A 229595-nucleotide genomic window follows, 5' to 3' on the forward strand; every position below is an offset into this window, starting at 1 on the left:
CAGCCGGTTGACGATCCAGAAGAGGCCGAGCGCGGCGGAGCCGACGGCCACGATGCGCTGGAGCCGTTCGGCCAGAGTGGAGTCCAGACGGGCGAGGCCCTCGGCGAGGAGCAGGCCCACGGCGCCCATGCCCACGAGGATGCCGAGCGCGAAGCCGGGGAGGTAGGTCCACCCGGAGGTGTGCAGGCTGCCACCCACCAGGAGCGGAGGCAGGGCCAGCAGCAGGGAGCGCACACCACTGACGGCCATGAGGGCACCGGCGGCGGTGGTTACCCGCTCATGGGTGTGGGACTCGTGCAGGTGGGAGTGGGGCTCCTGCGTGTGACCGGGCAGGTGGGGGTGGCCGTGGCGCAGCACGTTGGGGAAGAGGAAGGCGGTGACGGCGAGCGCGACGAGCACCATGCCGCCGAACATCTCGGCCCAGCGCTCGAAGGTCTCCGAGAGGCCGACGCCGGCCACGAGGCAGACGGTGGCGACACCACCGAGCACGGCGGCATGGCCGAGGGCGAAGCGGAGGGCGATGAGGAAGGTGGCGCGGCGCCGGGAGGGGCCCAGGGTACCGAGGGTGGCCATGGCGGCGCAGTGGTCCGGCCCCACCGCGTGGAACAGGCCCTGGCCGAGACCGACGAGGAATGCCAAGAAGAGGGGCGACACGAGGGCCCACCCTAACCCCCCTTCGCGTCCGAGGCCAGCAGGAGGGTTGCACGTGTCTCTCATCTACCGAAGCGGTCTGGCGGTGATGCTGCTCGCGGTGGCGTGCCTGGCGTTGGGGGCGTGCCGGCGGGACGAGGGCGCCGAGCGGCTCGCCCGGGCTCAAGGGAAGTACACCGAGCTGGTCGAGCGGGGCGTGCCTCCGAGGGATCCGGCGTGGGACACGGTCATCGCCGAGCTGGAGGCGGTGCCAGGGGACTCGAAGGCGAGGCCCGAGGCGGACCGGAGACTGGCGGCCATCCGGCAGCTGCGCGCGCCGCTGCCACCGCGGCCGCTGGCGAGGCCCGACGAGCCGGATGGGGGCTCGCTCTCGCTGGACGAGCACGGGCATCCGATGCATGGGCACCCCGAGGACACGGACGGGGGAAGGTGACTGGAAAAGTCGGGCTTGCGAAGGAGCGCGGATGGGTTATCCAAGCGTCCCATGCCCATTCCCCAGACAGGTACCCAGGCGCCGGATTTCCAGTTGAAGGATCAGAACGGCAACGACGTGAAGCTCTCGCAGTTCCGGGGCAAGAACGTCGTCCTCTACTTCTACCCGAAGGATGACACTCCGGGATGCACGCGGGAGGCGTGCGACTTCCGAGACCAGCACTCGGCGGTGCGCGAGGCGGGGGCGGTGGTGCTGGGCGTGTCGCCGGACACGACGGCGAGCCACCAGAAGTTCGCCACGAAGTTCTCGCTGCCCTTCCCGCTGCTGGCGGACACCGAGCGCAAGGTGTGTGACGCCTATGGCGTGTGGGGTGAGAAGTCGCTGTACGGCCGGAAGTTCCAGGGCGTGACGCGCGCGACGTTCCTGATCGACACGGAGGGGAAGGTGGCGCGGGTGTGGCCCAAGGTGAAGGTGGACGGGCACGTGCGGGAGATCCTCGAGTCGCTGTCGGGAGGCGCGTCCGCGGAGACTTCCGCCGAGGCGGATGAAGCGGAGCCGGTGAAGAAGAAGACGGTGGCGAAGAAGTCAGCGCCAGCGAGGAAGGCGGTGGCGAAGAAAGCGGCGCCAGCGAAGAAGGTGGCGAAGAAGGCCCCCACCGGTCGCCGGTAGTCCTGTGTCGCCCACCTCCCCTCTCCCTCTGGGAGAGGGACGGGGTGAGGGTATATCCCTCCCCGGGTTGAACCCCGGCCGAGCCACGCGCTCCCTCGCCCGTGGCTCTCCAGAGGAGCGAGCAGCGCTCGCCCGTCCGGTCGTTGCTACCGACCTTTCGCGCGCATGCCCACCCCTGTCCCTAAGGAACGGACAACGACAGGGGAGACGGTCATGCGGAAGACGGGAGTGAAGCTGGCACTGCTCGGGGCGGTCGCGGGGGCGGGGCTGCTGGTGGGGTGCGAGGACTACGGACGCTCCTGGGCGCAGACATCCCAGCAGGAGGATTACTACCCCGACGAGAAGGGGGAAGGCGTTCGCCTTCGCCGGGGGTCCAATACCGGGTTCCCGCGCCACATTCCGCTCACGGCGGGCGACGAGGCGGCGTCGGGCACAGGAGGTTCCGGTACGGCCAGGGAGGAATCGCAGGCCAAGGCCCTGCCGCAGTCCGAGCTGGATGCGCGGGTCCAGGCGGGCCTCTGGCAGAAGCAGGACGAGCGCGTCCCGTACCCACCGCCGCAATTCGACTCCCTGGCGGCGATCGCACTGGGGACGGGCAGGCCGCTGAAGGCGGGCCCGAATGGGGCATGGATCCAGGGCACCTACGCCACCGAGCTGGGCTCGGGCACCCTCCTGTCGAGCCCCGCACCTTCCAGCGGCTCCACCCAGCCCCAGGCGCCAGCGGAGGGCGAGCAGTCGCTGCCACGCGATACCCAGGAAGGCGGGGAGGGAACGACCCATGGCCAGAAGGGGCAGCCGTCGAGCTCGGGGGACCCGAAGCACTGAGAGACGGGGGCGGAGCGCGTGAGCTCTCGGAGAGCGGCCAGACGATCGAGCGCTCGCCAGAAACCCGCTCGGTGGCCCGGAAGAAGCCGGGTGCCCATCCCTGAAGGCGTGGCATGGCCCGCCCCTCGCATCGCGCGGGGGCGGACGGGGACGCGGAGTCCTCCATGCCGCGGGTGAGAGCGAGTTGAACGCGGTCCCTGGAGACGGACATGCACGACGGTGGTTTCAAACGGTGGGTGGTGTGTGGGGTCCTGGCCTCGGCCTCGTGGCTGGTGTCGGCGTGTGGAGTCCTGCCGCAACAGGCGGGGAACAGCAGCTACGAGCCAGGCTTCGTTCGGAGCCCGGCGCAGTCCGGCTACAACGGGACCATCAAGGACATCCCCACCAGCATCGACCCTCGGACGCCCCAGACGGAAGGCACGCCGGGACGCTCGCTGGCGATGGACGTCGGGGAGCGCGCCCTGCGCCAGCAGCAGGGCCAGGAGGGCGTGGGCGGTGGCGGTCCGGCGCCTGTTCCGGGCAGCCCCATGTACAAGGAACTGGGCGCGGAGGGCGGTGCCCTCAGGCCCTCGCGCGAGCTGCCGGACGCGCAGGTCCCACCGACGAAGTCCTCGGAGCCTTCGTCTCCGGACACGAGACCCCAGTTGAACCCCAAGTAGAGCGGACGCTGGACGAGAGCCCTCCGCCGAGGATGACGCGCGGTGCGGGCGCCGCGGGGCGTGGCCTCACACGAGCTCAGTAAGGGACGACGGCTCACGCGAGCCGTCATGGACCCGGGTGGCCATGCCGGCCGCCCGAGAAGGAGAGAGGTGCGAGATGCGCGGAAACATTCGCAAGTGGATGGTGGTGGGGGCGCTGGCCTCGGCTTCGCTGCTGTTCCCGGCCTGCAGCAACACCAACCGGGACAACGCGGGCGGGGCGCAGACCGAGACGGGAACGGGTGGCGCCGGCAGCGTGGGGATGGAGGACCAGGGCATCGGCGGTGCTGGTGGCACGGGTGACGTGGGGATGGAGGACCAGGGCATCGGTGGCGCCGGGGGGGCCGGTGGCGCGAAGAAGGGCGCCAAGGGTGCCATGGACGCGGGCATGTCCCCGGCGGACGCGGGCACGGCCCCGATGGACGCGGGCACGGGTGGCGCGGGCCTGGGCGATGACAACCAGGAGCTGGGCACCCCGGGCGAGGGCGTCTCGGGCGATCAGGACGTCAATGACAGCCCGGGCGGGACGGGTGGCGTGAAGCGGTAGGCGAGCCGCCCCGGTGGACAGCGGCTAGCGGGACGCCAGCATGACTTCGGTGGGGTCCTTCCCGCTGAAGGTGCTGGCGAGCCCGAGCGCGAGCGCGCGGTGCTCTGCGTCGCCGAGCGTGGCCACACGGTCCTCGGGGCCGTGGGCGAAGCGGGCCTCGAGCCGGGCGAGGCGGCGGTGGGCCTCCTCGATGCGGGAGCGGGGCACGCGGCCGGACTCGACGGCGCGCACGAGCGCCTCGATGGCCCGGCGCTGCACGTCGGCCTTGTGGCAGACGAGGAAGAGGTCCACGCCGGCGAGGGTGCCGAGCACCGCGGCCTCCTCCACGGAGTAGTGGTCGGCGATGGCCTTCATCTCGAGGTCATCGCTGACGAGCACGCCATCGAAACCCAGCTCCTGGCGCAGTACGCCGTGCAGGACGCGGTGGCTCATGGTGGCGGGCACCTTGGGGTCGAGCGCGTCGAAGAGGACGTGCGCCGTCATGAGGGAGGCGAGTCCGGCCTGGGCGAAGGAGCGGAAGGGTACGAGCTCCACGCGGCGCAGGCGCTCCATGTCGTGGGGGAGCCGGGGCAGCGTGAGGTGACTGTCCGACTGGGTGTCGCCGTGGCCGGGGAAGTGCTTGCCGCACGAGGCGACGCCGCCGGCCTCCAGGCCGCGAGCGAGGGCGACGCCCATGCGAGCCGCCTCATCCGGGTCGCGGCTGAAGCTGCGGTCGCCGATGACGGGGTTGGCGGGGTTGGTGTCCACGTCGAGCACGGGAGCGAAGTCCCAGTCGAAGCCCACGGCGCGCAGCTCGTGCGCGAGCAGCCGGCCCACGCGCTCGATGAGCTCCAGGTCGCCGCGCTGGCCCAGCTCGCGCATGGAGGGCAGGGAGGTGTAGGGCTCGCCGCGCAGGCGCGCCACGCGTCCGCCCTCCTGGTCCACCGAGAGGATGAAGGGCCGGCCCGCGCGCGCCTTGACCTCGCGGCACAGGGTGGCCGTTTCCCGCGCGGTCCCCACGTTCCGCTTGAAGAGGATTGCGCCGAAGATGCCGTCGTCCATCAGCGAGGCGAAGTCGTCGTCGATGCGCTGGCCGGGGAAGCCCACCATGAAGAGCCGGGCACAGTCGCGATAGAGGGCGTTGCTCATAGGGGCACCACCTTGTCACGCTCCGTGCGGTCCGGGGAGGGGAGAGCGAGCCAGGTGTCGGCTCCCGTGCGCGGCTGCCTGCTCCTCCGTCGGGAATGCCGCATCCGGCTGGTGGGCGAGCGGGAGACCTCTTCCGGCCGCTCCCCTTCCGGGGTGACGAGTCCATCAGCGGCGCGACGGGGACAGGGCGGGGGGCGCTAGCTGTGTTCTTGGCCCGCCGGGTCCTGCTGTGGGTGGGGGACGAGGCAGTCCATGAAGCGGCGGGGCGGGTGTTACATTCGGTGATGGATGCCCAACGAGCGGAGGAGTTGATGCGGAGCTATGGCGAGCAACTCATCGAGCGGGGACGCCAACAAGGACGGGAGGAGGGCCGGGAGGAGGGGCTGAGCCGAGGGCGTGCCGAGTACATCTTGCGGACTCTCGCCCTGCGGGGCGTGCATGCCGACGAGGCGGCCCGGGAGCGCATCCTCGGCTGCACGGACGTGGCCACGCTCGACCGTTGGTTCGAGCGTTCGCTGAACGCCACCACGCTTTCCGAAGTGCTGGACGATCTCGCCCAGTAGTCCATGGAGGAGACGTTCTTGCTGTCCCCCTTCGGCGCGATGGGCTCCTGTGTTCAGCGTGAGAGCCGCGCCGCGATGCCGTCGAGCACGCACTCCAGCCCCGTGTCGAACCGGACGTCGGACGAGGGGTGCGTGGCTTCGCGAACCACCCTGGCGAGCGTCGGGAAGCGGCCGGTGGCGATCATCCGCTGGATGTAGGGCCACGTGGCGTTCTGCCATTGCGCCTCGTTCATGCCGCTTTCGCGCTCGGCACGCAGCTCGCTGGCTTCGCTCTGGATGGCGCCGATGACGTAGGCATTGACGGTCCCAACGGCTTGGAGGACGGCATCGATGTCCTCGAAGCCCGGCGTCTGGCTCAACGCGGCGAGTGAAGCCTCGGAATGGGCGAGGGCATTCGGGCCGAGGTGATGACGGCCGCCCAGCAGCTCGATGAACCACGGGTGTTTCTTGGCGGCCTGCCGGGTGCGCCGCGCGATGGTCCGGAGCGCCTCGCGCCAGTCGCCGCGGATGGGTCCGGCGGACGCCATCTCGCCGTAGACCGCATCCACCATGAGCTCGAGCAGCTCCTCCTTGGTGGACAGATAGCCGTAGAGCCGCATCGGCCCGGCATTGAGCCTGGCTCCGACCTTTCGCAACGACACCGCGTCGAGGCCGTCCTTGTCGGCGAGCGCGATGGCGGCGCGCACGATCCTCTCCCGGCTCAGGGGTCCGGGCGTGGGGCGGTTCGCGGGCTCGGGGCGTTCCCAAACGAGAGCCGCATCTGCGGCGGGCGGTTTCTGTCGAGCGCTCATCGTGGCCCTCCTTGTCCCGAACGGAACGCCAGTTGACAACCCCGAACGCCCGATACACTGTATTTGTCGATACAGTGTATCGGAGGCAGTGATGAAAGAAGATTCGACCGCGGTGCTCGTGGTTGGGGGTGGCCTGGTGGGTTTGTCGGCCGCGATGTTCCTCTCGTGGCGCGGTGTGCCCACCGTCCTCGTCGAGCGGCACCCGGGCAGCTCACCGCATCCGCGTGCCATCGGCTACACGCCGAGGACGATGGAGCTCTTCCGTGCGGTCGGGCTGGGTGCCCGCGTTCCGCAGGCGCCGGCAGACTTCCGGCTGCGCCGGAGCCGGGTGGAGAGCCTGGCGGGGAAGTGGTTCGAGGAGACCCCCTGGACACCCGAGGAGCGGCGGGGGCCCGGGCTCGAGTACTCGCCGTGCGCTGGCGCCGCGCTCTCCCAGGATCGCCTCGAGCCCATCCTGCGTGAGAAGGCGATCTCACTCGGTGCCGACATCCGGCTCGAAACGGAGCTGCTCGGTTTCGAGCAGGATGCGGACGGAGTCGTCGCCTCGCTGCGCACGCGCGACGGAAGGGAGTACGCGATGCGGGCCTCCTATCTGGTCGCGGCGGATGGCCACCGCAGCCCGATTCGCGAGGCGTTGGGGATCGGCCGGACGGGACGCGGCCATATCCGGACGGTGCGCAGCGTCCTCTTCCGGGCTCCGCTCGAGGAGTACCTGCGAGCGGGCATCACGCAGTTCAACATCGACCAGCCGGGGCTCCAGGCGTTCCTCACGACCTACGGCGATGGCCGCTGGGTGCTGATCTTCTCGGACGACGAGGAGCGCGACGAAGGCACGCTGAGGGCGCTGGTGTCCAAGGCGATCGGCAGGACGGACCTCGAGGTCGAGCTCATCACCACGGGCCGTTGGGAGATGAGCGCACTCATCGCGGACCGCTTCGCGTCCGGCCGGGTCTTCCTCGCCGGGGATGCCGCGCATACCCTGCCGCCCGCGCGCGGTGGCTATGGTGCGAACACCGGCATCGATGATGCGCACAATCTCGCGTGGAAGTTGTCCGCGGTTCTCTCCGGAGCGTCGACGCCGCTGCTGCTCGACACCTACGACGCCGAACGGCGCCCGATCGCGTGGCTCCGGCATGGGCAGCTCTTCGCCCGGAGCGACTACGCGGCGGTCGCGGCCGGGACCGCCAGGGACGTGCCGATCCTCGACGACAGCGCCGTGGAGTTCGGTCAGCTGTATCGCTCGGCCGCGGTGCTCGATGCGGGCGATGGACTCCCGCCCGCGCGGAGGCCCGAGCAGTGGGCCGGTCAGCCCGGCACGCGTGCGCCGCATCTGTGGATGTTCCAAGGAGACGAGCGGGTGTCCACGCTCGACTTGTTCCAGCGGACATGGGTGCTGCTCGCCGAGGACGAGCGGTGGTGCTCCGCCGCGGCGAGGGTTGGCGAGCAGCTGGGCATCGAAGTGCGGTGCCTGCGCATCGGCGTGGATGTGCGTCCGTCCGATGAGGAGGCCTTCCGGACGGCATTCGGCCTCGGGACAGGGGGGGCTTCGCTGATCCGTCCGGATGGCTACGTGGCCTGGCGCGCGATCGAGCTGCCAGAGGAGCCGCTCCGTTCGCTTGGCGAGGCCCTCGGGCGGGTGTCGTGCGCCACGCGCGGGTTCTGGACTGCTGGCGAGCGGTACTCCACGGTCCCTCGCGCTGAAGCCCGCCAGTGATCCGCTCGCGCCGGGTCCCAAGCCTTCGCCGGTCCCGACGCGACCGGGGCCCGGCCTCCACCCGGCTCGTCATGCTGGGATGACCCATCCCCGTGAGCAGGGTCGTCATCGCAGGTGCCGCTCAACCGCGCGAAGGAGCGGCACCGGGCTCCCGCGCCTTCAGGTGCACCCACACTCCTTCCTTCGCGCGGAGGCTGGTGCCGATATGCACCTGGGCTTCCCGTCCCGCGACGGCGGACACCTCGTAGCGCTGGGCGACGCGGGCGAGGATGAGCTGCCCCTCCATCAACGAGAACTCCTTGCCGATGCACAGCCGCTGTCCGGCACCGAAGGGCATCCACGCCTGCTTGTGCCGCCCCTCGGAGCGCTCCGGCGTGAAGCGATCCGGATCGAAGCGTCGCGGCTCCTCCCAGATGTCCGGGTGGTGGTGGATCAGGTGCGTGAAGACCAGCACCATCCTTCCCGCCGGAATCCGGTAGCCGTCGAACGCGTCCTCCTCCGCTGACGCGCGGGGAACCCAATATGCGGGCGAGTACAGCCGGAGCGACTCCTGCAACACGTTGCGGGTGTAGGTGAGCTGGCGCAGCTCGGCGAAGCCGGGCACCCGCTCACCCAGGACTGCGTCCACCTCCGTCCGCATCCGCCGGAAGGACTCCGGATGCCGCGTCAGGAGATGGAACGCCCAGGCCAGGCCCACCGCGGTGGTGTCGTACCCGGCGACGAAGAGTGACACCACCTCGTCCCGCAACTGCGCGGGGGTCATTCGATCGCCCGACTCCGTATCCACCGCGTGCAGCAGCAGGGAGAGCAGGGACTCGTCCTCGGGGCTCCGCCGCCCCCGCTCGATGATGCGCGAGACGACCGCATCGACGAACCGGATCGCTTCCCGGTAGCGGGCGCGGCCAGGGACGGGCACCCAGTCGGGCAGTCCCTGGAGCATCATGCCCCACAGCATGTAGTCGATGATGTAGGCCAGCTCATGGCCCACCCGCTCCGCATCGGCCGCCTCCAACCCACTGCCGAACATGGCGCGGACCATCACGTTCATGGTCATCCGGGAGACGCCCTCGTCGATGTTGAAGGGAGCCCCCATCCTGGCCGCCTGCTCCCAGCCCGCCAGGCTCTCGTCGATGACCTCTCCCATCTTCCCGGTCAGCGCGACCAGGCGCTGGTGGTGGAACGCGGGCTGGATCATGCGGCGCTGCCGCTTCCAGAACTCCCCCTCACTCACCGGCAGCCCATTGCCGAGGAAGGTCCGTATCGACTCCCAGATGTGCCCCCCCTTGCGGTACTTGGACGCCTCGTCCACCAGGACGCGCTGCGCATGGCGGGGGTGGCACAGGATGATGGCGTCCGTGAAGCCCAGATTCAGGGTGAAGACGTCGCCAAGCCGCTGACGGGCCGCCTCCAGGAAGTCGAAGCGCTCCAGGAGCAGACCGGGCAGTGCGCCCACGAGAGGAACGCCCGACGCCTTGGGTGGCCAGGCGGGCGTTGACGGTTTCAGTGCTGCGGAATCATGGCGGCTCATGGGCTGTACCGGCTTCGTGGATGAGGTTTGGATGAGGCGAGGAATGGCGTGTCGGTTCAACGTGCTTACCAGGGACCAAACTTCCAGCGAGGCCTTGAATCGTGGACCCAACGGGCAGCGCCTTCATGAGCCAACGCCCTGTCCACCGGCTCCTCGCCGTGCTCTTGTGTCCCGGCATTCCCCTCGTGGCCCTGGCCCAGGAAATAATGAAAAGTCCCGCCCATCACGCGCTCGAAACCCTGCATGCATTCCGTCCCAATCTCGCTACCGGCGCAGCACGAGAATTGCTGACCATCGATGCCGACTGGCGCCTGCAACCGCCGCCCACTGTCGACACGCCAGTGTGGCAGCCGGACTCGCCTTATCTGGTGGTGGAGGGTTCCTTGACGACCCATGCCAACGTGCTGGTGCGGACCGGCCGTCACGATCAAGGCGCCCTGGTCGTGCTGGGTGATTTGCGCTGCCGCAACCTGATGGTGTCGTGGGGCTTCGACCTGGTGGTGACCGGGTCGTTGATCGTCGAGGAAGTCGTCATCACCGCGCCGGCTGATTCGAGGTTCATGGTTGGCGGCGATCTACGCGCCCGACTGCTGGCATCCGGAACTTCCACCTGGGTCACCCTGGCCCATCCCGGTCATCAGCAGGTACAGCACACCTCTGGCTACGTGATGGCGCCGCCCGACAAGCCCTCGAGACCCCCCACCCAGGCGCCTCTGACCGAGCTGCTGGTCGACGAAGTGATCGACCGCGAAGAGTGGGATGCCATGGACGAGGAAGAGCGGGCCGACGAAGACATCAACGACATCCTGAGCGTGGACAAGAAAGCCGCGCATCAACACCTGGCGGCCGGCCGATCGATCCTGCGTTGAGGCGTATGCCTGCCTGAACCAACTGTGGCCGGGCCTCGAATAGCCACGAGCGCGTCCGTCCCAGACGACGTCCCCACCGGTGTAGCTCCAAGGGTACGCGTCCAACAGGCGACTGCGCCCGACATACCGGGGCAATGGTCAGGGCCTCTGCCTGGCCCGATACTTTGTCCCATCTCTTCTGACGTCCGACTGGCCCCGGGACGATTCCATTGTGAGCAAGTTCACCGTCATCCTGCCCGCCGAGACCTGGAACAAGAACACGGGTTGGCCCTGCTCCGTGATGTCGATTCCTGGTGCACGGCTCCTCCAGTTGGTCGTGGACGGTCGCGGTGTACCGCTGGATGAGGTCCAGTTTTCTGGGATGTACATCCGGTACATTCGCCAGGACAGTGCCCAGGACGCTGCCGCCACCATCGAGATCAGCAAACGGCTGATCTCCTTTGACACAGCCATCATCGTGGCACTGATAGGGTTGCTCGGAACGTTGATCTCCGCGACGGTTTCATACGTTCTTGGCAAGAGCGGCGGGCATGGCCCGACTTCACCGTCTCCCATCGCCACCAATCCCGTCAATAAATGCAAACAGCAAGAAGGCAGTAACTGCTGGGGCGACGGCGGCGATCACACCGATTACAACGGTTATCCCTACAGCAGCATGTGCTGCCGGAACATGGACGGGGAAGTCGTCTGGGAGGGACGACCTCGTGGCTTCTTGAAGGCCGGCAACAACTGGTTCGTCTGCCAATCCCGGTGGCCGGGACACGACAACCCGAGCGTCGGTGATGCGCGGAACGATTGGTGGCTCTACACCCAGGGCGATACCCGCTACGGCAACGACCCGAACCTGGGCTGGGGCTGGTTCCCGGCCACGAGGATTGTCGGCGCCGCCAGCGGGAAGCCCATCCCGGGGCTGCCCTCCTGCGACTCGCTCCCCTATTTCCGGAGCGCGGCACCGTAACACTCTCCCACCACGCGGTAGAGTGGACTCCATGCACATGCTCTCACGTGTCGCGGTGCTGCTCGTCCTCGGACTCCTGGCCTGGCCCATGGGAGCATGGGCTTGCAGTTGTTCCCTGGAACTGGATGTCCGTGATGCGCTGGAGACGGCGCGTGAGAAGGCGGAGCTCATCTTCCGCGGCCGGGTCGACGACATCCACGAGGATTTCGGCGAGGACTATCAGGGGCCGTACGTCGGCCGGGCGACCTTCACGGTCCTGGAGACGTTCAAGGGAAAGGCCGCTCCCAAGCGGGTCTTGAGCCTGTCTGACAATATGTGTGAGTACCTCTTCGACAAGGGAGTCGAGTACCTCGTCTACGCGAGCGGAAGCGAGAAGCAGGGATTCGGGACCTCCGTCTGCACGAGGACCCAGTCCGCACGTGGGGCCTCCGTCGAGATGGAGTCCCTGCGCTCCGGCATCCTGCCCCGCCGCCCCGTGGCCATGCGGCGACAACACCTGAGCTGCACCCGGTGCGATGTGGAGGCCGTGGCTCGAAGCCTGGTATGTGGTGACAAGGCGCCTTGTGAGCCGAGCGAGGGGAAGACCTCGGAAGATGCCCTGCGCGAGGGCCGCCCCTTCTGGGAGCTCGCGGCGCGGGACACACGGGAGGAGCGGGCGATCTTCGGTGTGGGCCTGGATGGGCGGGCGTTCCAGCTCGTGCAGCGGCCGAACCTCGATGCGGAGGAGGCCTGTGAGCAGCGCGTGCTCCGGCGTGGGTGTGAGCGCCTGTCCCTCGAGCCCGCGGCGCATGGGGCCCGTGTGACGTGTACGGGCCCCTCCGAGGAGGAACCGCTTTGCGATGAAAAGGCCACGCGCCGTGCCTCGTGGGGTCCCGTGGAAGCGCCGCCCCGGGGCGTCTGCGATTGGGGTCGCGCGGATGCCCCCCGCTGTGAATGGGACTCGGAGACCGTACCGCTCGCGCCCGGCGCACCGACGCGTCCCGGACTGGTGTGCACGACCGGGCACCGGGGGAACATGGTCCCTTGCCGGGTCGTCCCCGACGCGGCCTCTACCCCGCCGGCCGTGGACGGTCCGTAGCAGCAGGACCCACCAGTATGGTCGCTCCCGGCGAAATCGGGCAGTGACCCGTGAGCGCTCGGAGCGCATCGACTCGGGGGAGCCGCGGCGCCACACCAGGGCCTCGCCGTGTCACAGGAGCCATTGCGGCACCTCACGCCCAACGAGTCATCTGACGCGACTTTCGTCGCCAAGCCTTTGCCCGTCCCTGGCCCGCCGTGTGCTTGGGGGCGGCTGGCCATGTCAGGACCGCATGACCTCTTCGCCCGCTACACCTTCAGTCACCCCGAGCGGGCCGAGGCCGAGCTGCGCGCTGTGCTGCCCCCGAATGTCGTCTCGCAGGTGGACTGGACGTCCCTGCGGCGGGAGCCCGGCAGTGTGGTGGACCCGGAGCTGAGGGAGACGGAGAAAGGGTGTGTGGGGTCGTGGAAGACGGCCTGAGCCGCGGGGACGAGCGTCTTCGCGGAGCCGAGGGGCTCACCGCTGCCCGGGTTTCGAGCGAAGCGGGGATGCGCACCGCTGGAGACCTGGAGGCGGATGCGGTGGCCCGCGAGGAAACGGTGGGCGGTGGGCCACAGGTCGATGGAGACACGCAAGGTGCTGTCGGGCTCGGCCTGGGACTGGCCGGGGACGAGGGACGGAGTGGGGTCCGGCGTGCCTTTCGTCCGCCCGGTTCATTTCCACTTCCCATGATTTTCGGCTCGGACGACTCACCTGAAGAAAGGAAGCGTCCTGATGCGTATTTCCAAGGAATGGGTCTGGGCGATGGCCGTGGGAGGGCTGGTGGCGTGTTCCTCCGGGCCCGCGGGTCCCGTGGGAGATCCCGGTCCCGTGGGCCCCGCCGGTCCGCAGGGGCCCGCGGGTCCCACTGGACCACAGGGGCCCGCGGCCCTCGCTCGCCCCGCCGCCGTGTGGCGGGATGCGAACGGTGCGTTCATCGGTCCGAGTGGAGGCGGCCGGAAAGAGGACCTGTACTTCTTCGATGACCAGGGCTTCCTCTGGCTCGTGGACATGTACACCGGGCAGCTCCGTACCCGGGAGACTCCCATCGTCTATGACGGGGCGGACTGTACGGGGAATGCGTATGTCTCGGCCCGCCTGCCGCGCGAGGTCTTCACGCTGGAGGGCGAGCCCGACACCTTCCGGGCGTTTTCCGACGCCTTCACCCAGGTGACGATCCAGGGCAGGTCCAGCAAGCGCTCCACGGCGTGCGAGAACAGTGAGAGTGCGTTCGAGATCACCGTGGTGCCCATGAGCAGCCTGCTCGCGACGCCCATCTCCAAGCCCACCGTCCAGTTCGAGCCCCCCATCCACTTCTCCCTTCAGTAGGGAGACAGGAGTCCCCATGTATGTCTTCAGGAAGTATGCCGTGGTGATGCTGTTGGGCGGGCTCATGGCCTGCTCCGGAACCGGACCCAAGGGAGACACGGGTCCCGCCGGGCCCCAGGGACCCGAGGGCCCCCAGGGACCCGAGGGTGCGCGAGGTCCCGCGGGCCCCGCCGGCTCCACGCTTCCCATCGCCGTCTGGAGGGATGCGAACGGCACCCGGGTGGGCCCGAGCATGGTCATCGGCGATAGCCCGCCCTACATCGATGCCCGGGGGTTCCTCTGGGGCCTGAACCCCATGACCGCGGAGGTCTCGGCGATGTTCACGGCCCAGGTCAGCTACGACGCCGTCGACTGCACGGGAAAGGCCTATGTCGCACGCACCCTCCCCCGTGTGGTCTTCACGGCGGAGGGCGATCCCGGCACGTACCGGGTCATGCCCGACAGGCAGACGCTGGTGAAGGTCCAGGTCAGGTCCGTCCGGCAGGAGGGGCGGTGCGTCAACTCGGCGTACCAGGAAGACCTGCTGCCCCTGGAGGACACCCTGCCCACGACGCCCATCGTCCCGCCCGCCGTCACCTTCGTGGGGCCGCTCCACCTGGAGCTGGAGTAGGCGTGAGCCGCGAGCGGGCCGCTACTTCAGCAGGTACTCGACGTCGTAGTTGCCGAACTCCTCGCGCCACCCGGCCTCGGCGTCGCGCACCGCCGCCTGCACCGGCGAGCCCGGGGCCGATGGCGCCGCCTCCATGAAGAAGGCCTCGTCCCGGTAGCGCGTGGCGCTCCGTTCACCACCACAGCGGGATGTCCTCGTGAGTGGCCCGCGTGCCTTGCGTCCGCTCAGCGGACCTCCACTTCCTGGAACACCACGCCGTCCAGCTCCAGTTGCTTCACCGTATCCACCATGCGCTCGGTGGCGAGGATGAAGCCGGGCGCATCGCGGAAGCGGAAGATGTCGAGGTCCTTGGGCAGCGACGAGGCCGCGGGCCAGAACTTCTCCGGGAGGGGGTTCTGGTTGCTACCGCAGGTGGGGCAGATGGGCTTGCGATCTGGTGAAAGGCAATCAGGGTGGAACTGGCCGTGCAGCTCCAGCTGCAGCTCCAGCAACTCAGGGTGGCTCTTCTGCCGGAAGCGTACCTTGATGGGACAGCCCTGGAGACCCCGCATGCCGGCCGCCTGCAAGCGCTCCAATGCCTCGCGGCGCGCGTAGAGCGTCCAGGGGTTCTGCATGAAGAGCTGGCCGAAGTAGCCCAGCCCGGAACCCTCCACCGGGCCGAAAGACGTCCCCGGTTGCAGCTCAGCCCATATGGGGACGAGTGGACGTACCAATTCACGCAGCTGGACGAACTCTTCGTAGGGTACAGGCCGCGCCTCATGGAACTTCTCGCGCTCGGGGAGTCTCGAAAGATCCACGCAGGGATAATGAAGTCCCCCGACACCGCCACCCTGGCGGCAGCTCGGACACGGTCGCGACCATTGCACGCCAGGCAGCCCCCACTTGTGTCCGGCATTCAGGTTTCCCGTGTAGCGCGGTGCTTCATCTCCCAAGACCCTGTAGAGCTTCACGCGACTCTTCCTCCATCCAGCAAAGCTGTCAGTTGGCGAAAAGCTGTGGACCCGGAGGGACAAGCTGATGGCTGTAAGGCACGATGGGTCCAACGATGTCGAAGCGGTAGGCCAGCTCGAAGGCTTTTCGCAGTATTTCTTCCTTTGGAACTCGGCGGTGGAGATTGGCGTCCCTGAACTGCCGCCATGCCTGATTCCACGGTCCGCCGTTCGCGCCGCGATGGATGCGCAGGTGCACCTGCTCTGGAATGGCCATCGTCCACGCGTGGACGTCGATTTCATTGTCCAAGAACCACTTCCTGAACTCCTGGGCCTGGGGAAACAGGTGGTGCTTGATCAGCCTCCCCTCGAGTCGGGGAAAGGCCGGGAGGTAGCCGTAGCGGTAGCTGAAGTGGAACGCCATCCGGGGCTGTGCATCTGCTCGAAGCCCCACGCGCCTCCAGTTGCGCTGGGTGCCAGGTCCGCGCAGGGGAGGGCGGTAGCGCGCCAACTCCGCACCGTGTGCCAGGGGAGCAAGCGCCAGCGCCTCCGGGTCCACGTCCTCGCAACTGAAGACGCCGCACTCCCCTTCGTCGCATGCGAGCACGACACACTGATCAGCGCTCGGGGCTTCGCACGCGGCGGGGTCGTCTCGCTCCACGTCCTCCCACGTGTGCACGACCGGGGTCGTAGCGGCGCACGCGGAGAGCAGCAGGACAGCAAGCGGGACTGGCAGCAGCGGCGGACGCGGTCTGGCCATGGTTGACCGCAAGTGTAGCGGTTCCCCCTGGCCAGAGATGGCGGTGTCGGACGTCGAGAGCGGGCCGCTACTTGCGCAGCAGCGTGCCCTCCAAGAAGAAGGCGAACGCGGCGGCGACGATGAGCCAGGTCCACAGGGGCACGGGCGGGCGCTCCGCGTCCGCGCTCGAGGCCTTCACCGTCTCCTCGCCGAAGTGCGCGGAGAGCGCGTCCTGCGGCAGCCGGCTCAAGTCACTCTCGGCCGGGTCGAGCGTCGCGGCGAAGGCCAGCGCGGGCACGGGCTTTCCGTCCGCGCCCAGCACGGAGAACGTCCCCGGCTGCTCCACCGGACCCACGAGCACCGTGCCGTCCGGTTGCGCCTTGGCGGGCACCTCCGTGCCGTCCGGGCCCTTCACCGCGGACACGGCCTGGGCCGCGCCCTCGGGCCGCAGTGACAGCGTCTCGCCCACGCGCACCCGCTGCTCCTCGCGCTCCTCCAGCGAGCCCGCCAGGTACGCGGCGAAGCGCTGCATCAGCGGCAGGAAGCTCGTGCGGATGGCGAAGTCGCTCCAGTCGCGGTCCACCGTGCTGGTGAAGAGCGCCACCCGGCCCTTGCCCCGCCGCGCCACGGCCACCGCCGGAGCACCGTCCTCGTACGTGGCCAGCACCTGGCTCGCGCCCTGGGCCGCGCCGCTCCCGTCCGCCTCCAGCAGCATGTACCGGTAGAAGCGCGCGCCCACGAGGCCCTCCTCGGCCTGTCCCGTGAAGGGCGCGAAGAGCGGAGTCTCGACGCGCACCTGCGCCAGCTTCGCGGCCTTGTCATCCGCGTCCGGGTCGTCGCGGTTCACGCTGGTGCGCACCAGCCGCAGGTTGCGCGGCAGCAGCGCGCCGATGCGCGTGTTGTACGCCTCGGGGTCCACGTGGTCGCCCATGCTGACGAAGAGGCCGCCGCCGTTCTCCACGAAGGTCCGCAGCTTCGCCGCCGCGGTCTCGTCCGGCGCCGGTACGTTCAGCAGGTACACGACGTCGTAGTTGCCGAACTCCTCGCGCCACCCGGCCTCGGCGTCGCGCACCGCCGCCTGCACCGGCGAGCCCGGGGCCGACAGCGCCGCCTCCATGAAGAAGGCCTCGTCCCGGTAGCGCGTGGCGTGCGGCGCTCCGTTCACCACCAGCGCCTTGAGCGGCCGCGGCACCGCGAGCACGAAGGCCCGCCGGTCGTCCTCGGCCAGTCCATCCGGCGTCAGGGTCCCATACCCAGACACCGTGCCGCCCTGCTGGAAGCGCACCGTCAGCGACTTCTGCGCCGTGCCATGGGCCGGCACGTCCACGAAGCCCTTGCCCAGCGTGGTGTCGCCCGTGCGCACCGCCGCTTCCAGATCCTTCAGAGGCGCTTCGCTGAAGTTCTTCACCGTGAAGGTGAACACGAAGGCGCGCGGTCCCGCCTGCAGCGCGGGCTCCACCTTCAAGTCCACCAGCGCGTGGTTGGGCAGCGAGTCCTTCCCGTTGGCCGCGTCGCGCAGCACCACCTCGGGACGGATCGCCTCACCCGTGGGGCCCTTCACCGTCGGCGTCGGCGCCTCCAGGCGCATGGAGCCGGCCGTCAGGTCCGACACCACCACCAGGCGCTTGCCCGCGATGGGGCTCTCCTCCAGCGCCCGAGCCGCCAGGTCCAGGCAGCGCGACAGATCCGCCGCCGCGTACGTGGGCTGTGCTTCGTCGATGGCCTGACGCAGCTTGGACCGGTCGAAGGCCGGAGGCCCGGGGGGCTGGGCCGAGCCCGTGCACACCAGTACCGTCGCGGGCTCCTCGGGGCGCAGGTCCGCCAGCGCGTCGCGCGCCTCGTCCCGGCCGCGCTCGAAGAGCGAGGTTCCATCCGACCAGCGCATGGACAGCGACGCATCCAGCACGATGGCCGTGGCCGCCGGGCCCTTCACCACCGCCGCCGCCTGCGCGTCCTGCTTCCACTCGGGCCGCGCCAGGGCCACCGGCAGCGCGAGCAGAATCAAGGTCCGCAGCGCGTACAGCAGCAGCCGCTTGAGCTTGAGCCGGCTGGCGGTGCGCTTCTGGCTGCGCAGCACGAAGGCCAGGGGCCCGAAGGGGTGGGGGCGGGGCCGCCGCCGGTCGAAGAGGTGGACGAGCAGCGGAATCAGCGCCGCCAGCGCGCCCAGCAGCATCCACGGATGGGCGAAGGTCACCGTCGCCTCCCGCGCCGGCCCAGGTAGCGCAGCAGCACCTCGTCCAGGCGCTCGTCGGTGCGCACCAGCTCGTAGTCCACGTCCGCCTCCGCGCAGGCCGACTTCACGTTCGCCAGGAAGGTGCCGAACTCCTCCAGGTAGCTCTGCTTGATTTCACGCGGGTTCACCTCGATGCGGCCCTCGCCCTCCATGTCGAGGAAGAGCGTGGGGTCATCGAAGGGGAAGGTGAGCTCGGCGGGGTCCACCAGGTGGAACACGGACACGTCGTTCTTGCGCTGCCGCAGGGCCAGGATCCGCTTGAGCGCGTCCTGGTTCTCGTCGAGGAAGTCGGACAGCACGACGACGGAGGAGCGGCGCGGGAGCACCTCGGCGAGGTGGTCCGCGGCGGAGATGAGATTGGTGCCCCCGTTGGGCGAGGTGCGCTCGAGCGCGTCCAGCAGCACGTTGAGGTGGCCGGCGGAGGCGCGCGGGGGCACGTCCTGGAAGCGCCCCTGGGTCATGAGCGCGAGGCCGGCGGCGTCCTGCTGGCGCACCAGCAGGTAGCACAGCGCGCCGGCCAGGGTGGTGGCCACGTCGAGCTTCGAGAGCGCGCCGCTGCGGTAGCCCATGGAGGCGGACGCATCCACCACCATGACGGCGCGCAGGTTCGTCTCGTGCTCGAAGCGCTTGACGTAGTACTTGTCGAACTTGCCGTAGGCCTTCCAGTCCAGGTGGCGCAGCTCGTCACCGGGCGCGTACTCCTTGTGCTCGGCGAACTCCACGCTCTGGCCCTGGTGGGGGCTCTTGTGGAGGCCGGACAGCACCCCCTCCATCACCGCGCGGGCGCGCAGCTTCACGCCCTGCAGGCGGGCCAGCGTCTGGGCATCCAGCAACATGCCGGGGGGCTATCCCTTCACCAGTGAGACGAGCTGGTCCACCAGCTTCACCGAGGTGGTGCCCTCGCTCTCGGCGGTGAAGTTGGGCAGCACGCGGTGGCGCAGCACCGGGCGGGCCACGGCCTTCACGTCCTCCACCGAGGCGACGAAGCGCCCGTTGAGGATGGCGCGCGCCTTGGCCGCCAGCACCAGGTACTGGCTGGCGCGAGGCCCCGCGCCCCACGAGACGTTCTTCGAGATGAACTCCGGCACGCCCGGCTCCTTGGGCCGCGTGTGGCGCACCAGCTCCACCGCGTAGCGCACCACGTGGTCCGGCACCGGCACCCGGCGCACCAGCGTCTGCAACGCGAGGATCTTCTCGGGCGAGAGGATCTTCTCCAGCTGTGGCTGCGAGCCGCCGGTGGTGGCCTTGACGATCTCCACCTCCTCCTCGGCGGTGGGGTAGCCCACGTCCACCAGGAACATGAAGCGGTCGAGCTGGGCCTCGGGCAGCGGGTAGGTGCCCTCCTGCTCGATGGGGTTCTGCGTGGCGAAGACGAGGAAGGGCAGCTCCAGCGGGTAGGTGCGGCCACCGGCGGTGACGCGGTACTCCTGCATGGCCTGCAGCAGGGCGGCCTGCGTCTTGGGCGGGGTGCGGTTCACCTCGTCGGCGAGGATGATGTTGGCGAACAGCGGGCCCTTGAGGAAGCGGAAGGCGCGGTGCCCGGTGGCCTTGTCCTCCTCGAGGATGTCCGTGCCGGTGATGTCCGAGGGCATCAGGTCCGGCGTGAACTGGATGCGGTTGAAGGACAGGTTGAGGACGTCCGCCAGGGTGGAGATGAGCAGCGTCTTGGCCAGGCCGGGCACGCCGACGAAGAGGCAGTGGCCGCGGGCGAAGAGCGCGATGAGCAGGTGCTCCACCACGTCCCGCTGCCCGACGACGCGCTTCTCGATCTGCCCGAGGATTTGAGCTTTGGCCCGGGCGAGCTCCTCGACGGCCTTGAGGTCCTCGCTGGTGGCTTCCGGTACCGGCGGCGGGGCGATGGGGGCGGCGTTTTCCATGAGAAGCGATCTCTTAATCTCGGGCGGCGCGCGGACCAAGGGGTTCGCGAGGGAGCCGCGGCTCGAACGTGGGCTGCCAACCGTTCGGACACGGGGGTATTCCTGCCATCGGACGTTCGTCCGCTCTCGGGCAGGGGGAGGCCGTCCCCCTGCCCCCCGGGGGGGCTCGGGTGACCCGCCCGCCTGGGGGGATGCCGCTGGGAATGCCCCCATTACCTTCCGCCGGTTCGTTTCTCCAGGGCCCCTCCGGCCGGGAGGGACGGTGGGGAGAGCACATGCACCGAGCGTCTGGAGTACACGCCAACCGTCTGTGGAAGGGCCTCATGCCCACCGCGCTGCTGGCGCTGGCCGTGGGATGTGGAGGAGCGGAGACGGGCACCCCTGGGGACGACTCGGGGCAGCCTCCCGTCCAGACGACCGGGCCGGAGACGCCGGCACCCGGTACCGGGCCGAGCGCGGGGACCCCGGGGTCGTCCGCCCCGAAGCCTGAGAAGGGGGCGCCCGCCCCCGGGGACTCCGGGCCCCCCTCGCGGTCCTGGTTCCACCGGCTCGGCGGACCGCAGGACGACCTCGGGACGGCGCTGGCCGTGGCGCGCACGGGGGACATCTCCGTGGTGTGGCTCTCCACGCCGCGCGAGGACGATGACCGCGAGTCCGTGCCCGGCCAGCGGCGCGGCCTCTCGGTGGCGAAGTACGGACCGGATGGGACGGAGCGGTGGACGCGCGACTACTCGCGGATGCGCGTGGCCTCGCCGCTCGTGGGGTCCTCGCCCTCGGGAGAGGTCTTCCTCACCGGCAATGCCTTCCTGTACCCGTTGGACTTCGGCCTGGGCGAGGCCAACGACGGCTTCCTGGTGAAGTTCTCCGAGTCGGGCGAGCCCCTGTGGCAGCGGCGCGTGGGGCAGAAGGTGTACGGGCTGGCGGCGGACGGCGAGGGCGGCGTGCTCGTCGCGGCCGAGGAGTGGACGCCCGAGGGCCATGTCCCGGTGCTCGCCCACCATGATGCTCAGGGGACCTACCTCTGGACGCGGCAGCTGGACGTGGTGGCCGACGGGACGGAGCTGTTCGCGCTGGGGCATCTGCCCTCGGGCCGGGCGCTGCTCGCGGGGCGGCTCGTGGGCACGCTCCGGGTGGATGGCCGGACCTTCGGGGCCGAGGGGAGCCAGGGCCTGGTGCTGCTGGCCTTCGAGCCGGATGGGCGCCTCGCGTGGGGCCGGGAGTTGCGGGGAGTGGATGGCCGCGTCACCGGACTGAAGCCGGGCCCGGACGAGAGCGTGGCGCTGGTGGGCGAGTTCCGCGGCACCCTCGCGTGGGGAGGGACGACGCTCACCGGCCCCGGGGCCTTCGTCCTCGCCGCGGGTCCGGAGGGGGCCGAGCGCTGGGCACAGCCGCTCGCGTGCGGCGCGAACCCGGCGTCGCCCGCGGTGACGGTGGATGACGAGGGCGGGGTGGTGGCGGCCTGCGGCGGCGTGCTGAGCCTGTACGAGCCGGAGGGCGCGCAGCGCGACCAGCGCACGCTGTCCCCCGGCGAGTGCCCCGAGAGCAGCTGCCCGGTGACGAGCACCGCGCTGGGCTTCGTCCCGGGCCAGGGGCTCACGCTCGCGGGCTACCAGCGGCACGGGGGCGCACAGGCGGAGAACGCGTGGGACCAGGAGGCCTTCCTGCGGCTCCTCGTGCCTTGAGCCGCCTCGAGGACTTCTGATTCCTCGGAAAGTTGGAACAACCTCCGGGGTCTCCGATCCGAGGACCCTCCGGGCACGTCGCCTTCCGTTGGGGGCGGAGTCCGGGGAAGACCCATGTGCGCCCTTGTATGGCGCGCCGGGCAAGCAGGAGGGCGGAGGAGCGCGGAAAGACTTGAGCGGGAGGGAGGGACCCGCGACAGTCGGAGTCATGGATCAGGATCGGCGCACGACGGATCGCAAGGCCGTGGGCCTGCTGGTGAAGCTCAAGCACACGGACATCAGCAGCTTCGTCGAGGAGTTCGCCGTCAACATCAGCCCCGGGGGCATGTTCATCCGCTCGCGCGAGCCGCAGCCGGTGGGCACGCCCGTGAAGTTCGAGGTGCGCATCGCCGAGGGCGTGCGGGTGATGAGGGGCGCGGCGGTGGTGCGGTGGGTGCGTCCGCCCGAGGATCTGTCCGGGCCTCCGGGGATGGGCATCCAGTTCACGGAGTTGGATCCGGCCTCGCAGGCGCTCGTGGACCGGATGCTGCAGCGCAAGGGCGAGGTGCAGCAGGTACCACGGACGCCGGCCAGGACGCCGCCGCCGGTGGTCGCCCCGCCGGTGGCGCCCGTGAGGCCGCCGGCCGCGGCGCCGGTGGTGCCTCCGGTGTCGGGGATTCCGTCCGTGGCGCCGGTCACCCCGGGCATGCCCCGGCCCGTCTCCGCGGCCCGGCCGGTCGAGCCCCCCGCGCCTCCGCCTCCGCCGCCGATCACCGCCGTCGACATCCCCATCGACGAGCTCGTCTTCAGCACGCCGCCTCCGCCCGCCGCGGCGCCCGCGCCCGCCGCGAAGCCGCCCGCGCGCCCGGTCGGAGGGGGGCAGGAGTTCGACTGGGATCTCTCGGCGGCGGCCATGCCCGGGCCCACGCCGCAACCGGCCCCTCCCACGCCGCAGCCGGTGCCCCCCGCCCAGCGCGGGAGCGCGGTGGAGCTCGAGCTGGAGGCCTCCGACGACGACGAGCCGCTCGAGTTCGCCAGGCCGGTGGCGGGGCAGCCCATGCGCAGGCCTCCGGCGAAGAAGCCCGTTGCGCCCGCCGCGCCTGCCCCGGCAGCCCGTCCCGCGACGCCGGCCGCCGCTCCGGCACCGGCGGCCGCCGCTCCGGCACCGGCGCCGGCCGCGGCGAGGCCAGCCGCGCTGCCTCCCGAGCCCAAGAGCTCGCCGGGCCAGGTGCGCACCGTCTTCCTCACGCCGCCCACGAGCATCGAGGGCAAGGGCCCGGTGATCGGCATCGATCTGGGCACCACCAACTCGTGCGTGGCGGTGGTGACGAACAACAAGCCGACGGTGCTGCGCTCGCGCGAGGGCTACAACACGATTCCCTCGGTGGTGTCGCTCACGACGCAGGGCAAGCTGCTGGTGAGCCACCGGGCGAAGAGCCAGGTGCTGCTGCGTCCGGACCAGACCATCTACGGCGCGAAGCGTCTGGTGGGGCGGCCCTTCGACAGCGCGGTGGTGAACCAGGTGCGCGAGCGCTTCCACTACGAGATCGTCCCCGACGCGCGAGGCCGGGCGGCGGTGCGGATGGGGGACAACGTACTGTCGCTGGAGGAGGTGCAGGGCATCATCCTGCGCGAGTGCAAGGAATTGGCGGAGCAGCACCTGGGGCAGAAGGTGGAGCGGGCGGTGGTGACGGTGCCGGCGTACTACTCGGAGCCGCAGCGCGAGGCGGTGAGGCGGGCGGGGTGGATGGCGGGGCTGAAGGTGGAGCGCATCCTGAACGAGCCGACGTCGGCGGCGCTGGCGTACGGGCTGAACCGGGACATGGCGAAGAAGGTGCTCGTCTACGACCTGGGAGGCGGCACGTTCGACGCGACGATCCTGCGCATCGACGGGAACGTGTTCGAGGTGCTGTCCACGGGAGGCGACATCTTCCTGGGGGGAATGGACTTCGACACCCTCCTGGTGGACCTGTTGCTGGAGCGCTTCCAGCAGCAGGAGAAGGTGGCGTTCCAGGGGGACCGGATTGCCTTGTCGCGGGTGACGGACGCGGCGGAGCGGGCGAAGGTGGCGTTGTCGGAGAGCAGCACGTACGAGGTGCACATCCCGATGCTGATGATGGGCGAGGGGGGTCAGCCGCACGACCTGCACGTGACGCTCACGCGCGCGGAGATGGAGAGGGTGTGCATGCCGCTGGTGATGCGCACGCTGGACGTGGTGCGGGACGTATTGCTGGACGCGAAGCTGCGGCCCGGGGAGATCGACGACATCCTGCTGGTGGGAGGACAGAGCCGGATGCCGCTGGTGCGGGAGAAGCTGAAGGAAGTCTTCGGCAAACCGCCGCATGCGGGGGTGAACACGGACGAGGCGGTGGCATTGGGAGCGGCGCTGTACTCGAGCGCGGTGGACAAGGTGAGCAGCGTGGTGCTCATCGACGTGCTGCCGATGACGATTGGCGTGGCGATGCCGGGAGGAGGGTTCACGCGGGTCATCGAGAGGAACACGCCGCTGCCGGCGCAGCGCTCGTTCGCGATCTCCACGACGAGGGACAACGAAGAGGTGATGGAGCTGTCCATCTTCCAGGGAGAGGACAACCACATCTCGGCGAACGAGTACCTGGGGACGGTGAGGCTGGAGGGCCTGCCGAAGGGCCCGAAGGGCTCCGTCCGGGTGGCGGTGACGCTGCGGCTGGATTCGGAGTGCGTGCTGCACGTGAACGCGCTGGAGTACTCGACGCGCAAGGAGATGAAGGCGACGTTGGCGACGCGCTACACGCCGGAGGAGCTGAGGCAGAGGCTGAACGTGGCCTCGGACGCGGCGAGGGCGGCGGAGGAGCGTCGAGGACAGGACCTGAAGGAGCGCTCGGGGCGTTTCTGGGGTTTCCTGAAGAAGGTGGTGGGAAAGGCCTGAGCCCAACAACCCCCAACAACAACAACAACAACAACCCCTCTCCCTCTGGGAGAGGGACGGGGTGAGGGTATCGAGCATCCCGGGTTGAGCTACCCTGTGGTGCCATGGCCGCCAGCCCCCAGGATCCCATCTACGTCCAGGCGCTCATCTTCCTTGGAGCGGCGGTCGTCGCCGTGCCGCTCTTCCGCAGGCTGCGCTTGGGCTCCATCCTCGGCTACCTGGCGGCGGGGCTCGTCATCGGCCCCTTCGGGCTCGGACTCTTCTCCGACTCCACCTCGGTGATGCATGTCGCCGAGCTCGGCGTCGTGCTCTTCCTCTTCGTCATCGGGCTGGAGCTCAACCTCACGCGGCTGTGGGCCATGCGCCGCGACATCTTCGTGCTCGGCACGGCGCAGGTCGTCTTCACCGGCCTGCTGGCCATGCTCTACCCGCTTCTCGTGGTGGGGCGCTCGTGGCAGGCCTCGCTCGTGGCGGGGCTCGGGCTCGCGCTCTCGTCCACGGCGCTCGTCATGCAGCTGCTCGGAGAGCGCGGCGAGGCGCAACACCCCCATGGCCAGAAGGCGTTCGCCATCCTCCTGTTGCAGGATCTGGCCATCGTGCCGCTGCTCGCGCTCGTGGCGTTGCTCTCCCCGGTGAAGACGGCCGGGGGCGACCCGGTCTGGCTGTCCGGGGCGAAGATGCTGGGCGCCTTGGCGGTGGTGGTGCTCACGGGCCGCTACCTGCTCAGCCCCTTCTTCCGGGTGCTCGCGAGCGCGGGGGCCCATGAGGTGATGACGGCGGCCGCCCTACTCGTCGTCATCGCGGCGGCCACGCTGATGACGTACGTGGGGCTGTCCTCCGCGCTCGGCGCGTTCATCGCGGGCGTCCTGCTCGCCGAGTCGACCTACAGGCACGAGCTCGAGGCGGACCTCGAGCCCTTCCGGGGGCTGCTGCTCGGGCTCTTCTTCATCTCCGTCGGGATGACGGTGGACCTCCGGGTCATCGCGCATGCCTGGCCCCTGCTGCTCGGCGCGGTGGTGACGCTCACGGTCATCAAGACGTCGGTGGTATACGGGCTGATGCGGCTGTTGCGCAACGGGCACGAGGTGTCCATCCGCACCGCGCTGTACCTGGGGCAGGGCGGCGAGTTCGGCTTCGTCCTGTTCTCCACCGCGGTGGCCGCCGGGGTGATGGAGCAGGTGATTGCCACGCGGCTCGTCGCGGTCGTGACCCTCACCATGGCGCTCACGCCGCTGCTGGCCGCGCTCGCCCCGAGACTCGCACGTACGCGCGCGGCACCCGAGCGCGAGGAGCGCTTCGAGGACGTACACGGCTCGGTGCTCATCATTGGCTTCGGGCGGTTCGGGCAGATCGTCAGCCAGCTGCTGCTGCCCGAGGGGGTCGACGTCACCACCATCGACAACGACGTGGAGATGATCGAGGCGGCCGAGCGCTTTGGCTTCAAGGTCTACTATGGCGACGGCACGAGGCTGGACGTGTTGCGCGCGGCGGGTGCGGAGCGTGCGCGGCTCATCTGCGTGTGTGTGGAGCGCCAGGAGACCGCCAACCGCATCGTGGAGCTGTGTCGGACGTCATTCCCCTTCGCGCGGCTGTACGTGCGCGCGTACGACCGAGGGCATGCGCTGGAGCTGCTGGAGCAGGGCGCGCACTTCCAGATGCGCGAGACCTTCGAGAGCGCGATCGCCTTCGGGCGCGCGGCGCTGGAGGAGCTGGGGCTGTCGAGGGAGCGCGTGGCGGAGGTGGAGGAGGATATCCGCCGGCGCGATCGCGAGCGCTTCGCCCTGCAGCAGCAGCAGGGCCGGGACCCCTGGGTGGGCAGCGACAGGCTCTACACCCGTCCCGCCCCTCGCCCCGAGCCGTTCACGAGCCCTCAGCGTCAGGGCGTCGCGCTGAACCCGGACGCGCTGACAGAGGGTTCCACCAGGCAGGACGAGGAGGGGGGCGGAGACGACTAGCGCCCGCCCTCGGGGCCCTGTGGCGCCTCCCCGGGCCGCTGCGCGGAAGCGCGAGGCTCCTCCTGCTTCAACCCCTTCAGCTTCAGCTCCGCGCTCTTCCAGGGCCAATGGCCCTCCAACTCCACGGCGAGGGTGAAGCTCAGGAAGGTGCGGATGAGCACGATGAGCCCGAGCACGAGCACGCCCTGGAGCGTGGGCTCCTCGCTGACGGTGCGGATGATGTCGGCGGCGACGAGCAGCTCCAGCCCGAGCAGGATGGAGCGGCCGACCTTCTCTCGGAAGTGGCGGAAGAGGCTCTCACGGGTCTCTCGGCGCAGGCGCAGCGGCACCGAGACCGCCGAGAAGACGGTGCCCACCACCATGACGGCCACGCCGGCGCCCTCGAAGAGGCGCGCGGCCATCGACACCCATTCCGCGAAGGCCATGGCCTCTCTCAATCGTAGCTCTCGGTGCCGGGAGGGCAGGAGGGCTCCTCGCCCATGAGCGAGCGCAGCGTGTTCTTGAGCTTCATGCTCTGCACGAACAGGTCTGCATGGGGTAACCCATCTGCGTGAGCGAGCCCACCGGCAGTCCCAGGGCCTTGCGGGCCAGGAGCACACCCGCGATGAACGTGCTGGAGACAGCGCCCATGTCGGGCAGCAGGACCGCGAGCTTCCCTCTTGGCGGGCGGATCGTGTCTGGTCGTTTCATCTGTCCCTCGCTACCCCATGTGCTCGCCTAAGGCTTAAGTACTCCTTGGACGTACAGCCACTTGCCCTCTCGACCAATGGCTCAACTCCACTGTGCTGTCCGTGGGTCGATGCGACCGTGGGGGTGTCGAGCGTCCGACGACGACCAGGTTGTGTATCCAGAGACGCCTTGGAAAGTCCCGCGGTGCTGCTCACCCTGCGCGGAAGTTCTGCCTGCCGAGGTGCCGATGGCTCCAGCGGAGATGACGACCGAGCAGCTCGAGCAGCGGGTGCGCTCGTTGATTGAAGAGGTGGTTCCACTTCGAGGACCACCGGCTGGAGTCCGCGGTGGCGTGGCTCGAGAAGCTGGGCGTGAAGAAGCTGCGCACGGGCTTGAGCTGGGCGGATAGCCACCGGCCCAACTACGAGGCCTGGTTCGACCGGCAGATGAGCCTGCTCGAGGACTTCGACGTGACGCTGACGTACTGCTTCACCCCGGGGTCGTGCGGCATCAATGAGCACCACACGAGCCCGCCCCGGAACATCGAGGAGTTCGCCGCCTTCTGCGCGCGCATGACGCGCCGCTACGCGAAGTAGGCCCTTCACACCTCGAAGGGGCGCGCGGGGGCGTCGAGGTGGTCGCGGAGCAGCGGGGTGTAGCGCTCCGCGGCCCGGCGCAACCGCGCGGCCTCCGCCGGGACGAGCGCCTCCAGCGCCGAGGCCGCCATCACGTGGTGGCCCACCTGGAAGGCCAGGTAGCACGGCCGGTAGAAGTCCAATAGCCGGGGGCTGACGGCGCGGCCGCTCGCGCGCGCCACGTACTCGGCGAGGATGTCCTGCTCGGCCGCGTCCAGCCCGAGCTCCACGGCGGCGCCCACCACGTCCCAGGCCACGTCCTGACAGCCGACCAGGTCATGAGCGTCGTGATGGTCCACCGCGTCCGCCTTGAGGAGCCGTCCGTCCGTGAGGACGAGCCACTCCCAGGCCTGGAGCTTGTTGTCCGTCTCCACCGGGCGCACCTCGGCGGAGAGCCGGTCGAGGCGCGAGGCCCAGACGTCGAGCGCTCCGGCGTACCCGTCACCCAGCACCCGCGCGGTGTTGTAGCGCGCCATCTCCAGCAGCTTCGCGAGGGAGGCGCCTCGTCCGGGCTCCGCGAGGAACCGGCGGGCACGGAAGCCGAGGTAGGCGCCCACGCGCGTCATCAGCTCCGCGCGATCCATCCCCCGTGACATCGGAAGGGGCCGGGCGCCCTCGAGCCACCGCTGGACGAGGAAGCCGTGCCGCAGCCCCTCGACGGGAGGCGCGAGGCTGGCGTCCGCGAGCTGGCGCGCACGTGCCAGGCGCCGCTCGCCATGGGCCCCGAGGCCGGCGAACTTGAGCAGGAACGTGCCGCGCTCGGCCAGGACGAGGTACTTGCGCCGCTCCTGCTGGATGTGGACCGCGGGCCAGTTCCGCTCGTCGGGGAAGACCTTGTGACGCCAGCCGCCGCCGCCCACGTCCACGATCGGGCCGTAGGCGGAGCCGGTGAGATCCTCGACCCAGGAGAGGAGGGGCTCCGGGTCGAAGTCGGCCGTGTACCGGCGTGCCTGGGCCCAGCGCGTCCGGTGGCGCTCGCTGGCCGCGGGCTCGAGCTCTCCCGCGTGACTCGGGAAGAAGAGCAGGCGCTCCCGGGGGACACCGTGGTCCTCCAGGAAGTCCGCCACCGCTCCGAACGAGCTGCCCGACATCCCGGGTCCCTCGTCCACGATGGCGACGTGCGCCTCGCTCGCGCGGGCCAGGAGCTCGCGCTCGAATTCGGGCGAGAGGTTGAGGGTGCGCTGGAAGGGGTGGCCTCCGGGCCGGACGGTGAGGGGAGGAACCGGGGAGTCCGCCGCGGCCGCGACCACGCACGCCAGACTCGTTCCGATGCTGCGGATGCCAATCACCAGAGGCGGGCGCGGCAGGGATTGGAGCGCGCTCGCGGCCTCCAGGTACAGCTCCGGGTAGAGCGCGTAGTAGGCGTAGCCCTCGGGGACCTTGACGGTCACCCGCTCCGGGAGCGCCTGGCTCTCGAGCGTGGCGAGCACCTCGTGGGGCACGGGGGTGTAGCGCGAGAAGCCGCTCCGGTAGGAGTCCCGGACAGCGCGCGCCAGGGCCATGGGGAGCGCGAGACATGCCTCGTGAAGGGGACTGAGCGTGTCCTGGTGCCGCTCGGCGAAGTCCGCGTCGAGCACGCCCTGCGCGAGCTCTCCCGCTTCGATGAGCAGGCCCACCAGTGCCGCATGGCGACCGAGCCCCGGGGGCATGACGCCTACCTGGAGCAGGCGTTCACGAAGCGACGCGAGCACCTCGGCTGGCCTTACTTCGCGCGCATGGTCTCCATAGACGAGCATTGGAGTCGTCTCCCCCTTGACGGAAGAAGATAGGGGGCCTCACCTCCGGAGGGAGGCTGTGTCCTGAGGAGCGCACTCCGAGGCACCGGGCGCTCGCATGGCCGCCCGCCTTGGGCAGACTGCCGCCGGGATTCACTGTCCTCGGGGGATGTCATGTCCTTTCGCTCGCTGGCGCCGCTGGAGGCCCTGCCCTGATGCCCGCCGTCAGACGACCGGGCCCGCGTCCACGCGCGTGTTGGACGTACGCGGGGGGTCCGAGTGCTCGGTCAGCCGGCGGAAGTACGCGATGGTCTCCCGGAGACCGTCCTCGAGTGCCACCCGGGGCTCCCAGCCGAGCAGCTGGCGCGCCCGGGTGATGTCCGGCTGGCGCTGCTTGGGATCGTCCTTGGGCAGCGGCTGGAAGGTGATGCGGCTGCCTCCGCCCATGGCCGCGCGCACCGCCTCGGCGAACTGGAGGATGGTCATCTCGCGCGGGTTGCCGATGTTGACGGGCTCCTCCACGTCCGACACCGCCAGGCGCACGATGCCGTCGATGAGATCCGACACGTAGCAGAACGAGCGAGTCTGGCTCCCATCTCCGAAGACGGTGAAGTCCTCGCCCCGGAGCGCCTGCCCCACGAAGGCGGGCACCACGCGCCCATCGTTGAGGCGCATGCGGGGACCGTAGGTGTTGAAGATGCGGACGATGCGGGTGCGGACCTCGTGCGCGCGCCGGTACGCCGCCACGATGGCCTCTCCGTAGCGCTTGGCCTCGTCGTAGCAGGAGCGCGGGCCAATGGGATTCACGTTGCCCCAGTACTCCTCGCGCTGCGGGTGCACCAGCGGGTCTCCGTAGATCTCCGACGTGGAGGCCTGGAGGAACACCGCGCCCTTGTTCTGGGCCAGCCGGAGGCCATTCTCGGTGCCGATGGAGCCCACCCGCAGCGTCTCGATGGGCAGCTGCGCGTAGTCGATGGGCGAGGCCGGTGAGGCCATGTTGAAGACGAAGTCCACCGGACCCTCGAAGGCGAACGGCTCGGTGATGTCGTGGTGCAGCGATACGAAGCGCCCGTCCTTGCGCGGCTCGACGAGATTGCGTGCGTCACCCGTGATGAAGTTGTCGACGCTCACCACCTCCGATGCGCCGTCGGCGAGCAATCGCTCGCAGAGATGTGAGCCCAGGAAGCCCGCTCCGCCCAGGACGATGATCCGCTTGCCGTGGATTCGGTTCATTCCTGGAGCTTGCGGCCAGGGCTGGAGCCGGGGGGAGCGGCCATCGCCGGCCCACGGGCCATGCGTTTTGTCCCCGACGCGTCAGGCGCCAGCCACGTCCGCCAGCAAGCAGCGGGGCCGTTCTCCGGTGCACGTCTCTCTCTCGGCGTCGGCTTGCCTGCTCGCGATGGACCCTGAACTCCAGTTCTAGGACCGGCGTTCTACGACTCACGCACGTGAGCGAGAGCACTCCGCGACAAGTGCGATGGATCCATCGGGCCCGGGGTACCGCCAGGCATCAGGGTGCTTACCCTTCCCGCGGAAAGACGGGGCCGTTCCACATCGGCTGGCCCCCTGACCTTCACAAACCAGAGACGCGCGTGGCGCGGCGGTTGCTGGGAGGGAATCATGAGGCGCAAGCAGGTACTCATCACCGGAGGCGCGGGCTTCATCGGTTCGCATCTGGAGGATGGGATGCAGCAGCGTGACTTCGTCAACGTGCACGACGTGGCGCGCGCCTGCCGCCTGGCCATGGAGGTCGAGGACGCGGCCGGGCATGTGCTCAACATCGGCAGCGGCCGCTCCGTCAAAGTGATGGGCAAGCCACACATCCGGCCAGCGGTGACGGGCAAATACCGTATGGGCGACATCCGTCATTGCTTCGCCGACATCACGTTGGCTCGCGAGGTGCTGGGATACGAGCCTCGGGTCGAGTTCCAGCGGGGGCTGGCGGAATGGCTGAAGGCGGAGCTCGAGGCGCGAGGGCTGACCGTATGAGCAAGACACGATCCCGGAGGAACGGTCACGACAAGCCGGTGGTCATCTTCGGTGGGGCGGGCTTCATCGGCTCCAACGTGGCGGACCAGTTCCTGAGCGAAGGCCGGCTGGTGCGGGTGTTCGACAACGTGTCGCGCGCTGGCGTGGTGCGCAACCTGCGCTGGCTCAAGGAGCGCCACGGGTCGCTGCTCAACGTGGTGGTGGCGGACATCCGCGACGAGGTGGCGGTGCGGGGCGCCGTGCGCGACGCGGGGGAGGTGTTCCACTTCGCGGCTCAGGTGGCGGGGACCACCAGCCCCGAGGGCCCGGTGCACGACTTCGAGGTCAACGCACGCGGCACCCTCAATGTGCTCGAGGCCCTGCGGGCCATGGCCGAGCCCGCGCCGCTGATCTTCACCTCCACCAACAAGGTGTACGGCGGGTTGCCGGGACTGGAGCTCGTCCAGGATGGCCGCCGCTACGGGCCCAGGGACGAGGCGACGCGCGCCCACGGCATCAGCGAGCGCTGCCCGCTCGACTTCGAGAGCCCGTATGGCTGCTCCAAGGGTTGCGCGGACCAGTACGTGCTCGACTACGGGCACTCCTTCGGGCTGAAGACAGCGGTGTTCCGGATGAGCTGCATCTACGGCCCGCGGCAGTTTGGCACCGAGGAACAGGGTTGGGTGGCGCACTTCCTCATCCGCGCGCTCGAGGGCAAGCCGATCACCCTCTACGGCGACGGCATGCAGGTGCGCGACATCCTCTTCGTCGAGGACCTGGTGCGCGCCTTTCAGCTCGCGCAGGCCAACATCGACAAGCTCCGGGGGCAGGTCTTCAACATCGGCGGTGGCCCGGAGCGGACGGTGAGTCTGCTGGAGCTGCTCGACCTCATCGAGCAGCGCACCGGGCGGCGCCCCGAGGTCCGCTTCGAGGACTGGCGCACCGGAGACCAGCGCTACTACGTCTCCGATACCCGCAAGTTCCAGGAGGCCACCGGCTGGGCTCCGCGGGTGGACGTCGAGCAGGGCGTGACGCGGCTGCACGCGTGGTTGGAGACGCTGGCGGAGGAGCGCGCGAGTCATCCACCCATCAGAGGAGATGCGCTTGAAGCCTTCGCGGGCTAGCTCGAACGGTATGGCCGCGACACCGCCCGTGCGGCGGGTGTTGATGACCGCCGACACGGTGGGGGGCGTGTGGACGTACGCGCTCGAGCTGTGCCGGGCGCTCGCCGTGGACGGGGTGGAGGTGGCGCTCGCGACGATGGGAGCGCCGCTGTCCCCCGGGCAGTGGGCCTCGGCGCGGGAGGTGCCGGGGCTCTCCATCCACGAGAGCACCTACCGGCTCGAGTGGATGGACGACCCCTGGGAGGACGTCCGCGCCGCCGGCAAGTGGCTCCTCGAGCTGGAAGCGCGGCTGGAGCCCAACCTCATCCACCTCAATGGTTATTGTCACGGCGCGCTCCCGTGGCGGGCCCCGACCCTCATGGTGGCGCACTCGTGCGTCCTGTCGTGGTGGGAGGCCGTGAAGGGGGAGTCCGCCCCCAGCCGCTATGACCGATACCGCGAAGAGGTGAAGCGGGGCCTGCGCGCGGCGGGGTGCGTGGTGGCGCCCAGCGCGGCGATGCTCGCGGATGCCGAGCGGCTCCATGGTCCGTTCCGCGCGACGCGGGTGATCGCCAATGCACGGCGGGCGGAGTCCTTCCCGCCCGGGCCCAAGGAAGACTTCGTGCTCGCCGCGGGCCGCCTGTGGGACGAGGCCAAGAACCTGGCGGCACTGGAGAAGATCGCTCCGTGGCTGCCGTTCCCGGTGCGGATAGCCGGTGAGACGCACCACCCCGGAGGCGGTGACTCGGCGCGGACGTGTCAGGTGGAGTCGCTCGGGCGCCTCACGTCGGCGGAGCTCGCGGGCTGGATGTCCCGGGCTGGCGTCTACGCGCTGCCCGCTCGCTACGAGCCCTTCGGTCTGTCCATCCTGGAGGCCGCGCTCGCCGGGTGCGCGCTGGTGCTCGGAGACATCCCGAGCCTGCGCGAGGTGTGGGGCGATGCCGCGCTCTTCGTGGACCCGGACGACTCCCAGGGACTGCTCGCCGCGCTGCGGAACCTGATGGAGCACCCCGCCGAGCGCGAGCGCCAGGCCGCTCGGGCCCGAGAGCGGGCGCTCACCTTCACGCCCCGCCGCATGGCGGAGGCCTACCTGGAGCTCTACGTCAACGTGTTGGATCCGAAGCGCGCGCGCGAAGAGGGCTTCACGTACTTCGGCATCGGCCGCGGCCAGTCCTGAGGACCGGGTCCGGAGGGAGCCCCCGTGTCTCCACGGGGGCCGCCGCTCACTTCCGCAGGCTCGCGATGTCGATCACGAAGCGGTAGCGCACATCGCTCTTGAGCATGCGCTCATAGGCCTCGTTGATCTTCTGGATGGGGATGACCTCGATGTCCGAGGCCACGCCGTGCTTCGCGCAGAAGTCGAGCATCTCCTGCGTCTCGCGGATGCCACCGATCATCGAGCCACTGAGCTTGCGCCGGCGTGCGATGAGCGAGAAGGCCGCCACCGGGGTGGGGGTCTCGGGCGCGCCGACGATGATCATCGTGCCGTCCACCTTCAGCAGGCTGAGGTAGGCGTTGTAGTCGTGTGGCGCGGAGACGGTGTCGAGGATGAAGTCGAACGTGCTGGCGAGCGTCTTGAAGGTGCTCTTGTCGGATGTGGCGGCGAAGTGCTTCGCGCCCAGGGCCAGCGCGTCGTCGCGCTTGGACGGCGAGGTGCTGAGCGCAGAGCAGCGGCGCGGCGCGGTCCAGAGGGATCGACTCCGGCACGCGCAGCACGTACTTCTCGTCCACGGTGATCTGCGTGGAGTAACCGCCGTAGGTAGGCGTGTAGGTGCCCACCATGCCCTTGTCGCAGTACTGCTCCTCGCCCCGGGTGCACGAGGGGCACTCGCGGCAGGAGTCCACGAAACAGCCCACGCCGACGGCGTCACCGACCTTGAACTTCGTGACCGCGCCGCCGACCTTGCTCACCCGCCCGACGATTTCGTGGCCGGGCACCATCGGGAAGATGGCGCCGCCCCACTCTCGGGCGCCGCGAAGAATCCGGGCCCTGGAAGGTCCGTTGAAGCGGGTATGTAGAGTCTCGGCGGGGGAGGACTAGTGGCCCCCGTCCTTCGAGGGGGCCGCCTTGCCCTGGGTGAAGTCCTCACTCTCGACCAGCTCCGAGTCCTGGTTCAGGAACTCGCGGGCGACGCGGTCCACGTCCTCGGCCTTGAGGCCGGTGAGCACCACGCTCGCCGCCTTCGTCCGGGCGACGAGCGCTGTCTCACCCAGTGCCCCGTGGATGCGCATGAGCGCCAGGTGGATCTCGGGGTCGAACGGGTCCGACGCCAGGGCCTCCATGTAGGACTGCTTGGCCTTCGGGTAGTCCTTGCGGAACAGGTAGATGCGGCCCAGGTGCACGTTGGTGCTCGGCGAGCCCGGGTGCACGCGCAGCGAGCCCCGCAGCACCTGCTCCGCTTCGTCCAGCCGCCGCAGCTCCAGCAGCGCCAGCGCGTACTTGTTGGACACGGACTCGTACTTGTCGCCCACCAGCCTGTGCGCCTTGGCGTACTCCTCGGCCGCCGCCTTGATGCGGTTGCGCTCGCGCATCAGCTCGCCCAGGTGCGCGAACTTGCGCGCTGGCACCTCCGTCACCTCCGCGAAGTCCCCGAAGGAGATCTCCCGCCCCTTCTTCTTCTCGTCCTTCTCCTTCGCGTTCTCCTTGAGTACCACTTCCTCGCGCGGCAGCAGCTCCTTGGGGAAGGACTGCTTCTTGATGTGCGCCAGCCAGGACTTCTCGAAGAGCCCGAAGGGCATCCCCGTGGCCCCCTCCACCGCGTTCTTGTCCTGCTTGCCATCCTTCAGCCCGAGGATGATCTCCCGCAGGCCCTTGTTGCCCTGCGTCGTGTACACGTAGTCGATGGCGAAGAAGACCTCGGCGAACGCCGTGGCCGCGTCCTCCGCCGTGGGCAGCATGGCGATGGACGGGTGCATCTTCTCGAAGGGGATGAGCTTGTCGTCCTTCACCCGCTTGCCCAGCAACGCCAGCATCGACGGCGTCATCGCCTGCCCCGGCTTGCCTCGCCAGCGCGACTCCAGGAACTTCGCCAGTCCCTCGTGCAGCCAGATGGGCACCGTGTTGTGGCTCATCTGGCTCACCACCAGGTGCACGTACTCGTGCGCCAGCGTGTCCTGCCAGTCGTAACCCCTCGCCACCGCCTTGGGGCTCGTCACCATCAGCTTGTTGAACTTGCAGATGGCGATGGTTCCCGTCGTCTGTATTTGATTGTAGGTGAGCGTGCTCACCTTCGACAGCTCCCGCGCGTTGTTCACCACCTCCACGCGGATCTTCCCCGGCGGCCGGTGCCCCAGATCCTCCGCCAACGCCCGGTGGATGGACTCCAGCGTGTCCAGCGCGTACGGCACCAGCACCTCGTCCTTCCCCTTCGGGTAGAAGAAGATGAAGTGCTCGCTCTCCGCTCGCGCGTGGTCCTTCACGATGTCGCGCGTTTCCTTCGCCAGCCTCAGGTAGCTGCCCGGCTTGTCCTCGATGTTGGCTCCCTCGAGCAGCTCCACCGCCTCCTGGTAGCGGCCCTCCTCGAACGCCACACGCCCCTGGAAGTATTTGAGCGGCTCGACGTCCTCCGGGACGATTCCCTCCAGCGCCTGCAGCTCCCTGCGCGCTCCCGGTACGTCCCAGTCGTCCAGCGACTTCTCCACCTTCCCCAGCCGCTCCTTGGCCTCGCTCTTCAGCGCGTCCTGGGCGTACGCGCCCGTGGTGAGGAACAGGGAGAGGACGAGGGCGAAGACCCTCACCCCGGCCCTCTCCCAGGGGGAGAGGGTGCTCGCAACCCGGGTCATCACTTGACCAGCTCCTCGTAGTAGCGCTTCACCTGGTCCCGGTATTTCTCCGGCGCACCCTGCTTCATCGCGTCCAGCAGATCCTTCCGGAACTCCTTCGGCGCCTGGTAGGCCTCCTCGTCCGGAATCTCCACCTTGTCTCGCGGATCCCTCCCGTTGCCCTCTCTCTTCCCTCCCATCCCCATCGGCATCGGCAGTCCGCGCCCCTTGCCACGGCCCCGCTGGCTCTCCTTCATCTGCTGCTGGAACTGCTTGAGCCCCTCCAGCGCCGCCTGCTGCTCGCCGTAGCCCCGGTTCGCGTCCTTGCCCTGCATCCGCTGCGCCGCCTCGCCCATCCGCTCGCCGATCTGCTCCATCTGGTCCCCGGCCTCCTGGCCGAACAGCGGCGCCATCTGCTCCATCTCCTGCATCTGCTGGCGCAGGCCCTTCGCCTTCTGCTCCAGCTCCTGCTGTTGCTGGGCCAGTTGCTGCAGTTGCTGCCGCTCCTGCGGGCTCATCTGCGAGCCCGGCGGCGGGAAGAGCGACTGCAGCTTGCGGTTCACGTCCTCCACCGTCTTCGCGTCCTCCTCCAGCTCCTCCGCCAGCCGCGCCGACTGCTTGCGCACGTCCTCCGGATTGCCGTACAGCTCGTCCAGCGCGCGCTGCTGCTCGCCAAAGCTGGACAGCTGCTGCGCCGCCTCCGAGGCCCGCTGCGCCGACTCGGCCGCCAGGTCGTAGTCGTCCACCTTCAGCGCGTTCCTCGCGTTCTCCAGCTCGGCCTGGGCCTTCTCCAGCGGCTGCGACGCCCGGCTGCTCAACTCATCGGGCCGCAGCTGCTGGTAGCTCTTCTGCACCTGCTCCAGCTGGCGCTGCAGCTCGTCCTTCATCGCCTTGCCGCGCTCGGACAGCCGGTCCTTGTTCTGCTTGCGCGCCTGGTCTCTCAGCGCCTTGGTGGCGTCCGCCACGCGCTGCTGCTCCTGCGCCGTCTTCTCCAGGTCGTCCATGAACTGGCCGAACTTCTGCGCCAGCTCCGGGTGCTGCTGGTCGCCGAACTCGTCCTGCGCCTCGTTCAGGCCGTTGAGCATCTCGTCCATCTGCATGGACAGCTCCTGCAGCTTCGCGAGCGCCTCGTCCGTCTTCCCCTCGCGCATGAGCCGCTCCACGTCGTCGAGCGCGCTCTGCATGTCCTGGTCCTTCATCATCTCCTGAAGGGCCTCGGCGTTGAGGTGCTCGTCGCGGATGCCCTGGCGCATCTCGGACATGCGCTGCATCAGCTCCTGGATGCGGTTGCGCACCTCTTGAATCTGCTGCATCACCTGCTCGCGCACCTGCTCGTCCGGGTTCTGCTTGTACTGCTCGATGAGGTTGGCCAGCTCGCGCCGCTCGTTGGCCAGCTGCTTGGCCAGCTCCTGCAGCGCCTCCAGCTTCTGCCGGTCCAGCAGCGACTCCAGGTAGAGGATGTCCTTCTCCAGCTCGGAGATCTCCTCTTCCACCAGCGCGCCCATGCGGGCCCCGGTGCCGAAGTCGTCGCCGGTGGGGCGGCGCTGCTGGGTGCGCAGGTAGATGCGCCGGAAGTCCGAGGTGGCGCGCACCCGCTGGCCCAGCGTCTCGGAGATGTTGATGAGCGCGGTGACGAGCTCGCCGGGCGTGTCCCGCTCGCGGTTCAGCTCCTGGGCCAGCGCGCGCATGTCTCCCACCAGCGTCAGTCCCGCGGTGTCCACCGACTGCGCCGAGGCCACCTTCTGCGCGTCCTTCGTCTTCTCCCGATCCGGGCCCTCCAGCCGGTCCGCCAGGTGGTCCACCATGCGGCCCCAGAGGGCCTCGGCCTTCTCCAGGGCGGCGCGCAGGTGCTCGGCGGCGCTGTAGATGCGCAGCACCTGGGTGCGGCTGACGCCCCGCTTGGCGCCCGCCACCGCGTCGTTGTCCTTGGCCTCCACGTAGTAGGAGATGCGGTCTCCCGCCTGCACCTTCAGCGTGCCCAGGTCCCACGTGTACGTGTTGCGCGCGCGCCGGCTGTCCTCGCGCGGCAGCGGGATGCGCGTCTCCTCCTTCGCGCCCGGCGTCCGGAAGACGAGTGCCAGGCCGCTCAGTCCGTAGTCGTCACTGGCCTCGTACTTGAGCGTCACCTTCTGGCCCGGGTCGATCTCCAGCTCCGCCGCGGGCGTGAGGAGGCTCACCTGGGGGTTGGCGTCCGCCTCCACGTTGAGCGGGATGTCCGGCCCGGTGGCGATGGGTGAGCGGCCCTTGTCGTAGAAGATGAAGTGGTAGTTGCCCGTCTTCTTCGCCACGAAGGTGCCCGTCAGCTCCCTCTTCCCCACGACGGTGAGCGGCAGCGTCTCGCCGTTGACGACCAGCTCCGCGCGCTCCACCTCGCGGTCCGAGCGCGTCTTGAGCTGCACCTCGGTGCCCGCCGGCGCGCTCACCTCGCCATTGGTGCCCGGCACGGTGCGCTGGGCGAGCCCCGTGTACGCCGGGTAGCGGTACGTCAGCTCGATGTCGCCGGTGATGGGCTCGCGCACCTCGGCCGCGGTCATGCGGCTGGCGGACTCGAGCGCCTTGGCGAAGCCCACGCGCCAGTGCGAGCCCGCCAGGCCCAGCACCACCGCCAGCACGAGCACCACGCCGCCCAGCGCGAGCCCCGCGTGCTCGAGCCGCTTGCGGTCCACCACCGTGCCCACGTCCACCTGCTCCGCGCGCAGGTCCATCTGCCGCAGGAAGGCGTCCGCGAGGTCCGCCGAGTGCTGGGGCTGGCCGGCGCGCTCGCGCGACAGCTCCACCGCGGCGAGCACGTCCAGCGACAGCTCGGGCCGGCGCTCGCCGATGAGGCGCGCGGTGCGGAGGTCATCCCCCACGGTGCGCAGGGAGAGCCCCACGCCGAAGGCACACGCCACCAGCGCGCCCGCCACCGGGGCCAGGAACAGCACCCAGCGCCCGAGTGCCGGGGCGGCGAGTGCCAGGAAGCCGCCGGCCACCGCCAGCACCAGGAGGGTGGCCAGGCCCAGCAGCATGCCCTGCAGCCAGAGGTGGCGGCGCTGGCGGGCCCGTACGGCGGCGAGCAGTTTCTCCACGCCTTGTGAGCGCGGCTCCTCCTGGGGCTCCCGCGGCGGGGCGGAAGGCGGTGGGGGAGGCGGAGGCGAGAGCTCCGGGCCTGGGGTCTGCGGGGATTCGAAGTTCACGCTGTCACGTCCGCTCGGTCGTGTGGCAACCCATGGCCGGGCCACCTATTTCCCAAATCTGTAGCAGGACGGGGCTCGCGGCGCGTCCCCCCGGTTTCCGGGCGGGTTCCTTCCCCCGCCGGTTGTCGGCCGGTGGAAGCTTGGGCCGCGGCCGGAAGGCGGGGGGGTTCAGCGGGTGGCGCTCTTGGACGAGGCGCTGCCCTCGCCGTCCGGCGGCACCGGCAGCTCCTCGTCGGCCCTGTGCGAGGAGTTGCCGGTGGGGTTGTCGAGCGGGGCATCGCCGGAGCCCAGCTCCTCGGCGAGCGTGGCGAGCACCTCCTGGGCGGCCGCGAGGCGGGCGCGCGGCAGGCGGGCCAGCGCCCGTTGCACGGCGGCCTCCACGGTGCCGGTGGCGGGCACGTCCAGCGCCCGGCCCGACTCCGTGAGGGCGAAGAGCGCCTTGCGCCCGTCGAGCGGATCGGACTTGCGCTCGAGCAGCCCGCGCTTCTCCATGCGCTTGAGGACTCCCGTGAGGGTGCTGGGGTGCACGTGGAGTATCTGCGCGAGCCGCCCCGCGGTGATGCCGGGGAATCGTCCCACCAGCCGCAGCACCAGCCGCTGCGGGCCCGTCAGGCCCAGCGTGGACTCCATGCGCTTCGAGGTCGACTGCAGGCCATGGTCCACGGCCCACAGCAATCGCATGAACTCCAGCACCTCTCCCAGCGGCTGCTGTTCCTTGTTCTTGTCCGCGGGCGATAAATCGCCGGCCTCGTCGATTGGCTTCATTTCTACAGTGTCCTCCAACTTCTACCTTGCTGTCGCCCGTCCCACCCTCTGGACAGGTAGTAAGTCCGGGTCCTACCTGCTGGAAAAATCCGCAGACGGGGAGGCTGGAGCGGGCCAGGGCGCAGGGACCCCCTGGCGGGGACAGGACATGTCTTTGTTTGGTTCCCTACTAATTGCGCACGCCTCCAGGTCGACCTGGGGAGGGGGCAAGGCCTCGCCCGCAGGTTCACTACGAGAGCGGGTGGCTATCGCCTGCGCGTGCGTCAATCAAGTAGATACGAAACTTCCTTCATGTCAGGCATTGAGGACCTGGCACGAATTGCCAGGAGGCCGATGCCTCCGAGCTCACGGCCTGCTACCCGCCGGAGCCCGGGTGCGTGAGGCGCACGACAGAGTGCGTGTGGAGCTGCCCGTAGGCTTCACTCCCAGGAGAACTCGTACTCACCGTCGAGCAGCCCCGACGTCTGCCGGCCGCGCACCCGGATGTCCCGGGCGTTGCTCGTCTCGAGCAGCGCCCGCAGCACGCCCTCGTGGCTCGGCAGGGGGATGAAGTTGCGGGTGAGGATGTAGCGGCCGTTGGTGGGCCCCAACCACTCGACCTTGTGGTTGCCGAACGTCAGCGACATCCGGTAGGCCGAAGGCAGGGCGTCCACCAGCCGCCGGGGGTCTCCCCGGGCCAGCAGCTTCATCATGGTCTTGCCCGCCGCGGAGTCCATGAAGTCCGCCGCCGAGCGCCTTCCCAGCTGCCGCAGCGCCTCCTCCATGTTGCCGAACCTCGGCACCAGGAAGCGCGCTCCGGTGAAGACGACCCGGAGGTGCGCGCTGATGGGGTAGTTGAAGAAATCCACGAATCGCGACTGGCCGCTCGCCTCGAGGCAGTGGCTCACGGCCTCATCGCCCGCGAGGCCCCGCACCGCGTCCAGCAAGCCGTTGGCGAACATGCCCCGGACGGAGTCCTCGGGTCGTGCCAGCCTCAACCGCTGCGCGAGATCCTGCTCCCAATAGTCGTACGGGTCGTACGACACGGAGACCGCCGCGGTGGCGTTGCTGTTCATGAATTCCCCCGTCTCGAGCCGGCTTGCGTCTGCGATCAGGTCCATACAGGGGGAAAGGTACCCGCACTTGGCTCAGATAGCGAAATCACCGAGGAACACGGTGGCCGTCCTTACGTCCGCATGCACACGATCGCCCTCCACGACTCCCAGGTTCTCGAATTCGGAGCGGGGAACCTCGACTGTCACCGTTTCCCCGGTTGGTAGTTTGAGCAACACTTTCACGTATCCGCCCACGGATTTGAGCCGTTCGACCCGACCGGTGACGGGTTCCGAGGTACCCTGGGGGGGCTTGGCGAGCTTGATGTCGTGGGGACGGACGAAGGCGTGGACGGCCTCGCCCTCGCGAGCGCTGTTGGGGGCCTGCACCACCAGGGTGCCGACCTCGGCCCGGCCCGAGCGGACGTGGCCCCGCAGGACGCTGGTGCCCCCCACGAAGGAGGCGACGAAGGGGGTGGCCGGGCGGTCGTAGATGTCCTCCGGCGGACCGGCCTGGGCCACGCGTCCCTCGGAGAGCACGACCACGTGCTGGGAGATTTCGAGCGCCTCCTCCTGGTCATGGGTGACGAGCAGGGTGGTGACACCCGTCTGCTCGTGGAGGGAGTGGAGCCACTCGCGCAGCTCCACGCGCACGCGGCTGTCGAGCGCGCCGAAGGGCTCGTCCAGCAGCAGCAGCTTGGGGCGGATGGCGAGCGCCCGCGCGAAGGCCACGCGCTGCCGCTGTCCGCCGGAAAGTTGCGTGGGGTAGCGCTTGCCCAGATCCTCCAGCTGGATGAGGCGCAACATCTCGTCCACGCGCGCCTCCACGTCGGCGCGGGGCAGCCGGCGCGTCTCCAGCCCGAAGGCGATGTTCTGCCGCACGGTCATGTGCTTGAAGAGCGCGTAGCTCTGGAAGACGACGCCGATGCCGCGCTGCTGCACGGGCAGGTGGGTACAGTCGATGCCCTCGATGCGGACGGAACCCGAGTCCGGCAGCTCCAGCCCGGCGATGAGGCGCAGCAGGGTGGACTTGCCCGCCCCCGAGGGCCCGAGCAGGGTGGTGATGGCGCCGGAGGGGGCGTGGAACGATACATCGGAGACGGCCGGAGTGCCCCCGGTGGTGAAGCGCTTGGTGAGCTGCTCGACGATGACACTCATGGGACCTCGGCCTTCCACTCGACGTACTTCTTGACGGCCAACGTCACCAGCGCGAGCACCGTGAGCAGCGAGGCCACGGCGAAGGCACCGGCGAGGTTGTACTCGTTGTAGAGAATCTCCGCGTGCAGCGGCAGCGTGTTGGTCACCCCGCGCACGTGGCCGGAGACGACGGACACGGCGCCGAACTCGCCCATCGCTCGCGCGTTGCACAGCAGCACGCCGTAGAGCACGCCCCACTTCACCTTGGGCAGCGTGACGCGCAGGAAGGTGCGCCAGCCGCTGGCGCCCAGCGTGAGGGCGGCCTCCTCCTCGTCGGCGCCCTGCGCCTGCATGACGGGCAGCACCTCGCGCACGACGAAGGGGAAGGTGACGAACACGGTGGCCAGGACGATGCCGGGCACGGCGAAGATGATGTGGATGTCGTGCGCGTCCAACCACGGGCCCAGCCACCCCTGCCGGCCAAAGAGCAGGACGAAGATGAGCCCCGCGATGACGGGCGACACGCTGAAGGGCAGGTCGATGAGCGTGAGGAGCACGTCCCGGCCGGGGAAGCGGAAGCGGGCGATGAGCCACGCGGCGGCCAGCCCGAAGACGAAGTTGAGGGGCACGGCGATGGCGGCCGCCAGCAGCGTGAGGCGGATGGCGCTCAGCGCCTCCGGCTCCAGGATGGCCGCCAGGTAGCTGCCCACGCCCTTCTGCAGGGCGTAGGTGAAGACGGCCACCAGCGGGACGACGAGGAAGACCCCGAGGAAGACGAGCGCCACGCCGATGAGCAGCCAGCGCACGGCGGCGGAGCCGGAGACGGTCCGCCTGTCGCGGCGTGGAGTGTGCGAGGTCGGGTGCATCACGTGTTTCCTATCCGGTTCGGGCCTCGAGCCGACGGTTCGTCCAGCGCTGGATGAGGTTGGCGGCCAGCAGCAGCGCGAAGGAGACCGCCAGCATCACCCCGGCGATGGCCGTGGCCCCGGCGTAGTCGTACTGCTCCAGCCGGGTGATGATGAGCAGGGGGGCGATCTCCGTGCGCATGGGCATGTTGCCGGAGATGAAGACGACGGAGCCGTACTCGCCGATGGCGCGGGCGAAGGCGAGGGTGAAGCCGCTGAGCAGGGCGGGCAGCACGCCGGGCAGGAGGACATGGGTGAAGGTCCTCCAGGGCGAGGCCCCGAGCGTGGCGGCGGCCTCCTCCACGTCGGCGTCGATTTCCTCGAGCACGGGCTGGACGGTGCGCACCACGAAGGGCAGCCCGATGAAGGTGAGCGCCACGATGATGCCCAGGGGCGTGAAGGCCACCTTGACGCCGAGCGCCTCCAGGTACTGTCCGTACCAGCCGTTGTGGGAGTAGAGGGTGGTGAGCGTCAGCCCGGCCACGGCGGTGGGCAGGGCGAAGGGCAGGTCCACCAGCGCGTCCACCAGCGCCTTGCCCGGGAAGCGGTAGCGCACCAGCACCCAGGCCACCAGCAGGCCGAAGACGACGTTGACCAGCGCGGCGACCAGGGCGGTGCCGAAGCTGAGCCGGTACGCGGCGAGCACACGCGGCGAGGCCACGGTGTCCCAGAACTGGTCCCAGGAGAGGGTGAACGTCTTGAGGAAGAGGCCGGACAGCGGCAGGAGGACGATGAGGCCGAGGTACAACCAGCTCAGCCCCATGGTCAGCCCGAAGCCCGGAAGGACACGGCGTCTCGCACTGTGCTGCATGGCGGCTCCGGGCTACTGCGCCTTGGGGACGTAGAGACGGTCGAAGGCGCCGCCATCATCGAAGTGCTTCTTCTGCGCCTGCTTCCAGCCGCCGAAGACCTCGTCGATGGTGAAGAGGCTCACGGTGGGGAAGTGGCTGGCGTACTTCGCGGCGGCCGCCTGGGCGCGGGGCCGGAAGTGGTGCTTCGCGGCCAGCTCCTGGCCCTCCTCGGAGTAGAGGAACTGGAGGTAGGCCTCGGCCGCGGCCCGGGTGCCCTTGCGGTCCACGTTCCGGTCCACCAGCGCCACGGGCGGCTCGGCGAGGATGCTCACCGAGGGGATGATGATCTCGAACTTGTCCTTGCCCACCTCGTCGGTGAGCAGGAGGGCCTCGTTCTCCCAGCCGATGAGCACGTCGCCGATGCCGCGCTCGGCGAAGGTGGTGGTGGCGCCGCGCGCGCCCGAGTCCAGCACGGGCACGTTCTTGAAGAGGTTGGAGACGAACTCCTGCGCCTTCGCCTCGTCACCGTTGTTCTTGCGCAGCGCGTAGCCCCAGGCGGCCAGGTAGTTCCAGCGCGCTCCGCCCGACGTCTTGGGGTTGGGGGTGATGACGGCCACGCCGGGGCGCAGCAGATCCTCCCAGTCGCGGATGCCCTTGGGGTTGCCCTTGCGCACCACGAAGACGATGGTGGACGTGTACGGCGAGCTGTTGTTCGGCAACCGCGACTGCCAGCCCTCGGGGATGAGCTGGCCCTTGTCGTGGATCATGTCGACGTCGTACGCGAGCGCCAGCGTGACGACGTCCGCATCCAGGCCGTCGATGACGGCGCGCGCCTGCTTGCCCGAGCCCCCGTGGGACTGCTTGATGACGAGCTTCGTCCCGTGCTTCGCCTCCCACTGCTTCGCGAAGGCGGCGTTGACGTCGGTGTAGAGCTCGCGCGTCGGGTCGTACGACACGTTGAGCAGGGTGATGGGCTCCCCCTGCCCGGCGCCCGGCTTGGAGCAACCCTCCAGCGCGGGCACGGCGGACAGCAGCAGGCAGAACAGGGCGGCGGTGAGCTTGTGAGGGGAATGCGGCTTCATAGGGGTACCTCGATGCGGAAGATGGCCGCGAGGTACCGGGTGGGCTCGAGCGCCATGAATCTCGACAACCCACCGTCCCTCGCGGAGGTGGGTTCTCCAGAGCACGCGACCGTCAGCCTTCGGGCTTCCGGCGGGCGAGCACCCACCCCTCCTGCCAGAGGCAACGACAGAACATCCTGTGGCGGGGGGAGGTGGGCATTGAACGAGGGAGAAAGTGCCCGGGGGATGTCCGTTTGTCAAGAGGATCGTCCGCTATGACGGACGGCCTCCCGGATGTGCTGGGGCTGCTCGGACCGGGGGATGCGTGATAGTCGGTGGCTCGGCGGCGGTGGCCGCGAGCCAGGGCATCTGGTGCCCGCGCATACGGATGGGGGGAGATGGAAGGAGACACGAGTGATTGACTGGCGACTTCCCAAGGGCGTGACGCGGATGGTGCTGGTGCGGCACGGGCAACCGGTGGAGGAGATGCGAGGCCGGTGCTACGGGCGGTTGGACGTGGGGCTGTCCGCCTCGGGCCGGCTGCAGGCCGAGCGGGCCGCGCGTTTCCTGGCCGAGGCACCCCTGTTGCGCATCTACGCGAGCCCGCGCCAGCGAGCGCTGGAGAGCGCGGCGCCGCTGGCGGAGCTCAAGGGGATGGCGGTGGATACGGAGGAGGCATTCCGGGAGCTCGACTTCGGTCTCTTCGAGGGGCTGAGCTACGAGGAGGCCGAGAAGCGCCATCCGGAGGTGTACGCGGAGTGGATGGCGCATCCGACGCAGGTGCGCTTCCCGGAGGGGGAGAGCTACCCGGAGATGCGCGAGCGGGTGAGGTCGGCGGGCCGGGCGCTGCGGACGCGGCATGCGGGAGAGACGTTCGTGCTGGTGTCGCACGGCGGGGTGAACCGCACGCTGCTGGCCGAGGCCCTGGGGATGCCGGACGCCAACCTGTTCCGGCTCGAGCAGGGCTACGGGGCGGTGAACATCATCGACTTCTACGGTGAGGAGCCCATCGTGAAGCTGATGAACGTGACGTTCGGCTAGAAGCTCGCGTCGAGCTGGAGGCGGGCGAGGTGCCGCGCATCGCCGCCCGCGGAGCCGAAGATGTAGAAGTAGTCGCCTTGCAGCTTGAGGGCGTGGCCGTTCAGGTAGAGGTTGACGCCACCCCCGAGCTGCTTGCCCTGCGTCTGCGCGAGCTGCACCAGCTGCGGGTCGGTTCCCTTCCGGGTGAAGAGCTCCTCCCAGCGCGCGCTCACCTCCACCTGGGGATGCACCATCATGCCGCCCTGCACGAAGTAGCCGTAGCCGGAGCGGGTCGGCTCGCGGGTGACGGCGCCGCTCGTCTCGGTCCGCTCGAGCACATTCACATCTGCCCTTCGCCACAGGCCCTCGGCGAGCAGCGAGAAGCCCCGGTACTTGAACACCAGATCCGCGGCGAGGTGGGTGTAGTTGGTGGTGCCGGCGGTGAAGGCCGTTCCGTAGGTGCTCTGGGCGCGCGAGGTGCGGAAGTTGTAGGCGGCCGCGACACCCAGGGCCAGCCGGGGCCTCGCCGCACGGGTCAGGTCTCCCTCCTGATCGTCATCGAAGGTGCCGAAGGGCCGCAGCGTGAGCCGCAGGACGGTGATGGGTCCGGGGGCGTACGCCGCGAAGCGGTTGCGCCCGTCGCCCCCGCCGATGAAGAACTGGTAGCCGAGCAGCTCGCGCAATCCAAAGAGGTTGTTGGACGAGAGCATCACGCCCACGTCCCGGTCGAGGCTCAGCTCGCGCACCACCAACTGCCGGTCCACTAGCTGCAGCGCGAACTCGCGGATGGTGCGGGCGCGATCGAAAGGCACGAAGAACTGCCCGACGCGGATGTTCAGGTCGCGGAAGCGGGTGTAGTCCACGAAGGCGTCGAAGATGGGGGAGTTGCTGCCCGTCTCGAAGTCACCGCCGCCGAAGGCGAGCTGGATGTTGTAGCGCAGCTCCGGCACCAGCACGTTTCCGTGCACCACGAGGCGCAGCGTCTTGACGTTGATCTCGTTGGTGTCGCTGTTGCCGACGTGGAGGAACGTCTCCCGGAGCTGGATTCGCGCCCGGAGGCCCAGGGAGTAGCGGTCGTCGGGCGACCGCACCAGGATTCCACGCCCGGGCTCCGCGGTGATGATGGGCGGCGAGTTGGCTGGTGCCGCTGGGGCCGGCGCCGGCGCCGGAGCGGTGCCCTGCGTGGCGGCGGGCTCGTTCCCGGTTCGTGAAGGCTCGCTGCCCTGGGCCCGGGCGGCGGTGCCGAGCCCGAGCCAAAGCGTGAGGAGGATGTGGAAGACACCCAGGGAATGCTTCGAGATGTTTGAGGACATGGAGGAATTCGCGCGGCTGCCACTGTGACGACATTCATTCCCAACCGCTCCGGCGCGCTTCGCGCCTGGGCGGTGACTCATCGATGGAATGAGGATGGGCGACAACAGCGGCGGCGGACCTTCAGCATGGATTTGTCCAATATAACGGATGCCCCAGGGGAAACAAGCACTGGAACGTCCGCTATAGCGGAGGATGAGGGCTCGTCGATGGGGGGCGAGGGAGTTGGATAGAGTGGCCCGCCATGGAAGCCGCTCCTCCCCGAGTGTCGCACTCCTCCCGGCTGCTGCAGGAGTACCTGAACCAGGACGTCGTCCCGCGTGAGATGGCCATTGCCCGTTTCCTGCGCGGGATGATGGTGCTCGGTTGCGTGGCCTCGTTGCTGCTCATCGGAGTGATCGGCCCGGGCCTGTCGTTGACCCTCGCGGGGCTGACGGGCGGGCTGGGCATCTACTACTCCGTGATGCTGCGCGCGTTGCGGCAGGGCGGGTTCCACCCGGCGATGCAGTGGGTGGACAGTGCCGTCACCGTCTCCATTCCGGCGGTGGCGTGCGCCATCGACGCCTACTTCCACGATGCCGTGTACGCGCTCACCACGCCGCCGGCGTTGGCCTGGGGTGCGCTCATCGTGGTGTGCGCGCTCCGGGCGGGAAAGAAGCTGGCGTACGGGGCGGCGGCACTCGCGGCGGTGGAGTACATGGCGCTGTACCTCTTCGTGCTCCAGCCCCGGCTGCCGCCCGATGCCCTCAACACGCTGTCGTTCCCGATGGTGCTGCTGCGCTGCGTGTTCCTCTTCGCCTACGGGCCGCTGACGGCGACGCTGGCCGGCCTCATCGTGAGCAAGGCCGAGGACGCGCTGCGCGCCATCCGTGAGAAGGACGTGATGGGCAAGTACTTCCTCCACGAGCGGCTGGGCGCGGGCGGCATGGCCGAGGTGTTCCGCGCCACCTACAGCCCGGAGGGCGGCTTCGAGAAGCAGGTGGCCGTCAAGCGCATCCTGCCGGCCTACGCGGACAACGAGGAGTTCCTCGCCATGTTCCGGCGCGAGGCCGCGCTGGGCTCGCTGCTCATCCACCCCAACATCGTGCAGGTGCTCGACCTGGGGCGGCACCAGGGCACGGTCTTCCTGGCCATGGAGTACGTGGACGGCATGCCGCTGAACTCGTTGCTGCGGCGCCTTCCCGCCCGCCGGCTGCCTGCGTCGGCGGTGGCCTATATCGGCGCGGAGGTCGCCTCCGCGCTGGCGCACATGCACGGCCGGACGGGCCCCAAGGGCGAGCCGCTGGGGCTGGTGCATCGCGACCTCAACCCTCCCAACATCCTGCTGTCGCGGATTGGCGAGGTGAAGGTGTCGGACTTCGGCATCGCGCGCGCGGCGAACCAGATGGCCCTCACCCAGGCGCAGACGGTGCGCGGCAAGGCGGGCTACATGGCGCCGGAGCAGGCCTACGGCAAGCCCCTGGATGGCCGGGCGGACCTCTTCGCGCTGGGCCTCACCCTGCACGAGGCCCTCACCGGGCAGCGCGCCCTGCAGGGCGACAGCGAGGCGGAGCTGATGATCGCCGCCACCCAGCAGGAGCTGCTTCCGCCTTCCTCCTTCGTGGCCGGCATCTCGCCCGCGCTGGATGCCATCATCATGGGCCTGCTCCAGCATGATCGGGAGCAGCGCACGCCCTCGGGCGAGGTGCTGCAACAGCAGCTCATGGCGCTCACCGGCTCCGAGGCGCCCTACCCCCAGGGGAGGCAGCAGCTCATCAATGCCTTGCGCCTGGTCATCACCCAGGTCTCGGTGCCCGTCCAGCCCCTCCAGCTCACGCCCGACATGGCCCTCACGGAGAGCGTCGAGGCGGCGACGCGGGCCCGCGCCGCGGGCGGGTGAGGGCCCTACCCGGGGCGAGGGAGGCAGGGTGCCCGTGACCCGGGACACCCTCCCAACCCACGCGCTCAGCGCTTCGCCGTCGCATCTCCGGTGGCGCGCACCTCGTCCTCCTCCACGGGCACCTTCTCCACCTTCAGCGAGGAAGGACCCTCCAGCGTCAGGTACGGCTTGAGCTTCAGGAATTGCTTCTTGCCGAAGCCCTTCACCCGGACCAGCTCCTCGATGCGCTTGAAGGCCCGCTTCTGCCGCCAGGCGATGATGCGCTGAGCGGCCTTCGGCCCCACGCCCGGCAGCAGGTCCAACTGCGCCACCGTCGCCTCGTTCAGGTTCACCACGCCCGTGTACTGGATGCGCAGCTTCGTCCCCGACGCCTCGGAGACCCCGGGCATCCACAGCACCAGCCCCAGCACCACCGCCACCATCCTCGCCACCCCGCGTCCGCTCACGAGTGGCCTCCCACCGGCAGCGAGTCCAGCCCGCCCTCCATCCCGTAGCGCCCGCCGCCGCCCGCCTGCGCCGTGTCCCGCTTCTCCGCCGCCTCGCGCACGTGCAGCTTCCCGTCCAGCGGCAGCACATCCAGCAGCACGTTGAGCGAGCCGTCCTTGTTCACGAAGGCGCTCCCCGCCCGCACCCAGATGCTCCCGCCCTTGCCCTCGCGGATGGAGAACACCGCCAACCGCTTCCCCGCCGTCAGCATCGACCACACTCCTTCACCTCCGCGCCTCCATTGACGCGGTCGCCACCCCAAGAGCAGCCGCCGTGCCAGGGGCATCTCCCTCGGAGCTCGCGCTCCCGGGCCGTACACCCGTGCTCCAATCGTCCAGCGCATGGGACGGACACACCCGGTGGGGACTGGCCGCGATCTCCCTTCGTGCACACCCTGCGGCTCGCTTCCCCCCATGTGCTGGAGGGTATTCCCGTGGATCTGAAGTTCTCCGCGCTCGCCTCTCAGTTTCTCGATGACCCTCAGGCCGTGAGGCGTGCGGTGTGCTGGCCGGTGCTGGTGTGGGAGGCTCCTCCCATGGGGGTGCGTCCCCTCTTCACCCGGAGCACCCTGTCGGTCCCGAGCCTGTCGGCGCGGCGGCCCACCGTCGCCGAGCCGCTCGTGCTCGAGGTGCGCAAGCGTTCACGGGGCATCACTTCTCCCCATTCGCCCCACGACCTGGGCATCCACCTGGGGCGTACGCCCGACAACGACATCATCGTGGAGGACCCCACGGTCTCGCGCGCCCACGCCACCTTCCACGAGGAGAAGCACACGGGGGTCTGGTGCGTCACCGACAGTGGGAGCCACAACGGCACCTGGCACGATGGCACCCTGCTCATCCCCGGCCGGGCCACGCCCCTGTTCGAGCGCGCCTCGCTGCGCTTCGGGGACGTGATGGCCACCTTCCTCCACTTCGCCGCCTTCAATCAGTTCATCCTCGACTGGTTGGCCCGCCACGCCCGAGCCTCCCGGGCCACCACCCTCACCGAGGGTGGCTTGACGCGCGGGGGTTGAGCCCCTAGGAAGGGCCTGCCCTTGGGTGCCCATGTCGGGCCTTCAAGAGGGAAGCCGGTGAGAGTCCGGCGCGGTCCCGCCACTGTGATCGGGCGGCCCTGACGTCAGGGCAGGGGTCCTCGGCAGTCGCCACTCCGGCTCGTGGGCCGGCGGAAGGCGGAGGAGCCCTTCTGGCAGGCGCGGCGTGCGCCTCGGCCGGAGTCCCGGGAGTCAGGAGACCTGCCCGGGGGTGTGGGCGCGATGCGTCCGCGATGGCCTTCTCTCTTCGACGGAGAGAGTGGAAGGCGGATGCATGCGGCGGTCGTACCTCGCCGGGCGGTGGCTCTGCCTGGCGCTCAGCACGAGTGGAGTCGCGCTCGCCCAGGAGGCCGAGGAGCCCCTGCTCGTTCCCGCCGTGGAGGTGGAGGAGGCGCCCGTCGCCCCCGGTTCTCCCGAGGAGGCCTCGCGCAGGGACCCGAGCGGCGCCCTCACCGTCATCCGCGTGGACGAGTTCGGCGGCGCGGCCCGGGACACCGCGGCGATGCTGTCCACCGCCCCCGGCGTCACGGTGCAGGACGTGGGCGGGTACGGGCAGAGCAAGAGCCTCGTGGTGCGGGGCGCGTCCTCCAATGGGACGCTCGTGCTGCTCGACGGCATTCCCCTCAATGGCGCGGGTGGCATCGCGGACCTGTCGCGCGTGCCCGCCGCCCTGGCCGAGCGCTTCGAGGTGCTGCGGGGGGGTGCTGGAGCGCGCTACGGCTCGGGAGGGCTGGGCGGCGCCATCAACGTCATCACCCGCCGTCCCGGGGCGACTCCGCGCGTGGCGGGAGAGCTCTCCTACGGGAGCTGGGACACGGCCACGGGGTGGCTGTCCGCCACGGGGCCGCTCGCGGGCGGCGAGGCCTTGCTGCTCGTCCATGGAGGCACCTCCAGCGGGCGTTTTCCGTATTCCTTCGACCCGAGCCCCACGCTGCCCGGAGACGCGCTCATCGAGCGCCAGCGCACCAACAACGACGCACGGGGCGCCGGAGGCCTGCTGCGGTTGCGCAGGGAGCTCGGCCGGGGTTTCTTGGCGGACCTGCTGGGCGAGCTGTCCTTCGACGAGCGGGGCCTCGCCGGCACCGCGCAGAACCCGAGCGAGGACGCGCGGCAGTCCGGAGGGCGTGGCTCGGCCAACCTGCGGCTCGCGGGCACGCTGCCGGGCGGTGTGCGGACGAACGCGCGCGCGTACTTCCGGCGGGACCGGCTGGCGCTGTCCGGTGGTCCGTGGGGACAGCGGGACGCACAGGTGCAGTTGCTCGGTGGGATGGAGGTCGAGGGGCAGGTGCTGCTGGGCGGATGGCATTCGCTGTCCGCGCTGGTGGGCGTGGGCGGGGAGTCCGTGTCCGCCGCGGAGACCAACGCCGCCTCCGGTGGCGAGCCGACGTGGCTGCGCGCCAGCGTGATGGCGATGGATGAGATGCTGCTGTGGGATGGGCTGCTCACCGTCGCGCCATCGCTGCGCGTGGAGCGGGCGGGCCCGTACACGCTGCTGTCCCCGAAGGTGGGCGTCACCGTGGCGTTGCCCGCGGGCCTCGAGGTGCGCGCCAACGCGGGCCGCTCGCACCGCGCGCCCTCCTTCCTGGAGCTGTACGTGCGCCAGGGCACGCTGCTGCCCAACCCGGACCTGCGCCCCGAGAGCGCGCTGTACGCGGACGCGGCCGTGGTGCACCGCTCGGAGGTGTCCTTCGCCTCGGTGGGGGGCTTCGCCAGCCTCTATGAGGACCTCATCTCCTACGAGGCCTACCCTCCCGGCGCGGCGAAGCCGTACAACTTCGCCAACGCCCGCGTGGTGGGGCTCGAGGCCGAGGGCGAGTGGAGGCCCCATCCGCTCCTCTCCGGAGCCTTCAGCTATACGCTCACCGTCTCGAGCGACCTGCAGCGGGATGGGCGTTTCTACCTGCGCGAGCTGCCCTACCGGCCTCGACACAAGCTGGCCGCGCGAGTCCTGGGCGGCCCCCGGTGGCTCACGGGTCGGGTGGAGGTGGTGGCGCAGTCGGCCCATTTCCTCACCCGGGATGGCGCGATGTCCCTGCCCGGACGCACCTTCGTCCACGCGGGCCTGTCCAGTACCTTCGGCTCGCGCACGGAGCTCACGGTCTCCGGCGAGGTGCGGAATCTCTTCGACGTGCACGCCGAGGACTTCGTCGGGTATCCGCTCCCCGGCCGTGCTGTGTTCCTGTCGGTGGCGGGAGCCTTCGAGCCGGGTGTCCCCTCCGAGTCCTCTTCGGCTTCCAGGACGGAGGCTCCTCCATGACGTGGAAATACCCTCACCCCAGCCCTCTCCCAGAGGGAGAGGGGGCATACACGGTGTTGTGCCGGGTGACGTTGGTGATGGTGTTGTTGCTGCTGGCGGGGTGTCCCGACGAGGGCCCTCTGTGTGTCGAGGCGCAGACCCGCTGTGGTGAGGCCTGTGTCGACCTCTCCAGCTCCTCGTCTCACTGTGGGGCTTGTGGGGTTGTCTGCTCCGCCACGGAGGCCTGTGTCGAGGGCTCCTGCCGTTGTCGCTCGGGCGCCACGGTGTGCGGTGGCCAGTGTGTCGTCACCGCGTCGGACCCCTCCCATTGTGGTGGTTGCGCGGGCGAGGGCGGCACGGCGTGCGCTCCGGACCAGGTGTGCGAGCAGGGGCAGTGCAAGGCCGCCTGCACCCTGGAGTCCTCCGTCCGCTGCGATCGCTCGTGTGTGGACCCCGGCACGGATGCGTTCCACTGTGGCACCTGTGGCAACGTGTGCCCGGACGTCCAGAGCTGCCGCGGTGGGACGTGCACCTATGACCTCGTCGCCGCGTGCTTCAACACCGGACAGGTGGTGGGCCTCCAGGCGGGGCCGGACGTGAAGGGACCCGCGGTGGCGGTGGGCACCAGTCCCCAGTCCGTCGCGCGCATGCAGGACGTGCTGCTGGTGCTGGATGCCTCCATGCGGCTCCTCCAGGCCCGGCTCTCCGACTACGGCGAGCTGCCCGCCCGGAACACCACGGGGCTGGTGCCCAACCAGCTCCTCGTTCGCGACCCCTACGTCTTCGTCCTCAACTCCACCAGCAACACCCTGCAGGTGCTCCGGCGCGACGAGGAGCCCTCCAACGGCCCCGGCCCCCGCTTCGCCGATGGCATCACGCTCACCAACGTGGGCAGCGTGAACTTCGGCGCGAACACCAACCCGTACGGATTCACGCAGTCGGGCTCGGACGTGTACGTCACGCTGCTGGGCAATCTCCAGACGGACCCGTCCGCGGGCGGCAAGGTGGCCCGGGTCTCGATGGCGGATCCCACCGCGCCGGCCATCATGGACGTCTTCACGTTGCCTACGGGCGAGGCCCTGAAGCCCTTCCCGGGCCGTACCACCGTCCCCACGCCAGCCGGCATCGCCGCGCGTCAGGGCCGGGTGTACGCCGCCCTCGGCAACCTGGACCCGAGGGACTTCACCGTCGGAGGCCCCGGGTTCCTGGCCCGCATCGACCCCACCACCCGCGCGGTGGAGCTCATCGAGCTCGGCGAGGGCTGCCTCAACCCGTTCTGGGTTGTCTCCATGGGGGAGCGGCTGCTCGTGAGCTGCGGCGGTGGGACGACCTATGACCGCGACTTCAACCTCATCGACGTGAGGGGGACCGGCTTGGTGCTGCTCGGCGCGGACGACCGGGTGGTCGCCTCGCTCGCGCTGCGGTGCCCGGAGGGAACGTCGTGCCCGCTGCCCTCGGCTGGCCGCTTCTCCGTGGTGGGCAACCGCGCCTACGTCGGCGACAACAACGCGGGCCGTGTCTTCGTCATCGAGGTGGTGGGCGACTCGCTCGTGGAGCGGCGAGGATTCGGACCCGGTGCCGAGCCGCCCATTCTCGTCTGCCCGCGCGACAACAAGCCCTCCCTCGTCGGTGATGTCGTCGCGATGCCTTGAGCCTCCCATGAAGACCCGCCTCGTCCCGTTCGTCCTGCTCGTCGCGCTGTGCCTCGTCTCCGTCGCGCACGCCGCCCCTCCCCATGTGGGCCCTCGCTTCCTGGGCCCCAAGCCTCCCGAGAAGGTGAAGCGTGTGGTGACGCTCGCCCCGTCACTCACGGAGACGGTGCTGGCCCTCGGGGCCGGGAGCACGCTCGTGGGCGTCTCGCGCTTCGACGAGCTCAAGGAAGTGGCCGGCCTTCCCCGCGTGGGCGGCTTCATCGACCCGTCCGTCGAGGCCGTGGTGGCCCTCAAACCGGACCTCCTGCTCGTGCAGCCCGGCCCTGGCAACCAGCGGCCCGTGGAGAAGCTGGCCGAGCTCGGTGTGCCCGTGCTCCTGCTGCCCCTGCAAACCGTGGCGGATACCCTGGCGGCCCTGCGCGCCGTGGGAAAGGCGCTCGGAAGGGAGAAGGAGGCGAATGCCCTCGTCCAGGGCATCGAGTCCACGCGCACCCGCGTGCGTGAGGCCGCCAGGACGCAGAAGCCGCGGCGCGTCCTGTTCGTCTATGGCTTCGAGCCGCTCGTGGTGGCTGGGCCCGGCTCCTTCGCGGACGAGCTGTTGCGTGACGCGGGGGCCGTCAACGTGGCGGCGGACGCGGGCTCGGCCTACCCCGTCTACTCGCTCGAACGGGCGCTGACTGCTCGGCCGGACGTGGTGGTGGATGCCGCGGACGTGGACGTGGGCAAGGACAAGCTCGTGAGGCTTCCGGGGCTCTCCCAAGCGCGATGGGTGGAGGTGCCCTCGATGGCGTTGCTACAGCCGGGGCCGTCGCTCGGAAGAGGACTGGAGGAGCTCTTCTCGCTGCTGTACCCCTCCATGAAGCCCGATGCGGGTACTGTGCGCTGACCGTGTATGTCCCCTCTCCCTCTGGGAGAGGGCTAGGGTGAGGGTCATTCCTCGTCCGTGGGTGAAGAATGCGTGAGATGGGGACGGTAGACCCTCACCCCCGCCCCTCTCCCAGAGGGAGAGGGAGGAAGAGCTTCACCCTGGCACGAGCGCTCGGGCTCGGTGGGGCGTTCCTCGTCCTGTTGCTCGCGGTGTTCCTCCTGGCCGTGCGCTTCGGCGATCAGCCCATCTCCCTCTCCGACGCATTCGGCGATCCCAGCTCCTCCAGTGCCGTCATCTTCTGGTCGGTCCGCCTGCCGCGTGCGCTGCTGGCGGCCCTCGTGGGCGCGGGGCTCGCCGCCTCCGGTGTCACGTTGCAGGGCGTGTTGCGCAACCCGCTGGCGGACCCGTTCGTCCTCGGTGTGTCCGGTGGCGCGGCGCTCGGAGCCACCCTCGCCCTGGCCCTCGGGTTCGCCACCGTGGGGGAGGTGGCCATGGGCCTCGGAGCCGGGTTCGAGCGCCTCTCCGCGCCGGCCCTGTTCGCCTTCGTGGGGGCCGTGGCGGCCATGCTCTTCGTGCTCGCGGCCAGCCGGGGCCACGGTGGCCGCGCGCCCTATGCCGTGCTCCTCACCGGTATCGTCTTCAACGCCTTCGCCTCCGCCGTCATCACGCTCGTGAAGACGCTCTCCGATCCGAACCGGCTCGGGGAGATCCTCTACTGGCTCGCGGGGACGCTCGGTTACGAGCGCACGGGGACGCTCCTTCTGTCCGCGCTCCTCCAGGCCGTGGCCATCGGCGTGATGCTGGCGCTCTCGGGGCGGCTCAACCTGCTCACGCTGGGTGACGAGGACGCGGCCTCGCTCGGCGTGTCCGTGGTCTGGACGCGGCGGTGGTTGCTGCTCGCGGCGAGCGCCAGCGTGGCGGACGCCGTGGTGCTCTCGGGGCTCATCGGCTTCGTGGGGCTCATCGTGCCCCACCTGCTCCGGCTCGCCTTCGGGCCGGACCAGCGGTTGCTCGTGCCGCTCTCCGCGCTCGGCGGGGCGGCGTTCCTCCTGCTCGCCGACCTGCTGACGCGGCTGGCCATCCCGCTGTTCGGCTCCGAGCCCCCCGTGGGCGTGGTGACGGCGCTCCTCGGAGGGCCGCTGTTCCTGGCGCTGCTGTACCGGAGCGGGCGGCTGTCGGCGGGGTGAAGCGCGGGCGCTGTCAGGAACGGATTTCCGCCGCGTCTTTTCTCGATGAAAGGAGCGGTGACCATGACCACGGTGACGAAGCAGAGCCCGATGAACCCCGAGCACCTCAACGACGCTGACACTGGCATCGACGCGCTCTCGCGCACCGGTCTGGATACCGCTCTGGACCTTCTGGTTGGCCTCGAGTCCCTTCGCGGCCTACCGCCTGGAACCTGAGCTCCGAGCCTCGTCACACGACGCGGCACGGTGCTCAGAGGCCGGGCTCCCAGCAAACGGGACCCGGCCTCTTCCTTTTCCGGCTCCCGAGCTCCCGCCCCGTTCGTCTATCGGCGAAGGACACCGCGCTCTCAATGCGGAAAGACGGGTTCGACTCCCGTACGGGGTACTCGCAGTCAGAAGCTTCCGGATGCGATTGGATCGCAGCACGGCCGTCTACCGTGTGAACAGGGTTCGATTCCCTGCGGAAGCGCTCGCAATGCGGCCGTGGCCGAGAGGTGAGGCCCCTGAGCGCCACTCAGGTGAACGCGGGTTCGACTCCCGCCGACCGCTCTTCGCAGTCCAGCAGTCTCCGTTGCCGGAGTAGCCCAACTTGGTAGAGGCCCCAGATCGAGAGTCTGGTGGTTGCGGGTTCGAATCCCGCCTTCGGCACTCGCAGTGAATACATGCCGCGGTAGCCCAACCTGGTAGAGGTGCTGCGCTCAGAACGCAGAGGTTGCGGGTTCGAATCCCGCCCGCGGTACTCCCATTGACAACAGAAGCCGTCCGCCATATCCCGCGCCCCGTCTTCGGTTCCTCCACCCTGGGGTGGAGGCTCGAGGGAACCCGGTGCGAGTCCGGGACTGCCCCGCAGCGGTGAACGGGAACGAACGCCGTCAGGAAAGCACTGGTCCTCTGTCGAGGGCTGGGAAGCGACGGTCAGTAGGGCGCCCGTGAGTCCGAAAACCTGCCGAGGACCCGTGCCACCCGGCACGGACATCACCGAGGCCTCCGAGGGGAGGCAGCGGGTGCGTGGCGGGTGCGTCCTCGTTCGGGCCGTGTCCCCCCTCGCATCCCGCCCCCGCTTCCCCTCGCAGGCATTGCGCCCGCGGGGGCGAGGAGCAGGACGCGCATGAAGACGGCAATGAAGGGTTCGCGGTGGTTCGGTCGCTTCTCGGTGGCTCTGAGCGCCGCGGCGCTGGGGCTGCTGGTCACCGGCTGCGAGCCGGAGTGCGTGGATCGGTTCGACTGCGCCCGGAAGGGCAACGTCGGCGAGGGCAAGCAGTTCGCCTGCGTGGACAACCGCTGCGTGACGCAGGACATCCCCAACGAGACGGGCTCGGATGCCGGGACGGGTTCGGATGCCGGGACGGGCTCGGATGCGGGTACGGACGCCGGGACGGGCTCGGATGCCGGGACGGACGCGGGCGTCGCGTGCGCGGATCTGCCGCATGATCCGAAGCTCGGCACGCTGCAGCTCCAGACCGGCTTCGCCGCCGCCGAGTCCGCCACGGTTCCCGAGGGAATCGGCGCGGTGACGGTCATCCAGAGCGGTAGCGAGTACACGTTGTATGGCCTGCGCAATACCGACAACACCAGTGTCGCCGATGACAGCATCTACGCGCTCGGCACCTGGCCGAACGTCACCCTGGGGTCGGCGGCCCTCTACGCCGTCGTTCCCGATGCGGATCGCGGCAACAGCACGTACCCGAGCGGGTTCCTCACCAATGATGGCACCCGGCTGCTGACCGGGTACACCCGGGGCGCCGAGGGCAGTCCCGGCAATGTGCTCGTCTATGACACCGCCACCCCGAAGGACTCCGTCTACATCTCCGCGCCCGGCAATTTCTCCGCCGCCGCCGTGTCCGGCGCCTTCTTCATCAATGGGCTGGGAATCGACGGCGCGTCCCAGGGCGGTCTCGCCGTCTACGCCCTGAATGTGGCGTCCAAGCCCTTCCAGGGCTCGAAGCTGGCGACCTTCCCGACCACGAACGTACTCGCCGCCAGCGGCTACTCGGCGGTGACGAGCGACAAGGTCGCCGTGTTCGGCTACAGCGTCCCCGACAGCTCCTCCAGCGACCCCTGGGCCCCCTACATCAACCACGTGCATGCGGTGTCCCCCGCGCTGTACACGCCGGCGGTCTCGAGCAGGTCGACCCTTGCCCTCTCCACCACCAACGCGCCTGAAATCTACTCGGGCAACGACCTCCAGTCGGTCGCGGGGTTCGGCAGTGGCGTGGCGCTGCATCGCGGTACCTTCACGGCCACTCGCGACGTCTCGCGCATCGAGCTGACGCCAGGCGGCATCAACCCCGAAGCCGTCACCGCGGGCGACCTCACGCCCGTGCTCACCACCAGCAACACCTGCACCAACGTGGTGTCGATGGCGCCCATGGGCCCGGACCTGCTCGTCGGCGTGAAGGACAAGAACGGCCGCCGGCTCGTCCGCCTCCAGCAGAAGCAATAGCCATGAGGACGCACGGCACCGTGGCTCGCTGGAGCGCCTGGCTCGTCATGTCCCTGCTCGCCGTGGGCTGCGGGGGTCCCTCCGAGGAGGAGCCCCCCCAGGTCCTGGTGTGCCAGAGCGACAACGACCCGTTCGCGGACAAGGTCGTGTCCTTCTCTCCCGGGGAGGAGGCTGGTTTCGGTCAGGACGGCTACCCGGACATCGTGCTCGGGCCTCCCCACGGGACGGGCTCCGGCATGGGCTCGCTGCACGTGCTCTCCCTCGGTAGGAGCGGGGAGATCGTCCTCGAGCTCACCGACATCGGCGTGGTGGATGGGCCCGGTGTGGACCTGCTCGTCTTCGAGAACCCCTTCGGGTACTTCGCGGAGACGGGCGTGGTCTCGGTGAGCGAGGACGGCCAGACGTGGCGCGACTTCCCCTGCGACCCCACGAACAGGGCCGGTGGCTATCCCGGCTGCGCGGGCGTGAAGCCGGTGAGCTCTTCACCGGAGAATGGCATCAGCCCCACCGACCCGGCCATGGCGGGCGGTGATGGCTTCGACCTGTCTGCCCTCGGCGTGGCCCGGGCCCGCTTCATCCGCATCCGTGACAGCGGGTCCAACTCCTATGGCTCCTCCGCGGGCGGGTTCGACCTGGACGCGGTCGCGGTGGTGAACGGCTCGCCCATCTGCGAGTGGAGGTGACGCGCATGTCCCGCCCTCCTCCGGACTCGGAGTCGCGGGTGGAGCGGCGGGCCGTGCTCGGCTCGCTGCTCCAGGGCACCTGTGCTCTCGCCGCCCTCTGCGCCGGCTGCGGCCCCGAGTGGCGCGAGGCCACCGTGCTCTCCGATGAGCAGGTCTGCGGTGTCTCGCCCGGCCGCCCCGAGGACGGCTGGGTGGAGGTGAAGCTCTCCGACCACCCCGAGCTGCGCGCGCGGGGTGGCTCGGCGGTGGTGCGCCGCCCCGACGCCCTGCTCGACGCGCTGGTGCTGCACACCGCGTCGGGCTGCTTCGCCGCCGTCTGGCACATCTGCACGCACGGTGACTGCCATGTCACCTACGTTCCCGGTGAGTCCCTCCTGGAGTGCCCGTGCCACGGCTCGCGCTTCGGCGAGGACGGCCGGGTGCTGCGCGGTCCCGCCACCCGCCCGCTCCAGTCCTTCAAGGCGGTGCGGGTGGGGGAGTCGGTGTGGCTCCACCGGCCTCGGTGATGTCAGTTTTGACTCGCGTGTCAAGGGACGCGGAGGTGGGCCGGGTCGTGTAATCTCCCCGCCGCGATGTGGCAGATCATCATCAACGGTCCGGGGTACTTCGACACCGCCTACGAGTTGCCAGAGGGCATCACGCACCTCGGCCGCGCGGATGAGAACGACATCGTTCTGGGGGGCGATCTCGTCTCGCGCCGGCACGCCCGCCTCGTGGTGGAAGGCGATTCCCTGTCCATCGAGGACCTCGGCAGCCGCAACGGCAGTCGCGTCAACGGCTCGCCCCTCCAGGGCAGCATCGATCTGCAACCCGGCGACACCATCTCCCTGGGGGAGAACACCCTCTCCGTCCGCCAGCCCGACAAGGTGGAGAACGCCGCCACGGAGATGGTGGATCTGGGCGCCGGGGGCGTGCGCCGCTTCGGTCATGGCGATGACGTGGGGCCCTCCGTCATCCTCGCCAAGAACGTCAAGAGCGTGGAGCTGCTGCGGGCGCTCGACAACTTCTCCGGCCCCCTGGATGACGGCACGCCCGCCACCGCGGCGCCCATCGCGCCGGCTCCGCCCACCGGCCCGCGCGGCGCCTACGAGACGCTCGTCCTCCTCTTCCACACCGCCGAGGCGCTCGCCACCGCCTCCAACCTGACGGCCTTCCTCGAGACCACCATGGACCGGGTGCTCGAGCGCATCGGCGCCACCACCGCCGTGGTGCTGCTGCGTCACCCCACCGGCGTGCTGGTGCCCGCCGCCGTGCGCCACCGCGGCGCGCTCGCCAAGGGCGAGGTCCCCGTCTCCGATGGCATCGTCGACGAGGCCCTGCGCCAGGGCCGCGCGCTCCTGGTGGGCGACGTGCGCGACGACCGCCGCTTCGCCAGCCGCGAGAGCGTCATCCTCTACGGCGTGGACCGGGTGCTCTGCATCCCCATCGGGCTGGAGGCGCCCTTCGCCGGCGTCCTCTACGTCAACACCTCCGCCAGGAACGACACCGAGCTGGAGGTCATGCTCGATGCCTGCACCGCCGTGGCGCACCTGGTGGCCACTGGCGTGCAGAAGTTCTCCTCCACTTCGGCGGGCCAGACCCTGCGCCACCACCTGGAGCGCTTCCACGGCCCGGAGATGGTCGAGCGACGCGCGTCCGAGGCCCAGCGCGCCGGCGGCAAGCTGCCCGGCCTGGAGGAGCGCAACCTCACCGTCGTCCACGCGGAGCTCGTCGGCTTCGGCGCGCTGTGCCCCCGCGTCGGCACCGCGCGCGCCACCGTGCTGCTCAACGACTTCCACTCGCGCCTGGGGGGCCTCGTCTTCAGCTTCGAGGGCACGGTGGAGGCCTTCGTCGGTGAGTCGCTGCGTGCCCTCTTCGGCGCGCCCTACGCCAGGCCCGATGACGCCGTGCGCGCCGTGCGCGCCGCGCTCGCCCTGCGGGCCGACTGGGAGCGCCACATGGCCCGCCGCCCCATGGACGAGCGGTGCGAGCTGCGCATCGGCATCAGCACCAGCCGCGCCATGGTGGGCATGGTGGGCCCCGACTCCCGTCCCTCGTACACGGCCGTCGGCGAGGGGGTGCATGTCGCCTCGTGGTTGGCCGGCACCGCCATGCCCGGGCAGGTGCTCATCACCGGCAAGACGCTGGCCGTCATCGGTGCCCGCTTCGACGTCATGCCCCTGGGCGAGCGCCTCATCCGCCCTCCTCGCGACAAGGTCGCCGCCTTCGAGGTGGTGGACGAGGAAATCCCCCAGCTCACCAACCCCGGTGTGCGTTGATGGGTGTGTAGGTGGGTGTAGGGCGGGTTGAGACTCGCACTTGGACCCGGCTCCATGCGAGCATGGCCACCCCCCACCCGAGCATGATCGCCCCGCGTCCGGCATGAACCCCACGTCTTCGAACGCTCGACTGCGTCCGTTCCGGCCGGTCCCGTTCGGCCGCTACACGTTGCTGTCCCAGCTGGCCACGGGCGGCATGGGGGAGATCTTCCTGGCGCGGCTGGAGGGCGTGCAGGGCTTCGAGAAGCTGTGCGTCATCAAGAAGATATTGCCGCAGCTGGCGGCGGACCCCGAGTTCGTCGAGCGCTTCGTGGGCGAGGCGCGCACGCTGGTGAAGCTGACGCACGGCTCCATCGCGCAGGTGCTGGACATGGGGCTGCACGAGGGCGAAGCGTACATGGCCCTCGAGTACGTGGACGGCAAGGACCTGCGCAAGGTGGCGGCGAGGGCGCGCGACAGGCAGAAGCCGCTGCCCCTCACCTTCGTGCTGTTCGTGATGGGCCGGGTGCTGGACGCGCTCGCGTACGCGCACCGCAAGAAGGGCGATGACGAGGGCGAGCTGAACCTCGTGCACCGGGACATCTCGCCGCAGAACATCCTCATCTCCTACGAGGGGGAGGTGAAGGTCATCGACTTCGGCCTGGCCAAGAGCCGGCTGAGCGCGGCGAAGACGAACCCGAGCATCATCCTCGGCAAGTTCCTCTACATGTCGCCGGAGCAGGCGCGGCACCAGCCGGTGGACAGGCGCAGCGACCTGTACGCGGTGGGCCTGTGTCTGTACGAGCTGATCTCCGGGAGGAACCCCTTCGACCTGCTGCCTCCCGGCGAGCTGATGTCCGCGGTGGTGCAGCCAGCCATCCGGCCCCTGGGCGAGGTGATGCCGTCCGCGCCGCCCGCGGTGGCGCAACTGGTGATGAAGGCGCTGGCGGTGGACCCCGCGCAGCGCTTCCAGACGGCGGAGGAACTGCGCGGCAGGTTGACCGCCTGCATGCTGGAGCTGGACCCGGGAGCGGGCCCCGAGAGCGTCAGCCGGTACATGCATGAGCTCTTCGGTTCCGAGTACCAGGGCGAGCGGCGGCTGCTCGCGAGCCTCAAGGAAGCGGGGCGCCCGGCCGAGCCGGAGCAGGTGGTGATCGACATGCCGGAGGGCGCTGCGCCGAGAGCCGCCTCCACGCTGCCGCCGAAGACGATCCGGCTGGATGGTCCCGTGGAGCCGCTGTCCTTCCGGCCCACGCCGCGCACGCGCGACGGTGGTCCCGCGCGCGACGAGGGCGAGACACGGCCGGCCGTCGTGGTGGAGGAGCCCACCCGGCCCGCCGTCGCCGTGGAGGCCATCGAGGAGTCCGCGCGCGGCCGCGCGTCGTCGCCCTCACCCGGGGGCTCGCCCACGGTGGATGTGTCGGGCCTCACTGCGCCCGCCACCCCCAGGGTCTCCACGCCGGTGCCGCTCGGTGCGTCGCGCTCGACCACTCCGACGCGCGAGGTGCCGGTATCCACCGCCATGCTGCGGGCCTCCATTCCGCCCGGCGTGACGGCACCCACCGCGCGGGCCACGCCCGCCGCGCCTCCGCCGCCCGCTCCGGTGGCCATCGAGGACACCCCGGCCTGGTCGCCGCAGCTCGGTCTGGAGGAAGGGCCGGACGCCCACGAGTCGCCGGGGGAGGTGCGGGAGGAGCTGGCCGAGTCGTATGAGGATACGGGAGAGGAGTTGCCCGCGTGGAACGCGGAGCAGGACCCGTCCTCGGACATGTCGTGGGAGGAGGCCCAGGCCGGGGAGGAAGTCGAGACCCGGGAGCAGGACCTGCCCCAGGAGGACGAGCAGGGCGAGGGCGAGCTGCCCGCCGAGGAGAGCCCGCCCGAGGTGGACGTGCGCCTGGAGGACACGCAGCCGCGCATCCATCTGTCGTCCATCGCGCACGAGGACACGCAGCCGCGCATCTCCCTGCCGGACGTCTACCACGAGGACACGCAGCCGCGCGTGGTGCTGGATCAGTCGCTCTTCCAGGAAACGGAGCAGGAAGAGGTGTCCCAGGGTGGCAGGCCACGGTCCGGTGCACGTGGAGCCCGTCGCCGCACGACCTCGACGGGCCTCCCCGCCGTCTCCCCACGTCCGCAGTCCTCTCCGAGGATGGCGCCCGTTCCCTCCCGGAACAGGGCGGCGGAGAACGACTCCGGGGAGCGCACCGAGAAAGAGGTCCGGCCGCCTTCGCACGAAATCACCAGGCGCACGGCCATGCCCCAGCGGCCCAGGCGCTCGTGGGTGTGGATCTCCCTGGGACTCGTCCTGTTGCTGGGGAGCTGCGTGGGGGCCGTCCTCCTCTTCAAGCAGCGCCAGTCGGAGTCGGTGAAGCCTCCGGCCCCGCGCCCCCTGTCTCCGCCGGGCACCAAGGCGGGCCTGGTTCCGTCGCCGTCGGCCCCTTCGTCCTCTCAGGCCCACGAGCCCTCGGAGCCGGCTCCCATCGAGGTTGTCGCGGAGGAGTCGGGCTCCGCCGGAGGGCCAGACACCGTGGCCACACTCGAGGCCGTGGCCGCTGACGCGGGGACCTCCGAGGTGGGGGATGCGGGACCGCCCGCCACCGCTCCGGAGGGGACGCTCGCCGTGGCTCCCGACACGGAGTCGGACACGGACACCAACCTCGCTCCGCTCTCGTCCGCGTCCAACGACGCGGCGGCATCCGCTCCCGTCAAGCGCCCCTCCCAGCGCGGCAAGCGCACGGGTGGCATCTCCTCGCGTGCGCCCCAGTCGATGCTGATGAAGGAGTGGGCGCGCACGCGCACCGCCTACAAGGCGCTCACGAAGATCCACGCCTGCGAGAACCTCGAGTTCCTGTGCAGCCGCTACGAGAACCTGGAGGCCGAGGTGGTGGGCCTGGGTGACGTCGAGGACGCCGAGGTGCTCGGCAAGGTGAAGGCGCTGTACCGGGACATCCAGAAGAAGAAGAACGGCTCGTAGGCCGAGGCCCTCCCGACACGTGGTGGACACGCTCCTCGACATCCAGGGACTGAGCGCCGGTTATGGGCCCTCGCCCGTGCTGCGGGGCGTGGACTGCGCCGTGCGTGCGGGAGAGCTGTGGGCGGTGCTCGGGCCCAACGGCACGGGCAAGAGCACGTTGCTGCGAAGCGTGCTCGGAGCGATGCCCTGGACGCGCGGAGTCATCCGGCTGCTGGGGCGGGATCGCTCGGAGTGGGAGGCGCGGGCGTTGGCGCGGCAGGTGGCGTGGGTGCCACAGACCGTCGAGTCGGCCGAGGGCTTCAGCGGACTGGAGCTGGTGCTGATGGGGCGCAGCCCGCACCTGGGACTGTGGGGGCTCACCTCGGCGAGCGACGAGGCGCTGGCGCGGGAGGTGATGGAGGAGCTCGAGGTGGCCTACCTGGCGGAGCGCTCCTGCGAGGCCATGTCCGGAGGCGAGCGCCGGATGCTGCTGCTGGCGCGCGGGCTGGTGCAGCAACCGAGGCTGTTGCTGCTGGATGAGCCCACGGCCTTCCTGGACGTGGCCCACCAGGTGGGGGCGCTGGAGCGCGTGCGCGAGCGGGTGGACGCGGGCCTGGGCGCGGTGGCGGTGCTCCACGACGTCAACCTCGCGGCGGCCTTCGCCACGCACGTGCTGCTGATGCGTGACGGATTGGTGCTGGCCCAGGGCCCCGCGTCGGACGTGCTCCAACGCGAGCGGCTCGAGGCCCTGTACGGTGTGCCCATGGAGATGGCGAGCGCGCCCTCGGGAGCGCGCCTGTTCGCCCCGCGGGCACGAGGGCCGGCCGAGCGTCGCTAGCGTGCCCTGACACCTACTTCAGTTGGTCCATGGCCATCTTCCGGGCCGAGTCCGTGCCCGAGCCCACGCCCAGGGGCGCGGCCCTGCGCTCGCGGGGCACCGGTTGGGGCTGGCTGAGCATGTAGGGCCCCTGGTCTTCCCGCGCCGCGGAGTCCGGGTGGGTCTGCCATCGGTCGCCGGTGGAAAGCCCCGCGCTGCCGGAGCCACCCTGAGGGCTCTCGGCGTCCGAGCCGGGGGGCGACTTGTACTTCTGTTGCTCGGGCGTGTAGGGCGGGCCCATTACCTTGGCGCCCTGCTCCTGATTCTGGACGCAACCCGCGGCGAGCGCTCCACCCAGCCCCAGAACGACCGTCCATCCCAACCAGCGCTTCATCGTCTCTCTCCTGAGGGAAATCCGTCCACTTCCTTTCATGGAAGGTAGGGATGGACAGGAGAGGGACCACGCCGGGAAGGAGCGCCCGCCCGGCGAGGGCTTCCTCGCCAGGCTTCTTCCTGGTGACGCGCTGGTGCTCGCGCGCATCATCCTGCCCGATGGCCCGCACGAGCAGGTGAAGCGCTGTCAGGGAACCCTGGGCTCACGAGCCGTCGACCCTGCTCCTGTTACCCTATACTCCTCGTCTTCCCCAGGGGGTGTATGAATTGGCGACTCATCGCTTGTTCGACGCTGCTGCTGGCTGTCTGCACGGGATGTCCACACGCATGGGGACGGGGAGGCACCATCGATCGGGCCACGGCCCAGGACATCGACGAGATGCTGCACGAGGAGGATTGCCCCCTGGATGTACCTACCTGGAGGGCACTCTGTGCGAATCCTGAAGCCTGGGAGTCGCTCGAGTGCCCGCCAAAATGCCGGGTCATCTACCAATGAAGTGGCGTATGCCGCTCGCCATTCTTGTCGGGCTGCTTCTCGTGGCGCCGTTGGCCGGGTTGCTCCTCACGCTCTTCAACCGAGGGGCGCGACAGGCTTCGGACCCGAGGATGATCCCGATGCTTTCTCCCGGGGAACGCCAGGGCCTGCTGACCTATGGACGCCAATGTCAGAGGAGCGATGAGTGTGAGTCTCCGCTCGGCTGTCTCTTCGATACGCGATTCATGACGAGCTACTGTACCGACAGCAGGTGCGTGACGGACCAGGACTGCTCGGAGGGATTCACCTGCCGCATCATGCCTCTGCGGGATGGCGTTTCCCGGGTCCGCATCTGTGCGCTCGTGGGGGTCAGGAGGGAGGGAGAGCCCTGCCTGGCATCATCCGACACACGTGAGTATGGGTGTGGGCCGGGGCTTTCCTGTCAGGGACGGTGTGGCCGCCCCTGCCGGTTGGAGGAGCCCGCGAGCTGCACCGAGGGATTCTTCTGCAACGACAGCCTTTACGGCCCTTCCTGCCTGCCCACGTGTGAGGGCCGGTCTTGTCCAGAAGGTCAGCAGTGCATCCGGGCCGACAAGCTTGCTTCGGTGTGCGCCGCGGTTCGCGGCCAGAACTGTCAGCAGCGGTCTTGCCCCGAGGGACAGAAGTGTCTGGTGCGCGAGCCTCCAAACCGTCCAGGCGAAGCCTGGATGGAGTGCGTCACGTTCTGCGGCTCGGGTGGGCGCTCTTGTCCCGAGGGGCTCGTCTGTCATCAGTCCAGGTGCCGGACGCCGTGTGACCCGGACGTCCCCGGAGCATGTGAACCCCACCAGAAATGCCGCCGCGATTCGGACGGTCAGCCCTGGACGTGCGAGCCAGACTTTTGAGGTGGACGAGGCCTGCCTCGAACCTCCTCCCGCTCAGGTGGCGGGCGCGCGGGCCCCGGCGGGGCTGACGTCGAGCGCCATCACCAGGAGCAGCACGACGCACGGGGTGGCCATGGCGGGCGCGCCGATGCGCAGGAAGAGGGCCGAGCCGAGCACACTGCCACTCAGGAACGCGAGCACCAGTCCCAGGTGGAGCCGGGTGCGCTCGAACTGCTCGGCCGAGGGCAACTCACGCACCTTGTGCCAGAGGCCGAGCAGACCGCGCTCGCGCACGCCGTCGCGCACCCAGACGACCATGCGCACCAGTTGAATGCCGATGTCGGTGAGCACTCCGGTGAGGTGGGTGGTGCGCACCACCGCGCCCGAGACCCGGGTGACGAGCGCGTTCTGCAGCCCCATGGCGAAGGCCAGGCCCCACATGAGCGTGGGCTCGTTGCTCTCGGGGTGCTCGTGCGTCCAGAGGCCGATGGCGCCCAGGGTCACCATCTCCACGAAGAGGGCCGGGGTGTGGCGGCCGCGCCGCCGGTGGCGCGAGGCATCCAGCAGCGCCGCGGCGGTGATGGCACCCACGACGAAGGCGAGAACCAGCTTGCCGGCCACGAGCGCGCCGCTCCACCGTCCCGTCGCGACCGCCTCGCCCACCGCGGAGACGTGCCCCGTCATGTGGGTGAGGTGCTGGCCGAAGGCGAAGAAGCTGGTGGCGTTGACCGCTCCCGCCGCCCCGGCCAGCAGCAGGGCGAGTGTGGAATACGCCAGGCGGTTGCGCGACGAGGTCGCGGCGCTGAACATGGCTACGGCATCCCAGGAGAGACGGTGGATGCCTTTCTACCACGCGCGCGCACTCCACCGACAGCTAGCCTGGTGGCCACTCCATGGGGCGTCCGCCGAGCACGTGCAGGTGGATGTGGAACACCGTCTGTCCGGCGTCGCGGTGCGTGTTCATCACCAGCCGGTAGCCCTTGTCGGCGATTCCCCGCTGGTGGGCCAGCTTCGCCGCGGTGAGGTACAGGTGGCCCACCAGCTCGCGGTGGTCCCCCGTGAGGTCATTCACCGTGGGGATGTGCTCCAGGGGAATCACGAGCAGGTGCGTGGGGGCCTGGGGATTGACGTCCTCGAGGGCCATGCACTGCTCGTCCTTGTGCAACACCCTGGCGGGGATGTGGCCATCGCGAATCTTGCAGAAGATGCAGTCAGACATAGACGCTCCGGATTAGCAGCGCGGCGCGGCGGTGGGAATGGCCCTCGCGTACGAACGTCGGCTCACGGGAGACGCGAGCTCCAGGCCGGGTCCGGAGCGCAGCGCGTGTTCGGCAGCCGCACGAGGACGAACGGGCCCTCGGAGGCCACCACCTCGCCCGCGACCGCCCCTCCCGCCACGGTGAGGACGTGGCTGTAGTGGCCGGACGCGTGTCCCGGGCCGTTGTGGGCGTAGAGGGGCACGTCGCGATGGAAGTAGCTGTAGCCGCCCGTCCAGGCCAGGTGCACCGCCTCCACCTTCAGGCCGCACACGTCCGGGAGCCGCCCGGCGGTGATGAGCAGCCGGTTGAGGGGACCGAAGTCGTCCCAGGCGCTCGCCCGGGGCTTCAGGTCCTCGTACTGCCCCAGGTCCCCGAAGGTGAGCCGCCCCACGCGCAGGCCGGAGAAGCCCGCCACCGCCACCACCGCCAGGGGCAGGGCCAGCCGCGCGGGCGAGGGCGGCAGGTGGCGCAGCACCGCGTCCAGCCCCACGCCGGCGAGCGCGGCGAACAGGGGCAGCACGGGCACCAGGAAGCGCAGCTCCTTGTGCGGCTGAAGCGCGTGGAGCAGGAAGAAGGCGGCGGCCATGCCCAGCAGGCCCGGGGCCCTCCTCGCCGCGAGCAGTGAGAGCCCCACGCCCACCACCGTGACGGCGCCCATGGAGCGCATCAGGACGCGGCCGTAGTATTCGAAGGGCGCGGTGCCCCAGAGGGCGGCCTTGCCCTGCAGGAGGTTGAAGTCCAGGTAGACGATGGCCGAGTGGAACCAGCGGCCCCAGGTGAGCCGGTCCAGCAGCCCGAAGAGGAAGGCCCACCCGGCGAGCACGGCCAGCGCATCACGCGCCCCCCGCCAGTCGCGCCGCGCCACCAGCACCCCGAGGAGGCCCACGCAGAAGACGCCATTCTGCAGGCGCAGCAGCACGGCCAGCCCCAGCAGCGAGGCCCCGGCCACCCCCGCGCGCCGCGAGGCCCCCGGGGTGAGCGCCAGGGCCAGTCCCAGCACCACGGGCAGCGCCGAGGCGTTCTCGCTCATGGCCCGGGGGGCGAAGTACAGGGGCACCGCCGTGAGCGCGAAGAGGCTGGCCCCCGCCGCCGAGGCCAGTGCCGACGCCCCGTACGCCCTTGCCAGCCGCCAGCTCCCCCAGGCCGTGGCCGCGCCGAGCAGCGCGAAGACGCCTCGCGTCAGGCCCAGGTACCCGCGCGGCTCCCCCAGCCCCACCCACGTGGCCAGCTCGAACAGGGCCGCCACCAGCCCGGGCAGGGCCCAGTTTCGCGCCCCCTCGATGAACTCCCACGCCCGCAGGCCGTAGCCGAAGACGAGACGGTGGGCCGGTTCCAGGCTTTGATAGACCTCGTCCGGCCAGTAGATGCCGTCATTCGACAGGCCCAACCACACCCGGAGTGCGGCTCCCACCCCGAGCGCCAGCACGAGGATGGCCCGAGCGAGGGGCCGCTCGGTGGATTCTCCAGGGGTGGGAGTGGGAGCGGACATGAGGGTTCACCACGCAAAAGGTCCGGCGGGTGATATTCCACCCCTGCCGATGAACTCAATCCGGGTGTCCCAACTCCTCGAAGACCGCGAGTACGAGCTCCGGCTGACCCTGGTGGCGGGGGAGCGTGGGCTGCAACACCGCATCACCTCCTCGCGCATCCAGAAGCCGGGGCTGGCTCTCACGGGCTTCACCGAGCACCTCCATCCGCACCGGGTCCAGGTGTTCGGCAATACCGAGGTCTCCTTCCTGGGCACCCTTCCCATGGAGCGCCAGCGCGAGGTGCTCGACTCGCTCTTCAAGGAGGAGCTGGCCTGCGTGGTGGTGACCAAGGACCTGGCTCCGCCGCCCGCGCTGGTGGAGGCGTGCGAGAGGGCGGGGCTCACGCTGATGCGCACCCCGCTGCTCTCCAGCTCCTTCATCCAGCAGGTTCAGGCCTTCCTGGAGGAGGCGCTCACCGAGTCCAGCAGCCTCCACGGCGTGCTGATGGACGTGTTCGGCGTGGGCATCCTCCTGCTGGGCAAGAGTGGCATCGGCAAGAGTGAGATTGCCTTGGACCTGGTGATGCGCGGCCACCGGCTGGTGGCGGACGACATCGTGGACGTGACGCGGCGCCGGCCCGGCGTGGTGTATGGCGCGGGCAACCCCGTCATCCGTCACCACATGGAGATCCGCGGCCTGGGCATCATCAACATCAAGGACCTGTTCGGCGTGGCCTCGGTGCGGGAGCGGAAGAAGATCGAGCTCGTGATCGAGTTGCACGAGTGGGACCCGCAGCAGGAGTACGACCGGCTGGGCGTGGAGGACAAGTTCATGAGCATCGTGGGCGTGGACATCCCGCTCTCGGTGGTCCCCGTGCGCCCGGGCCGCAACATGACCACCATCATCGAGGTGGCCGCGCGCAACCAGCTGCTCAAGCAGCAGGGCCACCACTCGGCGAGGGAGTTCGCCGAGAGACTCAACCGCGCCATCGCCGAAGGGGCGACGCGCCGCTCCATGGGTGAGGAAGTCGAGTGAGCACCGCTCCGGCCAAGCACATCGTCGTCATCACGGGCATGTCCGGTTCGGGCAAGTCCACCGCCATCCGCGCCCTGGAAGACGTCAACTTCTTCTGCATCGACAACCTGCCGGTGCTGCTGCTGCCCAAGCTGACCGAGCTCGCCGGTGGCGGCCAGTTCGAGCACCTGGCGCTGGTGGTGGATGCGCGCGAGGGCATCTTCCTGCAGGAGGCGCCCCGGGTGCTCGACGAGGTGCGCCGGGCGGGGCACCACGTGGAGGTGCTCTTCCTGAACGCCAGCGACGAGAGCCTCATCCGCCGCTTCAGCGAGACGCGCCGCCGTCACCCGCTGGCCCCCACGGGCAGCGTGGCCGAGGGCATCCGCGCCGAGCGCGAGGCGCTCAAGGACCTGCGGGAGATGGCCGACCAGGTCATCGACTCGTCGGCGCTCAACGTGCACGACCTCAAGCGCATGGTGCAGGCGCGCTTCAACCCGGAGCCGGCGAGCGGGCCTTCTCTGTCGGTGATGAGCTTCGGCTTCCGTCACGGCGTGCCGCCGCAGGCGGACCTGGTCCTCGACGTGCGCTTCCTGCCCAACCCGTACTTCGTCCCGGAGCTCAAGGGGCTGACGGGGAAGGACCCGCGCGTGGCCGCGTACGTGCTGGACCGCGAGGAGACGCAGCAGTTCGTGGAGAAGGTGGTGGACCTCTGCCAGTTCCTCTTCCCGCGCTACCAGAAGGAGGGCAAGGCGTACCTCACGGTGGCGCTGGGGTGCACGGGCGGTAAGCACCGCTCGGTGGCCATCGCCGAGGAGTTGCGCAAGCGTCTGTCCGGGGACCACCCGCGCGTGCAGCTCTGGGACCGGGACATCGAGAAGGAGTAGGCGCCGTTCCCAGCCCTCCCGCCCCGCGCACGGGCCGTGGGCCCGGGGGCTCGGTGGTGGGCGCCACCTTCACCTCGATCGTCCTCGAGCTGAGCTGGTGGTTCCCCGCTGGCTGAGCCCTCGCTCACCCACCGACATGGGGGCCGTACCCGCGTCCTCCACCTCCGTCCTCACACCCCTGTCCACGGACCTCCATCTGGTCGAGAGGGCGATGCGCGGGGAAGGGGGGTCCTTCCCGCCTGCCCGCACTGCTTCCTCGTCTGGCAGCCGACAGCCTTTCGTTTCCTGGGCCGTGAAATTGTGGGCGGTGGGGCGGGACCTGTCTTACGTTCTTCCTGCAAGAGGAGGTGGGATGGGGTAGGGAGCAGGCTTGGGTGCCAGCGGAAACTTTCGGTGGGGGTTGCGCATCGCACCATTCAGGCGTAGTCAGGCAGCCCGGGGGGGCTGGTGAGAGGTGATCATGGTCGGCCTCGTAGTGGCATCGCACGGACGTCTGGCGGACGAGCTGGTGGCGACCGCTGAGCAGATCGTGGGCAAGCTGCCCGCGGTGGCGACCTGCAACATCGAGCCTGGGACCTCTGTCGAGGACCTCCGGGTGAAGATGCGGCAGGCGGTCAGCGGCGTGGACCAGGGCGATGGCGTCATCGTCATGGCCGACCTCTTCGGCGGCACTCCTTGTAAGGAGTCGCTGATGATGTGCTCGGAGCGCTGCCAGTCGGGTAAGCTGGAAGTGCTCGCGGGCGTCAACCTCCCCATGCTCCTGAAGGCCAACTCCCTGCGTTCCGAGGAGATGCCGCTGGCGGAGATGGCCACCCAGTTGATGTCCTACGGCCAGCGCAACATCACCTGTGCTTCGGCCCTGTTGCGCGAGGCGCAGCAGCGTCAGCAGGATGTGCCGCGAACTTGACGGCCCCCCAAGGGTGGGCGATTCGAGTCTGCCGTGATCACCCTGGTCCGCGTCGACAACCGCCTCATCCATGGTCAGGTCGTCGAGGCCTGGCTCCCCCACTTGAAGGTCTCGCGCGTCGTCGTCGCTGACGACGAGGCCGCCTCGAGCCCGTTGGTGCGTGCCGCCATGGCCCTGGCGGTGCAGAGCGCCATCGAGGTGCAGATCCTCCCCCTGGCGCAGGTGGACTTCGCGGCCATCTCGAAGGACGCGGTGAAGACGCTGGTGCTGCTGCGGGACGTGGCGGCGGTGCCCTTCGCCCAGGCGCACGGGTTGAAGGTGGATCAGCTCAACCTGGGCAACGTGCACTTCGGGACGGGCCGGCGGCAGGTGTCCCCGTCCGTCTTCCTGGCCGAGTCGGAGCTGCAGGCACTGCAGCGGCTGGCGGGCGAGGGGGTGCGGGTGGAGGCGAGGGCGGTGCCGGTGGAGAAGCCGGTGGAGCTGCCGGAACTGCAAGAGCGCTGGGGAAAGGCCGGGTGAGTCCGTGAGCGTGGGCTGGACCCAGGTGGCGCTCGCTGGCGTCTGGGGCGGCCTCGTCGCGGTGGAGCGCAAGGCCTTCCTCCAGGCCATGTTCTCCCGTCCCCTGGTGTCGGCCACCGTCATGGGGCTGCTGCTCAACGACGTGCCCTCGGGACTCTTCGTGGGCATGCTGCTGGAGCTCTTCCACCTGGGGACGGCGAACCTGGGCGCCTCGCTGCCGGACAACGACACGCTGTCGGCCACCGGCACCTCGGCGGCGGCGGCCACCATGGCGGCGGCCACCGGCGCGGGCTCCACCCCGGCCCTCTGGTCGCTCGCGGTGCTCCTCTTCGTGGGGCTGGGGCGCGTGGGACAGCTCGTGGACCGGGCCCTGGAGCGCTACTCGGCGCGGCTGGCCCGCAAGGCCATGGCCTCGGCCGAGGCCGGTCAGCTCACCCGGGCCATGCAGCAGAACCTCTGGGGCATGTGGCCCCACTTCGTCCTCTTCGGGGCGATGACGGCCTCGTGCGCGCTGGCGGGCTTCTTCATCGGTCCGCTGCTGGAGCGGATGCCCCTGCCGCTGCTGCGCGGCCTGGCGTGGGCCTATCCCGCCATGGCCTCGGTGGCGGCCTCCCTCGCCGCCAAGGGCAGCCATGCCCGGCGCGCCCCCATGTATGCGGGCGTGGGCGCCGCCGTCGTCACCGTGGTGGTCGTCCTCCTCACCACCCTGCGGGGGTGTTCATGAGCGTGGCCAGCCCGCCGCTCAGCCGGGGAGTGCTGCTGCGCGTCTTCCTGCGCTCGCTCTTCCTGCAGGCCTCGTGGAACCCGCAGGGCATGCAGAACCTGGGGCTGGCCTACGCCCTCTACCCGGCCCTGGAGCGGCTCTACCCGGAGAAGCAGGACCTGGAGACGGCGGTGCGCCGCCACCTGGTCTTCTTCAACACCCACCCCTACGTGGCGGCGGCCATCGTGGGAGGCGTCCTCTACCATGAGCAGCGGATTGCCCGGGGCGAGGAGCCACCGGACAAGGTGGTGGCCTTCAAGGCGGCGCTCATGGGGCCGCTGGCGGCGCTGGGGGACGGCTTCTTCTGGCTGTCGCTCAAGCCGGCGACGGGGGCGGTGTGCGCGGCGCTGGTGCCGGTGCTGGCGGCGTGGGCGGCGGTGCTCTTCCTCTTCCTCTACAACCTCGTCCACCTGACGCTCCGGGCCCGGCTGTACTTGCTGGGACTGACACTGGGGGACAGGCTGGTGGAGGCGGTGGCGCGGGCCAACCTCCCCACCCGGGGCGCCCGGCTGCGGGCGGTGGCGGCGGCGTGCGCTGGCGGGCTGGCCGCCTGGCTGGCGGTCACCTTCGGTGCCAACGCGGGGGGCCGGTTCGCGCCCCTGTTGTCCGCGGGCTGCCTGGCCCTGGGGGTGCTGTCCTACTTTCTGGTGTCGCGTCGGGTTCCCAACTACGTGGTGCTCTACCTCGCCGCGGGCCTTGCCTGTGCGGCCGGAGCCTTCCTTTAGAAGAGGGAGAATAGGGACTGGCAATGTCGAGCGTGGCCGAAGGGACATTCGAAATCATCAACGCACTCGGGCTGCATGCCCGGGCGGCGGCGCAGTTGGTGCAGGTGGCCAACCGTTACAAGAGTGAGGTGACGCTCTTGTGCGAGGGCCAGAAGGCCAATGCCAAGTCCATCATGGGCGTGCTGATGCTGGCGGCCGCACAGGGCATGCACGTGACGGTGACGTGCAAGGGCGAGGACGCCGAGGCGTGCCTGCAGGACATCCAGAAGCTCATCGCCAACAGGTTCGGCGAGTCGAAGTGACCAACCCCGCGCGGCGAGTCGCCGCAGACGAAGAAGGAACCGTGAGCAGCCAGGCCACCCCCACGTTGAGTCTGAAGGGCATCGGCGCCTCCCCGGGCGTGGCGGTGGGCCACGCCTACATCCTGGACCGCAAGCGGGTGCGCACGCCCAAGCTTCGGCTGGCCGAGGCCGAGGTCGACCCCGAGCGCATGCGGATGAAGACGGCGCTGGAGCTGTCCGACCGCCAGCTCTCCGAGCTCAAGGAGCAGATCTCCAAGACGGAGGGCCCCGAGCACGCGCTCATCCTCGAGGCGCACCGGTTGATGCTCCACGATCCGATGTTCGTGGACGAGGTGAACCGGCTCATCGTGGAGGACCGCATCAACGCGGAGTGGGCGGTGAGGAGGGTGGCGCGCAAGCTCAAGCACCTCTTCGACAACATCCCGGACGAGTACTTCCGGGAGCGGCGCTCGGACGTGGAGTACGTGGCGGACCGGGTGGTGCGCAACCTGCTGGGGCAGGTAGTGGACGAGGAGGTGACGCTGCCGGACCACGCGGTGGTGGTGGCGCACGACCTGTCGCCGGCGGACGCGGCGCTGATGGCGCGCAGCGGACGGGTGGCGGGCTTCGTCACGGACCTGGGAGGGCAGACGAGCCACACGGCCATCGTGGCGCGCGCCCGCTCCACGCCAGCGGTGGTGGGAGCTGGCCGGGCCAGCGAGCAGATCTCCCCGGGGGATCTGGTGGCGATGGACGGGGCGAGGGGCATCATCCTGGTGAACCCCACGGAAGACCAGCTCGCGCTCTTCCACGAGACGATGCGCCGGCACCAGGAGAGCGAGGCGCGGGCGCTGTCGGAGAAGGATCTGCCGGCGCAGAGCACGGATGGCTATCGCATGCGGCTGGTGGGGAACATCGAGTTCCCGGAGGAGATCCAATCGCTGTTGGACCACGGCGCGGAGGGCATTGGCCTGTACCGCACCGAGTTCATGTTCCTGGACCGAAAGAGCCCGCCGACGGAGGAGGAGCACTACCGGGCGTACCGGCAGGTGCTGGAGATGATGGGGGGCAGGCCGGTCACCATCCGCACGTTGGACCTGGGCGGAGACAAGGTGCCGGGGAAGGGCAAGCACGAGAAGGAGCCCAACCCGGCGATGGGCCTGCGAGCCATCCGCTACTGCCTGGCGAACCGGGAGCTGTTCCGGGTGCAGCTGAGGGCGCTGCTGCGGGCGAGCGTGCACGGGAACATGCGGATGATGTTCCCGCTCATCTGCGGGATGAGCGAGCTGCGCGAGGCGCGGAGCGAGCTGGAGGCGTGCCGCACGGAGCTGGGACGGGCGGGCGTACCGCTCGGCAAACGCTTCCCGGTGGGCATCATGGTGGAGACGCCGAGCGCGGCGCTCATCGCGGACCGACTGGCGCAGGAGGCGGACTTCTTCTCGGTGGGGACGAACGACCTCATCCAATACTCGCTGGCGATCGACCGGCAGAACCGGGACGTGGCGTACCTGTACAAGCCGTTGCACCTGTCGGTGCTGCGCTCGCTCAAGAGCATCGTGACGGCGGCGAAGGACGCGGGGATACCGGTGGCGATGTGCGGGGAGATGGCGGGAGACCCGGTGTACGCGCTGGTGCTGTTGGCACTGGGCTTCGACGAGCTGTCGATGACGGCGGGGCAGATTCCGACGGTGAAGAGCTTCATCCGGCAGACGAGCCGGGTGGAGGCGCAACAGTTGCTCGAGACGGCGATGGACCTGACGACGGCGGAGGAGATCGAGCGTTTCATCCGCACGGAGATGGACAAGCGTTTCGCCTCGATAGACTGAATAGCCCGCCCACCCACCCAACCACCCAACCACCCCTCTCCTTCTGGGAGAGGGACGGGGTGAGGGTATCTGACCCCGCGGGTTGCCCCCGTGTCACTCCAGATGCTCGTTCTCGCTAATCCCGCTTCCGTTCCATGTTCGCGCCCTCTCCGTCCGGAGAGAGGGCGGCGAGGTTGTCCTCGGGGGCGAGGCTGAACTGCTTCCGGAAGCGGCGGATGATTCGCTCCAGGAAGCGCAGGCCGACGAGGGTGACGAGAGCGAGTCCCGTGGTGACAGCGGCGAGCACCGGATAACCGAATCCAACGGCGAGGCCGACGGACGCGGTGAGCCAGAGGTTGGCGGCGGTGGTGAGGCCCTTGATGGTGGCGCCGTGGCGGAGGATGGCACCGCCGCCGAGGAAGCCGATGCCGACGACGACCTGGCTGGCGATGCGGGTGATGTCGGCCCGGACATCCTGGGGCATGCCGGTCTCGAGCGGATGCGCGGCGAGGATGCTGCACACGGTGAAGAGACAGGCACCGAGGCAGACGAGGATATGGGTGCGCAGTCCCGCCACCTGCCCGCGCAGCTCGCGCTCGAGGCCGAGCACGAACCCGAGCCCGAAGGCGATGCAGAGTCGAAGGACGGCGGTGGTTTCGTCCGGCACGGTGGCTATTCCCCGAGCTCGATCTTCTCCTCGACGTCGCTCTCACCGAGCTGCGGGCGGGGGAGGGTGTCGAGGGTGGCGCTGAGGAGGCGGAAGGTGGGGGCGACGTAGGGGGTGACGTCGGGGCCGAGCTCACCGGTGTACTGGGCGGTGAGCTCCTTGTAGCGCTCGTCCTCGGAGGGCCAGCTGCCGGCGGCCTCGGCGCCCCAGACCTCCTGACCATCGCGGCAGCGGAGCAGCTGGGCCTTCACGGCGGCCTCCACGCCAGCGCCGGTGCGCTTGACGGTGGGGAAGAGCCAGAGAATGCCCTCGATGCCCTCGACGCACAGGTCCTTGAAGGAGGTGTCCTCGGGGTTGCCGTCGACGGCGGTGTTGACCTTGGCGATGAAGTCGCGGTTCTGGTTGACGTAGCGGCGGGCGATGAGGCTCCACAGCTCGCCCACCTTCTGGACGTTGTCGGGGAGAGGCTGGGTGACCACGGCCAGACGCTTGACCTGGGTCTTGTCCACGGTCTCGTAGTCGGGGCGGACGTGGCTGTTCTTCACGGTGGCGCAGCCGGCGAGCAGCGCGAGTCCCATCACGAGCGCGAGTCGGTTCATGGTCGTTTTGTCTCCCGGTCCCGCTCCCGGCGCGGGAGGGGGGCGCCCGGTTCTACACCACGCGAGGGCTGGAATCGCATGCCCTCGCGCGTGCCGTTCACCGCACGGCCATCACCACCAGCCGGGACAGCCCGTAGACGAGCACGGCCATGAGCGCCGAGGCGGGGATGGTGAACACCCAGGCCCAGATGATGCGGCCGGCCACGCCCCACTTCACCGCGCGCCAGCCCTTGGTGGAGCCCACGCCCACGATGGCGCCGGTGATGGTGTGCGTGGTGGACACGGGGATGCCCAGCTTGGCCAGCGCGATGATGGTGACGCCTCCGCCCGTCTCCGCCGCGAAGCCTCCGATGGGCGCCAGCTTCGTCAGGCTGTGCCCCATCGTCTTCACGATGCGCCAGCCGCCGAAGAAGGTGCCCAGGGCGATGGCCGCGTGGCACGAGATGATCATCCACCAGTCGATGTGGAAGGTCCGGTCCCGCCAGATGGTGCCGAAGAGCACCACCGCGATGATGCCCATCACCTTCTGCGCGTCATTGGTACCGTGGCTGTAGGAGAAGATGGCCGAGGACAGGAGCTGCAGCCGCCGGAACCAGGTGTCCACCTTCAGGGGCGTCTGCTTGTGCACCGTCCAGGTGCTCGCCAGCATCAGCAGCGTGCCGAGCAGCATGCCGATGAGGGGCGAGAGCACGATGAAGGCGGCGATCTTCGCGATGCCCGAGCCCACCAGCCCGGCGAAGCCGAGCACCGGCAGCGTGGCGCCAATCATTCCCCCCGCCAGTGCGTGCGAGGACGAGGAGGGCAGTCCCCACCACCACGTCAGCAGGTTCCAGGCGATGGCGCCCATCAACGCGGAGAAGATGACCAGCAGCACGGCTTCCGAACCCTGGGCGCGCAGCATCTCGAAGTCGATGATGCCCTTGCCCATGGTGTTGGCCACCTTCACTCCACCGCCGAACGCGGCGACGAAGTTGAAGAAGGCGGCCCACGCCACGGCCAGGTTCGGCGACAGCACGCGCGTGGACACCACGGTGGCGATGGAGTTGGCCGCGTCGTGGAAGCCGTTGATGAAATCGAAGATGAGCGCGACCGCGACGATGAGGATGACAGCGGTGAGCAGCATCTCAGGAATGCTCCAGGACCACGCCTTCGATGACGTTGGCCACGTCCTGGCACTTGTCCGTGGCCGTCTCGATGAAGTCGTAGATCTCCTTCCACTTCATGACCATGAGCGGATCCGCGCCGCTCTTGAAGAGCCGGCCCAGTCCCGCCCGCAGCGCCTCGTCCGCCTGGGACTCCAGGCGCTTGATGTCCTTGCAGCCAGCGAGGATCTGGTCCGGCTTCTTGATGAGCCGCAGCGCCGCCACCACCTCCTGCACCTTCTCCGCGCACAGCACCAGCAGCCGGGCCAGCTCGGTGGCGTCCGGCAGGCTCGAGGGAATCTCGTAGTAGTGCAGCCGGGCCGCCGCGGCGTTGGTCAGGTCCAGCACGTCATCGATGCGCGACAGCAGCGAGTGGATCTGCGCCCGGTCGAACGGGGTGATGAACTGCTTGTGCAGCCGGTTGAAGGCGGTGTGCGTCACCTCGTCGCCCTTGTGCTCCACGTCCTTGAGGGCCTGCACCTTGGCGGGCACGTCCCGGTAGTCGCTCAGCAGGGCGTGCAGCATGCGCGCCCCCTCCACCGTCACGGCACACTGGGCATCGAAGTCGTCGAAGAACTCGTCCGACTTGGGCATCAGCTTCTCGAGCATCGCGCTTCTCCATCGGCCGGACGTGACACGCGCGTGACCCGTCCGTTGCCGGGGCGTGAACTACATCACCTGTGTGAAAGCGCCCAGCACGAAGATGCGCCCGCTTGTGACACTTTCGTGACGTACCGGCGGGCGCCGGGCCGGGCTGGGCGCTCCTCCCGGCTCAGACCTTGTAGAGCAGGTCCATGTACTTCTTGAGCAGGTCGCTCAGGATGCCCCGGAAGGGCACGGTGCCCGCCATGCCGTAGACGGGCGCCATGGTGCCCTTCTCGCCCGGGTTGGCGCGCACGTGCTCGACGGCGGCGCGCAGGTCCTCCAGGAAGCGCTCGGCCACGCCGGGCTGGGTGTGCCGCTGGGTCACACAGATGTGCACCGCCGCGGGCTTGTGCAGGCCGTTGAGGCTCCAACCCCTGGCGCTCATCCGCTCCATCACCTTGTAGATGTCCACGATGTCCGAGCCGAAGGCGATGACGAAGAGCGGCTCTCCCAGCACGTGCAGACCGGGGATGGCGCGGATTCCGCGCTTGATGGCGTCCGCCGTCTCCAGGATGCGGCGCGTGGCGTCCAGGTAGCCCTCCTCGCCGGTGGACACGAGGGAGGCCCAGGCCGCCGCGATGAGGGCGCCGGGGCGGCTGCCGGAGAAGGTGGGGGAGAAGTAGATGCCGCCGGGCCACTCGGTGGCGGTGAAGTACTGGTGCGAGCGCAGCGCGGTGCCCCGGTACAGCACCACGGAGGTGCCCTTGGCCGCGTAGCCGAACTTGTGCGTGTCCGCGGACATGGAGGTGACGCCGGGCAGCCGGAAGTCGAACTCCGGCACCGGGTAGCCGAGCTTCCTCGCCCAGGGCAGCACGAAGCCACCCAGACACGCGTCGGTGTGGAAGCCGATGCGGCGCTTGCGCGCCAGCTCCGACAGCTCCTCGATGGGGTCGATGGTCCCATGGGGGAACGAGGGCGCCGAGCCGATGATGACGATGGTGTTGCGGTTGAGGGCCTTGCGCGTGGCCTTCACGTCGGCGCGGTAGTCCGGTCCCACGGGCACGCGGACCATCTTGATGCCGAAGTAGTGCGCGGCCTTGTCGAAGGCGGTGTGCGCGGTGGAGGGGGCCACCATCTCGGGGCGGGTGATGCCCTTCGTCTCGCGGGCCCAGTCGCGGTACGTCTTCATGGCGAGCATGATGCTCTCGGTGCCACCCGAGGAGAGGGCGCCGCAGATGTGCTGCTCCGGGGGCCGGCCCGCGTTGGCCTCGGTGGCGCCGAGCATGTGGGCCGTCATGGCCACCACCTCGGCCTCGAACTTGGTGGCGCTCGGCCAGAGGTCCGCGTGCAGCGGGTTGCTCTGCGAGTTGAGGGCGTACACGCGGTTGAGGAAGTCGATGTGCTCGGAGTCGCCGTGGTACACGGCCCCCGAGACGAGGCCGTCCTTCCAGCGGTGCTCCTCCTTCTCCTTCATCTGGCTCATCTCGCCGAGCACCTGCTCATGGGAGAGGCCCTGGGTGGGGAGCGTGGCGAAGGTGGGGAGCTGCCCGCGGTAGGGCTTCAGGTCGCCCTCCAGCCCGGCCAGCATGGAGTCCGTCTCCTTCTCCAGCCGGTTGCGCAGCAGGGGGACGCTCTTGAGGTAGCGCTCCGCCGCCGACAGCAGCCGGGGAGGGACGCGGTTGAGGAGGTTCGTTCCGAGCTGGGGTAGATCCATGGTGTTCTTCCCATCCGACGATGGTTCTGGCGCGTTCATCCGGTTCTTCATTTCAGGCGCTCCTGGCTCGGTTGAGCCGCGCGAAGATGGCCTTGTTGCACTTGTAGAGGTTCACGAACTCGCGGAAGAGCTCGTCATAGAGCCCGCGGTGCTTGGGGTTGGGCTCGAAGGTGTTGGCGATGGGGACGAGCGAGGGGATCTCCTCCACCGTGAGGTGCCCGAGCGCCACCGCGGCCTGGAATGCCGCACCGCGCGCGTTGGCCAGCACGGGCTCGTCCACCTGATGAATCCGCCGGTCCAGCACGTCCGCGACGATCTGGCACCACAGCTTGGAGCGGGCACCGCCGCCGATGATGCGGATGGGCTCCAGCTTGCGGCCGACGAACTTCTCCACGTAGGTGAGGAGCCAGCGGGAGTTGTAGGCCACGCCCTCGAGCACGGCGCGCACCATGTGCCCGCGAGTCGTCTTGAGGGACTGGTTGAAGAAGCCGCCGCGCAGCAGCTGGTCGTCCACGGGGCTTCGCTCGCCATTGAGCCAGGGCATGAAGATGAGCTGGTCGCTGCCCGCGGGGATGCGCTCGGCCTCCTTCTCGAGGACCTTGTAGAGGTCCACCGACTCCGGGCCGTGTGCTTCCTGGCCACCGCTGGAGAGCTCCTCGTGGCCGAAGAGGATGTTGTCCTTGAGGAAGGAGAGGCAGATGCCGGCGGACTCCTGCTCGTTGGTGAGCAGGTAGCGGCCCGGCAGTGCCGAGGGCAGGGTGCCCATCTGGTGGAGGACGTCCGTCTTCTTGTAGGGCACGTGGCAGCTGAGCCAGGAGGACGTGCCGATGCACAGGTGGGGCTCGTGGTCGCGCACGGCGCCCGAGCCGACGGCGGCGGCGAGGATGTCCGGGGCGCCGGTGATGACCTGGACGTTGTCGCCGAGCCCCAGGGCGCGGGCGGCCTCGGGCTGGAGGGGGCCGAGCACGGTGGCGGCGGGCACCAGCTCGGGCAGCTTCTCGCGAGGCATGCCCGTCATCTGGAGGAGCCGGTCGTCGTAGTTGATGCGCGAGAGGTCGCGGTTGTCGGTCACCCAGTGCAGGGTGATGGAGTCATAGGAGGAGGCGAACTTGCCGCTCAGCCGCAGGTTGAGCCAGTCCTTGGGCTCCAGGAACTTGTAGGTGGCGCGGTAGACCTCGGGGTGCTCGCTCTGGAGGTAGAGGATGTGGCCGAGCGGGTCCTTCCCCGAGAGGGTGGGCGCGCCGCCGGTCAGCCGCACCCAGGTGAGCAGCCGGGCGATGCCGTAGCCCTCGATGGGCATGAACCCGTTGGCGACGCGCCGGACATGGGGGGCACCGCGCGAGTCCATCCAGATGATGGCGGGCCGCAGGGGCTTGCCCCGCTCGTCGACGGCGACGGTGCCGGACCACTGGGAGCTGACGTTGATGCCGATGATGTCGCTGACGGGGACGATGCCCTTGTCCAGCAACCGGCGCGTGCCGCGGACGATGGCGGCCCACCAGGACTCGGGGTCCTGTTCGGCACCCCCTTCGGGCAGCAGGTCGAGCTCCAGCGGCTCGACCTCGCCGCCGAGAATCTTCCCTCGTGTGGTGACGGCCGCCAGCTTGACGGCCGAGGTCCCGAGGTCGATGGCGAGGATGGATGCGTTGGCGGGGGTGGGCACGGAAGTAATCTAACGGGCCCTCGATGTTCGTGGGCCAGTGTCGTAGGCCCGCGAGCGTTTCCTACCGGAAAGCCAGGGAAGCACGCCCTCCCAGGTGCTGTGCTCATGGCTTTCGTTGCGCTCCTGCGGCAGTCTTGCTTTTTGATGATTCGAGGCGAACACATCCAGTCACCCGGGGTGGCCCGGACCGGGCGCGCGGGAGACGCGCGGCTCGCCTTCGAGCGCGTGGGAAACCGCACCGTGGTGCGCACCGCGCTCGCGCACAGTCCCTTGCGGCTGCTGACGCCGCGCAACCACGGGCACGCCGCGTGGGTCTACACCAGCTCGCTCGGAGGGGGACTGGTGGATGGCGACCACCTCTCGGTGGAGCTGGACGTGGCCGAGGGCGCCGCCGCGCTCCTGTCGAGCCAGGGCTCCACTCGCGTGTACCGCTCGCCCCGGGGCTGCCGCAGTGACCTGTCCGCGCGGGTGGCGGAAGGGGCGCTGCTCGCGCTCGTGCCAGACCCCACCATGTGCTTCGCGGGGGCCCGATACGACCAGCGCCAGGACGTCCAGCTCGCCCCGGGAGCCTCGCTCATCTTGATGGACCTCGTCACCGCCGGCCGCAGCGCCAACGGCGAGCGCTGGGCCTTCACGCACTACTCCTCCGCGCTCCGCGTCCACCGCGAGGGGCGGGCGCTCCTCGACGAGCGCTGGCTGCTCGACCCGCACCAGGGGACGCTCCCCGAGCGCCTCGGCCGCTTCGACGCGCTCGGTACCGTGCTCCTGGTGGGACCCTCGCTGGCCTCCGCCCGGGAGGCGCTCGCCGAGCGCGTGGGGGCCCTGCCCGTCATCCCGCGCGCCGGGCTCGTCTGCTCCGCCAGCCCGCTCGGGCCCGATGGCCTGGTGCTCCGAGCCGCGGCCACCTCCGCCGAGGTCCTGCTGCGCACCGCCCGCGAGTGGCTGTCCTTCCTCTCCGGGATGCTCGGGGATGACCCCTGGGCACGCCGGGCGTGAGCCCCAACCTGTTCTGGTAGTGGATGACGCATCGCGGTAGGGTGACTTGGAGTCCCCGGCCTCGGGCCTGGGGAACTCCCTGGAGGGCTGCATGCACCTGTCGCCGCGTGAGATCGACAAGCTGCTGCTACATGGCGCGGGCTTCCTGGCCCAGAAGCGCCTGGCACGGGGGGTGAGGCTCAACTACCCCGAGGCGGTGGCGCTCATCGCCACCCAGCTCCTCGAGCTCATTCGCGATGGCCGGAGCGTGGCCGAGCTGATGGACCTGGGGCGGAAGTTCCTGGGGCGCGCGCAGGTGATGGAGGGCGTGCCGGAGATGGTGGCGGAGGTGCAGGTGGAGGGCACCTTCCCGGACGGCTCGAAGCTGGTGACGGTGCACCACCCCATCGAGGTCGAGCACGGGGACCTGTCCCTGGCGCTCTACGGCAGCTTCCTGCCCGTGCCTCCGCTGGAGCGCTTCGCGCGGGCCCCGCACGAGGAGGTGCGGCCGGGCGAGGTGCTCGTGCAGCCGGGCGAGCTGGTGCTCAACGAGGGCCGCGACACCGTCACCGTGGAGGTCACCAACAAGGGCGACCGCCCCGTGCAGGTGGGCAGCCACTACCCGTTCTTCGAGACGAACCGGGGCCTCGTCTTCGACCGCGCCAAGGCGTACGGACGGCGGCTGGACATCCCGGCGGGCACGGCGGTGCGCTTCGAGCCCGGGGAGAAGAAGACGGTGTCGCTCGTGGCCATCGCGGGCGACCGGGTGGTGCGGGGCGGCAACGCGCTGGGCTCGGGCCCGGTGACGCCGGAGAACAAGGAGCGGGCCCTGGCCGAGGTGGCCTCGCGCGGCTTCGGACACGAGGAGGGCGCATGAGCCGGAAGATGGATCGCCGTCACTACGCGGACATGTTTGGCCCCACCACGGGCGACCGGATCCGGCTGGGGGACACAGGGCTGCTGGCGCAGGTGGAGAAGGACCTCACCGTCTACGGGGACGAGTGCAAGTTCGGCGGCGGCAAGGTGCTGCGCGACGGAATGGGCCAGAAGGCCGGGGTGGGGGACGCCGAGGCGCTGGACTGCGTCATCACCAACGCGCTCATCGTCGACTGGACGGGCATCTACAAGGCGGACATCGGCATCAAGGGCGGGCGCATCGCCGGCATCGGCAAGGCGGGCAACCCGGACGTGATGGCGGGGGTGACGCCGGGCATGGTGGTGGGCGTCACCACCGAGGCCATCGCGGGCGAGGGGCTCATCGTCACGGCGGGCGGCATCGACTCGCACATCCACTTCATCTGCCCGCAGCAGGCGGAAGAGGCGATCGCCAGCGGCATCACCACCTGGGTGGGAGGCGGCACGGGGCCGGCCACGGGCACCAACGCCACCACGTGCACGCCGGGCGCGTGGAACATCCGGCGCATGCTGCAGGCCACGGACACGATCCCGCTCAACATCGGCCTCACCGGCAAGGGCAACACCTCGCGTCCCGAGGGCCTGCTGGAGCAGATCGCCGCCGGGGCCGTGGGCCTGAAGCTGCACGAGGACTGGGGCACCACGCCGGCCACCATCGACAACTGCCTGTCGGTGGCCGAGGGCGAGGACGTGCAGATCACCATCCACACGGACACGCTCAACGAGTCGGGCTTCGTGGATGACTCCATCGCCGCCTTCAAGGGCCGCACCATCCACACGTACCACTCGGAGGGCGCGGGCGGCGGGCACGCCCCGGACATCATCCGCGTGTGCGGCGAGGCCAACGTCCTGCCGAGCTCGACGAACCCCACGCGTCCGTACACGGTGAACACGCTGGATGAGCACCTGGACATGCTCATGGTGTGTCACCACCTGGACCGGGAGATTCCCGAGGACGTGGCCTTCGCCGAGAGCCGCATTCGCGGGAGCACCATCGCCGCGGAGGACATCCTGCACGACCTGGGGGCCATCAGCATGATGTCCTCGGACAGCCAGGCGATGGGGCGCGTGGGCGAGGTCATCACCCGCACGTGGCAGACGGCGCACAAGATGCGCGAGCAGCGCGGGCGCCTGCGCGAGGAGCGGGGAGACAACGACAACCTGCGCATCCGCCGCTACGTGGCCAAGTACACCATCAATCCGGCCATCGCCCACGGCCTGGTGCACGAGGTGGGCTCGGTGGAGGTGGGGAAGCTGGCGGACCTGGTGCTGTGGCGGCCCGCCTTCTTCGGCCTGCGCCCGGAGCTGGTCATCAAGGGCGGCTTCATCGCCTGGGGGCAGATGGGAGACCCGGGGGCGTCCATCCCCACGCCGCAGCCCTATTACATGCGGCCGATGTTCGGCGCGCGGGGCGGGGCGCTGGGGGCCACCAGCATCGCCTTCGTGTCGGGGCGCGCGCTGGCGGACGGGATGGTGCGAGGGCTGGGGCTCACCAAGCAGCTGTCCGGGGTGCGCCGGTGCCGGGGGCTCGGCAAGCGCGACATGAAGCTCAACGACGCGCTGCCCAGGCTCACGGTGGACCCGGAGACGTACGAGGTGCGCGCGGATGGCGAGCTGCTCGTGTGCGAGCCCGCCATCCGGTTGCCGCTGGCGCAGCGCTACTCGCTGTTCTGAGGGACGGGCCATGGGCTACCCGTGGAGGGTGCTGCAACTGGCCGACTCGGGCTTCCCCACCGGGGGCTTCGCGCACTCGGGAGGGCTGGAGGCGGCGGTGCAGCACGGCGAGGTGCGCGGCCGCGAGGGCCTGGAGCGCTTCGCTCGCGAGCTGCTCTGGCAGACGGGGCACGGGGCCCTGCCGCTGCTGAGCGCGGCCTGGCGTGAGCCCTCCACTCTGGCGGCCCTGGACGCACGCGCGGAGTCCTTCCTCACCAACCATGTGGCCAACCGGGCGAGCCGCACCCAGGGGCGGGCCTTCCTGGACACGTGCGCGCGCATCTTTCCCGAGCCGGTGGCGCCGCTGCGGCAGGCGGCCCGGGAGGCGAAGTTGCGCTACCACCACGCCCCCCTCTTCGGAGCGGTGCTGCGCGTCCTGGACGTCGAGCTGTCGGACGCGCAGCAGCTCCTCCTGTCCCTCACGCTCAGGGGGACGCTGTCCGCGGCGGTGCGCATGGGCATCGTGGGCACGCATGAGTCCCACCAGCTCCAACACCAGTGCGCCCCCTTGCTGGACGCCGTGTTCGATGCCTGCGCCGGACTGGGGGTGGAGTCGCTGGCCCAGACGGCACCGTTGATGGACCTGCTCGGCGCCACGCACGACCGGCTCTACTCGAGGCTCTTCCTTTCCTGAGGTGAACCATGCACGACGACCACCGCGGCCACGGCCATGACGATGACCACGACCACACGCACGAGGAGTGGGACCATCCGGGCCACTACCACGAGCGCGAGAAGCCCCAGACGCGGGACTTCTCGGAGCGGTCCTTCACCATCGGCATCGGTGGGCCGGTGGGCAGCGGGAAGACGGCGCTGGTGCTGGCGCTGTGCCGGGCTCTGCGGGACACCTACCGGCTGGGCGTGGTGACCAACGACATCTTCACCAAGGAGGACGCCGAGTTCCTGGTGCGCAACAAGGCGCTCTCGCCCGAGCGCATCAAGGCGGTGGAGACGGGCGGGTGCCCGCATGCGGCCATCCGCGAGGACATCAGCCACAACCTGCTGGCGCTCGAGGAGCTCATGGAGGAGCTCAAGCCCGAGCTGCTCATCGTGGAGAGCGGGGGCGACAACCTGGCGGCGCAGTACAGCCGCGAGCTGGCGGACTACACCGTCTACGTCATCGACGTGGCGGGCGGGGACAAGGTGCCGCGCAAGGGTGGGCCGGGCATCACCCAGTCCGACCTGCTGATCATCAACAAGACGGACCTGGCGCCGCACGTGGGCGCGGACCTGTCGGTGATGGATCGCGACGCGCGGAAGATGCGCGGTGACGGACCCTTCGTCTTCACCCAGGTGACGAAGGGCGTGGGGTTGCAGGAGGTCATCGACCACCTGATTGGCGCGTGGCGCAAGGCCACGGGCTCGGCCTGACGGCTACCCGGCGAGCTTTACCCGCTCGCCGGGCTCGGGCGTGGCCCGCCGCTCGGGGAGTGCTTCAGGCCGCCTCGGACTTGTCGGAGGAGGTCTGCCCCGAGGAGGGCGCGTGCTGCACGCCGTCCTGGAGCTTGCGCGGCAGCCGGTCCCACATCACCTGCATCACCGCGGCGAGCACCGTGAAGGACACCACCAGGGTGGTGATGAGGCCGATGCACGCCACGATGCCCATGGACTTCAGGCCGTTGTGGCTGGCGGCGAGCAGGGCGGCGAAGCCCGCGGCCGTCGTCAGCGTGGACGAGGCCACGGCCGCGCCCACGCTGCGCAGCGCCACCACGGGCGAGGTGCCCTCCAGGTAGCGGTGCAGCAGGTACAGGCCGTGGCTCACCCCGAAGCCCAGGAGGATGGGCAGGATGATGATGTTCATGAAGTTCAGGTGCAGGTCCGCCAGCGTCATGATGCCCAGCATCATCGCCAGGCCCACCGTGAGGGGGATGACGGAGGCCAGCGCCAGCTTCACGTTGCGGAAGTCCAGGAAGTGCATCACGAGGATCCACAGCGTCACCAGGATGACCGTCAGCTTGCCGTCGGAGAGCACGATGCGCGCCAGCCGCGCGAACAGCGGCGCCGCACCGGCCGCCCGCCGCACCTGCGCCTCGGCGATCACCTTGCCCGACGCATCCTTCACCTGGGGGGTGGGGATGTTGCTCGTCTGATCGACGAAGGTGAGCATCTTCTTGCCGTCCCACAGGTCCACGTTCGGGTAGATGAACGTCAGGTAGCCGTGGTTCTCGGGCTTCGTCTCCGGCAGGTGGACGAACTGCGAGGCGTAGATGTCCGGCACGCCGTGCACGTCGAAGGGCCGGGCCTCCAGCATCTTCATGAAGAGGGCCGCCTTGTCCTGGGCCTCCGGAGGCAGCGCCGCCACGTCGATGTCCTTCAACTCCTCCTTCCACTCCTGGAGGATCTTCGCGTTGGCCGCGGCCGTCTCCGGCGGCGGGACGAAGGTGTAGATGCTCACCACCTGGTCGATGGCGGAGTACTTCTCCTTGTTCTTGGGGTCGGTGAGCTCGTCGTAGATGGCCTTCGCCTCCTCCAGCGTCTTGGAATAGACGGCGATGGGATCGCTGGAGATGTCGAAGCGCGCGCTGATCTCATCCTGGAGCTTCACCGACGGCTGGCCCTCGGGGATGAGGGCGCGGCTGTTGTAGTTGAAGCGGACGCCGGCCTTGATGCGGTCCGCCATCGAGGCGGGCCTGTCCGTGGGCACGTCCACGTCGCTCCACGGAATGGCGAAGGCGCACATGAAGCCCACGATGACGGTGCCCACCACGAGCACCAGGCCGGGCCGGGGGATGCGCAGCTCCTTGCCGGTGCTGGCGCTCTGCGTGGCCGGCGGCTTCATCTCGCCGATGAGCTTCTTGGGCCACTCGGGGTTGATGCGGCCGGCGATCGCCAGCAGCGCGGGGCTCCAGGCGAAGAGCAGCACGCCGATGATGAAGGTGCCGCAGCCGGCCAGGAAGCCGAACTGGCTGAACCCGCGGAACTCGCTGATCATCAGCACGAAGAACGAGCCCGACGTCACCACCGCGGACACCAGCGCCGGGCGGCCCGCGTTCACCACCGCGTCGCGGATGGCCTGGTCGTAGGGCTTGCCCTGGCCCAGCTCCAGCCGCGTGCGGAAGATGAAGTGGATGCCGTAGTCGATGCCGAACCCCATCAACAGACCACCCAGGATGCTGGTGATCATGTTGAGCTCGCCCACGGTGACGTAGGTGAAGCCCATGGTGATGATGGTGCCGAGCACCGTGCCGCTGGCCACGATGACGGTGGGCACCCACTTGCGGAAGGCCAGGATGGTGATGAGGAAGATGGCCGCGAAGGCGATGAGCGACACCGGCTGGAGCGACTCCTCGATGGCGTACGAGTCGTCCACCGACGTCTTGTACGAGCCCGTGAAGCCGTAGAAGACCTCCTGGGTGTTGCCCATCTTGTCGTAGTCCTCGGTCAGCTTCACGCCGCCGGACTTGCCGTACTCCGCGAGGTACTGGCGCAGCTGCTCGACGAAGTCCTTCGTCTTGCCCAGCTGGTTGGAGTCCCACATCGGCTTGATGAGGACGAGGACCATCTTGCGGTCCTTGGAGATGTAGTAGTCATCCCGGATGCTCTTCTTGCCGACGCTGCTGTACTTGTCGATGAGGTCCGTCATCTCGAGCTTCACCGGCTCGGTCTTCTGGATCTCGATGAAGAAGGGGTTGTTGCGGCGCAGCTGATCCTTGAGCCAGGCCATGATGCGGCGCTTGCCCTCGGTGAGGTCCTCCGTCTTGATGAAGAGGGCCATGTTCTGCTGCACGAACTCGACGGGCACCTTGTAGGTGATGAAGCGGACGTGCTCCTTGTCCGCCATCAGCTTCGTGGCGATGTCGTCGGAGACCTTCTTGAGCGTGGCCTCGTCCTCGCCACGCAGCGCGAGCATGAGGTAGCCGCTGCCACCGACCATGTCGATGACGCGCTTGACCTCCTTCACCTCGGGCAGATCCTGCGAGATGAGGTCGAGCTGGTTGGAGTTGATGGTCAGCTTGGTGGTTCCCCACAACGACACGCCGAAGAGCGCGAGGATGGCGAGGAGGACGAGCCCTGGCCTGCGGACGAGCAGGCTTGCATAGGCGAGAGCAAGGCGCGGAGGCTTGTGGGTCGAGTCACTCATTCAGGCGCGGACCCTATAGGAGAACCGAGCCCACCAGAAGCACGGTGAAGCCCCTCGTCTGCTCGGCCGCTCCGCGTCAATTCCCTCTCCCCCTGGGAGAGGGCCAGGGTGAGGTATTCCCGCGTCCTGAGTACCCGGTCAGGCCCGGGGAGGCAGGAGGAAGAGGCGAGGCTCCCGCAGGAAGCGGGCGGACATGAGCCGCACCAGGCGAACCACCTCGGCCAGGGGGACGTCGCGCGCTCGCAGGGCCACTCCCAGGGCGAGCGAGAAGGAGACGCCGAAGTTGATGGCCAGGGTGATGCCGATGCCGGCCAGGGCCGCGAGGAAGTCCGGCCGCAGCACGGCGTCGGGTCCCAGGGCGTAGCCGGCCAGGCACAGCTGCCCGAAGGACAGCGTCACGTGGCGCACGTCCAGCGGCAGCCCGAGGAAGGCGCCGACGATGGGGGGCAGGGCCAGCAGCACGCCGAGGCTCACGTTGCCGCCCAGGCCGGCGATGTGGTGGGAGAAGACGTCCGCCAGCTTCTTGGCACCGGAGTCGCCCAGCACCCGCCGCAGGCCCCGGTGGTACGCGAGCGCCTCGGGGATGCGGCGGTACACCGCCCAGTTCTCCAACCAGCCCGCCACGAGGCTGGAGAGCCACAGGAGCACGCCCGTCAGCGCCGCGTAGAAGACGGTGCCGCTGTGCCAGGGGTGCAGCGCGTTCACCACGTAGCGGGCCTGGGCCTGGTTGAGCAGCGGGTGCCCCTTCCACCAGGCGAAGAGCATCGACAGCCCCACCGCCGCCGGCAGCACGGTGCCCATGTTCCCCACGGCCGTGGCGAGCTGCGAGCGGGTGATGCGGGGGATCAGCTCCATCAGGTGGGACAGCCGTCCGTTGGAGCCGCCCTGGCCGATGGCGCTCCCCAGCGTGGCCGCGGTCATGGAGGGCTGCTTGGTGGCCAGCGTGGAGCCCGTCACCTGCATCATCAGGAAGCTGGCCACGTAGGTTCCCGCCAGGGACAGCCCGTAGAAGAAGGGCGCCAGCGCGAGCGTGACGGTGTACAGGCAGAGGATGGCGGTGAAGGCGGTGATGAGCCCACCGCCCGCGGCCGAGTGCACCAGGCGATGGTACTCGGCCCGCGTGGTGGAGATGTAGTGCTCGCCCGAGTGGCCCGCGCGCTCGATGACCTTGCGCGCCAGCAGCCGCGCGTTGCCCGCCACCAGCGAGCGCATCGAGCGGTCCGCGTGGGCCCGGCGCAGCAGGTCCGCCACCAGCGCGAGGCCCTCCCGCCAGCGGGGCATGCCCGGATCCGCGCCCAGCACCCGGGCGATGGCCTCCATGCGCTCCAGGCTCCGGCGGATGCGCTCCAGCCGGTACACCAGGTCCATGCTCACCCCGTACTGCTCGAGGTGGCTGGAGACGATGGCCACCACCTGCCGGCACTCCTCCATCACGTCGCGCAGCTCGCGCAGGGAGTCCGGCGCGGCGTCGCGGGCCTGGACGCCCTCGCAGACCCGGCGCAGCTTGAGGAAGGGCGAGGCGCGGAAGGACACCTCCGGGCAGCGGTCCCTCACGTCCTCGGTCAGCCCCAGCGCCGCCGTCTGCACCGCCAGCAGGCCCAGGGCGTCCACGAGGTCGGCGCGCACCACCGCCTCCGGCTCCCGCGCTGGAGGCCGGGCCCCGCCTCCCAGCAGCGTGGACAGCCGAGCCAGCAAGGCCGGAGGCAGGGCTTCCATCCAGGCCGCGTCCTCGGGTTGTGGAAAGAGGCGGGGCAGCAGCTCGGAGAGCTGGTGGTTCTCGGGCGGCGAGGGCAGAAGCCGGCGCGAGAGGCGGTCGAACACCTCGCCGAAGAAGCCCAGCCCGGCGGGCAGGCCCACCTGGGAGAAGAGCTTCAACCCGCTCGTGGTGCCCATCACCTCGCGCACCAGGGCGGCCACGGGCTCACGGGCCGAGGCCCGGGTCTCCAGCACGCGCACCAGCAGGGCCAGACGCGTCACCCCGGCGGGGGCCTCGGGCTCGGCGGGCTCCCTCAGCGCCAGGACGGGCATGGGGTCTCTCAGCCACTCCACGCACCGTTCCACCCATTCCAGCCGGGCCTCGAGGCCCTCCTCGGGTACATCGGCCAGGAGCTTCTGCAGGTCCCTGACGGCGGGGTGGCCCGGTGCGCGGGGGGCGAACTGGACGCAGAAGGCGTCCACCTCGCGGGAGGAGCGCCCCTCACGCACGGGGGCAGCCTGGGAGTGGGAAAGGGACATCGTCCCGTCTTCTACCTCATGCGCGCCCCACCGACGTCGCTCGTTGAGCCTGGCCGCCTGCTCCCCGAGCGCGGCGGGAGTTACTTCTTGGACAGCTCGGCGTCCTTCTGGCGCATCAGGTTCAGCAGGTGGTCCCAGCCGCCCTGCTTCATGATGGGCCGCACCTGGTCATCGCGGATGCCGGTGAGCATCGAGTCGCCGAGCACCGCCACGTCCAGCACCTTCCAGGCGCCCTGGGTCTTCACCAGCGAGTACTGGAGCTTCATCTCCTGCTTCTTCATCGGGTGCTCGATGATGACGGTGGAGCTCACCTTCGCCTTGTCGCCGTCGAGCACGGGGTCGTCGTAGGTGATGGAGGCCAGGTTCTTGAAGTTCTCGCGCACCTTGGGGAAGGCGATCTTGGAGAAGAGCTTGTTGAAGAGCTGGGTGAACTCCTTGCGCTGGGCGTCCGTGCCCTTCTCCCAGTCGTCGCCGAGCAGGAAGCGGCCCTGCTCCTCGTTGGCGAGCTGCTTGATGGCCAGGTCATCCTTGCTGTAGCGCACGGACTGCACGACGGTCTTCACCGGCTTGGCCACGGTCTCGTTGGGCGCGGCCAGGGCGGGCAGGGCGAGGGTGAAGGTGGCCAGCACGGCGAGGGAGCGGAGACGAGCGTTCATTCGGATCCTTCCTGAGGAGAGGGCAATCTCTGTAGCCCAGTGGAACGGCCCGGGGCGTGTGAAATTCACGCGAGGTCCCGTGGAGGGACCGGGGGGCGGGTTGCCTGCCAGGAGGGGGCCGACGTGAATTCTCTTGGCGTCTTCCGGGTTTGACTCCTTTAGAGCGCAACGTCTAGTGTGCCCGCGTTTCACGTCGCAGCAGCGGTGAGCGACTTTCCTCCTCTGAAGAAGACATGCCGACCGACTACCTGTTCACCTCCGAATCCGTCACCGAAGGGCACCCGGACAAGATCGCCGATCAGATCTCCGACGGCGTGCTGGACGCCATCCTCTCCAAGGATCCGCAGGGCCGAGTGGCCGTGGAGACCCTGGTGAAGACGGGCCTGGCCATCGTCGCTGGCGAGGTGACCACCAACTGTTACGTCGACATCCCGAAGATCGTGCGCAGCACCATCTGCCGGATTGGCTACACCGATAGCTCGATGGGCTACGACGGCAACACGTGCGGAGTCATGGTGGCCATCGAGGGCCAGAGCCAGGACATCGCCCGGGGCGTGGACAACAAGAAGGAGCAGGGCGCGGGCGACCAGGGCATGATGTTCGGCTACGCCTGCGACGAGACGCCGGACCTGATGCCGGCGCCCATCCACTACGCGCACGCGCTCACCCGGCGTCTGGCCGACGTGCGGCGCAAGACGCACGACTGGCTGCGGCCGGACGGCAAGAGCCAGGTCACGGTGGAGTACCGCAACGGCCGGCCGGTGCGCATCGACGCGGTGGTGGTGTCCACGCAGCACTCCGAGGACGTGTCCAACAAGAAGATCCACGAGGCGATCCGAGAGGACGTCATCGCCAAGGCGCTTCCCAAGAAGCTGATGGACGCCAAGACGAAGATCTACATCAACCCCACCGGGCGCTTCGTGATTGGCGGCCCCATGGGGGACTCGGGCGTGACGGGCCGGAAGATCATCGTCGACACCTACGGCGGCATGGGTCGTCACGGTGGCGGCGCGTTCTCGGGCAAGGATCCGTCGAAGGTGGACCGGTCGGCGGCGTACATGGGCCGGCACATCGCCAAGACGGTGGTGGCGGCGGGATTGGCGCGGCGCTGCGAGGTGCAGGTGTCGTACGCGATCGGAGTGGCGGAGCCGGTGAGCGTGCTGGTGGAGACGTTCGGAACGGCGACGGTGCCCGAGGAGAAGATCCAGAACGCGATTCGCCACACGTTCGGGCTCAAGCCGCGGGAGATTACCGAGTACCTGGACCTGCTGAGGCCGATCTACCAGAAGACGGCGGCGTACGGGCACTTCGGGCGCTCCGAGAAGGAGTTCACCTGGGAGCGCACGGACAAGAAGGACGCGCTGCGTGAGGCGGTGGCGAGCCCCCGCCTGAAGGCCGTCTGACGTTCGCGTCGACGCTTTAGTTCCAGGTTTCGAGAAACGCGCGTGGGCCCCGAGGGCTCGCGCGCGTTTTCTTTTTTGCCGTTCTCTCAGTCTTCGGAGGCTCGTTCTTCCATGGCTTCGGGGGCCGCTGGTCCATCCAGGTTCTGTTTGATGCCCCTGGCGTGGTGGCACTACAAATGAGCAGGTGAGCGCAGGGGGAACAGCTCGAAATGAGTGAAAACATCCGTGGTGCTGATGCGATGGGGGGCGGAGCACCGTTGATGTTGGGCGCCTCCCGCCGCCAGTTTCTCGCGATGGGAGCCGTATCCATCGGTGCGGCGGCCTCCTCTTCGACTTCGGCGCCAGCGCCGGCACAGGGGAGGGCGGGTCCGGATGAGATGCCGCGGGACAGCGGTGCAGAGGGCCGCCGATACCTTCTGAAAGGTGGCGCGGTCCTCAGCATGGATCCGAATGTGGGGGACTTCGCCCGTGGCGACGTGCTCGTCCAGGGCAAGAAGATCGTCGCGGTCGGGCCCGAGCTCGATGCCACGGACGCGGCCATCATCGACGCCACGGACACGGTCGTCATGCCGGGTTTCGTCGATACCCACCACCACCAATTCCAGACCGCGCTGCGGAGCTTCCTGTCGGAGGGCCTGCTGGCCGACGACGGTCAACCGCACGGCAAGAAGAACTACCTCAGCCTGATTCTGGGACAACTGACGCCCGTCTACAGGCCGGAAGACGTCTACATCGGTGAGCTCTTCGCCTCCCTCAGCCAGTTGGACGCCGGAGTGACGACGGTCATCGACACGTCACAGGTGAACCATACGCCGGAGCATTCCGACGCCGCCATCCGGGCCCTGCGGGAATCGGGACGTCGCGCGCGCTATGCCTACTCGTCGGGCATGGGCTCCGGTTCCGCGTACCCGCGGGACATCCTGAGGCTGCAAAAGCAATACTTCTCCTCCAGCGACCAACTGCTGACGCTGGCCATGGGGGCGGAGCTCTACGGTGGGGTCCGTGAGGAGTGGGCGTTGGCACGCAAGGTGGGCGTGCCCATCGTGTCTCATCTCGTCGGTGGGTTTGGCAACTCGAGGGTCTTGGAGAAACTCAACCGTGAGGGCCTGATCAAATCCGACAACGAATTCCTCCATGCCACCGGCCTCTCGGAAGCCTCTTGGAAGGTCATCGTGGAGACGGGGGCGGGTATCTCGATCGCCGCCCCGATCGAGTTGACCATGCGGCACGGCATGCCGCCGCTCCAGACCGCGCTCGACCATGGCGTCCAGCCCTCGCTCAGCAGCGATGTCGAGTGCACGATGACCGCCGACTTCTTTACCCTGATGCGCACCGTCTACACGCTTCAGCGAGGGCTCATCCACGAGCGCTCGCTGAACGGCGAGTCGCAGCTGCCCAAACTCCTCACCTGCCGCGATGTGATTCGCTTCGCCACGGTGGAGGGCGCGCGTGTGGCCCATCTGTCTCAGAAGATCGGCTCGCTGACTCCCGGGAAGGAGGCGGACATCATCCTTCTGCGGACAGATGCCATCAATGTCGCGCCTCTCAACAACGTACCGGGTGCCATCGTGACCTTGATGGAGCGCGGCAACGTGGACACGGTCATCGTCGCTGGCCGGATTCGGAAATGGCGCGGCGCCCTCGTCGACGTCGACCTGGGTCGTCTTCGTTCCGAAATCGAAGCCTCGCGAGACTACCTGTTCAAGAAGGCTCGAATCCGGCGCGAGCTCTTTTGAACGTGGTACGTGGCACCCACGCGGACCACTTTGTCTGTTGTTTCAACCGTTGATGTCTCAAATATCTAAGTCCAAATATTTGGGCTCAAAATAGACGGAAACGGGAGAAGTACGAGAACTTCGTAACCCAAGTAGTTGTTGACTGGGAGATAAATCCGTTATACTCAGAGACTCATGCCAGCGCGAATTGCGGTTGTCTATCACAGCGGTTATGGGCATACGGCCAAACAGGCCCAGTCTGTGGCGGAGGGGGCGCGCAGCGTACCGGATACGCATGTCGACCTGCTTTCGCTCAACGAGCTTTCCGAGGGCTTGTTCAAGACTCTCGATGCGGCTGATGCGATCATCATGGGCTCGCCTACCTATATGGGCGGCTCCAGTGCTGTGTTTCGGCGTTTCGTCGAGGCCACCAGCGCCGCCTGGGCGGACAAGCTTCGCTGGCGTGACAAGATCGCCGGCGGCTTCACGAACAGCGGTTGCATGAGCGGTGACAAGCTTCAGACGCTCATGGAGATGGCGCTGTTCGCCGCCCAGCACGGCATGATCTGGGTTGGCCTGGCCACCTACGGTGGTTGGAACACGAGCGCTGGTTCCAGCGAGGATCTGAACCGCCTCGGGAGCTGGCTCGGCGCCATGGCGCAGTCCAACAACGATCAGGGTGGCGACGTCGTTCCCCCGCCGGCCGACCTGCGTACCGCGGCCGCGCTCGGACAGCGCATCGCGGAAGTCACTCATACGTATCTCGAGGGTCGGGCCTCCAAGAAGGCTGGACGGTCTCCTCAGCAGAGCTGACGGACACGTCAGCAGAGCTGACGGACACGTCCAAAAAAAAGAAGGGGGGTCGGCACGGCCGCGCGGTCCATGACGGAGCCGTGCCGACAGCAAAATAAATGAGTGGGTTTGATGACATCCTGAACTCGGACGCTGTTGCCCAATCTGACCTCATACGTCAGCGAGAGGTGACGCCTCACGAGCTGGTCGCCGCGACAATCCAACGCATCGAGCGACTTAACTTAACGGTCAACGCTGTCGTCTCCAATCGTTATGAGGACGCGCTGCTCGAAGCGCGAGGCCCCGCGCCCGAGCATGTGAAGGACGCACCGCTGTGGGGCGTTCCCTATCTGTACAAGGACCTGGGTCCTTCGTGCGCGGGCCTGCCAGCGACGGTGGGGTCGGCGTTCCTCGACGGTTTCGTGCCGGGTCACGACAGCGAGCTCGTCCAGCGGTTCAGGCGTGCCGGTCTCCTGCTCCTGGGAAAGACAAACACGGCGGAGTTCGGGGTGCTCCCGACCACCGAGCCCGTGTTCACCGGTGCGACCCGCAATCCGTGGAAACTCGAGCTGTCCGCTGGCGGTTCCAGCGGTGGTGCCGCGGCCGCGGTCGCCGCCGGATTCGCGCCTGTCGCCCATGCCAACGACGCTGGCGGTTCGATCCGGATCCCCGCCTCATGCTGTGGTGTCTTCGGGCTCAAACCGACACGGGCTCGCGTTTCCATGGGGCCCGACCTTGGAGATTTGATGAACGGGCTGGCGGCGGAATTCATTGTCAGCCGCTCGGTACGCGACAGCGCCGCCGTGCTCGACGCCGTGGCGGGTCCAGCCCTGGGTGAGCCGTACTTCGCCCCGCCTGTCTCCGGTCGGTTCCTCGATGCCGTGCGCTCGGGCCCCAAGCGCCCGCTGCGAATCGCTGTCACGTTGGACAGGCAACTGCATCCCGAGTGCACCCGTGCCATCAAGGAGACCGCCGCGCTCTGCGCGGACCTGGGTCACGAGGTCGTGACAGACGAGCTTCCGGTGCGCTTCTCGGAGCTGCACGAGCTGTTTCTCGTGGTGTGGGCCGCGGGTGTGTCTTCGGCCATCTCCAGCTATGCCGCGCTCAGCCGGCGTGAACCGAAGCCGGAGCGGTTCGAAGAGGTGACCTGGTGGTTGTACGAGGAGGGGCGGAGGATCAGCGCCGCCCGGTATCTGATGACCATCACCCGGCTCCAGCAGGTGTCGCGTCGCCTCGCCGCGTTCCACGAGCGCTATGACTTGCATCTGTCGACAGTGACCTCCGAGCCGGCTCCGAAGCTGGGTGTGCTCAATTCCGGCACGCCCATGGAGCAGCTCAACCGCGCGCTCGAATTCGTCGCGGATACGCCTCTCGCGAATCTCACTGGACAACCGGCCATGTCCGTGCCCCTTTATCAGTCAGCGGACGGCACGCCGGTGGGAGCCCATTTCTCGGGCCGCGTCGGAGACGAGGCGTGTCTGCTTTCTCTCGCGGGTCAGCTCGAGAAGGCGCGGCCCTGGGCCGCTCGCCGTCCCGTGCTTTGAATCAAATATATCTTCATCCGTCGTTTCTCTTGAGGAGAGCTGCGCATGTTCCATACCACCGACAATTCCGCTCTGTCTGGCAACCCCATTGATGATGTCATTGGTTCCACCATCAAGTACTCGGCGCTCGTCTCGGCCGCGAAGCTGGGGCTCATCAAGGCGCTCGATGGTGGCCGGGCCCTGACCGCCGCGGAGTTGGCCAAGGAGCTCAACGCCAGTGTCCAGGGTGTCGAGGCCCTGGCCGACGTGCTCGTCGCCGTCGACTATTTCCGCGTGAAGGACGGGCGCTACAGCCATGGTCCCATCGCCGAGCGTTGGCTGAGCTCGAAGGCGCCCACGGACTTCACCCCCGCGCTGATGTGGGGCTATGAGCTGTGGAACGTCATGTGGGAGCTTCCGCAGGCCATCAAGGATGGCAAGCCGAAGCAGTCCCTCTGGGAGCGCTGGGCGGACCGCCCCGAGGCGGGCAAGGACTTCTCGGACTACATGAAGGTGAAGTCCACCCTGACCGTCTCGAACATCGTCGAGTCCACCCCGATTCCGGAGAAGGCGCGCCGGCTGCTGGACCTCGGCGGCTCGCACGGTCTGCACTCCATGGCCTTCTGCAAGCGCCATCCCCAGCTGACCGCGACGGTGATGGACCTGCCCGAGGCGCTGGCCAATACCGGTGGTGCCATCGCCAAGGCGGGGCTCTCGGACCGCGTGTCGCTGCGCCACGGCAACTTCCTGAAGGATCCGATCGGCGAGGGCTACGACGTCGTGTTGCTCTTCGAGATCGTGCACAACCACACGTTCGAGGAGAACCAGGAGCTCATCAAGAACATCTCCCGCGCCCTCAACCCGGGCGGCATCGTCGTGATTCTCGAGGACGTGAAGACCGACAAGGTCGAGAAGCACAACGCCGCCTTCAGCCTCGCGATGTTCGCCTGCTCGGGTGACCGCACCTACAGCCTCGACGAGATGAACACCTGGTTCAACGCGGCGGGTCTGAAGCAGAGCAACGTGATTCAGCTGCCCTCCTCGGTGTCGCTCGTGGTGGGCAAGAAGCTCGGCTGAGTTTCGCCGAAGCCCGCTGGCCAGAGGGCCGTGCATTCCCTCACGCCCTCTGTGTCAGGGGTTGTCTCTAGAGTCTCACACAGCCCGGTGGTTTGAGATGTAGCCGTGCGTACGGGCTCGCAATCGCTGTGTCGTGCCGTGGGGGGAGGGGCCCACAGCGCCGCATTCCGTTGCTCCGTTGTTCGCTCACACCCCAAACCTGCGGAAGTACCTGTATGAGAATTGCTCTCATTCGACGCTTTTCAGATTTATGGAATCCGTGCGTGGAGCTGGTCCGTGAGAAGTATGCGTCGAGCTACGGGGCGGATGTGATGCCTCGTCCCGATGCGTTTCTCGCGGGGTTCATGGATGAGAACCCCGGGACTCCTCACAAGGTCGATGCCTGCGCCGGCCTGACGTTCGGGTCGGACCGACCCTTCTTCTCGGAGCGGTACCTCGACGAGTCGGTGGAATCCGCCATCACGCGGCGTTTTGGCGTCGCGCCGGACCGCAAGCGCATCGTCGAGGTTGGCTCCCTGGCCAGTGGCAAGGGTGGCGCTGGGAGCGAGATCATCCGCCTGACTCCGCTCGTCACCTGGTGTCTGGGCATGCAGTACATCCTCTGCACCGCGACCCTGGCGCTCGCCACGACGCTCGCGCGGCTGAGCATCCCCTTCACGCCCATCCAGGCGGCGGAGATCAGCCGGTTGGATCCCTCGGAGCAGAGCCAGTGGGGCACCTACTACGAGAGCGGGCCCAAGGCGGGTGTCATCTCCCTGAAGGACATCGCGGCGCTGTTCGCCAACTCCACCGGCCGGTATTCGTTCGCGGATCCCGAGGTCACCTTGTTGTCCGGTGACTACCAGCCCCAGCAGCAGACCGCCGCGAGGTAATGGATGCGACGTCTTGAAGATGCACTGAGAAAACTCGCGGATACGGATCGGCCCCTGCTCGAGCTCCTGGGGCCCGGCGGCGACGTCGCGCGGAGCCTCACGTACCGGCAGGTGACCCGGGCCGCTCGAGCGCTCGCTGACCGGCTGCTGTCGGTGAAGCTCCGTTCCGAGGAAGCGGGGAGCCGTGTCCCTCGGGTGGGCGTGGTGTGCGGCAACACGCCCGCGTTCATCATCTCCGACCTGGCTTGCCTCCTGGGCCGTGCCATCGAGGTGCCCGTGCCCCTGGCCTTCTCTCGCGCGCAGGCCTCCAGCCTGCTGGGAGAGGTCGACATCTGCCTGGTCGACGAGCTGGGCTCCAAGCGGCTCGCCGAGTGGGGAGAGGATCTGCTGGGACAGGCCAGCGCGGTGCTGACCGTGGACGTGGACGCGCTCATCGCCGCCGGACCCGAGTCGTTCTCGCTCGCGCATCCGGACGAGGAGTGGATCTGCAAGGTCATCCACACGTCGGGAACGACCTCGCGCCCCAAGGGCGTTCGAATCCGGGCCCGGGGCCTCAATGCCCTCCTGACGTCGCTGGACCAGGAGATGCCGGCAGGCGCCTTCCGCCGGTACCTGTGCACCGTGCCCCTGAGCCTGCTCATCGAGCAGGTCACCGCCCTCTACATGGTCATCCTGCACGGGGGGGTGCTCGTCCTCCTGCCGCCGGAGATTCCCCTGGTGGGGACGGCCATCGCGGCGCCTTCCCTGGTGATGCCCTTCCTGGTCGCCTCGCGGCCCACGGCCCTGGTGGCCACGCCGGCGCTGGTCGATGAGATCCGTCAGGCCGGGGCGGCGGCCCTGCGAGCGGGCCTGCCCTTGAACCGGACGCTCTTCGACACGGACGCCGTGCCGTTGATCTGCTGTGGTGGGGCCCCGATCGACCCCGAGGTGCTGCGGTCCCTCGACGAGATGGGCATTCCCATCTACGAGGGGTATGGCCTGTCGGAGAACGGCTCGGTCGTGAGCTGGAACCGGCCCGGCGCCCGGCGTATCGGGACCGTTGGCAAGCCGCTGCCTCACGTGCAGGTGCGTCTGGCGGATGATGGCGAGCTGCTCGTGAAGAGCACGTCCCTGTTCGCTGGCTACACGGTCGACGATCCCTCGAGCTGCGTGGTCGACGCGGAGGGATGGCTGCACACGGGTGACCTGGCCCAGATCGACAGCGAGGGTTTCGTCCGCATCACGGGCCGCAAGAAGAACGTGATCATCACGTCCGCGGGGCGGAACATCGCCCCGGAGTGGGTCGAGGCGCAGTACGCCACCCTGCCGTTCGTCCGCGCCGTCGCCGTGGTCGGCAATCACCTCCCGGCGCTGCACGGCCTCTTCCTGATCGATCCCGCTCAGGAGCTGGCGGAGGCCAGGAGCGTGATCTCCCAGTTCGGTCAAACCCACCTCTCCGATGTCGAACGTGTCCAGGTGGCGCACGTGCTGCATGGGCGCGAAGACATCTACCGGCGGTTCTTCACCGTGACCGGCCGGCCGATTCGAGCCGCTGTCGAAGACGCCATTCGGGCGGAAGCGCTGGAAAAGGCCGTCGCGTAGCCGGACATCGCAAACACGAAAACAAGAGGAACGTAACAATGTTCGACGTTCAAACCGTGAACGCGGCCCTCTCGGGCTGTGAGCTTGTCCCCTGTCCCTCGGGCTCGGGGTTGATCATCAAGGGCCGTTCCGGCCAGCACCTGCGCGACCTGAATCCTCGCGCGATCCTCTCGAAGCTCGCCGCCCACGGGTACCTGCTCTTCCGGGGCTTTCCCGCGGACCTGTCCGTGTTCAGCGAGTTCGTGAAGTCCTACTCGACCCGGGTGACCCTGGATCCGGCTCGCAAGTTCCACGGCGGCAATGTCGCCCAGAAGGTAGACGCCGGTGTGGATGCGATGGGGCTCCATCTCGAGAACGGAAACAGCCCCTTCCGCCCGGATCTCTGCTGGTTCTTCTGCGAGAAGGCGGCGACGAGAGGTTCCCAGACCACGGTATGTGATGGCTGCGAGGTCTGGGACGCGGCCAACGAGACCGCCCGCCGGCAGTTCCTGGCGCAGGACATCATCTACGAGCGGCGTGTCGAGGAGCCGAAGTGGAAGGTGTTCGCCTTCCACAACCTCGGGGGCTCCATCCCGATGGAGGAGATCCGGCTCGAGCACCTCCAGGGGATGGTGAACGACCAGAAGAACACGACGATCAAGGCCCAGCCGGACGGGTCGATCATCTACTCGTTCCGCACCCCGGCCGTGCTGCGCACGGAGCTCGGCTCGCGGCTGGCCTGGGCCAACAGCATCTTCGGCCCGTCGTACAACTACGAGGCCCCGCGCATCTTCTTCGCGGACGGGCGCGACATCCCCGTGGAGCTCCTCGAGGAGATGCGCACGCTCACGGAGAAGCTGACGTTCAACATCGACTGGCAGGACGGCGACATCGCCCTCATCGACAACACCCGCGTGATGCACGGCAGGCGTGCCATCGAAGACACGGGTCGCAAGATCTACAACGCCTTGAGCTACCTCAACCCGGCGCTCGTCTGATTCCCTCCCTGGTACCCGCCACCATGTCCCGACTCGAAGAACCCCGCGTTCAGAGTGTGCTCGCGGAAATCCTCCTGGCTTCACAACGCGATTCCACCGTCCTCGAGCGTGCGCGCTCCATCGTGGCGGGTTGGAGCTCCGCGCCAACCCTGTCCCAGATGAGTGACCTCTGCGTCGATGCGGCCCTGCCCGTGCGGCCGGAGGTCGGCCGTCTGTTGTACATGCTGGTGCGCATCCTGCGCCCGACGACCATCGTCGAGTTCGGCACCTCCTTTGGTGCCTCCCTGATCCACCTCGGGGCAGCCGTCCGCGACAACGGCGTCGGTTTCGTCACCGGCTCGGAGATGAACAAGCAGAAGATCGCCAAGGCGCAGGAGAACCTCGAGCGGGCCGGGGTGCAGGACGTCGTCCGCATCCTGGAGGGAGACGCCCGGGAGACCCTCGCGGGGGTCGCCGGCCCGATCGACCTGCTCCTGCTCGATGGCTGGAAGGATCTCTACCTCCCGGTCCTCGAGGTCCTCGAGCCCAAGCTGCGGCCCGGCTCCGTCATCGTGTCCGACAACCTCTCGATGTTGCCTCAGAGCTACCTCGACCGGGTCCGCGGTCCTGGCTACGTGTCGGTCTCGCTCCCTCTCGGGGATGGCATCGAGCTGTCGTTGCGCGAGTCCTGACGGACTCGCCTCTCAGCCTTCAACAGTGAATCCATAGGAAAGCATGATGAACCGAAGAACACTGCTCGCCGCGGGACTCGCCATGGCCGCCATGGGGCTCGTGGCGTGTGAGCGTCCTGTCGAGCGCACGGACGTGGTGCATTGGATCGAAGCGTATGGCAAGGCCTGGGAGACCAAGGATGCCGACGCCGCGGTCCAGCTGTTCACAGAGAACGCCATCTATGAGGCCATCCCAGGCGTGAACGACCAGACCTTCGTGGGGCGGTCGGCCATCCACACCTATTGGGAGAACATCACGGCGGGCCAATCCGACGTGATGGTCCAGCATGGTGAGCCCCTCATGGAGGGCAATCGTGCCACGGTCGAGCTCTGGGTCACGATGCGTGTCCCCGCGCTGAATCCCGAGGGAGAGCACTGGGTCACGCTCATCGAGACGAACGTGCTCTATTTCGATACTGCTGACCAAGTTTCACGCAACGTGGAATATTGGAATCTGATCATGGGCAAGGTTTCGCCGCCCGCGGGCTGGGGTGCCGATTGAGAGGGTGTGGATGACTTCACAGCCCTCGATGTGTGCGGTATAGGTCCCGCCGTTCCATCGATGACCCGACTTTGTCCATGCGCGGCTTCGCGCTGCGTGGATGAAACCCCCGTCGTTCGCAGTCCCTACTTTGGAGAGAAACACCATGAAGCTGTCCCTGAAGCCCGCCGTTGCCGCCCTCGTGCTCGCCGCCCCCTCGCTCGCGTTCGCCACCGAGTATGAGATCGACACCGGCCACTCGAACGCCCATTTCTCCGTGAAGCACATGATGGTGTCCAACGTGCGCGGCGCGTTCTCGAAGGTGACCGGCAAGGCCAACATCGACGAGAAGGACATCACCAAGTCGACCGTGGAGGCCACCATCGACGCCACCACCATCAACACCAACGAGCCCAAGCGCGACGAGCACCTGCGCGGCACCGACTTCTTCGACACCGCGAAGTACCCCACCATCACCTTCAAGTCGACGAAGGTGGAGAAGGCCGGTGAGAACCTCAAGGTGTCCGGCAACCTCACCCTGCACGGCGTGACCAGGCCGGTGGTGCTGGACGTGGAGGGCTTCACCACGGAGTCGAAGGACCCCTGGGGCAACATCAAGCGTGGCGGTACGGCCACCACGAAGGTCAACCGCAAGGACTTCGGCCTGACCTACAACAGCGTCCTGGAGACCGGCGGCGTGGCGGTGGGTGAGGAGGTCGCCATCACCATCGACCTGGAGATGAACAAGAAGCAGGCCCCGGCTCCCGCGGCGGCGGCTCCCGCCAAGGCGGCCCCGGCCAAGTCTGCCAAGGACTCCAAGTAGTCCGAGCAGGTAGGGCAGTTGCCCAGAGGGGCCTCGGTTGGGGCCCCTCTTTCGTTTCAGGGTAGGGGCACCGTCACCCCTCACTTCCACGCGCGGCAGTGGCGCGCCTTTTCCCAAACAAACAAAGACATGCCGACCGACTACCTGTTCACCTCCGAATCCGTCACCGAAGGGCACCCGGACAAGATCGCCGATCAGATCTCCGACGGCGTGCTGGACGCCATCCTCTCCAAGGATCCGCAGGGCCGAGTGGCCGTGGAGACCCTGGTGAAGACGGGTCTGGCCATCGTCGCTGGCGAGGTGACCACCAACTGCTACGTCGACATCCCGAAGATCGTGCGCAGCACCATCTGCCGGATTGGCTACACCGATAGCTCGATGGGCTATGACGGCAACACGTGCGGAGTCATGGTGGCCATCGAGGGCCAGAGCCAGGACATCGCCCGAGGCGTGGACAACAAGAAGGAGCAGGGAGCCGGCGACCAGGGCATGATGTTCGGATACGCCTGCGACGAGACGCCGGAGTTCATGCCGGCGCCCATCCACTACGCCCACGCGCTCACCCGGCGCCTGGCCGACGTGCGGCGCAAGACGCACGACTGGCTGCGGCCGGACGGCAAGAGCCAGGTGACGGTGGAGTACCGCAACGGCCGGCCGGTGCGCATCGACGCGGTGGTGGTGTCGACGCAGCACTCGGAGGACGTGTCCAACAAGAAGATCCACGAGGCGATCCGCGAGGACGTCATCGCCAAGGCTCTTCCCAAGAAGCTCATCGACGCCAAGACGAAGATCTACATCAACCCGACGGGGCGTTTCGTCATCGGCGGTCCGATGGGCGACTCGGGCGTGACGGGCCGAAAGATCATCGTGGACACGTACGGCGGCATGGGCCGTCACGGTGGCGGTGCGTTCTCAGGCAAGGACCCGTCGAAGGTGGACCGGTCGGCGGCGTACATGGGCCGGCACATCGCCAAGACGGTGGTGGCGGCGGGACTGGCGCGGCGGTGCGAGGTGCAGGTGTCGTACGCGATCGGAGTGGCGGAGCCGGTGAGCGTGCTGGTGGAGACGTTCGGAACGGCGACGGTGCCCGAGGAGAAGATCCAGAACGCGATCCGGCACACGTTCGGCCTCAAGCCGCGAGAGATTACCGAGTACCTGGACCTGCTGAGGCCGATCTACCAGAAGACGGCGGCGTACGGGCACTTCGGGCGCTCCGAGAAGGAGTTCACCTGGGAAAGCACCGACAAGAAGGACGCGCTGCGTGAGGCGGTGGCGAGCCCCCGCCTGAAGGCCGTCTGAAAGAAGGACGTTGGCGGACCGTCAACGGTCTGCCGTCCCGGCTGTTGAAACGCGCGTGAGCCCCGGTAAGGCTCACGCGCGTTTTCTTTTTCCATCTCTCCAGAAGGAGTCTCTCCATGGCCAGGGTCGTGAGCCTCAAGAAGCCGGCGAGGAGAAGCCGTGCGCCGGTGCACGCGGACATCAAGGACCCCCTGCTGGCGGAGAAGGGCCGGGGCCGCATCGACTGGGCTGGCCGCACCATGCCGGTGTTGAGTCAGATCCGCGAGCGGTTCGACAGGCAGAAGCCGCTGAAGGGCGTGCGCCTGGCGGCGTGCCTCCACGTGACGGCGGAGACGGCCAACCTGGTCCTCGCCCTGAAGGCGGGTGGCGCGGAGGTGGCCCTGTGTGCCTCCAACCCGCTGTCCACCCAGGACGACGTGGCGGCCTCACTGGTGGCGGACCACGGCGTCTCCGTCTTCGCCATCAAGGGCGAGGACAACGACACCTACTACCGCCACATCCAGGAGGCGCTGAACACCCGGCCCCAACTCACCATGGATGACGGGGCGGACGTGGTGGGCGTGCTGCACAACGACCGGATGGAGCTGCTGGAGCACGTCATCGGCGGCACCGAGGAGACCACCACGGGCGTGGTGCGCCTGCGCGCGATGGCGAAGCAGGGCGTGCTGCGCTACCCGATCATCGCGGTCAACGACGCGAAGACGAAGCACCTCTTCGACAATCGCTACGGCACGGGCCAGTCCACCATCGATGGCATCATCCGCGCCACCAACCGCCTGCTGGCGGGCAGCGTCTTCGTGGTGGCCGGCTACGGCTGGTGTGGCCGCGGTCTGGCCATGCGCGCCCGGGGCATGGGCGCCGACGTGGTCGTCACCGAGGTGGACCCCACCACCGCGCTCGAGGCGGTGATGGATGGTTTCCGTGTGATGCCCATGAGCGAGGCCTGCAAGGTGGGCGATTTCTTCTGCACGGTGACGGGCAACATCGACGTCATCCGCCAGGAGCACTTCGAGAAGATGAAGGACGGCGCCATCGTCTCCAACTCGGGCCACTTCAACGTGGAGATCGACCTGAAGACGCTGCACCGGCTGGCCAGGAGCCGGATGATACTCCGCGACTTCGTGGAGGAGTTCACCCTGAAGAGCGGCAAGAAGATCATCGTCCTGGGCGAGGGCCGCCTCATCAACCTGGCCTCCGCGGAGGGCCACCCCTCGAGCGTGATGGACATGTCCTTCGCCAACCAGGCGCTCTCCAGCGAGTACATCCTGAAGAACCACGGCAAGCTGGAGAGGAAGGTCTACGCGGTGCCGCAGCTCCTGGACCAGGAGATCGCCCGGCTGAAGCTCAAGGCCCTGGGCGTGAAGATCGACAAGCTCACCCCCCAACAGGAGAAGTACCTGGCCTCCTGGGAAGAGGGGACCTGAAGCCACGGGCTCGCGTGGGCTCGTTGGAGCGAGCTACAGGAAGAGCGTGGGGTCGAACTCGTCCACGCGAACCGGGAGCAGGCGCGGCAGCGGCCGCTGGAACACCTTGGCGTTCATCTCGAGGTCCAGGATCTCCAGCCCGGCCGGGACGAGCTCGCGGAACCGCTGGCTCATGTACTCGCGCAGCCCGAGGATCGCCACCCGCCGCTTCTCCTCCAGCATCGTGCGCAGGGCTTCCGCGAAGTCGGTTCCATCGTGGCTGGCGAGCGCGACCGCCGCCTTGGGGCGCTGGGTGCGGATGGCCTCCAGGAGCTTGAGGATGCCCAGGTCCACCACCTTCTGGTCGGGCCGGCCGTAGAGGAGCGCCACCTCGCAGCCCGCCGTCTTCAGGGCCCGCACGAAGCCGATCATCACATCCGGCAACTGCTCGCTCCTGGCGTTCAGGACCACCACGCAGCGCACGGGCGTCGGAAAGTGGCTCTCACAGAAGGCCACCAGCCGATCGAACTGCACACGGTCCTGGGGCTCGGGCTTGCGTCCCACGACATTGGACACGGCCCAGTCGACGTTCTCCGCGTCGATGAGCACATAGGAAGCTGCGGGCGGGCGTGCGGAAGACATTGTCGGAGGATACCCGATGCCATGGGGGGCAGGTGACGGCACCTCGCCCGGAACGGTACAAATGGGCAATGCCTGTCCTCGGACTGTCGGCCCTGAGCGCGCTGTGGCTCGCCGCGGTGGATGCTCCCGTCACCTCGGTGACCGTCTACAGTGACCGGGCCCGCGTGGTGCGCACCGCGAAGGTGAGTCTCTCCGGTACCCAGCGCGTCGAGCTTCCCCTGCTGTATGGCGCGGTGGACCCCTCCAGCATCCGTGTGGAGGCCCAGGGCGCCGAGGTGGCCCGCGTGGACATCCGCTCCGTGGACTCCGAGTCCCTTCCCGCCACCGAGGCCCGCCGGCTCGTCACCGAGCTGGAGCGGCTCGATGACCGGATCGCCCAGGCCCGCGCCGAGCACGAGGCCTACGCCGCCCAGCTCTCCGCCCTCGGTCAGGTGCGGCCCGCCGTCACACAGGACGCCGTCGCCTCCAATCCCCAGGGGAAGCTCTCCCTCCAGGTTCCCTCCCGGCTCGATGCCTCCGGCTGGCGCGCCGCCACCGACTTCGTGGTCGAGACCACCGCCCGTCTCCAGGCGAAGCTGCGCGAGGTGTCCCAGCGTGAGGAGTCGCTCGAGCGCGAGCTCTCACAGCGTGTCCGGGAGGCGCGGCAGCTCGGTGCCACGCCCCCTCGCCCGGGCGTGGAGGTCATCCCCACCCTCTCGGGCCAGGGCCCCGCGACGCTCACGCTCACCTATGTCACCTCGGGCGCGCGCTGGTACCCCTCCTATGAGCTGCGGCTCGACCCCGCTTCCAACCGCGTGGAGGTGGCCTTCTCCGGGCGCGTCAGTCAGCGCACGGGCGAGGACTGGGAGGACGCCGCGCTCACGCTCAGCACCGCCCTCCCCGCCACCGCCACCACCGCGCCCAGGCTCGCCACCTGGAAGATCGGTCAGCGCGAGCGCTTCATCCCCACGCCCGCCCCGGTCGCCGACTCCTGGCGCGCTCCTCCGTCCACGCCTCCTGCTCCTCCCCAGGCGCCCGACGAGGACGAGCGCCTCCGCTCCCGTCTCCTCGCGCTCACCGTCCAGACCAGCCCGGCGCCGCAGCCGCCAGCCGAGGCCGAGCGGACGCGCACTCCGCCCATTCCGCGGCAAGCCCCGGCCTCCACGGGTGACAGCACCATCATCGGCACCTTCGTGAACGCGGAGGACAAGAAGCCCCCTCCGACCACCATCGAGATGGGCTCCACGGTGACGGGGGGGAAGGAGGACTCGGAGTTCATCCAGCGCATCGCGGTGAACCGTCCCGGCGGCAAGGGTGGCGCGACTCGCTCCTTCGAGAGCCTCGCCGAGCTCGCCCCCGGGTCCAGTGGTGGGTACGGCGTCAGCGGCGGCGGCTCCTGGTCTCCGCCTCCGGTGGACGTGCCCGTGGGCCTCGCGCCGCCGGAGGGCTGGCGGCGGCCCGTGATGGAGCCGGACCTGCCCGCCTCGCTCGCGGGCGGCCATGCCCTGGCCTTCCCCGCGCAGCGCCGCGAGACGGTGCGCAGCGGTGGGGGAGAGCGGCGCGTGCCCCTCTTCACCGAGACCTGGCCCGTGCGGGTGGAGCGCAAGCTGTACCCCGCCCTCACCCCCAATGCCTTCCTCGTGGCGGAGCTGCGCAGCCCGTCCCGGCAGGTGATGCCCGGCGGCGAGGCGCAGCTCTTCGTCGGAGCGGACCCCGCGGGCCAGGCCCGGCTCACCCTGGTGTCGCCGGGCGAGCCCTTCACCCTGCCGCTCGGCGTCGACGCCGCGGTGCGCCCGGTGCGCAACGTGAAGCTCATGACCTCCGAGAAGGGCTTCATCGGCAAGGACGAAATCACCGAGTACCTCGTCACCATCGAGGTGGCCAACCCGTACCCCTTCGCCCTCCCGGTGCGCATCCACGACCAGTGGCCGCTGTCGCGCAGCGGTGACGTGGAGGTGAAGCTCGTGCGCACCGAGCCCTATGCCGAGCAGGACAAGGACAAAGGCACGTTGATGTGGCGACTGATGGTGCCGCCCTCGGAGAAGACGGCGGTGTCCTTCCTGTACACCGTCCGCCACCCCAAGGGCTGGCGCCTGGAGCAGTACCAATAGGAGGAGCCGCCATGCACACCCTGCCCTTGATGATGCTGGCGCTCGCCGCCCCCGCGAAGGTGTCCTCCGTCGTCGTCTACCTGGATCGCGCCCAGGTGACGCGGGTGGAGTCGGTGCCGTGCTCCGGCCACGCGCTCGCCGTCTTCGAGTCGGTGCCGCCCGCGGCGGACCCGGCCAGCTTCCGCGCCCGCTCCGACGACGCCACCGTGGAGAGCCTCGTGGCCGAGGAGCGCTCCCTGACGAGTGATTTCGGCCCCGAGCACGAGGCGCTGCGCAAGAAGCGCGAGGCCTTGGAGCGCGAGATGGCGGAGCTGGTGGACGCCCGTGCGCGCGCGGAGGCGCTGCGCAAGCTGGGCGCGGGCCTCGGCGACATGGCCGTGCAGCGGGTGACGCTCGAGCTCGCCGAGCCGAAGCCGGACACCCGTGCATGGGCCTCGGCCTTCGACGCCGCGCTGGACACCCGGCTGCGCGCCGCCTCCGACGTGGCGGCCCGGACCGCCCGCATGCGCGAGGTGCAGCGGGAGCTGGACTCGCTGCGCGAGCGGGCGGCGTACCTCGAGGCCTCGGCCGCGCGCCTGGAGCGCCGGGTGGAGGTGAGGCTGGCCTGCCCCAGCGAGGGCCGTGCCCGCGTCGAGCTGCAGTACGTGGTGGGCGGCGCGGGCTGGACTCCCGTGTATGAGGCTCGCGCCGACGAGGCGGGTGGCCAGGTGGAGCTGTCCACCTTCGCCACCGTGCGCCAGGCGACTGGCGAGGACTGGAGCGGGGTGCGGCTGGTGCTCTCCACCGCCCGGCCGCGCGCCAACGCGGAGCCGCCGCAGCTCGAGCCCCTGACGCTGAGTGCCAGCGAGCGGCCCGATGAGCGCAAGGTGCTGGTCCGGCGCGATGAGCGGCAGGAGCACGCGCGGGCGGGCGGGCAGGTGCTGGCGGAGACGGAGGGCGCCCTGCGCGCGGCCTCACAGGGCGTGTCCGTGCAGCTCCTGGTGCCCGAGCTGGCGCAGGTGTCCGGCAATGGCACCGCCGTGCGGCTGCGCGTGGCTCGCACGAGGATGAAGTCCTCCTTCTCCTGGAACACCGCGCCCAAGCTTCACCCGGTGGTGTTCCGCGTGGCCAACCTCGTCAACGGCGCTCCCTTTCCGCTGCTGCCGGGCCCCGTGGATATCTTTCGCGCCTCGGGTTTCATCGGCCGGCAGGTGCTGGAGCAGGTGCCCCAGGGCGGCGCCTTCCAACTCACCTTCGGCATCGAGGAGTCGCTGCGCGTGGAGCGCGTGGTGGTGGAGGAGATCGCTCGCGACGAGGGCCTCTTCGGCGGCCGGCGCCGCTTCCGCTACGCCTACCGCTTCAACCTCGCCAACTACCGCGAGCGCCCCGAGGTGGTGGAGCTGGCCGAGCACATCCCCGTCTCCGAGCTCGACGACGTGAAGGTGGAGCTGGACAGGGAGAAGACCACCGGCGGCCATGTGTTCGACTCGGTGGACGGCATCGTCTCCTGGAAGGTGTCGCTCGCTCCCGCCGAGCAGCGCTCGGTGGTGCTCTCCTTTCACGTGGATGTGCCCACCAGCTACGACATGAGCGGGCTGTAGGCACGGGGTGGAGTACGGGGCCGGGTACCCTCACCCCTCCCCTCTCCCGGCGGGAGAGGGGAGGGTGGCGACCGTTACTCGATGAGGCCGCAGTAGACGCGGCCCTGTTTGTCACACTCCACGAAACCGGGGCTCGTGAGGGAATCCACCTTCCAGTAACAGACCATCTGCCCGCTGCACGCGACGGTAGAGCCCTCGCGGCACTGGACGGACACACCGCAGGGACCGGTTTCCATTCCATACGCATATGCGGCGAGCGGAACGAGGACTCCCGCGGCGGTGATGGCCACTGCGAGGAACGCAACGAGCTTGGACATGGAACTCCCCTTCTTCTGGGACTGCGGGTGGTCCGGTATTTTCTAGCTCACTGGCAGTGAAGCGACAAACTCAGGCGGCGCTTCGCGGCGTGAGCTTCAGCAGCGTCTCGTGCAGCAGACACAGCAGCGCCGCCGCCACCACGGTCACCCAGCCAACCAGTCCCAGCCCGAAACGCGCCGCCAGCACTCCCGCCAGGCTCGGCAGGGCGGCGGCTCCCAGCATCGCGGCGCTCACCTGGAAGCCGACCGCATGGGCCGCGTAGCCCGCCCCCAGCCGGCCCGGAGTCCGTGACATCAACGTGGGATAGATGGGCGCCAGACTCATGCCGATCAGCAGCAGCCCCCCAAGGCTCGCCAGCGTCGGCCCGAACGCGAACAGGGCGCTGCCGGCCACGGCGCTCAGTATGCTGAAGCGCAGCAGGCGATCCGGCCCCAGCCGCTCCACCACGAAGCCCATGAAGACCCGCCCCACCGCGAGACTCCCCCAATACAGGCCCGTCCACGTTCCGGCCAGCTCGGCCGGCACGGCGCGTGCCTGGGTGTACAGCGTGAAGCACCACTGCCCCGCCGTCACCTCCAACCCCGTGTACACGAAGAAGATGACGATCTGCAGCCACACCATCGGGTGACGCAGGGCCTGGCTGGCACTGGTCGGCGCATCCGAGCCGTCCGCACCGGGGGTCCCCTCTGTCTTCCAGGACGCCCGGGTCGCTCCGAAGGTCAGCGCCATGAGCAACAGCATCGCGCCGATGATCGCGTACCCCCAGCGCCACGAGCCGCTTCGGACGAGCATGGCCGTCATCACCAACGGACCGAGCATGGCGCCGAAGCCGTAGCAGGCGTGCAGCCAGTTGACGTGCCGCACCGGGAAGTGACTCGCCGCATAGGCATTGATGCCGGAGTCGATGGCCCCCGAGCCCAGGCCGATGAAGGGCGTGCACAGGAGGAACAGCGGCCACATCGGGGCAAGCGAGTACCCGAAGAGGCTGAGCGCGACGAGCGCGCTGCTCACCGTCAACAGGGTGCCCACGCCCAATGCCTGGACGAGTCTCCCGGCGACGAGGCCCGACAGGAAGTACCCCGTGCCCGTGCCCACCAGCACCATTCCGAGCCCGCTCAGCGGCAGGGAGAACGTCTCGCGCACGGACGGCCACGCCACGCCCAGCACCGCGTCCGGCAACCCGAGGCTGATGAAGGCCAGGTAGGCGATGGCGAGCAGCAGGGGGCGGGGATTCATCCGTGTCACATTCACCTCTCTCACGTCGGGGCCTCGAGCAGGGTTCGGCCCCGACGTTCTACCAGCCGCGAAGCCTACGGCTTCAACTGGAAGTAGAGCAGGTCGGAGTTCCCTCGCGGCGTATAGGTCGTCCCGTCGTGTTGGATGGGCGTGCTGAAGGTGCCGCCCACCAGCACCTGTCCCCAGGCCTGGGGCACCAGGATGAGCTGGGGCTGGCCGAATGCATCCCCGATGTCCGGGTCGAAGGAGCGAGACCAGCGGTGGGCTCCCGTCTCGGTGTAGCTCGCCACGAAGGGGCTGGGGATGGGACCCCCGAGCGTTCCACCGCCCAGGTCATAGGTGAGCCCCTTGCCGGTGACCGTGAGGAAGTTGTCCGCCACGAGGAGCCCCTGGAGGGTGACGAGCCCCGGTTGACGGAGCCACTGGTCGGTGCCCGTCAGGTTCTCCATCGAGCCGAAGAAGCCGCTGACGTTGTCCGCGTAGTACAGGTCGTCCGGATCGCCTCCCGTGTACGTCCGCCCTCCGAAGGTGAAGCTCCCGCCCAGGTTGGCGGCGAAGTACACGAAGCGCGGCTGCTTGTACCGGAGGGTGTTGATCTCTCCAAAGACCCCGGGGAACAGCCGCTTCCATTGGAGCGCTCCGGAGGCGCTGTACTTCGCGATGAAGGCCCCGGCGCTCGCCACGGGTCCATCACCGAGGTCGTTGTCCTTGTTCACCCTGCCGCCGATGAGGGCGTTGCCTTCCGTGTCGAGCGCCACGGCGCGGATCCGCGTCGGGTCCTGGGAAGGCTTCGCCTCGAGGGCCCGCGACCAGACGTGCTGCCCCTCGTTGGTGAATCGGACGACGAAGCCACCCGGGAAGGGGTCCTCGTTGTAGACGCTGGCGAGGCCCGCGAAGAGCGTTCCTCCCCCGAAGTCCACCTCGCCGTAGAAGGTACCCACGACGGTGAGGCCGTTGCCCAGGGCATCGACGGTCACCGCCTCCGGGGTGACCGGCCAGTGCTCGAGCGTCCCCTCGGACGGACGCAGGTAGGTGGCGGCGAACCCCCGGGCCCACTCGGTCTGCCCGGTGGGGGAGAACTTCGCGATGAAGAACGCGTTGGACCAGCGGCCGCTGTCGGGCAGCGGGCCCGTTCCCAGGTCCGGCGAGCCTCTGTAACGGCCCACCACGAAGAGGGTGCCGTCACGCGTGACGGAGAGTGCCCGCACCAGCAGGTCCTCCGTGGTCACCTGACGGGTCCACACGGGCGTACCGTCCGCGGCGTAGCGCGCGAGGGCGAACCCCTTGCCGTTCGGGAACGGCGCGTCTCCGAAGAGGCCCGCCGCCACGAAGTTCCCGTACGTGTCGGTGGCCATGGCCAGCAGCTTCTCGATGCCCGCGCCGCCGTAATGCCGTGTCCACCCGGTGGAGCCACCGCCCGTGCCCCGGTAGGAGCAGTAGGGCTGGGACTCGAGCGTGATGCTCAGCCGCGGACGCAGCTCGTACGAGGGCGAGTCCGCCGAGACGAAGTCCACCCCGTTGGTGGACTCGGGAACGAGGCCGAAGCTGTAGATACCGTGGGTGGTCGTCACCAGGCTCGACACGTCGTACTCCACCCAGGTGTTGGCCTCGATGGCGCCGAGATTGCCCACCGGAGCACCGATGAGCGCCGGGCGGGTGTTCCAATCGAAGTCCTGGGAGCCCGAGGCGGGCCAGTCATCGCTGGCGCGGTAGAGCAGCGGCCCGTCGGGGGAAGCGTCGGTGGCGTAGAGCCGCAGCTTCGCCTGCCGCACCCGCCACTCATCGGAAGAGCCGTAGCGGAACTGGAGGAAGGTCTCCAACCGGTCGGGTGCCGAGTCCACGAGCAGCCGCGGCTCGCTTCCGAAGCGGCGCGTGGGCTGGCTCTGGGAGGCGTAGGCGTCGTAGGTCGCCTGGGGGTCGAAGATGCTCGTGGCGGTGCGCGGCATGCAGTCGGGTTCGGACGCCACGGTGAGGACGAGCTGGGGCCGGCGATCCTCGCGGCTGTTCTCGCTCGAGGCGAAGCTCACCGAGTCGTTCGAGGTGCCCACCAGGGTGAAGTGGAGCGTGCCGTTTCCGCGCACCGCGCTCGTCACGTTGTATTCCACCCAGGAGCCGCTGGAGATGGCCCCCCCGGCATCCAGGACGCCGCCGCTCGTCCCGGGATGATTGCGGAACGTGATGCCATCCTCCGTCCACTCGGGTTGGGAGGAGAACACCCTCGGCCCGCTCACGCCGCCATTGGTCACGTACAATCGCAGCGTCGCCCGCGTCACCGTCCCCGTCACCCCCGTGACGTCGAACCGCAGGTAGGACCACTCCTCGGGCGAGAGGTCCACGCGCAACGAGTCGGCGCCACCGAAGTTCGCCGCGTCGGCGGACTGGCTCACGTAGGCGTCCGCGATCGCCCCGAAGGTCAGTGTCGTGGCCACCTCCTGCTTCAAGACGACAGGCGTCTGGGGCACTGGGAGGTTCATTGCCCGCTCTTCCGGCTCAGGGCCGGCGCAGTGGGTCAACAACATCAATGCCGTCACTCCCCCTCCACACCTCGTCTTCCACGACCCCCGGTACTTCATGTGCTGCCTCCCTGGGCGATTCACCCGCCGTGCGGCCGACATGCACTCGATGTGCCCTGAGGCTTTTCCGTCAAAAGGGTGCCTTGGAGTCCCGGTGCTTCACCTGGGAGTGACTTCGTGGGAAGGAGGCGCCCCCAGGTGTGAAGAGGTTTGCCAGGGCAGGGAAGAATCCTGGGAAAATGAGGGTGAAAATCCCCGTGTCCGCGGATTCGCGCTCGCGTGTCTTCTGGCTGTAGCGCCATGACTCCCGCTCCTCCGACCGACATCTCCACGCTCTACCGGCGCCACGTCGCGCTGGTGCGCAACTGCGCGTTGCGCATCCTCGGAGAGCCCGCCGCCGCGGAGGACGTGGCGCAGGAGGTGTTCATCCGCTTCCTGCGGCACCGTGACCGCAGTGGCAACGAGCGGGACACGGCCGCGTTCCTCTACAAGACGAGCACCCACCTCTCCATCAACCGGCTGCGCGACGCGCGTCGCCGGGACAGCCTCCAGCAGATTCACGGGCCCCAGGGGGAGCCGGAGAGCCCCCGCTCGCCCGAGGACGGGCTGGCGCTGCGCAAGGTGCTCGCCGAGGCGGACGCGGAGCAGGCCCAGATCGCCGCCTGCTACTTCATCCACGGCATGGAGCACGAGGAGATCGCCGAATTGCTCGGCATCCCCCGACGTACCGTGGGCCGGCGTCTCGAGAAGTTCCGCGAGCACGCCGAGCGGATGCTGCAAGGCGTTCACAGGAAGGAGGCCCCCCATGCCGGCTGAGTTGTTTCCCAGGTCGAAGCCCTCCAGTGACTGCCTGTCGGGCTGGTCCGTCTCGCAGCTCGCGCTCGGACTGTTGCGCGCCGGGGAGGTCGCCCCGGCCGAGGCGCACCTGACGGGCTGCGCGCACTGCCGCCAGCGGGTGGACGAGGAGCGCGCCCAGGTGCGTGCCGCCGCGTTGGAGCGGATTCCGGAGGAGCTTCAGCGGGCCTCCGCCACCGCCTCCCAGGGCCCGCGCCGCGGATGGGCTTTCTGGACCTGGGTGCCCGCGCTCGCGGCCGTGACCGCCGCCGCGTTCCTGCTCGTCCGCCCGATGGCGGGCGTGGACGTTCCCGGAGCGACGCTGCCCGGGGAGCAAATCAAGGGCACCGCCTCGCTCGACGTGGCGGTGATGCGGGAGGGGGTGCTCGCGTTGGAGGATGTCCCGGCGGAGCAGGTGGAGGGCCTGCGCGCGGGCGACCAGCTCCGACCGCGCGTGACTGGCGCCCTCCCGTCCGACTGGCTCATCCTTCAGGGAGACGAGGAGGACCGATGGACGACGTACTTCGAGGGACCCGTGCCCGCCGACGGCTGGCTGCCGGTGGCCGCGCTCGTCACTCCGGATGGGAGGACGCGGCTGCGCCTGCTGACGTGTCCCACGAGGCCCCCGTCCGGGGCCGCGCTGGAGGAGGCGTGCCACGAGCGCGTCTACGAGTGGCAGGTGGCGGGCGTGCCCTGAGCCTCGGCGCCCGGGGCCTCGCCGCCGCCGGGATGCTGCTCGCGCTGCTGGCCGCGACTCCCTCGCACGCGGGGGAGTCGCGCTATGCGTTGCTCATCGGCGCCCACCGTGGAAACGCGGATGAGCCGGTGCTGCGCTACGCGGGCTCGGACACCGAGCGGCTGCGCGACGTGCTCGTCAGCCTCGGGGACTTCCTGCCCGAGAACGTGCTGGTGCTGGCCGACCCGAACGCGGACCGCGTGCGCACCGCGCTGGCGCGCATGAACGCGCGCATCCGCGAGGAGGTGGCGCACGACCGCTCCAGCGTGCTGCTCGTCTTCTATTCGGGCCACGCGGACGCCGAGTCGCTGCACCTGGGTGGCACGCTGCTGCCGTGGGAGGAGCTGCGCAACCTCACCTCCGGCTCCGCCGCGGCGGCGCGGCTGCTGGTGGTGGACGCGTGTCGCTCCGGCCAGGCCACGCGCGTGAAGGGCACCCGGCTGGCCGCGCCCTTCGCGCTGCCTCCGGACGTGGAGACGCGCGGCATGCCCGAGGGCTTCGCCATCCTCTCCTCCTCGTCGGCCGGAGAGAACGCGCAGGAGTCGGATGCGCTGCAGGGCTCCTTCTTCACCCACCACCTGGTGGCCGCGCTGCGCGGCATGGCGGACCATGGAGGGGACGGGCTCGTCAGCCTGGCCGAGGCGTACCAGTACGCCGCCGACCGCACCGTGGCCAGCACGGTGGCGACGATGGGCGGCGTGCAGCACCCCACGTACCTCTATGACCTGAAGGGCCGCTCGGAGCTGGTGCTCACGCGGCCCGGACGGGTGCGCGGGCTCGCGTCGGTGCGGCTGGCCGAGCCGGGCCAGTACTTCTTCCGCAAGGAGCGGCGCGAGGGCCCGGTGGTGCTGGAGGCGAACATCTCCCGCGAGGCGCGCACGGCGCGGCTCATGCCCGGGCGCTACTTCGTCCAGCGCCGGTTGCCGGACCGGCTCTACGAGGCCCCGGTGCAGGCTGGGGGCGAGCAGTCGGTGGACCTGTCGGCGGCGCCGTGGAGCGTGGTGGAGCTGGACCAGCTGGTGCGCAAGGGCGGCGGTCCGAGCACCTCCTATGCGCTGAGCGTGTGGGGCGGCGGTGGTTCCGGCGTGCTGGAGGGCTTTCCCTTCACCCCGGCCGCCTCGGTGCAACTCTCCCTGGACACGGCGGCCCTCACGCTGGACGCGCAGGTGGAGCTGGCCCGGTCGGTGCTCGTCAGCGAGGGCCTCGAGCGACAGCTCACCGCCACGGCGCTGCGGGCGGGCGCGCGCAAGGTGTTCGACCTGGGCGCCTTCTCGCTGTCGGGCGGCGTGCGGCTGGGCGCCACGTACTTCGACCAGCGCTTCTCCGGACGCCTCGCTCCCCCGCGCTGGCAGCTCTCGCCCCACCTGGACACGCTGGTGCGCGCCGACGTGCGCCCGACGCGCGGCTTCTTCCTCGGCGTGGAGGCGGGTCTGCGCGCCTCCTATGTGCGCGTCTCCTCGGAGCAGGCCCCCAGCGCGCGCACGCCCGTGACTCCCGTCTTCGCGCTGGGCGCCGGCATGCGCTGGTGAACCGCGCACCGCGTCTGTCCGCGGAAAATGGCTCGTGGGTCTCCTGGACAGAACACGGCGCGCGGCTCCGAAACCCGCGCCCCATGACAGGAGAACGAAACCATGAACCGCCCCATGAAGAGCCTGGCCCTGCTGCTCGCCCTCGGTGGTACCGCCTGCGGAGTCGAGCTCGCCGACGGCTCGTACACCGGTGAGGCCCGCTTCAAGGTGACCGGCGAGGTGCAGTCGCTCTCGCCCGTCGAGCAGAAGGGCAAGACGCGCGTCGCCCTCGCCTGGGACAACTGGGCCCGCAGCGGTGACATCACCTTCTTCCAGAGCGTGGAGGTCAACAGCAAGAACCCTCCGTTCGGCTACGAGCTCCGCCTCCTGGAGAACCCCGAGCCCCAGGCCCTCAACAACTTCCAGACCGGCCTGGTGGGCACCGCCTACGTCTCCGTCTACGAGGACGTGAACGGCAACGGGAAAGCCGACGATGGCGACGTCATGCGGGGGCTGGCGCCCGGGCACATCGTGCTCTTCGTTCCGGAGATCACCCCTCTGCTCAAGGAGACGCTCCGCGAGTGGGGCCGCATCGTCAACCTGGACGACCTGAAGCCCGGCTACAACCTGGCGCGCGGCATCTGCGCCGAGGGCAAGCCCGATAGCAACAGATTCGACGACCTGAGGATTGTCGCCGACGAGCCCGTGCCGGTGGCCTCCGTGGAAGAGGCGAACACGAACGGCTGCCTCAACTTCCACTGAGGCCCTCGTACCGGAGGGCAGGGGAGCGAGCGGGCGGGGGCCTCGATGCCCGCTCTCCATCGAGTGCCGTGTGGTTGTCAGTCCATGCGGTGTCCGCATCTTCCCCCCAGGGAGGATGTCCTTTCCATGAAGCTCGCCCGCTCGGCTTTCCTGCCACAGTTCGTTCTGTTCAATGCCCTCATGCTCGCGGTCGCGAGCGGGTGTGAGGCGCGCACCTGGGAGCCCCAATCCCCGTCCAGCGGCTCCGCTCCCCCCGCTCCGGCGGCGCAGGGCACCCAGCCGGAGAAGAGCACTCCGCCTCCTTCATCTTCCCAGGAGCCCGGACAGGGGACGGGTGGCGCGGGGGCGCAACAGCCGCAGCCACAGCCGCCGCAGCAGCTCCAGTTTCCGGCCGCGGCGGGCGGGTCGGGGCAGGCGCCTCAGTCCATCGCGGATCTGGTCGACGCCGTGAAGGACACGGTCGTCAACGTGGATGTCCAGGCTCGCACGCCCGCCGCTCCCGAGGGGATGCCGGGTGATCTCTTCGAGCGTTTCTTCGGTGGGCCCGGCGGACCCGGTGGTGTCGAGCCCCGCGAGCGCATCCAGCAGGGCGAGGGCTCCGGCTTCATCATCGACGCCAGCGGGCTCATCCTCACCAACAACCACGTGGTGGAGAACTCCGTCGACATCCGCGTCCGCCTCAACGACGGCCGCGAGTTCGACGCCAAGGTGCTCGGGAGGGATCCGCTCACCGACCTGGCCCTCATCAAGCTCGAGGGCAACGTGGGGAACCTGCCGGTGGCGAGGCTCGGGGACTCGGACCAGATTCGCGTGGGCGATCCCGTGATGGCCATCGGCAACCCGTTCGGGCTCACCTCCAGCGTCAGCGTCGGCATCCTCTCGGCCCGCGCCCGCGACATCCAGGCCGGCCCCTACGACAACTTCCTGCAGACGGACGCCGCCATCAACCCGGGCAACTCGGGTGGGCCGCTCTTCAACATGCGGGGCGAGGTCGTCGGCATCAACAGCGCCATCGTCGGCGGTGGCACGGGCATCGGCTTCGCCGTGCCCTCCAACATGGCCAAGGCGCTCCTGTCCCAGTTGCAGAAGGGGAAGATTCAACGTGGCTGGCTGGGTGTGTCGGTACAGGACCTCACGGCGGATCTCGCCAAGGCGCTCAACGTGCCGGCGCGCAAGGGCGCCATCGTCACCGATGTGCAGCCGGATACCCCGGCCGCCAGGGCCGGTCTGAAGCAGGATGACGTCATCACCGCCATCGAGGGCACGGCCGTCGAGACCTCGCGCGGTCTCACCCGCGACATCGGCTTCCGCCCTCCGGGCGAGGCGGTGAAGCTGACCGTCTACCGCAACGGCAAGTCGCGGGAGGTGCAGGTGAAGCTGGGCGAGCGCCCGGACCTCGAGGGCATCTCCTCCGCTCCCCAGAGCGAACGCGAGGAGGAGGACACCGGCCACAAGCTGGGTCTGCGTCTCCAGGACGTGGACCCGCGCATGGCCCCGGGCGTCAGGCAGGGCGCCATGGTCGTCGACGTGGACCCCGGCTCGCCCGCGGATCGCGCGGGTCTCCAGCCCGGCATGGTCATCGTCGAGGCCGGTGGCAAGCAGGTGCGCAGCCCTCGTGAGTTCGCCCAGGTCGTCCGCGGCGCGAAGTCCGGCTCCTCGCTGTTGCTGCGCATCCAGATCGGTGAGAACCGTGTGCTGCGGGCACTCACGATTCCTTAGAACGGGGGCGAGGTACCCTCACCCCGTCCCTCTCCCGGAGGGAGAGGGGAAGGTGGCGAGCGTGAGGGTCTCGGGGGGCACGGAGAGTTGGTTCGGCGCCAGGTTCTCCCCGCTCAGGTAGCGCCAGCCCGTTCCATCGTGCCGGAACTCCGACCGCTCCACGAACGAGCGGTCCTTTCCCTTCTCGAAGATGCGCGCGTAGAAGAGCACCACCGCCGCTCCCGTCTCGTCCGGTGGTTGCCGGTCCAGCACGTGCAGCCTCGGGTACTTGTGGCCGCTCGCCACCGCTCGCAGCTCCCGCAGCATCTCCTCCTTGGGTCTCGCGCGGTCCGGGTGCTCCGGGTGCAGCGTGCGCCACAGGTACTCCACCTCCCGCAGGGCGAAGGCGCTGTAGCGCGAGCGCATCAGGGCCTCGGCGTCTGGTGCTTCCGCCTCACCTCGGTGGTAGCGGGCACAGCACTCGCGGTAGCGCAGGCCGGACGAGCAGGGACAGGGTGGGGCTGGGGGCATGGACACGTTCCCGGACGACAGGGCCCGTGCGAAGGCCCTTGCTGCCCCGGAGGGTAGCGCATACATCCACTTCCCCACACGTATGAGTCTCCTTCAAGCCATCGTCCTCGGGCTGGTCCAGGGTCTGACCGAGTTCCTGCCCATCAGCTCCACCGCGCACCTGCGCATCGTCCCGGAGCTGCTCGGCTGGCCCGACCCGGGCGCCGCGTACTCGGCCGTCATCCAACTCGGCACCGTGGCCGCCGTCCTCATCTACTTCCGCAGGGACCTCCTCACCCTGGGCAAGGCCTTCTTCCAGGGTCTCGCCCGGCGCGAGCCCTTCGCCACCACCGAGTCGCGCCTCGCCTGGTTCGTGCTCATCGGCACCCTCCCCATCGGCATCCTGGGACTGGCCTTCAAGAAGAGCATCGAGGGCTCGCTGCGTTCACTCCACGTCATCTCCGCCAGCCTCATCGTCCTGGCCATCGTCCTCTTCATCGTGGAGCGCCTGGCCTCCCACAAGCGCACCCTGGACGACATGCGCTGGCGGGACGGGCTCATCGTGGGGCTGTGGCAGGCGCTGGCCCTCATCCCCGGCTCCTCGCGCTCGGGCACCACCATCACCGGCGGCCTGTCGCTGGGACTGCGGCGCGAGGACGCGGCGCGCTACTCCTTCCTGCTCTCCATCCCCGCCACCACCCTGGCCGGCATCTTCGAGCTCAAGCACCTCATGGAGGCCACCGAGCGCCCCTCGGCCCTGGCCCTCTGGACGGGCACGCTGGTGGCCTTCGTCTCGGGCATGGCCGCCATCGCCTGGTTGTTGAGCTATCTCCGCAGCCGCTCCACGCTCGTCTTCATCGTCTACCGGGTGGTGCTGGGCGTGGTGCTGCTGGTGCTGTTGAATAGGGGCGTGCTCCACCCGTTGTCCGGAGTGGAGAACGTGGATACCCAGAAGAAGTCCCTCCAGGTCCCCGTGGAGAAGCAACTGACGGAGTAGCCGTGGATCCCCTCTTCGACGTCCTGGAGACCCGCCTGGCCTCCCGGCCCCCCCGGGCCCTGAATCTGCCCGGGCTCGTGATGCGCGAGGCCGCGGTGCTGGTGCCCCTCCTCGTGCGCGAGGGCACCCCGCACATCCTCTTCACCAAGCGGCCCACCACGCTGCGTCACCACGCCGGCCAGTACTCCTTCCCCGGCGGCTCGAGGGACCCGGAGGACCCCACCCCCCTGCACACCGCGCTGCGCGAGACGCGGGAGGAACTGGGCATCGACGTGTCCGGCGTGCGCGTGCTCGGCGCCCTGGACGAGGTGCCCACCCTCACCGAGTTCCGCATCCAGCCCTTCGTCGGCGTCATCCCCCAGGGCGTGGAGTACCGGCCCAGCCCGGACGAGGTGGAGTTCATCCTCGAGGTGCCCCTGGCCGAGCTGATGAACCCGGCCATCCTCCGCTCGGAGCGTCGCAGTGTGCGGGGTGTGGAGTACGAGGTGGACTTCTATACGTACGGCTCCCACGTCATCTGGGGGGCTACCGGCCGCATTCTCCGCAATCTGCTGCGCCTGGCCTCGTAGTCCGTCCACCGCACGGGGAGCGGTTCTGATATGGTTCCGGGAGTTCAAGACCTTTCCCGATTCCCCCCAATGCGTTCGCGCCCCCCGTCGTTCGCACTCCACCTCTTCGTGAATGAGCCAGGCTGGCCGCTCGCCTGCCTGGCGCTCCGTGGAGCACTCGTTCCGTTGCTCCTGCCGCGTCCAGGGACGAAGAACCCTCGACGTGTGGTGTAGCGTGGAGCCCCAACGAGCCGGTGTGGCCCGGAGCCCCCATGGCCAGGATTCTCATCGTCGACGACGAAGTACATGTGGTCGGTGCCCTCCGCCGGTTGCTGCGGCGCGAGGGCTTCTGCATCGAAGTGGCGCTCAATGGCCAGGAGGCCCTCGAGAAGCTCGCCACCTTCGAGGCGGATGTCGTCATCTCCGATTTCCGCATGCGGGGGATGAACGGCCTGGAGCTGCTCGGGCAGGTGCTGCGCGTGGCGCCCAGGTGCGTCCGGGTGCTCATCTCGGGTCACGCGGACCTGTCCTCCGGTAGCAGCTCGCACCCCGGGGTCATCTCCCACTTCATCAGCAAGCCCTGGGATGATGAGCGCCTCGTCGCCGACGTTCGCGCCCTGCTGGGTGGCCAGGGCCCCGCCCCCTCGGGAGTGTGAGCGCTTCGGGGGTGTGACCATGGATGCTCGACCCACGCAGGCGCTCCTGGAGGCGGATCCAGAGCAGGTGCACCAGGGCATCCAGGCCATCGTGGGACTGGGTCCGGCCGTGTTCAACCTGGCGCTGGTCGCCTGGTTCTGGGGCCAGTGGCGCGTGATGTTCGTGCAGCTGGGCGTGGCGATGGTGCTCGCCTTCAGCAACATGGTGGTCGCCGAGTGGGTGGCCGCGCGGCTCGGCCGCTCCGTGGCGGAGACGGCGCGGATCCTGGTCAACGTGGTGGGCATCGCCGTGAGTGGGGCCACGGCCCACTGGCCCGCGCTGGTGTGGATCTTCGTGCCCTACAACCTGCTCTGGTTCTACGGCATGGACCGGTGGGTCCGCGCCCGCGCGGCCATGTACCTGGTGCTGGTGGACGTGGTGGCGTTGTCGACGGGGGCCGAGCCGGGCATGGCCCTGGCCTTCAGCCTGCTGGGCATCTTCGGCTTCGTGCTGTCCGAGCGGCGCGCCTCGCTGATGCGCGGGGCGCTCAACCAGGTCCTGCAGCAGCGCGAGCAGTTGGAGAAGGCCCACCAGGAGATGCAGCAGCTGCACCAGCGGGCCATCGAGCAGGAGCGGCTCACCAGCCTGGGCATGCTGGCGGCGGGCGTGGCGCATGAAATCAACAACCCGATGAGCTTCGTGACGAGCAACGTCAACTCGATGCTCAGGGACTTGCGTGACGAGCAGCACCTGTCCGAGACGATGAAGGAGTACGTGGACGACGTGCTGCCGGCCACGCTGGACGGCATCAAGCGGGTGAATTCCATCGTCTCGGATCTGCGCCGCTTCGCGCGGGGAGACCCCGAGGCCCACGTCGGTTTCGACTTCGACGCCGAGGTGGAGATGGCGCTGCGCATCGCGCACGGGCAGCTGAGCCACGTCCGGGTGCAGAAGGAGCTGGGCGGGACGGGGACGGTGGTGGGGCGCCCGCGGCAGATCGTCCAGGTGCTGGTGAACCTGTTGGTGAACGCGGGGCAGGCCACCGCGCCAGGCGGCGTGGTGCGCGTCACCACGTCCCGCGACGAGTCCATGGTGCGGGTGGACGTGCGGGACACGGGCACGGGCATGTCCGAGGAGACGAAGCGCCACCTCTTCGAGCCGTTCTTCACCACCAAGCCGCCCGGCGAGGGCACGGGGCTGGGGCTGTCGGTGGTGCACGGCATCGTGAAGTCCCACGGGGGCCACATCGAGGTGGAGAGCGAGCTGGGCAAGGGCACCTGCTTCTCGCTCCGCCTGCCCCTGGTGCCACTGCTGCTCGCGTACGAGCCGTCCTCGGACGGGGGGATGCGGCGGCGCACGAGCTGAGGGGGTGACACGGTGCGCCTCGGGTTGGCGGAGAGCGAGCGGGCGAGGGTATGCTCTCCTGTGTGACCTCCAAGCGTTGCACGCCCGGTAGGAACTCGTGACTTGGATTGAAACCCCGGGTCCGGGCAGTTTGGAGGGAAACCGTCGCGAGGACTTTCCGCATGAACATGGCCTCCCCCCTCAGCGTGCCCCGTCCCGGATTGGATTCCTCCCTGGTCGAGGAACCTTCCGGGACCGATGCACGCTGTCCCCGGATGGCCATGGATCGGGCGCTCGCTCGTTACACCACGCTCCTGCGGGTGATGCGCTCGCCGCGCTGGAAGCGGCTGCTGCGCGCGCACGTGGAGCAGCTCCGGGAAGCGCGCGAGTTGGAGCCCTCCGTCGATGCGCTGCTGGCCGACGGGGAGGAATGCTCGCTTCGCACGTTGCGCTCGCGGCGTGAGCGGTTGGAGGTGCTCGCGCGCAAGCGGCTCGCCCACTTCACCCGGCAGGGCGGGGCCTCGTTGAGGGAGGTGCTCGGCCGTCTGGAGACGCTGGTGCGCGAGCCGCTGCCCCAGCCCCCCGGCCGTGATGAGCCGGTGCTGCTCGAGGGCACCCAGGGCTGGCGCCAGCTGCTCTCCTGGCCCGGCTCGTGGGTGTTCGTGCTGCTCGCCATCACCAACCGCCACGGGCTGGAGCGCTATGGCAACCCCGCCCCCCTGCTCGTCGCTGGTGGGGCCTTCTTCCTCTACTTCCACCTGCGGTGCTCCGGGCGGTTCTGGCTCACCGCGAAGCGGCTGATGTGGCAGCCGCGCTTCGGCGAGCCGGTGCAGGTGTCGCTCCAGTCCATCGCTCCGGGTGGCATCTCGGCCCTGCCAGCCTGGGGCGAGGTGAAGGTCGAGGGAGATCGCACCCTCACCGTGCGCCACGCGGGCCAGGCGGGCCTGCTGACGGCGATGCTCGATCTGCACCGCCGCTCGCCCTTCCTCGGCGCGGTGGATGGCACGCCGAGGGTGAACGACGTGTCCGTGCTCCCGGCCTGGCGCGCCCCGGAGGCCGCCAGCCCCGAGTCGCGGCCCGAGCCCGGGGTGGCGGTGCTGCGGCCCGGGTATGCCGCCTTCCTTCCGTCCCGCCGCTACGCCGAGGTGTTCCGCAGCCTCGCGGGTCTGGAAGCCCGCAGCCCCGAGGCGGATGTGACCGTGGAGCTGCTGGTGGAGCAGATGCGGCTGCTGTCCGAGACGGAGTTCGACGTGCGCATGCGGCAGGCCGTGCTCGCCAGTGGCGGAGAGCTGTGGCTGGCCGAAGAGGTGCGCTCGGGCTCGGCTCCGGAGGGCGAGCGGATGTACAGGCTCGGCGCCCGGGGCATGGGCATGGAGATGCGGGCCGAGCCGGCGCAGGTCGAGGCGACGGACCGCATCGTGAGCCACTGGGTGGCGTAAGCCGCGGCGCCGCTACGGGAGACGATCCTGCGGCAGGTTGTTCTGCACTCCCGAGACCACCGGGCGTGAGGAGCTTCCCGCGCGATACAGGAGGTCCTGCCAGACGATGGGCGAGCGCGTCCGGAAGGCGCTCGTGAGGTTGAGGACCGCCGTGCCACTCCTGCTCAGCTGGAAGGAGGGCTGGTTGTTCGCGTACAGCGGCGCGTCGAAGAACTGCGGGCCCGCGGCGACATCGGCGGCGTAGGCGGTCCCGCCCGAGGTGATCTGCACGCGCCCGCTCGACTTGAGCATGCCCAGGATGAAGACCCGGTCCACGAGGGCCACACCGTTCTTCGAGGCGGTGGGCTTGGCCTGCTGGGTCGTATCGTAGGGCTCGGTGCTCAGGTGCATGCGATGCGAGTAGTAGAGGACATCGCGCACGATGACCGGCTGCTGGCGGGTCTTGAACCAGGTCGAGTAGTAGGCCGTCAGGTCGTAGAACGCGTACTGCACGGCCGAGTTGGGCCGCAGGGCGTGACCCTCGTAGTGGTCATTCCAGGTGAGGATCTGGACCATCTTCACGCCCGAGTCGATCGCCGCCTTCCAGGTGTTGTACTGGGTCTTGAAGCCCGCCGTTTCCGTGGTGATGGAGTTGGTGGGGCGGTTGTCCGTGTGGCTGACCGGCGGAGAGTAGGGGACGCCGTTCTGGTCGCCCCAGGCCTTCAGGGTGTTGATGCCATTGAGCGGGTTGGAGGTGTAGGGGAGGTTGTCCCAACGCGAGAAGGTGGCTCCCACCATGAAAGGCTTCAGCGCGTTGCGATTGGCTTCCGAGGGGTCGAGCAGCGTTCCCCACAGCACCGCGTCCATTCCATGCACGGTCTTCAGCTGATCGAAGAACTGCTGGTACCAGGTGGCCGGCAGGGCCTCGGGCCGGAAGCTGCCCACCACGTACTTGCCGTTGAGCTTCCTCCATGAAGCGCGGTTCTTGAAGGTCGCGAGGTCGTCGGCGCGCTGGCGAGGCTCGTTCGCCCCGCTGCCGGTCGAGAGGATGTGACTGTCGATGTTGGGGATGACGTAGAAGGGCGCGGCCGGATTCTCGGCGTTGAACTCGTCGGCCGCGTTGAAGAGGTCCGTCAGCCACTTCCAGCGGTTGTCGGTGGTCCGGAACCAGAGGTTGAAGAGGAAGCCATCGACGCCCGCGGCGGCCGCCGTCTGGATGTCCGTCTTCATGTCCCGCTTGCCGTAGTCCGTCTCCAGCGCGGGGACGGCGAGGATGGGAACGGGCCGATCGCGCAACCAACCGCCAATGGACGCATAGGTGCCCGTCGGTTTGAGCCAGTTGGTGTAGTTGTCGTAGTACTGGCCCGAGCTGGAGCCATAGCTGCGCAGCGGGAAGTTGTGCCAGTGGGCGAAGACCTTGTACTCGCTGGTGGCGAGGTCCGCGCGTGCCGGCATGTCGAACGGCAGGAGCGCGTTGTTCAGCTCGAACGAGGCCTTGGTGGCCAGGGCCGAGCTTCCGGAGCCCTCCGTGCCTTCCTCCAGGCCGGTCGTCTCATCGGGAGGGGCGCAGGCCGACACGGCCGCCGCTCCCGCGAGGAGAAGGAAGAGACCGTGCTTCAATCGGGAAACACTCACGCTGAACAAGGGATGGCTCTCTTTCTGAGAAGATGAACCCACTCACGAACCGATGAGGCCAATCCTGGAAAATCCAGTGAAGGCCGGGATTCGTTCTAATGAGGGGTCCTCTTCGCCCGCGTCCCAGAAAAGTGGAGGGACGGGGCCGGGAGAGCGGCTCAGAACTGGAAGTAGACGTACGGGCGCGCTTCCACCGACGTCAGGTGACGCACGCCCAGGCCCACCAGCACGAGCACCACCGCGCGCACCGGCACCGGCATCCGCACGAAGAGCTCGCCCGCCTTGTGGAAGAGGCTCAGCGGCGTCACGTGGCTCACCGCCGCCACCGCCAGCATCGTCCAGACGAGCGTGCTCACGTTGGCCAGCCCCATGCTGCCCTCGAACAGGCGCGCGTACATTTCGCCCGCGTGCTCCAGGGTGGGCGAGCGGAAGACGACGCGCGTGAGCACCACCACGGTGAAGGTGGCCACCAGTCCGAGCCCCGCGCGCACCTTCGCCATGGGGCCTTCCTTCGGCGGCTTGCCCGTCACCCACCACCACACGCGGATGACCGCCTCCATCGCGCCATGCGCGAGGCCCCAGATGGCGAAGCGCCAGTCCGCCCCGTGCCACAGGCCGCCCAGCCCCATGGTGATCATCAGGTTGAGCAGCGCCCGGGGCTTGGAGACCCGGTTGCCGCCCAGCGGCCGGTAGAGGTAGTCGCGCAGCCACGTGGACAGGCTGATGTGCCAGCGGCTCCAGAAGTCGAACAGGTTCGTCGCCAGGTACGGGCGGTTGAAGTTCTCCTCGAACTTGAAGCCGAAGAGCGCCGCCGTGCCGATGGCGATGTCCGAGTACGCCGAGAAGTCGAAGTACAGCTCGAAGCTGTAGGCCACCGCCGCCACCAGGCACTCGGCCGAGGTGTACGCGTCCGGCGAGCCGAAGACGGGGTCCACCAGCCCGCTGCCCAGCACGTCCGCGATGACGAGCTTCTTCACCATGCCCATCGCGATGCGGTACATGCCCCGGCCCCCCTCCTCGGCCGTCAGCGAGGGCGTGTCGTCGAAGCGCTCGATGAGGTGCGAGGCGCGCACGATGGGGCCCGCCACCAGGTGCGGGAAGAAGAGCAGGTAGAGCAGGTGCTCGAAGTAGGTGCGCTCCTGCTGCACCTCACCCCGGTAGCAGTCCACCACGTAGCTGATGGCCTGGAAGGTGAAGAAGGACAGGCCCACCGGCAACAGCAGCCCGAAGGGCTCCGTGCGCACGTGGATACCCAGCGGAGCGAGCAGCACCACCAGCGTCTCGCGGAACATGTCCGCGTACTTGAAGGTGCACAGCACCCCGAGCGTGCTGACGATGGCCACCGTCACCAGCGTCTTGCGCACCCCAGGTGACTGCGAGCGCCGGAAGCCCTTGATGCACAGGTGGTTGATGCCCGTGGCCACCGCGAAGAGCAGCAGCGGCAGCGGCGTCCACATCGAATAGAAGATGACGCTCGCCACCATCAGCACGCCCAGCCGCGCCCACTTGTGCTGGTGCACCGCCCAGTAGAGGGCGAAGACGACGGTCAGGAAGAAGGCGAACTGGAGGCTGTGGAAGTACACGTCAGCGGCCCTCCGCCGCGAGCGCTGGGGGCTGGGCCTTGAAGGTCTCGTAGGCCGCCAGCAGGTCGGAGAGGAACATGCCCGCGAGCTTCTCGTAGCCCCCGGGCGTCAGGTGCGTTCCATCGGCGTGGCCCAGGCCCTCGCGCTGCCAGCGCACCATGCCGCGCGCTCCACCCATGGCCGCGCGCGCCGACCAGTACGCGCAGCCCTGGGCACGGGCCACCTCGGGCAGCGTCGTCACCACCTGTTGGAGCCCGGGGGCTTCCTCCCACCCGCCGTCCGCGCGCTGCTGGAGCCGGTCCGTGGTGCCGATGACGAGGCACTCGGCGCCGCCCGAGTCCTTCTTGAGGCGGGCGATGAGCTCGCCGTAGCCGGTGCGCAGCTTCTCCGCGTCCAGGTCCGGTTGGCCGCTCTCGTTGGTGCCGAACCAGAAGACGAGCAGCTGGGGCTTGCGCGAGGAGAGCTGCGCGGCGAGCGCCTGCGCGTCCATGCCGGCCACGGTGGCGGCGGTGGCGCCCGGCAGGCCCACCGCGTCATAGGCGACGCCGGGCTGCTCCAGGTCCAGCGCCGCGCCCAGCACGGTGATGGGGCCGCCGCCCTGGTTGAGCACCGCCACCTCGTGGGAGGGGCCGGTGACCGGGAAGGAGCGGATGCGCACCGTGGGCGAGGTGAAGGGCTCGGGTGGAGGCGGCTCGGGAGGCAGGGCGCTTCCATCCACCTTCACCTCCATCTGTCCGACACCGGGCCCATCCAGCCAGTAGAGGGAGAGCCGCGCGGGAGGCGTGGTGGCGGCGGTGCACCCGTCACAGAAGCGGATGCTCAGCGAGGCCCCGGGCGCGCCCACCGCGCGCACGCCGCTGAGTCCCCAGGCCTGTCCGGGCGTGGCGGCCGAGAGCGCGTCCTCCATCGTCCACTCACCCGTCAGCTCGCGCGAGACGCCCGCGGGCTTCAGCCGGTCCGAGGCCTTGCCCGCGGCGATGAAGCCACGCCCGGCGTCCCCGAAGCGCTTCGTCAGCGGGGTGCGCAGCGCGTCCGTGAAGTAGTGCGAGGCCGTGTGCGAGGCGCCCATCTGGAGGACGCCCAGCCGCGAATTCTCGCCCTTCTCGAGGGAGTGCAGGCGGGTGAAGGTGGCGGTGAGGGCCTTGTCGGCGTTCTGGATGCCCGTGGGCTCGATGGCCCCGTGCTGCGTATGGCTCGAGGCCCAGGCGCGTTGAATCGCCAGGTCGAAGAGGTGGCCCAGCAGGTCCGAGCCCTTCGCGCGCGGGTGGATGAGGTCCTGGTTGAGCATGCCGGCGGCCAGCCAGCGGATGGCGGAGCCCTCGCCGCCCATGGCGGAGAGCGCGTCCCAGTAGGCGCAGCCGCCCTCCGTCGCCACCTGGCGGAAGATGTCCGCCACCTCGCGCGAGCTCCGGCGCGGCACCAGGTCGCCGCCCATGGTGCGGATGGCCGCGTCGATGGGCGACATGACGAGGCAGGCCGAGTCCGGCACGGACTCGCGCACCAGCTTCACGAGCGACTCGGCCTCCTGCTTGATCTCCTCGGGCTTCGTCCAGTCGCGCGAGAGCCGGAAGGCCTCGTTGCCTCCGAACATGAGCACCACCAGCGACGGCTTGCGGTGACGCATCTGCGAGCGGAAGTAGGGCCGGTGGGCGCGCAGGAACACGCCCGCGTAGGCGCCCGGCAGGCCGATGGTGTCGTACACCACGCCCGGGTTGCCGTTCTCCAGCGAGACGCCGTGCAGCTCCACCTTGCCGCGCGTCTTCAGCGTCAGCGTCTTGGCGCCGGCTGGCAGCTTCACCGGGGCGAAGGCCACCTCCGCCGGGGTCCAGCGCGTCTGCACCTTCTGCAGGAGCTTGCCGTCGGCGAGCACCTGCACGGAGCCGCCACCCGGTTGGGCGAGGAAGAAGATCTCCGCCGTGCGCGCATCGTCGATGCCGAAGCGCACGTCCTGGGAGCCCGCGTTGCCCGCGGCGAAGGCCACGCCGGTGAAGGGCAGCCGGTCCTTCGGCGGCGCGCGGTCGATGAGGCGGGTGAACTCCCAGCCCTCGGAGGCCGTACCGGCGCGCACGCCTCGGCCGGAGCGGGTAGGGCGGTCGATATAGAGGAAGCCCTTGCCGCCCGAGCCATGACGCTCCTGCAGCCGCAGGCGCACCATGTCGGTGATGTGGTCGGAGGCGATCAGCGAGTCGCCCAGGTGCTCCACCCGCACGGGTTGGGTGCGGATGCCGTCATGCAGGCCGTCCAGGGCGTCGAAGAAGGGGGCGAGCCCGCTCTCCTCGCACCCGGAGGCGCCCATGCGCCGGCAGCCGGGCTCGATGTCCACGTGCTGGGCGCCCATCTTCTCGCGCAGGGACTCCATGCGCAGGGCGGCGTCGCGCATGGCGGGGCCGAGCTTCGCCAGCCCCAGCGAGTCGGACTCGGCGACGATGGGAGGCGGCTCCGGAGTCCCGGCGTCGGAGGGGTTGGCCTGGACCAGCTCGGGGGTGTCCTCCTCCTCCTCGGGCAGCTCGGGCACCTCGGGGGCGTTCGACTCACCATCGGGGGCGACACCCACGGCCTTGCGCTTGGAGGCGGCGCTCGAGGTGGTGACGAGCGCGATGAGCTGGGGCGCGACCGGCCCCTTCGCCAGGCTGGGGATGGGCCGCAGCGCCTCGGGGATGGGGGCGAGCGACAGTCCCACGGCGAGCGCCATCGTGAGGACGAGCGTCAGCCCGACCGATGTGTGCTTGGACTCCAACGCGCCGGCATGAGACTGGCTTTTTGGGACGCGGTCAAAACTCCTGCCTACGTCCGTGGGGCATCCAGGCGGACAGGCCCCTGGCGGGCGGCGGGCAAGGCGCTATCTTGCGCCGCTCATGACCCTCTATCCCGTCATCATGGCCGGTGGCTCCGGCACCCGTTTCTGGCCCCTGTCGCGCAAGGCGCGGCCCAAGCAGTTCCTCCCGCTGGCCTCGAAGAACCCGCTCATCACCGACACGGCCATCCGGCTCAAGGGCCTGGCCTCGGTGAAGGACACCCTCATCGTCTGCGGTCCCCTGCACGCGAAGCAGGCGGCGAAGCTGGTGAAGGGGCTGCCGAAGAAGAACCTCCTCGTGGAGCCGGTGGCGCGCAACACCGCGCCGGCCATCGCCCTGGCGGCGGTGCAGGTGGCCGCGAGGGACCCCGAGGGCATCCTGGTCGTCCTGCCCTCGGACCACCACGTGGCGGACGTGGCCGGCTTCAAGAAGACCATCGCCGAGGCGGCGCAGGTGGCGGCGAAGGGCCACCTGGTGACGCTGGGCATCAAGCCGAGCCGTCCGGAGACGGGCTACGGCTACATCCAGGTGGGTGATGGCCTGGAGGGCGGTGGCCGGCAGGTGAAGGCCTTCCGCGAGAAGCCGGACGTGGAGACGGCCCGGCGCTACGTGGAGTCGGGCGAGTACCTGTGGAACGCGGGCATCTTCGTCTTCCGGGCGGACGTCATCCTGGAGGCGTTCGCGAAGCACATGCCGGAGATGCAGAAGGGGCTGGACGCCCTGCGGAAGGCGGCGGGCAAGCGCACCTTCGCGTCGGTGCTCAAGCGCGTGTTCCCGAAGCTGCCCTCCATCTCCATCGACTACGGGGTGATGGAGAAGGCGAGCAACATCGCGGTACTGCCGGGTGACTTCGGCTGGTCCGACGTGGGCTCCTTCGCGGCCATCCCCGAGGTGCGCCCCTCGGACGAGAACGGCAACGTCGTCTCGGGAGCCGAGGCGGTGGTGGTGGACTGCAAGGGCTGCGTGGTGCTCGCCGACAAGCGCCCGCTCACGGTGGTGGGCCTCACCGACATGGTGGTGGTGGACTCGGGCGACGCGGTGCTGGTGGTGCCCAAGGACAAGAGCCAGGACGTGCGCAAGGTGGTGGAGGCGCTCAAGGCGCGCAAGCGCGAGAAGTTCCTGTAGGACACTGAAAGTTTTTCATGGCGGGGTTTGGAGGAATTACCGGCCATCTCCGTCTTTCGGGAGGGGTCACACCGCCCTTTCACCCCTTGTTTCGTTGGTTCGATAACGAAGCAAGGGGCTGCACGGAGGTTGCATCGCCTCTCTGGCGCGCCGCCTTTCAGGCGAGCGCTGCTGGGGGGCGGCGATGGGTTGCAACCACTGCTTCGATGAACATCCAACGGGTGCCGCGTGCACCCACCCCGTGGGTTCTCCGTGTGACAGCGAGGCGCTGTCCGGCATGGGCCATGGGCCTCTGGTCCTCAAGGGCAAGCTGGGTGCTGGCGCGCTCGGGACCGTGTACCAGGCCGAGCACTCGTCCACGGGTGCGCTCTTCGCGGTCAAGGTGCTCCACCCGCACCTGGCCCAGAACCCGGCCGTGCTCAACCGCTTCTACGCGGAGGTCCGTGCCGCGCAGAGCCTCGTCCACCCGAGCGTGGCGCGGATCCTCGACGTGCGCCAGGCGCCCAGCGGCTACCACTGTCTCCTCATGGAGTACGTCAGTGGCACCCTCCTGTCGCACCTGCCGCTGCCGCTGCCCCCCGCCGAGGTCGTGTTCCTGCTCTCCCAGGTGCTCGAGGGCCTCGAGGCCGCGCATGCGTGCGGCCTCGTCCACCGTGACATCAAGCCGGAGAACCTCGTCCTCACCACCGGCCGCGATGGCGAGCGGCGCGTGAAGATCCTCGACTTCGGCATGGCCGCCACCCTGGGCGCGGGCTTCTCCGAGGAGGAGCTCTCCGCGGGCATGGTGGTGGGCAGTCCCGCCTACCTCGCTCCCGAGCTGTGGGTGCGCGCCGAGCCGGACGGCCGCGCGGACCTGTACGCGCTCGCGGTGCTGGGCTACCGGCTCCTCACCGGACGGCTGCCCTTCGGTGGGGGCGGGCGCATGGGCGAGATGCTCCTCGTCCACAAGCCCACCCGGCCGCTGCCGCCCCACCTCATCGAGGAGCGCGTGCCCCAGGCCCTCTCCGCGGTGCTGATGCAGGCCATGTCCCTGCGTCCGGATGACCGTTTCGCCAGTGCCCGGGCCTTCCGCTCGGCCCTGCACGAGGCCATGCGGCGCCCCGCCTTCGGCTGCCTGGCGCCCCCCACCTTCCGCGTGCGTCTCGAGGACGTCAACGGCCTGGGACTGCAGCCGGTGTTCGTCAACGACGTGAGCCAGGAGGGACTGCGCATCGCCTGCGACGGGACGCTGCCGCGGCTCGGTGCCCGCCTCCAGGTGGAGCTCTCCCTCAACGGCTGGGCGCTCGGCTGCGCGTGCGACGTGGTGCGCCTGCTGCCGGCCGAGGAGGCACGCACCTGGGGCGGCCGTCAGGGCTTCATCGTCCACTTCGCCGAGCCCTCCGAGGACGTGCGCCGGTTGATCGACCAGGCCCTGGCGCCGCCTCCCGCGGAGCCGGCGCCGGATCCGGAGCTCGCGCAGTTGCTGACCCGGGCCACCGCGCACAGCCAGGATCCCTACAGCCTGCTGGCCGTCCACCCGCACTCGGACTTCGCGGAGGTGCTGCAGCGCGTGGCCCAGGCCGAGCATCGGCTGGAGACCTTCTGGCAGCGGCCCCTGCCCGCCGAGCAGCGTCAGGCGCTCGAGGCCCTCCGGGGCAAGGTGGAGGTCGCGAGGCGGACACTGGGCGAGCCGCTCGCCCGCGCCCGCTTCGATGCCACCCGGGGCAACTTCCGCGGCGTGGCCCGCTGCCTCGCCGCCGGGTTGCAGCCGAACGCGGTGGAGCGTCTGCGCCAGACCTTCCTCGCCACCCGCCCGGACGCCGAGGCGCGTGCGCGTGCCATCTTCGACGAGGGCATCCTCCTGGAGGCCCAGCACGTGCTCGATGGGGCGCTGGCGCGCTACGCCGAGGCGCTCCGCGTGGATCCGCTCAACGTCTCGCTGCACCGCTACTACCACCTGCTGACGCAGCGCATGCGTCAGGCCAGTGCGTCCGAGTCCCAGGCTCGCCCCTCGGCGACCCACTGAATGCTCCCCCAGGGCTTCAGGTCACCCGCCCTGGGTAGTTCGCTTCTCAGCAAGGGCTCGCGAGCTTCCTCTTTTCGTGTTGGGAACAGTGCTTCGGCCCTGGCGCATGGCTTGCTCCTGGCAGCCGCGTATGAGACTCGCGCTGCTCACTGGACTTCTCCTGCTCCTGGGCGCGTGTGGAGGTCCGAGCGACCCGCCCGACACGCACCCCCACACCACGGACGACATCGACAACGGGAAGCCCGATGGCGGCTCTCCCTCCGAGGACGCGGGGCGTCCGGATGCCGGGCGCCCCCCTGACGCGGGTACACCGGACGCGGGCTCGCCAGACGCGGGCTCGCCGCCAGACGGAGGCACCCAGACGGGCTCGAGGCCCTCGCCCTCCAAGCCCCGGTGGCCGGCGCTGCAGACGTCCATCCCCACCTACGAGCTGTCGCTGAGTCAGCGCGACTACGATGCCCTCTACGCCCACATCCCGGATCCTCCCTCGAAGGAGTTCAAGGTGCTGGGCCACTTCCTCCATGAGGGCCGCACGTACGCGGTGGAGCTGAGCTTCCGGGGGCGCTCCACGAAGACGGACCCGCGCGTGGTGAAGAAGTCCTGGGATGTGCGCTTCGACAAGGAGGACCGCTTCCAGGGGAGGAAGAACATCGAGCTGCTCGCGGCGTGGAAGGACTCGGGCTACCTCACCGAGAAGCTCTGGTACGACCTGGCCGCGAGCGTGGGGTTGCGCGTGCCGTACGCCCGCTACGCCCACGTGAAGCTCCACCTGCGCCAGGACAACGGCACCGTCATCACGAAGTACGAGGGCGTCTTCACCGAGCTGGAGTCCATCAACAAGGACTTCCTCGAGGCCCACGACTTCGATGACGACGGGGACATCTACCGCTGCGGCATGCACGACTGCGAGATGCGCCAGCCGCCCCAGGAGCACTATCAGGAGTCCTGGGACAAGAAGACGAACGAGAAGCAGCCGTGGGACTCGCTGTGGAGCTTCCTCGAGGGCGTCAACCGCACGCCGCCGCACCGCTTCTCCGCCTTCGTCCAGGAGAAGCTGGAGGTGGAGGACTACCTCACCTGGCTGGCGGTGGACGCCTTCATCGCCAATGATCTGCAGGGCGACTCGCGCAGCTACCTCGTCCATGACCCCAAGACGGGCAGGTGGACGTACGTGCCGTGGGACCTGAACAACTCCCTGTCCCTCTACAACCGCACCAACGCCGTCATCCAGGGGGTGAAGGGGGAGCATGCGCTCTTCAGCTACACGCCCTATGACCCGAACGTGTACGACCTCTGGCTGTTCCGCCGAAGCTTCCCGGACATGCAGGACATGAAGCCGACGTGGAGCACGCTCACCACGCGTCTCTACGATGACCCGGCCTTGCGCGCCCGCTATGTCGCCCGGCTGCGCCTGCTGCTCGACACGTGGCTCACCGAGGAGAACATCGGCCCGCGCGTCGACGCCATGCACAAGCTGCTCGCCCCGTACATCCTGCCGGGCAAGGACGGCAAGACGGTGGATCCGTACGTCAGCCCCGAGCATGCCGCACGCAGCGCCGATTACCTCCACCGCTTCGTCAGCGAGCGTCGCGAGTGGCTGCGGCAGCACCTCCACGACATCGAGTCGCTGGGCAACGGGGCACTCGTCATCGACCGGGTGGGCCGCGATGCCTCGGGTGCCTTCTGGGTGCAGCTCTACAACCGTGGCTCCACGCCGGTGTCGCTGAGCGGACTGCACCTCACGGGCTTCACCCGGCAGACCGACCAGTGGACCCTGCCTTCCATCTCCGTGGAGCCCAAGCACTTCGTCACCTTCCGCCAGGGGGCCGCCGGCATCGAGGGCCTGGGGGCGACGCTCGACCCGCAGCACCCGGAGGTGGCGCTCTACTCGGCGGACCAGATGACGGCCCTGGACCTGCTGTGGCTGGCTCCCCTGAAGCCGGGGGAGGCCTACGGGCGGCAGCCTCGCGGCGCCGAGTCCTTCGGCAGCCAACCGGGGCCGTGAGGTGCGCTGACCCGATGTCAGAGGTGGAGTGCATGCTGGACACATGAGCGAGCACATCCACGGGCAGGGGGAGGAGCGGGTTGCGACGGCCGGGGCGGGACTGCATCCTGGGAGCATGAGCGACAAGCCGCCACGGCGCGAAGCCACCTACGAAGACCTGGAGGGTGTCCCGTCCAACTTCGTGGGTGAGCTCGTCGGAGGTGAGCTGTACGTGAGCCCGCGGCCGAGGACGGTGCACGCCCGGGCCGCCTTCCGGCTGGGCAGGGCACTGGACCCCTTCGACCGGAGCCCGGTGGGGGAGGGGCCCGGGGGCTGGGTGCTCCTCTTCGAGCCCGAGCTGCACCTGGGCGGCGAGGCCCTGGTGCCGGACCTGGCCGGGTGGCGGCGCGAGCGCCTGCCCGAGCTGCCCGATGTCGCCGCGCTGACGCTCGCCCCCGACTGGGTCTGCGAGGTGTTGTCACCCTCCACGGAGGCGCTGGATCGGGTCCGGAAGATGGGCTCGTACGCGCGCGAGGGGGTGAGGCGCCTGTGGCTCGTGGACCCGAGCCTTCAGACGCTGGAGGTGTATCGGCTGGAGGACGGGCGCTGGTCGCGGCTCGGCGCGCACCTGGGGAACGTCACCGTCCACGCCGAGCCTTTCGCGGCCCTGGCCCTGGAACTGGGCTCGCTCTGGGAGCGCTGAGGGCACTTGGACTCAGAGGTGTCCCGCTGGCGGGAGGCTCCTGATACGATCAGGGTCCTTCGCACGGACGGGAGATTCGCGTGGTCGAGATCGAGAGCCTCGCGGCATTCGAGCAGCATCTGGCGAGCGGCAAGAGCCTCGCCAACGTCATCCTCCAGGGGCTGGACCTGAGAGGACAGAATCGGACCCTGCTGGGTGCCGACCTTTCGGGCACCGTCTTCCTCGGCTGCGAGCTCGAGAAGGACGCGCTGCAGGCCGTGCTCGCGCGCGGGGCCATGGTCTTCCCGCCCTTCTCGGGGCTGCCCTACTCACCGTATCGCGGCGGCCTCTACACCCCGGAGGAGCTGTACGCGGGCTTCGACCCCGCGCGCCCCGAGACCTACGCCGATACCCCCGACGCCCGCATCTACGCGCATTGGAACTCACGGGGCGGTGCCAACCCGCCCTCGCTGCTCGAGACGCTGGCGCAGCGGCTCCACGACCATGCCGTCACCGACGCCATGGAGGAGGTGCTCGCCCAACAGGGCCGGCCGCGCAAGGTGGTGGCCATCATGGGCGGTCATTCCATGCTCCGGGGGCAGCCCGACTACCGCGCGGTGGCGGAGCTGGCCCGCGAGCTGGCGCGGCTCGGCTTCTTCCTGGTGAGCGGCGGTGGACCGGGCGCCATGGAGGCCACCCACCTGGGCGCCTGGTTCGCCCGGCGCAGTGAGGCGGAGCTGGCCTCGGCTCTCGACGTCCTCGCCAAGGCCCCCAGCTACAAGGATCGCGAGTGGCTCGCGCGGGCCTTCGAGGTGCGCGCGGCCTGGCCGCTGCGCGACGAGGACCACCCCGCCTGCGAGAGTCTGGGCATCCCCACCTGGCACTACGGTCACGAGCCGCCCAACCCGTTCGCCACCCACATCGCCAAGTACTTCGCCAACAGCGTCCGCGAGGACGGTCTGCTCACCATCGCGAAGGGTGGTGTCGTCTACTCCCCGGGCAGTGCCGGCACCATCCAGGAGGTCTTCCAGGATGCCTGCCAGAACCACTACAACACCGTGGGCGTGGTCAGCCCGATGATCTTCCTGGGCCAGGAGTTCTGGACGCGCACGCGGCCGGTGTACCCGCTCCTGGAGCACCTCGCGAAGGGCCAGGAGTACGCGCGCTATCTGCTGCTCACGGACTCGAAGGAGCGCATCGTCCAGGCCTTGGTGGACTTCGACCGGGAGCTGGGGTCCCAGACCGCGCGCTGAAGCAGGGACGACAGGGGACACTCCTCCGCTTCCTGGGGGAAGCCTCCTCCGGATGGGTCCTTCCCGTGCCCACCGGGTGGCCTGGCGAGGGGGCCCGCTCCCTCCCGGGTACCGAAGTGTCGTAATTTCAAGGGTTTGAACAGCCCCCACTTGGATACCCGCGCGCCCCGCGCTTGTGTAGAGTGCGCCGCCCTCGCCCTACCCCCCGCGAGGGTTTCAGGAAACAGCCTCATGAACGCGCACATCTTCCGCGAGTACGACATCCGTGGCCTGGTGGATAAGGACCTCACCGTCGAGGTGGTGGAACTGCTGGGCAAGGGACTCGGCACCGTGGTGCGGCGCAAGGGTGGACGCTCCATCGTGGTCGGCCGCGATTGTCGCGAGTCCTCCACGCGCTTCCGCGACGCCCTCTGCCGTGGCCTCACCTCCACCGGGCTCAACGTATTCGACGTCGGCGTGGTGCCCACCCCGCTGACCTACTTCGCCGCCAACACCCTGCCGGTGGACGGTCTGGCGATGATCACCGGCAGCCACAACCCGCCCGAGTACAACGGCTTCAAGATCGGCGCCGGCAAGACGACCTTCCACGGTCCGGAGATCCAGGCGCTGCGCAAGCTCATCGAGGCGCGCGACTTCGAGAAGGCCGCCACCCCGGGCACCGTCAGCCCCTTCGACATCCACACCCCGTACTACCACTTCGTCCGTCAGACGGTGAAGGTGGGCCGCAAGGGGATGAAGATCGTCATCGACGCGGGCAATGGCACCGGCGGCGCGGTGGGCGTGCCCCTCTTCGAGAGCATGGGCTTCGAGGTCGTCCCGCTCTTCTGCGAGATGGACGCGCGCTTCCCCAACCACCACCCGGACCCCACGGTGGTGGAGAACATGCAGGACCTCATCGCGGCCGTGAAGCGCGAGAAGGCCGAGGTGGGCATCGCCTATGACGGCGACAGCGACCGCATCGGCGTGGTGGACGACCAGGGCAACATCCTCTGGGGCGATCAGATCATGATCCTCTTCAGCCGCTACGTGCTGAAGGAGAGCCCCGGCGCGGCCATCGTCGGCGAGGTGAAGTGCTCCTACACCCTCTATGACGACATCGCGAAGCACGGCGGCAAGCCGGTGATGTGGAAGGCGGGCCACTCCCTCATCAAGGCGAAGATGAAGGAGGAGCACGCGGAGCTGGCCGGCGAGATGAGCGGCCACATCTTCTTCAAGAACCGCTACTTCGGCTTCGACGACGCCATCTACTCCTCGGCGCGTCTGCTGGAGATCCTCACCCACGAGAAGAAGAAGCTCTCCGAGCTGCTGGCGGACGTGCCCAAGACGTACGCCTCGCCCGAGCTGCGCGTGGACACGGTGGAGGAGAAGAAGTTCGAGCTCGTCAAGCGCGCCACCGAGACCCTGCGCGCGGCGGGTCACTCCATCGTGGACGTGGACGGCGTGCGGGTGACCTTCCCGGACGGGTGGGGCCTCATTCGCGCCTCCAACACCCAGCCCATCCTGGTGCTGCGCTTCGAGGCCAGCACCCCCGAGCGGCTGGAGGAGATCCGCCAGCTCATCGAGGGCACGGTGGCGAAGATGAAGCGCGAGGTTGGCGCCTGAGGTAGACAGAGGACCCCATGGCCACCCCCCACCTGCTCGCCCTGTGTGGAAGCCTCCGCACGGGCGCCCTCAACATGAAGCTGCTCGACATCGCCGTGGCGGAGGCCCGCCGGCTGGGCGCCGAGGTGGATGTCGTGGAGCCCAAGTCGCTCGCGCAGCTGCCCATCTTCGATCAGGAAGTGGAGGCCCAGGGCCTGCCCGCCCTGGTGAAGAACCTGCGGGAGCGGCTGGCCCGCGCCAATGGGTTGCTCATCGCCAGCCCCGAGTACAACTCCTCCATTCCGGGCGGCCTGAAGAACGCCATCGACTGGGTGTCGCGTCCGCCCGAGCGCCTCTTCCAGGAGAAGTGGGCGGCGCTGATGGGGGCCTCGCCGGGTGCCTTCGGCACCGCGCGCATGCAGCCCCACCTGCGGCAGGTGCTGGCCGGGCTGGGAACGCACGTGCTGCCCGCCCAGGTGCACCTGCCCCGGTCCATGGAAGCCTTCAACCCGGACGGGAGCCTCAAGGAAGAGGCCCGACACAAAGAGGTGGTGTCGCTCGTCTCGGCCCTCCTCACCAAGCTCAAGGGCTGATTGCCCGACCAGAGAACGCTTATGCCTACGCTCGGTATCGACCTGGGAGGTACGTTCGCCCGCGCGGCGGTGGTGAACGAGCAGGGAAAAATCGTCGCCGCTTCCAAGATTCCGCTCGCCGAGCGCAGCCCCTCGGCCGTGGTGGAGTCCATTGCCCAGGCGGCCAAGGTGGCCGTGGAGTCGGCCGGTACGCCCGTGCAGTTCTGCGGCGTGGGCGCGGCCGGGCAGATCCACGGTGACTCGGGCGTGCTGGCGGTGGCGCCCAACCTCGGCTGGCGCAACGTGCCGCTGGGGGAGATGCTCCGCACGCGGCTGGGCTTCACCGTCCGGGTGGTCAATGACCTGGCGGCCGCCGCGTGGGGTGAGCTCAACGCCGGCGCGGGCCGCGGTGCCCAGGACATGTACACGGTGTTCGTGGGCTCGGGCGTGGGCAGCGCCATCATCGCCGGTGGCAAGCTGGTGCACGGCGCGGGCGGAGTGGCTGGCGAGCTGGGGCACACCAAGGTGGTGCCCAACGGGCGCAAGTGTGGCTGCGGCGAGCTGGGCTGCCTCGAGGCCTACGTCGGCGGCCACAACATCATCGCGCAGACGCGCGAGCTGCTGGCCTCCGGGCGCTCGCACATCCTCATGGAGCTGACGGGCGGGGACCCGGCCCGGGTGACGCCGGTGACGCTGGAGCATGCGGCGGAGCGGGGAGACACCGAGGCGCGGGAAGTCTACGAGCGCGCCAGCCTCATGCTGGCCATCGCCGTCGCCAACCAGGTGACGGTGCTCAACCCGGCGCGGCTCATCCTGGGCGGCGGCGTGCTGGCGCACTGCCCGGGCATCCGCCGGCGCGTGGTGGAGGGAGTACAGGCGTACGCCTCCATGACCTCGCGCGAGGGGCTGCTCATCAGCGACGCCGAGCTCGGTGACGACAGCGGCCTCATCGGGGCGGCGCTCCTGGCCTGACTTGCTGGGGAGGGCAGGGCTCTGCTAGACGCGGCCTCATGGCTACTGCTCGTCCCCTGCGCATGTCCCTGCTGTTCGGCCTGTTGCTCGTGTCCGCCTGCAAGAAGCAGGAGGAGGCGAAGCCGGAGGCCACTCCCGCCAAGCCCGCGGAGTCCGCCAATGCCCCGGCCGCCGCCGCTCCGAAGGAGAAGTCACTCAAGGTCGGCCTCGTCACGGACGTGGGCGGCCGCGGTGACCACTCCTTCAACGACTCGGCGCTGCGTGGCCTGGAGCTGTGGGGCGCGGGCAAGAAGATGGAGGGCGGTAGCTACAAGGACGCCTCCCCCGAGGAGCTGAAGGAGACGCTCCAGCAGGACCTGGCCACGCGCGGCATCGCCCCGGTGGGCGTCACCCCGGTGGTGCTGCAGAGCAAGGTGCCCGAGGACTACGAGCCCAACCTGCAGCTGCTGGTGGATCAGGGTGTGTCCCTGGCCGTCGGCGTGGGCTTCATGCTCGAGAACGCCGTGGAGACGGTGGCCAAGCGCAACCCGGACTCGAAGTTCCTCCTCATCGACAGCCCGCTGGTGGCCGCCGATGGGAAGACCTACACCCTGCCCAACGTGCGCACGGTGATGTTCCGCGAGGAGCAGGGCAGCTTCCTGGTGGGCGCGCTGGCCGGTCTGGCGACGAAGGGCAACAAGGTGGGCTTCGTGGGCGGCATGGAGGTGCCCCTCATCAAGAAGTTCGAGGCCGGCTTCCGCGCGGGCGTGGCCGCCACCAACCCCAAGGCCACCGTGCTGGTGAACTACACCGGTAGCTTCGACAACGTGGCCGCTGGCAAGCAGGTGGGCCAGGACCTCGTCACCAAGGGCGCGGACATCGTCTACCACGCGGCCGGCTCGGACGGCCTGGGCGTCATCCAGGCGGTGAAGGAGGCTCGTACCGCCGGCAAGCCCGTGTTCGTCATCGGCGTGGACTCGGATCAGTCCCACCTCGCCCCGGAGGCGGTGCTGACCTCGATGCTCAAGCGCGTGGACCTGGGCGTCTACGAGGCCGTGCGTGACCTGTCCCAGGGCAAGCTGGAGGGCGGCGACGTGGTGCTGGGCCTCAAGGAGGGCGGCGTCTCCTACGCCCCCGTGCGCGTGGACTTCCCGGGCAAGGCCGAGGCCCTCCAGAAGATCGAGGAGCTGCGCGCCAAGGTCGTCAGCGGGGAGATCCAGGTGCCCACCAACCCCTCGCAGCTCTCCACCGCCCCGGCCAAGCCGTAAGGCGGAGTCGAGCCCGGGCGTGTCCGGCCCCGTCGCCTTCCTGGCGGCGGGGCCTTTTCATTCGTGGCGCGTCACGGCGTCGGCGTCGGGGCCGGCTGCTGCGGCTGCTGCGGCTGTTGTGGCTGCTGCGGCTGCGGCTCTTGCGGCTGCTGCTGCTGCGGCTGCTGGCCGGCTCCGCCGATGCCGCGCTCGATGATGATCTCCACCCGGCGGTTGTTCGCGCGGCCCTCGGGGTTCTTGTTGGAGGCGATGGGGTGCGCCTCGCCCATCCCATCCGTGCGGATGCGCTCGCTGTCCACGCCCCGGTCGACGAGGTAGTCCCTCACGGCCTCGGCGCGCTGGTAGGAGAGCTCCTCGTTGACCTCCGTGGCGCCCTGGCTGTCGGTGTGTCCCTCGATGACGAGCGGGTTCTGCGCCTTCTTCAGGGCCTCGGCCACCTCGTCGAGCCGCCGCCGGGCCGCCGGCAACAGGTCCGCGCTGCCCGAGCGGAAGAGCACGCTGCCGGAGAGCGTGAGCACCAGCCCGCGCGCCTCCTCCTTCACCTGGACCTGCCGGATGTTGCGCAGATCCTCGGCCACCTGGGCCTGCGCCCGCGCATCGGCCTCCGCCTGGGCCGCGCGCTGCTCGGCCTGGAGCCGCGCCTGGCGCTCCTGTTCGAGCTGCGCGTTGAGCTGATCCGCGCGTGCCTGGGCCTCGGCGAGCCGCGCCACGCGCTCCTCCTCCGCGCGCCGTGCCTGCTCCAGCTCCTGCTGCCGCGCCGTCAGCTGCTCCTGCTCCCGGACCTGGGCCTGCCGCTGCTCCGCCTCCGCGCGCAGCCGCTGGGCCTCGGCGAGCTCGGAGCGGGCCCGGTCCAGCTCCTGGCGCGTGCGCTCGACGTCCGAGGACTGGGCCGCCGCGAGCTGCTGCGCCGCCTGCTGCCGCTCCTGGTCGGCGACCGCGGCCCGGGCGAGCGACTCGGCCGTCTCCGCCTTGCGCAGCGCCACGTACGCCAGCGAGCGTGTGCGCTCCGAGCCCCTCTCCAACTCATGGGCGCGGTTGGCCGCTTCGAGCGCCGCGCGCGCCTCCGCCAGCGCATTGGGAGTGAACTGGGCCGCGGGCCCCGCGGAGGCCCGTTGGTAGGCATAGCGCGCATCCAGCAGCTCGCGCGGCGTGCTGCCCGCGCACCCCGCGAGCGCGGCGGCACCGAGCACTCCCCACGTCAGACGCTTCCATCCCCGCATGACCTTCTCCTCTGGCATCGAGTCCTCGATGCGCCTTCACGTGTGGTGGCTACTGCTGCACCGGGCCCTGCTGGAGCTGCTGCACCTGCTGGCGGGCTTGATCTGCCTCGGCGCGGGCTGGTGCCTCGCGTGCCAGGGCGAGCGCCAGCGCCGCGTCCGCCTCGGCGCGCTGCAGGAGGAGCGCCGCCTGCTCACGCTTGTTGCGCTCGAGCAGCTTGCGAGCCTCACGGGCCTGCTCCCGGGCCCAGCGCAGGTGTTGCGCCGCCTGCGGTACCGCCTCGGCCCCGGCCTCCTCCGCCTGGCGGATGGTGACCTCCGAGTCCACCAACTGCTGTGTTGGCGCCACCCGCTGCACGCTCACGCAGCCGGCCAGACCCAGCAGCAACGCCGCGCCCACGATTGCCTTTCGCATCGCTCGTGACTCCCCCGGTTCGGGCCGCGGGCGGGTCCTGCTTCCGCCGTCCCCATGCAGCCGTCGACGACACCGAGATGTGCACTGGGTGACGAGGCAACAAGCGCGGGCCTTTGAGCGGCTGCTCGGGCTGCGAGCACACGGCCTCACGGTAAATTTGGATTCCCAGGACCTCTCCCCATCACGGCCTGCCCCGCATTCCATGCGGGTGGGGTTGTCTGCCTGCTCCCGCATCACCACTGATTGGCATCTCCCGACGCCGTTGAACTGGCGGCTCACTCACCCGTGGAGGATTCGTGCGAGCAGGGGATGCGCCTTCCGCCAGCGTCCTGTTGGTGGATGACCAGCCTTCCGACCTGATGGCCCTGGAGCGCCAGCTCTCCGGGTCCGGGCTGCGCGTCGTGAAGGCCACCTCCGGTGAGGAGGCGCTCCGACAGCTGGATGACCAGGACTTCGCCCTCATCCTCATGGACGTCCGGATGCCGGGCCTGGACGGCTTCGAGACAGCCCGGCTCATCCGGCAGCACGAGCCCCTGCGGCGCGTGCCCCTCATCTTCCTCTCGGGTGCCTCGCGCGAGGAAGCCTCCGTGGTGAACGGGTACGCGAACGGAGCGGTGGACTACCTGCGCAAGCCGGTGGAGCCGGAGGCCCTGCGCGCCAAGGTGCGTGTCTTCGTGGACCTCTACCTCGAGCGCGAAGCGCTGCGGCGCGAGCGGGCCCAGGAGCGGCGGTTGCTCGAGGAGCGGCGCCTGGCGGTGGAGAAGGATCGCGAGCGGCTCCTGGAGGAGCTGCGCGAGGCGGTGCGCCTGCGCGACGAGTTCCTCTCCGTGGCCAGTCATGAGCTGAAGACCCCCCTCACACCGCTCGCCCTGCGGCTGCGGCTGCTGCTGCAGGAACTGGAGGCGGAGCCGGACAGCCCGGGGACGCGGCGCCTGCTGCGGCACCTGGAGACGGCGCGCCAGCAGGTCCGGCGGCTGACGGTGCTGGTGGACGGACTGCTGGACACCACGCACATCACCAGCGGGCGGATCGCCCTGTGCCACGAGGAGGACGTCAATCTCGCGGCCATCGTCCGCAACGTGGCCGCCAGCTTCGAGACCCAGGCGGAGCGGGCGGGCTGCCCGATGGGGCTCGAGGTCCCCGGCCACGTTCTGGGCCGGTGGGATCCACTGCGGTTGGAGCAGGTGGTGTCGAACCTGTTGTCCAACGCCCTCAAGTTCGGCGCGGGCTCGCCCGTGCACCTGCGCGTGGAGGAGCGGGAAGGGTGGGGGCGGCTGGTGGTGCGTGACCAGGGAATCGGAATGGACGATGGCGTGCGCGCGCGTCTCTTCCGCCGGTTCGAGCGGGGCGTGTCGGAGCGGCACTACGGTGGCCTGGGTCTGGGCCTCTTCATCTCCCAGCAGATCGTCCAGGCCATGGGCGGCCGCATCCTCGTGGAGAGCACCCCGGGGCAGGGGGCCACCTTCACCGTCGAGCTGCCGTGCTCGGCCCTTCCGGAGTCGCCACCCCCGGGACGGGGGCCGTCATGAGTCCCCAGGAGCCCGGCTTACAGGAGGGCTCTCACGCGAGGCCCGGGGCATTCCAGGCGCTGCGCATGCTCGTGGTGGATGACAGCAGGTCCGACCGGCTCATGGCCATCCGCGTGCTCCGGCGGGCCTTTCCCGGCTGCGTCCTGGAGGAGGTGGAGGACGAGGCGCGGTGGAGACAGGTGCTCACGGGCCCCCGGTTCGACGCCGCCATCATCGACTACAGGCTCCCCTGGGCCGATGGGATGGAGCTGCTGCAGTCCATCCAGCGGCGGTGGCCGGGCGTCCCCGTCCTCATGCTCAGCGGGACGGCCGACGAGAATCAGGCACTCGAGGCGGTGCAGGAGGGCCTGGAGGAGTACCTGCCCAAGACGGCCGGGTCCTACGCCCTGTTGCCGCGCTCGGTGCGCTTCGCCCTGGAGCGGGCCCGCCAGCGTCAGGCCCTCATCGAGGCGAACGAGACGTTGCACCTCGTCATCGAGGGAGTGCGCGGTCACGCCATCTTCCTGGTGGACCCGGAGGGACGCGTGCTCACGTGGAACGCGGGTGCCCAGGCCATCACGGGCTACCGCGAGGAGGAGGTGGTGGGGCGGTTCGTCAGGCCCCTGCTGGTGCCCGAGGCCTCACCGGGTGAGCGGCTCGGGCGCGAGGTGGAGGAGGCCGTGCGCCGGGGGGTGTACACGGGCGAGGGCTGGCGGCTGCGCAAGGGCGGTGGCCGCTTCTGGGCGGACATCTCCGTGAGTGCCCTGCACGGAGAAGGGGGCGCGCCGCGCGGTTTCGTCGTGGTGCTGCGGGATGTCTCGGAGCGCAAGCGGCTCGAGGAGGAGCGCAGGCAGGCCAGCGAGTTCCGCGAGCGCCTGCTGGGCATCGTCAGCCACGATCTGCGCAGTCCCTTGCAGGCCATCCTGCTGCAATCCCAGCTCCTGCCGCGCGACGTGCGCCCGGAGCCGGTGATGCGCGCCACCTCGCGCATCAGCCAGGCCGCGGAGCGCATGGGGCGGATGATCGCCGATCTGCTGGACTTCACGCGGGGACGTCTGGGCGGAGGCATCCCGGTGGAGCGCGTGCCGGGGGACTTGCTGGTCCTCGTCCGCGAGGTCACCGAGGAGCTGCGGCTGGCCCATCCCCACCGCCGCATCTCGTTCGTCGCCATGGGGGAGGGACACGGCGAGTGGGACAAGGATCGGCTCACGCAGGTGGTGCAGAACCTCGTGTCCAATGCCTTGAAGCATGGGGCGGAGGACGTGCCCGTGCGGGTGGAGATGCAGGGCGAGGAAGACCCGGTGGTGCTGTCCATCCACAACGAGGGCCGGCCCATCCCGCCCGAGCTCATGCTCCACCTGTTCGATCCGTTCCGGCGGGGGAAGGACGCTGGCGCCAGCGACAGGTTGACCACGGGCCTGGGGCTGGGCCTCTACATCGTCCAGGAGATCGTCCACGCCCACGGGGGCACCATCCACGTGACGTCCAGCGCGGAGGCGGGGACGTGCTTCACGGTGCGCCTGCCGCGTCGCCCTCTCGTGGCCGTGAGCCCGCGGTAACTCCCTCACCCTGTCACCTCTCCCTCCAGGCCCTCGGCCACCGGGGTGGGTTGTCGCTCCCTGGGTGTACCCCCAGGTTCCGTGCGACGAGGCCGTCGTCCTGATGGCCTCTGGAGGGGGGAACACATGACGACTTCATCCCATCACCTGGCGTGGCGGAGCCATGCGCTGGCGCTGGCGCTCGCGCTCGCGGCCCTCGCCGTGCCCGCGGCGAGCCACGCCGAGAACTCCTGCCGCAAGCGCAATGCCTACGCGCAGCGCAACCTCGTCTCCGATGGCGCCGTGCCGGCGGAGCACGTCGATCCGAACCTGGTCAACCCGTGGGGCATCGCGTTCAACCCCTTCGGGGCCGTGTGGGTCTCCGACAACGCGACGGGCCTCTCGACGCTCTATGACGGCAACGGTGTTCCCCAGTCCCTCGTCGTCTCCATCCCGACGCCTCCTGGCGACACGGGCCCGGGCAACCCGACTGGCATCGTCTTCAATGGCTCCGACCAGTTCGTCGTCTCCTCGGGGGGACGCTCCGGTCCCAGCCGCTTCATCTTCGCCAGTGAGAACGGCTCCATCTCGGGCTGGTCTCCCGCCGTCGACCTCACCCACGCCATCCTCGTCGTGGACAACTCCAGGTCCGGTGCCGTCTACAAGGGCCTCGCCCTCGCGGGCACTGGCACGGGGCTCTTCCTGTACGCCACGGATTTCCGCAACGGGAAGATCGACGTCTTCAACAGCGCGTTCGCGCCGGTCACGCTCCCGGGTGCCTTCGCGGACCCGTCCATTCCCCGGGGCTTCGCGCCCTTCGGCATCCAGAACATCAACGGCAGCCTCTACGTCACCTACGCGAAGCAGGACGAGGACAAGGAGGACGATGTGGCCGGCAGGGGGCTCGGCTTCATCAACGTCTTCGACGCGAACGGACGCCTCATCAAGCGCCTCACCTCGCGCGGCAAGCTCAATGCGCCGTGGGGGCTGGCCCTGGCGCCGGCCAGCTTTGGCAAGTTCGCCAACCGCCTGCTGGTGGGCAACTTCGGTGATGGCCTCATCAATGTCTATGATCCCGTGACGGGCCACTGGGAGGGCCGGCTGGAGCGGCCCGACGGGAGCCACGTCCGGATCGACGGTCTGTGGGGGCTGAGCTTCGGCAATGGCGTGCTGAACCAGCCCACCGACACGCTGTTCTTCACTGCGGGACCGGAGGATGAGGAGCACGGGCTGTACGGCCGGCTCGATCTGGTACGGGGCAACTGCCATGAGCTCGCCCCGGCCGACGACGAGGACACGATGGAGTGAGGACCCCGACACTGTCGCCGCGTCTCGAGTCCAGGCCCGGGAGTTCCGCTTGCTCCCGGGCCGCGCGGCGCCCAAGCTCGAGCGCATGAGCGCACCGCGAGAGCAGCTTCCCCCTGGTCCCCGAGGCATGCCCGTGCTCGGGACCCTGCTCGATTACGCGAAGGATCCGCTGGCCTTCATCACGCGGTGTGTCCGCGAGCATGGCGACGTGGTGTACTTCGACTTCCTGGGCCAGCCCACGTTCTCGCTCCAGAAACCGGAACACATCGAGCACGTGCTCGTCTCCCGGCACCGGCACTACATCAAGGACAAGCTCCAGCGCCGGCTGCTGGGGGAGCGTCTGCTGGGCAACGGGTTGCTCATCAGCGAGGGGGATTTCTGGCTGCGGCAGCGGCGGCTCATGCAGCCCGCCTTCCACCGCCAGCGCCTCGCCGCCTACGGGCGGGTGATGGTCGAGCACTCCCAGCGCCAGCTCGCATCCTGGCGGGACGGCGAGGTTCGCGACGTCTACCCGGACATGCTGCGGCTCACGCTCGGCATCGCCGTCAAATGTCTGTTCGACCTGGAGATGGAGGGCGAGGCGGAGTCCGTGGGCCCGTCGATCGCCCGGGTGATGGAGCACTTCGCCAGGATGCAGTCCCTGCTGCTGCCCGACTGGCTGCCCACGCCGGAGAACCTCGGCTACCGGGCGGCGGTGGACCGGCTGGACGCGCTCGTCTCCAGCCTCGTCCAGCGGCGGCGCGAGACGGGCACGGACGCGGGGGATCTGCTGTCGCTGCTGCTCCAGGTCCAGGACGAGGACGGGAGCCGGATGAGCGACCAGCAGATCCGCGATGAGGTGCTGACGCTGGTGCTCGCGGGCCACGAGACCACGGCCATCACCCTGGCCTTCTGCTGGCACCTGCTGGCCCGGCACCCGGAGGCGCAGGCGGCGCTGCACCGGGAGCTGGACTCGGTGCTGGGGGGACGGGCCCCCACGGTGGAGGACCTGCCCGCGCTGACCTTCACCGAGCACGTGGTGAAGGAGTCCCTGCGACTCTACCCGCCCGCGTGGTCGCTCAGCCGCGAGGCGCTGGAGGACGATGAGGTCGACGGCTGGCGCATCCGCGCGGGGGCGATGGTGGTGATGAATCCCTGGACGGTGCACCGGGACGCGCGCTTCTACGAGGAGCCCGAGGCCTTCCGTCCCCAGCGCTGGGCGGGTGGGTTGGAGCAGCGCCTGCCGCGCTTCGCGTGGTTCCCCTTCGGCGGAGGTCCGCGGCTGTGCATCGGCGTGGGCTTCGCGCTGATGGAGGCCCGGCTGGTACTGGCCTCGCTGGCCCAACGGTTCCGGTTCGAGCGGGTGCCCGACGACGAGGTGCAGCTGCTGCCGTCCATCACCCTGCGGCCGAAGCACGGGGTGAAGGTGCGGCTGCGCTCGCGCGCCGTGTAGTGGACGGTGCACTGCCCTCGCGGGTGATGGCCGCTCTGGCCGGCAATCCAGACACATACGGACCACCCCCATCGAGGCGCCGTTCCATGCTGAACGTTCGCGCGAGCCGTCCCCTGTTGGACGGCCGTTCCGCGGTGCTGTTCACACGTCTGGGCCTGCTGTCCGTGTTATGGGCCGCCCTCGTCGAGGGAAACCCCGAGGGGCTCGTCATGGGCCTGCTGGTGGTGCCCCTGGCCGCCTGGGGGAGTCTCGTCCTCGAGCCTCCCGGTGGTATGCGAGTGAACCCGCTGGAGCTGGTCCGACTCCTGCCCCTGTGCATGTGGCTGGCGCTTCGGGGTGGACTCGACGTGGCCCGCCGCGCGCTCCACCCCCGGTTGCCGCTCTCCCCGGGCCGGTTGGAGGTGCGCAGCCGGGTGCCGCGAGGCCCCGCGCGTCTCTTCCTCAACAGCGTGGTGAGCTTCATGCCCGGCACGCTCTCGGTGGAGGCGGAGGGGGACACCCTCTGTCTGCACCTGTTGGACGCGAGCCCCGAGTCGAGGGCCGCCTCGCTCACCCTGCTTCGCCAGCTGGAGGCGCGCGTGGTGCGCGTCTTCGGTCTTCCCCCGCCGCCACGAGGTCTGCCATGAGCCTGTTCTTCGCCGGAGTGGTCGTGCTCCTGGCCCTCACCGTGCTGAGCGTCCTGTCGTGGTGGGTGCGCGCGTCCACCTCCCATGAGCGCGTGCTGGCCGCCACCTTCTCCGGCTCGTTGGGCGTGGCCCTGCTGCTGCTGCTGGCGGAGGTCGCGGAGGTGTCGGTGCTCAGGGACGCGGCGCTCGTGCTCGCGGTGCTGGGCGCCGTGACCGTCTCCACCACCGCCTCGCGTCCCCAGGTGCCGCGCTCCCAGGCCACGCGTCCCGGCGTCGCGGAGGAGCGCGCGCGATGAATCCGCTCGACCTGCTCTCCTCCGTGCTCGTGGGGCTGGGGTGCTGCTTCTTCTTCGTGGGCGCGCTGGGGCTGGTGCGCTTCCCCGATGCCCTCAGCCGCCTGAACGCCGTGTCCAAGGCGGCCTCCGCCGGCCTGGGGTTCACGGTGCTGGGACTGCTGCTCCGGGCGGACTCCGTCTTCACCGCCCTGAAGCTGCTGTTCATCTGGGGCATCATGCTGGTGGCCTGTGCCACCAGCGGTCAGCTCGTGGGCCGCTCCGCGGTACGCGAGGAGCGGCGCGGACGCTGAGGCCCGGGACGGGCCCCTCGCGTCACTTCTTCGGCTCTCCCACGCCCTTCATGTCGATGGGACCCTGGGAGGGGCCGAGGGGAATCGCGCACGGGTTGCACATCCAGAAGCGCAGGATCATCCCGTTGGAGCCCTTGGCGTCGTACCAGGCGCCAAACACCTGGGGTGCCGCCTCACGCTTGCAGGTGAGGCAGACCTCTTTCTTCGCGTTCGTCTGAGCCATGTCCCAAACCTAGAGGAGTGGCTCAGCCGATCGCAACCTGGTGGCCACCGGCCGGATGCGAGCCGAGGAAGTGGGCCATCTGCTCCGGGGAGACGGCGCGCACGTTCGGGTCGGCCGGGTCGCGCACGAGGAAGTTGCCGTTGGCGTCCATGCCCGTGACGGTCACGAAGTGGCCGGAGGTGCGGCTCTCATCCTGGTGCGGCGGCATGGCGTGGAAGTCGCCGAGCGCGACGACCTGCTTGCCCTGGCGCAGCTGGTCCACCATCCACGACGTGTCCGTGCCCTGGTTGATTTGAGCGTTCTTGCCCATGGCGTTGGCCATGGCGACGATGCCGTTGACGTTGGTGCCCTCGGAGGAGTTCGTCCCGCCGATCTGGCCCAGGTGGTTGATGAGCTGGGCGTCGGTCATCCCGGCGCCGAAGCCCATGTCCCGGGCGATCATCGCCATGGCGGTGGGGCCGCAGTTCATGGCGCCGTTGGTGTAGCTGCCATCGGCACCGGACGGGCTGAGCTGGTTGATGTAGGGCACGTCATGGCCCACCGCGTGCTGCCCGTTGGTGAGGGGGGCGGCGCCGGAGGCACCCGACACCCCCGAGCCCGGGCCGATCGACGAGGGCCCACCGAGGCTCGGGCCGGAGCGCGTCGAGGCCGGGGTGAAGGTGCTGTCGCCGTTGATGCCGCCGGGGCTGGGCAGGCGCACCTGCTGGCCGGCCTGCAGCTTGCCGTCCTTGCTCCCGGGATTGAGCGACTTCAGCTGGTTGAGGATCTCCTCCTCCGAGCCCGGGAACCCGAGCATCTTGAGCAGCTTGGACAGCAGCTCGAGGGTGTCCTCCTTGTCCGCCTTGAACTTGCCCTGCGCATCGCCCGCGCCGTTCTTTCCCCCGAGCGCCTCCGCCAGCTTCGACAGCATCTTCTCGAGCTTGCCGAGCTCGTTCTTCGGGTTCGGAGCGTCGACCTTGTTGCCGAGAGCCCGGGCCAGGCCGCCGTGGACATTGGAGAGGGAAGAGCGGGAGATGATGGACATGGGGGGACCTCGTGACTCTCGGAATCGAGTGGGCTGTGGAATTGTCGGTGTGGGTAGGTGAAAGGTTGCCTCCCGATGATTTCTTCCTGATTTCCGACCTCATTTTTCTGGGGGGGGGGCCGCCGTTCCCGGCCGGACCGATATGTCCCTCGCGGGCCGGGCGTTCTCCGGGATGTCTCCAGCCATGGAAACCGGAGGGCTGCCATGTCGCGTCTGATGCTGCTGTCGGGTCTCATCCTCCTGGGAGTGGGGTGCGCGAGCACCGGCTCCACCGCTGCTCGCGCCGGCGAACCGGCGATGTCCCTGGGGCAGCCCGCGGGCGAGCCGTTGAGGATTCAAGGCCAGTCCATCACCGGCCCCACCTCGTCGCTGCTCATCTCCGAGGGGTTCATGCGCGGCCGCTTCCGCGACAAGCCGGTGTCGCTGGCGTGGGACTACCAGGAGCTCACCGGCGTGGTGGGCAGCCAGGGCACGCGGCTGGAGCTCGCCGAGGGGGACGACATGCGCGTCTGGGGCAGCTTCGCGGGCGCGTCGGTGGACATCGTCCTGAACGAGGACTGGCTGTATGGCCACGTCGCGGGCTGCGGCTATGCGATGAAGCGTGATGCGCGGGGCTTCGTGGGCCGGCGCATCTGTGGCGGCCCGCTGGAGCCGGACTTCCACGTGGCCTTCCCCCAGGCCCTGCTGGAGCGGCCGCTCGGCGAGAAGGCGGCGCTGATGACGCTCATGCTCGTCAACCATACGAGCACGTACTCGCCCTCGGTCTCCCTGGACCGCTTCACCCGGCCGCGCAACATCACCGCGTCCAGGGCCCCCTGAGCGTGGCCGCTCCCGGGGCAGGCGGGCCCCAGCAGCCCGTTCTTCCTTCGTGAGAAAGCCCGGCGGAGGGTTGGGTTCGCCGCTGTACGATGCGCACGGTCCTGGCGGGAGACACTCCGCCTCTCACCCCGACATCGTACAGGGACGACATGGTCGACTTTCGCAACTTCATCGGACGCGGCACCACGGCGGGCACGAAGCTCAACGTCCTCGCGCAGGTCATCTTCTTCGTGAACGTGGGCAGCGGCGAGTTCCTCGACGTGGGCGCCACCCAGGCCGCCTTCAAGGGGAAGATCGACACGGTCTTCTACAAGGGGGACCTGTCACTCACGCTGAAGCTGCACGAGGACGGCACGGCCGAGGTCAGCCTCAACGGCAACAAGGCGCCGCAGGCCACGTACACCGCCAGCGGCAACAAGCTGACCGTCGAGGCGAAGTTCGGCAGCCGCACGCAGGTCATCACCTTCGAGCAGGGCGGCAAGGGCAACGTGGAGACGTACCTGAGCGTGACGGGCTCGCAGAACATCACCGTGCACCTGGCGCCCTCCTCGAAGCCGGCCGTGGCCTGAGCGCGCCCCGCGTCCCCGGCGCCTCAGCCGTGGACGACCTGGCCGAAGCGCCGCATCCACTCCATCTCCTCGGAGGAGAGCGGGCCCTTCTCCAGCGCGGCGAGGTTCTCATCCAGCTGCGCGAGGCTCGCGGGGCCGTTGAGCACCACATCCACGTGGGGGTTGGAGAGGCAGAAGCGGTAGCAGTCGCCCGCGGTGGGCACCGGCCCCTCCCATCCGCTGGGTCGCTTGAGCAGCTTGCGCCAGTCGGTGGCGGTGTAGGCCACGATGGCGGGCTTGCGCTTCTCCAGGTGCGGGAAGATGTCGCGCTCGGCGCCCGGGTGCGCCGCGTTGTAGCGGATCATCAACACGTCCAGGGGCGAGTCCTCGGCGAGGCGGCCCGCGCGCGGGCGGTCATGGATGGAGACGCCGAGGGCGCGCACCTTGCCCTCCTGCTTGAGCTTCACCAGCTCCTCGACGGTGCCCTCGGTCCAGGCGCTCATCCGGCTCAGCCAGTAGAGCTGGTAGAGGTCCAGGTAGTCGACGCCGAGCACCTTGAGGGCGCGCTCGGCGCCGCGGCGCACCTGGCCGGGGAACCAGCCGAAGCTGGGGCCGGCGGAGATGACGAAGCGCTCGCGGTCACGCTTGAGGGCCTCGCGCAGCACGCGGGTGAAGCGGCCCTGGCGCGGGGTCCAGAAGATGTAGTTGAGCCCGCGCTCCAGCGCGGCGGACAGGCCGGCCTCGTCGATGCCGTAGTTGCCAGTGAGGCCCAGCCGGTGGACGCGCTTGCCGAAGGCGGGGACGTGACGCCAGGTGAAGTCCCGCGACGCGGTGGACGGCTGGGGGGCGGCGCTCATGGGGTGCTCCCGCTCAGCCGGGCGGTGATGCGTTCGAGCAGGGCCTTCTCCCCCTCGGCGAGCTTGCCGTCGGAGACGCACAGGGCGCGCGTGGCCTCCAGCACGTCGTCCGGGCGGGTGCGCAGCACCTCCAGGTCCGGCTCGGGCATGGTGCCACCGGCCTTGAGCTTGTCCATGAGGGTGTGCAGCTCTCCCTCGGGCACGTTCCAGCTGCGGCCCAGGCCCAGGATGACCAGACGCTCGGCCTGGGTGAGCTCCCGGTCGACCCATGCGACCTGCAGCAACAGCTTGATGACCTCGATGTTGAAGCGGTCCTCGGTGGAGAGCGTCATCCGTCGTCCTCGGCGGGGGGATGGGCGGGACTCTACACCGGCGCCGCCGAGGACGAGGAGGGGAGGGGTCCGGCTTCAGTCCAGTAGGAACGTGTACGAGTACTTCATCTCCGTGGAGACGGGCTCGCCGTTCTTGACGGCCGGCTTGAAGCGGAAGCGCAGCAGGGCCTCGCGCGCCGCCTCGTCCAGGCCATAGCCCAGGCCCTTGACTACGGAGGCCTTCACCACGCGGCCCTCGTTGTCGATGGTGATGGAGAGCGTCACCGTGCCCTCGATGCCCGCGCGCCGGGCCTCGTCGGGGTAGGGAATCTTCACCTCGGAGGCCACGGAGGGCTCCGTGTCCACCTGGTACACCGGCACGTACTTGGGTGCCGAGTAGGCTTTGACTTCCTTGGGGTCCGTCGCCTTGTCCCCCGTCTTTCCATAGACGGTGTTGCCCACCGGGGCGGCGAAGCCACCGGCGCTCGTGGTGGAGGACATGGAGATGCCCACCACCAGGGGCACTGGCTTGGAGGGCTGCTCGGGCGGAGGCGCGTCGTTGGGAGGCGGGGGCGCCGCGTCCGGCGGAGGCGGCGGGGGCGGCTTCTCCGCCTGGGCCACCTTCACGGGCGGGGGCTTGGGCACCACCTTCGGCTTGGGCGGCTCCGGCTTGGGCTCCTCCTTGGGAGGCGGCGGGGGCGGAGGCGGCTTCTGGACCTCCACCATCACCAGCTCCACGGGGCGCTGCACGGGGGGCGGCGTGCGCTCGGCCATCCGGGACAGCAGCGTGAAGCCCACGCCGTGCACCATGAGGGACACGAGCAGGAACAACAGCACCGCGCGCGACGACTGGTCGCGGCGGTCCGGTATCGGGTTGTCGAGCGCGGCCTGGCTCATGGCCTTGGGGACACCCTTCAGGGCGCCGCGGGTGCGGCCGCGGGCGCGACGTCCTTCTCGATGTTGAGCGCGAACTTGGCGATGCCCTCACCCTTCACCACGTCGATGAGCCGCATCACCCGTCCGTACGGCAGGCTCTGGTCCGCGCTGATGATGGCGCGCGTCTCCTTGTCCTTCGCCAGGGACTCGACCACCTTGCGCCGCAGCTCGTCCTCGCCCACCTCGGCGCCGTCGAAGAAGAGCTTGCCCTGCTTGTCCAGCACCACGTTGACGAGCCCCTGTACCGTCTCGCCGCCATTGGCCGCCCGGGGCAGGTCCACCTCCACCGTCTCGCGGACGATGAAGTTGGCCGTCACCATGAAGATGATGAGCAGCACCAGCACCACGTCCACCAGCGGGGTGACGTTGATGCCGGTGATCTCCTCGTCGTTGTCCTGCGCGCCGCCCGCCATGGCTTAACGCGCCTCCCCGGACGCCACGGCGCGGGGAGCGCCCTCGCTCCGGCCCTGGGCGCGCAGGCTGCCCACCAGCGCATGGCCCAGCGCGGTGGTGCGCGAGGTGAGCGTCTTGAGCTGGCGGTTGAAGACGTTGAAGGCCACCACCGCGGGGATGGCGACCGCGAGGCCCACCGCCGTGGCCACGAGCGCCTCGGAGATGCCCGCCATCACCGTCTGCTGGATGGCGGCGCCCTTGGCGCCCATGTTGCCCAGGTCGTGGAAGGCCTTGATGATGCCGAGCACCGTGCCGAACAGGCCGATGAAGGGGGCGTTGTTGCCCAGCGTGCCCAGGAAGGACAGGTAGCGCTCGTACTGGGGACGCTCGCGCGCCACCGTGGAGGCGATCACCTGCTCCACCGTGTCCGCTCCCTGCTCCACCGAGGCCAGCGCCTCGCGCAGCACCGCCGCCTCCATGCCCTTGCGGTTGGCCACCGCGCTGCGCACCGCCTCCAGCTCGCCCCGGGCCAGCCGCACGGCCAGCTTCTCGGAGTCGGGCAGCCGGTGCGTGGCGAAGTACACGGCCCGCTCCAGCATCAGCGCGATGGAGAGCACCGACAGGACCACGAGCACCCACAGCACCCACTCGGCGCTGGTGAGTGTCACGCCGAGCAGCTTGCGGCTGAGCCAACCGACCTGCTCGTTGCCCATCTGGGCCAGGAGAACAAAGGACGTCATGGAGACCTGCGAGAGAGTTGAGGGGGGGAGAAGCGCCCCGGGGTAACGCTGACGCGACGCTTCCATTCTTCCCCGGCGACTGCAAAGTCAAATGAAACAGGGGAACTGGCGCTCGTCTTCCCGGCCGCTGGACGACAGCATCCACCGCCTCGTTCTCGGCTTCCGCGAGTCCAAGAGCCACGCGCCACCTCCCGGAGCCGGCGCGCTTCCAGGAGGTACTTCACGCTCGCCTGGAACGTGGATACGCTTCGAGTCCGGGAATGCCAGGAATGCCCGAGCGTTCACCATCTGACCCGGCATGACCCTCCGGGGTCGTTTGGGTGCAAAATGACCCGCTCGCCTTGGGGTGTCCTGAATCAGGACAGTCGTTCTGGATAGAGGAAACGCCCTGTTTTCATGGGGTTGAAGGACGGTTTGTCACGTTGCGTTACAAATGCTGGTGCGGGATTGAGACATCCATGCACCAGGGTCACAATCCCGTAACCTGGGAGTAGATGGATTTACGCGCCTTTAGGGAACGGCATGCATCCTGCTCAAAGCAGGGCGCGGCTGCGGTGGCATCCCCGTCACCGGCCAGCAGGAGGTTTCCCCCTTGGTTCGTAACCGGATTCTGACCGCGCTCCTCGCCCTGCCCCTCGCGGCGTGCGGCGTGGAGGGCTCGAACGAGACGCTGCCGGAGAACAACGACGGCATTGGCACCCTGTCTTCGTCGGACGTGAAGTCCGCCCTGAGCGCCATCCCCGGCGCCGAGGTTCTCGGCAAGCACGAGGACGGAGTGATTCCCTTCTTCGTGAAGGGTGACTTCGGCACCACGGGCCAGTCGCTGCGGGGCCTGGCGGCCCGTGACGTGAGCGCCCAGATGGGCGACGCGCTCACCCGCATCGCTCCCATCTTCCGCCTGCAGGCGGCGGATCTGGTGGTGCGCAGCACCCGCCTGGACGAGCAGGGCCACACCCACGTGCGCTATGCCCAGACGAAGAACGGGCTGCGGGTGGTGGGCGATGAGCTCGTCGTGCACGTGGACGCCGAGGGCCGCGTGTACGCGGTCAACGGCACGGCCCGCGATGGCGAGAACGTGCCGGCCGTGGCGCGCATCTCCCGCGAGGCCGCTACCCAGTCCGCCCTGCGCAACACCGAGGGCACCGGGCTGGCCGCCGAGAGCGCCCAGCTGGTCTACTTCCGCAACGAGCTCGGCCGGCTCCAGCTGGCCTACGATGTGGTGGTGACGGGCGAGGGCGCGCTGCTGCCCGTGCGTGACCACGTCTTCGTGAGCGCGCGCGATGGCTCCGTCCTCGGCCGCGACACGGACATCCACACCGCGCTCAACCGCAAGGTGTACAGCGCCAACAACGGCTCCAGCACCCCGGGCACGCTCAAGCGCTCCGAGGGCCAGGCGGCCACGGGCGACGCCCACGTCGACGGCAACTATGACAAGCTGGGTGGCACGTACGACTGTTACAAGAACAACTTCGGCCGCGACTCGTTCGACAACGCGGGCGCCACGCTCATCAGCACGGTCCACTACAGCAGCAACTACGTGAACGCCTACTGGGACGGCACCCAGATGGTGTACGGCGATGGCAACGGCACGGACTCGGGCATGCTGGGTCTGTCCGCGGACGTGACCACGCACGAGCTCACCCACGCGGTGACCGAGCACGAGTCCAACCTCACCTACTCGGGTGAGTCCGGCGGCCTCAACGAGGCGATGAGCGACATCTTCGGCGCCTACTGCGAGAGCTACGCCTCGGGCACCTGGGCCACCACCAACGCGGTGTTCATGGTCGGCGACGACATCTGGACGCCCGCCACCCCGAACGACGCGCTCCGCTACATGTACGACCCGGCCAAGGACGGCGTGTCGCTCGACTACTGGACGAGCAGCGCCGGCAGCAAGGACGTGCACTACAGCTCGGGTATCGCCAACCTGGCCTTCACGCTGCTCTCCAAGGGCGGCACGCACCCGCGCGGCAAGTCGACCACGGTGGTGACGGGCATCGGCGTGCAGAAGGCGGGCGCCGTCTTCTACAAGGCCAACGTGGACCTGATGACGCCCAGCACGACCTTCGCCCAGGCGAGGACGTACATGGAGAGCGCCGCGACGACGCTCTACGGCGCTGGCTCGGCGGAGCTGGCGGCGGTGACGGCGGCCTGGCAGGCCGTGGGCGTGGGCTCTGGCACGACCCCGCCGCCCAGCTGCACGACGACGGTGGTGCTCACCAACGGCGGGACGGTGACGGGCATCTCGGCCTCCGCTGACACCTGGAGCTGCACCTACACGCTGGCGGTGCCCGCGGGCTCCACCAACCTGAAGTTCGACCTGAGCGGTGGCACGGGTGACGGCGACATGTACGTGAAGTTCGGCTCCGCGCCGACCAGCTCCTCGTACGACTGCCGTCCGTACGCGGGCGGCAACACGGAGAGCTGCTCCTTCGCCTCCCCGCAGACCGGCACCTACTACGTGAAGATCTACGGCTACTCGGCCGCCTCGGGCATGAGCCTGAAGGGCGCGTACACCTCGGGTGGCACCGGCGGCGGCAGCGTGCTGACCAGCGGCGTGGAGTCGGCCCAGTACTCGGGCGCCTCGGCCTCGTGGAAGTGCTTCACGCTGGACGTGCCGGCCGGGAAGACCTCGGTGGTCTTCACGCAGACGGGCAAGACGGGCACCTCGGGTGACGCGGACCTGTACGTGAAGCAGGGCTCGCAGCCCACCACCAGCTCCTACGCCTGCCGTCCGTACCTGAGCGGCAACAACGAGACCTGCACCATCAGCGCCCCGGCCGCCGGCACCTGGTACGCCTGCTCCTACGGCTACAGCACGTACGCCAACGTGACGATGAAGGGCACCTACTAGCCCTCGGCTGAAGCAGTGAAGTCCTGACGCCCGGGAGCCCATGTGGCCCCCGGGCGTCTTCTTTTTGGGGTGCCTGGTGGAGTGTCCACGAAATTCTTGGACATCGTCGCGGAGTAGAGAGGGTTGGCTTCCTGGCGCGAGTTCAAGCAACTGGTCCGATGGTCGGACCAGTTCGAGCCGAGTGCGGCCGGAAGGCCCTCTCTCGCTGGCAGGACCACCGCCGACGATGTCCAAAAACTTCGCGGACAGTTCACTAGCATGGGCCCGAAGCGCCGCCCGAGGCCGCGGGGGGTCCATGCGCGGTGATGACATGACGTGGCGCAGATGCTCGTGGAGGACGGGGTCCCCACCCGGAGGAAGCCCACCTCGCGCTCGAACGGGCGATGCCGGGGAGAAGGGGCGACGCCGGGGCGGCGGAGCAGGTGGAGCGAGCGGTAAGCGGAGGCCGTGGTCGCGGCGGGCGGCCCGGCGGGGCGGCGAGGAAGCCTTCGCGCCGTCATCATGCGGTGGGTGCACGAAACGAAACCGCCGGCCACGTCCTGGCTCACTCTCTCGAGGAGCGCCAGGCCGCGCCGGCGGCTTCATCCCGGCTCGGTGCTACGGAGCAGGAGCCGGAGGCGTGGCGCAGGTGTTGTCCACGCACTCCAGGCCGCGCTCGCAGTCCGCGTCAGCCGTGCACTTCGTGCCTTCCGAGCAGTCGTAGCCTCCGCCGTTCTTCATCCCGTTCACCTTGAAGTTGCTGTCCTGGACCGTCTCGGTCATGGCCTGGTTGCCGATGGACCCCTCCAGCTTGTGGGTGAGGGTCACGACGTTCCCACTGGACGTGGCCTTGATCTCGAAGGGGTCGGTCACCCCATTGATGGCGGTCACGATGCCCAGGGCGATCTGATCCGACGGCGTGTTGTTCGAGACGGGGACGGGGACCCGGGAGCTGTTGTGGCTGCTGTTCCTGTCGAACTCGAAGGTGATGGGCGGGTTGATGCCGTCGCTGATGGTGAACGTCTGGCCATCCTGGATGCCGGAGCTCGCCACGGCGGTGATGGTGCCGGTGGCGTACGCGAGCGTCTTCGTCTTGCAGTCGGAGCTGCAGGTGCCGCAGGCGCTGATGTTGCCGTCGTCACACATCTCGTTGGCCGGGTTCGTGTCCTTCACTCCATCTCCGCAGACGTTGCCCTTGAGCACCAGGACCGTCTTGCAGTCCGAATCACACTGGTTGCAGTCCGAAACACCGTACCTGCACGCGGTCTCCTTGAGGGTGTTGCCGTCGTCGCAGACCTCGTTGGCCGGATCCAGGTCCTTCGAGCCGTCACCGCAGACGTTGCCCTTGAGGTTCGGCAGGGGCGTCTTGCAGTCCGCGGAGCACTTGTTGCAGGTCGCGGTGCCGTAGGGGCAATTGATCTCGGTCGTGGTGTTGCCGTCGTCGCAGGCCTCGTTGGCCGGACTCGGATCCTTCGAGCCGTCACCGCAGACGTTGCCCTGGAGGTTCAGCAGGGGCGTCTTGCAGTCCGCGGAGCACTTGTCGCAGGTCGCGGTGCCATAGGGGCAACTGGTCTCGGTCGTGGTGTTGCCGTCGTCGCAGGCCTCGGGGTGCGCGGGGCCGGAGACATTGACGATGGTATCGCCGCAGACGTTGGGCTGGCACGTGTCGAGACAGTCGTCATCGCTCCGGGTGTTGCCGTCGTCGCACTTCTCGCCCCTGTAGATGTTGACGAGATGGTCACCGCAGAGCGCCGGCGTGCAGTCGGGGTCGCAAGTGGGCGAGGTCGGACCTTCGTCGCACACCTCGTTGGCCGCCGTGTTGAGGAACCTGTCGCCGCAAGCGGCGGGGGTGCAGTCGGCGTTGCACGTCGCGGTGTTCCGAGCCCCCGTATCGCACACCTCGCCTCGGACGGGGTTGACCCGGTTGTCACCGCAGTAGGCGATGGTGCAGTCGCTGTCGCAGCTGGTGGTGTCACCGCCGCCGACGATGTCGCACTGCTCATGGGCGGTGGTGTTCACGATGCCATCGCCGCAGGCGGCCGCGGTGCAGTTGCTGTTGCACGTCTCCGATTCGCCGCCCGTGTCGCACTGCTCCCCGGCCGTCCGGTTCAGGATGGAGTCGCCGCAGCGGCGCAGCGTGCAGTTGGCGTTGCAGGTGGCCGACTCGCCCTTGGCGTCGCACTCCTCTTCCGGGTCGCGGACGCCGTTGCCGCAACCCTCGCTCGAGCGGCAGTCGGCGCTGCAGTTGTCGCCGCTCATGTTGTTGCCGTCGTCACAGACCTCGCCGCGGATGTCGTCGATGATGTTGTTGCCGCACGTCTCGTCGGACCGGCAGTCGGCGCTGCAGTCGTCGCCGCTCACGTTGTTGCCGTCGTCGCACACCTCGCCCTTGGCGGTGTCCGTGAAGCCATTGCCGCACGTCTCGTTCGACTTGCAGTTGCCGCTGCAGCCATCACCGCTCTCGTTGTTGCCGTCGTCACAGACTTCGCCCTTGGCGGTGTCGATGATGGCGTTGCCGCACACCTCGGCGGACAGACAGTCGGCGCTGCAGTTGTCGCCCGAGCGCGTGTTGCCGTCGTCGCACACCTCGCCCACGGCCGTGTCCACGACGCTGTTGCCACACACCTCGTTGGACCGGCAGTCGGAGCTGCAGTCGTCTCCGCTCTCGGTGTTGCCATCGTCGCACTTCTCACCGGCGGCGATGTCCACCACCTTGTTGCCGCAGATCTCGTTCGACGTGCAGGTGCGGCTACACCCATCACCGTCGACGATGTTGCCGTCGTCACAGACCTCGCCGGCCTGGATGATGCCGTCGCCACAGTCGGTCTTGAGGCAGACCTCCTGTTTGGCGGCGCACTTCTGGCCGGCGGGGCAATAGAGCCCCGAGGGGCAGGCCACGGTGGTGGGCTCGAAGCACGCGGAGAGGAGGGGAAGGGCCAGGAACACCAGCGCGAGCGTGGCGAGGTGGCCGGAGCGAACCAGGGAAAGAGGCTCTCGTCTCATCGTGGACCTCAGAAACGGAACGTGGCCAGCACGCCACCCGAACCACCGCCGAGGAGGGGTGTGACGCTCACCTTCTCCTTCTCCACGGGCTGGCTGGGGTCGTCGATGCGGTAGGGCTGGGGTTGATTGAGATAGACGAGCACCGCGCCGGTGATGAGCGCGGCTCCGCCCACGGCGTACCCGCCAATGGCGGCGTTCTGCAGCAGGTTGCCGCGGCTGAGCGTGGAGGCGAGATCCGGGGTCGGCTTGCAGCCGCCGCACTCCGTGATACCCGCGGAGAAGGCGTCGATGTTGTCGCGGGCCTGCAGGTGGACCCAGGCGCTGCCCGCCGCCGCGGCCACGCCCGCGCCCATCACCAGCCAGGGCATCGGGGCGGCCCACCTCCGGCGGTAGCGGATGAGCTCATCGGCCTTGAGCATCTTCATGTCCAGCGTCGTCGTCTCGCCGGGGAGGAGCGTGCGGCTCTGGTCAGTGGTCGCGTAGCCCTGCAGGGTCGCGACGATGCTGTGCGCGCCGGGCCGCACCAGCCCCGCGTAGCGCCCCGGTCCGGTGAACAGCGTCTGGCCGTCCATCGTCACGGTGGCCCCGGGCGTTTCACAGGTGATGTCCACCCGGGCGAGCTGCTTCTCGATGAGCGTCTTGTAGTTGCGGGCGTACTCGAACTTCTCCTTCTCGAGCGGATCCGGCCCATAGCGCAGCGCCGCCACCAGGTGCTCGTGCACCTCGATGGGCTGATCCAGGTTCATCAGCACCAGCGCCAGGTTGTAGTGGATGGCCGGATGGTCCCAGAGCGCGAGCGCCTTGCGGTACTTGTCGGCGGCCGGCACGAAGACGGACTCCTTGAGCAGGGTGTTGCCCTCCCGGAAGAGCTCGAGCGCGCTGTCCTGCTTCTCCTTCGGGACGCCCTTGGCCCAGGGGCGCTCGCGGAGCGGCTCGGCCGCGGTGTCCGCCGTGGGGGCATCGAGCGTGGAGGGCTGGGCGGCGACGGGTGGCTCGGCGGCGGGCAGCTCGGCGATGGGCGGCTCGGCGGCGGGCGGCTCCACGGCGTCGGGCTTCGGCTTGACCCGGGAGCGGCTCTTGGCGCCGGACTGCTTGACGGCGGCTGTCTTCGCGGAGCCCGTCCGTTGCCGGGCGCCGCTGGGGCGCTGGGCCTCCGCGGGCACCGCCCACAGCGTCAGGAGCGCCACCGATACGGCGAGAGCGATCTTGGACCTGTTCATCACCCTTCTCACGGCTCGTCTCACTTCAGGACCTCGATGACCGGACTGCCGAGCTGCGATTGCAGACGCTGGACGCGGTCCTGCTCGCGGCGCAGCAGGTTGGCGAGCTTCTCCGCGGCCTTGATGGCGTCCTCCTTGGCCAGGCGCGCCTCCTCGGCGCTCTGCTCGGCGCGCTTCTTGGCGCCCCTGGCGCGCATCTGCGCCTCCTGGGCCCGCTCGAGCGCGGCCAGCAGCTCGTTGTTGGTGCGCTCCACTTCGGCCCTGGCGGCCTCCGCCGCCTGCTGGGCCTGGCGCGCCTCCTCCTCCGCCTTCTGTCGCTCCAGCTCCTTGGCCTGCACCTCGGCCAGGCGCTGCTTGGCCTCCGCCTCGGCGGTGCGCGCCGTGGACTCGGCACTGCGCGCCGTCGCCTCGGCCGCCAGCGCGACCTTCGCCTGGCGCTCGGCTTCCCGCTGCGCGTTGCGGATGACCACCAGCGCCACCGCCGCGGCGATGACCAGCAGCCCCAGGAACGTCGTGGCGCCGATGAGCAGCGCCCGCCTCAGCCGCTTGCCCTTCTTCGCCTGGGAGAAGACCGCCTCGAGGAAGTCCTGCTGCAGCTGTGGCAGCTCCCCGCGATAGCGGCGCTGGAAGCGCTGCGCCTCCTCCACCATCTCTCCGCGCCACAGCAGGTTGCCGTCGAAGTTCTTCGCCTGCCACTGCCGGGCCGCGTTGCGCAGCTGCTCCAGGAAGCCCGCGTCCTCCTGGCCCTCGTCCAGCCAGCGGCGCAGCGTGGGCCAGCTGTGCAGGAGCGACTCGTGGACGATCTCCACCGTCGCGCCCGTGGCACCGCCTCCCGTCTGCACGACGAGCAGACGCGCCTGGACGAGGTGGTCGATGAGCCGCTGCATCTCCCCCGTGTCCTTCGTCAGCTCGCGCAGCTCGTCCAGGGACACGATGGCGCGCGTGCGCTCCGGGGTGACGAGGCGCAGGAAGAGCGCGCGCACCAGCGTGCGCTCCTGCGTGGACAGCGAGGCCAGCACGCTGTCGGCGTGGGTGGCGAGCGCGCCCACGATGCCGCCAATGGACTTGTAGGCGCTCTGGGTGAGCAGCCTGCGCTTGGAGTCGCGGGCCTCCCACAGCTGGGTGGCGGCGAACTGCAGCAGCGGCAGCGCGCCCTGGGTGGCCTCCAGGTGCTCCAGCATGTCGTCGATGACGCCCGTGCTCTCGAACTGGTAGCCGGCCATCTCCGCCGGCTGCACCAGCGCGTCGCGCAGGCCCTCGCGGTTGGGCGAGGAGAGGAAGTAGAGGCCCTGGCTCAGCTCGGCCATGAAGCGCTCGTCCTCCGGCACCCGGTCCAGGAAGTCCGAGCGGATGGAGAGCACCACGCGGATGGGCGACGTCGCGTCGTCGGCGATGCCGGACAGGCACGCGGTGAAGGCCAGGCGCTCCCGGGCGTCCGGCACCAGGGTGTAGAGCTCCTCGAACTGGTCGACGAAGAGCAGGATCCTGCGGCGCTCGCGCCGGGCGCGGCTGCGCAGCACGCTGCCCACGTAGCCGGGCTCGGCGTACAGGCGCTCGACGAGCCGCTGCTGCTCGTGGATGTCCTCCTCGATGGTCGTCGAGGAGCTCATGAGCGGCGCCACGATGTTGGCCAGGGCGGCCAGCGGGTTGCGGCCGGGGCGGATGACGAGCGACTCCCAGGCCTTGCCGGAGCGCTTGAGGACCGGCACCAGGCCGGCGCGCACGAACGAGGACTTGCCCGCGCCCGAGGGGCCCACCACCGCCAGCAGCGGCCGGTCCTGGACGCGGTTGACCAGGGCGGCGATCTCCCGGGTGCGGCCGAAGAAGCGGTCCGCGTCGGCCTCCTGGAAGGAGCTGAGGCCGGCGTAGGGGCTCTCGTCGATGCGCAGCTCGCGGCTGATGCGCCCCGGCAGGAAGGGCTCCAGGGCGCGCAGCAGCGATTGCGCGTCCGGGAACCGCTCGTCCTTGCGCTTGAGCAGGCAGCGGTCGATGACGGCGGCCAGCTCCGGCGGCACCTCCGGCACCATCGTCTGCAGGCGCGGCATCGCCTCGTCGAGCATCGCCGTGACCATGAGCTGCGGGCCACGCAGCGGATCCAACGGATGCTTCCCGGCGATCATCCGGAACAGCATGATGCCCACGGCCCAGATGTCCGTCCGGTGGTCGATGGGCACGCCGATGCCCCACTGCTCCGGGGACATGTACGCCATGGTGCCCATGATGGCGCCGCGGCGGGTGAGGTTGGAGACGTCCTCACCGAGCTCCGCGATGTTGGGCAGGCGGGGCTGTCCGCCCGGCGCGGGGGCCTCCTGGTCGTCGCCCTGCAGCACCTTGGCGATGCCGAAGTCGAGCACCTTGATGCCGCCGGTGTCCGTGACGACGATGTTCTCGGGCTTGAGGTCGCGGTGGACGATGCCCTGCTCGTGAGCGCAGGCCAGGGCCCGCACCACCGGAACCATCAGCTCCACCGCTCGCGCGGGCGGCAGGCGCTGGCCGCCCATGAGCTTCGTCAGCGGCTGGCCCTGGAGGAACTCCAGCACCATGAACGGGCCGGCCTGGGACTCACCGACCTCGTAGATGATGACGATGTTCTCGTGGCTGCAGCGCGCGGTGGCCCGGGCCTCGAGGATGAAGCGCTTGGTGAGGTCCGCGTCCTGGGTGTGCAGGAACTTGATGGCCACGCGGCGGCCCAGCCGCGTGTCGCGCGCGAGGAAGACGGTGCCCATGCCGCCGCTGCCCAGCTCGCGGATGAGCTCGTAGTGCTGGATGCGCGCGCCGGGCTTGAGCCCGTTCTCCGGCCCGAGGGAGGCCGTGTCCTCGAACGTGGGGCCCGTGGAGCTTCCCGAGGGACCATCCCACGTGTTGGGCTGGGAGCGCTCCTCCACCGGGGCGGGAGGATTGAAGAGCGACTCCACGTCGGCGGCCTGCGTCCGCTCGTCGAGGTCTCCGCTCACGGCTGCCACTTGGTTGTTCTTCATGTGCGGCCACGTTCCCTACGAAGCATTCACGAACCGGGGGGAACACGAGAGGGCGCCGGCAACTCCTCCGGAACACGGAGCTTCCGCTCCCATCCTCTTTTTTCCTCACCAGTGTCCATGATCATACATGGACGCGGGAGATCGCATAATGCGTGGCCACCAGAAGGGTCCTCATCCGCGGGTGGGGAGCCGCTCCGAGGGTGTGTGACGCCTGGGCCAGCCCACCTGCCCCGCTGGAGGGCAGGCGGGCGGGCGGGGAGCTCAACGGCTCTCGAAGACGAGGACGCGGTTGGAGCCGTAGTCCGACACCACCACGTGGGGCCACGCCAGGAGCAATCCGCTCGGGCTGCGGAGGTTCCGGGCGCTCGTGGTCCCGGTGGCGGGGTCCTGCTGATTGGCGGAGTTGAAGTTCGCCTGTCCGAGGACGAGGTCCGCCGGGGCGCCGTTGGTGGTGGGGAACTGGTTCCACCCCAGCACCCGGTGGTTCTGGTTGTCGACCACGAAGAGCTGCAGCCCGGTGGCGGCGATGAAGTAGGGCGAGTTCATCTGGCTCGCGGAGGTGGCCGTTTCACGCGAGGTGAAATCCGGCTGACCCAGCACCACGTCCGCGGGCTGGCCGTTCCGGGTCGGGAAGCTGTTCCAGACGAGGACGCGGTTGTTCACGTAGTCGGCCACCACCAGGCGGGTGCCGTCCGTCCACACGCCGGTGGGGAGCCACAGCGTGGAGGCGGAGGGGGTGGCGTCCCGCGTGCCGTCACCATCCGCGTCGTTCTCGGTGCACGTGGTGAACGAGCCCTGCCCGAGGACGAGGTCGGCCGGCGCTCCATTCGTGGTGGGAATCGTGTTCCAGATGAGGACACGGTTGTGGCCACTGTCCGCCACCACCAGCTTCCCGTGGCCGATGAACACGTCCTCCAGGCCGCGGATCGACCTCGAGTCGCAGGGAGGATTGGGCTCCACGTCGGCGAAGCTGACCCGCCCGATGACGGTGGTGGGCATGGCCCCGGTGCTCGCGGGGAGCGCGCTGTAGAGGAGGACGCGGTTGTTGTCCAGGTCCGCCACCGCCAGCCGGCTGCCGTCGCTGGAGAGGCCCTCCGGGTGCCCGACGCCCGACTGCCCGATACCGGTCACGGCGCTCGTGAAGTTCGGCTGTCCGAGGACGAAGCCCGCTTGCGCGCCATTGGCCGCGGGCACTCCGTTGAAGCCGAGGACGCGGTTGTTGCCCTGGTCCGGGATGTAGAGCCGGCCGCTGGCGAACGTCGGATTGCCCCAGGGCCCGTTCAGGGTGTTCGCGCCCGGGTCGCCTTCCCGGTTGGGGGCATCGCTGGTGAAGTCGTCCTGCCCGATGACCACCTTGGCCGCCTGGAAGTTGTCCAGCGCGTACCAGTAGGTGCACCGGACGGAGATGTCCGCCACGTTGCCGGCCACCGTCCCGCTCCCGTTCGACACGGAGCAGCGCTGGCCCTGGGGCAGGGTGGCCACGCTCACCGCGTACGCGCCGCCCTTCGCCAGCTTCGTCGTGAAGGTGAAGCCGCCCTCCTGGGTGACCCGGAGCACCTCGTCGCCGAGCTTGAGCTCGAGCGTGCCGCCCAGGCCCTGCACGGTGCCCCCGACCGTGTACGTACTCGCCACGCAGCTCACCTGGACGGAGCTCACGTCCGCGCCCGACACCTTGCCCGTCCCACCCTGCACCGTGCACTGCTGCTCCGGGGGTTGGGTGGCCACCGTCACCGCGTAGTTGCTCTCGTCCACCAGCGGCGTCTCGAACGAGAACGGCCCATCCGCGGTGCGGGTGAGGCGCTGCTCTCCGTTGAGCTGGAGGGTGAGACTTCCAGAGAGGCCGTTGATGGTGCCGCCCACCCGGTACTGCTTGGGGGCGGGCTCAGGATCCGACCCCGGGCACGCGGTCATCAGCGTGGCCACACTCAAGAGACCTAGTCGTCCAATGCGCATGCCCGGTTTATGTCACGGGCCCCGAAGGAGCGACAAGCAACAGGCCCGAGGCTCTCAGGGCATCTCCTGACCGCGCGTCTTCCACCAGTTCTCGCCGTAGCTGATGCACAGCTGCTCGCCGGGCTCGATGTCGCGCAGGGCGTAGAAGGTGAAGACGTCCTTGGGCGCCGCCCCCTTCTGGTAGCCCCGGTAGTACGACACGTTGGGCTCCTGCGCGTGGTTGTAGATCATCCCGAACCCCATCACGATCGACACCCACTCCCCGCCCCGGTCCTCCTCGTGCGGACCCCACTCGATGTTGAACACGTAGTCCGAGAGCGCGGAGGTGCGCACGGTACGGAAGGGCACCTTCAGGTAGTGGCACTCCTCGATGATGGTCCCCTCGGGAATGGGCTCGTCCGTGAAGACGCCATAGCCCCACTCGCACGGCCGGACCCTCAGCCCTGGGTGAACGAAGAGCGCCTCTCCTGCCTGCTGCATCCTTGCAACCCTGTCGCGGTGCCGGGGAAGTCCGGCCCGTGGCCCGTGCTACCACGAATGCGCGGCCGTGCGCGGCATCGCCGGGTGGGCCTCACGCAGCCGCGCCGCTTCGCATCCGGCCAGGCGTTGGGCCCTACTCCCCAGGTGGTTCGGAGCGGGGGTGGAGCTAATATCCGACACCTCCTACAGCCTCCGGAAGGCGGATCTCTACAAGTGACGCCCAAGGTCACCCCCTCCAGTGAGGTGTCTCGTGGCGCTCTCTGTCCAGTCTGGAATCCTACACTATAGGTTATTTCCGGAGACGCCCTGCGTACAATAAGTTCTCGTCCAGCCTGATTAGACAGGCTTTCCCGCGAGCCGGGACTGACCCGACTCGCGGCCCCCCACGAAGAAGCACCCAGTGCCGAGGAGAAGTTCATGGCGATGAGCAAGTTCGGTCCGGTCGCAGTGTGGCTCGCCTGCGCCGCCACCCCCGCTTTCGCGGAGGCCCCGAAGGACAAGGAGGTGTGGATCACCATTGGCTCGGACGCGCTGGAGCCCATGCGCGCCTCGTTCCGGTCGCAGGGTGCGGAGCTGCCCGCCGCGGTGCGGGAGAAGGGAGGGGTGGCGGTGCTGCGCATGCGCGAGTCGCAGATCGACAAGCTCGCGGGGGCCATGCACGACAAGCTCAACCGGTGCGCGGGCTTCATCGCCCATGAGTCGGAGGCGGAGGCCCTGGCGGCGGTGGAGAAGGCCAGCGCGCCGCAGCAGTCCCTGGCGGCCAGCCTCATCTCCTACAACATCAACAACGGTCCGTCGGTGAACGCGATGATGGGCTCCGTGCAGGAGCTCAACATCCGCAACACCATCAACTCGCTGTCGACCAACTGGACGACGCGCCGCTACAACGTGCAGTCGGGCGCGGACGCGGCCACGTGGCTCAAGAGCCAGTGGACCACCATCGCCAACGGGCGCACCGACATCTCGGTGGATTTCTTCACGCACTCCTGGCTGCAGCCGTCCGTCATCGCCACCATCCAGGGCACCACGCTGCCCGACGAGGTGGTGGTCATCGGCGGGCACCTGGACTCCATCAACCAGAGCAGCTCCACCGGCGCGGCGCCGGGCGCGGATGACGACGCCTCGGGCGTCGCCTCGCTCACCGAGGCCTTCCGCTCGGCCGTCGCCAATGGCTACAAGCCGGCGCGCACGGTGAAGTTCATGGCCTACGCCGCCGAGGAGGTCGGTCTGTACGGCTCGTCCGCCATCGCCAACTCGTACAAGAACAGCGCGGTGAACGTGGTGGGCGTGCTGCAGCTGGACATGACCAACTACAAGGGCTCCAGCTACGACTTCGGCATGGTGACGGACAACACCAACGCCGCGCTCAACAGCCTCACCACCAGCCTCATCACCACGTACCTGCCGGGGCTGACCTACACCAACATCACCTGCGGCTACGGCTGCTCGGACCACGCCTCGTGGAACAGCGCGGGCTACCCGGCCACGATGCCCTTCGAGGCGACGATGAGCACGGACAACCCGCAGATCCACACCACGGGCGACACGCTGACCTACATGGGCGGCACCGCGGCCAACTCGGTGAAGTTCGCCAAGCTCGCCGTGGCCTTCCTGGGTGAGGTGGCCAAGGGCGCGACGACGGGCAACACCCCGCCTCCCACGGGCGGTGACGGTGGTGGTACCACCATCCCCGTGGCGACCTACGACGCGACGCTCAAGGCCCCCAAGTGCGCCACGGTGGGCATCGGCTGCGACTCGGGCACGCTGCTCAACGGCCGCGCCAGCCGCGGCCCCGAGTCGAACGCGCCCAACACCATCAAGTCCACCTGCGCGGACGGCACCTCGGGCACCTACCACTCCGACGAGTCGAACGACGCCCTCAAGGTGTCCTCGGTGGACGGCACGAAGCTGACCGCCGGCAAGCAGGTGAAGATCGAGGCCAAGGTGTGGGCCTACTCCACCACGGCGGACACGCTGGACCTGTACTACACGGCCAACGCCAACACCCCGAGCTGGACGCTCATCGGCTCGTACAAGCCGAGCGGCACCGGCGCGCAGACGATCTCCGCCACGTACACGCTGCCCACCGGAACCCTGCAGGCCATCCGCGCCAACTTCCGCTACCAGGGCAGCGCCTCCACGTGCAGCACCGGCGCCTACGATGACCGCGACGACCTGATCTTCGCGGTGCAGTGAGCCTCGAGCAGGACCCCTGAAGTACAACGGGCGGGCACCTCGTGGAGGTGCCCGCCCGTCTTCTTTTCGAAGCGTCAGCCGTGGACTAGTTGCCGCCGCCGCGAGCCTTCGTCTCCCCGATGGGGATGGGGAACTCCGTGTGGACGCGGTGCCCCGAGACGTCGAGCGGCAGCTCGGTCAGCTTCCCGTAGCGGCGCATGTCGATCCACCGGTGCCCGCCCTCGAAGAGCAGCGAGTAGCGGCGCTGCTTGAGCAGCTCGGCCACCAGGAGGTCCTTGCTGAGCTCCTCGGTGATGGGCGCCAGCTTGCCGGAGTTGACGCGGATGAGGTTGATGTCCGCCAGGGCTTCCGGGAGTTTGTCGCTCTGGATGTAGGCCTCGGCCCGCAGGAGGATGAGCTCCTCGTTGCGGATGATGGGCAGCTTCGAGACGGCCTCCGGGTAGTGCGCGAAGACCTGGTCGGACTCGACGCCCTGCCACCTGCGCACCTCCTTGGCCTTCTTCACCTTGCGGCCCACGCGGGCATCCGGCGTCGTCCCGTCCGCCTGCTTCTCGGCGCCCGCGGCGATGGACGGGTGCACGAAGATGTCGGCGTCGTTGAGCTGGTTCTGCGTGTCGCCCGAGCCCGTCCCGAAGGCGTGGTAGACGCCCAGGTCGAGCAGCTTGGGGTCGGCGGCGATGCCGTCGTCGATGAACGAGTCGTTCAGGTCGGTCAGCGCCTGGGGCCAGTCCTTCCGGTACACGTCCACCCGCGCCTTCACCGCGCGGTTGAACTTGATGAAGGTGTCGGGCTTGCCGAAGCCTTCGAACCCGCTGCTCAGCGGGAAGGGGAACGTGTCCCCGGCGGCCAGCAGGTGCGCCCTGGCCTGGTCGAGCAGCCCGGCGATGTGCTCCAGCACCTTCTCCTTGGACTCGATGGGCGGCAGGGGCTCACCGAGCTTGCGGTTCACGTCGATGGGCGCGCCATTGGTGTCACGGGTGTTGATGACGACCAGGAAGTCCAGGGCCTGGATCGTCTTGGCGAAGCCGCGGATGGCCTCCTTCTCCGCATCGGTGACGCCCGTCACCTTGTCCACCGCGTTGAGCAGCGTGTTGGCGTCACGGATGCTGGCGTAGGGGTTGGTCCAGAAGCTGCCACCGAAGGCGGGGCTGCCCGGATCCAACCCGCTGCCGGCCAGCATCTCGCTGATGTAGCGCGGGTCCGCGGTGTCCATCACGTACGCCTCGCGGCCGAGCACGCCGAGCAGGGCCACGTAGCCGTTCTGGGTGGCCATGCCGGTGCGGGTGTCGACGAGCAGACCCGTGGCGGCGGCCATGACGCCCGAGCGCGTCGGGGTCTCCTCGAGCGACTCGACGCTCGGACGGTTCAGGTCCGGCACCTCGAGGTCGCATCCGCCCAGCCCCAGCGTGGCGCACAGGGCCAGGGCCACCTTCGTCGTCTTCTTCATGTTGCGGATCTTCATGGTCCTTTAGAACCCCACGTCGATGGACGTCCAGACGCTGCGGCTGGGCGGGAAGGGGGCCACGTCGATGTTGCGAGCGATGGCCTGGTTACCGAAGTTGCTCACCTCGGGGTCGAGGCCCGAGTAGTTGGTGAAGGTGAGGAGGTTGCGGCCGCTGACGCTCCAGCGGGCGTTCTTCACACCCGGAATCTTGGTGACGAAGGACTCGGGCAGGTTGTAGGTGAACGTCACCTCGCGCACCTTGAGGAACGAGGCGTCCTCCAGGTACACGCGGGCGTCCTTCTGCCAGTCCTCCTGGCGCTTCTTGCCGGCCTCCACGTAGTCCACCGTGTTGCCAGAGGAGTCGTAGAGGAAGCGGGTGAGGTTGATGACGTCGCTGCCCTGCTGCCAGTCGAGCAGCAGCGACAGGGAGAGCGGCCCGTACTTCACCGTATTGGCGAAGCCCATGCGGAAGTCCGGCTCGGTGTCGCCAATCTTCTTCACGTCGCAGCAGGTGCCGTCCGCCTTGGGAACGCGGCCGATGATCTGCGTGGCGCTGGCGTCCTTCTCGATCTGGAAGGCGCCCAGGCTGGTGCCGAAGCCGCCCACGACGAACTCGGGAACGGGCAGGTCGGTGATGACGCTGCGGTTGAGGGCGAAGGTGGCGCTGGAGGTCCACTCGAGGTTGAGGTCGGTGTTACGCACCGGGGTGACCTGGACCATGGCCTCGATGCCGCGGTTGCGCATCTCGCCACCGTTGAAGAACTGGGTGGCGTAGCCGGTGGAGGGGGCCAGGGCGCGCTGCAGCAGCAGGTCGCTGATGGTGCGCTGGTAGACGGTGAGCTCCGTCACGAGGTTGCCGTTGAAGAGCAGCGCGTCCACGCCGAGCTCGATCTCCCGCTGGCGCTCGGGGCGGATGTTCTTGTCGCCGGCGATGCCCGAGCCGATGACGCCGGAGCTGCCCTCGATGTTGCTGTTGGTCTCCAGGCCGGTGAACTTCTGCCCGTAGAGCGGCTGGTTGCCCGTCTCACCGTAGGCGGCGCGCACCTTGAGCTCGTTGAACGCCGCGTGGGGGTTGGGCAGGCGGTAGGCGGTGGCGATCTTCGGGTAGAAGAAGATCGCGTTGGGGTTGCCGTTGTTGCTGCTCTGCTCGCCACGGATGGCGCCCACCACGGTGAGGCGCTCGTCGAGCAGCAGCGCCTCCTCCTGGATGTAGACGCCGCGGTCGCGCACCTGCTGGCGGTTCTGCAGCACGCCCACCTGGGTGCCCGAGCTGACGTTGGGCTGGCCGGCGGTGAGGCCCTGGCTGTTGATGTACACCGAGTCGACGCCACGCTGCTCGTACTGGAAGCCGGCCGAGGTGGTGGCGCTCAGGGCGCCGCTGGCGGGCTTGTAGCTGTGCACCAGGTTGAAGCCGGTGTTCAGGTTGAGCACGTCGCTGGTGCCGAAGAGGGACACGCCCGGCCGTTCCAGCGCCTGCTGGAAGTGCAGCTCGTTGGGGAAGATGAGCGTGTTCTTCTGCTGGAAGCGGTCCACGCCCACGTTGGCGAGCACCTTGAAGCTCTGCGTGTCCGTCTTGTAGGCGCTCCAGACGGCGTCGACGGCGCCCATCAGACGCCAGACGTCCTCGTCGTTGGCGACGAGGGCCGCGGTCTGCAGCGGGTTGGAGCCGTTGGAGATGAAGGGGTTGGCGGGGTAGGAGCCGTCGCCGCTGGCGCGCAGGTCGATGAAGCTGGGCGTGCCCGGCAGCACCATGTGGTAGGTGACGTTGGCGTTGTCGTTGTTGGTGAGGCCGCGGTTGCTGGTGGTGTGGACCAGGTTGGCGTTGGCGTTCACCTCGATGTCGCTGCCCAGCTTCTGCGCCAGGTTCAGGCGCATGGACTGCTTCTGGTAGCCGGTGCTCTGGATGATGCCCTTGTCGTCCTTCACCATGGCGGAGGCGAAGTAGCGCGTGTCACCCGCGGAGCCGCTCACGCTGGCGAGCGTCTCGTAGGAGATGTCGCGCCGGCCGGCCAGCTGCTGCTCGTGGTCGTAGTAGGCGCCGGGCTGGTAGTAGTCGGCCGCCTTGGGGCCGAAGACCTCCTGGGCCTCCTCGAGCGAGTTGATGCGGCGCGAGCCCAGCTTGTTGGCCAGCGTGTACATGCCCACGCGCTGGGTGAGCTCCACCTTGGGGGCCGAGCCGGCCTTGCCGCGCTTGGTGGTGATGATGACGACGCCGTTGCTGGCCTTGGAGCCGTAGATGGCGGCGGCGGACGCGCCCTTGAGGACCTCGATGCTCTCGATGTCGTTGGGGTTGAGGTCCGCGATGCGGTTGACCTGGTTGTCCTGGGTGGGCGAGGGGTTGGAGCCGCTCACCGAGGCCGTCACTTGGTAGACGCCCGAGGCGATGGCCACGTCGCTGACGATGACGCCGTCGATGACGTAGAGCGGCGCCGTGGAGCCGTTGATGGTGGACACGCCGCGCAGCCGCAGCTGCATGCCGCCACCGGGGGCGCCGGAGTTGCTCTGGATGTTGGCGCCGGCCACCTTGCCCTGAAGGGCCTGGTCCACCGTGGACGCCGGAGCGCGGTTGAGCTCATCGGCGTTCACCGAGGCCACCGAGTTGGCCAGGTGCTTGCGGGCCAGCTCGCTGGCGCGGCCCACCACCACCATCTCCTCGACGAAGGTGGCATCCAGCGACACCGTCACCGTGTCGCGGTTGGCGCCGACGGTGACCTCGCGATCCTTGTGGTCCTGGCTGGAGAAGAGCAGCGTCACCGGGCCCTTGGGAATCTCCAGCGAGAAGGAGCCGTCCAGCTCCGTCTCCGTGCCCTTGGTGGTGCCCTTGATGATGACGCGCGTGAGGGGCAGGCCGTCATTGGTCAGCGCGTCCAGCACCTTGCCGGAGATCTTGCGCGTGTTGCTCTGGGGGGGAGCAGCGGGGGTGGGGGTTTCGGGTTGTGCCGCGGCGGGCTGAGGGGCCGCGGGTTGCTGCGCAGCCGCCGTGCCCTGATCCTGCGCCTTGGCCTCGACGGAAAGGAGTGCGAGTGCGCACCCCGAGATCAACGCTTGTTTCAGCGTCATTCGCTCTTCACCTCTATTGCGGATGGAGCGGCCCCCCTGGGAAAGGGCTGCCGTTGGGCGCAGATCGTCTGTGGGCAGGGGGACTACAGTCAACGTTGCTTATCCGATTCAAAACGGCCTACGATGAGGGCCTCTTTTCGATGGCGCGGGAATTTTCGGCTGACGTTCACGCTGTGACGCCCTGAGTGCGTATCCCGTTGCTCCCCCAAGGATCGTTTTCGCCTGGAGTGCGAACGGCCGGAGGAGCCCGCCACGCGCATGGGTCGGGTTGGCGAGCGGCGAGCGGGCTCCATCTTTGGCCTGTCACGCTTTCGAGAGGAGAGGCTCATGCACAAGGGCTTGGGATGGTTGACGGCCGGGGTGGCCGCGTTGCTACTCACCTCCGGCTGCAAGCAGCAGGATCGGCAACAGCAGCAGGATATCCAGGGAGATGCGCGCGCGCAGGTGGAGTCGGCGCAGGAGCGCTCGCAGCAGGCGCTGGAGCAGGCCAAGGACGCGCAGGCGCGGGCGGCCGACGAGCAGAAGGACGCGGTGGACGCGCGCCAGGACGTCGAGAAGGCCAGCCAGGAGCTCCAGGAGGCGCAGGCCAAGGCCCAGAAGGAGTCGCAGGAAGCCCAGACGGTCCAGCAACAGGCGAGCAATCAGGCGCAGCAGGCCCAGGCGGAGGTCCAGCAGTCCCAGCAGCAGGCGCTCGAGGCGCAGCGTCAGCAGCAGCAGCAGCTGGCCGAGGCGCAGCAGCAGTCCGCCCAGCAGCAGGAGCAGCTCGCGCGCAACCAGCAGCAGCAGGCCACCCAGCCCATCGCCCAGCAGCAGCTGGTCACGGGCCGCGTGGTGAGCTCCAGCCCGGACGAGTTGCTGCTCAGCAGCTCGGGGGCGCCGGGGCAGCCGCAGATCCGCCTGCAGGTCAATGAGCAGACGCAGGTGCTGGTGAACGGGCGCCAGGGCTCGGTCGCGGACATCTCGGAAGGCAGCCAGGTGCGCGCCTCGTACCAGGATGTCGGCGGTGAGCCGACCGCACTGCGCGTGGACGTGACGAGCAGCGGTCAGCAGGGCATCGGCGGCAGCCAGGATACGAGCGGCGGTCAGGACACGAGCGGCGGTCAGGACACGAGCGGCGGTCAGTTGCAGCCGCAGCAGTAGGGCCGCCGGGACAGACGCGCTGCCGTGCTTCACGGGGCTCCGGTCCAGGCCGGGGCCCCGTGTCGTTCGATGGCATGTGGAGGCTCGTCCGGCCTAGGCTCCGGCTCCCCCACCCATGCGCGCTCGTTTTGGAGAGATCATGTCCGCAGCCCGGAGTTCCGGGCGGGCCGCCGCCGGCCTGCTGCTCGTCTTCGCCCTGTTGCTCCCCCTCGGTTCGCGGGCCCAGCAGACGTATCCCATCGGGCTCGAGACCCAGAAGACCGCGAAGCCCGTGCTCCATGGCAGGCACTGGGTGGCCATCACCGGCAAGCCGCTCGCCGCCACCGCTGGCGCCATGGTGTTCCAGAAGGGCGGCAACGCCGTGGACGCCGCGTGCGCGATGCTCGCCGCCACCTCCACCATGTGGGACACACTGGGCTGGGGCGGCGAGACCCAGGCCCTCATCTACAACCCGCGCACTGGCAAGGTGGTGGGCATCAACGCCCTCGGCGTGGCGCCCTCGGGAGCCACCGTGGACTTCTACAAGAGCAGGGGCATGCAGTACCCGCCCGAGTTCGGCCCGCTCGCCGCCGTGACGCCCGGCACCCCCGGCGGCCTCATGGTCATGCTCGCCGAGTACGGGAAGCTCTCGCTCGCCGACGTGCTCGCCCCCGCCATCCAGATGGCCGAGGAGGGCTACCCCATCGAGGCCCAGGCCGCCAACTCGCTCGAGAAGAACAAGAAGCGCATCAAGGAGTGGCGCTATTCGCGCGAGGTGCTGCTGCCCCACCTGGGCCAGGAGCGCGAGGCCCCCGTGGCCGGCGAGCTGTTCCGCCAGCCGGACCTGGCGGCCACGTTGAAGAAGCTCGTGGCGGCCGAGAAGGCGGCGCGCGCGAAGGGCAAGAGCCGCAAGGAGGCCATCCTCGCGGCCTATGACCGGTTCTACAAAGGTGACATCGCCCAGGAGCTGGTGCGCGGCGTGCGCGAGGAGGGCGGGCTCTTCACGCTGGAGGACCTGGCCAACTGGAAGGTCCGCATCGAGGAGCCGGTGAAGACGGACTACAAGGGCATCGAGGTCTACAAGCTCACCACCTGGGTGCAGGGCCCCGCGATGCTCCAGGCGCTCAACATCCTGGAGAACATGGACCTGAAGTCCATGGGCTACAACAGCGCCCGCTACATCCACGCCCTCTACCAGTCGATGAACCTGGCCTTCGCCGATCGCGACTTCTACTACGGCGACCCGTACTTCCCGCCGGCCGAGCCCATCCAGGGACTGCTCTCCAAGGACTACGCGAAGGAGCGGGTGAAGCGCATCAACTGGGAGAAGAACGATCCGTCCATCGGGCCGGGGGATCCGTACCCCTTCCAGAGTGGGACCAACCCCTTCCTGCCGCTGCTGGAGCGGTGGAACCAGCAGACGCCCGAGAAGAAGGTGCCGGACAACGCGCAGGCGGAGCGGGATTACGAGCGCACCTTCTACGCGGGCACCACGTCGGTGCAGGCCGCGGACGCGGAGGGGTGGGTGGTCTCCATCACGCCCAGCGGCGGGTGGATTCCAGCCGTCATCGCGGGCCGCACCGGCGTCGGGCTGAGCCAGCGCATGCAGAGCTTCGTGCTGGACTCCGCCGAGGGCCCCTTCAACGTGCTGGAGCCCGGCAAGCGGCCCCGGGCCACGCTGACGCCGAGCCTCGCGCTCAAGAATGGCAAGCCCTACCTCTCGTTCGCCGTGCAGGGCGGGGACAGCCAGGACCAGAACCTGCTGCAGTTCTTCCTGAACGTGGTGGAGTTCGGGATGAACGTGCAGGAGGCGTCGGAGGCGGCCAACATCAACAGCTTCCAGATGCGCAACTCGTTCGGCAAGCACGAGTCCAAGCCGGGCAAGGTGCTGCTGAGCGAGCAGGTGCCCCCCTGGGTCCGCTACGAGCTCAAGCGCATGGGCTACGAGCTCACCTTCGAGCCGCGCACCTCCGGTCCCATCAACGCCATCTACTTCGACCGGGAGCACGGCACCTTCTGGGGTGGCTCCAGCCACCACGGCGAGGACTACGGCATCGCCTGGTAGGGACTCGTCCCTCGAAAGGCCCTTCCCCGGCTTGTGGAGGGAGGGCCGACTGTCCGAGACTCGGGAGCACGCATGCCCGCCAGCGACGAACGCCGCCTGCAGGCCCTCATCCTCGCGCCCGTCCGGCGCGTCCAGAGGCGCCTCAATGCCGTGGCCTGGGCCGAGGCCGGCATCGCCCCCGTGTGGGCCGCCGCCACCGGCTGCGTGCTCGTCCGCCTGCTGTTGCGTGACTCCGCCCCCTGGGTGCTTCCCGTGCCGCTGCTCGCCGCGGGCGCCTGGTGGTTCCTCCGCGCCCGCGCTCGCGGCGTGTCCCTGACGCACGCGGCGGTGCTCGCGGATCGCTCGGCCGGCGCGGGCGGGCTGCTGCTCACCCGCCTGGAGCGTCCCGTGGGAGAGTGGGAGCTCTCCGCCAACCAGTTCGCTCGCGCGGTGACGCCTCCCCCAGTGCAGTGGAAGCGCCCCGTCGGCGCGCTGCTCGCGGCGCTCGTCTTCCTCGCGGTGGGCTTCCTCTTGCCTCTTCCCGCCTCCAAGGCGCGCCCGGCCAATGCGGCCGCCGCCGCGAAGGTGGCCGCCGTGGAGGCCAAGGCCGAGGCGCTCGCCCGCGAGGAGCCGCTGGGCTCCCCCGTCGAGGAGGAGTTGCGCCGCCTGGCCGAGGAGGTCGCCGAGGGTCGCTTCGACTCCTCCGACTGGGAGGCCGCCGACAGTCTGGAGAAGTCGCTCGAGGCCCGCGCCGCCAAGGCCGCCGCCGAGCTGGCCTCCGCGTCCGAGGCCGCCAGGGACCTCGAGGAGTCGCTGGACGCCGCCTCCGGTGCCGAGGCCGCCGCCCGCGAGCGCGAGGCCCTCGAGCGCGCGCTCATGGCCCTGGGTCATGACAACGCGACCCAGCAGGCCCAGCGGGGGGATGACGACAGCACCTCCCAGTCCGGCAATGGCAGCGGGGGCGCGGGCGCGGGGGATGGCGGCACCCGCTCGGCCGGGGCGAAGCAGGGCGGTTCCCCTGGCAAGCCCGGTTCGCGCGACGAGGTGGCCAACCTGCGCGAGACGCTCGAGCGGCGCCAGCGCGAGCTGGAGCAGCGCTTCGGGCAGGGAACCGGGCGGAACGGCAACCGGCCCGGCAGGGGCCAGGGCCAGGGAGACGGTGAGGGCCAGGGGCAGGGTCAGGAGGGCGGTCATGCGAGCCGCCGGGCGGGGAAGGGCGCCGGTGCGGGGCGGGGCGGTGAGAGTCAGCCACTCGTCTTCGGCGAGAAGGCGGAGATGGACCCGGAGCGGCTCGCCTTCAAGCCCCTGCCCCAGGGACAGGGCGGTGAGGCGCAGGGGCTGTGGGGCCTGCGCTCCGCGGACCCCCAGAAGCGCGAGGGCAGTGGAGGCGGTGGCGGGCAGGGGACGAGCGCCCGGGGTGACGCGGAGGCCGGTCATTCCGCGGGGCCCCTGCTGCCTCGCAACCGGGAGCTGGTGAAGCGGTATTTCGGGGGGGAACCCTAGGAGAGGAGTCGGCCGTGTCGGAACTGTTGAGCCCCGCCGAGGTGCAGGGCGCGGCGGAGAGGGTGACGCAGCTCCAGAAGGGGCTGAATCAGGTGCTGCTCGACCAGACGCTCGTCGTGGAGCAGGTGACGGTGGCGGTGCTCGCGCGCGGCCACGTCCTGCTCGAGGGACTGCCGGGCCTCGGCAAGACGGAGCTGTGCAAGGCGCTCGCGCGGCTGCTCGGGCTGCCCTTCCGCCGCATCCAGTTCACCCCGGACCTGCTGCCCGGCGACATCACCGGCACCTACGTGCTCGAGGGGGAGGGCCGCCGCGAGTTCACCTTCCGCGAGGGCCCCCTCTTCGCCAACGTGGTGCTCGCGGATGAGATCAACCGCTCCAGCCCCAAGACGCAGTCCGCGCTCCTCGAGGCCATGCAGGAGCGCAGCGTCACCGTGCTCGGCCAGACGCGCCCCCTGCCCGAGCCCTTCTTCGTGCTCGCCACCCAGAACCCCATCGAGCTGGAGGGCACCTACCCCCTGCCCGAGGCGCAGCTCGACCGCTTCCTCTTCCGCGTCCAGGTGCCCCCCGTGGGCGCGAAGACGCTCAGCACCCTCCTCACCACGCGCGTGCGCGGCACCCCGCCGGTGCTGCCTCCGGTGACGGACGCCGAGGGCCTCGCCTCCCTCTTCGCCGCCGTGGACCGCGTGCACCTGCCCGTGCCGGTGGCGGACTTCATCGGCCGGCTCGTGGAGTCGAGCGACCCTCGTGCCCCGGGCGCTCCGGAGCCGGTGCGCCGCCTCGTGCGCTACGGGGCCAGCCCCCGCGCCGCCCTGGCGCTGGCCTCGGCCGGACGGGCGCTCGCGCTGATTCGCGGCAAGCCCAACGTCGGCTTCGACGAGGTGGTGGCCACCGCCCCCGCCGTCCTCAACCACCGGCTGGTGCTCGCCTACGAGGCTTCGCTGGAGAAGGTGGGACCCCAGGACGTGGTGCGCGCCCTGCTCCAGGCCGTCCCCGAGGTGCCCCGTGCGTGAGCGCCTCGCCACCGCGCTCCTCGCCCTCCTGCTGTGCGCCAGCCCCGCGCTCGCGCAGCCGTCAGCGGTGACCGCCCAGGTCCCCGCTCCCGTCCCACCGCCCATCGCGCCCGCGCAGCAGGAGGTCGTGGAGGAGGATGCCGCGACCGAGGTGCCCGAGCAGGAGGAGATGGAGCCGGCGACGGGAGAGGAGCGCTGGGGCACGGCCCATCGGGGCTACCTGGAGGTGCAAAGCCAGTCGGTGAACCTGGCCGAGGGAGAACTGCGGGCCACGCTGGCCAACGGCGTGCTGCGCCCCGCGCGCGGGTATGTCCCGATGGAGGTGACGCTCCAGAATCCGGGCTCCACGCCTCGTGTCGTGCGCATCGGCATCGAGTCCAACCTGACGGGCCGCTCCGAGGTCGCGGCGCGTGAGGTAGAGGTGGGGCCACACCAGCGGCTGGTGGCCTGGGTTCCCATTCCCGTGGGCGTGAGCGGCGGCATGGTGCGCCTGCGCAGCCCGGACGCCACCTTCCGGCCCTACAACTTCTACTCGGTGGACGGCGAGGGCCAGTCCACGCTGGTGCTGGGCTCGGAGAAGTCCTTTCAGTCGGGTACCTCCCTGCCTCGCGTGGAGAAACAGCCGAAGCTGTCGGTCCGCTTCGTCCCGCCGGAGGACGCGCCGCGCGAGCTCGCCTCCTACGTGGGCCACGCGCTCGTGGTGGTGGCCGGCGACGTCACCTCCGTCCCGGCGGATGCCTGGAACGCGCTCGAGGCCTATGCCGCCACGGGCGGCCATCTGGTCCTCGTCCGCCCACCGCGCGACGTGGCCGGGCGCCTGCCGCTGCTCACCTCCAACGACTCGGGGGTGCAGCCCTACGGCTTCGGGGTCGTGCGGCTGTGCGGGAAGGCGGAGGAGTGCGGCGCGGGGTTGCTCTCCGACGCGGACGCCATGGAGGCACCGTCCCAGGGCTTCGTGGGGGTCGTCTCTCCCGTGGGGCGGGCCCCCGCGTGGATGCACGGCAGCGCGATGCTGAACAACGGTGAGCAGCCGTTGCTCCCCGGAGTCCAGGCGCCGGTGGGCCGTTTCCTCATCCTCATCACCCTCTTCGTGCTGGCGGTGGGGCCCGGAGGCCTCGCCCTGGCCCGGCGCAAGGGGCCCGTGGCGCTGCTCATCGCCGTGCCCTCGGTGGCGCTCGTCACGTGCCTGGCCATCGTCGCCTGGTCGGTGCTGGTGGAGGGCTTCTCCATCCATGCCGCCCGCTACAGCCTCACCTGGTTGGATCGGGAGCACGACAGGGCGCTGACGGTCGGCGTCGGCGGCTACTACGCCAACCTGGAGCCCGAGGGCATCCAGATACCAGCGCTGGGCGCGCTCCTGGGGCCGGACCTGAATTGGGACATGCAGGTGCCCGAGGCGGACTGGACGAATGGCATGGTGGTGACGGGCGGCTTCCTCCCCTCGCGCACCTACCGTGAGTGGGCCGAGGTGGCGGCGGTGCCCTCGCGGGCCCGGCTCATCGTGCGGCGCGAGGGCGAGGTGCTGCGGGTCCAGAACGCGCTCGGCGCTCCGCTCGTGGCGGGCTACGTGGAGATCGGCGGCAGGGAGTGGTCGCTGCCGGCGCTCGCCGATGGGGCCGAGGGCGAGGCCACGCAGGCGCCTTCCTCCACGAATCACTCCCTGCCGGAGCTGTTGGGCTTCTCCGAGCCCGTGAAGAACCGCTTCGCCCGGGTCCCCTGGGACACGCTCCTGGGGCCGCTGCCGGAGGGCGACTTCATCGCGAAGCTGGAGGGGCGGGGGATGGCGCCCTCGTCAGCGCTCGAGGTGGAGCTGCACGAGGGACTGCACGTCGTGCGCGGACGGGTGGACGGATCATGACGCGGACTCGAGGCGAGGTGCGGGAATGAGCCTGCTGGAGGTGAAGGGACTGCGGCGCGACTACGGCGCCCTGCGCGCGGTGGACAATGTGTCCTTCGAGCTGGAGGCGGGCACCATCCTGGGCTTCATCGGGCCCAATGGCGCCGGCAAGAGCACCACCATGCGCATCCTCGCCACCCTGGACACGCCCAACGCGGGCCAGGTGACGCTGGATGGGCACTCCCTGGTGGACTCCCCGGACAAGGTGCGGCCGCTCATCGGCTACATGCCGGACCGCTACGGCACCTACGACGACGTCACCGTCCACGAGTTCCTCGACTTCTTCGCGCGCGCCTATCGGCTCCAGGGCCGGGCCCGGACGAAGCGCGTGGACTCGGTGATGGAGTTCACCGGGCTGCTCCCGCTCAAGGACAAGCTCACCAGCGCGCTGTCCAAGGGCATGAAGCAGCGCGTGGCGCTCGGGCGCACGCTGCTGCACGACCCGAAGCTGCTCATCCTCGACGAGCCGGCGGATGGGTTGGACCCGCGCGCCCGGATCGAGCTGCGCGAGCTGCTGCGCGCGCTCGCGGACCAGGGCAAGGCGGTGCTCATCTCCAGTCACATCCTCACTGAGCTGGCGGAAATCTGTGACACCTGCGCCATCATCGAGCAGGGCCGGCTGCTGGCCACGGGCAAGGTGGCGGACATCCTCGCGCAGGCCACCGGGACGGCGGCGGCGGAGCTGTCGGTGCGCCTCTTCCCGGGCACGGAGGGCGAGGCGGTGTGGCCGCGCGCCGAGCGGCTGCTGTTGGAGCAGCCCCGGGTGAAGCAGGTGACGCGCGAGGGGGACTCGCTCCGGGTGCGGCTGGAGCACGAGGGGGGCACGACGGCCGGTGACTGGGTGGACGAGTCGGCGGCGCGGGTGCTCGCGGCGCTCGTGAAGGAGGGCGTGCCCGTGTGCGCCTTCAGCCACCGCGAGCGCAACCTGGAGGATGCCTTCATGCACGTGACGAAGGGGAGGGTGGCGTGAGCGCGACAGCCGCCGACACCGCGGGCACCGCCCCGCGCGAGGAGTCCACGCCCCGGTTGATGGAGCGGCTGGGCGATCGGCTCAACCCGCTCGTGGTGAAGGAGGTCCGCCAGGGCCTGCGCTCCCGCGTCTTCTGGGTGAGCTTCGGGTTGATGCTCCTGGCCTGCTTCATCATCTCCCTGGTGGCCTACGTGAGCGCGCTCGACGACGGCCTGTCCACCCTGGGCCGGGGCGTCTTCTTCTCCTTCTTCTTCTGCCTGGGCCTGGTGCACTTCTTCATCATCCCCTACGGCGCCTACCGCTCCCTGGCCCGCGAGCGCGAGGACGAGACCTGGGTGCTGCTCGTCCTCACCGGCCTGGGGCCCCGGCGCATCCTGCGCGGCAAGGTGGCTTCCTACCTGGTGCAGGCCGCGCTCTACGCCTCCGCCGTGGGGCCCTTCCTCCTCTTCAGCTACTACCTCAACGGCATCGACCTCCCCACCATCCTCCTCATCCTCGCGTTGGGGGGCTCCTGGCTCGTCTTCCTCACCGTGGTGGCGGTGTGCGCGGCCACGCTCGCCGAGGGGCGTCTGGGTCGTGCCTTCCTGCACTTCCTCCTGCTCGGCGTGCTCCTGATGGCCCTGGCGTACGGGCTGACGTCCGCCTTCGTCCTGGGCGAGCAGGGCTACCGCTTCCTCATCCGCGAGAAGGACCTCCTCTCCTTCGCCGGCTTCTTCCTGTGGGCCATGCTCACCTACGGGTGGCTGCTCTTCGAGACGGCCGCCGCTCGTCTGTCCCTGCCCACGGAGAACTACTCCCGAGGCCCCAGGCTGGCGTTCACCCTGCAGATGCTGCTCTCCGGCCTCCTCCTGGTGGTGCTGTGGATGGCCAAGGACCCCCGGACGAGCCTGGCCTCGGTGGCGAGCATCCTGGGCTCCTTCAACCTGGCCGTCGTCGGCATCTTCGTGGCCACCGACATGGACGGTCAGGCCCGGGCGCTGCGTGAGGGCACTCGGCCCTGGTCCTTCCTCCGCCCGGGCGCGCTGCGCGGCTTCCGGCTCGTCGTGCTGCTCCTGCTCTTCTGGACGGCGCTGTGCACCGGGCTCTTCCTCCTGTCGGAGCCGATGTTCGGCAACATGACCGACTCGTACTTCCTCCAGGTGCTCGCCGCACCGGCCTACGCGCTCCTCTTCCTCTCGCTGCCGCTGCTGGTGGGACGTCTGCCGCGCTCGGATCGGCTCGCCTCGCCCGCGGTGGTGCGCGTCCTCTTCTTCTCGATGGCGGGCCTGGCCGGAAGCGTGCCTCCACTGCTGTCCGTCCTCCTCGATCGGCACGTGGACGATCCCCTCCTCAATCTGCTCAACCCCTTCGTCGGGTTGGCGAACTTCGGCGACTACGACTACTCGCTGAACGAGCCGACGATGAACGTGGGGCTGCTCGCCTGCGTGTGGCTGGTGGCCGCGCTCTGCGCCTTCGCCACCGACCGGGCCCTCGTCGAGCGCGAGCGGCGGGCCCACGCCTCATGAGTCCCCCCGTGGACTTCGACGAGTCGGAGGTGGCCCGGCTGGCCCCGGGTCTCGCCCTCGCCCTGCCGCGCACGCCCCACCGGGGCCGCGTGGGCGAGGTGCGCGCGGCCTCGGCCGGCGCCTCGCTGGAGCTCCATGACTTCCGCGCCTACCAGCCGGGAGATGACCTGCGGCAGATGGACTGGAACGCGGTGGCGCGCACCGGCGAGCTCATCCTCCGCGTGCGCCAGGACGAGGTGTCTCCCCGCCTGGAGGTGCTGCTGGACGGCTCGCGCAGCATGGCCCTCTCCCCGCGCAAGGCCGGGTGCGCGCGCGAGGTGGCGCTGCTCGCCACGGAGGTGGGCGCGCAGCAGGGCCTCGGGCCCACCCTCCTGGTGGGGGGCTCCCGCCCGGAGCGGGTGCAGGGCCAGGTGTGCCGCTCCGCCCTGCGCAACGCCTCCTTCGACGCCCGGGATGACCTGTACGCCTCCCTTGGCCGTCTGCCGCCGCTGCGCCCGTGCGGCCTGCGCGTGGTGGTGAGCGACTTCCTTTTCGAGGCGCCCCTGCCGTCGCTGGTGTCCCGGTTGGCCCGGGGGGCCTCGGCCCTCTTCCTGGTGCAGGTGCTGGACGCGGAGGACCTCGAGCCCACCGGTGGTGAGGGCGCGCGGTTGGTGGACTCGGAGAGCGACGCGGCGCTGGAGGAGCTCCTCACCGAGGACGTGCTGGCCGCCTACGCGCGGCGCTTCGCCGAGCACCAGAAGGCCCTCACGGCCGCGGCGGCGAGGGCCCGCGCGGTGCACCTGATGGCCCCCGCGCCCCAGGCCCTGCGCGCTCTGGTGGCGGGCCCGCTGCGGCCCCTCTTCCTCCCAGCGGGGGTGGCATGAGCTTCGGCTTCCCCTGGGGACTGCTGGCGCTGGGCGCGCTGGTGCCGCTGGTGGCGGCGTACTTCCTCCGGCGCAAGCAGAAGCCGGTGGTGGTGAGCGCCCTCTTCCTCTGGCGCACCCCCAGCCCTCGCGCCGAGGCCGGCCCGCGCTTCGAACGCTTCACCCGCGAGGCCTCGCTGCTGCTGGAGGCGCTGGCGGTGGTGGCCGCGGCCCTCTTCCTCGCCGACGTGCGCCTGGGCGAGGACGCCCGGACGCGCCACCTGGTGCTGGTGGTGGATGGGAGCCTCTCCCTGTCCGCGCGCGGGCCCGACGCTCGCCCCGTGCTGGAGAAGGTTCGCCAGGAGGCTGCCCGGCGCGTGGAGGAGGAGAAGGCCACCCACGTGACGGTGCTCGTCAGTGGCTCGGTGCCGCGCGTGCTGGCTGGACCCGAGGCGGAGCCCTCGCGGGCCCTGGCCTCGCTGGAGTCCTTCCGCGCCCTCGGAGCGGACCACGACGTGGCGCCCACGCTGCTGTGGGCCCAGGAGCTCGCCGGCCCGGGCAGGCGCGTGCACTTCTTCACCGATGCCCCTCCCACGCAAGGTCTGGCCGTGCCCACGGCGGTGCGGTGGACGGCCCTGGGCGCGCCTCGGGACAACGTGGCGCTGGTGTCCGCCTGGCGCCGGGACGAGGGCTCCACGGCCACGGTGACGCTGCGGGTGGCGCGCTTCGGCGCGGAGCCTGGGGAGACGGAGGTGCGCGTGGTGGCCCGGCCCGGCCCGGGCGCGAAGGAGGGCACTGAGCGCCGCGAGCGGGTGGCGCTGCCCGAGGAGGGCGCGGCCACGCTGCGTCTCACCTTCGAGAATGCGGGAGACGTAGAGGTATCCCTGCCTCCGGACGCGCTGCCGGAGGACGGTGAGGCCCGGCTCCCTCCCGCCCCGGAGCGACGGGTACGCGTGGCGCTAGCGGAGGGCCTGGAGGCGCCAACGCGCTCGGCCCTGGAGCGCTTCCTCTCGGTGGCGCCCGAGGTGGAGCAGGGGCCCGGTGAGGGGGCGCTCGTGCTCGGCCCTCGGGGCACGGACGCCGGGGTGACGGTGGGCGCGAGCGGCAACGTGCGCACCTTCGTGGGCCCCTTCTTCGCGGAGAAGGGACACCCGTTGTTGGATGACGTGCAGCTGGGCGGCGTGCGCTGGGCCGCTGGCAGCGAGGCGCCTCCGGGCCGGCCGCTGATGACCGCGGGCGACGTGGTGCTCCTCTCCGAGGAGGAGGGCCACCTGCACCTCAACGTGGACCTCTCGCGCTCCAACGTGCAGCGCACCCCCGCGTGGCCCGTGCTGCTGGGCAACATGCTGCGCGAGGCCCGGCGCGCGAAGGAGGGTTTTCCCCGGCGGCAGCTCTCCCTCGGCGAGCCCCTGGCGGTGGTGACGCGGGCGGGTGCGCGCTACTCGCTGCAGGGCCCGGACGGAGGCCGTCCCCTCGTGGGCGCGGGGGCGCTGAGCCTGCCTCCACCCGCGGTGCCCGGGCGCTACGTGCTGGAGCGAGAGGGCGAGCCGGTGGACGCGGTGGAGGTGCTCGCGCTGGATGCCCGCGAGTCGGACCTGCGCGGGCGCGGCGAGGGGGACAGGCCCGCCGAGGCCGAGGGAGATGACGACGGGGGGGCCGCTTCTCCCGGCCGGGCACGCTGGCCGCTGCTGGTGCTGCTGGCCGCGCTGCTCGCGGACTTCCACCTCACCAGGCGCACGGACGTGAAATGAGAGGGTTGCGCATGCTCCCTCTCCCCCTGGGAGAGGGCGGGGGGTGAGGGTAGTCGCCTCCGTGTTCAGATTCCCGTGTGGACCTCGGGATGGGGAAATACCCTCACCCTAGCCCTCTCCCAGAGGGAGAGGGGACATACACGGCGGACACTCTTCATCAGGTGCTCGTCCCGGGCTCGAGGAGCGACTCCACCGCTTCCTTCGCCCGCTCGAAGCGCTCGTCCCATGAGCCGCTCAGCTTCACGTAGCGCCGGCCCCTCGAACGCAGGGCGTTCTCGCAGCGCTCCAGGAACGAGATTCGCTCGTTCGGCAGGTACCGCACCGGGTCCGCCACCCACGGCACGTCCACGTCCGTCAGCAGGTAGAGGTCATAGTCGCGCCGCTCCGCTTCCTGGCGGATGAACTCCGGACATTCCCCGAAGAACACCTCGCTCCAGATCGTCGTCGTCAGCACGTCGGTGTCACAGATGATCACCCGGTTCGCGCCGCGCACCAGCGCGTCCTCCGCCGCCACCTGCCCGCGCGCGATGCGCGTCATGTCCGCCAGCTCCATCTTGTCGGGACCCTTGTGCTCCAGCAGGATCCGCGCGTACTCGGGCACCATCACCGTCTCGAAGTGCTCCGCCAGCCGCTTCGTCAGCGTCGACTTCCCCGTCGACTCCGGGCCGAAGACGCACACCCGCCGCGCGAAGTAGGGCCGCACGCACCTCGGCAGGTAGCGCCAGTGTGTCCACGGATCATTGCGGATCGCCGTTCCGCTCACCGGCACCGCTCCCCGCGCGATGTCCACCGGGACGAACTCGGCTCCCAACACCTCCGCCAGCTTCGCGCCGTACTCCTCCGAGGCGAACACGTAGTCCGGTTTCACCGGCAGCACCCGCTGCAGACTGTCCCGCCAGATGTCCCAGAATTGGGGGTGCTCATGGGGATACTGCGGGTTCTCGTCCGTCAGGTGCACCACCCGCACGTCGGGGAAGAGCTCGCGCATCCACTCGTAGCGCAGCTCCCCCGGGATGGGCTCGGCCTTCAGCGTGCCCACCACCACCGTCAGGTCCTTCACGTACTCGCGCGCGAAGTCGACCAGGAAGACGTGCCCCAGGTGCGGCGGCATGAACTTCCCGAGGACCATGCCCGTCCCCTGGCGGGCCCCCCCCGCGACTCGAATGCTCTTCGTGCTCATGGTGTGCTCTCTGCTCGCCCGAACGTATATCGGAGATAGGTGTGCAGCAGTGCCTCGGTGACCGGCGGGCACTCGAGCCCCGAGCCCGTCAGCCCCGCGCGCGCGTGCTCCATGCCGAACTCCGCCCCCGTCGCCTGGAAGAGATCCATCGTCCGGTGCCGCTCGAAGGCTCCTCCGGACAGCCCCCGGCAGAGCGCCAGGTACGCGGCGGCCTCCGCCGAGTCCCCTCCCTCCCGGGAGAGCCCGGCGAGCCGCGCCCGCCACTCCTCCTCCGAGACGGTGGCGAGGGGGATTCCGAAGGAGCGCAGGGCCTCCACCAGCACGGGCAGCGACAGCGGCCGGGGATTGGCCAGGTGGAAGGTGCGCGAGGGCTCCGGTGGTGTCGCGTGCAGGGACAGGTGCGCCACCGCCGCCGCCGCGTGGTCCACGGGCGTGACGTCCACCGCCAGCCCTTCACCCGCGCCGCGTGGCACGCAACCGAGCGAGGCCACCCCGCGGAAGAACAGGGACAGGAAGTCGGTGGGAGAGGCGTGCCCCGTTCGCGTGTCCCCCGTGATGAGGCCGAGCCGGTAGTACGTGATGGGCCCCGCCTCGCCCCGGGCGGAGCGCAGGAGGTGCTCGGCGGCCCACTTCGTCTGCGCATAGCCGCCGAAGACACGCTGGGGTCCGCGCAGCTCGTCCGTCTCCTCCAGCCGCCCCGTGTTCCTGTCCGTGGACACGAACACCGAGAGCGTGGAGATGTGATGCAGCGACTTGCGCCTTCCCTCGGCCAGCAGACGAAGCACCTGCTCCGTGCCTCCGACGTTCGCCTCGCGCAGCGCGTGGTACGGGAGCACCATGTTGACCTGGGCCGCGCAGTGGTAGACGTGGCCCACCTCGCGGGTGAGCCGCTCCCACTCGCGCTCCCCCAGCCCCCACCGAGGGCGTGTCACGTCTCCCCGGATCGCCACCAGGCGCGCGGTCTCGTCCCGCGATGCCGGGGTGCCTCGTGTCTCCAGGGCGCGCAGCAGCCGCTCCCGGGCGTCCTGGTCATCCCGGCCTCGGACGAGGCAGCGCAGCCGGGCCCCGGTACGTCGCAGCAGCTCGTGGAGCAGCCGCGCGCCGAAGAAGCCCGTGGCTCCCGTGAGCAGGAGGTCTTCATCGGGAGGTGCCTCGGGCCGCTCCCGCGCCGCACGCAGGAGTGGTTCCCACTCGGGCCCCAGCGCGACGTCCGCGCGCAGCTCCTCCGCGCTCATGCCTCCGTCCTCGGCGGGCCCTGGATCGTCCGCCTCCAGGTGGGCCAGCAGCTCGGCGATGGTCGGGTGTTGGAGCATCGCCACCGGCCGCAGCGGCAGCCCGTGGGCCTCGGCCGCCGCGACGACCTTGAGCACCCCGAGCGAATCTCCACCCAGCGCAAAGAAGTCGTCCGTCACTCCCACGGGCTCCACGCCCAGGACCCGCTCCCAGAGCTCGCACAGCAGTTGCTCCCGCTCGGTGGTGGGAGGCACCGTGTCTCGCGACTCGCGTCGCGCCGTGAGTGGCAGGCGTGAGAGCGCTTCGAAGTCCACCTTCCCCGTCACTGTGCGGGGCAGGCGCTCCAGCGGCTCGAAGCGCTGCGGCAGCATCCATCGGGGCAGCACGCCCGCGAGGTGCGCGCGCAGTGTCTCCGGAGTCGGGGCCTCCCCAGTGGCTCGTGGCACCACGTACGCCACCAGCACGGGGCGCGCCGTGTCTCCCTCCGCCCCGAGCGAGCGCTGGAGGACCGCCGCGTCCTGGAGGCCCGGATGGCGCAGCAGATGCGCCTCCACTTCCTCCGGCTCGATGCGCAGGCCCCGCAGCTTGAGCTGGCGATCCACCCGGCCGAGGAACTCCACTTCCCCCTCCGCGTCCTCCACCACGCGGTCTCCCGTCCGGTACAGGCGTTCCCCGCCGCGCTCGATGAAGCGGGCCGCCGTGAGCTCGGGACGGTTCACGTACCCGCGCGCCAACCCCACTCCTCCGAGGTAGAGCTCACCGGGAGTGCCCGGCGGCACGGGCTCGCCCCGCTCATCGAGCACGTGCCAGTACATGTTGGGAATCGGCCGGCCGAGCAGCGGGCGCGTCCACGTCTCCGGATCGCACGCGCAGAGGCTGGTGCAGATGGTGGCCTCGGTGGGGCCGTAGACATTCACCACGCGCAGGTGCCGCGCCCAGAGCCGCACCCGCTCGGGAGGACAGGGCTCGCCTCCAATGACGAGCACGCGCAGGGTCGGGGGCCGTGCCTCCGGCTCGAAGACCCGCAGGAGTGACGGGGGCAGGTCCGCGTGCGTGATGCGCCACCCGGCCAGCAGCGACATCAGCCCGGGCCCGGGTTGGAGCGCGTGTGCGGGGGGGAGGCAGAGCGTCGCGCCGGATAGGAGCGCCGTGCCGATGTCGGACAGCGAGGCGTCGAAGCTCGTCGACAGGTAGAGGATGGCGCGGCTCGTCTCATCGAGCGCGAAGGCTCGGATCTGCGCGCGCAGCAGGTTGACCAGCCCCGTGTGCGGCACGAGCACGCCCTTGGGCGTCCCCGTCGTCCCCGAGGTGTAGATGACGTAGGCCAGGTCATCGGGACGCGGTGGCTCGCCCGGAGCCTCGTCGGTGGGGGCGCGCTCCGGGACATCCTCGAGCAGGACGACACGGGCCTCCACGCCCTCGAATTGGGGCTCCGCGCCTCGACGCGCCAGCACCAGCCGGAGCCCGCAGTCGCGCGCCATGAAGCCGAGCCTCGCGGCGGGCAGCGTGGGCTCCAGCGGCACGAACGCCGCTCCCGCGCACCACACCCCGAGCAGGGCGATGACGTACTCGGGGGACTTTTCGATGAACAGCCCGATGATGTGCTCGGGCCCGGCACCGAGCCGCCGCAGGTGCGCCCCGAGCACGGTGGCCCGATGGAGCAGCTCCGCGTAGGTGACTCTGGTGTTCTCCGACTCCAGTGCCACCCGGTGCGGGTGCGCGGCGGCGATGGCGCGAAAGTGCTCCAGGAAGGTGCCGGCGGGCGGGCTCAGGATGCGCCCCCAGCGGAGGCGGCGGCGGGAGGGAGGTAGTCCTCGAGCGCCGAGCCGGTCGAGCGGTTGTCCACGTCGGGAGCGCCGAGGCCCCGGCGGTGGTCCTCGAGGTGGACGACGCGGAAGTCGACGCTGAAGCGCGTGCGCCCCGACGTGTGCGGGCGAGTGCCGTGCAGGTGCGCCGCGGAGAAGACGAGCACCTCGCCCGCCCGGCACGCGAAGCCGAGCTCCCGCAGCCCCTCGAGCGGGACGGTGGCCGTGGGGTACTCGGCGTTCGCCTTCCGCTTCGGGTTCTGCCACCCCGCCTGGGCCAGCCACGTCCGGTAGTCGAAGGCGGCGGAGGAGTTGGGCACCGGCCGCTCGAAGGCCTCGGGGTAGAAGGTGAAGGTCTCCTCCTCGGTGGCATCGTGGAGCGCGAGCCACCAGTTGAGCTGCGCTCGCGGGTTGGCGTACCAGGTGTCGCGATGGACGAAGTAGGCCGGAGCGGCGGCGGGTATCTCATGCCCCCGGTGCAGCACGCCGCGCAGCCGGGGCACGTCGACGGCGTACTCGCCCGGCTCCAGTCCCACCGCGGCCAGCACCGCACGCGCCCCCTGGTGCAGCCGCGCATCCCCGGCCAGGACGCGGCGCACGCGTCCCAGTCGTTCGAGGTGCTCGGCCGGAGGCAGGTGGAACTGTGCCTCGCGCGCATCTCCCACGTCCCGGAAGGTCTCCGCGAGCAGCCCGTTCACCTCGCGCGCCAGCCGTAACGACGCCTCATTGGGCGCGAGCTTGAAGAGGGTCCCTCCGTAGAGCGCCCGACGGAAGGACTCGGGGTCGGACGGTGGATTCGTCTGGATGAGGATGGGAGAGCGGGTGTCCGGGCTCATGTGCGGGCTCCCTGAAGGAAAGCACAAGGCGGGTGGACCGATGAAGAGGTGGTGCCTGACCCGGGCGCCCCTGGAATTCACCACGGCAGGCTACGGGTCGAGGGTTTCGCCCCAGCGCTGGCGGGCCAGCTCGAGGACTCGGGCGTTCTCGGGAACCCGCCGCAGGAAGCACTCGCGGACGGCGGCGTCGGGAATGTCACTGGCGCGGGCACGTACGCACCTCAGGGCGCCCCGCAGGGCTTCCTCTCCTTCGGCGGTGGCGCCCTCGGCGAAGCAGGACTCGGCCAGCACCTGGAGCAGGCCCACCTTGGCGATTCCCTCGTCACCTATTGCCTTCAGCTCCCGCAGCGCGAGCTCCAACCCGTGGCGGGCCTCGGCCGGGCGTCCCTGGGCGAGCAGGATCGTCCCCAGCAGCCAGCGAGCCAGGGCGACGAAAGGCCCGAAGGGAGCCAGGGTCTCGCACGCCAGGCGCGCCTGGGCCTCGGCCTCGGTGACGGCGTCTTCTTCCGCCATCAACCGCGCCAACACCAGCAGCGCGGAGCCCAGGTGCACCCGGTTGGGGATCCGCGCCTCCACCCACTCGAGTGCCAGGGCGCGGGCTTCCTCCTGGTGGGCCGGCTCGGGACTGGCCGCCAGCACCTGCATCAGGTTGTGCCGCGCATGCGTGATGCCGAAGAGCTGCCCCACCCGCGTCGCCACTTCCATGCTCCGCCTCCCCAGTGCCATGGCTCCCTCGACGTCTCCGAGCGCCAGCAGCACCTGGGACTCCCATGAGAGGGCCGCCACCTCGTCGCGTTCCGAGCCGACCTCGCGGAAGGACTGGCAGGCCTTCCCGGTCCAGGTCAGCGCCTGCCAGGGTCCCCCCGTCAGGCACAGGGTGCGGAAGCCATGGATGACGCATCCCCAGCCGCGCACGATGGCGTCTCGGGTGATGAGCTCGGAGCCCGTGCGCTCCAGCCGCTCGAAGCTCTCGTCGGCCTCGGCGATGGCGCCCACGTAGCACGTCATGCACCCCATGAAGCACAGCGCGAGGTGGTAGGCGCCTCGGGCCTCCGGCTCCGGCTCGGTGTCGAGCAACCGCCGGTGCAGGGCGAGCAGGTGCTCCTTCTGCCCGCTCTGGCCGTAGCCCAGGCACAGCCCGCTGATCAGATGGCTCCACCGGGCCTCGCCCGGCTTCAGCCTGGGCAGCACGGCGCTTCCCACCTCGTGCAGGGTGGCGAAGTCGTCCATCCAGAAGGCCGCGGTGGCCCGCAGCGCATGCAGCCGCACCCGTGCCTCCTCGCCAGGACCAAGTCCCAGGGCCGCCTCCATGCACCGCTCCATGCCTTGCATGTCGTGGCGCTCGAAGAGCTGCTCGGCGGCTCGGGTGTAGAGGGGGATGGCGCGCTCGGGCTGTTGGCCCAACGCGGCATGCTCGGCGAGCACTCGCGGGTCGCGCTCTCCCGCGTTCTCCAACCACGCTCCCGCCACCTGGTGCCCGAAGCGCTTGTGGTTGTCGGCTACCAGCCCATGGGCCGCGTCCCGCACCAGCGCGTGGCGGAAGCGGTACTCGGCCTCGCCCGGGAAGCGGCTGTCCTGTTGCGGCTCCACCCATTCCAACTCCACGAGTTGCCGGAGCTGTCCGTCCAGCTCCTCGGGGGTGCGCTTGTCGCCGAGCAGCGCGCGCACGCCGCTGGACCAGAAGGTGCGGCCGTAGATGCTGGCGGCCAGCAACACCCGACGCGCCTCGGGCTCCAGCCGCATCAGGCGAGCCTGGAGCATGGCCAGCACCGTCTCCGGCGCGCTGCCCCCGCGTCCCTCGGCCACCCCGCGGATGAGCTCCTCGAGGAAGAGGGCATTGCCCGCGGCCTGCTCGACGAGCTGGTGGATGACGGAGTCGGGCACGTCCGCGCCGAGCACCTCGCGCACCAGGCGGGCTCCCGCCTTTCGACTCAAGCCTCGCAGCGGCATCGGCTGCAGGCGCCTCGATGACAGGGAAGAGGCGAGGAGCTGATCGACCTCGGGCCGGGCCAGGGCCAGCACCATGAAGGGTTGCTCGGACAGCTCCCGCAGCGCCTCGTCCATCAGCCGGAGGGTGAGGAGATCGCCCCAGTGCAGATCCTCCAGCACCAGGAGCACCGGATGCCGGGCGCACTCGGCCTGGAGGAAGGATACCAGCGCCCGGCCAACCTGGGCGCTCATCAGCCGCGGATCCCCCCGCGCCGCGCGCAGGCGTGGGCTGTGTTCGTCGGAGAAGGGAATGCCACACAGCTCTCCGAGGAACTCGGCCACCTCCCGGGCCTGGGCCGCGGGCAGCTGCTGGCCGAGACGTTGGAGCAGCCGCCCCCGGCGGACCTCGAGCGGCTCCCCGCCGCAGAGGCCGCACAGCCGGCGCAAGGCCTGGGCGAGCAAACCATCCGCCGAGCCCGCGCTCATGGGGTCTCCACGGCCCAGCAGCACCAGGGGAGGCGGCTGGTGGCGCTCCAGGCGGCGGAGGAACTCGTGGCGGAGCCGGGACTTGCCGGCGCCAGCTGGAGCCGTCACCAGCACGGCCTGTGCGGTGGACTCCTCCACACAGCTGGTGAAGGTCAGGTCCAGCAGCGCCAGTTCCTGCTCGCGGCCCACGCAGGGGGTGGGCTTGCCCAGGAGGGGGCGGGACTCGTCGGCGCCCGACTGCTCGCCCCTGAGCAGGAAGATGCCCGAGTCGTGCCGGGTGAGCAGGAAGCCGGGGCCGAGCAGCCCCGCCGTCACCTCGTCCAGCAGCACCGGAGTGGAGTCCGGGGGCAGCGACTCCACCTGGCGCAGCAGCAGGCCGGCGCGGTTCATGGCCTCACCCACGGGCAGGTGTTGGTCCAGGGTGCCACGGCCAGTGGTGAGCACCACGGCGGCCTCCGGCCAGCGCTCCAGCAGGGAGAGGGCACAGCGGGCGGCGAGGGCGGCGGGATCCGTGGCGGAGCCGAGGGAGGCCACCAGGGTGAGCACGAGGGCCCCATCGGCCAGCAGCTCCACGCGGGCCCCCTGGGGGGCCAGCAGGGTGCGCAGGGAGTCACGCAGCGCCAGACGCGAGTCCTGCTGCCCCGGGGCATGCCCGGCGGTGGCGCGTGGAGCGGCCAGCATCACGGTGACGAGCTGTTGCTCGGCATGGGTCAGGCAGGGCGGATGAGTGCCTTGGGGCACGGCGGCGCCAGGTCCCGCCTCCAACCGCGTCTGGAGGTCCTCCAGGGCGTTCATGAGGCTGGAGGCCTCTGGAGGCCTGCGCGCGGGCTCCTTGGCCAGCATGCGCCCGAGCAACTCCTGGAAGGCCGAGGGGAGCTGGGGACACAGCTCGCGCACGGGCACGGGCTCGGTGAAGAGAATCTTGGCCAGGGCGGCCATCAGGTGGGGCGCGGAGAAGGGGGGCCGGCCGGTGAGGCACTCGTAGAGGACACAACCCAGGGAGAAGACGTCGGCGGCGGGGGTGAGCTGCCCCTGGCCCGACACCTGCTCCGGAGCCATGTAGCCCGGAGTGCCGAGCAACATCTGGCTGGCCGTCATCGCGGTGGAGGGCTGCACGTGACGGGCCAGGCCGAAGTCCAGCAGCACCACGTCCTCGGGGTGGGCATGGCGCAGGAAGAGGTTGGAAGGCTTGAGGTCGCGGTGGATGACGCCTTGCTGGTGGGCCGCGGCGAGGGCCTCGGTGGCGCGGCGGAGAAGGGCGAGCGTCTCGTGCAGGCGCAGCGGCTGGTGGGAGAGGCGCTGGGCGAGGGTCTCGCCCTCCAACCACTGCATGGCGAGGAAGGGCAGCCCCTGCTCGGAGTGGCCGTGCGCGACATGGGCGACGATGCCGGGGTGGCGCAGGGCGGAGAGCACCTCGGCCTCGCGGGTGAAGCGCCGAGGAGCATTGGCGTCGGAGGAGGGATGCAGCAGCTTGAGGGCCACGCGCTGGCCGGAGCGGGCGTCGGTGGCGCGATAGACGGTGCCCATGCCGCCGTGGCCCGCGAGAGCTTCCAGGGTGAAGCGGCCGGCGATGACGGTGCCCGCCGGCAACGAGGGGGCCAATGGCGCGGGTGGCTCGGCCGGTGCCTGGCCGATGGGGCGACTGTCCATGAGGGCCGGAGTCTAACAGTCCGCTGATACGGGTGCCCCCGACGGAACCCGCCCGGTGCTTCCACGATTCCAACAGAGTGAGAGGTGGACGATTCCAACGGTTGTACCCGTGGTTCCTGGCTCGTTGAGGACGGGGGTGACATCTTGGATGGCCTCCCAGGATGGGAACGCCGCACCAGGACAGGGGAGGCAATGACCGAGGACATCTCATCCCTCGCCACCGCGTTGCACGCCGCGAGGCACTTCGAGCAGGCCGCGTTCACGACGTTGCGCACGCTGTTGCGGATGGCCGGGCAGGCGCTGGAGGACAGCCGCTTCGCTGGACGGGGCGCGCTGCTGCGCGGAGTGGTGCACTTGCGGCCGGCGGATACCTACAGCCGGCTGATGGCGCTGGAGCGGGAGGCGATGGAGACCCCGTCTCCGGAGGAGGCGGCGCTCTCCCTGGCCAATGAGCCCCAGACGGCGCTGCTGGCCTCCGCTTCCGCCTGGCGCGCGGTGGTGGAGCACGGTTGTGCCGTCTCCATCGACGTGGGACTGGGCACCTTGCTGCCCCACCAGGCATCGGCCCGCGGCCTCTCCAAGTCGTTCCCGGGGGGGTCCTTCACCTCCGAGAGCCAGCAGCGGCTGCTCAGCCGTCAGGCCACACACGTGTGCGTCCTCCCCCTGCGCCTGCCCGGTGGGCGTATCGAGGGGATGATCGCCCTGGAGGCGAGCTGCATGGCGGCGCTCGGCCAGGAGTTCATCTGGTTGGGAGTGGGTCCCCGGCTTCAGCTCGCCGTGGACCTGGCGGCCCCCTTCCTCATGGGCTTGCCACCGCGCCCGGGTGCCATGCTGGAGACGGACGAGTACCTGCCCGTCGTCGGCTCCTCCATGGCCAGCCTGATGGCGGTCCTGCGCGTCTTCGCTCAACAGGAGGAGACGCTCCTCATCAGTGGCCCCACGGGGGCCGGCAAGTCCCGCCTGGCGCGCTGGTGCCACGAGCGCTCCCCGCGCCAGCAACGCCGCTTCGAGAGCCTGGACTTGATGATGATCCCCGAGGAGCTGCAGATGGCGGAGCTCTTCGGCTGGCGCAAGGGGGCCTTCACGGGAGCGGTGCGCGACAACCCCGGGTGTCTGGCACGGGCCGAGGGCGGCACGCTCTTCATCGATGAGATCGACAAGCTGTCTCTCAAGGCCCAGGCGGGCCTGTTGCGTGTGTTGGAGGAGCGCGCCTACCGCACGCTCGGAGACGCCGGGAGCGAGCAGCGGGCCAACGTGCGCTTCATCATCGGCACCAACGCGAACCTGCTCGAGTCGGTCCGCAAGGGCACCTTCCGCGAGGACCTGTACTACCGCATCAACGTCCTGCCCGTGCGGCTCCCACCGCTGGATGAGCGGCGGGACGAGATTGGCCCCTGGTCGCGCTACATGCTGACGCGCCACCACCGGGAGAAGCGTTCGGAGGGGGAGGCGCGTCTGGCTCCGGAAGCCGAGAGATGGCTGGAGCAGGGCTCCTGGCCCGGCAACCTGCGGCAGCTCGACAACCTCATTCGTCGCGCCTACACGCTGGCCCTCGTGGAGCAGGGGAGCACCACCTCGGAGTTGGTGCTGCGCGAGGCCCACATCCGGCAGGCGCTGGCCTACGAAGGAGGAGAGAAGGCCTCGCCCCTGGTGGAGGCGCTGAGCCAGGCCGCGCGGGCCTTCGTGCGGGAGGCGCAGCGGCGGCGGGCTCCGCTCGACATCGACCTGGCCGAGAGCCTGCGGGGCTTCGTGCTGGCCGAGGCGGTGCTGCAGGTGGGGCGGGACGAGGCCTTCCGGCTGCTGGGACGGGAGTCGCTGGTGAAGAGCCGCAACCACCAGAAGGCGCTGAAGCAGGAGCTGAAGAAGGCCGAGGCCCTGTGTCTGGAGTTGGGGCAGTCGGTGCCGCCCGCCCTGGTGCAGGCGGGCGGCGGCGAGCCTTCTTGAGAGACTCAGGGGCCGTTCGGCACGTCGACGCTGGAGCCCGTCGGAATCCGCTTCACGTTCGCCGGGTCGTAGCTGCTGGAAACGTACTTCCGGCCGCCCCACACCTCGTACACCGTCGTGCTCCCGAGCTCGGAGATGAGCGTGCCATCGCGCGGGAGCTCCACGCGCGACACGGAGATTTCCTGCCCACCCGAGAGGGCGACGGTCCAGGCCAGTGAGCCCACGGGAACCATGCGGATGCTGGCACCCGAGACTCCCATGGCCAGCTCCCACTCCGACCAGGCCTGCGGGTTGGGCACCCAGAAGCGGCCGCCGCCCTGGTACACCCAGATGGCGGCCTGGCCCCGCTCGCGCACCACCGCGCCATCGTGGGCCACGTCCTCGCGCACGCGCAGCTCGTCGGTGGCCAGGTCCTTCATGACGAGCGTGTGCCAGAGCGAGCCGCGGGGCACGGTCCTGATGGACGCTTCCGTCAGACCGTTGGCGGCCTTGTAGGCCTCCCACTCCTCGGGATTGGGCACCCAGAAGCGGCCGCCGTCCTGGTACACCCAGATGGCGACCCGGCCCAGCTCGCGCACCACCGTCCCGTTCCGTGGCGACTGCGGTGTGGACGCGATGAAGCCGCGGGGCGCCCAGCGGATGCTCGAATCCGTCAGACCGTGGGCAGCCTTGTAGGCCGCCCACTCCTGGGGATTGGGCACCCAGAAGCGGCCGCCGCCCTGGTACACCCAGATGGCGTTCTGGCCCTGCTCGCGCACCACCGTGCCGTCATTCACGACGACGACGCGGTAGCCGCCCACCGGATGCCAGGAGATGGTGCCGTACTGGAACCGGTTCTCCCACGAGCCATCCGCGGTCTGCTCCGTGTCCGAGAGGGGATAGCCCAGCACGCCTCGCTCCCAGCCGAGCTCCTCCCACTTCGGGCGGATCTGCGAGCGGACGACGTGGGCCCCCGTATCCGGATGCCAGTAGATGGAGCCGCCTTCGTAGTGGCGGTAGCGGCCCCAGTCCTCGGCCATCCCCTCGTCGCTCGTGGAGGCGCCCATCGCCGGGCACCCCTGCGGCGTGAGCCGGCAGAGCACGAGCTCCACGTACTTTCGAGACACCCAACTGCCATACATCCGGGTGATGGAAGAGATATCCCCCTCACTCAACCCATTGCGTTGACCCACGTCCACGCCAGGCGGCAGCGTCTGTTTGACGAGGAACTGCGGCAGCGACCTTCCAGCGGCATCTTTCGCGCTGCATGTCGAGGTGGCCGGGTAGTGCATGATGGAGCCGTAGTCGTAGGCTCCGATGTTCAGGCCGCTGTCCTCCTTGTCATACTGAGCCTTGCAATGGTCCATCGTCGGATCGGTCGAGAAGTTCTCCCACTTCATGGTGATGAAGTCGTCCCGGTCCGACCTGGCTTGCTCGTGGTAGAGGCCCAACGCGTGGCCGATTTCGTGGATGAGCGAGCCGGTGCCGCACCAGGTGGCCACGTTCACGTCCTGGGGGAATGCGACGCCCAGCACGAACAGGGGCCCGACGTGCGAGTTGCACCTGTTGTCAGTGCTGGCCCGGAAGGTCACGCAGTTGCCGCCGAAGAACCCGCAGCCCTCCACCTGGGAGAAGCGGATGACCGTCCTGCGCTCCCAGTGGGCCATGGCGTCGCGCACCTCTTGCCGCTTGTTGTCGGTGAGCGAAGGGTCGAAGGCGAACGTCACCACCCCGTTCGGCCACAGATAGTCGGAGTCCTGAATGCCCAAGCCCTCGGCGGACACGCCGCCCTGGCGCGGGCCCCTGGCGACCTCCTCCCGGAGGCGGGCCGACTCGGCCTCCACGTCCTCCACGCGCCCCAGGACGATGTCTCCTTGCGTGATGGCCCAGCCATCCCTGACGATGTAGTTCACCACCTGCGGCTTGTGGCTCCGGCCGAAGCGCAGGAACGCCGAGCCTCGCGCCACGGTGTCTCGTGGCTTCTGCGCGGTGGTCGTTGGCTGCGCGGCGGGCGACTCGTCCCCGGTGGGGATGCACCCGTGCAACGCCAACGCCAGGGCACCCCAGCCGAATTTCACGGCGGTCCGGGACAGACGGCCGGTGACAGAACCAGACAAGATTGTATCGGGAAACATGATGACTCGCTTCAAAGTGAAATGCCTTGTCCTTGGTGACGATGCGTCGCGGTCCCGTTCAGAGGGGCCGTCCAAGGGCTCTCGGGTTTCTGCTGCCACCCGAGTGACCGCGAGATGAGCAAGGTGTGTGCCGTGTCCCTCTGGGGCTCTCTCTCCGAGAATCTGTGAGGAATACGTGCCCTGGGCGGGCGGGAAAGGCGACGCGTGTCTGAAATGGTGCCGCCAGATTGGATATGGGAGGGGCGGAGCTGGAGCGAGGCACTGGGGGCCGCGTGGTGAGGACACGCGGTCGCGTGGGCGCAACACGCGAGCCTTTCCCGCGGCCACCCCCCTTTCACGGCTCTACCCCGGTGGGTAGCATGGTGTGACCCCGAATGAGCTTCTCCCTGCCCCAGGCGTTGGTGCTCCTCCTGCCGCTGGGCCTCTTCCTGTGGAAGCTCGGCCGGCGCCCCGGCCCTCCCATGGCCCTGCGTTGGGCGCTGCTGCTCCTCGGCGTCGGCGCGCTCGCAGGCCCCGAGCTGCTGCTCCGCCGCGCGGGCAGCGACGTGGTGGTGGTGGTGGACCGCTCGCGCTCCATGCCCGCCGACGCGGGACGGGTGGCCTCGGAGCTGGTGGGCCTCCTGGAGACGCAGCGGCGGCCCGGGGATCGCGTGGGTGTCATCTCCTTCGGGCGCGAGGCCCGGGTGGAGCAGCCGCTCTCGGAGTCGGGACGCTTCGGTGGCTTCACCCGGCCCGTGGACGCGGAGGCCTCGGACGTGTCGGCGGCGCTGGACGCGGCGGGCGCCCTCATTCCCCCGGGCCGCACCGGCCGGGTGCTCGTGGTGTCCGATGGCCGGTCCACCGGCGCGGATGCGAGGGGCGCGGCCCGGCGGCTCGCGGCCCGGGGCATTCCCGTGGACTTCCGCCAGCTCGCCCGCGACGACGCGCCGCTCGACCTGGCCGTCCTCTCGCTGGACGTGCCGTCCTCGGTGAAGGCGCACGAGCCCTTCCAGCTGACGGGCGTGGTGCAGGCCTCCCAGCCCGTCTCCGGCACCGTGCGTCTGGAGCGCAATGGCCACGTCCTGCTGAAGGGTCCCTTCGAGTTCCGCGCCGGGCCCAACCTGCTGCCCTTCCGCGACCTGGTGGAGGAGCCGGGGCTCGCGGCCTACCGGCTCACGGTGGAGGCGCCGGGAGACGGCGTGGTGGAGAACGACGTGGGACAGGCGGTGCTGCGGGTGGAGGGCCCTCCCCGGGTGCTGCTGCTCACGGATCAGCCCGAGGGCACCCTGTCCAAGGCCCTGCGCACGGCCGGGCTGGTGCTGGAGGTGCGCGCCCCCTTCCCCCTCACACTGGACGCGCTGGACGGCGTGGGCACGGTGGTGCTGGAGAACGTCGACGCCAACCGGCTCGGCGAGCCGGGGCTCGGCGCGCTCGCGGCCTACGTGGAGCAGGCCGGCGGCGGACTGGTGATGACGGGGGGCCGCACCAGCTTCGGCGAGGGTGGTTACCGCCGCTCGCCCGTGGAGCCGCTGCTGCCGGTGTCGCTGGAGATGCGCGAGGAGCAGCGCCGCACGGCCCTCGCCATGAGCGTGCTGATGGATTGCAGCTGCTCCATGGGCGTGCGCGTCCCGGACGGGCGCACGAAGATGGAGCTGGCCGCCGAGGGCGTGGTGAGCGCCCTCACGCTGCTCAACGAGAAGGACGAGGTGTCCGTGCACATGGTGGACACCGAGGTGCACGAAATCTTCCCCATGAGTCCCGTGGAGCTGGGGCTGCCGCTGGACGAGGTGTCGCGTGGCTTCAGCGGCGGCGGTGGCATCTACGTGGGCGAGGCGCTGCGCGAGGGCCAGAAGCAGATTCTCGGCAGCGACAAGGCCACGCGGCACGTGCTGCTCTTCTCGGACGCGGCGGACTCGGAGGAGCCGGACGACTACCTGAAGACGCTCTCCCGGCTCCAGGGCGAGAAGGTGACGGTGTCCGTCATCGGCCTGGGCTCGAAGAAGGACCCGGACGCGGCGCTGCTCGAGGAGATCGCCGCCAAGGGTGGAGGCCGCATCTACTTCGCCGAGGACGCGACGAGCCTGCCGCGCATCTTCAGCCAGGAGACCATCGCCGTGGCGCGGGCCACCTTCGTGGACGAGCCCGCCTCGCTGGAGGCCGCGCCGGACCTGCCGCTGCTCGGGAGGCTGCCGGCGCTGGGGCTGCCCCAGGTGGGCGGCTACAACCTCACGTATCTGCGGCCGCGCGCGAGCGTGGCCCTGCGCACGCTGGACGACAACGCGGCGCCGGTGCTGGCGCTGTGGCCGCGCGGCGCGGGGCGCACGGTGGCCTTCATGGCCGAGGTGGATGGGGCCTTCACCGGCGAGCTGCGCTCCTGGAGCGGCCTGCGCCCGGCGCTGGAGGGCATGGTGCGCTGGGCCATGGGCGGGGCGGGGGAGTCGGGCGAGGCGGTGGCGCGCTCGGAGCGGCGGGGCAACCTGCTGCGGGTGACGCTGGACTTCGCGCCGGGAGAGGCGCTGCCGGGCGCGCTGCCCTCGCTGGTGCTGCTGCCGGGAGATGGGCGGAGCCAGCCGGTGGAGGTGCCCATGCGTTGGGAGGACGAGGACCGGGTGGCGGCCGAGTACACCCTGCCGGGCAGTGGCTCGTGGCACCCGGTGGTGAAGCTGGGCGCGCGCGTGCTGCGGGCCCCGCCGGTGACGCTGCCCTATGCCCCCGAGTTCGAGCCCGGCACCTCCCAGGAGGGCCTCGCGGTGCTGCGCGGGGTGGCGGCCGTGGGCGGTGGCGTGGAGCGGCTGTCCATGGCGGGCCTCTTCGAGGACGCCCCCGAGTCCGAGGGCCGCGTGCCGCTGGCGCCGTGGCTGGTGGGCCTGGCGGTGGCGGTGCTGCTGGCGGAGGTGGCCGTGCGCCGCTTCCTCTCCGGGCCCAGGCCCCGACGCGCGGTGGCTCCCTCGGCGGCGGCCGTGGCGGCGCCGGGCATGCCGGCTCCGGCCGTCACGGGCCCGGCCCCGGAGTCCACCGCGTCCACCGGTGCCGGGAAGGCTCCGGAAGCAGCCCCCACGACGGCAGCCACCTCGGGAGATGCACCGCCACGGGACGAGCACGGGGTGGACTCGGCCCTCGAAGCCGCTCGCGAGCGGGCCCGCCGCCGCTTGCGGCGGTAGGGGCCCGCCCCCGGCTCACTTCGGCAACGTCTTCGCGATGGTGATGCCCGAGGTCGCCACCGCGCTCCCTCCCTTCACCCACCGCATGGTGTAGCTGCCCAGGAGCGAGAGTGTCGGGGCGACCGGAACCTCCAGCGAGGCGCTGAAGCCACCGGACAGCTCGTCGACCATCTGGCCGTTGATGCTGATGTCGCGGAACGGCGCCCACCGCAGCAGGCCCGCGACCCGGAAGACGGTGTCCGAGGGCATGTCCCGGGACGGCAGCGTCACGCCCAGGCCCGCGGCCGCGTCGAGCAGGAGGCTGGCCTGGGCGTCGCAACCGGAGAAGCGCGAGCACACCCGCGTGGGATACGCCGACCCCGAGGTCAACACCCGGAAGTTGTAGAGCAACTGGCTCGAGTCGCGGCCGCCCAGCAAGGCTCCGTCGCCCGCCACCTCCAGGCCGGTGGAGAACAGGTCCGGCAGCTCGGGCACGAAGTCCGGGCGAGGCGTCACGCGCACCCTCAACGCCACGTCCAGATGGAACGGGTACTTCTCCCTGTCCAGCTCGGGTTGGATGAAGGTCCGGGTGAAATAGGTCTCCATCGTCTCCAGGTAGAACCGCCGGGCCGCCTCGGAGGCCTCCTCCAGTGCCGCCCGCAGGTTCTCCTGCTCCCGCAGCTTCCGGGCCTGGTCGATCTCCGTCCTCAGTTGCTCTCGTGCCTCCGAGGGGGCCGCGTCGAGCCGCGCCTTCTCCTCCTGCTGGTTCAGCCTCTCGGCGGGCTGCCGCAGCTCCAGGCTCGCCTGGATGCGCCGGAGGAATTGCTGGGTGGCGAAGAGGCCCTGCTGCTCGGACTTCTTGATGATCTCCTGCATCCGGTTGCTGACCTCGATGGACCAGTCATACGCCGTGCGCCGGCTGCTGAAGGCCAGCATGGTCTCGGCCGAGGCGAACTGCGGCTGCCCCAGCTCGGTGGGCTCCGTGCTGTCGGCGGCCCTCACGGGCTGGATGACGAGCAGGCTTCCCGTCAGCGAGGTGTGTCTCGGGATGAAATGCTCGGAGTGGGGGCTGAGCGCGCCCGCGATGTTCCCCGCGAGCCCGGGTTGCCCCGCCGAGACGATCTGCGACAGGCCCACCTGCAACCTCTGGGGCGCGGGGATGCCGCCCACCGCGCCGAGCACCTGCGAGAACACCGGCGAGGAGAGCTGATTCGATGCGACGTATCGCTCGAGCGTCTCCGTCAGCGTCGGGCGGTACCTCTCGTAGATGCCGTGGAAGGCCGTGCCAGTGGGTGGAGTCAGCGGCTTGTCGGCGTTGCAGGTGGCCAGCACCTGCTGGAGCCGGGTGAGGGCCTCGGCGCGCAGCGCGGGCCAGTTCTCGAGGGCGACTCCCTCGGGGGGCGTGTCCCACTGCTGGCCGGCCATCAAGGCGGTACCGAGCACGTCGTGGGTGCCGTCGCTCAGGAATCCCACGAGCGGGTTCGCGGCGCAGGCGGGGCGCTCCTGTGCCGTGGCGTTCGTCGCCGTCAGCAGGAGCCCGAGGGTGAGCAACAGGCGGTGGGGCGAGCGCATCAGTGCACCTCGTAGCGGAGGGTGACCATCTCCTTCTTCGTGGCCGATTCGGTCCGCGGAACCGCGAAACCCTCCTGGCCCTCGAGTGTCGCCGTCAACGTGCGCATGCGCCTGTCCATGACGGTGAGCGTGTAGAAGCCGGGCTGTTTGGTGGGCAGCTCCTTTTCGAGGCGCACCTCCTCATCGAGGTTGTCCGGCCCGGTGAGCCTGGCCTTGTAGTCGTCACTGGTGGTCGTGAACGACAGATCGCTTCCTTGCGCTACGCGCATGTCCCCTCCCGTGGGCCACGCTTCGTGTGCGGCCCGGAGCCGGAGCCTAGCGAGAGCACCCAAATCTTTCTCAAGGATTGAGTGGCCGACACCCACAAGGATTACTGGAAAATCGGATTTCTCAGATGTTAAGACGCGCCCTCCCCCACCGTGGGGCGGGGCGACGTGTTGCCCGGCTCCGCGGTCCTACCCGAGGCTCGCGATGAAGCTGCGATACACGCTGTTCCTGTTGCCGGCGCTGTACCTGGTGGGCTGTGGCCCCGCCAAGGACGAGGTCGTGGTGGATGCGCTCACCGGCGAGGTGCTCGAGCCGGCCACCACCGAGTACGACATGCACCGGCTGCTCGAGGACACCGACATCACCGGCGGCCAGTGGATCACCACCGCGCAGGTGCAGCAGTTCCTGGTGCAGAAGGGCTCGTACCTGGCCACCTACAAGGATCCGGCCTGGAACAACAAGACGGCGGCGGCCCTCATCGTGGAGCAGTCCAAGGCCCAGACCATCAACCCCCTGTACATGCTGGCGCGCATCCAGACGGAGTCGAGCCTCATCACCAGCGGCACCTCCACCAACCTGGCCAAGGCCACCGGCTGTGGTTGCCCCGACAGCGGCGGGTGCTCCTCCTCCTATGCGGGCTTCGGCAAGCAGATTGAGTGCTCGGCCAAGAAGATGCGCGGCTACCTCACCGACCTGGACGCCGGCCGCGCCACCGTCTCCGGGTGGAAGCCGGGCGTGACGAAGAGCACCTCGGATCCGTGCTCGGTGAAGCCCGTCAACAAGGCCACCGCGGCGCTCTACACGTACACGCCCTGGGTGGGCGCGTACGCCATCCAGTGCGGCCGCACCGACATCGGCGGCTCGTCCCTGGTGTCGGTGAAGTACAACCAGTTCAAGGGCGAGTACAACTGGGGTACCGGCTCCACCACCGTCACCTGCTACACCGGCACGGTGGACGCCAACGTGGCCGTGGGCGTGTGCGTGCAGAGCTCCTCGGACGCCATCTGGCGGCAGTGCCAGGCCGACGGCACCTTCACGGCGGGCACCACCACCAAACCCACCAACTGCACCGCGTCCTGGCCGTGGTGCAGCTCCGCCACCCTGGGACAGTCCGTGCCGGCGCGCACGTGCGTGCAGTCCAGCGGAGACCTGCAGTGGCACCAGTGCGGCTCCGAGGGCGCGTGGCTGTCCGCCCCGAACGCGCCCACCACCGGCAGCGGCCCGGTGGGCACCTGCTACGCCAGCTACGCGCTGTGAGCTAGGAGCGGCCCACCGCGAGCAGGATGAGCGCGATGTAGCCTCCGCCGCAGAGCATGCAGAAGGTCAGTGGCGCGGCCAGGGCACCGACCGCCGCCACGCCCCACGTCGTCCGGTGCAGCCCCCGGTAGGCGAAGACGCGCGCCACCAGCACCCAGAAGGGCGCCACCTGCGCGCCGATGATGGGCACCCCCCCGAGCACCATCGGCGCCTGGGACAGGGCATTGGCCCGGAGCGTCACCGCGAAGTCCCGGGTGATGCCGCCCATGCGCAGGAAGAGGTGGTCCACACCCGCGTTCAGCAGGGTGAAGACCAGGGTCAACGGGGGGATGACGAGCACGCAGAAAGCGAACGTGGCCAGCCCCACCCACTGGAACCGCTGCTCCACTTCGGGTTGTGTGCTCGCAACCGGGAATACCTGGGTCATGAAGCTGAACAGGCCCAGGTAGGTGACGCCGGTCACGAAGCTGCTCGGCAGGGAGCTCAGCAGCGCGAACAGCAGTGAGCTGCCCACGCTCCCCTCGGCCCGGACCGTGGAGAAGCTACCCGGGCGCAGCAGCACCTCGACGAACGTCTTCCAGAAGGCCATGAACGTGCCCAGCTCCTCGCGCCTGTCCCACGGGAGCAGGACGTCCGGCTCGCGCTCGTGACAGTTCTGGCAGAGCACCTGTCCCCGCGAGTCGACGCGCAGGCACATGGCGCAGGCGAACGCGCCGCACCGGTCGCAGGTGCCGAGGCTTCGCAGCGTGGGGTGGATGGCGCACGCTGGCTCCGCGCCGTCCACCTCGATGAGCAGCGAGGCGCCACAGTGGGCGCAGGACGGGGCTCCGGGAGTGAGGGCCTGTTGGCAGCGCGGGCATGGAATGGACATGCGCCGCCCATCCTGCCGCGATTCGTCACCCGGTGTCGCGATTCGTCATGCCTCCGCGCGTGGTGCCGCGCGCAACCTCCCGGGAATTGGTGCGGACCGGAGCGGCCGGGCATGGGCACGGTTTCTGCTCACGCGTCGCCACGCTCGAAGCGCTGAGCCAATCCCAGGAGCATCATTCGATGAGAAGAGAGCGCGTGTGCGGCGGAGCCGGTGTGACTCGGCTCCTGCTGGCCATTTGCATGATGGTGATGTGGAGCGGACGGGCCCTCGCCGGTGAGACCACCGAGAGCCAGGAGCTTTCGGCCAGGGCCAGGCGAGGCCTGCTCGCGACCGGGGACGGCCACTCGTTGGCGGTCGCTCCGGATGGCTCCGTGTGGGGCTGGGGGGCCAATGGCTTCGGCCAGCTCGGAGATGGGAAGTACGGTAAACACTCCCTGCCGGTGCGCGTGCCGGGAATCGGCCGGGTCATCACCGTGGCGGCCGGTGACTTCTATTCCATGGCCTTGCGTGTGGACGGCTCCGTCTGGGCCTGGGGGCTCAACGACGCGGGACAGCTCGGGGTCGAGTCGCCGTACTCGAGGCCCCAGCCCGCTCCGGTGCCGGGCCTCACGGGCGTGGTGGCCCTCGCGGCCGGTGAACGTCACGTGCTGGCGTTGCGCGCGGATGGCTCCGTCTGGGCCTGGGGCGACAACTTCCAGGGCCAGCTCGGAGTGGAGCTGGAGTCCTGGCCCTCCTCCCGGTTCGAGCCCGCTCCGGTGCCGGGCCTGACGGACGTGGTGGCGGTCGCGGCGGGGAAAGCCCTCTCGCTGGCGCTGCGCGCGGATGGCTCCGTCTGGGCCTGGGGCGACAACTCCTACGGCCAGCTCGGGACCCCGGAGCCTTATTCCAGGGCGCAACCCGCTCCGGTGCCGGGCCTGACGGACGTGGTGGCCCTCGCCACCCATGGCGAGCACGCGCTGGCGGTGCGCCAGGACGGCTCCGTGTGGTTCTGGGGCGAGGACTCACTGGACCTGGTGGGGGATGGGTTCGAGAATTCCATCGCCACGCCCCATGCGGTGCCGGGCCTCACGAACGTGGTGGCCGTGGATGACGCCTTCGACCGTTCGATGGCGCTGCGCCGGGATGGCACCCTGTGGGCCTGGGGACAGAACAACTGGGGCCAGCTCGGCGACGGGACGACGCAACTGCGCACCCGCCCGGTCCAGGTCGGGGTGGGCCACGTGGTGGACTTCGCGGTGGGCGGTACCCACTCGCTGGCCGTGCGCCGGGATGGCTCCCTGTGGAGCTGGGGAAACAACATGACGGGCGCGCTCGGCACGGGAACGGACCAGCGGCTCACCCCCATCCAGACGCGGGTGCTCACCGACGTGGTGTCCCTGTCCGCCGGCTCGGCCCGCTCGCTGGCGGTGCGGGAGGATGGCTCCGTCTGGAGTTGGGGCTCGGAACCGGCCCAGGTGGCGGCGCTCTCGAGCACGAAGGCCGTCTCGTCCGGTGACTCCCACTGGCTGGCGCTGGGCACGGACGGCTCCGTCCGGGCCTGGGGCTTCAACACCTACGGCCAGCTCGGCGATGGAACCCAGACCTACCGCGCCCTGCCGGTGCCGGTGCCGGGCCTCACGGACGTGGTGGACCTCTCGGCTGCTGAGCTCTCCTCGCTGGCGGTGCGCGCGGATGGCTCCGTCTGGGGCTGGGGCGCCAACTTCCAGGGCCAGCTCGGTCCGGGGACGACGCAACCCCGGACGAGCCCGGTTCAGATCTCCGGGCTGGACCAGGTGGTGGCCGTGTCGGCCAGTGCCTCCTACTCGCTGGCGGTGCGCGCGGATGGCTCCGTCTGGGCCTGGGGCGACAACTCCTACGGCCAGCTCGGCGTCGAGTCGCCGTACTCGAGGCCCCAGCCCGCTCCGGTGCCGGGCCTCACGGACGTGGTGGCCCTCTCGGCCGGCAGCTCCCACGCGCTGGCGCTGCGCCGGGACGGCTCCGTCTGGGCCTGGGGGAGCAACGCCCAGGGCCAGCTCGGCGATGGTTCTCGGGTCTCCCGTCCCACGCCGGCTCCGGTGCCGGGCCTCTCGCGCGTGGTCTCCCTGACTGCCCGAGGAAACGTCTCGCTGGCGCTGCGCGAGGACGGCTCCGTCTGGGCCTGGGGAAGCAACCCCGACGGGCTCGGAGACGGGACGCGCGAGCCCCGCGCCTCTCCGGTCCAGGTGGTGGGCCTCACGGATGCCGTCGCCATCTCGGCGGGCGGTTCCCACGCGCTGGCGGTGCGGGAGGACGGCTCCGTCTGGGGCTGGGGGAACTCCGCGATGCTCGGTGCGGGCCTCTCCGTGGTGCAGCCCACGCCCACCCGCCTGACGTTGCCCTGCCGCGTCCCGGGCGGGCCGGGGCGGGAGCACCGCGCGGGTGAGCCCCGGCGGTGCCACGTGGCGCAGTAGGCACGGCGCCTCCTCCGCCCTCTCCCCGGTGGGAGGGCGGAGTGTCCGTCTCAGAAGGCCACGGGCAGGCGCTGCAGGCCGCGCACGAGGATGCCGTCACGCCAGCGCAGCTCGGACGGGTCCACGCCGAAGCGCAGGCGGGGCAGGCGCTCCAGCAGCAGGTTGATGGCGATGGTGGCCTCCAGCCGGGCCAGGGGCGCGCCCAGGCAGAAGTGGATGCCGAAGCCGAAGGCGATGTGCCGGTTGGGCTCGCGGGTGATGTCGAACCGCTCCGGCTCCGGGAACTGCTCGGGGTCGTGGTCGGCCGACAGCAGCGAGGCGAGGATGGTCTCCCCCCGGGGAATCACCTGGCCATGGAACTCGGCGTCCTGCGCGGCCCAGCGCTGGGTGGTGGTCTCCACCGGGCCGCAGTAGCGCAGCATCTCCTCCACCGCGGACTCGATGAGGGCCGGGTTGGCGCGCAGCCGCTCCAGCTGCTCCGAGTGGTTCAGCAGCGCCCAGACGCCGTTGCCAATGAGGTTCACCGTCGTCTCGTGGCCCGCCACCAGCAGCAGGAACAGCATGCTCATCAGCTCCAGGGGCGAGAGCCGGTCCCCCTGCTCCTCCGCGGACATGAGGGCGGTGAGCAGATCATCCCGAGGGTCCGCCCGGCGCCGCGCCAGCAACTGCTGGAAGTACTGGATGAACTGCCTGCCGGCCTCCCGGAGCGGCTCGAGGTTCCCCTCGGACGGCGGGCTGATGATGGTGGTCGTCCAGTCGCGGAACTGGTCCCGGTCCTCCACCGGCACGCCGAGCAGCTCGGCGATGACAGTGATGGGCAGGGGGAAGGCGAAGGCGTCCAGCAGATCCATGGAGCCCGGGTCCTTCGCCGTGTCCAACAGCTGGCTGGCGATGGCGGCGATGCGCGGGCGCAGCTCCTCCACGCGGCGCGGGGTGAAGGCCTTGGACACCAGGGAGCGCAGCCGCGTGTGGTCCGGCGGATCCGCCGAGAGCATGTGCCGGCTGATGGCTTCCATATCCGCGGAGCGCATCTGGCGGTGGGGCGAGTCCTCGGGGAGCTTCTTCACGTCCTTGGTGAAGCGCGGATCTCGCGCCAGCTCCACCGCGTCCTTGTAACGCGTCACCACCCATACCGGCTGTCGCAGGGTGGGGTCGTACAGCCGGACCACGGGGGCTTCCTGCCGCATGCGCGCGTAGAGGGGCAGGGGATTGGCGCGCGTCTCCGGGGACCACAGGTCGTAGCGAGGGGATGTCGTGCTCACAATGGATTCTCCAGGGGTGGAAGGAACGGAGGTGGAGCCGCTCAGGTGGAGGACTTCTCGTCCTTGTCCTCGGCGGCCCCGGCGTTGCGGCGGCCCAGCTTGCGGTAGAGCGTCTTGCGGTCCACGCCGAGGATGCGCGAGGCCAGCGTCCGGCTGCCGCCCACCGTCTCCAGCACGCGCTGGATGTAGCGGCGCTCCATCTCCTCGAGCGAGACGAGCTCGGACACGTCCTGCTCCTGGCCGAGGTTGCTGGGGCCGCGGTAGTCGCGGATGCGCTCCGGCAGGTCCTCCACGGTGAGCTGCTCGTAGGTGGTGAGGGCCACGGCGCGCTCGATGCAGTTCTGCAGCTCGCGCACGTTGCCGGGCCAGGTGTAGGCCAGCAGGCGCTGGGCGGCGGCGGGGGTGAGGCCCACCACGCGCTTGCCGCTGCGCGCGGCGAAGTGCTCCAGGAAGCGCTGGGCCAGCAACAGCACGTCGTTGCCCCGGGCCCGCAGCGGGGGCAGCTCCAGGCCGATGACGTTGAGCCGGTAGTACAGGTCCTCGCGGAAGCGGCCCTCCTCCACGGCCAGCTCCAGGTCGCGGTTGGTGGCGGCGACGATGCGCGCGTCGAAGGGCACCTCGGTGTCCCCTCCCACCGGGCGGACCTTGCGCTCCTGCAGCGCCCGCAGCAGCTTGGGCTGGAGCGCCAGGGGCATCTCCCCCGCCTCGTCCAGGAAGAGGGTGCCACCGTGCGCCTGGACGAAGAGGCCCGAGCGCGCCGCCTTGGCGTCGGTGAAGGCACCCCGGGCGTGGCCGAACAGCTCGCTCTCCAACAGGGCCTCGGGCATGGCCGCGCAGTTGATGGCCACGAAGGGCCCGTCGTGGCGCCGGCTGCGCGCGTGCAGCGCCCGGGCGGCCACCTCCTTGCCGGTGCCGCTCTCGCCCGTCACCAGCACCGACGCGTCCGAGTCCGCCACCCGGTCGATGAGCTCGTACACCCGGCGCAGCGCCGGGCTCTCGCCCACCACGCCCCCGTCCGCCGACACGCCGCCCAGAGCCCGGCGCAACCGCCGCACCTCCTCGCGCAGTGCCTTGTGCTGCACCGCCCGCTCCAGCACCAGCACCAGCGCGTCCAGGTCCACCGGCTTGGTGACGAAGTCGTACGCGCCGGCACGGATGGCGGCCACCGCCGTCTCCAGGCTGCCAAAGGCCGTCACCACCACCACGGGGATGTCCGGACGGTTGAGGACGATGCGCTCGCACAGCTCCAGCCCATCCATGCCCGGCATCCGCATGTCGGTGAGGACGGTGTCGAACTCCTCCGTCTCCAGCAGGGGGAAGGCCTCGTCCGCGCTGCCCAGCACCGTGGGGACGAAGCCCCGGCGCGCCAGCCCCTTCTCCAACAGCGCTCGCATCTCGCGCTCGTCCTCGACGACCAGGATGCGGCCCTTCGTCGCGCTCATGCCTTGGCCTCCTCGGTTTCCTTCGCCTCGGGTGGGAGGAAGATGGAGAAGCAACTACCGCGTCCGGGTTCGCTGCTCACGGAAATCCAGCCGCCGTGGTCCCGAATGAGTCCGTAGGAGACAGACAGGCCCAGGCCCGTGCCCTCTCCTACGTCCTTGGTGGTGAAGAAGGGCTCGAAGATACGGGGCAGCGCTTCGGGGGAGATGCCCTCGCCCTCGTCCGTGACGTCCATCCGCACCCACTCGCGCTCCGGCCCTCCCAGGTCCGCTGGCGGCAGGGCGTGCTCCCTCCCCAGGCGGACCCGCAGCGTGCCCGGACGTTTCATCGCATGCATGCCGTTGACCATCAGGTTGGTGAGGGCCTGTTGAATCTGCCCGGCGTCCACCTCCAGGTTCACCGGCCCTGGCGCCTCGCTGGCGAGGACGATGTTGCGCCGTGTCGCCATGGGCCGCAGCAGCGTCAACGTCCGCTCCACCAGCTCGTTCAAATTTTCCGGGGCGCGCCGGGGCGTGCGCCGCCGGGCGAAGTCCAGCAGCTGACGGATGATGGCCGTCATGTGCTGCACCTGCTGGGAGATGATGCGGGCGCACTCCTTCGTCTCCTCTCCCTCGGCCTCGCCGGAGGCGATCATCTTCGCCCGGCCGAGCACCACGTTGAGCGGAGTGCCCAGCTCATGGGCCACGCCGGAGGCCAGCTTGCCCACCGTGCCCAGCCGGTCCGCGTGCCGCAGGTGCTCGAGCGTGGCCAGGCGCGCCGCCGTCTCGGCCGCCACCTGTGCGCGCGCCGTGGCCAGCCCCGAGGCCATCTGGTTCATCGCGTCCGCGAGCGTGGCCAGCTCGTCCTTCTGTGTCAGGTGCACCCGCGCCCCCAGGTCCCCCTGGCCGATGCGGTGCGCGAGCCCCACCAGTTGCTCCACGGGACGGCCCACCAGCCGTCTGCCCATGGCCATGGCCACCAGCAGGAAGGCCAGGGTGATGGCGCCGGTGGCCACCGCCGTGCCCACCACCGTCTGGCGCACGTGCAGCAGCTGCTCCGTGAGGGGCTCGGTGACCTCGATGGCCCCCCGCCGCTCTCCGACGATGATGGGGGTGAAGGAGCGCAGCAGGCTGATCTCATGGCTGTGGTCCTCGTAGGAGGTGTCCCATCCGGAGCGCAGCGCCTGGAGCTGATCCGGGGGCAGCTGCGTCGCCTCCGGCATGTCCAGCCACAGCCAGCCCAGCCGCACCTGCTCCTGGAGGCGGTTGGCGTTGGCGAGCACCGCCCGGGCCTCGTCCTCGCCTTCCAACTCCCAGGTGCGGACGAACGCGCCGCCCACCGTGTAGCCGAGCAGGCGGTGGTCGTTGCGCATGTCCAGCGCCGAGCGGGCCAGCTCGCGTTGCACCTCCACGGTCTCCAGCCCCGCGATGACGGCGAAGGCGAGCAGGACCAGGGCGAGGGTGATCTTCCGAGCGAGCTTCATTCAGCTACTACAACGCGCGCACCCACCCCGGGTCCATGATCAGAGGAGGGGAACGAGGCGTGCCCGGGGGCTCGGGGCAGAATGCCCCCGGTGGGGCGGCTTGCCCCACGCCATTCCCGAGGGAAGACGCCCCCTGAGAGGGACGGCGTGCTGGCACGGGTCCTGCTGTGAAGAGGCAGATAACTCTCCGTTCGGGTCCTTCCATGATGCCTCCCCTGCCGACCGAACCCCGCCCGCCGCGCATCCTCCTGGCCGAGGATGATGACGAGATGCGTGCGCTCCTCACCCTGACGCTGGCGAGGGCTGGCTATGCCGTGGTGGCACTGGAGGACGGCTTCGAGTTGTCGGACTACGTGCTGTTGACGCAGGTGTGTGGCGGCCCCCTGTTGGCGCCGGATCTCATCCTCTCGGACGTGCGGATGCCGGGGAGGACCGGGCTGGAGGTGCTCGTCCAGGTGCAGGCGTGCGGGCTCGCCTGTCCGGTGGTCATCCTGTCAGCCTTCGCCGACGGCGAGACGCGCGAGGAGGCGCGGAGGCTCGGGGTGAACGCGGTGCTGGACAAGCCCGTGGACCTCGAGGAGCTGAAGGCCACGCTGCACGCGCTGGCCCGCGCCGCCGTCCCGTACCGGTGAAGGCCGTACTGGCCCGCCGTGTGCGGCCCGGTGGGCTCCCCCGAGGTTTCCACGTTCCGCCACCGCCCGGAGCTCCGGGCTCGCGAGGTTCCGCCGTGACGCAGTGGCGGGAACATCGGGCCCCGGGTGACTCGCCCCAGCAGACCGCTCGCGGTTGAGATAGCGTCTGCGTACCCTCTCGCCCGCGCCTCCCCCCTCGTATGTCCCGCTCCCGTACGCTCGCTCTCGCGGTCGCCGTCGTGTTCTTCCTGGCCGCCGGGGCCGTCATCTGGCGCCCGGCCGCGCCGAACGCCCCGCCCGCCGCGCCCATCGGCTCCCAGCAGGTGGCTGTCCGCTCCGCCTCGTCCACCGTGCCCGCCCCGGCCGCGCCCCAGGTGACGGTGAAGCTGCAGTCGTCCGCCACCGGTTATGTCGGCTCGGAGAAGTGCTCCGAGTGCCATGACGACGAGCATGCCGCGTGGAGCAAGGACTGGCATGCCCGCGCGCTCTCCGAGGCCACCCCGCGCTACGTGGTCGGCGACTTCACCCAGACGCACTTCAAGGGCGAGTCCAGCGAGGCGTGGATGTCCCGGCGGGACGAGCACTCCTTCATGCGCACGCGAGGGCCCACCGGCGCCACCTTCGAGTACCCCGTGCACTGGGTGGTGGGCGGCAAGCGGATGCAGGACCCCGTCACCGTCATGCCCGATGGCCGCTGGCAGGTGCTGCCCATCTACTTCCACGTCACCGGCAAGGGCGAGTGGGTGGACTACTCCGAGACCAAGCAGGGCGCGCTGACGACGGACCATCCCTTCTTCTGGTCCAACTGGCAGCGCAACGCCCAGCACTCGTGCCTGGACTGCCACGTCACCGGCCTCAACGCGACGTACGACCGGCAGGCGCACCGGTGGAGCACCGGCTTCGCGGACGCGGGCGTGGCCTGCGAGAGCTGCCATGGCCCCGGCGCGCGCCACGCGGAGACGCAGCTGAAGAAGGACATCGTCCAGCCGGCGAAGCTGCCGCCGCGCAAGGGGCTGGCCGTGTGCGGGCAGTGCCACGGGCCGCACCGCACGCTCTTCCCGCTGCTGGACGCGCAACACCGCTTCCATCCCGGGGACTCGTACGAGGACCACTACCAGCCCATGGTGGTCACCCTCGGCAACGAGCGCTCCGGGGACTACTTCGACGATGGGCGCCCCAAGACGTCCAGCTTCGAGTACCAGGCCCTCACCCAGTCCCAGTGCTACCTGCAGGGCGGCGCCACCTGCCTCTCCTGCCACACCGCGCCCCACGGCGAGCACGCACCCAATGAAGTCAAGCTGCCCAAGCACCTCGCGAAGGGCGTGACGGTGGGCTCGGCGAGCTGCCAGGGCTGCCACGCGAAGGTGTTCGCCGAGGGCACGAAGCACACGCACCACGCCTCGGCGGAGGCACAGGACTGCCTGGCCTGCCACATGCCGCCCACCATCTCGGGCGTGCTGGACCACTTCGCGGACCACGCCCTCGACGTGCCGGTGCCGCGGAACACGGTGAAGCACGGCATCCCCAACGCGTGCAACGCGTGCCACACGCACGAGAAGGCCACGCCCGAGTCGATGGTGACGGCGATGGAGCAGTGGTGGCCGAAGGCGAAGCTGAGGCAGGCGCGGCGGATGCGGCTGGCGGACGCCATCGCCCAGAAGACCGCCGCGGACAGCCGCCAGCCGCTGGAGCAGGTGCTGGCGGACAAGAAGGAGGCTCCCACCCTGCGCGGCGTGGCGGCCCTGCTGCTGGCCCAGCGCTTCCGCAAGGAGGCCGTGCCCGCGCTGAAGGCGGCGCTCGCCACCGCGACGGACCCCACCCTGCGCTCGGAGCTCGCCGAGGCGCTGGCCACCACGGGCACGCGCGACGTGGCGGACACGCTCGCCCCGCTGCTGAAGGACAAGTCGCTCTGGGTGCGCCAGGCCGCCGCCATTCCGCTGGCCAGCGTGGGGGATGCGCGCGGGACCGCGGCGCTGGAGGAGATGGCGCGCCGGCCCGAGTCCGAGGGGCTGCCGGTGCCGCACGTGCTGCTCGGCCAGATGGCCTTCCGCCGGGGCGACCTGACCACCGGCATCGCGGAGCTGGAGCGCTCGCTGGACCTGCAGCCGTACAACGTGGAGGTGTTGGTGCTGCTTGCCGATGCCTACGCCCGCCAGGGTGACATGGGGCGGGCAAGGGACCGGCTGGAGGAGGCGCTTCGGTTCGACCCGCGGCACCGCGGGGCCCAGCAGCGCATGAACCTCATGAAGAATGGGCGTGGCCCGGGACGGTGAGGCGCGGAGGCGGGTCTCGGGGTAGACTCGCGCCTCCCGTGAATCGAATCTCCGCCAGGGTGTTCGCCGCCGTGGGCCTGCTCTTCGTCGCCTCCGGCATGAGCGGGCTCGTCTTCGAGGTCATCTGGGTCCGCTACCTGACGCTGGTGGTGGGCCACACCACGTTCGCCGCGAGCCTGGTGGTGTCCGCCTTCCTGGCGGGGCTCGTCCTGGGCAGTCTCGCCCTGGGGCGGCTCGCGGACAGGTTGAGCCGCCCGCTGCTGGCCTACGGGCTGCTGGAGGCCGCCACGGGGGTGCTCGCGCTGGGCATCACCCATGTGCTGGCCACCCTGCCCGAGTGGCTCTCCGCGCTGGGCCTGCCGGGCGGAGGGCCGCTGCCGGTGCGCGGGGTGCTGGCCTTCCTGCTGGTGCTGCCGCCCACCTTCTTCATGGGTGGCACGCTGCCGGTGCTCGTGCGCTTCGTGGCGCGCCAGCTGGAGGGGCTGGGGCGCTCCTTCGGCGTGCTGTACGCCCTCAACACCCTGGGCGCGGCGCTCGGCTGCGGGCTGGCGGGCTTCTACCTCATCGGCGCGGTGGGCCTGTGGCGCACGGCGGCGCTCGCCTCGGGGCTCAACCTGCTGGTGGGGCTCGCCGTGTTCCTCCTGCACCTGCGGCTGCGCCCCGAGCCCCTTCCGGCCAGCGCGCCCGCCCCCGCCGAGGCTCCCGACGCCTCCGCCACCTTCCACGGCGCGCGCCGCACGTTGCTCGTCACCGCCTTCGCGCTGTGCGGCTTCGCGTCCATCTCCTACGAGGTGCTCTGGTTCCGCGTCCTCTCCACCTCGCTGGACTCCTCCACGTATGCCTTCACCATCCTCCTGGTGACGTTCCTGCTGGGGCTCGTCATCGGAGGGCTCTTCTACTCGCTGCGGCTGGCCGGGCGGGTGCGCGAGCTGGAGCTCTTCGTCTCCGTGGAGGCGATGCTGTCCTTCGCGGGCCTGCTCTCCCTGGCGCTGCTGGGCATGTCCCGCCCGGTGAGCCAGGTGCTCTCCGGGCTGGTGGGCGGCTGGGGCCCCAACGCCGTCTACGCCGGCATGCTGCTGCACGCGGCGCTCGTCATCCTCGTGCCCGCTTCCCTCATTGGAGTCATCTTCCCGCTGGTGGTGCAGCTCACCACCCGGCACGTGGCGAGCGCCGCCAGCAACGTGGGACTGCTGTACTCGGTGAACACGCTGGGCGGCATCGTCGGCTCGCTGCTGGTGGGCTTCGTGCTGGTGCCGGCGGTGGGGACGCAGTGGACGTTCGTGGGGGTGTGCGGGCTCAACATGGCGCTCGCGCTGGGTGTGCAGGCGCTGGACTCCGAGGCGCGGCCGAGCGCCCGGCGCAGCATGTGGGCCGGGGCGGCGCTGCTCGTGGTGGCGGTGGTGATGGTGCCGGGGGACCTGCTGGTGCGCGCCTTCGCCGAGCACTCGGATTCGCGGGTGCGCTTCGTGCGCGAGGGCGTGGACGGGGCGCTGGCGGTGCTCGAGTACGACACCACGTCCGTGTGCGACTCGGGCCTGTACGCGTGCGGCCCGGGGTGCCGGGAGCGGAGCTTCCGCCACCAGCAGTTGCTGTTCGGCTCGGTGTCGTACGCGAACACGGCGCTGCCGAGGAAGCGCTACATGGCCACGCTGGCGCACCTGCCCATGCTGCTGCACCCGGAGCCGAAGCAGGTGCTGCAGGTGTGCTTCGGCACGGGCAGCACCGCGGGCTCCTTCGCGAGCCATCCGGGGCTGGCCTCGCTCACCATCGTGGACACCAACCCGGACGTGCTGGCCGCCGCGCCGCACTTCGCCGAGCACAACCATGGCGTGGCGGAGGATCCGCGCGCGCACGTGGTGTTCGACGACGGGCGACACTTCCTGCTGTCCACGCAGGGGAGCTACGACGTCATCTCCTTCGAGCCTCCGCCGCCGCGCTCGGCGGGCGTGGTGAGCCTCTACACCACCGAGTTCTACCAGCAGGTGAAGCGGCGGCTGGCGCCAGGCGGGGTGCTGGCGCAGTGGATTCCCCTGCAACAGCAGCCGGACAACCTGACGCGGGGCATGGTGGCCTCGTTGCTGGAGGCCTTCCCCGAGGTGACGTTGTGGATTCCCTCGGACTACGAGGCGGTACTGGTGGCGTCGGACCGGCCGCTGGCGGTGGACGTGGCGGGCTGGGAGGCCCGGTGGACGCAGGCCTCGGTGGCGCGCTCGCTGGCGGACGTGGGATTCACCTCGCCGTATGGACTCATGGGCACGTACGTGGCGGGCACGGAGGCGCTGCGGCGCTGGACGCAGGGTTACCAGCCGGTGACGGACGACGAGCCGGCGGTGGAGTACTTCCTCTTCAACGCGGACAAGCCGTTCGACCCGGAGGCGATGCTCGCGCTGGCGCAGCCCCCGGCGCTCGTGAGGGCGGAGCAATTGGATGCGAGGCGGCTGTCGCGCGAACTGGAAGCCAACCGGCGGGTGCTGGAGTCCACGCGGCTCAAGCGCGAGGGCTCGTGGGACGCGGCGCGGGCGCGGGTGGAGGAGGCGCGCGCGGCGGTGGGGGACAACGCCTTCCTGTCCTTCCTGCTGGACCTGGAGCTGGACTGCCTGCGGCCGGCGGGGCGCTGAGGGGGTACACCAGGACCGGCCTCCCCTGGGGGAGCGGTCGGCCAGCCGAGCGAGCCGATGCGCGCGCGACCGCGTTGCGCGCCCCGGGAAGATGGCGGAAGGATGCGTCCACCTCCGTGACGCCCTTCCTCTTCACCGTCGTGGTGTTCGTCGTGTCCCTCGGAGCCGGGCTGATGGGCTCGCTCCTGGGACTCGGAGGAGGCCTCATCCTCGTGCCGGTGCTCACCCTGCTGCTCGGCGTGGACATCCGCTACGCGGTGGGCGCCTCCATCGTGTCCGTCATCGCCACCTCCAGTGGTGCCGCGGCCGCCTATGTGCGTGAGCGTCTCACCAACCTGCGCGTGGCCATGTTCCTCGAGCTGGCCACCACCGCCGGGGCGCTGACGGGCGCCTCGCTCGCGGGCCTCATCAGCGGGCGCTGGCTGTACGTCGTCTTCGGCGTGGTGATGGGGTACTCGGCGCTCGCCATGCTGAGCAAGCTGCGCGGTGGGCAGTGCGTGGCCGGGGCGCTTCCGCCCGACGCGCTCGCGGACCGCCTGGGGCTGCACGGCAGCTACTGGGACGAGGAGACCGGACGCGAGGTGCCCTACCGCGTCACCCGCCCCCTGACGGGCCTGGGCCTCATGTACGCGGCGGGCACGGTGAGCGGGCTGCTGGGCATCGGCTCGGGAGCGCTGAAGGTGCCGGCGATGGACCTGGCCATGGGCCTGCCCCTCAAGGTGTCCACCGCCACCAGCAACTTCATGATTGGAGTCACCGCCGCGGCCAGCGCGGGCGTCTACTTCGCGCGAGGTGACATCGACCCGTTCATCGCCGGCCCTGTGTGCGCCGGGGTGGTGCTGGGCGCCCTCACCGGCTCTCGCTTCCTCACCAAGGTGAAGAGCTCCTGGCTGCGAGGCCTCTTCGTGGTGGTGCTGCTGGGGGTCGCCTTCCAGATGCTGCGCAAGGGAGTGAGCCCATGAGCGTGGAGCCTTTCGTCTCGCATTCCCCTGACACCTCGGACGCGTTGGCGCGGGACGCGGGCCCCGAGGTACTCATCAGCAACCTGCTGCGCGCCGGAGTGGTGGTCAGCCTCACGCTGGTGACGTTCGGCATGTCGCTGACCTTCTTCCACCACCGCGACTACTTCTCCTCGGCACAGGCGCTCCAGCGCCTCACGGCTCCGGAGCGCGGGCCGCATGCGCTGGCGGAAGTGCTCGCGGACGCGATGAACGCCCGGGGGCAGGCTTTCGTGATGGTGGGGCTGCTGGTGTTGATGGCCACCCCGGTGCTGCGGGTGGCCCTCTCGCTGCTCACCTTCGGCCGGCAGCGGGACCGGGCCTTCGTCACGGTGACGTCCGTCGTCCTCACCCTGCTGTTGCTGTCCTTCCTGCTGGGCGGGGTGGAGTAGGGCGTCAGTACTCCTTGCCCCAGATGACGTCCGCGCCACCCACCTGGAGGTCACCGTACTCCAGCTGGAAGCCCCAGCTCGGGGTGAACTGGTACTCCAGCCGCACGGTGTTGGCGTTCTCCCGCCGGGTGGTGGACTGGTTTTGCGGAGTCCCCAGGCGGCCGCTGTAGCCCAGGTACAGCTTCTCCGTGAGGTACTTGCCCACCTCCAGCCGCGTCCCCGCCAGGCCATCGTCACCGGCCTCGAGGGTGAACACGTCCAGCGGCAGCTTCGCGGCCAGCGCGTTGCGCACTTGCGAGGCCAGCACCGAGCCCAGCACCGACGCCACCTGTCCCTGGTTCATCGACGCGCCCGAGCCCGCCCGGAGCGTGCGCCGGCCCGTGGCCAGCAGGGTGTAGATCTCCGTCTCCGGCAGCGGCGGATCACTCGTGGGCTTGATGGTGAAGTCCTTGCCCTGTCCGCGGATGGCGACGAACACCTTCACGCCCGAGCGCTCGTTGTCGTACTCGGCGGTGGCGTTGATGAAGGGCTGGGTCGGCGGGCCGGTGAAGCGCACGTAACTGGAGTTCTGCACCGTGAAGCGCCGGCCCAGCACCTCCACCTCGCCGCGCAGGACCTTCACCGTGCCGCCCAGGGAGAGTTCGTCGTTCTGGTATTGCACGCGCAGGCCGCGCTCGAAACCGAGCTCCGCGTTGATGTCCGAGCTGTGGATCCACAGGTTCCTCGGGGCATTCACGATGATTTCGTAGCGGAGCTGCGACTCCTCCTGCGTGCCCGCACCACCCGTGGCCGTGCCGGGCGCGTTTCCATTGGCGGGCGCCTTCTTGCGCTTGTCCGGTTCCAGCGGCACCCCGTTGCGCACCAGGACGATGCCCTCGGGGCGATCCATCGACTGGACGTCCTTGCGCTTCGCCTCCGGGAGGTTGATGTGCGCCTCGGGGAGGGAGACGTCGCTCAGGTAGACCTGCTTGTCGCTCACCAGTCCCTTGAGCGTGGTGTGCAGGGAGAGGGTGGCAATCAGCTGGTCGTCGGAGACGAGCGGGAAGTCATTCATCTCCCCCTCGCCGGTGAGATCGTAATAGCTCTCCGGACCCTTCCTCCCGTCGGTGAGCTTCCGGTCCGCCTGGGCGGTGAAGCGCAGGGTGCCGGAGCCGCTGCGGGCGGAGAGCTCGGTGAGCGCCAGGTGCTTGTCGGTGACGTCGAGCGCCACCTGCACGTCCCGGTACTCGCCGTAGCCATCGAGGGCGAGCCGGCCGTCCTTCCACTGGAAGGTGCCGCGGTAGCTGGGAGCTCCGACGGTGCCGCTCATGTGAGCATCCGCCTGAAGCATGCCGCCGATGGTGCGCACCATGGGAATCTGCGAGCCGGAGAGGAAGGACAGGTCGAACTGCCGCGCGTCCAGGTCCATCTCGAAGGACGCGCGGGTGAAGTCCACGCCCCGGCGCATCGCGGGCAGGGAGAGCGTCTGCTTCGCCTGGCCGCGCACCAGCAGCGTGCCCCCATTGGGCGAGGTGAGGAGCGCGTCCAGCGCGGAGCGGGTGTCCTCGTAGGTGTAGTGGAGGCGCGCCTGGCCGAGCGCGAACTGGCGCACGCCGAGCTGCTGCATGCCGGAGGTGAGCTCCACCTTGGGGTCATCCAGCGTGCCGCTCGCGGCCAGCTCCAGGGAGAGGATGCCCTGGAGGGGCTGCTGGGGAGCGGCGGGCGTCCGCTGCTGCTGCGAGGCCATGCCGGGCAGCTCCCGCAGGGGCACGGGGCCGCTGCGTGCGTGGAGCTTGAAGGGCACCTGTCCCACCACCTCCTGGTCCTGCAGCGCGGCGATGGGCGCGTCGATGAGGGCGTCCACCTGCGCCAGCAAAGAGGCCTCGCGCTTCGCGACGAGCTGGAGCTTCACGCTGGAGGCGTCCGTGTACAGCGTGAGGGTGCCGTCGAGCGGCTCGATGCCATTCATCGTCGCCCGCCGGGCTTCCACCTTCAGCTCGCCCACGGGCGCCAGCAGGGGGCCGGTGAGATTGGCCGTCATGGACACCAGGCCACCGGCCCGCGTGGCGAGGCCGAGCTGCGACAGCAGCCCCAGCGGAGCCTCGGTCACATGGGCCTCCAGCTTCCGCATGGGCGTCTCCATGAATTGAGCCGCGGTGGGCGGGTTGGAGATCAGCCGGCCCAGGGAGAAGGGCGTCTCCACCGAGGCATAGGCCGTCGAGCCGATGCCTCGGAGGTCCAGGCGCGCGCTGAGCGAGCCGTCCTTGTCGTCGGAGCGGGCGACGAGCTCGAAGCCCAGCGGCTCACCCCGCAGCTCGGGTGGGAGCGCGCCGGGGGCGAGCACCACGGGTGGGGGCTGCTGGGGAGGCACGCCCCAGTAGCGCAGCTGCGAGCCCTTCAGCGACAGCTCCAGACGCGGGTCGTTCGCCAGCCCCTGTACGCGCACGGTGCCGGAGAGGATGCCGGTGGCGGACTCGGGCTGCCCGGCCATGCGCAGCGCGGGGCCGATGTCCACCTGGTCCATCGTCAGCTCCAGGCTCACGGGCTCGCGGCGGCGCTTCATCAGTCCCTGCACGGGGACGTCGAAGTTGGCGGAGGCGCGGCCAGCGGGAGCGCTCATGGCGAAGGTGCCGGTGGCGCGGTCTCGCAGGTACTTGCCCCGCAGGTCGAGGTCCAGGTCCGCGTATTGCTGGTAGCGACCGCCCCGCAGGGTGAGGTCCATGTCGGCGTCCGGCTGGGGCAGGCGCCCGTTCACCGCCAGGTGGCCGGAGAGCTGTCCGTCCACGTCGAGCGAGGGCGGAAGGAACGCCTTGGGCAGTCGTCCGAGGTCGAAGGCCTGTAGCTCCGTGCGCGCGGTGATGCGCTCGCCCTCCATGGCCAGGGCCAGCGAGAGGGATTGAGGCCCGGAGGAGAGGGTGAGGGGCGGCGCTACCTCCACACGGCCGTTGCCCCAGCTCACGTGCGTGGGGCGCTGGAGCGTCCACCCCGCCTCGGGGTAGCGCAGCGCGAGGGCGTCGATGCCGAGGCCCTGGCTGTCCTTGTCCACGGTGCCCCGCAGCGAGAGGAGGAGGTTCGTCGTGCCCCCGGTGGTCACGCTGGCCTCGAGGGCCCGGCCCTGGGTGGCGAGCGAGGCATTCAGGTTCTCGAAGGTGCGGCCGCCGGTGGTCAGCCGGGCGGCCTCGAGCGTGGCGTCCGCGGTGAGGGGCTGGGTGACGTCCGGCACGCGCGCCTCCAGCGTGAGGCCCGTCACGGCCGTGTCCGCCCAGGCGAGCGCGTCGAACCCGCCGGAGAGGGCGATGGCGGGCTGGCGGACGGAGCCGGACACGGTGAAGTCCAGGGCGCCATGGCCGGAGAGGGGCAGGGGCTTTCCACTGCCCAGCCGGCCCACGGTGTTGGCGAAGGTGTCCAGGTTGGAGGCGACGAGTCGGCCCTCGAGGCGGAAATCCTCCTGGGTGCCTCCGCCGCGCGCGGTGAGGCTGGCGCCGGGAGCCTGCGCCTGGAGCTGGGAGAGCTCGAAGCGGCCGTTGTTCGCGCTGGCGTGCAGCTCCACCGGCCCGAGTGGCCGGTCGGCGATGCGCGAGGGCGGCACGGTGAGATCCAC

At 69.7% G+C, this 229595-nt stretch carries 183 protein-coding genes, 4 tRNA genes, 2 pseudogenes and 2 riboswitches (2 of these 191 only partly in view); of the genes and pseudogenes, 114 read left to right on the forward strand and 75 right to left on the reverse strand.

Annotated features, from left to right (window positions below; genetic code table 11):
* On the reverse strand, positions 1-654 hold the 5' portion of the coding sequence (locus JRI60_RS06405; protein WP_204224971.1) for a hypothetical protein. 3 nt of this gene lie to the left of the window's left edge; the window shows 654 of its 657 coding nt (coding positions 1-654); it begins with the start codon at positions 652-654; its stop codon lies off the left edge, out of view.
* A 52-nt stretch (positions 655-706) separates the two neighbouring features.
* Between JRI60_RS06405 and JRI60_RS06410 the strand changes: the two genes are divergently transcribed.
* The 5 genes from JRI60_RS06410 to JRI60_RS06430 all read left to right on the forward strand — a co-directional run bounded on the left by JRI60_RS06410 (position 707) and on the right by JRI60_RS06430 (position 3823).
* Positions 707-1084 carry a hypothetical protein gene (locus tag JRI60_RS06410; protein WP_204224972.1) on the forward strand — a complete coding sequence of 126 codons (378 nt, stop codon included), beginning with the start codon at positions 707-709 and terminating at the stop codon, positions 1082-1084.
* A 51-nt stretch (positions 1085-1135) separates the two neighbouring features.
* Complete coding sequence (bcp, locus tag JRI60_RS06415; RefSeq protein ID WP_204224973.1) at positions 1136-1753, forward strand: thioredoxin-dependent thiol peroxidase; 618 nt, start codon at positions 1136-1138, stop codon at positions 1751-1753.
* A 213-nt stretch (positions 1754-1966) separates the two neighbouring features.
* Positions 1967-2578 carry a hypothetical protein gene (locus tag JRI60_RS06420; protein ID WP_204224974.1) on the forward strand — a complete coding sequence of 204 codons (612 nt, stop codon included), beginning with the start codon at positions 1967-1969 and terminating at the stop codon, positions 2576-2578.
* A 209-nt stretch (positions 2579-2787) separates the two neighbouring features.
* Complete coding sequence (locus JRI60_RS06425) at positions 2788-3237, forward strand: hypothetical protein (RefSeq protein WP_204224975.1); 450 nt, start codon at positions 2788-2790, stop codon at positions 3235-3237.
* Positions 3238-3394: 157 nt separating this feature from the next.
* Positions 3395-3823, forward strand: a complete 429-nt coding sequence (locus tag JRI60_RS06430; protein WP_204224976.1) for a hypothetical protein — start codon at positions 3395-3397, stop codon at positions 3821-3823.
* A 24-nt stretch (positions 3824-3847) separates the two neighbouring features.
* Here the strand turns inward: JRI60_RS06430 and nagZ are convergent, their stop codons facing one another.
* Positions 3848-4951: a beta-N-acetylhexosaminidase gene (nagZ, locus tag JRI60_RS06435; RefSeq protein ID WP_204224977.1), complete on the reverse strand. Its 1104-nt coding sequence runs from the start codon at positions 4949-4951 to the stop codon at positions 3848-3850.
* Between the two features lie 209 nt (positions 4952-5160).
* Here nagZ and JRI60_RS06440 point away from each other — a divergent pair, with 209 nt between their 5' ends.
* Entirely contained in the window at positions 5161-5514 is a 354-nt protein-coding gene (locus JRI60_RS06440; protein WP_204224978.1) for a hypothetical protein, read from the forward strand.
* A 53-nt stretch (positions 5515-5567) separates the two neighbouring features.
* Here JRI60_RS06440 and JRI60_RS06445 read toward each other — a convergent pair whose 3' ends face one another.
* Positions 5568-6200 (reverse strand): TetR/AcrR family transcriptional regulator, encoded by a 633-nt coding sequence (locus JRI60_RS06445; protein ID WP_204224979.1) that lies wholly within the window; start codon positions 6198-6200, stop codon positions 5568-5570.
* 196 nt (positions 6201-6396) lie between these two features.
* On the opposite strand from JRI60_RS06445, the gene JRI60_RS06450 reads away from it, so the two are divergent.
* Complete coding sequence (locus JRI60_RS06450; RefSeq protein ID WP_204224980.1) at positions 6397-8019, forward strand: FAD-dependent oxidoreductase; 1623 nt, start codon at positions 6397-6399, stop codon at positions 8017-8019.
* A gap of 121 nt (positions 8020-8140) precedes the next feature.
* Here the strand turns inward: JRI60_RS06450 and JRI60_RS06455 are convergent, their stop codons facing one another.
* Complete coding sequence (locus tag JRI60_RS06455) at positions 8141-9472, reverse strand: cytochrome P450 (RefSeq protein ID WP_239470377.1); 1332 nt, start codon at positions 9470-9472, stop codon at positions 8141-8143.
* A gap of 260 nt (positions 9473-9732) precedes the next feature.
* On the opposite strand from JRI60_RS06455, the gene JRI60_RS06460 reads away from it, so the two are divergent.
* The 4 genes from JRI60_RS06460 (at position 9733) to JRI60_RS06475 (ending at position 12872) form a co-directional block, all read left to right on the forward strand.
* Positions 9733-10416 carry a hypothetical protein gene (locus JRI60_RS06460; protein ID WP_204224982.1) on the forward strand — a complete coding sequence of 228 codons (684 nt, stop codon included), beginning with the start codon at positions 9733-9735 and terminating at the stop codon, positions 10414-10416.
* A gap of 211 nt (positions 10417-10627) precedes the next feature.
* Positions 10628-11374, forward strand: coding sequence for a hypothetical protein (locus JRI60_RS06465; RefSeq protein ID WP_204224983.1), 747 nt, complete (start codon positions 10628-10630; stop codon positions 11372-11374).
* Between the two features lie 31 nt (positions 11375-11405).
* Positions 11406-12452 carry a hypothetical protein gene (locus JRI60_RS06470; RefSeq protein ID WP_204224984.1) on the forward strand — a complete coding sequence of 349 codons (1047 nt, stop codon included), beginning with the start codon at positions 11406-11408 and terminating at the stop codon, positions 12450-12452.
* A gap of 219 nt (positions 12453-12671) precedes the next feature.
* Positions 12672-12872, forward strand: coding sequence for an Rpn family recombination-promoting nuclease/putative transposase (locus tag JRI60_RS06475; RefSeq protein ID WP_239470378.1), 201 nt, complete (start codon positions 12672-12674; stop codon positions 12870-12872).
* Between the two features lie 20 nt (positions 12873-12892).
* Here the strand turns inward: JRI60_RS06475 and JRI60_RS06480 are convergent.
* Positions 12893-13027: pseudogene (locus tag JRI60_RS06480) on the reverse strand (CocE/NonD family hydrolase C-terminal non-catalytic domain-containing protein); the annotation flags it as partial.
* Positions 13028-13166: 139 nt separating this feature from the next.
* Between JRI60_RS06480 and JRI60_RS54375 the strand changes: the two are divergent.
* A complete protein-coding gene (locus tag JRI60_RS54375) occupies positions 13167-13760 on the forward strand; it encodes a collagen-like protein (RefSeq protein WP_204229502.1) in 594 nt (197 codons plus the stop codon).
* Between the two features lie 16 nt (positions 13761-13776).
* Positions 13777-14370 carry a collagen-like protein gene (locus JRI60_RS54380; protein ID WP_204229503.1) on the forward strand — a complete coding sequence of 198 codons (594 nt, stop codon included), beginning with the start codon at positions 13777-13779 and terminating at the stop codon, positions 14368-14370.
* Positions 14371-14594: 224 nt separating this feature from the next.
* On the opposite strand, the gene sitI6 is transcribed toward JRI60_RS54380, so the two are convergent.
* The 5 genes from sitI6 to JRI60_RS06515 all read right to left on the reverse strand — a co-directional run bounded on the left by sitI6 (position 14595) and on the right by JRI60_RS06515 (position 20148).
* On the reverse strand, positions 14595-15320 hold the full coding sequence (gene sitI6 / locus JRI60_RS06495) for a SitI6 family double-CXXCG motif immunity protein (protein ID WP_204224985.1): 726 nt from the start codon (positions 15318-15320) through the stop codon (positions 14595-14597).
* Between the two features lie 28 nt (positions 15321-15348).
* Positions 15349-16059, reverse strand: a complete 711-nt coding sequence (gene sitA6 / locus JRI60_RS06500) for a SitA6 family polymorphic toxin lipoprotein (RefSeq protein ID WP_204224986.1) — start codon at positions 16057-16059, stop codon at positions 15349-15351.
* A gap of 67 nt (positions 16060-16126) precedes the next feature.
* On the reverse strand, positions 16127-18232 hold the full coding sequence (locus JRI60_RS06505) for a BatA domain-containing protein (protein ID WP_204224987.1): 2106 nt from the start codon (positions 18230-18232) through the stop codon (positions 16127-16129).
* Positions 18229-19107, reverse strand: a complete 879-nt coding sequence (locus JRI60_RS06510; protein WP_204224988.1) for a DUF58 domain-containing protein — start codon at positions 19105-19107, stop codon at positions 18229-18231. Before JRI60_RS06510 ends, JRI60_RS06505 begins: the two co-directional genes overlap by 4 nt.
* A gap of 9 nt (positions 19108-19116) precedes the next feature.
* A complete protein-coding gene (locus JRI60_RS06515; protein ID WP_204224989.1) occupies positions 19117-20148 on the reverse strand; it encodes an AAA family ATPase in 1032 nt (343 codons plus the stop codon).
* A gap of 275 nt (positions 20149-20423) precedes the next feature.
* On the opposite strand from JRI60_RS06515, the gene JRI60_RS06520 reads away from it, so the two are divergent.
* From JRI60_RS06520 to JRI60_RS06530, 3 genes are all read left to right on the forward strand, one after another.
* Positions 20424-21830, forward strand: a complete 1407-nt coding sequence (locus JRI60_RS06520) for a hypothetical protein (RefSeq protein ID WP_204224990.1) — start codon at positions 20424-20426, stop codon at positions 21828-21830.
* A gap of 208 nt (positions 21831-22038) precedes the next feature.
* On the forward strand, positions 22039-24717 hold the full coding sequence (locus JRI60_RS06525; protein WP_204224991.1) for a TIGR02266 family protein: 2679 nt from the start codon (positions 22039-22041) through the stop codon (positions 24715-24717).
* 104 nt (positions 24718-24821) lie between these two features.
* Positions 24822-26672, forward strand: a complete 1851-nt coding sequence (locus JRI60_RS06530; RefSeq protein WP_204224992.1) for a monovalent cation:proton antiporter-2 (CPA2) family protein — start codon at positions 24822-24824, stop codon at positions 26670-26672.
* Here the strand turns inward: JRI60_RS06530 and JRI60_RS06535 are convergent.
* Together JRI60_RS06535 and JRI60_RS06540 are read right to left on the reverse strand one after the other, a co-directional pair.
* Positions 26669-27097: a DUF1622 domain-containing protein gene (locus JRI60_RS06535; RefSeq protein WP_204224993.1), complete on the reverse strand. Its 429-nt coding sequence runs from the start codon at positions 27095-27097 to the stop codon at positions 26669-26671. The genes JRI60_RS06530 and JRI60_RS06535 overlap by 4 nt on opposite strands.
* A gap of 82 nt (positions 27098-27179) precedes the next feature.
* Positions 27180-27362: a hypothetical protein gene (locus tag JRI60_RS06540; protein WP_239470379.1), complete on the reverse strand. Its 183-nt coding sequence runs from the start codon at positions 27360-27362 to the stop codon at positions 27180-27182.
* Between the two features lie 281 nt (positions 27363-27643).
* Between JRI60_RS06540 and JRI60_RS06545 the strand changes: the two genes are divergently transcribed.
* The gene (locus JRI60_RS06545) at positions 27644-27937 is read left to right on the forward strand and encodes a hypothetical protein (RefSeq protein WP_275439138.1); all 294 of its coding nucleotides are present in this window, start codon (positions 27644-27646) and stop codon (positions 27935-27937) included.
* A gap of 5 nt (positions 27938-27942) precedes the next feature.
* On the opposite strand, the gene JRI60_RS06550 is transcribed toward JRI60_RS06545, so the two are convergent.
* Entirely contained in the window at positions 27943-29712 is a 1770-nt protein-coding gene (locus tag JRI60_RS06550; RefSeq protein ID WP_204224994.1) for a hypothetical protein, read from the reverse strand.
* Positions 29713-29916: 204 nt separating this feature from the next.
* The gene (locus tag JRI60_RS06555; protein ID WP_204224995.1) at positions 29917-30924 is read right to left on the reverse strand and encodes a UDP-glucuronic acid decarboxylase family protein; all 1008 of its coding nucleotides are present in this window, start codon (positions 30922-30924) and stop codon (positions 29917-29919) included.
* A gap of 387 nt (positions 30925-31311) precedes the next feature.
* Between JRI60_RS06555 and JRI60_RS06560 the strand changes: the two genes are divergently transcribed.
* The 3 genes from JRI60_RS06560 to JRI60_RS06570 are packed head-to-tail and all read left to right on the forward strand — an operon-like array spanning position 31312 to position 33939.
* Positions 31312-31680: an NAD-dependent epimerase/dehydratase family protein gene (locus JRI60_RS06560; protein WP_239470380.1), complete on the forward strand. Its 369-nt coding sequence runs from the start codon at positions 31312-31314 to the stop codon at positions 31678-31680.
* Positions 31677-32783, forward strand: coding sequence for an NAD-dependent epimerase/dehydratase family protein (locus JRI60_RS06565; protein WP_204224996.1), 1107 nt, complete (start codon positions 31677-31679; stop codon positions 32781-32783). The genes JRI60_RS06560 and JRI60_RS06565 overlap by 4 nt, the downstream gene beginning before the upstream one ends.
* A 10-nt stretch (positions 32784-32793) precedes the next feature.
* Positions 32794-33939, forward strand: a complete 1146-nt coding sequence (locus JRI60_RS06570; protein WP_239470381.1) for a glycosyltransferase family 4 protein — start codon at positions 32794-32796, stop codon at positions 33937-33939.
* Between the two features lie 46 nt (positions 33940-33985).
* Here the strand turns inward: JRI60_RS06570 and JRI60_RS06575 are convergent.
* From JRI60_RS06575 to JRI60_RS06615, 9 genes and pseudogenes are all read right to left on the reverse strand, one after another.
* Positions 33986-34745 (reverse strand): annotated as a pseudogene (locus JRI60_RS06575) (NAD(P)-dependent alcohol dehydrogenase).
* A 54-nt stretch (positions 34746-34799) separates the two neighbouring features.
* Positions 34800-36545, reverse strand: a complete 1746-nt coding sequence (locus JRI60_RS06580) for a peptidase MA family metallohydrolase (RefSeq protein WP_204224997.1) — start codon at positions 36543-36545, stop codon at positions 34800-34802.
* The gene (locus JRI60_RS06585) at positions 36545-39700 is read right to left on the reverse strand and encodes a DUF4175 family protein (protein WP_204224998.1); all 3156 of its coding nucleotides are present in this window, start codon (positions 39698-39700) and stop codon (positions 36545-36547) included. Before JRI60_RS06585 ends, JRI60_RS06580 begins: the two co-directional genes overlap by 1 nt.
* A gap of 168 nt (positions 39701-39868) precedes the next feature.
* Complete coding sequence (locus JRI60_RS06590) at positions 39869-40465, reverse strand: MarR family winged helix-turn-helix transcriptional regulator (RefSeq protein WP_204224999.1); 597 nt, start codon at positions 40463-40465, stop codon at positions 39869-39871.
* Positions 40466-40884: 419 nt separating this feature from the next.
* Positions 40885-41565, reverse strand: coding sequence for a TIGR02265 family protein (locus JRI60_RS06595; RefSeq protein WP_204225000.1), 681 nt, complete (start codon positions 41563-41565; stop codon positions 40885-40887).
* A 27-nt stretch (positions 41566-41592) separates the two neighbouring features.
* On the reverse strand, positions 41593-42654 hold the full coding sequence (locus JRI60_RS06600; RefSeq protein WP_204225001.1) for a sulfate/molybdate ABC transporter ATP-binding protein: 1062 nt from the start codon (positions 42652-42654) through the stop codon (positions 41593-41595).
* The gene (cysW, locus tag JRI60_RS06605; RefSeq protein ID WP_204225002.1) at positions 42651-43499 is read right to left on the reverse strand and encodes a sulfate ABC transporter permease subunit CysW; all 849 of its coding nucleotides are present in this window, start codon (positions 43497-43499) and stop codon (positions 42651-42653) included. The genes JRI60_RS06600 and cysW overlap by 4 nt, the downstream gene beginning before the upstream one ends.
* Before the next feature lie 10 nt (positions 43500-43509).
* Entirely contained in the window at positions 43510-44349 is an 840-nt protein-coding gene (gene cysT, locus JRI60_RS06610; protein ID WP_204225003.1) for a sulfate ABC transporter permease subunit CysT, read from the reverse strand.
* Positions 44350-44361: 12 nt separating this feature from the next.
* Positions 44362-45411 carry a sulfate ABC transporter substrate-binding protein gene (locus JRI60_RS06615; protein WP_204225004.1) on the reverse strand — a complete coding sequence of 350 codons (1050 nt, stop codon included), beginning with the start codon at positions 45409-45411 and terminating at the stop codon, positions 44362-44364.
* Between the two features lie 393 nt (positions 45412-45804).
* Here JRI60_RS06615 and JRI60_RS06620 point away from each other — a divergent pair, with 393 nt between their 5' ends.
* Complete coding sequence (locus JRI60_RS06620) at positions 45805-46431, forward strand: histidine phosphatase family protein (protein ID WP_239470382.1); 627 nt, start codon at positions 45805-45807, stop codon at positions 46429-46431.
* Here JRI60_RS06620 and JRI60_RS06625 read toward each other — a convergent pair.
* Complete coding sequence (locus JRI60_RS06625) at positions 46428-47723, reverse strand: porin (RefSeq protein WP_204225005.1); 1296 nt, start codon at positions 47721-47723, stop codon at positions 46428-46430. The two genes, JRI60_RS06620 and JRI60_RS06625, sit on opposite strands and share 4 nt — an antisense overlap.
* A 242-nt stretch (positions 47724-47965) precedes the next feature.
* Here JRI60_RS06625 and JRI60_RS06630 point away from each other — a divergent pair, with 242 nt between their 5' ends.
* The gene (locus JRI60_RS06630; protein ID WP_204225006.1) at positions 47966-49600 is read left to right on the forward strand and encodes a serine/threonine-protein kinase; all 1635 of its coding nucleotides are present in this window, start codon (positions 47966-47968) and stop codon (positions 49598-49600) included.
* Positions 49601-49665: 65 nt separating this feature from the next.
* On the opposite strand, the gene JRI60_RS06635 is transcribed toward JRI60_RS06630, so the two are convergent.
* A complete protein-coding gene (locus JRI60_RS06635; protein WP_239470383.1) occupies positions 49666-50046 on the reverse strand; it encodes a ComEA family DNA-binding protein in 381 nt (126 codons plus the stop codon).
* Complete coding sequence (locus tag JRI60_RS06640; protein ID WP_204225007.1) at positions 50043-50297, reverse strand: hypothetical protein; 255 nt, start codon at positions 50295-50297, stop codon at positions 50043-50045. Before JRI60_RS06640 ends, JRI60_RS06635 begins: the two co-directional genes overlap by 4 nt.
* A 222-nt stretch (positions 50298-50519) precedes the next feature.
* On the opposite strand from JRI60_RS06640, the gene JRI60_RS06645 reads away from it, so the two are divergent.
* The 16 genes from JRI60_RS06645 (at position 50520) to JRI60_RS06720 (ending at position 66216) form a co-directional block, all read left to right on the forward strand.
* Positions 50520-51101, forward strand: a complete 582-nt coding sequence (locus tag JRI60_RS06645; RefSeq protein ID WP_204225008.1) for an FHA domain-containing protein — start codon at positions 50520-50522, stop codon at positions 51099-51101.
* A 6-nt stretch (positions 51102-51107) separates the two neighbouring features.
* Positions 51108-51342, forward strand: a riboswitch (cobalamin riboswitch).
* Between the two features lie 51 nt (positions 51343-51393).
* Complete coding sequence (locus tag JRI60_RS06650; RefSeq protein ID WP_204225009.1) at positions 51394-53376, forward strand: TonB-dependent receptor plug domain-containing protein; 1983 nt, start codon at positions 51394-51396, stop codon at positions 53374-53376.
* Positions 53373-55007 carry an MXAN_6577-like cysteine-rich protein gene (locus JRI60_RS06655; protein WP_204225010.1) on the forward strand — a complete coding sequence of 545 codons (1635 nt, stop codon included), beginning with the start codon at positions 53373-53375 and terminating at the stop codon, positions 55005-55007. Before JRI60_RS06650 ends, JRI60_RS06655 begins: the two co-directional genes overlap by 4 nt.
* Positions 55008-55014: 7 nt before the next feature.
* Positions 55015-55893, forward strand: a complete 879-nt coding sequence (locus tag JRI60_RS06660) for an ABC transporter substrate-binding protein (protein ID WP_204225011.1) — start codon at positions 55015-55017, stop codon at positions 55891-55893.
* A gap of 77 nt (positions 55894-55970) precedes the next feature.
* The gene (locus tag JRI60_RS06665) at positions 55971-57062 is read left to right on the forward strand and encodes a FecCD family ABC transporter permease (protein ID WP_204225012.1); all 1092 of its coding nucleotides are present in this window, start codon (positions 55971-55973) and stop codon (positions 57060-57062) included.
* A gap of 63 nt (positions 57063-57125) precedes the next feature.
* Positions 57126-57278, forward strand: coding sequence for a hypothetical protein (locus JRI60_RS06670; RefSeq protein ID WP_204225013.1), 153 nt, complete (start codon positions 57126-57128; stop codon positions 57276-57278).
* Between the two features lie 96 nt (positions 57279-57374).
* Positions 57375-57447: transfer RNA gene (locus tag JRI60_RS06675), tRNA-Glu, on the forward strand.
* A 92-nt stretch (positions 57448-57539) separates the two neighbouring features.
* Positions 57540-57611 (forward strand) — tRNA-Gly (locus JRI60_RS06680).
* A 24-nt stretch (positions 57612-57635) separates the two neighbouring features.
* A tRNA-Leu gene (locus tag JRI60_RS06685) sits at positions 57636-57710 on the forward strand.
* Positions 57711-57726: 16 nt separating this feature from the next.
* Positions 57727-57801: transfer RNA gene (locus JRI60_RS06690), tRNA-Leu, on the forward strand.
* Between the two features lie 30 nt (positions 57802-57831).
* Positions 57832-58027: riboswitch (cobalamin riboswitch) on the forward strand.
* 143 nt (positions 58028-58170) lie between these two features.
* Positions 58171-59505, forward strand: a complete 1335-nt coding sequence (locus JRI60_RS06695; RefSeq protein WP_204229504.1) for a hypothetical protein — start codon at positions 58171-58173, stop codon at positions 59503-59505.
* A 2-nt stretch (positions 59506-59507) separates the two neighbouring features.
* A complete protein-coding gene (locus JRI60_RS06700) occupies positions 59508-60188 on the forward strand; it encodes a cell surface protein (protein ID WP_204225014.1) in 681 nt (226 codons plus the stop codon).
* Positions 60189-60193: 5 nt separating this feature from the next.
* On the forward strand, positions 60194-60694 hold the full coding sequence (locus JRI60_RS06705; RefSeq protein WP_204225015.1) for a ubiquinol-cytochrome c reductase iron-sulfur subunit: 501 nt from the start codon (positions 60194-60196) through the stop codon (positions 60692-60694).
* A gap of 66 nt (positions 60695-60760) precedes the next feature.
* Entirely contained in the window at positions 60761-62446 is a 1686-nt protein-coding gene (locus tag JRI60_RS06710; RefSeq protein WP_204225016.1) for an FHA domain-containing protein, read from the forward strand.
* A gap of 196 nt (positions 62447-62642) precedes the next feature.
* On the forward strand, positions 62643-65399 hold the full coding sequence (locus JRI60_RS54385; RefSeq protein WP_430384396.1) for a serine/threonine protein kinase: 2757 nt from the start codon (positions 62643-62645) through the stop codon (positions 65397-65399).
* 22 nt (positions 65400-65421) lie between these two features.
* Positions 65422-66216 (forward strand): ABC transporter ATP-binding protein, encoded by a 795-nt coding sequence (locus tag JRI60_RS06720; protein ID WP_204228767.1) that lies wholly within the window; start codon positions 65422-65424, stop codon positions 66214-66216.
* 13 nt (positions 66217-66229) lie between these two features.
* Here JRI60_RS06720 and JRI60_RS06725 read toward each other — a convergent pair whose 3' ends face one another.
* The 4 genes from JRI60_RS06725 to JRI60_RS06740 all read right to left on the reverse strand — a co-directional run bounded on the left by JRI60_RS06725 (position 66230) and on the right by JRI60_RS06740 (position 70674).
* Positions 66230-66589 carry a hypothetical protein gene (locus JRI60_RS06725; RefSeq protein WP_204225018.1) on the reverse strand — a complete coding sequence of 120 codons (360 nt, stop codon included), beginning with the start codon at positions 66587-66589 and terminating at the stop codon, positions 66230-66232.
* 1391 nt (positions 66590-67980) lie between these two features.
* Positions 67981-68736 (reverse strand): YoaK family protein, encoded by a 756-nt coding sequence (locus tag JRI60_RS06730; protein WP_204225019.1) that lies wholly within the window; start codon positions 68734-68736, stop codon positions 67981-67983.
* 64 nt (positions 68737-68800) lie between these two features.
* Positions 68801-69145 carry a histidine triad nucleotide-binding protein gene (locus JRI60_RS06735; RefSeq protein WP_204225020.1) on the reverse strand — a complete coding sequence of 115 codons (345 nt, stop codon included), beginning with the start codon at positions 69143-69145 and terminating at the stop codon, positions 68801-68803.
* A gap of 62 nt (positions 69146-69207) precedes the next feature.
* A complete protein-coding gene (locus JRI60_RS06740) occupies positions 69208-70674 on the reverse strand; it encodes a hypothetical protein (RefSeq protein WP_204225021.1) in 1467 nt (488 codons plus the stop codon).
* A gap of 49 nt (positions 70675-70723) precedes the next feature.
* On the opposite strand from JRI60_RS06740, the gene hprK reads away from it, so the two are divergent.
* The 8 genes from hprK to ptsP all read left to right on the forward strand — a co-directional run bounded on the left by hprK (position 70724) and on the right by ptsP (position 77573).
* Positions 70724-71689, forward strand: a complete 966-nt coding sequence (gene hprK / locus JRI60_RS06745; RefSeq protein ID WP_204225022.1) for an HPr(Ser) kinase/phosphatase — start codon at positions 70724-70726, stop codon at positions 71687-71689.
* Positions 71686-72552, forward strand: coding sequence for an RNase adapter RapZ (rapZ, locus tag JRI60_RS06750; RefSeq protein ID WP_204225023.1), 867 nt, complete (start codon positions 71686-71688; stop codon positions 72550-72552). The genes hprK and rapZ overlap by 4 nt, the downstream gene beginning before the upstream one ends.
* Positions 72553-73012: 460 nt before the next feature.
* Positions 73013-73459: a PTS sugar transporter subunit IIA gene (locus JRI60_RS06755; protein WP_204225024.1), complete on the forward strand. Its 447-nt coding sequence runs from the start codon at positions 73013-73015 to the stop codon at positions 73457-73459.
* A gap of 33 nt (positions 73460-73492) precedes the next feature.
* Complete coding sequence (locus tag JRI60_RS06760) at positions 73493-73978, forward strand: PTS sugar transporter subunit IIB (RefSeq protein WP_204225025.1); 486 nt, start codon at positions 73493-73495, stop codon at positions 73976-73978.
* Positions 73979-73982: 4 nt separating this feature from the next.
* Positions 73983-74702 carry a PTS sugar transporter subunit IIC gene (locus JRI60_RS06765; RefSeq protein ID WP_204225026.1) on the forward strand — a complete coding sequence of 240 codons (720 nt, stop codon included), beginning with the start codon at positions 73983-73985 and terminating at the stop codon, positions 74700-74702.
* The gene (locus tag JRI60_RS06770; RefSeq protein ID WP_204225027.1) at positions 74699-75466 is read left to right on the forward strand and encodes a PTS system mannose/fructose/sorbose family transporter subunit IID; all 768 of its coding nucleotides are present in this window, start codon (positions 74699-74701) and stop codon (positions 75464-75466) included. Before JRI60_RS06765 ends, JRI60_RS06770 begins: the two co-directional genes overlap by 4 nt.
* Before the next feature lie 23 nt (positions 75467-75489).
* Positions 75490-75768, forward strand: coding sequence for an HPr family phosphocarrier protein (locus JRI60_RS06775; RefSeq protein WP_204225028.1), 279 nt, complete (start codon positions 75490-75492; stop codon positions 75766-75768).
* Positions 75769-75809: 41 nt separating this feature from the next.
* Entirely contained in the window at positions 75810-77573 is a 1764-nt protein-coding gene (gene ptsP, locus JRI60_RS06780) for a phosphoenolpyruvate--protein phosphotransferase (protein ID WP_204225029.1), read from the forward strand.
* Positions 77574-77688: 115 nt separating this feature from the next.
* Here the strand turns inward: ptsP and JRI60_RS06785 are convergent, their stop codons facing one another.
* The 6 genes from JRI60_RS06785 to JRI60_RS06810 all read right to left on the reverse strand — a co-directional run bounded on the left by JRI60_RS06785 (position 77689) and on the right by JRI60_RS06810 (position 83922).
* Entirely contained in the window at positions 77689-78219 is a 531-nt protein-coding gene (locus JRI60_RS06785) for an MgtC/SapB family protein (protein WP_204225030.1), read from the reverse strand.
* 5 nt (positions 78220-78224) lie between these two features.
* The gene (locus tag JRI60_RS06790) at positions 78225-78818 is read right to left on the reverse strand and encodes an MXAN_6521/LA_1396 family lipoprotein (RefSeq protein WP_204225031.1); all 594 of its coding nucleotides are present in this window, start codon (positions 78816-78818) and stop codon (positions 78225-78227) included.
* Between the two features lie 97 nt (positions 78819-78915).
* Positions 78916-79941 (reverse strand): inorganic phosphate transporter, encoded by a 1026-nt coding sequence (locus tag JRI60_RS06795; RefSeq protein WP_204225032.1) that lies wholly within the window; start codon positions 79939-79941, stop codon positions 78916-78918.
* Between the two features lies 1 nt (position 79942).
* Positions 79943-80569: a DUF47 domain-containing protein gene (locus tag JRI60_RS06800; protein WP_204225033.1), complete on the reverse strand. Its 627-nt coding sequence runs from the start codon at positions 80567-80569 to the stop codon at positions 79943-79945.
* 163 nt (positions 80570-80732) lie between these two features.
* Positions 80733-82259 carry a pyridoxal phosphate-dependent decarboxylase family protein gene (locus JRI60_RS06805; protein WP_204228768.1) on the reverse strand — a complete coding sequence of 509 codons (1527 nt, stop codon included), beginning with the start codon at positions 82257-82259 and terminating at the stop codon, positions 80733-80735.
* A gap of 52 nt (positions 82260-82311) precedes the next feature.
* Positions 82312-83922, reverse strand: coding sequence for a xylulokinase (locus JRI60_RS06810; protein ID WP_204225034.1), 1611 nt, complete (start codon positions 83920-83922; stop codon positions 82312-82314).
* A 144-nt stretch (positions 83923-84066) separates the two neighbouring features.
* Here JRI60_RS06810 and JRI60_RS06815 point away from each other — a divergent pair, with 144 nt between their 5' ends.
* The 5 genes from JRI60_RS06815 (at position 84067) to ureG (ending at position 88896) form a co-directional block, all read left to right on the forward strand.
* Complete coding sequence (locus tag JRI60_RS06815) at positions 84067-84918, forward strand: urease accessory protein UreD (protein WP_204225035.1); 852 nt, start codon at positions 84067-84069, stop codon at positions 84916-84918.
* 91 nt (positions 84919-85009) lie between these two features.
* The gene (gene ureA, locus JRI60_RS06820) at positions 85010-85774 is read left to right on the forward strand and encodes an urease subunit gamma (RefSeq protein ID WP_204225036.1); all 765 of its coding nucleotides are present in this window, start codon (positions 85010-85012) and stop codon (positions 85772-85774) included.
* Positions 85771-87486: an urease subunit alpha gene (ureC, locus tag JRI60_RS06825; protein WP_204225037.1), complete on the forward strand. Its 1716-nt coding sequence runs from the start codon at positions 85771-85773 to the stop codon at positions 87484-87486. The genes ureA and ureC overlap by 4 nt, the downstream gene beginning before the upstream one ends.
* Positions 87487-87496: 10 nt before the next feature.
* Positions 87497-88159, forward strand: coding sequence for an urease accessory protein UreF (locus tag JRI60_RS06830; RefSeq protein WP_204225038.1), 663 nt, complete (start codon positions 87497-87499; stop codon positions 88157-88159).
* 8 nt (positions 88160-88167) lie between these two features.
* Entirely contained in the window at positions 88168-88896 is a 729-nt protein-coding gene (gene ureG / locus JRI60_RS06835) for an urease accessory protein UreG (protein WP_204225039.1), read from the forward strand.
* Positions 88897-88960: 64 nt separating this feature from the next.
* On the opposite strand, the gene JRI60_RS06840 is transcribed toward ureG, so the two are convergent.
* The 3 genes from JRI60_RS06840 to JRI60_RS06850 all read right to left on the reverse strand — a co-directional run bounded on the left by JRI60_RS06840 (position 88961) and on the right by JRI60_RS06850 (position 94497).
* The gene (locus JRI60_RS06840) at positions 88961-91606 is read right to left on the reverse strand and encodes an efflux RND transporter permease subunit (RefSeq protein ID WP_204225040.1); all 2646 of its coding nucleotides are present in this window, start codon (positions 91604-91606) and stop codon (positions 88961-88963) included.
* A gap of 138 nt (positions 91607-91744) precedes the next feature.
* Complete coding sequence (locus JRI60_RS06845; protein ID WP_204225041.1) at positions 91745-93841, reverse strand: site-specific recombinase; 2097 nt, start codon at positions 93839-93841, stop codon at positions 91745-91747.
* Positions 93842-93921: 80 nt separating this feature from the next.
* Entirely contained in the window at positions 93922-94497 is a 576-nt protein-coding gene (locus tag JRI60_RS06850) for an ABC transporter substrate-binding protein (RefSeq protein ID WP_204225042.1), read from the reverse strand.
* A gap of 233 nt (positions 94498-94730) precedes the next feature.
* Between JRI60_RS06850 and metK (JRI60_RS06855) the strand changes: the two genes are divergently transcribed.
* From metK (JRI60_RS06855) to ahcY, 13 genes are all read left to right on the forward strand, one after another.
* A complete protein-coding gene (metK, locus tag JRI60_RS06855; protein ID WP_204225043.1) occupies positions 94731-95900 on the forward strand; it encodes a methionine adenosyltransferase in 1170 nt (389 codons plus the stop codon).
* 209 nt (positions 95901-96109) lie between these two features.
* Complete coding sequence (locus JRI60_RS06860; RefSeq protein WP_204225044.1) at positions 96110-97636, forward strand: amidohydrolase family protein; 1527 nt, start codon at positions 96110-96112, stop codon at positions 97634-97636.
* 174 nt (positions 97637-97810) lie between these two features.
* Positions 97811-98428 carry a flavodoxin family protein gene (locus tag JRI60_RS06865; protein ID WP_239470385.1) on the forward strand — a complete coding sequence of 206 codons (618 nt, stop codon included), beginning with the start codon at positions 97811-97813 and terminating at the stop codon, positions 98426-98428.
* 98 nt (positions 98429-98526) lie between these two features.
* Complete coding sequence (locus JRI60_RS06870) at positions 98527-99951, forward strand: amidase (protein ID WP_204225045.1); 1425 nt, start codon at positions 98527-98529, stop codon at positions 99949-99951.
* Between the two features lie 45 nt (positions 99952-99996).
* Complete coding sequence (locus JRI60_RS06875) at positions 99997-101007, forward strand: methyltransferase (RefSeq protein ID WP_204225046.1); 1011 nt, start codon at positions 99997-99999, stop codon at positions 101005-101007.
* Between the two features lie 263 nt (positions 101008-101270).
* On the forward strand, positions 101271-101879 hold the full coding sequence (locus JRI60_RS06880; protein ID WP_204225047.1) for a thermostable hemolysin: 609 nt from the start codon (positions 101271-101273) through the stop codon (positions 101877-101879).
* Between the two features lie 3 nt (positions 101880-101882).
* On the forward strand, positions 101883-103460 hold the full coding sequence (locus tag JRI60_RS06885; RefSeq protein ID WP_204225048.1) for an AMP-binding protein: 1578 nt from the start codon (positions 101883-101885) through the stop codon (positions 103458-103460).
* A 38-nt stretch (positions 103461-103498) separates the two neighbouring features.
* On the forward strand, positions 103499-104437 hold the full coding sequence (locus JRI60_RS06890) for a TauD/TfdA family dioxygenase (RefSeq protein WP_204225049.1): 939 nt from the start codon (positions 103499-103501) through the stop codon (positions 104435-104437).
* A 158-nt stretch (positions 104438-104595) separates the two neighbouring features.
* A complete protein-coding gene (locus tag JRI60_RS06895; protein WP_204225050.1) occupies positions 104596-105108 on the forward strand; it encodes an O-methyltransferase in 513 nt (170 codons plus the stop codon).
* A gap of 43 nt (positions 105109-105151) precedes the next feature.
* Complete coding sequence (locus tag JRI60_RS06900; RefSeq protein WP_204225051.1) at positions 105152-105649, forward strand: nuclear transport factor 2 family protein; 498 nt, start codon at positions 105152-105154, stop codon at positions 105647-105649.
* 145 nt (positions 105650-105794) lie between these two features.
* The gene (locus tag JRI60_RS06905) at positions 105795-106451 is read left to right on the forward strand and encodes a YceI family protein (RefSeq protein ID WP_204225052.1); all 657 of its coding nucleotides are present in this window, start codon (positions 105795-105797) and stop codon (positions 106449-106451) included.
* A 129-nt stretch (positions 106452-106580) separates the two neighbouring features.
* Positions 106581-107750, forward strand: a complete 1170-nt coding sequence (gene metK, locus JRI60_RS06910) for a methionine adenosyltransferase (RefSeq protein ID WP_204225053.1) — start codon at positions 106581-106583, stop codon at positions 107748-107750.
* Between the two features lie 116 nt (positions 107751-107866).
* Positions 107867-109174: an adenosylhomocysteinase gene (ahcY, locus tag JRI60_RS06915; RefSeq protein WP_204225054.1), complete on the forward strand. Its 1308-nt coding sequence runs from the start codon at positions 107867-107869 to the stop codon at positions 109172-109174.
* Between the two features lie 33 nt (positions 109175-109207).
* Here ahcY and JRI60_RS06920 read toward each other — a convergent pair whose 3' ends face one another.
* Positions 109208-109795 (reverse strand): NYN domain-containing protein, encoded by a 588-nt coding sequence (locus tag JRI60_RS06920; RefSeq protein WP_204225055.1) that lies wholly within the window; start codon positions 109793-109795, stop codon positions 109208-109210.
* Positions 109796-109863: 68 nt separating this feature from the next.
* On the opposite strand from JRI60_RS06920, the gene JRI60_RS06925 reads away from it, so the two are divergent.
* Positions 109864-111885, forward strand: coding sequence for a mucoidy inhibitor MuiA family protein (locus tag JRI60_RS06925; protein ID WP_204225056.1), 2022 nt, complete (start codon positions 109864-109866; stop codon positions 111883-111885).
* 11 nt (positions 111886-111896) lie between these two features.
* Complete coding sequence (locus JRI60_RS06930) at positions 111897-113465, forward strand: mucoidy inhibitor MuiA family protein (protein WP_204225057.1); 1569 nt, start codon at positions 111897-111899, stop codon at positions 113463-113465.
* Positions 113466-113539: 74 nt separating this feature from the next.
* Here the strand turns inward: JRI60_RS06930 and JRI60_RS06935 are convergent, their stop codons facing one another.
* The 3 genes from JRI60_RS06935 to JRI60_RS06945 all read right to left on the reverse strand — a co-directional run bounded on the left by JRI60_RS06935 (position 113540) and on the right by JRI60_RS06945 (position 117493).
* Entirely contained in the window at positions 113540-113782 is a 243-nt protein-coding gene (locus JRI60_RS06935) for a hypothetical protein (RefSeq protein ID WP_204225058.1), read from the reverse strand.
* Positions 113783-113852: 70 nt separating this feature from the next.
* Positions 113853-115019, reverse strand: coding sequence for an MFS transporter (locus JRI60_RS06940; RefSeq protein WP_204225059.1), 1167 nt, complete (start codon positions 115017-115019; stop codon positions 113853-113855).
* Between the two features lie 74 nt (positions 115020-115093).
* Complete coding sequence (locus tag JRI60_RS06945; RefSeq protein ID WP_204225060.1) at positions 115094-117493, reverse strand: DUF7594 domain-containing protein; 2400 nt, start codon at positions 117491-117493, stop codon at positions 115094-115096.
* A 339-nt stretch (positions 117494-117832) separates the two neighbouring features.
* Here JRI60_RS06945 and JRI60_RS06950 point away from each other — a divergent pair, with 339 nt between their 5' ends.
* From JRI60_RS06950 to JRI60_RS06970, 5 genes are all read left to right on the forward strand, one after another.
* On the forward strand, positions 117833-118348 hold the full coding sequence (locus JRI60_RS06950) for an RNA polymerase sigma factor (RefSeq protein ID WP_204225061.1): 516 nt from the start codon (positions 117833-117835) through the stop codon (positions 118346-118348).
* A complete protein-coding gene (locus JRI60_RS06955) occupies positions 118338-119063 on the forward strand; it encodes a hypothetical protein (protein WP_204225062.1) in 726 nt (241 codons plus the stop codon). Before JRI60_RS06950 ends, JRI60_RS06955 begins: the two co-directional genes overlap by 11 nt.
* Complete coding sequence (locus JRI60_RS06960) at positions 119018-120631, forward strand: caspase family protein (RefSeq protein ID WP_204225063.1); 1614 nt, start codon at positions 119018-119020, stop codon at positions 120629-120631. The genes JRI60_RS06955 and JRI60_RS06960 overlap by 46 nt, the downstream gene beginning before the upstream one ends.
* A gap of 102 nt (positions 120632-120733) precedes the next feature.
* Positions 120734-121372 (forward strand): hypothetical protein, encoded by a 639-nt coding sequence (locus JRI60_RS06965; protein WP_204225064.1) that lies wholly within the window; start codon positions 120734-120736, stop codon positions 121370-121372.
* A gap of 180 nt (positions 121373-121552) precedes the next feature.
* Positions 121553-123091 carry a Do family serine endopeptidase gene (locus tag JRI60_RS06970; RefSeq protein ID WP_239470386.1) on the forward strand — a complete coding sequence of 513 codons (1539 nt, stop codon included), beginning with the start codon at positions 121553-121555 and terminating at the stop codon, positions 123089-123091.
* A gap of 18 nt (positions 123092-123109) precedes the next feature.
* On the opposite strand, the gene JRI60_RS06975 is transcribed toward JRI60_RS06970, so the two are convergent.
* Positions 123110-123601 carry a YchJ family protein gene (locus tag JRI60_RS06975; RefSeq protein ID WP_204225066.1) on the reverse strand — a complete coding sequence of 164 codons (492 nt, stop codon included), beginning with the start codon at positions 123599-123601 and terminating at the stop codon, positions 123110-123112.
* 82 nt (positions 123602-123683) lie between these two features.
* Between JRI60_RS06975 and JRI60_RS06980 the strand changes: the two genes are divergently transcribed.
* The 5 genes from JRI60_RS06980 to JRI60_RS07000 all read left to right on the forward strand — a co-directional run bounded on the left by JRI60_RS06980 (position 123684) and on the right by JRI60_RS07000 (position 128544).
* Positions 123684-124577 (forward strand): undecaprenyl-diphosphate phosphatase, encoded by an 894-nt coding sequence (locus JRI60_RS06980; RefSeq protein WP_204225067.1) that lies wholly within the window; start codon positions 123684-123686, stop codon positions 124575-124577.
* 2 nt (positions 124578-124579) lie between these two features.
* Positions 124580-125146, forward strand: coding sequence for a CoA pyrophosphatase (locus tag JRI60_RS06985; protein WP_239470387.1), 567 nt, complete (start codon positions 124580-124582; stop codon positions 125144-125146).
* A gap of 251 nt (positions 125147-125397) precedes the next feature.
* Positions 125398-125781 carry a response regulator gene (locus JRI60_RS06990; protein ID WP_204225068.1) on the forward strand — a complete coding sequence of 128 codons (384 nt, stop codon included), beginning with the start codon at positions 125398-125400 and terminating at the stop codon, positions 125779-125781.
* A 19-nt stretch (positions 125782-125800) separates the two neighbouring features.
* Complete coding sequence (locus JRI60_RS06995) at positions 125801-127126, forward strand: sensor histidine kinase (protein ID WP_204225069.1); 1326 nt, start codon at positions 125801-125803, stop codon at positions 127124-127126.
* Between the two features lie 254 nt (positions 127127-127380).
* Positions 127381-128544 carry a hypothetical protein gene (locus tag JRI60_RS07000; protein WP_204225070.1) on the forward strand — a complete coding sequence of 388 codons (1164 nt, stop codon included), beginning with the start codon at positions 127381-127383 and terminating at the stop codon, positions 128542-128544.
* Positions 128545-128556: 12 nt separating this feature from the next.
* On the opposite strand, the gene JRI60_RS07005 is transcribed toward JRI60_RS07000, so the two are convergent.
* From JRI60_RS07005 to JRI60_RS07015, 3 genes are all read right to left on the reverse strand, one after another.
* Complete coding sequence (locus tag JRI60_RS07005; protein ID WP_204225071.1) at positions 128557-130158, reverse strand: endo-1,3-alpha-glucanase family glycosylhydrolase; 1602 nt, start codon at positions 130156-130158, stop codon at positions 128557-128559.
* Positions 130159-130316: 158 nt separating this feature from the next.
* Positions 130317-131741, reverse strand: a complete 1425-nt coding sequence (locus tag JRI60_RS07010; RefSeq protein ID WP_204225072.1) for an MBOAT family O-acyltransferase — start codon at positions 131739-131741, stop codon at positions 130317-130319.
* A gap of 1 nt (position 131742) precedes the next feature.
* On the reverse strand, positions 131743-134478 hold the full coding sequence (locus tag JRI60_RS07015) for a GDSL-type esterase/lipase family protein (protein ID WP_239470388.1): 2736 nt from the start codon (positions 134476-134478) through the stop codon (positions 131743-131745).
* 118 nt (positions 134479-134596) lie between these two features.
* On the opposite strand from JRI60_RS07015, the gene JRI60_RS07020 reads away from it, so the two are divergent.
* The 9 genes from JRI60_RS07020 (at position 134597) to JRI60_RS07060 (ending at position 145957) form a co-directional block, all read left to right on the forward strand.
* Positions 134597-135661, forward strand: coding sequence for a mannose-1-phosphate guanylyltransferase (locus JRI60_RS07020; RefSeq protein WP_204225073.1), 1065 nt, complete (start codon positions 134597-134599; stop codon positions 135659-135661).
* Between the two features lie 241 nt (positions 135662-135902).
* Positions 135903-137666, forward strand: a complete 1764-nt coding sequence (locus tag JRI60_RS07025) for a serine/threonine-protein kinase (RefSeq protein ID WP_239470389.1) — start codon at positions 135903-135905, stop codon at positions 137664-137666.
* A 130-nt stretch (positions 137667-137796) separates the two neighbouring features.
* Positions 137797-139671 (forward strand): CotH kinase family protein, encoded by a 1875-nt coding sequence (locus tag JRI60_RS07030; RefSeq protein ID WP_204225075.1) that lies wholly within the window; start codon positions 137797-137799, stop codon positions 139669-139671.
* Positions 139672-139714: 43 nt separating this feature from the next.
* On the forward strand, positions 139715-140353 hold the full coding sequence (locus tag JRI60_RS07035; RefSeq protein WP_239470390.1) for a Uma2 family endonuclease: 639 nt from the start codon (positions 139715-139717) through the stop codon (positions 140351-140353).
* A gap of 80 nt (positions 140354-140433) precedes the next feature.
* A complete protein-coding gene (locus JRI60_RS07040; RefSeq protein ID WP_204225076.1) occupies positions 140434-141585 on the forward strand; it encodes an LOG family protein in 1152 nt (383 codons plus the stop codon).
* Between the two features lie 231 nt (positions 141586-141816).
* Positions 141817-143187, forward strand: a complete 1371-nt coding sequence (locus tag JRI60_RS07045) for a phosphomannomutase/phosphoglucomutase (protein WP_204225077.1) — start codon at positions 141817-141819, stop codon at positions 143185-143187.
* A 17-nt stretch (positions 143188-143204) separates the two neighbouring features.
* On the forward strand, positions 143205-143759 hold the full coding sequence (locus JRI60_RS07050) for an NADPH-dependent FMN reductase (RefSeq protein ID WP_204225078.1): 555 nt from the start codon (positions 143205-143207) through the stop codon (positions 143757-143759).
* 21 nt (positions 143760-143780) lie between these two features.
* Positions 143781-144710, forward strand: coding sequence for an ROK family protein (locus JRI60_RS07055; RefSeq protein WP_204225079.1), 930 nt, complete (start codon positions 143781-143783; stop codon positions 144708-144710).
* A 38-nt stretch (positions 144711-144748) separates the two neighbouring features.
* Positions 144749-145957, forward strand: coding sequence for a BMP family lipoprotein (locus JRI60_RS07060; RefSeq protein ID WP_204225080.1), 1209 nt, complete (start codon positions 144749-144751; stop codon positions 145955-145957).
* A gap of 71 nt (positions 145958-146028) precedes the next feature.
* Here the strand turns inward: JRI60_RS07060 and JRI60_RS07065 are convergent, their stop codons facing one another.
* Entirely contained in the window at positions 146029-147177 is a 1149-nt protein-coding gene (locus JRI60_RS07065; RefSeq protein WP_204225081.1) for an OmpA family protein, read from the reverse strand.
* A 49-nt stretch (positions 147178-147226) separates the two neighbouring features.
* Positions 147227-147589, reverse strand: coding sequence for a DUF4398 domain-containing protein (locus tag JRI60_RS07070; protein ID WP_204225082.1), 363 nt, complete (start codon positions 147587-147589; stop codon positions 147227-147229).
* Between the two features lie 296 nt (positions 147590-147885).
* Here JRI60_RS07070 and JRI60_RS07075 point away from each other — a divergent pair, with 296 nt between their 5' ends.
* The 7 genes from JRI60_RS07075 to JRI60_RS07105 all read left to right on the forward strand — a co-directional run bounded on the left by JRI60_RS07075 (position 147886) and on the right by JRI60_RS07105 (position 154587).
* Entirely contained in the window at positions 147886-149118 is a 1233-nt protein-coding gene (locus JRI60_RS07075) for a hybrid sensor histidine kinase/response regulator (RefSeq protein WP_239470391.1), read from the forward strand.
* Positions 149119-149183: 65 nt separating this feature from the next.
* Positions 149184-150656 (forward strand): sensor histidine kinase, encoded by a 1473-nt coding sequence (locus tag JRI60_RS07080; protein WP_204225083.1) that lies wholly within the window; start codon positions 149184-149186, stop codon positions 150654-150656.
* Between the two features lie 126 nt (positions 150657-150782).
* The gene (locus JRI60_RS07085; RefSeq protein WP_204225084.1) at positions 150783-151943 is read left to right on the forward strand and encodes a TIGR03118 family protein; all 1161 of its coding nucleotides are present in this window, start codon (positions 150783-150785) and stop codon (positions 151941-151943) included.
* Positions 151944-152028: 85 nt separating this feature from the next.
* Positions 152029-153375, forward strand: a complete 1347-nt coding sequence (locus JRI60_RS07090; protein WP_204225085.1) for a cytochrome P450 — start codon at positions 152029-152031, stop codon at positions 153373-153375.
* Between the two features lie 86 nt (positions 153376-153461).
* Positions 153462-154001: a Na+/H+ antiporter subunit E gene (locus JRI60_RS07095; RefSeq protein ID WP_204225086.1), complete on the forward strand. Its 540-nt coding sequence runs from the start codon at positions 153462-153464 to the stop codon at positions 153999-154001.
* A complete protein-coding gene (locus JRI60_RS07100) occupies positions 153998-154297 on the forward strand; it encodes a monovalent cation/H+ antiporter complex subunit F (RefSeq protein WP_204225087.1) in 300 nt (99 codons plus the stop codon). Before JRI60_RS07095 ends, JRI60_RS07100 begins: the two co-directional genes overlap by 4 nt.
* Positions 154294-154587, forward strand: a complete 294-nt coding sequence (locus JRI60_RS07105; protein WP_204225088.1) for a cation:proton antiporter — start codon at positions 154294-154296, stop codon at positions 154585-154587. Before JRI60_RS07100 ends, JRI60_RS07105 begins: the two co-directional genes overlap by 4 nt.
* Before the next feature lie 22 nt (positions 154588-154609).
* Here the strand turns inward: JRI60_RS07105 and JRI60_RS07110 are convergent, their stop codons facing one another.
* Complete coding sequence (locus JRI60_RS07110) at positions 154610-154810, reverse strand: hypothetical protein (RefSeq protein ID WP_204225089.1); 201 nt, start codon at positions 154808-154810, stop codon at positions 154610-154612.
* A gap of 22 nt (positions 154811-154832) precedes the next feature.
* A complete protein-coding gene (locus JRI60_RS07115; RefSeq protein ID WP_204225090.1) occupies positions 154833-155834 on the reverse strand; it encodes a C39 family peptidase in 1002 nt (333 codons plus the stop codon).
* Between the two features lie 204 nt (positions 155835-156038).
* Between JRI60_RS07115 and JRI60_RS07120 the strand changes: the two genes are divergently transcribed.
* Together JRI60_RS07120 and JRI60_RS07125 are read left to right on the forward strand one after the other, a co-directional pair.
* On the forward strand, positions 156039-156653 hold the full coding sequence (locus JRI60_RS07120; protein WP_204225091.1) for a hypothetical protein: 615 nt from the start codon (positions 156039-156041) through the stop codon (positions 156651-156653).
* Positions 156654-156802: 149 nt separating this feature from the next.
* Complete coding sequence (locus JRI60_RS07125; RefSeq protein WP_204225092.1) at positions 156803-157222, forward strand: hypothetical protein; 420 nt, start codon at positions 156803-156805, stop codon at positions 157220-157222.
* A gap of 23 nt (positions 157223-157245) precedes the next feature.
* Here the strand turns inward: JRI60_RS07125 and JRI60_RS07130 are convergent, their stop codons facing one another.
* The 5 genes from JRI60_RS07130 to JRI60_RS07150 form a co-directional block, all read right to left on the reverse strand.
* A complete protein-coding gene (locus tag JRI60_RS07130) occupies positions 157246-158058 on the reverse strand; it encodes an aldo/keto reductase (RefSeq protein ID WP_204225093.1) in 813 nt (270 codons plus the stop codon).
* Positions 158055-158390, reverse strand: coding sequence for a TerB family tellurite resistance protein (locus JRI60_RS07135; protein ID WP_204225094.1), 336 nt, complete (start codon positions 158388-158390; stop codon positions 158055-158057). Before JRI60_RS07135 ends, JRI60_RS07130 begins: the two co-directional genes overlap by 4 nt.
* 75 nt (positions 158391-158465) lie before the next feature.
* Positions 158466-159266, reverse strand: coding sequence for an energy transducer TonB (locus JRI60_RS07140; RefSeq protein WP_204225095.1), 801 nt, complete (start codon positions 159264-159266; stop codon positions 158466-158468).
* Between the two features lie 17 nt (positions 159267-159283).
* The gene (locus JRI60_RS07145) at positions 159284-159718 is read right to left on the reverse strand and encodes an ExbD/TolR family protein (protein ID WP_204225096.1); all 435 of its coding nucleotides are present in this window, start codon (positions 159716-159718) and stop codon (positions 159284-159286) included.
* A gap of 3 nt (positions 159719-159721) precedes the next feature.
* Entirely contained in the window at positions 159722-160438 is a 717-nt protein-coding gene (locus tag JRI60_RS07150; RefSeq protein ID WP_204225097.1) for a MotA/TolQ/ExbB proton channel family protein, read from the reverse strand.
* A 592-nt stretch (positions 160439-161030) separates the two neighbouring features.
* Between JRI60_RS07150 and JRI60_RS07155 the strand changes: the two genes are divergently transcribed.
* Entirely contained in the window at positions 161031-163292 is a 2262-nt protein-coding gene (locus tag JRI60_RS07155) for a M4 family metallopeptidase (RefSeq protein WP_204225098.1), read from the forward strand.
* 597 nt (positions 163293-163889) lie between these two features.
* Here JRI60_RS07155 and JRI60_RS07160 read toward each other — a convergent pair.
* From JRI60_RS07160 to JRI60_RS07180, 5 genes are all read right to left on the reverse strand, one after another.
* The gene (locus tag JRI60_RS07160; RefSeq protein WP_204225099.1) at positions 163890-166274 is read right to left on the reverse strand and encodes a DUF4215 domain-containing protein; all 2385 of its coding nucleotides are present in this window, start codon (positions 166272-166274) and stop codon (positions 163890-163892) included.
* 8 nt (positions 166275-166282) lie between these two features.
* Positions 166283-167494: a carboxypeptidase-like regulatory domain-containing protein gene (locus tag JRI60_RS07165; protein ID WP_204225100.1), complete on the reverse strand. Its 1212-nt coding sequence runs from the start codon at positions 167492-167494 to the stop codon at positions 166283-166285.
* Between the two features lie 20 nt (positions 167495-167514).
* The gene (locus JRI60_RS07170) at positions 167515-170472 is read right to left on the reverse strand and encodes a serine/threonine-protein kinase (protein ID WP_204225101.1); all 2958 of its coding nucleotides are present in this window, start codon (positions 170470-170472) and stop codon (positions 167515-167517) included.
* A 261-nt stretch (positions 170473-170733) separates the two neighbouring features.
* Positions 170734-172425, reverse strand: a complete 1692-nt coding sequence (locus tag JRI60_RS07175; protein ID WP_204225102.1) for a hypothetical protein — start codon at positions 172423-172425, stop codon at positions 170734-170736.
* A 54-nt stretch (positions 172426-172479) separates the two neighbouring features.
* Positions 172480-172905, reverse strand: coding sequence for an SET domain-containing protein-lysine N-methyltransferase (locus JRI60_RS07180; protein WP_204225103.1), 426 nt, complete (start codon positions 172903-172905; stop codon positions 172480-172482).
* A gap of 417 nt (positions 172906-173322) precedes the next feature.
* Between JRI60_RS07180 and JRI60_RS07185 the strand changes: the two genes are divergently transcribed.
* A complete protein-coding gene (locus JRI60_RS07185; protein ID WP_204225104.1) occupies positions 173323-175101 on the forward strand; it encodes a M20/M25/M40 family metallo-hydrolase in 1779 nt (592 codons plus the stop codon).
* 85 nt (positions 175102-175186) lie between these two features.
* On the opposite strand, the gene JRI60_RS07190 is transcribed toward JRI60_RS07185, so the two are convergent.
* Together JRI60_RS07190 and JRI60_RS07195 are read right to left on the reverse strand one after the other, a co-directional pair.
* The gene (locus JRI60_RS07190; protein ID WP_239470392.1) at positions 175187-176563 is read right to left on the reverse strand and encodes a RagB/SusD family nutrient uptake outer membrane protein; all 1377 of its coding nucleotides are present in this window, start codon (positions 176561-176563) and stop codon (positions 175187-175189) included.
* 6 nt (positions 176564-176569) lie between these two features.
* On the reverse strand, positions 176570-179605 hold the full coding sequence (locus JRI60_RS07195; protein WP_204225105.1) for a SusC/RagA family TonB-linked outer membrane protein: 3036 nt from the start codon (positions 179603-179605) through the stop codon (positions 176570-176572).
* A gap of 327 nt (positions 179606-179932) precedes the next feature.
* Here JRI60_RS07195 and JRI60_RS07200 point away from each other — a divergent pair, with 327 nt between their 5' ends.
* From JRI60_RS07200 to JRI60_RS07240, 9 genes are all read left to right on the forward strand, one after another.
* Positions 179933-180745 (forward strand): hypothetical protein, encoded by an 813-nt coding sequence (locus tag JRI60_RS07200; RefSeq protein ID WP_204225106.1) that lies wholly within the window; start codon positions 179933-179935, stop codon positions 180743-180745.
* A 139-nt stretch (positions 180746-180884) separates the two neighbouring features.
* Complete coding sequence (locus JRI60_RS07205) at positions 180885-182789, forward strand: gamma-glutamyltransferase family protein (protein ID WP_204225107.1); 1905 nt, start codon at positions 180885-180887, stop codon at positions 182787-182789.
* Positions 182790-182861: 72 nt separating this feature from the next.
* Entirely contained in the window at positions 182862-184271 is a 1410-nt protein-coding gene (locus JRI60_RS07210; RefSeq protein WP_204225108.1) for a hypothetical protein, read from the forward strand.
* Between the two features lie 14 nt (positions 184272-184285).
* Positions 184286-185281, forward strand: a complete 996-nt coding sequence (locus JRI60_RS07215) for an AAA family ATPase (protein ID WP_204225109.1) — start codon at positions 184286-184288, stop codon at positions 185279-185281.
* A complete protein-coding gene (locus JRI60_RS07220) occupies positions 185274-187139 on the forward strand; it encodes a hypothetical protein (protein WP_204225110.1) in 1866 nt (621 codons plus the stop codon). Before JRI60_RS07215 ends, JRI60_RS07220 begins: the two co-directional genes overlap by 8 nt.
* Positions 187140-187164: 25 nt before the next feature.
* Positions 187165-188148 (forward strand): ABC transporter ATP-binding protein, encoded by a 984-nt coding sequence (locus JRI60_RS07225; protein ID WP_204225111.1) that lies wholly within the window; start codon positions 187165-187167, stop codon positions 188146-188148.
* On the forward strand, positions 188145-189653 hold the full coding sequence (locus JRI60_RS07230) for an ABC transporter permease (protein ID WP_343213397.1): 1509 nt from the start codon (positions 188145-188147) through the stop codon (positions 189651-189653). Before JRI60_RS07225 ends, JRI60_RS07230 begins: the two co-directional genes overlap by 4 nt.
* Positions 189650-190516 carry a DUF58 domain-containing protein gene (locus tag JRI60_RS07235; protein WP_204225112.1) on the forward strand — a complete coding sequence of 289 codons (867 nt, stop codon included), beginning with the start codon at positions 189650-189652 and terminating at the stop codon, positions 190514-190516. Before JRI60_RS07230 ends, JRI60_RS07235 begins: the two co-directional genes overlap by 4 nt.
* Entirely contained in the window at positions 190513-192246 is a 1734-nt protein-coding gene (locus JRI60_RS07240; protein ID WP_204225113.1) for a vWA domain-containing protein, read from the forward strand. The genes JRI60_RS07235 and JRI60_RS07240 overlap by 4 nt, the downstream gene beginning before the upstream one ends.
* 157 nt (positions 192247-192403) lie before the next feature.
* On the opposite strand, the gene JRI60_RS07245 is transcribed toward JRI60_RS07240, so the two are convergent.
* The 4 genes from JRI60_RS07245 to JRI60_RS07260 all read right to left on the reverse strand — a co-directional run bounded on the left by JRI60_RS07245 (position 192404) and on the right by JRI60_RS07260 (position 201365).
* Positions 192404-193426 (reverse strand): AAA family ATPase, encoded by a 1023-nt coding sequence (locus JRI60_RS07245; RefSeq protein WP_204225114.1) that lies wholly within the window; start codon positions 193424-193426, stop codon positions 192404-192406.
* Complete coding sequence (locus tag JRI60_RS07250) at positions 193423-196365, reverse strand: non-ribosomal peptide synthetase (protein ID WP_204225115.1); 2943 nt, start codon at positions 196363-196365, stop codon at positions 193423-193425. The genes JRI60_RS07245 and JRI60_RS07250 overlap by 4 nt, the downstream gene beginning before the upstream one ends.
* Before the next feature lie 62 nt (positions 196366-196427).
* Positions 196428-197300 carry a phytanoyl-CoA dioxygenase family protein gene (locus tag JRI60_RS07255; RefSeq protein ID WP_204225116.1) on the reverse strand — a complete coding sequence of 291 codons (873 nt, stop codon included), beginning with the start codon at positions 197298-197300 and terminating at the stop codon, positions 196428-196430.
* Between the two features lie 90 nt (positions 197301-197390).
* Complete coding sequence (locus tag JRI60_RS07260) at positions 197391-201365, reverse strand: protein kinase domain-containing protein (protein ID WP_204225117.1); 3975 nt, start codon at positions 201363-201365, stop codon at positions 197391-197393.
* A 192-nt stretch (positions 201366-201557) separates the two neighbouring features.
* Between JRI60_RS07260 and JRI60_RS07265 the strand changes: the two genes are divergently transcribed.
* Positions 201558-203309 (forward strand): sigma-54-dependent transcriptional regulator, encoded by a 1752-nt coding sequence (locus JRI60_RS07265; protein WP_204225118.1) that lies wholly within the window; start codon positions 201558-201560, stop codon positions 203307-203309.
* Between the two features lie 5 nt (positions 203310-203314).
* Here the strand turns inward: JRI60_RS07265 and JRI60_RS07270 are convergent, their stop codons facing one another.
* Complete coding sequence (locus JRI60_RS07270; RefSeq protein ID WP_204225119.1) at positions 203315-205405, reverse strand: M12 family metallopeptidase; 2091 nt, start codon at positions 205403-205405, stop codon at positions 203315-203317.
* Between the two features lie 392 nt (positions 205406-205797).
* On the opposite strand from JRI60_RS07270, the gene JRI60_RS07275 reads away from it, so the two are divergent.
* On the forward strand, positions 205798-208563 hold the full coding sequence (locus JRI60_RS07275; protein ID WP_204225120.1) for a VWA domain-containing protein: 2766 nt from the start codon (positions 205798-205800) through the stop codon (positions 208561-208563).
* Between the two features lie 15 nt (positions 208564-208578).
* On the opposite strand, the gene JRI60_RS07280 is transcribed toward JRI60_RS07275, so the two are convergent.
* Both JRI60_RS07280 and JRI60_RS07285 read right to left on the reverse strand, forming a co-directional pair.
* The gene (locus JRI60_RS07280; RefSeq protein ID WP_204225121.1) at positions 208579-210114 is read right to left on the reverse strand and encodes a hypothetical protein; all 1536 of its coding nucleotides are present in this window, start codon (positions 210112-210114) and stop codon (positions 208579-208581) included.
* A complete protein-coding gene (locus JRI60_RS07285; protein WP_204225122.1) occupies positions 210114-210383 on the reverse strand; it encodes a hypothetical protein in 270 nt (89 codons plus the stop codon). The genes JRI60_RS07280 and JRI60_RS07285 overlap by 1 nt, the downstream gene beginning before the upstream one ends.
* 202 nt (positions 210384-210585) lie before the next feature.
* Here JRI60_RS07285 and JRI60_RS07290 point away from each other — a divergent pair, with 202 nt between their 5' ends.
* Positions 210586-211638, forward strand: coding sequence for a hypothetical protein (locus JRI60_RS07290; protein ID WP_204225123.1), 1053 nt, complete (start codon positions 210586-210588; stop codon positions 211636-211638).
* A 1-nt stretch (position 211639) separates the two neighbouring features.
* Here JRI60_RS07290 and JRI60_RS07295 read toward each other — a convergent pair whose 3' ends face one another.
* Entirely contained in the window at positions 211640-212509 is an 870-nt protein-coding gene (locus tag JRI60_RS07295; protein WP_204225124.1) for a YIP1 family protein, read from the reverse strand.
* A gap of 179 nt (positions 212510-212688) precedes the next feature.
* Here JRI60_RS07295 and JRI60_RS07300 point away from each other — a divergent pair, with 179 nt between their 5' ends.
* Positions 212689-214938: an RCC1 repeat-containing protein gene (locus JRI60_RS07300; RefSeq protein ID WP_204225125.1), complete on the forward strand. Its 2250-nt coding sequence runs from the start codon at positions 212689-212691 to the stop codon at positions 214936-214938.
* Between the two features lie 50 nt (positions 214939-214988).
* Here JRI60_RS07300 and JRI60_RS07305 read toward each other — a convergent pair whose 3' ends face one another.
* The 3 genes from JRI60_RS07305 to JRI60_RS07315 are packed head-to-tail and all read right to left on the reverse strand — an operon-like array spanning position 214989 to position 219102.
* Positions 214989-216200 carry a cytochrome P450 family protein gene (locus tag JRI60_RS07305; RefSeq protein WP_239470393.1) on the reverse strand — a complete coding sequence of 404 codons (1212 nt, stop codon included), beginning with the start codon at positions 216198-216200 and terminating at the stop codon, positions 214989-214991.
* A gap of 41 nt (positions 216201-216241) precedes the next feature.
* Positions 216242-217642 carry a sigma-54-dependent transcriptional regulator gene (locus JRI60_RS07310; RefSeq protein ID WP_204225126.1) on the reverse strand — a complete coding sequence of 467 codons (1401 nt, stop codon included), beginning with the start codon at positions 217640-217642 and terminating at the stop codon, positions 216242-216244.
* The gene (locus JRI60_RS07315; protein WP_204225127.1) at positions 217639-219102 is read right to left on the reverse strand and encodes a sensor histidine kinase; all 1464 of its coding nucleotides are present in this window, start codon (positions 219100-219102) and stop codon (positions 217639-217641) included. The genes JRI60_RS07310 and JRI60_RS07315 overlap by 4 nt, the downstream gene beginning before the upstream one ends.
* 203 nt (positions 219103-219305) lie before the next feature.
* Here JRI60_RS07315 and JRI60_RS07320 point away from each other — a divergent pair, with 203 nt between their 5' ends.
* From JRI60_RS07320 to JRI60_RS07340, 5 genes are all read left to right on the forward strand, one after another.
* On the forward strand, positions 219306-219734 hold the full coding sequence (locus JRI60_RS07320) for a response regulator transcription factor (protein WP_204225128.1): 429 nt from the start codon (positions 219306-219308) through the stop codon (positions 219732-219734).
* A gap of 200 nt (positions 219735-219934) precedes the next feature.
* The gene (locus tag JRI60_RS07325; RefSeq protein WP_204225129.1) at positions 219935-222007 is read left to right on the forward strand and encodes a HEAT repeat domain-containing protein; all 2073 of its coding nucleotides are present in this window, start codon (positions 219935-219937) and stop codon (positions 222005-222007) included.
* A gap of 38 nt (positions 222008-222045) precedes the next feature.
* The gene (locus JRI60_RS07330; protein ID WP_204225130.1) at positions 222046-224625 is read left to right on the forward strand and encodes a fused MFS/spermidine synthase; all 2580 of its coding nucleotides are present in this window, start codon (positions 222046-222048) and stop codon (positions 224623-224625) included.
* Between the two features lie 116 nt (positions 224626-224741).
* Positions 224742-225587: a sulfite exporter TauE/SafE family protein gene (locus JRI60_RS07335; RefSeq protein ID WP_204225131.1), complete on the forward strand. Its 846-nt coding sequence runs from the start codon at positions 224742-224744 to the stop codon at positions 225585-225587.
* On the forward strand, positions 225584-226015 hold the full coding sequence (locus JRI60_RS07340) for a DUF1634 domain-containing protein (protein ID WP_204225132.1): 432 nt from the start codon (positions 225584-225586) through the stop codon (positions 226013-226015). The genes JRI60_RS07335 and JRI60_RS07340 overlap by 4 nt, the downstream gene beginning before the upstream one ends.
* A 4-nt stretch (positions 226016-226019) precedes the next feature.
* Here the strand turns inward: JRI60_RS07340 and JRI60_RS07345 are convergent, their stop codons facing one another.
* Positions 226020-229595, reverse strand: partial view of a translocation/assembly module TamB gene (locus JRI60_RS07345; RefSeq protein ID WP_204225133.1) — the 3' portion only. It continues 1125 nt past the right edge of the window; only the last 3576 of its 4701 coding nucleotides appear in the window; its start codon lies off the right edge, out of view; its stop codon occupies positions 226020-226022.

Origin of the sequence: Archangium violaceum, assembly GCF_016887565.1 — a bacterium.
Taxonomy (GTDB): domain Bacteria; phylum Myxococcota; class Myxococcia; order Myxococcales; family Myxococcaceae; genus Archangium; species Archangium violaceum_B.

Coding starts and splice junctions, on each gene's coding strand:
- bcp (WP_204224973.1), top strand. CDS start 1,136: ATGCCCATTCCCCAGACAGGTACCCAGGCGCCGGATTTCCAGTTGAAG.
- JRI60_RS06420 (WP_204224974.1), top strand. CDS start 1,967: ATGCGGAAGACGGGAGTGAAGCTGGCACTGCTCGGGGCGGTCGCGGGG.
- JRI60_RS06425 (WP_204224975.1), top strand. CDS start 2,788: ATGCACGACGGTGGTTTCAAACGGTGGGTGGTGTGTGGGGTCCTGGCC.
- JRI60_RS06430 (WP_204224976.1), top strand. CDS start 3,395: ATGCGCGGAAACATTCGCAAGTGGATGGTGGTGGGGGCGCTGGCCTCG.
- nagZ (WP_204224977.1), bottom strand. CDS start 4,951: ATGAGCAACGCCCTCTATCGCGACTGTGCCCGGCTCTTCATGGTGGGC.
- JRI60_RS06450 (WP_204224980.1), top strand. CDS start 6,397: ATGAAAGAAGATTCGACCGCGGTGCTCGTGGTTGGGGGTGGCCTGGTG.
- JRI60_RS06470 (WP_204224984.1), top strand. CDS start 11,406: ATGCACATGCTCTCACGTGTCGCGGTGCTGCTCGTCCTCGGACTCCTG.
- JRI60_RS06475 (WP_239470378.1), top strand. CDS start 12,672: ATGTCAGGACCGCATGACCTCTTCGCCCGCTACACCTTCAGTCACCCC.
- JRI60_RS54375 (WP_204229502.1), top strand. CDS start 13,167: ATGCGTATTTCCAAGGAATGGGTCTGGGCGATGGCCGTGGGAGGGCTG.
- JRI60_RS54380 (WP_204229503.1), top strand. CDS start 13,777: ATGTATGTCTTCAGGAAGTATGCCGTGGTGATGCTGTTGGGCGGGCTC.
- sitA6 (WP_204224986.1), bottom strand. CDS start 16,059: ATGGCCAGACCGCGTCCGCCGCTGCTGCCAGTCCCGCTTGCTGTCCTG.
- JRI60_RS06510 (WP_204224988.1), bottom strand. CDS start 19,107: ATGTTGCTGGATGCCCAGACGCTGGCCCGCCTGCAGGGCGTGAAGCTG.
- JRI60_RS06515 (WP_204224989.1), bottom strand. CDS start 20,148: ATGGAAAACGCCGCCCCCATCGCCCCGCCGCCGGTACCGGAAGCCACC.
- JRI60_RS06520 (WP_204224990.1), top strand. CDS start 20,424: ATGCACCGAGCGTCTGGAGTACACGCCAACCGTCTGTGGAAGGGCCTC.
- JRI60_RS06525 (WP_204224991.1), top strand. CDS start 22,039: ATGGATCAGGATCGGCGCACGACGGATCGCAAGGCCGTGGGCCTGCTG.
- JRI60_RS06530 (WP_204224992.1), top strand. CDS start 24,822: ATGGCCGCCAGCCCCCAGGATCCCATCTACGTCCAGGCGCTCATCTTC.
- JRI60_RS06535 (WP_204224993.1), bottom strand. CDS start 27,097: ATGGCCTTCGCGGAATGGGTGTCGATGGCCGCGCGCCTCTTCGAGGGC.
- JRI60_RS06540 (WP_239470379.1), bottom strand. CDS start 27,362: ATGAAACGACCAGACACGATCCGCCCGCCAAGAGGGAAGCTCGCGGTC.
- JRI60_RS06550 (WP_204224994.1), bottom strand. CDS start 29,712: ATGCTCGTCTATGGAGACCATGCGCGCGAAGTAAGGCCAGCCGAGGTG.
- JRI60_RS06555 (WP_204224995.1), bottom strand. CDS start 30,924: ATGAACCGAATCCACGGCAAGCGGATCATCGTCCTGGGCGGAGCGGGC.
- JRI60_RS06560 (WP_239470380.1), top strand. CDS start 31,312: ATGAGGCGCAAGCAGGTACTCATCACCGGAGGCGCGGGCTTCATCGGT.
- JRI60_RS06565 (WP_204224996.1), top strand. CDS start 31,677: ATGAGCAAGACACGATCCCGGAGGAACGGTCACGACAAGCCGGTGGTC.
- JRI60_RS06570 (WP_239470381.1), top strand. CDS start 32,794: ATGGCCGCGACACCGCCCGTGCGGCGGGTGTTGATGACCGCCGACACG.
- JRI60_RS06580 (WP_204224997.1), bottom strand. CDS start 36,545: ATGACCCGGGTTGCGAGCACCCTCTCCCCCTGGGAGAGGGCCGGGGTG.
- JRI60_RS06590 (WP_204224999.1), bottom strand. CDS start 40,465: ATGAAGCCAATCGACGAGGCCGGCGATTTATCGCCCGCGGACAAGAAC.
- JRI60_RS06595 (WP_204225000.1), bottom strand. CDS start 41,565: ATGGACCTGATCGCAGACGCAAGCCGGCTCGAGACGGGGGAATTCATG.
- JRI60_RS06600 (WP_204225001.1), bottom strand. CDS start 42,654: ATGAGTGTCATCGTCGAGCAGCTCACCAAGCGCTTCACCACCGGGGGC.
- cysW (WP_204225002.1), bottom strand. CDS start 43,499: ATGCACCCGACCTCGCACACTCCACGCCGCGACAGGCGGACCGTCTCC.
- cysT (WP_204225003.1), bottom strand. CDS start 44,349: ATGCAGCACAGTGCGAGACGCCGTGTCCTTCCGGGCTTCGGGCTGACC.
- JRI60_RS06615 (WP_204225004.1), bottom strand. CDS start 45,411: ATGAAGCCGCATTCCCCTCACAAGCTCACCGCCGCCCTGTTCTGCCTG.
- JRI60_RS06625 (WP_204225005.1), bottom strand. CDS start 47,723: ATGTCCTCAAACATCTCGAAGCATTCCCTGGGTGTCTTCCACATCCTC.
- JRI60_RS06630 (WP_204225006.1), top strand. CDS start 47,966: ATGGAAGCCGCTCCTCCCCGAGTGTCGCACTCCTCCCGGCTGCTGCAG.
- JRI60_RS06640 (WP_204225007.1), bottom strand. CDS start 50,297: ATGCTGACGGCGGGGAAGCGGTTGGCGGTGTTCTCCATCCGCGAGGGC.
- JRI60_RS06650 (WP_204225009.1), top strand. CDS start 51,394: ATGCGGCGGTCGTACCTCGCCGGGCGGTGGCTCTGCCTGGCGCTCAGC.
- JRI60_RS06655 (WP_204225010.1), top strand. CDS start 53,373: ATGACGTGGAAATACCCTCACCCCAGCCCTCTCCCAGAGGGAGAGGGG.
- JRI60_RS06660 (WP_204225011.1), top strand. CDS start 55,015: ATGAAGACCCGCCTCGTCCCGTTCGTCCTGCTCGTCGCGCTGTGCCTC.
- JRI60_RS06665 (WP_204225012.1), top strand. CDS start 55,971: ATGGGGACGGTAGACCCTCACCCCCGCCCCTCTCCCAGAGGGAGAGGG.
- JRI60_RS06670 (WP_204225013.1), top strand. CDS start 57,126: ATGACCACGGTGACGAAGCAGAGCCCGATGAACCCCGAGCACCTCAAC.
- JRI60_RS06695 (WP_204229504.1), top strand. CDS start 58,171: ATGAAGACGGCAATGAAGGGTTCGCGGTGGTTCGGTCGCTTCTCGGTG.
- JRI60_RS06700 (WP_204225014.1), top strand. CDS start 59,508: ATGAGGACGCACGGCACCGTGGCTCGCTGGAGCGCCTGGCTCGTCATG.
- JRI60_RS06705 (WP_204225015.1), top strand. CDS start 60,194: ATGTCCCGCCCTCCTCCGGACTCGGAGTCGCGGGTGGAGCGGCGGGCC.
- JRI60_RS06710 (WP_204225016.1), top strand. CDS start 60,761: ATGTGGCAGATCATCATCAACGGTCCGGGGTACTTCGACACCGCCTAC.
- JRI60_RS54385 (WP_430384396.1), top strand. CDS start 62,643: ATGGGGGAGATCTTCCTGGCGCGGCTGGAGGGCGTGCAGGGCTTCGAG.
- JRI60_RS06725 (WP_204225018.1), bottom strand. CDS start 66,589: ATGAAGCGCTGGTTGGGATGGACGGTCGTTCTGGGGCTGGGTGGAGCG.
- JRI60_RS06730 (WP_204225019.1), bottom strand. CDS start 68,736: ATGTTCAGCGCCGCGACCTCGTCGCGCAACCGCCTGGCGTATTCCACA.
- JRI60_RS06735 (WP_204225020.1), bottom strand. CDS start 69,145: ATGTCTGACTGCATCTTCTGCAAGATTCGCGATGGCCACATCCCCGCC.
- JRI60_RS06740 (WP_204225021.1), bottom strand. CDS start 70,674: ATGTCCGCTCCCACTCCCACCCCTGGAGAATCCACCGAGCGGCCCCTC.
- hprK (WP_204225022.1), top strand. CDS start 70,724: ATGAACTCAATCCGGGTGTCCCAACTCCTCGAAGACCGCGAGTACGAG.
- JRI60_RS06755 (WP_204225024.1), top strand. CDS start 73,013: ATGGTCGGCCTCGTAGTGGCATCGCACGGACGTCTGGCGGACGAGCTG.
- JRI60_RS06770 (WP_204225027.1), top strand. CDS start 74,699: ATGAGCGTGGCCAGCCCGCCGCTCAGCCGGGGAGTGCTGCTGCGCGTC.
- JRI60_RS06775 (WP_204225028.1), top strand. CDS start 75,490: ATGTCGAGCGTGGCCGAAGGGACATTCGAAATCATCAACGCACTCGGG.
- JRI60_RS06790 (WP_204225031.1), bottom strand. CDS start 78,818: ATGAACCGACTCGCGCTCGTGATGGGACTCGCGCTGCTCGCCGGCTGC.
- JRI60_RS06795 (WP_204225032.1), bottom strand. CDS start 79,941: ATGCTGCTCACCGCTGTCATCCTCATCGTCGCGGTCGCGCTCATCTTC.
- JRI60_RS06800 (WP_204225033.1), bottom strand. CDS start 80,569: ATGCTCGAGAAGCTGATGCCCAAGTCGGACGAGTTCTTCGACGACTTC.
- JRI60_RS06805 (WP_204228768.1), bottom strand. CDS start 82,259: ATGGATCTACCCCAGCTCGGAACGAACCTCCTCAACCGCGTCCCTCCC.
- JRI60_RS06815 (WP_204225035.1), top strand. CDS start 84,067: ATGATTCGAGGCGAACACATCCAGTCACCCGGGGTGGCCCGGACCGGG.
- ureA (WP_204225036.1), top strand. CDS start 85,010: ATGCACCTGTCGCCGCGTGAGATCGACAAGCTGCTGCTACATGGCGCG.
- ureC (WP_204225037.1), top strand. CDS start 85,771: ATGAGCCGGAAGATGGATCGCCGTCACTACGCGGACATGTTTGGCCCC.
- JRI60_RS06830 (WP_204225038.1), top strand. CDS start 87,497: ATGGGCTACCCGTGGAGGGTGCTGCAACTGGCCGACTCGGGCTTCCCC.
- ureG (WP_204225039.1), top strand. CDS start 88,168: ATGCACGACGACCACCGCGGCCACGGCCATGACGATGACCACGACCAC.
- JRI60_RS06840 (WP_204225040.1), bottom strand. CDS start 91,606: ATGAGTGACTCGACCCACAAGCCTCCGCGCCTTGCTCTCGCCTATGCA.
- JRI60_RS06845 (WP_204225041.1), bottom strand. CDS start 93,841: ATGTCCCTTTCCCACTCCCAGGCTGCCCCCGTGCGTGAGGGGCGCTCC.
- JRI60_RS06850 (WP_204225042.1), bottom strand. CDS start 94,497: ATGAACGCTCGTCTCCGCTCCCTCGCCGTGCTGGCCACCTTCACCCTC.
- metK (WP_204225043.1), top strand. CDS start 94,731: ATGCCGACCGACTACCTGTTCACCTCCGAATCCGTCACCGAAGGGCAC.
- JRI60_RS06860 (WP_204225044.1), top strand. CDS start 96,110: ATGAGTGAAAACATCCGTGGTGCTGATGCGATGGGGGGCGGAGCACCG.
- JRI60_RS06865 (WP_239470385.1), top strand. CDS start 97,811: ATGCCAGCGCGAATTGCGGTTGTCTATCACAGCGGTTATGGGCATACG.
- JRI60_RS06870 (WP_204225045.1), top strand. CDS start 98,527: ATGAGTGGGTTTGATGACATCCTGAACTCGGACGCTGTTGCCCAATCT.
- JRI60_RS06875 (WP_204225046.1), top strand. CDS start 99,997: ATGTTCCATACCACCGACAATTCCGCTCTGTCTGGCAACCCCATTGAT.
- JRI60_RS06885 (WP_204225048.1), top strand. CDS start 101,883: ATGCGACGTCTTGAAGATGCACTGAGAAAACTCGCGGATACGGATCGG.
- JRI60_RS06890 (WP_204225049.1), top strand. CDS start 103,499: ATGTTCGACGTTCAAACCGTGAACGCGGCCCTCTCGGGCTGTGAGCTT.
- JRI60_RS06895 (WP_204225050.1), top strand. CDS start 104,596: ATGAGTGACCTCTGCGTCGATGCGGCCCTGCCCGTGCGGCCGGAGGTC.
- JRI60_RS06900 (WP_204225051.1), top strand. CDS start 105,152: ATGATGAACCGAAGAACACTGCTCGCCGCGGGACTCGCCATGGCCGCC.
- JRI60_RS06905 (WP_204225052.1), top strand. CDS start 105,795: ATGAAGCTGTCCCTGAAGCCCGCCGTTGCCGCCCTCGTGCTCGCCGCC.
- metK (WP_204225053.1), top strand. CDS start 106,581: ATGCCGACCGACTACCTGTTCACCTCCGAATCCGTCACCGAAGGGCAC.
- ahcY (WP_204225054.1), top strand. CDS start 107,867: ATGGCCAGGGTCGTGAGCCTCAAGAAGCCGGCGAGGAGAAGCCGTGCG.
- JRI60_RS06920 (WP_204225055.1), bottom strand. CDS start 109,795: ATGTCTTCCGCACGCCCGCCCGCAGCTTCCTATGTGCTCATCGACGCG.
- JRI60_RS06925 (WP_204225056.1), top strand. CDS start 109,864: ATGCCTGTCCTCGGACTGTCGGCCCTGAGCGCGCTGTGGCTCGCCGCG.
- JRI60_RS06930 (WP_204225057.1), top strand. CDS start 111,897: ATGCACACCCTGCCCTTGATGATGCTGGCGCTCGCCGCCCCCGCGAAG.
- JRI60_RS06935 (WP_204225058.1), bottom strand. CDS start 113,782: ATGTCCAAGCTCGTTGCGTTCCTCGCAGTGGCCATCACCGCCGCGGGA.
- JRI60_RS06940 (WP_204225059.1), bottom strand. CDS start 115,019: ATGAATCCCCGCCCCCTGCTGCTCGCCATCGCCTACCTGGCCTTCATC.
- JRI60_RS06945 (WP_204225060.1), bottom strand. CDS start 117,493: ATGAACCTCCCAGTGCCCCAGACGCCTGTCGTCTTGAAGCAGGAGGTG.
- JRI60_RS06950 (WP_204225061.1), top strand. CDS start 117,833: ATGACTCCCGCTCCTCCGACCGACATCTCCACGCTCTACCGGCGCCAC.
- JRI60_RS06955 (WP_204225062.1), top strand. CDS start 118,338: ATGCCGGCTGAGTTGTTTCCCAGGTCGAAGCCCTCCAGTGACTGCCTG.
- JRI60_RS06965 (WP_204225064.1), top strand. CDS start 120,734: ATGAACCGCCCCATGAAGAGCCTGGCCCTGCTGCTCGCCCTCGGTGGT.
- JRI60_RS06970 (WP_239470386.1), top strand. CDS start 121,553: ATGCTCGCGGTCGCGAGCGGGTGTGAGGCGCGCACCTGGGAGCCCCAA.
- JRI60_RS06975 (WP_204225066.1), bottom strand. CDS start 123,601: ATGCCCCCAGCCCCACCCTGTCCCTGCTCGTCCGGCCTGCGCTACCGC.
- JRI60_RS06980 (WP_204225067.1), top strand. CDS start 123,684: ATGAGTCTCCTTCAAGCCATCGTCCTCGGGCTGGTCCAGGGTCTGACC.
- JRI60_RS06990 (WP_204225068.1), top strand. CDS start 125,398: ATGGCCAGGATTCTCATCGTCGACGACGAAGTACATGTGGTCGGTGCC.
- JRI60_RS06995 (WP_204225069.1), top strand. CDS start 125,801: ATGGATGCTCGACCCACGCAGGCGCTCCTGGAGGCGGATCCAGAGCAG.
- JRI60_RS07000 (WP_204225070.1), top strand. CDS start 127,381: ATGGCCATGGATCGGGCGCTCGCTCGTTACACCACGCTCCTGCGGGTG.
- JRI60_RS07020 (WP_204225073.1), top strand. CDS start 134,597: ATGACCCTCTATCCCGTCATCATGGCCGGTGGCTCCGGCACCCGTTTC.
- JRI60_RS07030 (WP_204225075.1), top strand. CDS start 137,797: ATGAGACTCGCGCTGCTCACTGGACTTCTCCTGCTCCTGGGCGCGTGT.
- JRI60_RS07035 (WP_239470390.1), top strand. CDS start 139,715: ATGAGCGAGCACATCCACGGGCAGGGGGAGGAGCGGGTTGCGACGGCC.
- JRI60_RS07045 (WP_204225077.1), top strand. CDS start 141,817: ATGAACGCGCACATCTTCCGCGAGTACGACATCCGTGGCCTGGTGGAT.
- JRI60_RS07050 (WP_204225078.1), top strand. CDS start 143,205: ATGGCCACCCCCCACCTGCTCGCCCTGTGTGGAAGCCTCCGCACGGGC.
- JRI60_RS07055 (WP_204225079.1), top strand. CDS start 143,781: ATGCCTACGCTCGGTATCGACCTGGGAGGTACGTTCGCCCGCGCGGCG.
- JRI60_RS07060 (WP_204225080.1), top strand. CDS start 144,749: ATGGCTACTGCTCGTCCCCTGCGCATGTCCCTGCTGTTCGGCCTGTTG.
- JRI60_RS07065 (WP_204225081.1), bottom strand. CDS start 147,177: ATGCGGGGATGGAAGCGTCTGACGTGGGGAGTGCTCGGTGCCGCCGCG.
- JRI60_RS07070 (WP_204225082.1), bottom strand. CDS start 147,589: ATGCGAAAGGCAATCGTGGGCGCGGCGTTGCTGCTGGGTCTGGCCGGC.
- JRI60_RS07080 (WP_204225083.1), top strand. CDS start 149,184: ATGCTCGTGGTGGATGACAGCAGGTCCGACCGGCTCATGGCCATCCGC.
- JRI60_RS07085 (WP_204225084.1), top strand. CDS start 150,783: ATGACGACTTCATCCCATCACCTGGCGTGGCGGAGCCATGCGCTGGCG.
- JRI60_RS07090 (WP_204225085.1), top strand. CDS start 152,029: ATGAGCGCACCGCGAGAGCAGCTTCCCCCTGGTCCCCGAGGCATGCCC.
- JRI60_RS07095 (WP_204225086.1), top strand. CDS start 153,462: ATGCTGAACGTTCGCGCGAGCCGTCCCCTGTTGGACGGCCGTTCCGCG.
- JRI60_RS07100 (WP_204225087.1), top strand. CDS start 153,998: ATGAGCCTGTTCTTCGCCGGAGTGGTCGTGCTCCTGGCCCTCACCGTG.
- JRI60_RS07105 (WP_204225088.1), top strand. CDS start 154,294: ATGAATCCGCTCGACCTGCTCTCCTCCGTGCTCGTGGGGCTGGGGTGC.
- JRI60_RS07110 (WP_204225089.1), bottom strand. CDS start 154,810: ATGGCTCAGACGAACGCGAAGAAAGAGGTCTGCCTCACCTGCAAGCGT.
- JRI60_RS07115 (WP_204225090.1), bottom strand. CDS start 155,834: ATGTCCATCATCTCCCGCTCTTCCCTCTCCAATGTCCACGGCGGCCTG.
- JRI60_RS07120 (WP_204225091.1), top strand. CDS start 156,039: ATGTCGCGTCTGATGCTGCTGTCGGGTCTCATCCTCCTGGGAGTGGGG.
- JRI60_RS07125 (WP_204225092.1), top strand. CDS start 156,803: ATGGTCGACTTTCGCAACTTCATCGGACGCGGCACCACGGCGGGCACG.
- JRI60_RS07130 (WP_204225093.1), bottom strand. CDS start 158,058: ATGAGCGCCGCCCCCCAGCCGTCCACCGCGTCGCGGGACTTCACCTGG.
- JRI60_RS07135 (WP_204225094.1), bottom strand. CDS start 158,390: ATGACGCTCTCCACCGAGGACCGCTTCAACATCGAGGTCATCAAGCTG.
- JRI60_RS07140 (WP_204225095.1), bottom strand. CDS start 159,266: ATGAGCCAGGCCGCGCTCGACAACCCGATACCGGACCGCCGCGACCAG.
- JRI60_RS07145 (WP_204225096.1), bottom strand. CDS start 159,718: ATGGCGGGCGGCGCGCAGGACAACGACGAGGAGATCACCGGCATCAAC.
- JRI60_RS07150 (WP_204225097.1), bottom strand. CDS start 160,438: ATGACGTCCTTTGTTCTCCTGGCCCAGATGGGCAACGAGCAGGTCGGT.
- JRI60_RS07160 (WP_204225099.1), bottom strand. CDS start 166,274: ATGAGACGAGAGCCTCTTTCCCTGGTTCGCTCCGGCCACCTCGCCACG.
- JRI60_RS07165 (WP_204225100.1), bottom strand. CDS start 167,494: ATGAACAGGTCCAAGATCGCTCTCGCCGTATCGGTGGCGCTCCTGACG.
- JRI60_RS07170 (WP_204225101.1), bottom strand. CDS start 170,472: ATGAAGAACAACCAAGTGGCAGCCGTGAGCGGAGACCTCGACGAGCGG.
- JRI60_RS07175 (WP_204225102.1), bottom strand. CDS start 172,425: ATGCGCATTGGACGACTAGGTCTCTTGAGTGTGGCCACGCTGATGACC.
- JRI60_RS07180 (WP_204225103.1), bottom strand. CDS start 172,905: ATGCAGCAGGCAGGAGAGGCGCTCTTCGTTCACCCAGGGCTGAGGGTC.
- JRI60_RS07185 (WP_204225104.1), top strand. CDS start 173,323: ATGGCGATGAGCAAGTTCGGTCCGGTCGCAGTGTGGCTCGCCTGCGCC.
- JRI60_RS07190 (WP_239470392.1), bottom strand. CDS start 176,563: ATGAAGATCCGCAACATGAAGAAGACGACGAAGGTGGCCCTGGCCCTG.
- JRI60_RS07195 (WP_204225105.1), bottom strand. CDS start 179,605: ATGACGCTGAAACAAGCGTTGATCTCGGGGTGCGCACTCGCACTCCTT.
- JRI60_RS07200 (WP_204225106.1), top strand. CDS start 179,933: ATGCACAAGGGCTTGGGATGGTTGACGGCCGGGGTGGCCGCGTTGCTA.
- JRI60_RS07205 (WP_204225107.1), top strand. CDS start 180,885: ATGTCCGCAGCCCGGAGTTCCGGGCGGGCCGCCGCCGGCCTGCTGCTC.
- JRI60_RS07210 (WP_204225108.1), top strand. CDS start 182,862: ATGCCCGCCAGCGACGAACGCCGCCTGCAGGCCCTCATCCTCGCGCCC.
- JRI60_RS07225 (WP_204225111.1), top strand. CDS start 187,165: ATGAGCCTGCTGGAGGTGAAGGGACTGCGGCGCGACTACGGCGCCCTG.
- JRI60_RS07235 (WP_204225112.1), top strand. CDS start 189,650: ATGAGTCCCCCCGTGGACTTCGACGAGTCGGAGGTGGCCCGGCTGGCC.
- JRI60_RS07240 (WP_204225113.1), top strand. CDS start 190,513: ATGAGCTTCGGCTTCCCCTGGGGACTGCTGGCGCTGGGCGCGCTGGTG.
- JRI60_RS07245 (WP_204225114.1), bottom strand. CDS start 193,426: ATGAGCACGAAGAGCATTCGAGTCGCGGGGGGGGCCCGCCAGGGGACG.
- JRI60_RS07255 (WP_204225116.1), bottom strand. CDS start 197,300: ATGAGCCCGGACACCCGCTCTCCCATCCTCATCCAGACGAATCCACCG.
- JRI60_RS07260 (WP_204225117.1), bottom strand. CDS start 201,365: ATGGACAGTCGCCCCATCGGCCAGGCACCGGCCGAGCCACCCGCGCCA.
- JRI60_RS07265 (WP_204225118.1), top strand. CDS start 201,558: ATGACCGAGGACATCTCATCCCTCGCCACCGCGTTGCACGCCGCGAGG.
- JRI60_RS07275 (WP_204225120.1), top strand. CDS start 205,798: ATGAGCTTCTCCCTGCCCCAGGCGTTGGTGCTCCTCCTGCCGCTGGGC.
- JRI60_RS07280 (WP_204225121.1), bottom strand. CDS start 210,114: ATGCGCTCGCCCCACCGCCTGTTGCTCACCCTCGGGCTCCTGCTGACG.
- JRI60_RS07285 (WP_204225122.1), bottom strand. CDS start 210,383: ATGCGCGTAGCGCAAGGAAGCGATCTGTCGTTCACGACCACCAGTGAC.
- JRI60_RS07290 (WP_204225123.1), top strand. CDS start 210,586: ATGAAGCTGCGATACACGCTGTTCCTGTTGCCGGCGCTGTACCTGGTG.
- JRI60_RS07295 (WP_204225124.1), bottom strand. CDS start 212,509: ATGTCCATTCCATGCCCGCGCTGCCAACAGGCCCTCACTCCCGGAGCC.
- JRI60_RS07300 (WP_204225125.1), top strand. CDS start 212,689: ATGAGAAGAGAGCGCGTGTGCGGCGGAGCCGGTGTGACTCGGCTCCTG.
- JRI60_RS07310 (WP_204225126.1), bottom strand. CDS start 217,642: ATGAGCGCGACGAAGGGCCGCATCCTGGTCGTCGAGGACGAGCGCGAG.
- JRI60_RS07315 (WP_204225127.1), bottom strand. CDS start 219,102: ATGAAGCTCGCTCGGAAGATCACCCTCGCCCTGGTCCTGCTCGCCTTC.
- JRI60_RS07320 (WP_204225128.1), top strand. CDS start 219,306: ATGATGCCTCCCCTGCCGACCGAACCCCGCCCGCCGCGCATCCTCCTG.
- JRI60_RS07325 (WP_204225129.1), top strand. CDS start 219,935: ATGTCCCGCTCCCGTACGCTCGCTCTCGCGGTCGCCGTCGTGTTCTTC.
- JRI60_RS07340 (WP_204225132.1), top strand. CDS start 225,584: ATGAGCGTGGAGCCTTTCGTCTCGCATTCCCCTGACACCTCGGACGCG.